Annotated in this window: 156 protein-coding genes, 1 tRNA gene, 4 pseudogenes and 2 riboswitches (1 of these 163 only partly in view); of the genes and pseudogenes, 84 read left to right on the forward strand and 77 right to left on the reverse strand. The window is 67.9% G+C overall.

Annotation, left to right across the window (positions count from 1 at the left end; all coding sequences use genetic code 11):
- Both P0W64_RS02000 and tcmP read left to right on the forward strand, forming a co-directional pair.
- Window positions 1–2,197, forward strand: the 3' portion of a protein-coding gene (locus P0W64_RS02000) for a type ISP restriction/modification enzyme (RefSeq protein ID WP_275478375.1). Its footprint begins 2,588 nt before the window's first position; 2,197 of the gene's 4,785 nt are visible here — the last part of the coding sequence; its start codon lies off the left edge, out of view; it ends in the stop codon at window positions 2,195–2,197.
- Window positions 2,198–2,199: 2 nt separating this feature from the next.
- Window positions 2,200–3,348: a three-Cys-motif partner protein TcmP gene (gene tcmP, locus P0W64_RS02005; RefSeq protein ID WP_275478376.1), complete on the forward strand. Its 1,149-nt coding sequence runs from the start codon at window positions 2,200–2,202 to the stop codon at window positions 3,346–3,348.
- On the opposite strand, the gene P0W64_RS02010 is transcribed toward tcmP, so the two are convergent.
- The gene (locus P0W64_RS02010) at window positions 3,345–4,097 is read right to left on the reverse strand and encodes a phage Gp37/Gp68 family protein (protein ID WP_275478377.1); all 753 of its coding nucleotides are present in this window, start codon (window positions 4,095–4,097) and stop codon (window positions 3,345–3,347) included. The genes tcmP and P0W64_RS02010 overlap by 4 nt on opposite strands.
- A gap of 237 nt (window positions 4,098–4,334) precedes the next feature.
- Here P0W64_RS02010 and P0W64_RS02015 point away from each other — a divergent pair, with 237 nt between their 5' ends.
- From P0W64_RS02015 to P0W64_RS02030, 4 genes are all read left to right on the forward strand, one after another.
- Window positions 4,335–5,447, forward strand: coding sequence for a three-Cys-motif partner protein TcmP (locus P0W64_RS02015; RefSeq protein WP_275478378.1), 1,113 nt, complete (start codon window positions 4,335–4,337; stop codon window positions 5,445–5,447).
- 179 nt (window positions 5,448–5,626) lie between these two features.
- The gene (locus tag P0W64_RS02020) at window positions 5,627–6,151 is read left to right on the forward strand and encodes a hypothetical protein (RefSeq protein ID WP_275478379.1); all 525 of its coding nucleotides are present in this window, start codon (window positions 5,627–5,629) and stop codon (window positions 6,149–6,151) included.
- 56 nt (window positions 6,152–6,207) lie between these two features.
- Window positions 6,208–8,028: an AAA family ATPase gene (locus tag P0W64_RS02025; RefSeq protein ID WP_275478380.1), complete on the forward strand. Its 1,821-nt coding sequence runs from the start codon at window positions 6,208–6,210 to the stop codon at window positions 8,026–8,028.
- A gap of 162 nt (window positions 8,029–8,190) precedes the next feature.
- On the forward strand, window positions 8,191–9,348 hold the full coding sequence (locus P0W64_RS02030) for a hypothetical protein (RefSeq protein WP_275478381.1): 1,158 nt from the start codon (window positions 8,191–8,193) through the stop codon (window positions 9,346–9,348).
- Window positions 9,349–9,556: 208 nt separating this feature from the next.
- Here the strand turns inward: P0W64_RS02030 and P0W64_RS02035 are convergent, their stop codons facing one another.
- Window positions 9,557–10,360 (reverse strand): toll/interleukin-1 receptor domain-containing protein, encoded by an 804-nt coding sequence (locus P0W64_RS02035; protein WP_275478382.1) that lies wholly within the window; start codon window positions 10,358–10,360, stop codon window positions 9,557–9,559.
- Window positions 10,361–10,881: 521 nt separating this feature from the next.
- Between P0W64_RS02035 and P0W64_RS02040 the strand changes: the two are divergent.
- Window positions 10,882–10,968, forward strand: a pseudogene (locus P0W64_RS02040) (metal-sulfur cluster biosynthetic enzyme); the annotation flags it as partial.
- Window positions 10,969–11,054: 86 nt separating this feature from the next.
- On the opposite strand, the gene P0W64_RS02045 reads toward P0W64_RS02040, so the two are convergent.
- On the reverse strand, window positions 11,055–12,002 hold the full coding sequence (locus tag P0W64_RS02045) for a Dyp-type peroxidase (protein ID WP_275478383.1): 948 nt from the start codon (window positions 12,000–12,002) through the stop codon (window positions 11,055–11,057).
- A 169-nt stretch (window positions 12,003–12,171) separates the two neighbouring features.
- On the opposite strand from P0W64_RS02045, the gene P0W64_RS02050 reads away from it, so the two are divergent.
- From P0W64_RS02050 to P0W64_RS02100, 11 genes are all read left to right on the forward strand, one after another.
- Window positions 12,172–12,507: a nuclear transport factor 2 family protein gene (locus P0W64_RS02050; protein ID WP_275478384.1), complete on the forward strand. Its 336-nt coding sequence runs from the start codon at window positions 12,172–12,174 to the stop codon at window positions 12,505–12,507.
- Between the two features lie 235 nt (window positions 12,508–12,742).
- Window positions 12,743–13,891 carry a PucR family transcriptional regulator gene (locus P0W64_RS02055; protein WP_275478385.1) on the forward strand — a complete coding sequence of 383 codons (1,149 nt, stop codon included), beginning with the start codon at window positions 12,743–12,745 and terminating at the stop codon, window positions 13,889–13,891.
- A gap of 329 nt (window positions 13,892–14,220) precedes the next feature.
- Window positions 14,221–16,113: a molecular chaperone DnaK gene (gene dnaK / locus P0W64_RS02060; protein ID WP_275478386.1), complete on the forward strand. Its 1,893-nt coding sequence runs from the start codon at window positions 14,221–14,223 to the stop codon at window positions 16,111–16,113.
- The gene (locus tag P0W64_RS02065; protein ID WP_275478387.1) at window positions 16,110–16,631 is read left to right on the forward strand and encodes a nucleotide exchange factor GrpE; all 522 of its coding nucleotides are present in this window, start codon (window positions 16,110–16,112) and stop codon (window positions 16,629–16,631) included. Before dnaK ends, P0W64_RS02065 begins: the two co-directional genes overlap by 4 nt.
- Window positions 16,632–16,636: 5 nt before the next feature.
- A complete protein-coding gene (locus P0W64_RS02070) occupies window positions 16,637–17,557 on the forward strand; it encodes a J domain-containing protein (protein WP_275478388.1) in 921 nt (306 codons plus the stop codon).
- Window positions 17,554–17,886: a chaperone modulator CbpM gene (locus tag P0W64_RS02075; RefSeq protein WP_275478389.1), complete on the forward strand. Its 333-nt coding sequence runs from the start codon at window positions 17,554–17,556 to the stop codon at window positions 17,884–17,886. The genes P0W64_RS02070 and P0W64_RS02075 overlap by 4 nt, the downstream gene beginning before the upstream one ends.
- A 2-nt stretch (window positions 17,887–17,888) precedes the next feature.
- On the forward strand, window positions 17,889–20,594 hold the full coding sequence (gene clpB / locus P0W64_RS02080) for an ATP-dependent chaperone ClpB (protein WP_343232831.1): 2,706 nt from the start codon (window positions 17,889–17,891) through the stop codon (window positions 20,592–20,594).
- Window positions 20,591–21,133 carry a YceI family protein gene (locus P0W64_RS02085; protein WP_275478390.1) on the forward strand — a complete coding sequence of 181 codons (543 nt, stop codon included), beginning with the start codon at window positions 20,591–20,593 and terminating at the stop codon, window positions 21,131–21,133. Before clpB ends, P0W64_RS02085 begins: the two co-directional genes overlap by 4 nt.
- Before the next feature lie 162 nt (window positions 21,134–21,295).
- Window positions 21,296–21,649 carry a hypothetical protein gene (locus P0W64_RS02090; RefSeq protein ID WP_275478391.1) on the forward strand — a complete coding sequence of 118 codons (354 nt, stop codon included), beginning with the start codon at window positions 21,296–21,298 and terminating at the stop codon, window positions 21,647–21,649.
- A gap of 43 nt (window positions 21,650–21,692) precedes the next feature.
- The gene (locus P0W64_RS02095; protein WP_275478392.1) at window positions 21,693–21,845 is read left to right on the forward strand and encodes a hypothetical protein; all 153 of its coding nucleotides are present in this window, start codon (window positions 21,693–21,695) and stop codon (window positions 21,843–21,845) included.
- Entirely contained in the window at window positions 21,845–22,501 is a 657-nt protein-coding gene (locus tag P0W64_RS02100; protein WP_275478393.1) for a DUF1345 domain-containing protein, read from the forward strand. Before P0W64_RS02095 ends, P0W64_RS02100 begins: the two co-directional genes overlap by 1 nt.
- A 16-nt stretch (window positions 22,502–22,517) precedes the next feature.
- On the opposite strand, the gene P0W64_RS02105 is transcribed toward P0W64_RS02100, so the two are convergent.
- Window positions 22,518–22,721: a hypothetical protein gene (locus P0W64_RS02105; RefSeq protein WP_275478394.1), complete on the reverse strand. Its 204-nt coding sequence runs from the start codon at window positions 22,719–22,721 to the stop codon at window positions 22,518–22,520.
- Between the two features lie 240 nt (window positions 22,722–22,961).
- Between P0W64_RS02105 and P0W64_RS02110 the strand changes: the two genes are divergently transcribed.
- Window positions 22,962–24,512, forward strand: coding sequence for an AMP-binding protein (locus P0W64_RS02110; protein WP_275478395.1), 1,551 nt, complete (start codon window positions 22,962–22,964; stop codon window positions 24,510–24,512).
- A 155-nt stretch (window positions 24,513–24,667) separates the two neighbouring features.
- Window positions 24,668–25,849, forward strand: coding sequence for an NADP-dependent malic enzyme (locus P0W64_RS02115; RefSeq protein WP_275478396.1), 1,182 nt, complete (start codon window positions 24,668–24,670; stop codon window positions 25,847–25,849).
- A gap of 62 nt (window positions 25,850–25,911) precedes the next feature.
- Here P0W64_RS02115 and P0W64_RS02120 read toward each other — a convergent pair whose 3' ends face one another.
- The 7 genes from P0W64_RS02120 to P0W64_RS02150 form a co-directional block, all read right to left on the reverse strand.
- On the reverse strand, window positions 25,912–28,602 hold the full coding sequence (locus P0W64_RS02120) for a fumarate reductase/succinate dehydrogenase flavoprotein subunit (protein WP_275478397.1): 2,691 nt from the start codon (window positions 28,600–28,602) through the stop codon (window positions 25,912–25,914).
- On the reverse strand, window positions 28,599–29,381 hold the full coding sequence (locus tag P0W64_RS02125; protein WP_275478398.1) for an ABC transporter ATP-binding protein: 783 nt from the start codon (window positions 29,379–29,381) through the stop codon (window positions 28,599–28,601). The genes P0W64_RS02120 and P0W64_RS02125 overlap by 4 nt, the downstream gene beginning before the upstream one ends.
- Window positions 29,378–30,241: an ABC transporter permease gene (locus P0W64_RS02130; protein ID WP_275478399.1), complete on the reverse strand. Its 864-nt coding sequence runs from the start codon at window positions 30,239–30,241 to the stop codon at window positions 29,378–29,380. Before P0W64_RS02130 ends, P0W64_RS02125 begins: the two co-directional genes overlap by 4 nt.
- Complete coding sequence (locus P0W64_RS02135; protein ID WP_275478400.1) at window positions 30,238–31,635, reverse strand: ABC transporter substrate-binding protein; 1,398 nt, start codon at window positions 31,633–31,635, stop codon at window positions 30,238–30,240. Before P0W64_RS02135 ends, P0W64_RS02130 begins: the two co-directional genes overlap by 4 nt.
- Window positions 31,636–31,678: 43 nt before the next feature.
- Window positions 31,679–31,906 carry a ferredoxin family protein gene (locus tag P0W64_RS02140; protein ID WP_275478401.1) on the reverse strand — a complete coding sequence of 76 codons (228 nt, stop codon included), beginning with the start codon at window positions 31,904–31,906 and terminating at the stop codon, window positions 31,679–31,681.
- Window positions 31,903–32,670: a GntR family transcriptional regulator gene (locus P0W64_RS02145; RefSeq protein WP_275478402.1), complete on the reverse strand. Its 768-nt coding sequence runs from the start codon at window positions 32,668–32,670 to the stop codon at window positions 31,903–31,905. The genes P0W64_RS02140 and P0W64_RS02145 overlap by 4 nt, the downstream gene beginning before the upstream one ends.
- A 170-nt stretch (window positions 32,671–32,840) precedes the next feature.
- Complete coding sequence (locus tag P0W64_RS02150; RefSeq protein ID WP_275478533.1) at window positions 32,841–33,752, reverse strand: helix-turn-helix domain-containing GNAT family N-acetyltransferase; 912 nt, start codon at window positions 33,750–33,752, stop codon at window positions 32,841–32,843.
- 63 nt (window positions 33,753–33,815) lie between these two features.
- On the opposite strand from P0W64_RS02150, the gene trxA reads away from it, so the two are divergent.
- Window positions 33,816–34,172 (forward strand): thioredoxin, encoded by a 357-nt coding sequence (gene trxA, locus P0W64_RS02155; RefSeq protein WP_275478403.1) that lies wholly within the window; start codon window positions 33,816–33,818, stop codon window positions 34,170–34,172.
- A gap of 5 nt (window positions 34,173–34,177) precedes the next feature.
- Window positions 34,178–34,513 (forward strand): PQQ-dependent sugar dehydrogenase, encoded by a 336-nt coding sequence (locus P0W64_RS02160; RefSeq protein ID WP_275478404.1) that lies wholly within the window; start codon window positions 34,178–34,180, stop codon window positions 34,511–34,513.
- A gap of 14 nt (window positions 34,514–34,527) precedes the next feature.
- Here P0W64_RS02160 and P0W64_RS02165 read toward each other — a convergent pair whose 3' ends face one another.
- The 14 genes from P0W64_RS02165 to P0W64_RS02230 all read right to left on the reverse strand — a co-directional run bounded on the left by P0W64_RS02165 (window position 34,528) and on the right by P0W64_RS02230 (window position 47,866).
- On the reverse strand, window positions 34,528–36,114 hold the full coding sequence (locus P0W64_RS02165) for a chloride channel protein (RefSeq protein WP_275478405.1): 1,587 nt from the start codon (window positions 36,112–36,114) through the stop codon (window positions 34,528–34,530).
- Entirely contained in the window at window positions 36,107–36,550 is a 444-nt protein-coding gene (locus P0W64_RS02170; RefSeq protein ID WP_275478406.1) for a MarR family transcriptional regulator, read from the reverse strand. Before P0W64_RS02170 ends, P0W64_RS02165 begins: the two co-directional genes overlap by 8 nt.
- Window positions 36,551–36,592: 42 nt before the next feature.
- Window positions 36,593–37,381, reverse strand: a complete 789-nt coding sequence (locus P0W64_RS02175) for an alpha/beta hydrolase (RefSeq protein WP_275478407.1) — start codon at window positions 37,379–37,381, stop codon at window positions 36,593–36,595.
- The gene (locus tag P0W64_RS02180; protein ID WP_275478408.1) at window positions 37,378–38,040 is read right to left on the reverse strand and encodes a 3-oxoacid CoA-transferase subunit B; all 663 of its coding nucleotides are present in this window, start codon (window positions 38,038–38,040) and stop codon (window positions 37,378–37,380) included. Before P0W64_RS02180 ends, P0W64_RS02175 begins: the two co-directional genes overlap by 4 nt.
- Window positions 38,037–38,732: a 3-oxoacid CoA-transferase subunit A gene (locus P0W64_RS02185; protein WP_275478409.1), complete on the reverse strand. Its 696-nt coding sequence runs from the start codon at window positions 38,730–38,732 to the stop codon at window positions 38,037–38,039. The genes P0W64_RS02180 and P0W64_RS02185 overlap by 4 nt, the downstream gene beginning before the upstream one ends.
- A gap of 69 nt (window positions 38,733–38,801) precedes the next feature.
- Window positions 38,802–39,083: a muconolactone Delta-isomerase gene (gene catC, locus P0W64_RS02190; RefSeq protein WP_275478410.1), complete on the reverse strand. Its 282-nt coding sequence runs from the start codon at window positions 39,081–39,083 to the stop codon at window positions 38,802–38,804.
- Window positions 39,084–39,944 carry a catechol 1,2-dioxygenase gene (gene catA, locus P0W64_RS02195; protein WP_275478411.1) on the reverse strand — a complete coding sequence of 287 codons (861 nt, stop codon included), beginning with the start codon at window positions 39,942–39,944 and terminating at the stop codon, window positions 39,084–39,086.
- Between the two features lie 23 nt (window positions 39,945–39,967).
- A complete protein-coding gene (locus tag P0W64_RS02200) occupies window positions 39,968–41,080 on the reverse strand; it encodes an enolase C-terminal domain-like protein (protein ID WP_275478412.1) in 1,113 nt (370 codons plus the stop codon).
- Window positions 41,077–41,979: a LysR substrate-binding domain-containing protein gene (locus P0W64_RS02205; protein WP_275478413.1), complete on the reverse strand. Its 903-nt coding sequence runs from the start codon at window positions 41,977–41,979 to the stop codon at window positions 41,077–41,079. Before P0W64_RS02205 ends, P0W64_RS02200 begins: the two co-directional genes overlap by 4 nt.
- Window positions 41,980–42,109: 130 nt before the next feature.
- Window positions 42,110–44,185, reverse strand: coding sequence for an AMP-binding protein (locus P0W64_RS02210; protein WP_275478414.1), 2,076 nt, complete (start codon window positions 44,183–44,185; stop codon window positions 42,110–42,112).
- Window positions 44,182–45,060 carry a 1-acyl-sn-glycerol-3-phosphate acyltransferase gene (locus tag P0W64_RS02215; protein WP_275478415.1) on the reverse strand — a complete coding sequence of 293 codons (879 nt, stop codon included), beginning with the start codon at window positions 45,058–45,060 and terminating at the stop codon, window positions 44,182–44,184. Before P0W64_RS02215 ends, P0W64_RS02210 begins: the two co-directional genes overlap by 4 nt.
- Before the next feature lie 72 nt (window positions 45,061–45,132).
- The gene (locus tag P0W64_RS02220) at window positions 45,133–46,170 is read right to left on the reverse strand and encodes a lycopene cyclase family protein (protein ID WP_275478416.1); all 1,038 of its coding nucleotides are present in this window, start codon (window positions 46,168–46,170) and stop codon (window positions 45,133–45,135) included.
- On the reverse strand, window positions 46,167–46,790 hold the full coding sequence (locus tag P0W64_RS02225; RefSeq protein ID WP_275478417.1) for a response regulator transcription factor: 624 nt from the start codon (window positions 46,788–46,790) through the stop codon (window positions 46,167–46,169). The genes P0W64_RS02220 and P0W64_RS02225 overlap by 4 nt, the downstream gene beginning before the upstream one ends.
- A complete protein-coding gene (locus P0W64_RS02230) occupies window positions 46,787–47,866 on the reverse strand; it encodes a hypothetical protein (protein ID WP_275478418.1) in 1,080 nt (359 codons plus the stop codon). The genes P0W64_RS02225 and P0W64_RS02230 overlap by 4 nt, the downstream gene beginning before the upstream one ends.
- Before the next feature lie 118 nt (window positions 47,867–47,984).
- Between P0W64_RS02230 and P0W64_RS02235 the strand changes: the two genes are divergently transcribed.
- The 8 genes from P0W64_RS02235 (at window position 47,985) to P0W64_RS02270 (ending at window position 56,894) form a co-directional block, all read left to right on the forward strand.
- The gene (locus P0W64_RS02235) at window positions 47,985–49,454 is read left to right on the forward strand and encodes a glycosyltransferase family 39 protein (RefSeq protein WP_275478419.1); all 1,470 of its coding nucleotides are present in this window, start codon (window positions 47,985–47,987) and stop codon (window positions 49,452–49,454) included.
- A 39-nt stretch (window positions 49,455–49,493) separates the two neighbouring features.
- Window positions 49,494–50,534 carry a prolipoprotein diacylglyceryl transferase gene (gene lgt / locus P0W64_RS02240; protein WP_275478534.1) on the forward strand — a complete coding sequence of 347 codons (1,041 nt, stop codon included), beginning with the start codon at window positions 49,494–49,496 and terminating at the stop codon, window positions 50,532–50,534.
- A gap of 69 nt (window positions 50,535–50,603) precedes the next feature.
- Window positions 50,604–52,022: a pyruvate kinase gene (gene pyk, locus P0W64_RS02245; RefSeq protein ID WP_275478420.1), complete on the forward strand. Its 1,419-nt coding sequence runs from the start codon at window positions 50,604–50,606 to the stop codon at window positions 52,020–52,022.
- A gap of 24 nt (window positions 52,023–52,046) precedes the next feature.
- Window positions 52,047–52,973 carry an acyl-CoA thioesterase II gene (locus tag P0W64_RS02250; RefSeq protein WP_275478421.1) on the forward strand — a complete coding sequence of 309 codons (927 nt, stop codon included), beginning with the start codon at window positions 52,047–52,049 and terminating at the stop codon, window positions 52,971–52,973.
- A complete protein-coding gene (locus tag P0W64_RS02255; RefSeq protein ID WP_275478422.1) occupies window positions 52,970–53,257 on the forward strand; it encodes a hypothetical protein in 288 nt (95 codons plus the stop codon). The genes P0W64_RS02250 and P0W64_RS02255 overlap by 4 nt, the downstream gene beginning before the upstream one ends.
- 55 nt (window positions 53,258–53,312) lie before the next feature.
- Window positions 53,313–56,150, forward strand: a complete 2,838-nt coding sequence (locus P0W64_RS02260) for a DUF2232 domain-containing protein (protein ID WP_275478423.1) — start codon at window positions 53,313–53,315, stop codon at window positions 56,148–56,150.
- 4 nt (window positions 56,151–56,154) lie between these two features.
- A complete protein-coding gene (locus tag P0W64_RS02265) occupies window positions 56,155–56,388 on the forward strand; it encodes a rhomboid family intramembrane serine protease (protein WP_275478424.1) in 234 nt (77 codons plus the stop codon).
- Complete coding sequence (locus tag P0W64_RS02270) at window positions 56,382–56,894, forward strand: rhomboid family intramembrane serine protease (RefSeq protein ID WP_275478425.1); 513 nt, start codon at window positions 56,382–56,384, stop codon at window positions 56,892–56,894. The genes P0W64_RS02265 and P0W64_RS02270 overlap by 7 nt, the downstream gene beginning before the upstream one ends.
- A gap of 31 nt (window positions 56,895–56,925) precedes the next feature.
- Here the strand turns inward: P0W64_RS02270 and P0W64_RS02275 are convergent, their stop codons facing one another.
- The gene (locus P0W64_RS02275) at window positions 56,926–57,897 is read right to left on the reverse strand and encodes a cytochrome c oxidase assembly protein (RefSeq protein ID WP_275478426.1); all 972 of its coding nucleotides are present in this window, start codon (window positions 57,895–57,897) and stop codon (window positions 56,926–56,928) included.
- Window positions 57,898–58,073: 176 nt separating this feature from the next.
- Between P0W64_RS02275 and P0W64_RS02280 the strand changes: the two genes are divergently transcribed.
- Together P0W64_RS02280 and P0W64_RS02285 are read left to right on the forward strand one after the other, a co-directional pair.
- On the forward strand, window positions 58,074–58,382 hold the full coding sequence (locus P0W64_RS02280; RefSeq protein WP_275478427.1) for a hypothetical protein: 309 nt from the start codon (window positions 58,074–58,076) through the stop codon (window positions 58,380–58,382).
- A gap of 115 nt (window positions 58,383–58,497) precedes the next feature.
- Entirely contained in the window at window positions 58,498–59,880 is a 1,383-nt protein-coding gene (locus tag P0W64_RS02285) for an alpha/beta hydrolase-fold protein (protein WP_275478428.1), read from the forward strand.
- 46 nt (window positions 59,881–59,926) lie between these two features.
- Here P0W64_RS02285 and P0W64_RS02290 read toward each other — a convergent pair whose 3' ends face one another.
- Window positions 59,927–60,292, reverse strand: coding sequence for a MerR family transcriptional regulator (locus tag P0W64_RS02290; RefSeq protein ID WP_275478429.1), 366 nt, complete (start codon window positions 60,290–60,292; stop codon window positions 59,927–59,929).
- A gap of 65 nt (window positions 60,293–60,357) precedes the next feature.
- Here P0W64_RS02290 and P0W64_RS02295 point away from each other — a divergent pair, with 65 nt between their 5' ends.
- Window positions 60,358–61,530 carry an MFS transporter gene (locus tag P0W64_RS02295; protein WP_275478430.1) on the forward strand — a complete coding sequence of 391 codons (1,173 nt, stop codon included), beginning with the start codon at window positions 60,358–60,360 and terminating at the stop codon, window positions 61,528–61,530.
- 135 nt (window positions 61,531–61,665) lie between these two features.
- Window positions 61,666–62,626, forward strand: a pseudogene (locus P0W64_RS02300) (IS481 family transposase).
- On the opposite strand, the gene P0W64_RS02305 reads toward P0W64_RS02300, so the two are convergent.
- Window positions 62,623–63,219, reverse strand: a complete 597-nt coding sequence (locus P0W64_RS02305; RefSeq protein WP_275478431.1) for a response regulator — start codon at window positions 63,217–63,219, stop codon at window positions 62,623–62,625. The pseudogene P0W64_RS02300 and the gene P0W64_RS02305 overlap by 4 nt on opposite strands.
- 255 nt (window positions 63,220–63,474) lie before the next feature.
- On the opposite strand from P0W64_RS02305, the gene P0W64_RS02310 reads away from it, so the two are divergent.
- The 4 genes from P0W64_RS02310 (at window position 63,475) to P0W64_RS02325 (ending at window position 67,806) form a co-directional block, all read left to right on the forward strand.
- Window positions 63,475–64,887 (forward strand): cytochrome P450, encoded by a 1,413-nt coding sequence (locus P0W64_RS02310; protein WP_275478432.1) that lies wholly within the window; start codon window positions 63,475–63,477, stop codon window positions 64,885–64,887.
- Between the two features lie 34 nt (window positions 64,888–64,921).
- Window positions 64,922–66,076, forward strand: a complete 1,155-nt coding sequence (locus tag P0W64_RS02315) for an alpha/beta fold hydrolase (RefSeq protein WP_343232832.1) — start codon at window positions 64,922–64,924, stop codon at window positions 66,074–66,076.
- A 60-nt stretch (window positions 66,077–66,136) separates the two neighbouring features.
- Window positions 66,137–66,213 (forward strand) — tRNA-Leu (locus tag P0W64_RS02320).
- Window positions 66,214–66,951: 738 nt separating this feature from the next.
- Entirely contained in the window at window positions 66,952–67,806 is an 855-nt protein-coding gene (locus P0W64_RS02325) for a hypothetical protein (protein ID WP_275478433.1), read from the forward strand.
- A 78-nt stretch (window positions 67,807–67,884) separates the two neighbouring features.
- Here the strand turns inward: P0W64_RS02325 and P0W64_RS02330 are convergent, their stop codons facing one another.
- Together P0W64_RS02330 and P0W64_RS02335 are read right to left on the reverse strand one after the other, a co-directional pair.
- On the reverse strand, window positions 67,885–68,742 hold the full coding sequence (locus P0W64_RS02330) for a hypothetical protein (protein ID WP_275478434.1): 858 nt from the start codon (window positions 68,740–68,742) through the stop codon (window positions 67,885–67,887).
- 311 nt (window positions 68,743–69,053) lie between these two features.
- A pseudogene (locus P0W64_RS02335) lies at window positions 69,054–69,849 on the reverse strand (IS3 family transposase).
- A 715-nt stretch (window positions 69,850–70,564) separates the two neighbouring features.
- On the opposite strand from P0W64_RS02335, the gene P0W64_RS02340 reads away from it, so the two are divergent.
- The 4 genes from P0W64_RS02340 to P0W64_RS02355 all read left to right on the forward strand — a co-directional run bounded on the left by P0W64_RS02340 (window position 70,565) and on the right by P0W64_RS02355 (window position 73,322).
- The gene (locus P0W64_RS02340; RefSeq protein WP_275478435.1) at window positions 70,565–70,798 is read left to right on the forward strand and encodes a type II toxin-antitoxin system Phd/YefM family antitoxin; all 234 of its coding nucleotides are present in this window, start codon (window positions 70,565–70,567) and stop codon (window positions 70,796–70,798) included.
- The gene (locus P0W64_RS02345) at window positions 70,795–71,190 is read left to right on the forward strand and encodes a type II toxin-antitoxin system VapC family toxin (protein ID WP_275478536.1); all 396 of its coding nucleotides are present in this window, start codon (window positions 70,795–70,797) and stop codon (window positions 71,188–71,190) included. Before P0W64_RS02340 ends, P0W64_RS02345 begins: the two co-directional genes overlap by 4 nt.
- 341 nt (window positions 71,191–71,531) lie before the next feature.
- Window positions 71,532–72,338: a glycerophosphodiester phosphodiesterase family protein gene (locus P0W64_RS02350; protein ID WP_275478436.1), complete on the forward strand. Its 807-nt coding sequence runs from the start codon at window positions 71,532–71,534 to the stop codon at window positions 72,336–72,338.
- A 456-nt stretch (window positions 72,339–72,794) separates the two neighbouring features.
- Window positions 72,795–73,322: an AAA family ATPase gene (locus P0W64_RS02355; protein WP_275478437.1), complete on the forward strand. Its 528-nt coding sequence runs from the start codon at window positions 72,795–72,797 to the stop codon at window positions 73,320–73,322.
- On the opposite strand, the gene P0W64_RS02360 is transcribed toward P0W64_RS02355, so the two are convergent.
- The 6 genes from P0W64_RS02360 to P0W64_RS02385 all read right to left on the reverse strand — a co-directional run bounded on the left by P0W64_RS02360 (window position 73,205) and on the right by P0W64_RS02385 (window position 78,335).
- The gene (locus P0W64_RS02360; protein ID WP_275478438.1) at window positions 73,205–73,723 is read right to left on the reverse strand and encodes a toll/interleukin-1 receptor domain-containing protein; all 519 of its coding nucleotides are present in this window, start codon (window positions 73,721–73,723) and stop codon (window positions 73,205–73,207) included. The two genes, P0W64_RS02355 and P0W64_RS02360, sit on opposite strands and share 118 nt — an antisense overlap.
- Window positions 73,724–73,914: 191 nt before the next feature.
- On the reverse strand, window positions 73,915–74,118 hold the full coding sequence (locus P0W64_RS02365) for a hypothetical protein (RefSeq protein WP_275478439.1): 204 nt from the start codon (window positions 74,116–74,118) through the stop codon (window positions 73,915–73,917).
- A gap of 526 nt (window positions 74,119–74,644) precedes the next feature.
- The gene (locus P0W64_RS02370; RefSeq protein ID WP_275478440.1) at window positions 74,645–75,145 is read right to left on the reverse strand and encodes a recombinase family protein; all 501 of its coding nucleotides are present in this window, start codon (window positions 75,143–75,145) and stop codon (window positions 74,645–74,647) included.
- A 101-nt stretch (window positions 75,146–75,246) separates the two neighbouring features.
- Window positions 75,247–76,548 (reverse strand): MFS transporter, encoded by a 1,302-nt coding sequence (locus P0W64_RS02375; protein WP_275478441.1) that lies wholly within the window; start codon window positions 76,546–76,548, stop codon window positions 75,247–75,249.
- A 4-nt stretch (window positions 76,549–76,552) separates the two neighbouring features.
- A complete protein-coding gene (locus P0W64_RS02380; protein ID WP_275478442.1) occupies window positions 76,553–77,200 on the reverse strand; it encodes a class I SAM-dependent methyltransferase in 648 nt (215 codons plus the stop codon).
- Window positions 77,187–78,335 (reverse strand): aromatic ring-hydroxylating dioxygenase subunit alpha, encoded by a 1,149-nt coding sequence (locus P0W64_RS02385; RefSeq protein WP_275478443.1) that lies wholly within the window; start codon window positions 78,333–78,335, stop codon window positions 77,187–77,189. The genes P0W64_RS02380 and P0W64_RS02385 overlap by 14 nt, the downstream gene beginning before the upstream one ends.
- 179 nt (window positions 78,336–78,514) lie before the next feature.
- Here P0W64_RS02385 and P0W64_RS02390 point away from each other — a divergent pair, with 179 nt between their 5' ends.
- A complete protein-coding gene (locus P0W64_RS02390) occupies window positions 78,515–79,486 on the forward strand; it encodes a helix-turn-helix domain-containing protein (protein WP_275478444.1) in 972 nt (323 codons plus the stop codon).
- 136 nt (window positions 79,487–79,622) lie between these two features.
- Here the strand turns inward: P0W64_RS02390 and P0W64_RS02395 are convergent.
- A pseudogene (locus tag P0W64_RS02395) lies at window positions 79,623–80,112 on the reverse strand (transposase); the annotation flags it as partial.
- Window positions 80,113–80,202: 90 nt separating this feature from the next.
- The gene (locus P0W64_RS02400; protein WP_275478445.1) at window positions 80,203–80,664 is read right to left on the reverse strand and encodes a hypothetical protein; all 462 of its coding nucleotides are present in this window, start codon (window positions 80,662–80,664) and stop codon (window positions 80,203–80,205) included.
- 104 nt (window positions 80,665–80,768) lie between these two features.
- Between P0W64_RS02400 and P0W64_RS02405 the strand changes: the two genes are divergently transcribed.
- Both P0W64_RS02405 and P0W64_RS02410 read left to right on the forward strand, forming a co-directional pair.
- Window positions 80,769–81,050 (forward strand): type II toxin-antitoxin system prevent-host-death family antitoxin, encoded by a 282-nt coding sequence (locus tag P0W64_RS02405; RefSeq protein ID WP_275478446.1) that lies wholly within the window; start codon window positions 80,769–80,771, stop codon window positions 81,048–81,050.
- A complete protein-coding gene (locus tag P0W64_RS02410) occupies window positions 81,047–81,457 on the forward strand; it encodes a type II toxin-antitoxin system VapC family toxin (RefSeq protein ID WP_275478447.1) in 411 nt (136 codons plus the stop codon). The genes P0W64_RS02405 and P0W64_RS02410 overlap by 4 nt, the downstream gene beginning before the upstream one ends.
- Window positions 81,458–81,973: 516 nt before the next feature.
- Here P0W64_RS02410 and P0W64_RS02415 read toward each other — a convergent pair.
- Window positions 81,974–82,918, reverse strand: a complete 945-nt coding sequence (locus P0W64_RS02415; RefSeq protein WP_275478448.1) for an alpha/beta fold hydrolase — start codon at window positions 82,916–82,918, stop codon at window positions 81,974–81,976.
- Window positions 82,919–82,980: 62 nt separating this feature from the next.
- Between P0W64_RS02415 and P0W64_RS02420 the strand changes: the two genes are divergently transcribed.
- The gene (locus tag P0W64_RS02420; RefSeq protein WP_275478449.1) at window positions 82,981–83,580 is read left to right on the forward strand and encodes a TetR/AcrR family transcriptional regulator; all 600 of its coding nucleotides are present in this window, start codon (window positions 82,981–82,983) and stop codon (window positions 83,578–83,580) included.
- 217 nt (window positions 83,581–83,797) lie between these two features.
- On the opposite strand, the gene P0W64_RS02425 is transcribed toward P0W64_RS02420, so the two are convergent.
- The 3 genes from P0W64_RS02425 to P0W64_RS02435 all read right to left on the reverse strand — a co-directional run bounded on the left by P0W64_RS02425 (window position 83,798) and on the right by P0W64_RS02435 (window position 86,355).
- Entirely contained in the window at window positions 83,798–85,129 is a 1,332-nt protein-coding gene (locus tag P0W64_RS02425; RefSeq protein WP_275478450.1) for a cytochrome P450, read from the reverse strand.
- A 163-nt stretch (window positions 85,130–85,292) separates the two neighbouring features.
- On the reverse strand, window positions 85,293–86,102 hold the full coding sequence (locus P0W64_RS02430; RefSeq protein WP_275478451.1) for a hypothetical protein: 810 nt from the start codon (window positions 86,100–86,102) through the stop codon (window positions 85,293–85,295).
- A gap of 106 nt (window positions 86,103–86,208) precedes the next feature.
- A complete protein-coding gene (locus P0W64_RS02435) occupies window positions 86,209–86,355 on the reverse strand; it encodes a hypothetical protein (RefSeq protein WP_275478452.1) in 147 nt (48 codons plus the stop codon).
- Window positions 86,356–86,585: 230 nt separating this feature from the next.
- Here P0W64_RS02435 and P0W64_RS02440 point away from each other — a divergent pair, with 230 nt between their 5' ends.
- From P0W64_RS02440 to P0W64_RS02505, 14 genes are all read left to right on the forward strand, one after another.
- On the forward strand, window positions 86,586–87,749 hold the full coding sequence (locus P0W64_RS02440) for an SPFH domain-containing protein (RefSeq protein ID WP_275478453.1): 1,164 nt from the start codon (window positions 86,586–86,588) through the stop codon (window positions 87,747–87,749).
- Window positions 87,746–88,933 carry a hypothetical protein gene (locus P0W64_RS02445; protein ID WP_275478454.1) on the forward strand — a complete coding sequence of 396 codons (1,188 nt, stop codon included), beginning with the start codon at window positions 87,746–87,748 and terminating at the stop codon, window positions 88,931–88,933. Before P0W64_RS02440 ends, P0W64_RS02445 begins: the two co-directional genes overlap by 4 nt.
- Window positions 88,930–89,436 carry a hypothetical protein gene (locus P0W64_RS02450; protein ID WP_275478455.1) on the forward strand — a complete coding sequence of 169 codons (507 nt, stop codon included), beginning with the start codon at window positions 88,930–88,932 and terminating at the stop codon, window positions 89,434–89,436. Before P0W64_RS02445 ends, P0W64_RS02450 begins: the two co-directional genes overlap by 4 nt.
- A 71-nt stretch (window positions 89,437–89,507) precedes the next feature.
- On the forward strand, window positions 89,508–91,688 hold the full coding sequence (locus P0W64_RS02455; protein ID WP_275478456.1) for a glycosyltransferase family 39 protein: 2,181 nt from the start codon (window positions 89,508–89,510) through the stop codon (window positions 91,686–91,688).
- Window positions 91,689–91,861: 173 nt separating this feature from the next.
- Window positions 91,862–93,097 (forward strand): branched-chain amino acid ABC transporter substrate-binding protein, encoded by a 1,236-nt coding sequence (locus tag P0W64_RS02460; RefSeq protein ID WP_275478537.1) that lies wholly within the window; start codon window positions 91,862–91,864, stop codon window positions 93,095–93,097.
- 19 nt (window positions 93,098–93,116) lie between these two features.
- Window positions 93,117–94,145: a branched-chain amino acid ABC transporter permease gene (locus P0W64_RS02465; protein ID WP_275478538.1), complete on the forward strand. Its 1,029-nt coding sequence runs from the start codon at window positions 93,117–93,119 to the stop codon at window positions 94,143–94,145.
- Window positions 94,142–95,353 (forward strand): branched-chain amino acid ABC transporter permease, encoded by a 1,212-nt coding sequence (locus P0W64_RS02470; protein ID WP_275478457.1) that lies wholly within the window; start codon window positions 94,142–94,144, stop codon window positions 95,351–95,353. Before P0W64_RS02465 ends, P0W64_RS02470 begins: the two co-directional genes overlap by 4 nt.
- Window positions 95,350–96,276, forward strand: coding sequence for an ABC transporter ATP-binding protein (locus P0W64_RS02475; RefSeq protein WP_275478458.1), 927 nt, complete (start codon window positions 95,350–95,352; stop codon window positions 96,274–96,276). The genes P0W64_RS02470 and P0W64_RS02475 overlap by 4 nt, the downstream gene beginning before the upstream one ends.
- Window positions 96,260–97,027 carry an ABC transporter ATP-binding protein gene (locus tag P0W64_RS02480; RefSeq protein ID WP_275478459.1) on the forward strand — a complete coding sequence of 256 codons (768 nt, stop codon included), beginning with the start codon at window positions 96,260–96,262 and terminating at the stop codon, window positions 97,025–97,027. Before P0W64_RS02475 ends, P0W64_RS02480 begins: the two co-directional genes overlap by 17 nt.
- Window positions 97,028–97,068: 41 nt before the next feature.
- Entirely contained in the window at window positions 97,069–99,816 is a 2,748-nt protein-coding gene (gene polA / locus P0W64_RS02485; protein ID WP_275478460.1) for a DNA polymerase I, read from the forward strand.
- Window positions 99,817–100,142: 326 nt separating this feature from the next.
- Window positions 100,143–101,387, forward strand: coding sequence for a reverse transcriptase family protein (locus P0W64_RS02490; RefSeq protein ID WP_275478461.1), 1,245 nt, complete (start codon window positions 100,143–100,145; stop codon window positions 101,385–101,387).
- Between the two features lie 59 nt (window positions 101,388–101,446).
- Entirely contained in the window at window positions 101,447–102,727 is a 1,281-nt protein-coding gene (locus tag P0W64_RS02495; protein WP_275478462.1) for an HNH endonuclease signature motif containing protein, read from the forward strand.
- A 60-nt stretch (window positions 102,728–102,787) separates the two neighbouring features.
- Window positions 102,788–103,411 (forward strand): HAD family hydrolase, encoded by a 624-nt coding sequence (locus P0W64_RS02500; protein WP_275478463.1) that lies wholly within the window; start codon window positions 102,788–102,790, stop codon window positions 103,409–103,411.
- A gap of 103 nt (window positions 103,412–103,514) precedes the next feature.
- Window positions 103,515–103,886 (forward strand): helix-turn-helix transcriptional regulator, encoded by a 372-nt coding sequence (locus P0W64_RS02505; RefSeq protein WP_275478464.1) that lies wholly within the window; start codon window positions 103,515–103,517, stop codon window positions 103,884–103,886.
- A gap of 65 nt (window positions 103,887–103,951) precedes the next feature.
- On the opposite strand, the gene P0W64_RS02510 is transcribed toward P0W64_RS02505, so the two are convergent.
- From P0W64_RS02510 to P0W64_RS02520, 3 genes are all read right to left on the reverse strand, one after another.
- Window positions 103,952–104,401: a hypothetical protein gene (locus P0W64_RS02510; protein WP_275478465.1), complete on the reverse strand. Its 450-nt coding sequence runs from the start codon at window positions 104,399–104,401 to the stop codon at window positions 103,952–103,954.
- An 11-nt stretch (window positions 104,402–104,412) separates the two neighbouring features.
- Window positions 104,413–104,778: a hemophore-related protein gene (locus P0W64_RS02515; RefSeq protein WP_275478466.1), complete on the reverse strand. Its 366-nt coding sequence runs from the start codon at window positions 104,776–104,778 to the stop codon at window positions 104,413–104,415.
- A 160-nt stretch (window positions 104,779–104,938) separates the two neighbouring features.
- A complete protein-coding gene (locus tag P0W64_RS02520) occupies window positions 104,939–105,745 on the reverse strand; it encodes a class I SAM-dependent methyltransferase (protein WP_275478467.1) in 807 nt (268 codons plus the stop codon).
- A 164-nt stretch (window positions 105,746–105,909) separates the two neighbouring features.
- Here P0W64_RS02520 and rpsA point away from each other — a divergent pair, with 164 nt between their 5' ends.
- Both rpsA and aztD read left to right on the forward strand, forming a co-directional pair.
- Window positions 105,910–107,379 (forward strand): 30S ribosomal protein S1, encoded by a 1,470-nt coding sequence (gene rpsA / locus P0W64_RS02525; RefSeq protein ID WP_275478468.1) that lies wholly within the window; start codon window positions 105,910–105,912, stop codon window positions 107,377–107,379.
- Window positions 107,380–107,568: 189 nt separating this feature from the next.
- Window positions 107,569–108,840: a zinc metallochaperone AztD gene (gene aztD, locus P0W64_RS02530; protein WP_275478469.1), complete on the forward strand. Its 1,272-nt coding sequence runs from the start codon at window positions 107,569–107,571 to the stop codon at window positions 108,838–108,840.
- Window positions 108,841–108,844: 4 nt separating this feature from the next.
- Here aztD and ugpC read toward each other — a convergent pair whose 3' ends face one another.
- Genes ugpC through P0W64_RS02555 form a run of 5 tightly spaced genes read right to left on the reverse strand, consistent with a single transcriptional unit; the run spans window position 108,845 to window position 114,199 of the window.
- Window positions 108,845–109,951 (reverse strand): sn-glycerol-3-phosphate ABC transporter ATP-binding protein UgpC, encoded by a 1,107-nt coding sequence (gene ugpC, locus P0W64_RS02535; protein ID WP_275478470.1) that lies wholly within the window; start codon window positions 109,949–109,951, stop codon window positions 108,845–108,847.
- Between the two features lie 9 nt (window positions 109,952–109,960).
- Entirely contained in the window at window positions 109,961–110,839 is an 879-nt protein-coding gene (locus P0W64_RS02540) for a carbohydrate ABC transporter permease (RefSeq protein WP_275478471.1), read from the reverse strand.
- A complete protein-coding gene (locus tag P0W64_RS02545) occupies window positions 110,836–111,795 on the reverse strand; it encodes a sugar ABC transporter permease (protein ID WP_275478472.1) in 960 nt (319 codons plus the stop codon). Before P0W64_RS02545 ends, P0W64_RS02540 begins: the two co-directional genes overlap by 4 nt.
- A gap of 2 nt (window positions 111,796–111,797) precedes the next feature.
- On the reverse strand, window positions 111,798–113,174 hold the full coding sequence (locus P0W64_RS02550; RefSeq protein WP_275478473.1) for a sugar ABC transporter substrate-binding protein: 1,377 nt from the start codon (window positions 113,172–113,174) through the stop codon (window positions 111,798–111,800).
- On the reverse strand, window positions 113,171–114,199 hold the full coding sequence (locus tag P0W64_RS02555; protein WP_275478474.1) for a sugar-binding transcriptional regulator: 1,029 nt from the start codon (window positions 114,197–114,199) through the stop codon (window positions 113,171–113,173). Before P0W64_RS02555 ends, P0W64_RS02550 begins: the two co-directional genes overlap by 4 nt.
- A 105-nt stretch (window positions 114,200–114,304) precedes the next feature.
- Between P0W64_RS02555 and P0W64_RS02560 the strand changes: the two genes are divergently transcribed.
- Both P0W64_RS02560 and P0W64_RS02565 read left to right on the forward strand, forming a co-directional pair.
- Window positions 114,305–115,327, forward strand: coding sequence for an NAD(P)-dependent alcohol dehydrogenase (locus P0W64_RS02560; RefSeq protein ID WP_275478539.1), 1,023 nt, complete (start codon window positions 114,305–114,307; stop codon window positions 115,325–115,327).
- Between the two features lie 26 nt (window positions 115,328–115,353).
- Window positions 115,354–116,796: a mannitol dehydrogenase family protein gene (locus P0W64_RS02565; RefSeq protein ID WP_275478475.1), complete on the forward strand. Its 1,443-nt coding sequence runs from the start codon at window positions 115,354–115,356 to the stop codon at window positions 116,794–116,796.
- A 20-nt stretch (window positions 116,797–116,816) separates the two neighbouring features.
- On the opposite strand, the gene xylB is transcribed toward P0W64_RS02565, so the two are convergent.
- Complete coding sequence (gene xylB, locus P0W64_RS02570) at window positions 116,817–118,208, reverse strand: xylulokinase (RefSeq protein WP_275478476.1); 1,392 nt, start codon at window positions 118,206–118,208, stop codon at window positions 116,817–116,819.
- A 36-nt stretch (window positions 118,209–118,244) separates the two neighbouring features.
- On the opposite strand from xylB, the gene coaE reads away from it, so the two are divergent.
- Entirely contained in the window at window positions 118,245–119,132 is an 888-nt protein-coding gene (gene coaE, locus P0W64_RS02575) for a dephospho-CoA kinase (protein WP_275478477.1), read from the forward strand.
- On the opposite strand, the gene P0W64_RS02580 is transcribed toward coaE, so the two are convergent.
- Together P0W64_RS02580 and P0W64_RS22530 are read right to left on the reverse strand one after the other, a co-directional pair.
- A complete protein-coding gene (locus tag P0W64_RS02580) occupies window positions 119,110–119,727 on the reverse strand; it encodes a TetR/AcrR family transcriptional regulator (RefSeq protein WP_275478478.1) in 618 nt (205 codons plus the stop codon). The two genes, coaE and P0W64_RS02580, sit on opposite strands and share 23 nt — an antisense overlap.
- Window positions 119,728–119,764: 37 nt before the next feature.
- Window positions 119,765–120,724, reverse strand: coding sequence for a GNAT family N-acetyltransferase (locus tag P0W64_RS22530; RefSeq protein ID WP_343232833.1), 960 nt, complete (start codon window positions 120,722–120,724; stop codon window positions 119,765–119,767).
- Window positions 120,725–120,747: 23 nt separating this feature from the next.
- Here P0W64_RS22530 and P0W64_RS02595 point away from each other — a divergent pair, with 23 nt between their 5' ends.
- From P0W64_RS02595 to P0W64_RS02605, 3 genes are all read left to right on the forward strand, one after another.
- Complete coding sequence (locus tag P0W64_RS02595) at window positions 120,748–121,776, forward strand: SAM-dependent methyltransferase (RefSeq protein WP_275478479.1); 1,029 nt, start codon at window positions 120,748–120,750, stop codon at window positions 121,774–121,776.
- A 68-nt stretch (window positions 121,777–121,844) separates the two neighbouring features.
- Entirely contained in the window at window positions 121,845–123,995 is a 2,151-nt protein-coding gene (gene uvrB, locus P0W64_RS02600; protein WP_275478480.1) for an excinuclease ABC subunit UvrB, read from the forward strand.
- Window positions 123,996–124,167: 172 nt separating this feature from the next.
- Complete coding sequence (locus P0W64_RS02605) at window positions 124,168–124,611, forward strand: universal stress protein (protein ID WP_275478481.1); 444 nt, start codon at window positions 124,168–124,170, stop codon at window positions 124,609–124,611.
- 9 nt (window positions 124,612–124,620) lie between these two features.
- On the opposite strand, the gene P0W64_RS02610 is transcribed toward P0W64_RS02605, so the two are convergent.
- The 3 genes from P0W64_RS02610 to P0W64_RS02620 form a co-directional block, all read right to left on the reverse strand.
- A complete protein-coding gene (locus tag P0W64_RS02610) occupies window positions 124,621–126,873 on the reverse strand; it encodes an ATP-binding domain-containing protein (protein WP_275478541.1) in 2,253 nt (750 codons plus the stop codon).
- Between the two features lie 179 nt (window positions 126,874–127,052).
- Window positions 127,053–127,574, reverse strand: coding sequence for a DUF3291 domain-containing protein (locus tag P0W64_RS02615; RefSeq protein WP_275478482.1), 522 nt, complete (start codon window positions 127,572–127,574; stop codon window positions 127,053–127,055).
- 9 nt (window positions 127,575–127,583) lie between these two features.
- The gene (locus tag P0W64_RS02620; protein WP_275478483.1) at window positions 127,584–128,540 is read right to left on the reverse strand and encodes a helix-turn-helix domain-containing protein; all 957 of its coding nucleotides are present in this window, start codon (window positions 128,538–128,540) and stop codon (window positions 127,584–127,586) included.
- Window positions 128,541–128,610: 70 nt separating this feature from the next.
- On the opposite strand from P0W64_RS02620, the gene P0W64_RS02625 reads away from it, so the two are divergent.
- Window positions 128,611–129,837, forward strand: coding sequence for an MFS transporter (locus P0W64_RS02625; RefSeq protein ID WP_275478484.1), 1,227 nt, complete (start codon window positions 128,611–128,613; stop codon window positions 129,835–129,837).
- On the opposite strand, the gene P0W64_RS02630 is transcribed toward P0W64_RS02625, so the two are convergent.
- From P0W64_RS02630 to P0W64_RS02650, 5 genes are all read right to left on the reverse strand, one after another.
- Window positions 129,814–130,464, reverse strand: coding sequence for a maleylpyruvate isomerase N-terminal domain-containing protein (locus tag P0W64_RS02630; protein WP_275478485.1), 651 nt, complete (start codon window positions 130,462–130,464; stop codon window positions 129,814–129,816). The two genes, P0W64_RS02625 and P0W64_RS02630, sit on opposite strands and share 24 nt — an antisense overlap.
- A gap of 61 nt (window positions 130,465–130,525) precedes the next feature.
- Window positions 130,526–130,723, reverse strand: a complete 198-nt coding sequence (locus tag P0W64_RS02635) for a hypothetical protein (RefSeq protein ID WP_275478486.1) — start codon at window positions 130,721–130,723, stop codon at window positions 130,526–130,528.
- 68 nt (window positions 130,724–130,791) lie between these two features.
- Entirely contained in the window at window positions 130,792–132,000 is a 1,209-nt protein-coding gene (locus tag P0W64_RS02640; protein ID WP_275478487.1) for an FAD-dependent monooxygenase, read from the reverse strand.
- 250 nt (window positions 132,001–132,250) lie between these two features.
- Window positions 132,251–132,721 (reverse strand): GNAT family N-acetyltransferase, encoded by a 471-nt coding sequence (locus P0W64_RS02645; protein ID WP_275478488.1) that lies wholly within the window; start codon window positions 132,719–132,721, stop codon window positions 132,251–132,253.
- Window positions 132,718–133,575 (reverse strand): sigma-70 family RNA polymerase sigma factor, encoded by an 858-nt coding sequence (locus P0W64_RS02650; protein WP_275478489.1) that lies wholly within the window; start codon window positions 133,573–133,575, stop codon window positions 132,718–132,720. The genes P0W64_RS02645 and P0W64_RS02650 overlap by 4 nt, the downstream gene beginning before the upstream one ends.
- Window positions 133,576–133,659: 84 nt before the next feature.
- On the opposite strand from P0W64_RS02650, the gene P0W64_RS02655 reads away from it, so the two are divergent.
- Window positions 133,660–133,854 (forward strand): DoxX family protein, encoded by a 195-nt coding sequence (locus P0W64_RS02655; RefSeq protein ID WP_275478490.1) that lies wholly within the window; start codon window positions 133,660–133,662, stop codon window positions 133,852–133,854.
- 21 nt (window positions 133,855–133,875) lie between these two features.
- On the opposite strand, the gene P0W64_RS02660 is transcribed toward P0W64_RS02655, so the two are convergent.
- Both P0W64_RS02660 and P0W64_RS02665 read right to left on the reverse strand, forming a co-directional pair.
- A complete protein-coding gene (locus P0W64_RS02660) occupies window positions 133,876–134,454 on the reverse strand; it encodes a dihydrofolate reductase family protein (protein ID WP_275478491.1) in 579 nt (192 codons plus the stop codon).
- Between the two features lie 64 nt (window positions 134,455–134,518).
- The gene (locus P0W64_RS02665; RefSeq protein ID WP_275478492.1) at window positions 134,519–135,670 is read right to left on the reverse strand and encodes a serine hydrolase domain-containing protein; all 1,152 of its coding nucleotides are present in this window, start codon (window positions 135,668–135,670) and stop codon (window positions 134,519–134,521) included.
- Window positions 135,671–135,795: 125 nt separating this feature from the next.
- On the opposite strand from P0W64_RS02665, the gene P0W64_RS02670 reads away from it, so the two are divergent.
- Window positions 135,796–136,470: a TetR family transcriptional regulator gene (locus P0W64_RS02670; protein ID WP_275478493.1), complete on the forward strand. Its 675-nt coding sequence runs from the start codon at window positions 135,796–135,798 to the stop codon at window positions 136,468–136,470.
- A gap of 94 nt (window positions 136,471–136,564) precedes the next feature.
- Here P0W64_RS02670 and P0W64_RS02675 read toward each other — a convergent pair whose 3' ends face one another.
- The 5 genes from P0W64_RS02675 to P0W64_RS02695 all read right to left on the reverse strand — a co-directional run bounded on the left by P0W64_RS02675 (window position 136,565) and on the right by P0W64_RS02695 (window position 141,622).
- Window positions 136,565–137,311 carry a S1/P1 nuclease gene (locus tag P0W64_RS02675; protein WP_275478494.1) on the reverse strand — a complete coding sequence of 249 codons (747 nt, stop codon included), beginning with the start codon at window positions 137,309–137,311 and terminating at the stop codon, window positions 136,565–136,567.
- An 83-nt stretch (window positions 137,312–137,394) separates the two neighbouring features.
- Window positions 137,395–137,658 carry a hypothetical protein gene (locus P0W64_RS02680; RefSeq protein WP_275478495.1) on the reverse strand — a complete coding sequence of 88 codons (264 nt, stop codon included), beginning with the start codon at window positions 137,656–137,658 and terminating at the stop codon, window positions 137,395–137,397.
- Window positions 137,659–137,750: 92 nt separating this feature from the next.
- A complete protein-coding gene (locus P0W64_RS02685; protein WP_343232834.1) occupies window positions 137,751–138,890 on the reverse strand; it encodes an SGNH/GDSL hydrolase family protein in 1,140 nt (379 codons plus the stop codon).
- Window positions 138,891–138,962: 72 nt separating this feature from the next.
- Window positions 138,963–139,967: a crotonase/enoyl-CoA hydratase family protein gene (locus P0W64_RS02690; protein ID WP_275478497.1), complete on the reverse strand. Its 1,005-nt coding sequence runs from the start codon at window positions 139,965–139,967 to the stop codon at window positions 138,963–138,965.
- Window positions 139,964–141,622, reverse strand: coding sequence for an acyl-CoA dehydrogenase family protein (locus tag P0W64_RS02695; protein WP_275478498.1), 1,659 nt, complete (start codon window positions 141,620–141,622; stop codon window positions 139,964–139,966). Before P0W64_RS02695 ends, P0W64_RS02690 begins: the two co-directional genes overlap by 4 nt.
- A gap of 191 nt (window positions 141,623–141,813) precedes the next feature.
- Between P0W64_RS02695 and P0W64_RS02700 the strand changes: the two genes are divergently transcribed.
- The 4 genes from P0W64_RS02700 to P0W64_RS02715 all read left to right on the forward strand — a co-directional run bounded on the left by P0W64_RS02700 (window position 141,814) and on the right by P0W64_RS02715 (window position 145,354).
- Complete coding sequence (locus P0W64_RS02700; protein ID WP_275478499.1) at window positions 141,814–142,521, forward strand: PaaX family transcriptional regulator C-terminal domain-containing protein; 708 nt, start codon at window positions 141,814–141,816, stop codon at window positions 142,519–142,521.
- A 58-nt stretch (window positions 142,522–142,579) separates the two neighbouring features.
- Window positions 142,580–143,488, forward strand: a complete 909-nt coding sequence (locus tag P0W64_RS02705; protein ID WP_275478500.1) for a LysR substrate-binding domain-containing protein — start codon at window positions 142,580–142,582, stop codon at window positions 143,486–143,488.
- A gap of 113 nt (window positions 143,489–143,601) precedes the next feature.
- The gene (locus tag P0W64_RS02710; RefSeq protein ID WP_275478501.1) at window positions 143,602–145,038 is read left to right on the forward strand and encodes a CoA transferase; all 1,437 of its coding nucleotides are present in this window, start codon (window positions 143,602–143,604) and stop codon (window positions 145,036–145,038) included.
- A gap of 46 nt (window positions 145,039–145,084) precedes the next feature.
- A complete protein-coding gene (locus tag P0W64_RS02715) occupies window positions 145,085–145,354 on the forward strand; it encodes a hypothetical protein (protein ID WP_275478502.1) in 270 nt (89 codons plus the stop codon).
- A gap of 53 nt (window positions 145,355–145,407) precedes the next feature.
- On the opposite strand, the gene P0W64_RS02720 is transcribed toward P0W64_RS02715, so the two are convergent.
- The 5 genes from P0W64_RS02720 to P0W64_RS02740 form a co-directional block, all read right to left on the reverse strand.
- A complete protein-coding gene (locus tag P0W64_RS02720; protein ID WP_275478503.1) occupies window positions 145,408–145,605 on the reverse strand; it encodes a hypothetical protein in 198 nt (65 codons plus the stop codon).
- Window positions 145,606–145,737: 132 nt separating this feature from the next.
- On the reverse strand, window positions 145,738–147,402 hold the full coding sequence (locus P0W64_RS02725; RefSeq protein ID WP_275478504.1) for an NTP transferase domain-containing protein: 1,665 nt from the start codon (window positions 147,400–147,402) through the stop codon (window positions 145,738–145,740).
- Between the two features lie 120 nt (window positions 147,403–147,522).
- A complete protein-coding gene (locus P0W64_RS02730; RefSeq protein WP_275478505.1) occupies window positions 147,523–149,862 on the reverse strand; it encodes an FdhF/YdeP family oxidoreductase in 2,340 nt (779 codons plus the stop codon).
- Window positions 149,859–150,704, reverse strand: coding sequence for a formate dehydrogenase accessory sulfurtransferase FdhD (gene fdhD, locus P0W64_RS02735; RefSeq protein WP_275478506.1), 846 nt, complete (start codon window positions 150,702–150,704; stop codon window positions 149,859–149,861). Before fdhD ends, P0W64_RS02730 begins: the two co-directional genes overlap by 4 nt.
- Window positions 150,705–150,755: 51 nt before the next feature.
- A complete protein-coding gene (locus P0W64_RS02740) occupies window positions 150,756–151,433 on the reverse strand; it encodes an MBL fold metallo-hydrolase (RefSeq protein ID WP_275478507.1) in 678 nt (225 codons plus the stop codon).
- A gap of 139 nt (window positions 151,434–151,572) precedes the next feature.
- Between P0W64_RS02740 and uvrA the strand changes: the two genes are divergently transcribed.
- Both uvrA and nrdH read left to right on the forward strand, forming a co-directional pair.
- Window positions 151,573–154,425 (forward strand): excinuclease ABC subunit UvrA, encoded by a 2,853-nt coding sequence (gene uvrA, locus P0W64_RS02745; RefSeq protein ID WP_275478508.1) that lies wholly within the window; start codon window positions 151,573–151,575, stop codon window positions 154,423–154,425.
- A gap of 96 nt (window positions 154,426–154,521) precedes the next feature.
- Window positions 154,522–154,755, forward strand: a complete 234-nt coding sequence (nrdH, locus tag P0W64_RS02750; RefSeq protein ID WP_275478509.1) for a glutaredoxin-like protein NrdH — start codon at window positions 154,522–154,524, stop codon at window positions 154,753–154,755.
- 130 nt (window positions 154,756–154,885) lie between these two features.
- Here nrdH and P0W64_RS02755 read toward each other — a convergent pair whose 3' ends face one another.
- Window positions 154,886–156,304: a short-chain fatty acyl-CoA regulator family protein gene (locus tag P0W64_RS02755; protein WP_275478510.1), complete on the reverse strand. Its 1,419-nt coding sequence runs from the start codon at window positions 156,302–156,304 to the stop codon at window positions 154,886–154,888.
- A 150-nt stretch (window positions 156,305–156,454) separates the two neighbouring features.
- Between P0W64_RS02755 and prpD the strand changes: the two genes are divergently transcribed.
- The 4 genes from prpD to P0W64_RS02775 are packed head-to-tail and all read left to right on the forward strand — an operon-like array spanning window position 156,455 to window position 163,385.
- Window positions 156,455–157,960, forward strand: a complete 1,506-nt coding sequence (prpD, locus tag P0W64_RS02760; protein WP_275478511.1) for a 2-methylcitrate dehydratase PrpD — start codon at window positions 156,455–156,457, stop codon at window positions 157,958–157,960.
- Window positions 157,957–158,883, forward strand: a complete 927-nt coding sequence (gene prpB, locus P0W64_RS02765) for a methylisocitrate lyase (RefSeq protein ID WP_275478512.1) — start codon at window positions 157,957–157,959, stop codon at window positions 158,881–158,883. The genes prpD and prpB overlap by 4 nt, the downstream gene beginning before the upstream one ends.
- A 2-nt stretch (window positions 158,884–158,885) precedes the next feature.
- Complete coding sequence (locus tag P0W64_RS02770) at window positions 158,886–159,998, forward strand: bifunctional 2-methylcitrate synthase/citrate synthase (protein ID WP_275478513.1); 1,113 nt, start codon at window positions 158,886–158,888, stop codon at window positions 159,996–159,998.
- Window positions 159,999–160,001: 3 nt separating this feature from the next.
- On the forward strand, window positions 160,002–163,385 hold the full coding sequence (locus P0W64_RS02775) for a pyruvate carboxylase (RefSeq protein WP_275478514.1): 3,384 nt from the start codon (window positions 160,002–160,004) through the stop codon (window positions 163,383–163,385).
- A 23-nt stretch (window positions 163,386–163,408) separates the two neighbouring features.
- Here P0W64_RS02775 and P0W64_RS02780 read toward each other — a convergent pair whose 3' ends face one another.
- Together P0W64_RS02780 and metE are read right to left on the reverse strand one after the other, a co-directional pair.
- A complete protein-coding gene (locus P0W64_RS02780) occupies window positions 163,409–164,125 on the reverse strand; it encodes a siderophore-interacting protein (protein WP_275478515.1) in 717 nt (238 codons plus the stop codon).
- 136 nt (window positions 164,126–164,261) lie between these two features.
- On the reverse strand, window positions 164,262–166,562 hold the full coding sequence (gene metE / locus P0W64_RS02785) for a 5-methyltetrahydropteroyltriglutamate--homocysteine S-methyltransferase (protein ID WP_275478516.1): 2,301 nt from the start codon (window positions 166,560–166,562) through the stop codon (window positions 164,262–164,264).
- A gap of 133 nt (window positions 166,563–166,695) precedes the next feature.
- Window positions 166,696–166,884, reverse strand: a riboswitch (cobalamin riboswitch).
- Window positions 166,885–167,086: 202 nt separating this feature from the next.
- Between metE and P0W64_RS02790 the strand changes: the two genes are divergently transcribed.
- Window positions 167,087–168,439: a PepSY-associated TM helix domain-containing protein gene (locus P0W64_RS02790; RefSeq protein WP_275478517.1), complete on the forward strand. Its 1,353-nt coding sequence runs from the start codon at window positions 167,087–167,089 to the stop codon at window positions 168,437–168,439.
- Window positions 168,436–169,020, forward strand: a complete 585-nt coding sequence (locus tag P0W64_RS02795; protein ID WP_275478518.1) for a DUF5134 domain-containing protein — start codon at window positions 168,436–168,438, stop codon at window positions 169,018–169,020. The genes P0W64_RS02790 and P0W64_RS02795 overlap by 4 nt, the downstream gene beginning before the upstream one ends.
- Here the strand turns inward: P0W64_RS02795 and P0W64_RS02800 are convergent.
- Window positions 168,998–169,582 carry a sigma-70 family RNA polymerase sigma factor gene (locus P0W64_RS02800; RefSeq protein WP_275478519.1) on the reverse strand — a complete coding sequence of 195 codons (585 nt, stop codon included), beginning with the start codon at window positions 169,580–169,582 and terminating at the stop codon, window positions 168,998–169,000. The genes P0W64_RS02795 and P0W64_RS02800 overlap by 23 nt on opposite strands.
- Before the next feature lie 89 nt (window positions 169,583–169,671).
- On the opposite strand from P0W64_RS02800, the gene P0W64_RS02805 reads away from it, so the two are divergent.
- Window positions 169,672–169,998 (forward strand): hypothetical protein, encoded by a 327-nt coding sequence (locus tag P0W64_RS02805; protein WP_275478520.1) that lies wholly within the window; start codon window positions 169,672–169,674, stop codon window positions 169,996–169,998.
- A riboswitch (cobalamin riboswitch) is annotated at window positions 169,985–170,125 on the forward strand. (Overlaps the previous gene by 14 nt.)
- Window positions 170,126–170,191 lie beyond the last annotated feature (66 nt).

Raw genomic sequence — 170,191 nt, forward strand, 5'->3', positions numbered from 1 at the left:
CTTCATCCTCCGCTCCGCCGACGACGTGCTGCGCCAGGAGTTCGGCCAGGGATTGACCGACGAAGGCGTGCACATCCTCGACCCCTTCACCGGCACCGGCACGTTCCTCGTCCGGCTGCTGCAGTCCGGCTTGATCGAGCCGCACGACCTGGCCCGCAAGTACGCCAACGAGCTCCACGCCAACGAGATCCTGCTGCTCGCCTACTACATCGCCGCCGTCAACATCGAGACCACCTACGCCGACCTGGCGGGGGAGCAGACCGAGTTTCCGGGCCTGGTGCTGACCGACACGTTCCAATCCTGGGAGCCCGACGACACCCCCGACCTCGGAATGTTCGTCGAGAACAACGAGCGCCTGCAGAAGCTCAAGAAGCTGCCGATCACGGTGATCATCGGCAATCCACCGTATTCAGTTGGCCAGGACTCGGCCAACGACGATTCGGCGAACGAGAAGTATCCCGCTCTCGACGAAGCGATCCGGACGACCTATGCGGCGAGAGCAGCGACGTCCTCGATCAGAGGCATGTATGACTCATATGTTCGGGCACTGAAATGGGCGTCGCTTCGACTCGGCCAGCGCGGTGTGATCGCCTACGTAACGAACGGCGGATTTCTCACTGCGAGCTCCTCGGTCGGTCTTCGAAGGTCGCTTGTAGAGGAGTTCGCGGAGATCTACGTGTTCAACCTGCGCGGCAATCGCCGTAACGCTGGAGCCGAAGGTCGACCGATCTTCGAGGCATTCGCGAAGGGGTCTGGGGGATCAATTGCCGGCATTGCAATTGTCGTGCTCGTCAAAGACGACACCCGCGAAAAGCGGGCTGCGACCTTGCGCTACGCCCAGGTGGCTGACTTTACGACCGCCCAAGAGAAGGTTGACGAACTAGTCGCGACGCAGTCGATTCTGCGTACAGAAGCGTGCGACATCATCCTGGACGAACACGGCGACTGGTTTGGGCAGCGTCGCGGTGACTTCGCTCGATGGCTTTCTCTGCACGACCTCGATGGCCCCTCCGTATTCGGCGTCACTTCCAAAGGGCTGACAACCAATCGAGACGCCTGGGTCTACCGCGCCTCGCGAGCGTCGCTGCTTGCGGACCTGGAGCGCCTCGCGGCTACATACAGAAAAGCGCTGGACAGTGGCGTTTCTGTAAGAGATTTGCCCAGAAATCCGAGTAATATCGCGTGGTCGCGGCGCTTGTTGGCCCGATTCGCGAGCGGACAAGGAATTGAAATCGAGGACGGCGCGACGCGGCGGGCGACATATCGTCCCTTCGTGCGTCAGTTTGTATATTTTGACCCAACGTTGAATGAGGACCGTCGACGGCTGCCGATTCTATTTCCAACGTCTGAGCTGGGGACTCAAGGAATCTTGCTGACCGGGGTGTCCTCGCACTACGACTTCGGTGCTATCGCTTGCGACAGCATCCCAGACCTCCACCTCCTCGACACCGGACAGTTTTTCCCGCGTTGGCGGTACGAGAAGGTCGACGATTCCGGCATGCTCGACCTCGGCGACGGCGGCGACTCGGTGGACGGATACCGGAGGATCGACAACATCACAGACGATGTGTTGAAGCGGTTCCAGTCTCAGTATTCATCGGCGGACATAACGAAGGACGACATCTTCGACTACGTCTACGGACTCCTTCACTCGCCGGAGTACCGCGAGACGTACGCCGCCGATCTGAAGAAGTTGCTGCCCAGGATTCCGTTCGTGCGGGACTTCGTCGGCTTCGCGACCGCTGGCCGGAGGCTGATCGAGTTGCACCTGGACTACGAGAATCAGCAGCCGTACCCGCTCGATGGTCTCGACGTGGTCGCGAAGGGGGACTCCTACGATTTCTTCGCGGTCGGCGACAAGAAGATGCGTTTCGGCGGCACCGCCAAGCAGAAGGACCGCACGACAATCCACTACAACGACCGGATAACGCTGTCTAACGTCCCGGAAGACGCCTACCGCTACACGCTGGGCAGCCGCTCGGCGATCGAGTGGATCATCGACCGTTACTACATCAAGACGGACAAGGCCTCGGGGATTGTCAACGACCCCAACGACTGGTCCCGCGAGATAGGCGATCCAAGGTACATCCTCGACCTGCTCGCGCGGATCGTCACCGTGTCCGTCGAGACGATGAAGATCGTTGACGCACTGCCGCCGCTGGACACCCTCAAGGCGGCCGAAGACGAATCGGGATAACGATGGCAACGGGAACCGATGCTGGGCTGTTGGAAAGCCCGAAGCCGCAGTCGGTCTACAAGCACGCGATCCTGGAGCAGTACATCATCCAGTACGCGACCATGACCGCCAGCAAGCTGACCCCAAAACGGTGCGTCCTCTTCGATGGCTTCGCGGGGAGGGGACGGTTCGACACCGGCGAGGCAGGATCAGCCGAGCATATGATGGTCGCTGCGCAGAAGCGGAAGGGGTCGACCCAGATCGACTTGCTTCTGGTGGAACAGGCACATAAGGACTACGAGATCCTCGACAAGGTCGCTGACGAGTACCGCTCCCGCGGTATCCGTATCGACAGTCACCACGACGACTGCAAGAACCGCCTCGACGAGATGCTTCAACTTGCGAAGCAAGCCAGCCTGTTCGTCTTCCTCGACCCGTGCGGTGCGGTGCTCCCGATGGATTCAATCAGGGACGTGCTCGCCAAGCGCGGGACATGGCCGCGGACAGAGGTGCTTCTGAACTTCAATGCTGGCCTGATTCGGCGCGCGGGCGGACAGTTCAAGAAGGGACAGCTAGACCTTGGCGGAGTGGCTCAGGCGGACAGGGTGTGCGGCGGTGAATGGTGGCGCGACGTGGCGATTCGAGCCCATGAGGACTCCGGCGGTCAAAACTGGGAGTCGGCGGCTGAAGCGGTCGCCCACGAGTACGCCCGTCGTCTAACCGCCGCGACACCGTACGGCTCGGTGGTCGCGCCGGTCCGCCGACAGGTGCACCAACAACCCATCTACTACCTGATTCTCCTCACCTCGCAGCCCCACGGATTCTGGGTCTTCGGCGTGTCAGCGGCCAAAGCTCGGGAGAAGTGGATCGACTTCCTCGGCCCCGATCCGGACGAGCGCGAGAGCATGCTGTGGGACACCGTGGCCGATCAGCTCGAGCGTGAGCGCGCGTGCGCCATCCAGCACATCACCAACAATCTGCGTACGTTGACCGCCGACGGCAAGCCGAAGAAGGCCGTCGATAACGTGCATGCGATCTTCGGAGCCCTCTACGGCGAAGCGAGGGAGACTGCTTTCACTGCGGCACTACGGGAGTTGGTGAAGTCCGGCGAACTCGAGTACGTGACAAAAGGGAGTAAGCCGAGGGACTTTGTGTTTCGGCGGGTGAGCTAGGCCGATGTCCGGGCCAGCTCCGGCATGTCGTCCCAGGTACGGCCGTCGAGCTCGCGACCGTTGGCCTTAGGCGTCCTGCCGCCCCACTGCTTGAAGAAGAACGCGACGTCGGCCGCGAGGCACTGGTCGCGGATGTCCTCCACCCACGCCGGGTCCATGGGTCGCGCGCGTGGACCGGACTCGCCGCCGGCGATGACCCAGTCGATGCCGCGCAGGTCCAGGCCGGGCAGTGCTGTCAGGAGGGGTTCGCACGAGAGGAAGCGCGTTGCGGCCGGCACGGCACGTAGGTGGTCAATTCTGTCGACGACGTCGGACGATTCGACAGAGACGCCCATCCAAAGGTTGTTGGGCCACTCGAGCTTATCGGCGATTCGCGCTGTGCGATGGGCGCGCTTGGTGAGTACTTGATATGTGTGCTGCGGTGTCTCGCGGATCACATCGAATACCTCGCGGATGAAGCCGAGCGGGACCTTGGCGTGGAAGAGGTCGCTCATCGAGTTGACGAACACGACCTTGGGGGCACGCCAGGTGAAGGGTTGTTGCAGCGACCGAGGGTGGAGTGTCACTCCGAACCCCGGGCCTGAGGTGCGAGGGTCGCCGTCGTGCTGATACTTCTCGGCCCCCATCGCCTTGAGCCTCTTGGCGAGCGCGAGGGCGTAGCAGTTGTCGCAGCCAGCTGCTACGCGGTCGCAGCCCGTGACGGGATTCCACGTGACCTCTGTCCACTCGATGGCGGTGCCGCTTGCCATGTGTCTCCCATCGCTGCCTGTGGTGCTGCCTATTGTGCACCCTCCCCAGAACAATCCGTTAACTCACGTCACAGTGGTCACGTCGACTCGCGACTGTGTCATGTACTCCTCGGTGTGACGAGCGTCCCTATAATCAGTCCAAAGTGGGCTGATCGTCAGCGTGGCTAACGATGTTTCCTGTCGCCGTCGGGGCACATCAGACCGGCACCGCCCATCCTCAGACAGGAGCGAACCGCTATGGCAGGTAGCAACCCCGTACCGTGGTCAGCTGATCAGCACACCAAGGCCAAGCATGCCGTATATGCCCAGTACCTCGACAAATGGATGCCCATCATGGTCAATGGCTGGGGAGCAGACATCACGTACGCGGAGGGCTTCGCAGGCCCGGGAGTCTATCTCGACGGCTCCGCCGGCTCTCCGGTGATCGCAGTCAAGGCGCTCGTCGGCAACAAGGCCATTCGCACCAAGGTGAGAAATGGTGGAATCCGGTTCGTCTTCATCGATCGCGATCAACGGTGCATCGATCTGCTGCCGATGGAGATAGCGAAAGCAACCGCGCCTGTCCCTCTTGACGGACTGAGCGCTCACGGCGTCCACGTGACGGTGGAGAAGGGGGACTGCGAGCCAGATCTGCAGCGTGTGCTGACCCGGGAGCGGGCATGGGGGCGACCCATCCTCGCCGTACTCGACACGTGGGGCGGGGCAATCTCGTTTGATCTTGTCCAACGGGTCGCGGAGAACCCTGGCAGCGAGGTGATCATCACCATGCAACCGCAGTACTTCTCGCGCTTCGCCTCCGTCGACTCGATCGAGCATGGTGACCGAGTGTTCGGAGGGTCTAGCTGGCGTGAGGTTGCAGGCCAGCCACCCGAGAAGAAGGATCGCTGGTTGTTGCAGCGATACCGCCAAACCATTCAGCAAGCGGGGTTCCAGTACGTGCTGGACTTTGAGCTCATCGATAAGCGCGGTCAGTCCCTGTTCTTGGTGTTCGGAACGACCCACGAGAGAGGCCTAACCAAGATGAAGGAGGCCATGTGGGAGGTCGATGATATCGCCGGCGTTGGGTACCGAGATCCGCGAGATCCGAACCAGGAGGCCCTCGCGATTGAGATCGAACCGAATACTGCGCCGCTCAAGCGGCTGATCGTGGACCATCTCCGCGCGCTTCCTGGGAACCAGGCTACCGTCAACCACCTTCGCAAGTTCGCTTTGCGAAGCACCGTGTACAAGGAGAGTCAAGCGGCGTCGGTTGTTCGTGAGATGGTCGGCGAGGGACAGCTCACACGCACTGGCGGAGGATTGCACCGCTCGCGACTTTCATCCACCGACGTGGTCGCACTGCCGACGTAGAGCGCTGCTTGAGATCAAATGGCGGGGGAGCAACTGCTCGAGAGTGCGCGGCCCTCGTTCCGTACCGTGGAGGAGCATGAAGGAGATCGTGCATTGGTGCGAGGTCTGCGGCACGGAGGAACTGCTGACTTCCGAAGAGGCGTACCGGGGCGGCTGGGACTTCCCGCTGAAGATGGGAAGTGGGGTGTCATCTCCCCGCGCACGTGTGGATCCTGCCCGATGAACGCCACGGTCTGGTGGCCACCGCTATGGGCGGGTACGACGTCGAGCAGCTCAGCGCACGACAACGCAAGGTTCTCGCCCGCATCTTGAACGAGAAGCCTGACGAGCCAGCCAAACCCATCGACGGCTACGAACGCCGGGATCGGCTCGGCCTCGAGGCCGGCGGTTCGTGGGTCGTCTCGACGCGGTCGGGCTCCCACTATCTTCTTCAACTCGATGGGGAGGAGAAGACGCTCGTGCGTCTGGCCGTCGATCACGGCCACTCCTATCCGGACGGGACGCATGCGCTTCGGCGAGACGGACAGGTGTTGCCTCTGCTCGGCCTGGTGGACGGACCGATCGAAGTCGGCAGACCCGCGTACCTGGTGATCGGCGGTCTGACTGATGCCGAGGGCTACGTCTCCACGACACGGGCGACCTCGGACGTGACCGAGATCAAGAGCGCGACGTATAGCCCACCTCCGGTGCACGAGGGGAAATGACACTGTGATCATCCGACTCGGCCGCGCCCGGCACGGCTGCCTCCTAGGCTGACGGCATGCATATCGAGCAAGTCCACATCAGGCGTCTTTTAGGCTTTGAGACCCTGTCGCTTGACGTGGATCCGGCCCTTCAACTCATCGCAGGGCCGAACAACGCTGGAAAGTCTTCGTTCATCCGTGTACTCGAAGCCTTTTTCTCGGATCCGACAGCCGACGATTTCAGGCGTCTGAAGCCGCTGAATGACTACTACGTCGATGGCGGCCGCAGGATGCTGTCGAGCATCAAGGTCCACTTCGGTGGACTCACTGACGCCGAGACCGACGAGCTGGACGGCACAGTCGGCCGCGACGAGACCTTCTGGGTCCAGATCACGTGCTCGCGAAATGGCAAGATTAGTTACCGCACGTGGCGGGGTACAGACGCACGATCTCGCGAGATCTACGAATGGGTGCTTCAGTCGTTCGACTTCGTGAAGATCCCCTCGATCAGGGTGAGTGATGCTGACCAGGGTGACGCGGACCAGTCATTGACGCGGCTCCATGACACGCTGGAGGGGGTACTGGTTCGCTCGGGAAGCTCCCGCTCCACGCAACTCCAGAAGGACTTCGCCAAGGCAATCGAGCCTGTAGAGAATCTGGTGCGGGAGGTCCTCAGCGAGTCGGTACAGTCGGTCGCGGTCGAACTCCCTTTCCAGGATCCGGTCCTCGGAGTTGACCTGCCGACGCCCCGGCACGCGCTGCGCGGGATGCTCCGGGAAGCTGTCATCACCAGTCAGGACGACGTCGTAGTCCCGATCGCCGAGCGCGGCACGGGATTTCAGTCGGCTCTAGTGCTGGGTATCCTCCGTTACGTCTCGTTGAAGAGCAGACAGGCAGGCACCAACGTCCTCTTCGCCGTCGAAGAGCCTGAGGCATTCCTCCACCCGCAGACGCAACGGGCGATGGCCAAGATCCTGAAGGACATCTCGGCGGAGGCACAGTTGCTTGTAACGACACACAGTCCGGTGCTGGTCGACTCGTTTTCCGTCACCAGGATTGCGCGACTTCCGCTCAGTCCGGAGGGTATGACGTACTCAGCGTCCAAACCGGACTTGGCGGTTGACGAAGAGGGGCGGTTGACTCGCTACTGCGACGCGACCAACAGCGAGCTGGTGTTCGCCAGCTCGGTGATCCTGGTCGAGGGCCACAGCGACAAGCTCGTTATCGACTTTCTGTTGGAGAGGATCACCGGTGGTCCGGGTGGACACTACGCCCTGGGCATCGCGGTGATCGAGGCGTCCGGGATCACGACGATCTCCCATCTGCTCCGGCTCGCCCAGCTCTTCGGCGTCCGCGCCTACGTGCTCACCGACAAGGACGGCGTGCACAAGAACGGGGACAACAAGCGCGCTCTGGTCGAGATCCTCAAGGCCAAGGACCCGAAGCCGCCCACACTCTTCCTCAACAGTCTGCGAGAGCTGGCTGACCGGCAGGTGAAGACCCTCAAGGCTGCACTCGAGCACCAGGAGGAGCTCAACACGATGTTGAAGCAGTGGGACGCGTTCGTGCTGAGCTCCGATCTCGAAGGCCTGCTCCTCGACGTGGTCGGGCAAGAGAAGCTGGCGAAGTTGCTCGGCCCTGACGAGACAGGGGAAGTAAGTAAGGAGACCGCGGAGACGTTCGCGACAGGGACCGCCGGCCGCGAGGCGATGGCGGCGTACCTCGGTGCGAAAGGGTGGAACTCCGACCGCAAGAAGTCTGGCAAGGCGAAGCCGCACATTCCGTCGGCTTTGCTGCGGCAGCACCTCGGATCGGCGTCGGGACATCGCCGCGCCATCAAGCCGTTGACGAATTGGCTGAACGAGATCGTAGACGCGCATAGGCGCGCGCCGCTTTGATTCTTCCTGTGATGCGTGCTCGAACTTCGTGATCTGTGTGGACCGCAACATCGCATACACGCGTGCGATATTGGAGCCAAGGGCCTCCCTGGTTTGAATCACTGTCGCTGCCGGCCATGGAATCTGCACACAGGCTCGCCTTGTGGTGGCAACCTTTGATGGATGGCGACAGCGGAAGAGGAGGCTGGGCGTCGTTTGTCCGAGACCGTGCTGCGCGACGTCGGTCAGCCGATCCCGCACGAGGCTCGTGACTACTCGCTGGCCTCCTATCGGTCTGAGTTCTCGTCGCGAGAGGCACCGCTGCCGGTCCTGCTGCGGTACGCGCTGTCCCTCGTCGGGCTGAAGCACCACGGACCGCGCGAGAAGGTCGCGTGGTGGGTGCCGTTCACGTATCGGGGCTACCCGTGCGAGCTTGCGCACGAGAAGTTCGGCGTCCGACTGAGAATCGTCGGCGACCTCAGTGAGGAGCACGCCGACGACCTCATGGCCGAAGTGCGTCAGAAGCTGACGTTGGCGGTCAAGACCGTCGAGCAGCTGCTCTCCGAGAGCGCGGGCGGGATCCTCGACGCCGGCGACGTCACCGTGGTGAACCAGCACTTGCAGCTGCGGCGCGCCTACGACTACTTCCGTGAGCGCGCGAGCAACCCGGATGTGGTTGAAGACGTCCGCGAGAGCGGCATGAGCGATGTGGGCGAGTGGTGGTCGATCCTGTTGGGGGAGGAGGTCATGACGCTCAACGCCAGTCACGATCTCGTCGCCGCGATCTCGGCGTTCCTCAGCTCGCTGGAGCACGACCTTGTCTTGGCGCTGCCCTTCCTTGATTTCGACCCGAGCATTGACTGCCTGACCAAGATCATCGGAGCCCGTTGGGGTGACAAATGGCGGCGGGTGGTGGGTCACTCCGACCCGGAAGCAGTTCGTCTCCGGGAGCGTCTGACTGAAGTGATCGAGCGGTGGCGGAACCCGTACTCGCACGGTGGGTTCGAGAAGGGGCACGGTGCCACCGTGTACCTACACACGCCGGGACTCGGGGCGCTCCCGGTCGGGTTGTCGGGCATCCGCGACAGCCCTCTGTTCTCTTTCCATGCGGTTTCGGGTACCGACATCGAGGGCGTGTTCGCTCTCTTCGACGAGATCGACGTCTACTTCGCCAAGGCCTTCCCTCACGCGATGGGCTGGATCGACTCCGGCCTCGACGTCCAGTTCAACGCGGCGTTCCGGATGGAGGTGATCGAGCGCGTCGGGGCCGAAGGCAGCCTCGCGCGGATGATCGACGTTTACGCCAACCGGGTCGACCGGATCACGAACATGGACTTCTAGCGAGGCTCTCGAACCTCGTGCCGACAGACCAAGTGGGCGGCGAGATTGACGTAGATTGTCCTGCTTAACGACCGTTTGCGGAGCCATCGTCAGGATGACTCGACGACCCTCCATCGGAAATCGACGAACGGCGGGACGTACTGACGATCGCTTGTGTCCTCGCGCTGCACGTCAAGAATGTCGACGACTGCGAGTCGCCCGTGCGTGTTCATGAGCACGACACTCTGGCCGACGCACGGAGTGACGGGGATTGTCCAGGCGTGAGCTGCTGTGCGACGGCGTGGTCGACGCCCTTGACTCGAACGAGCCCGACGGCCTTGATGGGACCTTTGTAGACGTACACCGAGTTGTCGGCGCATCCGCTGACCTGCAGCGCGAACTCAGAATGGCGGACGCCCCAGCGAAAGGTCTTCTGCGGCGCTTCTTCGTAGACGAAGTGCGTCTCGCCGGCGAGGTCCGGGCTTCTCCACTGTGTTGGGTCACTGCGCAGATCTTGATGCTCGAGCCGTGTGGCCCGCTCTCGAAGAGTTGCGATCGGCGTCGCGCTGTCGAGATTGGCCGGGAGTCCCGCGGCCCACCGCCACAGGTCTTCGATCTGCTCGGCACCCGGGGACTCTTGCTGGCTTCCCGGAGCGTGGTTGAAATCGAAGCCCTTAGGCATCCTGTCGCCGAGCCACGCCGGTAGGACGTAGGAGCGGTTATCGACGAAGAGGGCTGACAGCCAGGCGGCCTCACGAGACGCGTCGACCTCGGCGATCCAGCGGTTCTCTTTGCCTACGCCAGACTCAGGGATGGTGTCGGCCCTCTGGACGTAGTTCTGGTCCACGATGAGCAGCACACGCTTACAGTCTGAGACTCGACGCATGAAGCCGTTGAGGTCGTCGCCGTAGTCGACGTCCGCGTCGATGAGGACGTCGAAGCCGAGCGCCTTGAGCTGCGCCGCGAGCAGGCGCACCCACTCCCGGTGCGCCTCCGATGTCCAGGCGTACGAAATGAACAAGTCTGCGCCCACACGCTTCCTTACGTCGATTCGCTCAAGGTTGCCTAGCGTGAGCAGCCGTCCTCACGAGACTACGGGGCGTTTCGGCCCGAGTGCGGGGACACCAGTTGAAGCTTCATCCACGTCTGGAACGAGACGACCCGTGGTCGCTCGGCTGCTTCGCCGGATTCCAGCCGCCCGGTGGTTAGACGACCAACCGTGAGACGCCCGCACAGCAGTTGGGGCGCATCCGCTCGCGGGTACCGAGACTGCGATCGCATTCCACGGAGCGGTGGAGGGGGCGGTTACCGCGGAACACCGCGCCGCCACAGAGATCGTCGCTGCGCAGGCGGCGGGGGTGACGAGCCGTGAAAGCTACAAGCATGCTCGGCCCGTTGTAACCCGTGGTCCACCGTCGTCCCCTACCGTCCCCCGCTCCGGTGTCCTTGAAATTTTTGTGTGTCGTTTTGTGTGTTTTTCGTCGACCATCATCCCGATCGTTCAGTCCATTGATGCAGGTAGAAGCACATATCTGGTCAACAAGGCCGTAGGCCAACTGGGTCTGGATGCCCCCGTGGGGCCCGGACAAGATCACCGACGACGGCCGCGAGCAGCTGCGCGCCCTCGGGTTCACGGTCTAGCCGGGACGGCATAGGGCCGGGCCCGCCGCACATGTGGCGCTGACCCGAAGGCCCGGCCGTTCCCGCTCCCGCTCGGTGGCCGGCTTTCAGCCGTCCAGGCCGGCCAGGAACGGCAGAGACGGCACGAAGAACGTGCAGCCGGTGACCGCGGTGGAGTAGTCCAGGATCCGGTCGTGCAGCGGCGGGGGCGCGCCGACGAACATGCGTTGCAGCATCTCCTGCATCACCCAGAGGTGCCGCGAGTAGCCGATGAAGAAGGTGCCGTACTCGCCTTTGCCCGGTGTGGCGAAGGGCATGTTGTCCCGAAGAATGTCGTGCTCACCGTCCGCGTCGGTGACGGTGCAGAGCGTCTTGTGTGCCTTCTGCTGGTCCGCTTCGGCATCGGGAAGTTCGACGTTGTCGAACTTGGTCCGACCGATGACCGCCTCCTGGACCTGCGTGGGCTGGCTCCGCCAGCTGCCCAGGTCGTGCAGGTACTTCTGGGTGATCACGTAGCTGCCGCCCGCGTGTGCGGGGTCCTCCTGGCCGACGATCGTGTCGTGCAGCGCATCGGTGCCGATCGCATTCGCCGTGCCGTCGACGAACTCGAGCATGTCCCTGGTGTCGAAATACCGGAAACCGGCGACGTCGTCCACGGCCGTAACAGCATCGCCGAACGCTTCCAACAGCAGTTTCTCGAATTCGACGATCAAATCCATACTGTCCGCCCGCAAGTGGAACAACAGGTCACCCGGCGTCGCGACCGCGACGTGCTGTGCGCCCTTCACCTCGGTGAACGCCGCTAATTCCCGCGGTGCGGGCTTGCGGGTGAGGGCGTCCCACACTCGGTGGCCGATTCCGACGTTGCAGCTGAACGAGCCGTGTGTGGCGCGGATGCGAACGTCTTTGATCAGGTCGCCGGTACCGGCGACGACCGAGCGCGCGGTGCGCATCGCCTCTTCGCCGTCGTTGATGGTCAGTACCAGAAACGCAGCCGACCGAGTCAAGGGTCTGGTGACGTCCTGCGGCTGGGGGAGGGCGGACGCGTCGGTCATGGCCACAGGCTAGCCACGTCTCCGATGGCTCACGGCCTCGGCGCCGCCTCGATCAACGGCTGCCCAATCTTGTCTGTGCTGTGCGACAAACGTCGGGAGGGGGCACGCGCGGCTCGGCTCTCGGCACCATGCTGATCTCGACGTTCCCGCCACTACCGAAGGGGTAACAATGCCGACTACCGATGAGCTCGCCGCCCGGTTCCACAGCGCGTCGTCGTCCGGTGATTCCGAGACGCTCCGCTCGCTCCTGGCGGACGACGTCCGATTCATCGGCCCGGTCGCGCACACCTCGGGCGTCGAGGACACTGTGGCGGGACTTGTCGAAATGGCCGAGGCGATCCGGGTCGACGAGGTGGCGGTGCTGGTCGGCGGCGATGCCGATGCGATCATCTGGTCCGATGTGTCGCTGTCCGAGCGCCCTGCGATCCCGGTCGCCACCTGGCTGCATTTCGATGCCGACGGGCGCATCGGGGTGATCCGCACGGTGTTCGATCAAGGGCGGTGACGACCGGTCCGACAGCGCTCCCGGCACTCTGCCCCGTCCCTTCTAGCGGGCTCCCGATCTGGGGCCTCGGGTAGCATGATCTCGCGATCACGGGAACGTCTCTGGTCGAGTCTCCCGCGATCCGGCGATGGCGTGAGGACAGGGTTCTCGACGATGGGAGTGCGCGGGGTTGATCCCTGAGCAGCGGAGCGACATCGCGGCCTGGATTCGGTCGCGCATCGGTGACATCGCAGATGTGGTCGTCAAAGAGGTGGTCGTCCGCGTCGCCTTCTACGCCGACAGGAATTCGACGGTGCCCGACAGTGAGTTGCGTGCCGCTGTCGAGGCGGCGCTCGAACTCGCCGCCGACTCCATCGCGGTCGGCACGGGCGACGGTCTCGACCTCGGATTCGCCCGCGAGACCGCCGCGCGGCGTGCACGCGAGGGAGCGCCGCTCCCCGAGGTGCTGCGTGTGTACCGGATCGCGTTCGGTGTGCTCTGGAAGGATCTGGTCGACCGGGATCGGAGTGCTGTCCCGGCCACTTCGGAGCTCCTCGATGTCGCGACGGTGATCCTGGATCTGATGGACCAGCACGCGGTCGCGGTGACCGAGGCCTATCGCGAGGCCGGCGCCAGCATCCTCAAATTCCAGCAGCGACGCCGTTCCGCCCTGGTGGAGGCGTTGCTCACAGGCCACCCCACTCCGGAGGTCGGGCCCTGGGAGGCGGTGAGCCTGCTCGGATTCCCACACGGCGGAAGGCATGTCGTCGTCGCCGCGGACACCCCGCGCGTCGCCGATGAGGCCCTGCCCGAGGTCGAGGAGAAACTCGCATCGCACGGTCTGGCGTCCGCATGGCGCCTGGCGCCACTGCAACAGCTCGGGGTGATCGCGCTACGGGGCGAGTCGGTGGACGCCGTGGCCCGGGTACTCGAAGCGATCCCGGGCGCGCGCGTCGGTATCAGCCCGGTCTACGACACCCTCCCGGAGACGCCGAGGGCGCTCCGGCTGGCCCAGGCAGCTCTGGAGATCCTGCCACCGAAACGGGCCGGGGTGCATGTGTTCAGCTCCAGCCCACTGGCCGCTCTCGTCGTGTCCGCGCCGGCCGAGGGGATACGGTTGGCGCATCGCGTACTGGGGCCGGTGCTCGCGATGGCGGCAGACGACCGAGCGGTCATGATCGAGACGCTGTGGGTGTACCTGAGTCGATCGGGATCGGCGGAGAACGCGGCCCAGTTCCTCTACTGCCACCCGAACACCGTGCGCTATCGACTGCGGCGGCTGCAGGAGATGACGGATCGGCGCCTGTCCGAGCCGCGTGAGGCCGCCGAGCTGACCGCAGCTGCATACGTCGTGCGGCTGAATCCGTCCGCATTCTCCGAGACGCGCAGCGACCCGAACTCCTGACGCCGGCCCCGACGCACACGGGTCGTGCGTCAAGGACGATCGCCCCATTCTGTCACCCCGCACAGTGCTTGTTACACCGCGGAACAAGGGGCCGACGATGGTTACCGCACAGCTCATTTCGGCCGCTAGCGTGAGTGTGGCCCGCGCTGCGACGGTCACCTCCATGGGGCCCATGACGGAGATGCTCCGATCACCCTCGACTGCGCCCGCGCGGGATCTTCGTGGTGCGTGAGTCGGCCGCCGCCGGGTCGTCGGCCGCGCCGTACGTATCACGGATACGCACGCACCACGACACGGACGATCGACACTTCGGGAGATTGAGGAAGCGCATGGCTAAGGCTGTCGGCATCGACCTGGGTACGACCAACTCTGCGGTAGCAGCGACGATGGAGGGTGGGCGCGCGGAGATCATCGCTAATGCGGAGGGCGGGCGCACCACCCCGTCCGTCGTGGCGTTCACCGACGACGGGCAGCGACTCGTGGGTCAGGTCGCCCGGCGGCAGGCGATCATGAATCCCGACGCGACCGTCTACTCCGCCAAGCGATTCATCGGACGCAAATGGGATGAGGTCGACGACGAGTCGAAGATCGTCTCGTACAAGGTGGACAAGGGGCCCAATGACGCCGTGCGCTTCGATGTCCGCGGCCGGCAGTACGCCCCCGAGGAGATCTCCGCCCAGGTCCTGCGCAAGCTCGCCGAAGACGCGAGCAAGTTCCTCGGCGAGAAGGTGACCGAGGCGGTCATCACCGTGCCGGCGTATTTCAACGACGCTCAGCGGCAGGCCACCAAGGACGCCGGGCGGATCGCTGGACTCGAGGTGTTGCGCGTCGTCAACGAGCCCACGGCGGCCGCGCTCGCCTACGGACTGGAGAAGAAGGGTGCCGAGACCGTTCTGGTCTACGACCTCGGCGGCGGCACGTTCGACGTATCGATCCTGGACGTCGGCGACGGCGTCGTCGAGGTGCGCTCGACGAGCGGTGACGGTCACCTGGGCGGCGACGACTTCGACAAGTGCGTCGTCGATTGGGCGGCGGCGGAATTCCAGCGCGAGCAGGGCATCGATCTCGTGAAGGACGCGCAGGCGCTGCAGCGGCTGTACGAGGCCGCCGAGAAGGCCAAGGTGGAGCTGTCCACGACGACCACCACCACGCTGAACCTTCCGTTCATCACCGCCGACGCGTCCGGTCCCAAGCACCTCGACCTGACGCTCTCGCGGGTGAAGTTCGATCAGTTGACCCAGTCGCTGGTCGAGCGCACGCGCAAACCGGTCGAGCAGGCGCTCAGCGACGCCAAGCTGACCGCCGACGATATCGACGAGGTGATCCTCGTCGGCGGGTCGACACGCATCCCGGCCGTTCAGGAGCTGGTGCGCCGGCTGACCGGTGGCAAGGAGCCGAACATGTCGGTCAACCCGGACGAGGTGGTGGCGATCGGTGCCGCCCTCCAGGCGGGGGTGCTGAAAGGCGACGTCGAGAACGTCGTGCTGCTCGACGTCACGCCCCTGTCGCTCGGCCTGGAGACCATGGGCGGCGTGATGACCAAGGTGATCGAGCGCAACACCACGATCCCCGCTCGCCGCAGCGAGGTCTTCTCCACGGCCGAGGACAACCAGACAGCCGTCGATGTCGTTGTCCTGCAGGGCGAGCGCGAGCTGGCATCGGACAACCGGCAGCTGGCGCGATTCCGGCTGGAGGGAATCCGGCCCGCTCCGCGCGGCGCCCCGCAGATCGAGGTCACGTTCGACACGGATGCGAACGGCATCCTCAACGTATCGGCCAAGGACAAGGACACGGGCCTCGAGCAGAAGGTCGAGATCACGGAGTCCGCGAACCTGATGTCGGACGAGATCGACCGGATGGTCACCGAGGCCAAGGAGCACGCCGCCGAGGACAAGACCCGGCGCGAGGAGGTCGACGCCCGCAACCAGCTCGACGGTCTCGCGTACCAGGTGGAGCAACTGCTCGGGCAACTCGCCGAGTCCGTCCCGGTCAACGAGAAAGCACGCGCCGAGCAGCTCGTGACCGACGCCAAGGCGGCGGTCGGGGACCGCGCCGGTCTCGATCGGGTCCGCCCTCTGATCGCGGACCTACAACAGGTGGTGCACAGCCTGCCCGCGACGGCGGCCGCAGCGCAGGGGCCGGCGCAGGGATCCGGCGGCGAGTCCGGCGGCGGTCCGTCGGGCGATGACGACGTCGTCGACGTCGACTTCACGCGCGAATGAGTGGCGACGACTCCGTGGCGGACGAGTCCGCGGACGGACCGGAGCGGGAGGGCGCTGCGCCGGGCGAGGAGTCCGAGGACCCCGGTTCGGCGGCCGCCCAGCTCCGTGCCGAGCTCGAGCAGTCTCAGAACCGGTACCGGCGGGCCCTGGCCGACCTGGACAACTACCGCAAGCGCACGGAGCGCGAGGCGCAGCGCCAAGCGGCGGCGGCCGGCACCAGGATGTTGCGGGACTGGCTGGACGCGGTGGACAGCGTAGAACGTGCGCTGAAGATGGAGCCCGGTGATCCCGGTCTGACGGCGGTCCTAGAGCAGATGAACGCGATCCTGACCCGCAACGGCGTATCCCGGATCGAGACCGCGGATGCCCGATTCGATCCGGAACGTCACGAGGCAGTGGCGGTGGTCGACGGTGACGACCAGATGATCGTCGACGTAGCCCGGTCCGGATACGTGCGTTCCGACGGAGAGGTCGTCCGCCCTGCCCAGGTCGTGGTCGGCCGGCGAAAGGTGGACTGAATCGGATGCCCGTCGGGTACCAGGACTACTACGAGGCGCTCGGCGTCCCCCGGGACGCCAGTGAGGACGACATTCGGCGCGCCTACCGCAAGCTCGCCCGCACGAGCCACCCGGATGTCAACAAGGAGCCGGGCGCAGAGGACCGGTTCAAGCAGATCTCCGAGGCATACGAGGTGCTGCGCGATCCGGAGAAGCGTGCCGAATACGACAGATTCGGCGCGAATTGGCGTGCCGGCCAGGATGTCTCGGGTGAGGGTGGGTTCGGTGGCGCGGGCTTCACCGGCGACGTGCACTTCGGTGACGGTGGCGATTTCAGCGACTTCTTCGAGTCGCTGTTCGGCGGCGGTCGCGGCGGACGCACGCGGGGCGGCGGCCCCGGATTCGCCGGGTATCCCACGCGCGGGGCCGATCACGAGGCCGAGCTCGACCTGACGCTCGAGGAGGCGGCCGCCGGCGGGCACCGGCATCTGAGTTTCGCCGACGGACGCGACTACGACGTGGATGTCCCGAAGGGCGTCCGCGACGGCCAGCGGATCCGGCTCGCGGGTGAGGGCGGACCGGGGCATGACGGCGGTCCTGCGGGCGACCTGTTCCTCCGGGCCAGGATCGCGCCGCATCCGAGGCTGCGACGCGATGGCGATGATCTGCACGTCGACGTGCCGGTATCGCCGTCGGAGGCGGCACTGGGCGCCGATATCCCGGTACCGACCCTGACCGGCACCGTCAAGGTGCGTGTGCCGGCCGGTTCGTCCAGCGGACGGACGCTCCGCGTGCGCGGTCAGGGGATGCCGGCGACACGGGGAGCGACGGGATCGCTCTTCGTGCATCTGAAGATAGTGGTGCCCAAGCATCTCGACGACGAACAGCGCGAACTGTACGAGAAGCTGGCCGCCACCCGATTCGATCCCCGTGAGGAACTGATATGACGGGACCTCGAAGCTATGCACTCGTCGCCGTCCAGCGCGTCGATGCCGACGGGGCGCCCCTGGTGCCGCTGGAGGTGGTCGCGGTGGAGGCGGGCCTGCACCCGGATCTGGTGCACCGGCTGGTGGCCCTCGGGGCCCTCGAACCGGCGACCGCCACGGGCCGCCCGATGTTCCGGCGCGACGCTGCAGCGCATCTCGCGCGGCTCCAGCGCCTGCGCCACGACCTCGGACTGAACTACACCGGTGCCCTGCTCGCAATGGATCTGCTCGCGCGTATCGAGGCGCTGGAGGGCGCGCTGGGTCACATCGAACGGTGGGAACGGAGATAGCCATGGCACCGGCCGATCTGACCGAGAAGTCCCAGGAGGCGCTGCGCGATGCGCAGGCACTGGCTCTGGAGAATCACAACACCGAGGTCGGCGCCGACCACCTGCTGTTAGCACTCGTCGAGCAGCCCGACGGTCTGGTCGGCAGGCTGCTCGATCGAGTGGGCGTCGACACCCACGCCCTGCGCGATCGACTGACGGACGCCGTCGCGCGCCAGCCGAAGGTGACCGGAACCGCTGCAGGGCAGAGCGTGCACACATCGCGCGCGCTGAGCGAGGTGCTCGTCGCGGCGGGACGCGAGGCGGAGCGCTTCAAGGACGAGTACATCTCCGTCGAGCACCTGCTGCTCGCGCTCTGCGAGAGCGGTAGCAGGAATCCGGCGGGGCGCGCCCTGGCCGAGTGTGGCGCGACCCGTGCCGCGATCCTCGGGGCGCTCGTACAGGTGAGAGGAAGCCAGCGCGTGACGACCGATGATCCGGAATCCTCGTACGAGGCTCTGGACAAGTACGGCCGCGACCTCGTGGCCGCCGCTCGCAGCGGCGACCTCGACCCCGTGATCGGACGCGACGCCGAGATCCGGCGGGTCATCCAGATCCTGTCCCGCAAGACGAAGAACAACCCGGTCCTGATCGGCGAGCCCGGGGTCGGCAAGACGGCCGTCGTCGAGGGCCTGGCGCAGCGGATCGTACGCGGCGATGTACCCGAGGGCCTCCGGGACAAGACGGTCTTCGCCCTGGACATGGGTGCGCTCGTCGCCGGCGCCAAGTATCGGGGCGAGTTCGAGGAGCGACTCAAGGCCGTCCTCCAGGAGGTGAAGTCGGCCGACGGCCGGATCCTGCTGTTCATCGACGAGCTGCACACCGTCGTGGGCGCAGGCGCCGGCGACGGCGCGATGGACGCCGGGAACATGCTCAAGCCGATGCTCGCCCGCGGCGAACTGCACTGCATCGGCGCGACGACGCTGGACGAATACCGACGCTACATCGAGAAGGACGCCGCACTCGAGCGCCGCTTCCAGACGGTGACCGTCGACGAGCCCACAGTCGAGGACACCGTCTCGATCCTGCGCGGCCTCAAGGAACGGTTCGAGGTCCACCACGGCGTGCGGATCCAGGACGCCGCGCTCGTCGCCGCCGCCGTGCTCTCGCACAGGTACATCACGGATCGGTTCCTGCCCGACAAGGCCATCGACCTCGTCGACGAGGCGTGCGCGGTGATCCGCACCGAGATCGATTCCATGCCGGCCGAATTGGATCAGATCACCCGCCGGGTGATGCAGCTGGAGATCGAGGAGGCGGCGCTCCGCAACGAGACCGACGCCGCATCGAAGGAACGGCTCGAGCATCTGCGCAAGGATCTGGCGAACCAGCGGTCCGAGGCCGATGCGATGACGGCGCAGTGGGAGGCGGAGCGCAGCGCGATCCGCAAGCTGCAGTCGCTGCGCTCGGAGATCGAGCGCGTTCGGCACCAGATCGAGGAGGCCGAGCAGGCCTACGACCTCAACCGGGCGGCCGAGCTCCGGCACGGGCGGCTTCCCGAGCTGGAACGCCGGCTGCAGGGAGAGGAGGAGCGCCTCACGGAGAAGCAGGGGCGCGACCGCCTGCTGCGCGAGGAGGTCACGGCCGACGAGATCGCCGAGATCGTGGCGCGGTGGACCGGCATCCCGGTCGCCAGGCTCGTCGAGGGCGAGCGGCAGAAGGTGCTTCGGCTCGACAGCGTCCTGCACGAGCGGGTCGTCGGCCAGGACGAGGCGGTACGACTCGTCACCGACGCCGTGATCCGGGCACGGTCCGGGGTCAAGGATCCGCGCCGGCCCATCGGGTCGTTCCTGTTTCTCGGGCCCACCGGTGTCGGCAAGACCGAACTCGCTCGGGCCGTGGCGGCCACCCTCTTCGACTCGGAGGAGAACATCGTCCGGCTCGACATGAGCGAGTATCAGGAACGGCACACGGTGAGCCGGCTAGTGGGGGCGCCTCCCGGTTACGTGGGCTTCGAGGACGGCGGGCAGCTCACCGAGCAGGTCCGTCGGAAGCCCTATTCGGTCGTGCTCTTCGATGAGATCGAGAAAGCCCACCCGGACGTGTTCAACACCCTGCTGCAGATCCTGGACGACGGCAGGCTCACCGATTCGCAGGGGCGCACCGTCGATTTCCGCAACACCATGATCATCATGACCGCCAACATCGGGTCGGTGCATCTGCTGGACGGGATCGGGGACGACGGGGCCGTCACCGACGAGGCGCGCGAGCGGGTCATGGGCGAGCTACGGGCGCACTTCCGGCCGGAGTTCCTCAATCGGATCGATGACATCGTCCTGTTCAAGCCGCTGTCGCTCGGGGAGATCGAGACGATCGTCGACCTCCAGGTCGAGGACCTCCGGCGCCGCTTGGCCGAACGCCGCCTCACGCTCGAGCTCACCGATTCGGCGCGCGAGCTCATCGCCCGCGAAGGCTACGACCCGGTGTACGGGGCGCGCCCCCTGCGGCGCTTCATCTCGCACGAGGTCGAGACGAGCATCGGCCGCGCCCTGCTGAGCGGCGACATCTTGGGTGGCGCGGTCATCATCTTGGGCGCGGACGACGATCGGCTCGTGACCCGGTGGGAGAACCCCGAACCCGCTGCCACGGCGGTCCACGCCCCCGCGGACCGACTCGCGCCGACCCGCCCCGACGAGACCGTCGGGTCCGCTATCGAAGGAGACACAGCATGAGCGACCTGCCCCTCGAGCCCTCGTCGTGGCTCATCGACCCCGACCACTCGTCGATCGACTTCTCCGTGCGGCACCTGATGGTGAGCAGAGTCCGGGGGACGTTCCAGTCCTTCTCCGGCACCATCACCGTGGAGGACGGAACGGCCGGGGTCGTCGTCGAGATCGACACCTCGTCGCTGACCACCCGCAACGCCCGACGCGACGAGCATCTACGAAGCGGCGACTTCCTGGACACGCACGACCACCCCAAGGCGACGTTCGAGTCGACGGGCATGACGGCGTCCGGCGACGGCTACGTCCTCACGGGCGACCTCACGCTGCGCGGCGTCACCAAGCAGGTGGATCTGCACGTCTCCTATCTCGGGCGCAACGGCGGAGTAGGCAAGGGCGAGGTCGTCGGTTTCGAGGCGACCACGACGATCACGCGTCAGGATTTCGGCATCACCATCGACGTGCCGACCGAGACGGGGGACAAGGTGGTGGGCGACGCCGTGTCGCTGTCCTTCGACGTCGAGGCCGTGCGCCTACAGACGCCGTGACGGTCCGATCCGTCTGAGACGCAGATCGATACGAGGTGACCTGAAGATGGACGACGCGTACGCCGCCGCTGAGCAGAGTGCGGCCTCCCGTGACGGTGCCGCTGTGCGGTCGTCGTGCGCCGGGCCGCGTCCGTATCCAAGACGATCGACCTAGGAGAACGCATGAGTAGCAGCCATATCACCGAGATCGAAGGAGTGACCGAGATCCTCGACACCCTTGCCCTGTGGACGTTCGAGCAGACGACGAAGGCGTCGGGAGTCGAGACGGCGAAGCCGGAGGTCCGGCAGTCGGCCGTGGAACTCGCCAGCGCTCTGTACGACGCGGCCGCCGTGGTCGAGCTGAAGAAGAGTATCGAGCAGGCCGTCGCTCCGCTGGAGCTCGGCGGCCCCGCCAGCGAGCACGTGAGTCTGTTGGCGGGCGATGCCGCGCTCGCGGCGATCCTGCTGGCGCAGGATGCAGGGCACGATATGGCCGGCGGTCTCGAGGCCCCGTGGAAGTCCGTCGTCGCGGCCTGACCGACGTGTGGTCGAGACGTAGAGGAAGAAGGGAACCGAGCCCGTGGTGATTCTGTTCGAGGTGCTACTCGTCGTCGTCTCGCTCGCGATCGCGGCGTTCGCCGTGCTCGTGTTGTACAACCTGCTGTACGACGGGAACGAGGGGCCCGACCGTGATGTGCCGTCGCGCGCTCGTCGGCCGCGGTCGCGCGATTGATGCCACGCCGCCCCGGTCCGCCCGTTCCCGCCTCGGCCACCCCGAGGCTCGCCGTCTGTCTCCTCGTCGGGGCGGTCGTGTCCGGCGCCGCGGGCGGCCTGGCGGGCACCCCGATCGCGCTGTGCGTTCTGCTCTGGGTGGCAGTCACCGCAACGCTGTTCGTGATCGCCGGTTGGCTGGTGCTGTGGCCGATGGACGCCGCCGGCACGCGTGCCGATGTTCGGCGTGAGGAGTTCCGGCCCGTCCTCGACGAGATCGTCGTCGTGTGTGCCGCGCTCGCAGGACTCGGTTCCATCGGCGCCCTGCTGGCGCTGGGGGGAACGAGGGCCGGTCCTCTCCCGGCGGGTCTTGCCCTGCTCGGCGTCTTCGCGTCGTGGGCCTCGCTGCATCTGATGTACGCGGCCCGTTACGCGGCGACCTACTATGCGACCGAGCGTGGTGCGGGCATCGACTTCAACGATGACGAGCCGCCGCGGTACCGCGACTTCTTCTACTTCAGCTACAACCTGGGCATGACCTATCAGGTATCCGACACCAGCGTGACCGATGCGCGGTTCCGTTCGATCGTGTTGCGGCAATGCCTGCTGTCGTACGTCTTCGGAGCGGTGATCCTGGCGACCACCGTGAACCTCGTGAGTTCCGTCTTCACCGGGTGACGGGCCGTCTCGGATATCATTCGGCGCCCGACAGCGGGCGCAGCCGCAGGGTCACCGACGAGTGCACCGCCGACTCGGCAAGCGTCCACTCGACACGGCTCACGAGATACCAGCCGCGACCGATGGTCACGGTCTCGCCGATCCGCGGGACCACAGGCAGGTCGTAGGTGACGGGCTCCCTGTCTACGTCGGGAAAGACGACGTGTACGAGCATCTCCAACGGTCCAATCCTTAGAGGGCACGCGCCCGCGCGCGATCGAAACCTATCGCTCTGCGGGGCGATAGGTGTGCTGATATCAACTTCTTGCGTTGTAGGCCACCGGAATTAGCGGCTGCGACAAGCCGGGATGGAGGCACCGACAAGTCTCACGGATCACTATCCGATCCCATCGACGACGACCGGACGGGCGCCTTTCCCGGACGCGCCGCGCGAGCGCGACGGCGCTCGTAGGGTTGACGCATGTTCGTGGATCTCGGTGTGCAGGACTTCCTTGACCGTGCAGAGCTCGTGTACCCGGAGCGTGTGGCGATCGTGGACGAGCCGGAGCAACCCGCGCCGTCGTGGGGTGAGGTGACGTACCGCGAGATGGCGAGGCTCGCCCGGGGACAGGCGGCGGCGCTCGACGATCTAGGCGTGCCGGTCGGCGGCCGCGTAGCGATCGTGTCGCACAACGCGGCCCGGCTGCTGGTGTCGTTCTTCGGGGTATCGGGGTGGGGGCGGGTCCTCGTGCCCGTCAACTTCCGGCTCGCCGCGGCCGAGGTGCGGTACATCGTGGAGAACAGCGGCGCCGAGGTCCTCATCGTCGATCCGGAGGTCGAGCACCTGCTCGACGCGGTCACCGCGAAGCACGTGTTCGTGCTCGGGCGCGACGACGAGAAGATCTTCGGTAACGACACGCGGGCGGAAGCCATGGGCGACCGCGTTGCGACTCCACGCCCGTGGCAGGGCGACGAGAACGCCACGGCCACGATCAATTACACGTCGGGCACCACCGCGCGACCGAAGGGCGTGCAGCTCACGCACCGCAACCTGTGGCTCAACGCCGTCACCTTCGGCCTGCACGTCACGCTGACCGAGAACGACGTGCTCCTGCACACCTTGCCCATGTTCCACGCGAACGGCTGGGGGATGCCATACGCGGCCACCGGGGTCGGTGCGCAGCACATCGTGCTGCGGAAGGTAGACGGCGCCGAGATCCTGCGCCGCATCGAGGCACACGGAGTCACCGTCATGTGCGCCGCCCCAGCAGTGGTGACGGCTGCGCTCGACGCCGCGACCACGTGGCAGGGCGAGATACCCGGCCGCGACAGGGTACGCATCATCGTCGCGGGCGCACCGCCGCCGACCCGCGTGATCCACCGCGTTCGAGCCGAGCTCGGCTGGGAGTTCATCCAGATCTACGGCCTCACCGAGACGGCGCCGCTGCTCACCGTCAACCGCTTCCGCCGCGAGTGGGAGTCCGCCGATCCCACCGAGCAGGCGCGTCGACTGGGCCGGGCGGGCGCGCCGGCGCTCGGCGTACACATCGAGATCGGTGACGATGGAGAGGTGCTGGCGCGTAGCAACCACGTCTTGGACGCCTACTGGGCCAAGCCCGCCGAAACCGCAGCCGCGCTGGCAGGCGATCGCTTCCACACGGGCGACCGGGGCACCATGGAAGACGGGTACCTCACGATCGCCGACCGCAAGAAGGACGTCATCATCTCGGGCGGCGAGAACGTCACCTCCATCGAAGTCGAAGACGTGCTCAATTCACATCCCGCCGTGCGCGAGGTGGCGGTTATCGGGATCCCCGACGAGAAGTGGGGCGAGCTGGTCACCGCGATCGTCGTCGCCGACGGCGTGACCGCCGACCGATTGATAGCGCACTGCCGCGAGTCGCTCGCAGGATACAAGTGCCCCAAGAGGATCGAGTTCACCGATGCTCTGCCGCGGACGGCGACGGGGAAGATCCAGAAGTTCGTCCTTCGTCGTCCGTTCTGGGAGGGGCGGGACCGGCAGGTGAACTAGCTGCGGGCAGAACTGGCGGCGGTCGGCGCAGGTGCCGTAGAGTCTTTCGCGCTGCTCGTCCCCCACGGCAGCGCGAGTGTGAAACGGGTTGTGACTCATCGGTAGCCGCGTGTCGGGTCCGCCCACCGACAGGCCGAGCAGACCAGGAGACCACAATGACGTCGACCCCCGAGAAGTCGGTCTCGGCCCGGGAGATCACCAGCGAGGACATCTTCCGCGCGCACGAGAGCGGCAAGCTGTCCGTCGGGCTGTCCGCCCCGCTGGAGACGCAGCGTGACCTGTCCATCGCGTACACGCCCGGCGTCGCGCAGGTCTGTACCGCCATCGCGGAGGATCCCGCGTTGCGAAAGGACTACACGTGGACCAGCCGCCTGGTCGTGGTGGTCAGCGACGGCTCGGCGGTCCTGGGGCTCGGCGACATCGGCGCGGCGGCCTCGCTGCCCGTCATGGAGGGCAAGTCGGCGCTGTTCAAGCGATTCGCAGGCCTCGACTCGATCCCGCTGGTGATCGATTCCAAGGACCCCGACGTGATCGTCGAGACGCTGGTGCGGATGCGGCACAGCTTCGGCGCCGTCAACCTCGAGGACATCTCGGCCCCGCGCTGTTTCGAGATCGAGCGCCGTGTCAAGGACGCCCTGGACTGCCCGGTCATGCACGACGACCAGCACGGCACGGCGATCGTCGCCCTCGCGGCGCTACGCGGCGCGTGCACCGTCCAGCAGCGTGAGCTGAGGGATCTGCGCGTGGTCATCTCGGGCGCCGGCGCTGCGGGCGTGGCCATCACCGACATCCTGCTGGCGTCGGGTGTCAGCGATGTCGTGGTGCTCGACTCGAAGGGGATCGTCTCGGCGGACCGGAGTGACTTGACCGAAGTCAAGAAGGCACTGGCCGCGCGCACGAATCCGGTCGGACGCACCGGAGGCGTCGTGGAGGCACTGGATGGAGCCGACGTCTTCCTGGGCGTCTCCGCAGGCACCGTGCCCGAGGCGGCGGTCGCTTCGATGGCGCCCGACGGGATCGTTTTCGCGATGTCCAACCCGAACCCCGAGATCCACCCCGAGGTCGCACAGAAGTACGCTGCGATCGTCGCGACGGGTCGCAGCGACTTCCCGAACCAGATCAACAACGTTCTCGCGTTCCCGGGCGTCTTCAAGGGAGCACTCGACGCAGGCGCCCGCGCGATCACCGAGGAGATGAAGCTGGCGGCCGCCGAGGCCATAGTCTCCGTCATCGCCGACGAGCTCGCTGTCGACAGGATCGTCCCCAGCCCGCTGGACCCCCGCGTCGTCCCGGCCGTGGCCGCGGCCGTAGCCGCCGCGGCCCGCGCAGGGGAGTAGCCGCTACCCGACGGACCCCGCCGGTCCGCTGCTGGTCGAGGTATGCCGGTAGTCGGCGCCCATCAGCCCGGTCCCGCAAGCGCGAGGCGCGCATGGGCGCGGACGTCGGCATCGGGATCATCGAGAACGGCGCGCAACGCGGCGTCGACGGCGGGGTTGCCGGGCCAGGCTCGTAGGGTCACGACGGCCGCCTTGCGCACATCGAGGTGTGGATCTGTGAGAGACGAGGCCAGCGCGGCCGATGCGCCGTCCGGCCCCAGGCACCTCGCTCCACGCGCCGCTCCCTGCCGCACCTGCCATGCGGGGTCACCTAGGCCGGTCGTGATGCGGTCGGAGTCCGCCGCAGAGCCGAGCGTCCCCAGCGCCTCCAGCGCGGCGGCGCGCACGAGCGGATCATGGTCCGCCACAATCGAACGCACCGCTCCCACGCCTCCGGACCCGACCGTGGCGAGTCCGCCCGCTGCGGCGATCCGCACCTCGCGGTTGCTGTCGGCGGTCGCCTGCGCCACCGCCTCCCATGCATCCAGCGATACCAGGCCGCGGAGGCCGACGATTCGCACGCGATGATCGGGATCGTCCGCGAGAGCGGAGAACGCTTCGCGAGACCCGGCCTTCCGGGCCCGCAGGAGGTCGCCCACGTGCGCGCGGACCACGGGGTCGGTCGATGCGAGATGGTCGGCGAGCCCCGACGCCGACGGCAGCACCTCCACCAGCTCGGTGAGTCCCTCGGCGGCGCAGCGGCGCACACGCGCGTCGCCGTCGGCGAGCGCTTCCTGCAGGCGCGGCGGGTATCCCTCGGGTGTCTCCTCCACGAGCACAGTCACCGCGGTGCGCCGTACCAGCGGGTCCGGATCGGCCAGGAACGGATCCAGTTCTGTCGCATCGGGTGAATCGAGGGCGAGTAGTTCGCGCAGCGCGGGAGCGGGAGCCGAAGGCCGCCGGCTCCGCTCCGCGGCGGCCGGGACGGCGGTGCGGGGCTGCACATCGATGGCGCCGAGGTGTTCGGGATCGGTTGCGGCGGTGGGGATGTGGTCGAACTCATCGACCGCCACCAGGTAGGGGGCGACCGGCCGGGTCAAGAACTCCATGGATCCGTCTGGTCCCTTGCGCAGGTTCAGGTGTCGGCCCCACCGCGCGTCGTCGCGTCCGGTCATGTCGGCGCGGTCGTGATACAGGCCCCAGCGCGACTCGGTGCGCACCAACGAGCTGCGCGCCGCCATCTCGGCGCAGTCACGGATGAAACCGACTTCGGCGCAACGCATCAGCTCGTGCGGAGTCCGTGCTCCGAGAGACTCGACGTCGGAGCGCATCCGCTCGAACGTCTCGACCGCGATGGTGAGCTTGGCGGCGGTCTTGGGCGGCGCGATGTAGTCGTTGACGAAGCGCCGCAGCTTGTACTCGACCTGGGGTTGGGGCGGGCCGTCGGGATGCCGCGCCGGGCGGTAGACCGATTCGTGCGCCGCGAGCACCTGGTCCTCCGGGAGTGACCGCGGCGCGGAGGATTCCGCGGCGCGGGCAGCCGCCGCCGCCCCCGCGAGCTCACCGAAAACGAAGGCCCCGATCATGTAGTTGTGCGGTACGCAGGCGAGATCGCCCGCAGCGTACAGCCCGGGGACGGTGGTCGCGCCGTTCTCGTCCACCCACACCCCGGACGCGGAATGCCCACTGCACAGCCCGATCTCGGAGATATGCATCTCGATGTCGTGGGTGCGGTAGTCGTGTCCGCGGCCCGCGTGGAAGGTGGCGCGGGTAGGTCGCTCGGTGGTGTGCAGGATCGACTCGAGCGCATCGATCGTCTCGTCGGGGAGATGCGACACCTTGAGGTAGATCGGCCCGCGCGCAGAGTCGACCTCGGCTTTGACCTCGGCCATCATGTCGCCGGACCAGTAGTCGGAGTCGACGAAGCGTTCGCCGGCCGCGTTGACCTGGTACCCGCCGAATGGGTTGGCCACGTACGCGCATGCGGGGCCGTTGTAGTCCTTGATGAGCGGGTTGATCTGGAAACACTCGATCCCGCTCAGCTCCGCGCCGGCGTGGTATGCCATCGCGTAGCCGTCCCCCGCGTTGGTGGGATTCTCGTACGTACCGTACAGGTATCCGGACGCGGGCAGCCCGAGTCGCCCGCACGGGCCGGTCGCCAGTACCACCGCCTTCGCCGAGACCTCCACGAACGCACCGGTACGCGTGTGCAGCGCCGCGGCGCCGACGGCTCGGCGATCGTCGCCCTCACCGTGTGTGAGCACGCGAACAGGCATCAGCCTATTCTCGATCCGGATCAGCTCCCGCATCTTCTTCTGCCGCAGCACGCGATAGAGGGCCTTCTTGACGTCCTTGCCCTCGGGCATCGGCAGCACGTAGGAGCCGGAACGGTGAACCCGGCGGACTGCGTACTCGCCGTGCTCGTCCTTCTCGAACTTCACGCCGTATCGTTCCAGCCGCTGGATCATCGCGAAACCGCGGGTCGCCGTCTGATAGACGGTGCGCTGGTTCACGATCCCGTCGTTGGCGCGGGTGATCTCGGCGACGTAGTCCTCGGGGGTCGCCTTGCCCGGGATGACGGCGTTGTTCACTCCGTCCATGCCCATGGCCAGTGCGCCCGAGTGCCGGACGTGGGCCTTCTCCAGGAGTAGCACCCGCGCGCCGGCCTCGGCGGCGGTGAGCGCGGCCATCGTGCCCGCGGTGCCCCCGCCGATCACGAGGACGTCGCAGTCGATGCGTTCCCGATCGGCGGGATCCGGGATCTCGAATGTCATTGCGTCCATTCCTCTCTCGAGCTGGTGAGCGCGGCCTGCACGGCCGCCAGTGCCGCGGCGCGGCCGGCGGGGTCGTCAGGCACGTCGACGAGAGCGCGCATCGGTTCACCTCGCCGCCCCATCACGGCGACGCGGTGCCCCAGCAGCACGGCCTCGGCGACGTCGTGCGTCACGAACACGACGGTGGCCGGGTGCGCGTCGAGGGTGCGCAGCAGGAGGGCCTGCATGGTGGCCCGAGTCTGGGCGTCGAGGGCCCCGAACGGCTCGTCCATGAACACCGCGCGCGGCGCGCCGGCGAGGCCGCGGGCCAGTTGCACGCGCTGTCGCATGCCGCCAGAGAGTTCGCGGGGGAGGTGTCCCGCGTATCCGTCCAGCCCGACCTCTTCGAGCCAGCGGTCTGCGTCCGGCCGTCGCCGCTCGCGCGGCACACCCCGAAGCCCGAGCGCCAGAACGACGTTGGAGCGAACTGTGCGCCACGGTAGTAGGGCGTCCTCCTGGAAGACCATCGCGCGGTCTCTGGAGGTCGAGCGCACCGGCTCACCGTCGGCCCGGACCTCACCTGACTGGGGCGGAAGGAGCCCTGCCAGCGCACGCAGTACGGTCGACTTCCCGCAGCCCGACGGTCCGGTGAGGACCAACCGCTCGCCGCTGCGGATCTCGAGCGTGAGCGAGCGGACCGCGGGGATGCCGCGGTAGCCGACGGTGACGTCGTCGAGGTCGAGGGCGAGTGGACCGGCCGCGCGATCCGAAGCTGTCTGCGGCGTCCGTGTAGTGATCATCGCTCGCTCCTCGGTAGCCAGCGGGTCGCGCGGCGACCGAGTAGTTCGAGCAGTGCGGATGTGGCGAATCCGAGCACGCCGATCGTGATCATGCCGACGAACACGCCCGGGTAGTCGATGACGGTGTAGGCCTGCCACGTTCGGTAGCCGACGCCTAGGTGGCCTGAGATCATCTCCGCGGATACGAGGCAGATCCAGGAGACGCCGATCCCGACCGACAGCCCGGAGAACACCCCGGGCAGAGACCCGGGCAGCACGACGCGGGTGATCACCGCGATGCGCCCGCCGCCGAGCGTCCGGACGGACTCCTCCCAGACGGTGGGAAGGGCACGCACGCTGTGCCGGACACTGACGACGATCGGGAAGAACGCGGCGATCGCGGTGATAGCGACCATGCCTGCCTCTGCGCTCGGCAGCATCAGGATCATGATCGGCACCAGGGTTATCGCCGGCACGGGGCGGGCGAGCTCGAACAGCGTTCCGATCGAACGCTGCGCCCAGCTGGACCGCCCCAGCGCGACACCCGCGGGTATCCCCAGCGCGGCGGCGAGAGCGAAGCCGATGCCGATCCGGATCAGGGACTGCAGCAGGTCGAGGTAGTACATGCGGGTGCCGAGGGCGTGGCCGAACTCGGCGAAGATCTGTGACACCGACGGCAGTGTGTCGAACCGGATCCAGGGCAGTGCCACATGATTCGTGGTGAGCAGCTGCCAGACGAGGGCGGCCACCGCGACGACGCCGATTCGTACCGCCCAGCCGCCTGCCCGGTGACCGGCGCCGGGTCTTGCGGGCGGCACCCAGGGCAGGCCGGCGTCGCCCGCGGGCGTATCCGTGGGCACGTGCTTGGCCGCTACGGTCATCGGTTCGCCTCCTTCTCCGCATCCGCGAACGAGAGTTGTTGCGCCCCGGCATGATCGCCGATGTAACGGTTCGCATTGTCCTGGGTCGCGAAGGGGAGTAGCCGGCCTCCGTCGCGGAGCCAGACCATGCGGTCCGCGAACCAGCGCGTGCCTGTGAGGGTGTCCGGGATGTACGCCGCGCGCACCTTACGAGGCCCCGAGCCTGCCAACGCCTTCAACAGGCATTCGGGACCGGCGGCGGGCGCAGTCGTGGTGGCGCCGGCGTACCAGATCTCGCCCGCGTGCGCGGCATCCGTGACGTCCTGGCCGCACACCGGGTCGTGACCCCGGATCCGGGCGGTGCCGCCTGGGTCGCGGCCGGCGGAGGCTCGCTGCAGGGGTGCGTCGTCCACGAAGCGGTCCACGTCCAGCGCGCGGTCGAACTGGCCTATCGACTCGAGGTATGGCGTGTCGCGGCGCAGTGCTGCGACGAGCTCCGGCCGCAAGCGTGTGTCGAAATCGGTTCCACCGGGGCCGTTGTAGAGGTAGACGACCTCGGCTGGCAGCCCGGTGTCACGTGCGACGTCCTGCGCAGCCTCGAGCGGATGCCGGATCAGGTAGTCGGTCGCGTCGAGCTGCGCCTGCAGGAACGCCGTGACGATATCGGCGTGCGTGTCCGCGTAGCGCTTCCCCGCGACGACCCCGTGCAGCGTCGGAATGCCGAGTGCGCCGCCGTCGTACAGCAGTCTGGCGCGGTTCTGGAACACCAGGAGCCCGGGCCACGCGACGAACTGGGCGAGAGCGTCCACCTGTCCGGAATCGAGCGCCGACGCGCCGACCTGCGGCTGCTGGTTCACCACGGACACGCCCGACGTCGGATCGATCCCGAGACGTGTGAGGGCGGCGACGAGAGTGCCGTGCCCGGCCGATCCGACGGACGCGGACACGCGCTTGCCGCGTAGATCCGAGAGCGTCCGCGCGTTCGATCTCGGCGCGACGACGACGTCGTTGAGCGCGCCCGTGGCACTCGAGCCTGTGATCGACAGGATCCGGGTCTCGGTGGACGGGCTCTGCTGCGCGCGCGAGCCGTTGATGAGTAGCGGGTAGTCGCCCATCGACCCGATGTCGATCTTGCCGGCGAGCATGCCGGTGGTGATCGGAGCGCCGGTGTCGAAGTCCTGCCAGTCGACGCGGTGGTGCCCGCCCAGGGCCGCTAGGCGCTTCTCGAAGAATCCCTTGTCGCGCAGTAGGGTTCCGGCGGTCACGGTGTCGATGGTCTTCGACTGGTAGCCGACGACGACCGTGTCGGCGGCCGGTCCGTCGGCATCGGGTGCGAGGGAGCATCCGGCTGCGGTGACGGTGACTGCCGCCGCCAGGACGAGAGCGGCGAGGGTGGATCGGGACGTTCCGGGCATGGCTGAGCCTCGAGGGTCTGGGTGGGCGGGCTGGACAGGTGATTCAGCGGAGCAGGTACGGCATGTTGATCGTGACCGCCCCGGTGGGGCATCGGGCGGCGCACGGTCCGCAGTACCAGCACTCGTCGACGTGCATGAACGCCTTGCCGGTGTCGGGGTCGAGCGCCAGCGAGTCGAGGGGGCAGGCTTCGACGCAGATGTTGCACCCTTCGATGCATAGGGATGCGTCGACCGTGACGGGGACGTCTATGCGCTGGTTCACCTGAGTCATCGGTTCTCGCTCTCGTGGATTCGGGACACGTTGCCGCGCATGGTTATCCGGTCGGCACGCATCCGGATGTACTCGAGGTCGACGGGCCGTCCGTCCGCTAGCCGCGTGAGTCGCTCCAGCAGCAGCACGGGGGAGCCCGCTGCCACGTCGAGGTCGACGGCGGAGTGCGCGTCGGCTGCTGCGGCGCTCAGGCTCAGGTCGGCGTCGCCGAGTGCGCAACCCGCCACCTGCTCGATCAGCGGGAACACGTCGTTGGTCTCGAGATCGGCGTCGAGCAGCGGTATCCCGATGTCGCTGACAAGGTAGGTGAGGTCGAGGCTGATGGTCTCGCCGTCCAACTGGCGGATCCGTTCGAGGTATACGACCTGCTCGTCGACGGCGAGCTCGAGCTTCCGTGCCACGACCGGCGGCGGGACCAGCACCGTGGCGATACGGACCGCGTTGCGGACCTCGCCGTACCCGACGAGGGTCTCCTTGAGGCCGCGCAGGCAGTCCAAGCGATGATCGACCGGGCGCTGTGCGACGGTGGTTCCGAGGCGCGGCGTCCGGTCGATCCAGCCTTCTGCGCGCAGCGACGAGAGCGCGACGCGGACGGTGTTGCGCGACACGCGGAACTCGCGGGCCAGTTCGTCCTCCAGCGGCAGCCCGGTGGGATACGCGCCGTCGACGATGCTCTGCCGGATCACGTCCGCGACCACCCGGGCGTTGTCGGCCCGGGCGGCACGCCGGGTCGACGTACCCGCTCCTACCTGCATCGATTCCATGGCGATCAGAATAGGAAGGGTTTCTGCCGGGCCCGAGATCCCTGGCCGGCGGGTCCGACCGACGGTGGTCATTGCGCCACCTGCACGGGGGCGGAGCGCCCGTTCACCAGGAGGTTTCGCCGGCCCGCCCGGTCATTACGCCGGGTAGTGGCGTGAACGGGCAATTGAAATCACGCAGAGTCTTCTGTCGGAAGTGCCTTCTCGAACCACAGCTGTGCGTACGGGTTGTCGTTGTATGCAGGGATCTCGTGGTAGCCGAGAGCCCGGTACATCGCGATCGCCTCAGTGAGACATGCGTTGGTGTCCAACATGATCCGGGCTGTTCCCGCCGCGCGTGCCCGGTGCTCGAGCTCGCACACCAGCCGGCGGCCGAGTCCGAGACCCCGCATCGCCGGCGCCGCCCATACGCGCTTGATCTCGGCGTCGCCGGCGTCGAATGTCAGGGCCCCGCACCCGACTGGGTCACCGCGCAGCGTCGCCACCAGCAGCAGGCCGGACGGCGGGGTGATCGACGGGTCGGCGACGGCGCCGCCCACTGTGGGATCGAAGCCCGTCTCGAAGCGTGAAGCCAGTTCCGTGTAGTACTCGCGCGCACAGAACCGGGCCGCTGCGGACGTCGCGTCGGCCTCCTCCACGGACACCTGCGATGCGAGGAGCAGCCGCTCCACCTCGCCCATCGCAGTGACCAGTCGTTCGCGTTGCCGCTCGCTCAGCGGTTGGAGGAGGTCTCGGGCGGCCTCGTCGGACAGGCGCTCGAGTTCCCCGAACTCCACCCGACCGGCCGAGGTCAGGCGTGCGGTACGCACGCGCGCGTCGGCACCGGCGCCCGCCGTGGTGACGAGCCCGTCCGTCTCGAGGGCGCGCAGCAGGCGGCTCACGTAGCCCGAGTCGAGATCGAGGCGGGCACGGAGGTCCCGGACGTCTGTGCCCGACGCGGGGTCTGCGCCGGTGCCCACCCCGATCTCCCACAGCAACCGCGCCTGCCCGAGCGGCCGGCCGCGTGCGAGGTAGCGGTCCTCGAGGACGCCGATGCGCGCGGTGACCGTGCGCTTGAATCGTCGCACCGCGACGATATCCGAGATATCTCTGACCACAGTCAGACGATATCCGGGAATCCTCCGCAACGCTCGTTCGTTGAGTCGGTCATGGCAACCGTTAACCTGACAGCCGACCAGTTCGACAAGACCGTCACCGACAACGAGATCGTGCTCGTGGACTTCTGGGCCGACTGGTGCGGGCCGTGTAAGGCCTTTGCACCGACCTTCGAGAAGAGTTCCGACTCGCATACCGAGATCGTGTTCGCCAAGGTGGACACCGAGGCCGAGCAGCAGCTCGCGGCGGCCGCGAACATCCGTTCCATCCCTACGTTGATGGTCTTCAAGAAGGGCAATCTGGTCTACAACCAGGCCGGCGCGCTCCCGCCCGCCGCGCTGGAGGACCTCATCCAGCAGGCCAAGGATCTCGACATCGATCAGGCGACCTCGCAGGGCGACGCCGAGTAGGCGCGATGCCCGCCCGTGCGGCGGCGATGGCGGTCCTGATCGCGGTCGCTGCATCGGCGTGTGGGAACCGCGGTGCGCAGTGGGCTCCGGACGAGGCGTGCCCGAGCGGTATGGCCGCCGTCGGAGGCACGCTCTACCTCGCGAATCTCAGAGGCGAACGGCTGCGGACGATTCCGATTGCGGACCCCTCCCGTGCCACCGAACTGTTCGTCGGCCGCTACGGCCGCATCCGCGATGCGGCGGCCGGGCCCGACGGGTCCGTATGGATCGTCACCAACAACACCGACGGCCGCGGCTCCCCGAGAGCCGGCAACGACAGGATCCTGCGCATCGCTCGGTGAGGTTCGTAACGCCGTCAATCCGCAGGGCGACGTGGCGGGAAGACCGTCAGGAGACGATCTCGGTCGCGGTCCTCGCTCAGGTCGTGCCGGCGCGCGACCAGCAGGTCCTCGAAGCGCATGTGCCCGACGAGTTCGCCGCCGCCGTCGACGACGACCAGCGGTCGAGTCCCCGACTCCGCGATCACGTTGGCCGCGTGCCGCAGCGTGTCGCGCGGCGCGACGGTACCGCCACCGGCCACGGGAGGCGGGCCGGGAATCATCACGTCGGCGACGAAGAACGTCTCGAGCGGATCGGTCGAGTAGTCGCGGGTGAGGTGGAGGCCGCGGCGCGCGATCTTCTCCGTGAGCACCGATCGTTTGAGCGCTAGCACGGAGATCCCGTAGGCGCAGGTCGAGGCGATCACCATAGGCAGTAGTGCCGGCCATGCGTGTGTCAGCTCTAGCGTGAAGACCACACCCGTGAGGGGAGATCGCATCACCCCGCCGACCACCGCGGCCAGGCCGAGGATCGCCCAGAAGCCGGGGAACTGAGCGGGCAGCACCTGTCCGACCAGCGCGCCCAGCGCGCCGCCGATCATGAACACGGGTGCGAGCACGCCGCCCGACGTGCCGGAACCCAGTGAGAGCGCCCAGATCAGCGTTTTGACGATCAGGATGCCCACCACGAGCGACGTCGTCGCCCGCCCGGTGAGTAGTGCGTCTATGACGTCGTACCCCACGCCGAGCGCTCGGGGCTCGACGAGCCCGCCGAGGCCGATGATTACGCCGCCGATGGCCGGCCACCACATCCAGTGGATCGGGAGCCGCCGGAAACCGTCCTCCGCCAGATACACGAGCCGGGTCGCAACGACCGCGACCGCAGCGCCGCACAGACCGATCACCGCCGCGAGGGCGTCGATGGTCCACGCGGGTTCGCCGACCGCCGCGGCGACCGGGAACACGGGTGCGCTACCCAGGACGGCGTGACGCACTACGGTCGCGACCGCCACGGCGGCCGCGACCGGGACGAAGCTGCGCGGCCGCCATTCGAACAGCAGCAGCTCGACGGCGAGCAGGATCGCGGCGAGCGGTGAGTTGAACGTCGCCGCCATACCGCCCGCTGCGCCGGAGACCAGGAGGATCTTGCGCTCGTCTGCGGTGAGCTGTAGGTGCTGCGCCAGGATCGAGCCGACGGCGCCGCCGGTCATGATTATCGGGCCCTCGGCGCCGAACGGGCCGCCGGTGCCGATGCTGATCGCTGCCGAGACCGGTTTGAGCACTGCGACCTTCGGCTCGATGCGGCTGCCCCGCGTCAGGATCGCCTCGATCGCCTCCGGCATCCCGTGGCCCCGGATCTTCTCGGATCCGAAGCGCGCCATCAGGCCGACGACCAGGCCGCCGGCGATGGGAGCCCCGAGGATCAGCCACCACGGGTGATGCTGCGCACCCGGGGCGACGAGGGCGCTCGACCAGCGCTGGTAGAACACCAGATTCGTCACCAGGCCGATCAGGTGTAGCAGGCACCACGCGGCACCCGCGGACAACGCGCCGATCGGCAGGGCCAGCGCGGTGGTCACCAGCAGCCGGCGGTCGACCGCGAAGTCCCCCAACGTGTCACTCATCGGCGGCCCCCTGCGCGATGTGATCGCAGACGGCGCCGAGCCCCTGCGCAAGTGCTGTGCGGCGGGCCTGGGACATGCCCGCGAGCGCTACGCCGAAGAGCGCGGCGCGGGCTGCGGTCACGCGGTCGACGGTGGCGTGCCCGTCAGCCGTCAGGGTGAGCTCGACGACGGACGCGTTCGCCGGGCTGTGCCTGCGCGCGACGAGCGCGACCATTTGCGGGCGGGCCACGAGCCGTGTCACGGACGAGACGCTGACGCGCAGCCGGGCCGCGAGTGCGCTGCAGTTGGACACGCCCGTCTCGTGCAGCGTGAGCAGCAGGCGCATCTGGGCGAGGGTCAGGCCGGCATCCTCGGCGCTGCGCTCGGCGAGCGCAGCGAAATCGCGTGTCGCGCGAAGCAATACGCCGACCGTGTCGGGGTAGTCGGTTGTCGTCACCCAGTGAGTATTGCACTATGCAAAGCCCGGGCGGGATCGAGGTCAGGTGAGGCGAGCGAGGAACCCGAGCAGCACATCGTCGAACGCGGCCGGATCCTCGAGGCTTGGCGTATGCCCCGTGGCGTCGAGAACCACGAGCTCGCAGCCGGGAATCGCTTCCGCCAGTCCCAGGGCGAGCTTCCCTCCATCGAAGACGTCCTCGGAGCCCGTCAGCGCGAGCGCAGGCACCGTCAGCCCGCGGGCAGCGTCCGACAGGTCTGCGCGATCCGCGCGTCCGCGCAGGGCCGCAGCCGCGGACGGGCCGTCGGCGCGCTCGATCATCGCCAGGGCGGTGGCACACACCTCGGGACGCGAGGCCAGCGTGGTCGCGCCCAGCACCGCAGGCAGGAACTCCCGCGCGTAGTCGTGCGTGCCCTCCGTTGCCAGCCGATCCGCGAGTACGCGGCGGCCCGCTCGCACCGCGTCGGCGTCGAGATGCGCGAACGTATCGGACAGAAGGATCGCGCGGACCAGCTCCGGATACCGCCGGGCGAGGTCGAGGGCCACCTGACCGCCCATCGAATGTCCCACGACGACCGCCGATTCCACGCCCAGGCGACGCAGTGCGTCGGCCGCCGCATCCGCGTGCTCGGTGAGTGGCACGGAATCCCGATCGACCACGGAGTCGCCGAATCCGACGAGGTCGGCCGCGATGCCCCGGTATCCGGCGGCGGCGAGGGCATCGAGTTGCGGCTCCCACATCGAGCGATCGAACAGGAAGCCGTGCAGAAGTACCACCGCCGGGCCGACCCCGCGCGCGGTCACCGTCGAGACCGGCACCGCGGCGCTCACGACGTGAGCCTCGCCAGCAACTCGTCGGCGCCGATCCCGAAGGTCTCGGCGATCACAGCGCCGCCGCGGCCGCATTCGATGACGGATTCCGGCGTGTAGACGCGATTCACGCACCCCAGCCCCGTGAGCGGATACGTGCATCGTGGTACGAGCTTCACCGAGCCGTCCTTCGCGAACAGCGACATCATCACGTACACGCTCTTGGCGCCGATCGCCAGGTCCATCGCCCCGCCCACCGCAGGGATCGCACCGGGCGCACCCGTGTGCCAGTTCGCGAGGTCGCCGACGTAGGAGACCTGGAACGCGCCCAGCACGCATACGTCGAGGTGCCCGCCGCGCATCATCGCGAACGAGTCGGCGTGATGGAAGTACGAGGCCCCGGGCAGCTCCGTGACGGGCACCTTGCCCGCGTTGGTGAGGTCGAGGTCGACCTCATCGCCCTCAGCCGCTGGACCCATGCCCAGCATCCCGTTCTCCGTATGCAGCACCACGCCCCGTTCGGGCTCGAGGTAGTCTGCGATGAGGGTCGGCTGGCCGATCCCCAGGTTCACGTACGAACCGGTGGGGATGTCGTCTGCGACGCGAGACGCCATGTCGCCCTTGGCCAGTCGATGGCCGCCGTGCTCGACGACGTCACCCGCCACCGTCAGTGTGGTCATCGCGCCCCCTCCACGGCCATGCGCCGCGTGGGAACCTCGACGATCGTGTCGACATAGATGCCGGGTGTGACCACGATCTCGGGATCGATCGCGCCGGTGGCCACCAGCTTGTCGACCTGCACAATGGTGCGCGCCGCTGCGGTGGCCATCACCGGCCCGAAGTTGCGGGCCGTCTTGCGATAGGTCAGATTGCCCATCCCGTCGGCCCGGTCCGCTGCGATGAGGGCGACGTCGCCGTGGATGGGGTATTCGAGGATGTAACTGCGCCCGTCGATCTCACGCGTCTCCTTACCTTCCGCGAGCGGGGTGCCGACGGCCGTGGGGCAGAAGAAGGCCCCGATTCCGGCCCCCGCGGCACGCATCCGTTCGGCGAGGTTGCCCTGCGGCACCACCTCGAGATCGATCCGCCCCTCGGCGTACAACCTGTCGAAGACGTACGAGTCGGACTGACGGGGAAAGGAGCACAAGACCTTTCGCACGCGTCCCGCCGCGAGCAGCGCCGCCAGGCCGTAGTCGCCGTTGCCCGCGTTGTTGCTCACGACCGTCAGGTCGGTGGCCCCCTGCAGGATGAGCGCGTCGATCAGGTCGAACGGCATCCCTGCCAGGCCGAAGCCGCCCACCAAGACGGTGGCTCCGTCTTCGATTCCGGCTACCGCCGCGTCGACGTCGGCGGCTACTCGGGGTGCTCCCATCGAGCCTCCTTGTTCGTGTGGCACGGCCGCGCCCGCTCTCAGACGTGGCGCAGGTGCGGCTATACCGGGTCAGTTGATGGCGGACGGGTGCTTGGCGAGCGGCGTCACATCCACGGTCATCCACCTGAAGAGTGGTAGGCCCCATAGGATCTCGTGCAGACGATCGTTGTCGGTCACGTCGAAGATCGAGATGTTCGAGTACTGCCCGGCGCAGCGCCAGATGTGCACCCACTCGCCGCCGCGCTGCAACTGCTGGCTGTAGGCCTTCTCGCGGGCGATGGTCTCGTCACGGACCGCGGGGTCGACGCCCTCCGGAACGGCGACGTCCATCCGAACCGCGTAGAGCGGCATCTACCGGCCCTCGGTGGCCGGGTCCAGCACGAAGTCGTAGACGACGACCTCGCCCGGGCCTTCCAGGGCGGGCTGCGGCGCGAGCATGAGCTCGGGCTTGACGGCTTGCGCGACGTCGTCGCCGTTGTGCTCGTCGCCGGGGAAGTACAGCTGCGCGGTGAGCAGGTCGTGGCCGGGGGCCGACACCTTGAGGTGCAGGTGTGCGGGCCGCCACGGGTGCCAGCCGGCGGCCGCGATCAGCTTTCCGCACGAGCCGTCGGTCGGGATCATGTACGGCGCCGGGCGGATCGTATCGATCGAGAATCGGCCTTCGTCGTCCGCTGTGAAGGAGCCGCGCAGGTTCCACTCGGGGATGTCGGGGGCGAACTGCGAGTAGTAGCCGGCGGCATCGGCCTGCCACAGCTCGACCTTGGCGCCCGCGAGCGGTGCCCCACCGAGATCGCGGACCTGGCCCGAGAACGTCAGCGGCGTGCCCTCCTCGCCCTCGCGCATCGGTAGCGTGCCCCGGGCGCCGAACTCGGGTGCGTCGGGCACGTAGTAGGGGCCCTCGATGGTGCCCTTGTTGCCCTTGTGGTGCTCGTTCGCGACCTCCTCGACGACGTGCTCCAGCCACACGTCGAGGAACAGGGGCCACTCGCCATCGGCGCCGACCTGGATCAGCCACGCCTTGAGCGCGTCGTACTCGGGGTAGGTGACCTTGTGCTTACGGATCGTGTCGTGCACGGCGTGGATCACCTCCCACGCCAGCTCGGACACGCGCTCCGGCGGGGTGTTCGCCTTGGCGCCGGCCTTCTGCAGGAACTGCGCCGTGGCACCGGCCCCTGAGTCGGCGGCCTTGGCCTCGTATTCGGTTGCAGTCATGATGTTCTCCTCGGTGGTGGGGTTCAGGAGTCGATGCGGTAGTGAGCGAGCTTGTCCATGTCGACGGTGACGCCGATCCCGGGCGAGGTGGGGGCGATGAGTTCGCCGCCGACGATGCGGAGCGGCTCGGTCAGCAGATCGTCCGACATGTCGAGGAAGTTGGACAGCTCTCCCGCTCGGGCGCTGGTCGAGCGGTGGGCCGCCCCGAAGGCGACCGTGCAGGCCGTGCCGAGCTGGCCGTCGATCTGATTGCCCATGACGACCTCGACGCCGAGTCCCTCGGCGAGCGAACGGATCTCGTCGGACACGGTGAAACCGGTGCGGGCCGTCTTGATGGATAGCGCCGTCGCGGAGCCGCCGAGCAGCTCTCGGGTCGCCTCTGCCGGGGTGGTAGCGGACTCGTCGGCGACGAACGGCACGCCACACTGCTCGACGAGCCAGCGGCGGCCCAGGACGTCGTCGGCGGGGTTGAGTTCCTCGGCGAGGGTCAGCCCCACGTCGGCGAGCTGCCGCAGAGCGCGAGCCGACTCGGACGCGGTCCAGCCCCGGTTACCGTCGATGTACAGCTCGACCTTGTCTCCCAATGTGTTCCGCAGCGCGCGCACCACCTCGACGTCGAGTTCGACGGGTCGCCGGCCGACCTTGATCTTGAAGGTGGTGATGCCGTACCGGTCGCGCATGGCGCACGCTTCGTGCGCCATGGCCGTCGGGGTGTCGAATCCCAGCATGTGCGAGACGCGCATCCGGTCCGTGTACCCGCCGAGCAGACGGGTCACCGGCTGACCGAACGCCTGACCGAGGACGTCCCACACAGCCATGTCGACGGCGGACTTGGCCGCCGGGTTGCCGACGGTGCGGTGCAGGCGGGCGTGCAGTCTGGAGCGCTCGGTCGCGTCCAGGCCGATCGTCTGCTCGGCGAAGACGTCCTCGATCACAGCGACGATGCCGCGCTGCGTCTCGCCGTAGGTGAACGGCCGCGGCGGGGCGTCGGCGCAGCCGGTGAGGCCGCCCGCGGTGCGGACCCGCACCAGGACGTGATCGGCGTGCACGACCTCGCCCGACGCGAACTTCAGGGGTTTGCGGTAGGGGATCCGATAGGGGATCGCCTCGACCCGTGTGATCGTGAGGTCGCTCATGCGGCCGTTCCTTCGGCTGGCAGGGGGTGACTGTCGAGGACGGCCAGGGCCGCAGCGATGAGCGGCGACGAGTCGCCCTCCCGCCACGCGATCGCGAGATCGACGGTCTCTGTGCCGGGCAGATCCATGAAGACGGCGCCGGGCAGCTTCACGACGGTCGCGCTGCGTGGCACGAGTGCGACGCCCAGACCGGCGGCGACGAGGGCGAGCATCGTCGAGGTCTCACCGACGCGGTATGCGCGGTGCGGTGCGAAACCTGCTGCGGCACACGTGCGCACCACGGCGCCGTCCACCACGGAGCCTGTGTCCGGCGGGTACGTGATGAAGGGTTCGTGCACCAGGTCGGCAACGGCGATGCCCCGGTCTCCTGCGAGGCGGTGCCCCGCGGGCAGGGCGAGCACGAGCGGCTCGCTGTGCAGCGCGCGCGTCGTGATGCCCTCGACGGCGACGGGCGGGCGCAGCACTCCGATGTCGAGCCGGTCGTCGAGGAGCGCGGCGGCCTGGTCGGGTGTGAGCATCTCGGTGCGGATCTGCAGACTCACGCCGGGAAGCTCGCGCTGCAGCAGGCGCGCGAGCTCGGGCAGCACGCCGTAGGACGCCGATCCGGTGAACCCGACGCGCAGCACGCCCAGGGCGCCCTCGCCGACGAGCCGGGCGCGGGCCACGGCATCGTCGAGCCCCGCCAGCAGTGCCCTGGCCTCCCGCTCGAACAGCCGACCGGCCTCCGTGAGCTCGACCTGGCGGGTGGTGCGCGTGAACAGCGCTGTGCCCACTTCGTTCTCGAGCTGACGGATGGTGCGCGACAGTGGCGGGCCCGCGACGTGTAACTGCTCGGCCGCGCGCCCGAAGTGCTCGGTGCGAGCGACGGCGAGGAAGTAGCGCAGGTGTCGCAACTCCATAGCGGCTTCCTCTCCCGATGGCTGTGACTCAGCTCTCAGGCATCACGCTATGGCGTCGCATTCAGACAGACAAGGACTCATTTCGAACTGATTAAGACTCGAATGGTCTCAATCTGATCCGTGGGCCTGCCTACGACTCCGCGAGCTCGCGTCGGAGGACCTTGCCGGTCGCGTTGCGGGGCAGAGCGTCGAGGAAGACGATCTCGCGAGGCACCTTGTAGCCGGCGAGTTCGCTCTTGACCCTGGCCTTGAGCTCGTCGGCGCTGACGTCGGTGCCGTCGCGCAGGACGACGAACGCGCGCAGGCGCTGGCCGAACTGCTCGTCCTCGACGCCGATCGCGGCCACCTCCGCGACCGCCGGATGCCGGGCTATCGTGTCCTCGACCTCCTTCGGGAAGACGTTCTCCCCGCCGGAGACGATCATGTCGTCGTCACGTCCCTCCACGAACAGACGGCCGGCCGGATCGAACCTGCCCACGTCGCCCGTGGCCATCATGCCGTGCATCCGCTGCTTGTCGCCGCCGCCCGAATAGCCCTCGAACAGTTGCGAGTTACCCACGAAGATGCGGCCGACGGAGCCCTGCGGCACCTCGATCCCAGCGTCGTCGAGAAGCTTGACCGTCGTGCCGCGCGTCGGCCGCCCTGCGGTGCCGGGCGCGGCACGCAGGTCGGCGGGCGTCGCGATGGTCGCGTTGGCGACCTCGGTCGAGCCGTACAGGTTGTAGAGGTTCTCGCCGAACGTGTCCATCCATCGATCGGACAGGTCACCGGGCAGCGCAGATCCCGAAGCGGCAACGATTCTCAACGACGACGTCTCGTACCGGCCGCGGGTCTCCTCTGGAAGCTCCAGGATCCGTGACAGCATCACCGGCACCACGACCAGCGCTTCGAGCCGGTACTCGTCGATCGCGGCGAGCCAGCCTTCGGGATCGAACTTGCGCAGGCACACCACGGTGGCGCCGAGCGCCTGCGACAGCAGGAGGTTCGACAGCCCCCAGGCGTGGAACATGGGTGCCGCAAGCCCCACCCGCATCCCCTCGCGCAAGGGGATCCGCTCCAGCAGCGCGGCCGGGGCCTCGAGCGTCGGACCTTGCGCGCCCGACGAGGCCCCGCGGCTAGCACCTTTCGGGGTGCCCGTCGTCCCCGAGGTGAGAATGGTGATCCGGCCCGCGCGGCCGGGCGATGCGGGGCTCCGGCCCTCTCCGGCGGCGGCCAGCGAGGTGAGCGTGGGGACGCCGGCGGAGTCGGAGATCCCGTCCGCGATCACCTGCCGGCGGTTGATCACGGCGTTCGCCACCAGCTCGCCGAACTCCGCGTCGTAGATCACCGCGCTCGGGCCCTCGCGCCGGCACACGTCGGCGATCTGCGGGCCGGAGAATCCGGTGTTCAGCAGGAGCACATCGCAACCCAGCTTCGCAGCCGCGGACATCGCCAGCAGGAAACCGCGGTGGTTACGTGCCAGCAGCGCTACGGCGTCACCCTCGCCCACGCCCGACTCACGCAGCGCCGAGCCGATGGCAGACGACTGACGGTCGAGTTCGGCGTACGTGAGCTCGCCGTCACCGTCGACGACTGCCGCGCGGTCGGGGTGCCGCGCCTCGCCGACCGCAGCGAGCGCACCGGGGGATAGGCCCCAGTTGCGGGCCGCGAAGGCTATGCGTACCAGACGATCCGGCCGCATCGGAGCCACGATCCCGGCACGTGCGAGCACACCGAGATGGCCGACCTCGTCGATGAGCCGCTGGGGCAGCGCGCGGCCGCCCGGCATCTCGGCTCCGCCCTCGGCTGCCGCCTTCATGCCGTGCAGCGCGTTCTTCATCGTCGACCACATCGCCGGGTAGGAGGCGAAGTCGGCGATCGCGCCGAACGCACCCGGCGCGTCGTAGGTGAAGCGCAATGTGACCGCCGTGCCACCCGGTACCGGGCGCAGCCGAAGGCGCACGCGGTGTGAGACACCGGTGATCGATGACCACGAGAACTCCCACGGCGGTTGGCATTCCACGACGATGACGTCGCCACCCACCAGCGCGCCGCCCACCCGGACGAGGATGCGGTAGCGGGCGTCCAATTCGGGCTTGCGGCCCGGCACGGCGGGCGTCACGCGCACGCCGGAGTCCACGTAGCGCGCCAATGCCATGGGGTCCGCGCAGATGTTCCACACATCCTCGATCGGGGCGGCAACGACCACCCGGTGCTCGATCTTCATCCGATCACCGGCAGCTTCCGGTCGGCCTGCAGGGATGTCAGCACGTCCTGCATCGCGGCGACCACATCGTCGTACACCTGGTCCAAGTCCGGGTCCTCCCCATAGCGTTGCCGCAGGTCGATCGGCGGCAGGTACTGGATGACGATCTTCGAGGGCAGCGGCACGAACGGCGAGAACGGCAGCGTGAGGCCGAACGGCGCCGACAGCACGATGGGCAGCACCTTGATGCGCATCGTCCGATCCAGCCCCAGCATTCGCGCCAGATTGTCGCCCCGGGTCAGGAACAGCGCCGTCTCCTGCCCGCCGATCGTCACCTGCGGCACGATAGGCACGTCGTGCTTCAACGCGAGTCGCAGGAATCCCTTGCGTCCGCCGAAGTCGACCACTCCGGACTGTCGCGACGGTCGATAGTTCTCGTAATCGCCGCCTGGGAAGACCTGTAGCAGGCCGCCGCTGGCGAGTACGGTGTGGCCGTTGTCCGGGTCTGCCTCGACGGTGCCGAACCTCCTCAGGATCGGAGCCAGTGGGGAGTTCAGGACCATCCGGTGCGCCAGCTGATAGAACGGGCGCTCCACCCCGAAGTAGCTCGTGATCGCGAGTTGGCTGATCATCACCTCCGGCGACATGATGCCGCCGGTGTGGTTGCCGACGATCAGCGCAGGCCCCTCCGCGGGTATGTGGTGTAGTCCGCGGACGTCCGGTCGGAACCACGCGCTCACGGCCAGCCACAGGGCCGGCAGGAGCTCGCGGATGGCGTCCGGGTCCCGATCGTCGAGGTTGCCCTGACGCAGGCGCGGAAGGAAGCGCTTCGCCTGCCTCCCGGCCAGTGCGAGCAGCGCGGGCCCGGCGGATGCGAGACCGTTCTCGGCGGCCATCGGTGGTACCTCCTCGGCAGGGGATCGCGGCACCGAGACTCTAGACCCGCTCCCGGGGTGCCACCTGCTGATTCACCAAACCCACGGTCGGCCAGCGGAGGCCGCGAGCACGCGGCGCAGCTCCCACGGCACGGAACGGAAGACCGCAGCCATCGCCGCAGCCGTCGCGACCGGACCGGACCGTGGGGACAGGTAAGCCGCCACCGGCCGGGACGGAAGCGCGAAGAAGGCCTCGAAGAAGTCGCGCTGCTGCTCCGCGTCGAGCGCCAGGAGGGCACGCAGCCCCACGATTCGCATGCGGTGCGCGACTGTGTCGGCGCGGGACACGGGCGGGTGCCCCGAGGCGACCGCGTCCGCCAGCGCCAGTGCCGCGCCGACGGAGTATCCCGTCGCCGGGTGCAGAGTGGTCCCGCGCACGCCGGCCCCTGCCCAGCCGGGCCCCGACCTCCGCCCGGGAACGGCCAGCGTGAAGTCGACGGTCTCGTCCACTTCACCCGCCGCGACGCCGCGATCCGCGAGCCGCAGTCGCAGCCGCCGGTCCAACTCGCCGACGGCCAGCGGCGGCGCGCCGGCCAGGCACGTCTCTTCGAGCAGCAGCCGATCCGACGCGACGGGGACCGCGTAGAGAAAGGACGCCCGGGCATGCGGCGGCACGCCCGGGGCCGGCCGCCAGTCCATCCACAGCTCCGAATGCGTGCCGCGGGGCACGACTACACCGGCTGCCGTCTGCCGGGGCGCATGCGCACCGGGTTCTGCGCCGCGCGCATCGAGCACGAACGCTGTGCCGTGGCCGTCTCGGTCCACCGCCCGCGCGACCACGTCGACGCCGTCCAGGGTGAGCGCGTCCTGCAACGCCGGGGTGTCGAGCAGCGCGTACTCGCGGTCGAGGTCGCGCAGGGTGCGCGCGAAGACCTGCGGGCGCGAGCGAACGGCGACCGTCGACGGCGGGAGCCAGGCGGGCACCTCGTCGGTCCATACCCCGAACCTCTGGTGCCAGCGGCGGTCCGGCGCGGGGTCGAATGCGCGGACCGCCATCCCCGCGGCGGACGCGCGGTGTGCCGCCGCGCGACCCGCGGGACCGAGCCCGAGCACCACGACATCCGGTGTCACAGTGCGGTTCCCAGCAGCGCGAGCTGAGTGCGGTTGGCGCAGTCGAGACGTGCCATGAGCGTGGAGACGTAGCCCTTGACGGTCGACTCCGCGAGGTAGAGTTCCGCTGCGATGCCGGCGTTGGAACGTCCGCGTCCGAGTTCGCGCAGCACGTCCCGCTCCCGCTCGGTGAGTGCCTGCAGGCGTGGGTCGGGCCGGTTCGCCGGGCGCTCGGCCAGCGTGACCAGCCGTCGTAGCGCGTCGGGGGAGAGCAGGGAGCCTCCTGTCGCGGCTGTGCGGACGGCGTCGGAGATCAGCTCGGGAGGTGCGGTCTTGAGGATGAATCCCGCTGCGCCGCTGCGCAGCCCGTCGATCAGCACATCGTCTGTGTCGAGGGCGGTGATGAGTACGACGGCCACGGGCGGCGTCATCGCCGTCAGCTCGGCGGTCGCGGCGATCCCGTCGACGCCCGGCATCCGCACGTCGAGTAAGGCCACGTCGGGGGTGTGCGCCACGGCGGCCTCGACGGCGGCGGCGCCGTCTGCTGCGGTCGCGACCACGTCGATGTCATCGCCCAGAGCCGAGGTCAGGTACTGGCAGACCAGGGGATCGTCGTCGGCGATCAGAACCCGCACGCTCACGCGAACACCGCCTCGAGCCGGAACCCGCCGGCGTCGTCCGGGCCGTACCGCAGCGAGCCGCCGAGCATGCGCGTGCGTGCCGCGAGTCCGCGCAGCCCGGTGCCGGATCCGGTGGGCGCGAGCGCCGCGTCCGCGTTCGCAGCTGGATTGGCCACCGCCACCGACGACGCCGTGACCGTCACCGTGACGGGCGCGCCGGACGCGTGCTTGCGGGCGTTGGTCAGGCCCTCGTCCACGACGCGGGTGAGGCAGTCGGCCGTCGCGCGGGGGACGGGGGCATGCACGGCTGCGTCGACGGTGACCGTCTGACCGGCCCGCCGCGCCAGGTCGACGACGGTGGCGATCCCGTCCATCACGGCCCGCCCGTCCACAGGCGTGGGCGCATCGAGCTTCTCCATCGGTGCAGCTGCCGTCTGCAGACCGAGGACGAGCGAGCGTAGGTCCGCGAGGGCGGCGTGCGCGTCCGCCTCGATCGCGGCGGCGGGTTCGCCGAGCGCCCGGGCGCCGATGACGATGCGTGTCAGGCGTGCCGTCGCCAAGTCGTGTAGGCGCGCGGCGAGCGCGAACCGCTCGTCCGTGCGGGCCTGTTCCTCAGCGAGGCGCCGGCGCTCGGTCTGCGCCGCGCGCAGGCGGATCCACAGGGCGACGGTCGTACCGCCGAGGATCGGTGAGAGCGTGCCGAGGGCTCCCAGTGCAGAGTCCGCGTGAGTGGCGACCACGACGGCCAGGGCGGCGAGCGGGCCGAACGCGATCAAGGCATCGGATCGGGTTCGGGCGGCGTGCACGGCCGCACCCGAGCACGCCGACAGCGCGCACGCGATCCAGACGACGATGCCAGAGCGGGCCGCTTCGGCCCACGGTCCCAGGAACAACCACGCGGATGCGGCCGCGATCGCGGCGGGCGAGAGGCGTGTGCCCGCGGGTACCGCGGAAGCCGCGCACATCACCGCTGCGCCGACGACCAGCACGACACTCGACAGCGCGGGAAAGATCGCTGCGGCCGCGGCGGTCGACCCGAGAGCTACGGCGCCCAGGACGGCCGCGTACCAGGAGCGGGCGCGGACGGTGGTGGGCATGGGCTCATCGTATTCGGTGCGGGGCCGTACTTTCGTCGGTGAATGCACCTGCGGGCGTAGGTCGGCCGGGCACCGTCGGCGGTATCCGACGGGTGGGCGCGCGCGGTCGACTTGCTGCATGATCACAGCACCGGCCCTGCAGGCCACCCCAGCCCCGCCCCCCAGGATCGCGGCCCGGACACTCGCCGGCATCACCGCGGCAGTCGCGCTCGTGATGCTGGTGGCCAGCCGCAACTACGGCTACTTCTTCGACGAGGCCTATTTCGTGGTGGCGGGGCGCGATCACACCGCGCTCGGCTACTTCGACCAACCTCCGCTGGTGCCGTGGCTGGCGGCCGCGATGGATGCCGTCGCGCCTGGGAACCTGGTGGTCCTGCGACTCCCCGCGACGCTCGCGGTCGCCGCGGTGACTCTGCTAGCGGGCCTGATCGCCCGAGAGCTGGGTGGCCGTGCCGGCGCCCAGGCGCTCGCTGCGGCGGCTACCGCTATGACGCTGGTGAGCACGGTCGGGCACTGGCTCGCGACGTATTCGATCGATCCGCTGTGGTGGACCCTCATCGTCTACCTGCTGGCACGGTGGACCCGGACGCGAGAGGACAGGCTGGTGCTAGCGGCGGGCGCCGTGACCGGGCTGTCGCTCGAGACGAAGTTCCTCGTGCCCGCCCTGTGGTGCGCGGTGGGTGTGGGGGCTCTGGTGTGCGGCCCCCGCCGGCTGCTCGCGCTCCCCGCGCTGTGGGGCGGCGCCGGGGTCGCGCTCGTTCTGGCGGCACCCACGCTCGCGTGGCAGGCTACGCACGGCTGGCCGTACGCGCGGATGGGCGCGGTGGTCCGCGACGAGTATCCGGGCGCCGCGGGGTTCGCCATGGTCGGAGTGGTCGGTGCCGGGCTCTTCGTCGGGGTGCCGCTGCTGGTGATCGGCGTGACGTCGCTGCTGCGTTCTCGCCGCTACCGGTACCTCGGCGTCGCGCTGCTGCTGGTGATCGCTGCGATCGCGCTTGCGCACGGGCGCTCCTATTACCTTGCGTCGGTGTACGCGCTGCCTATCGCGGCCGGGTCCGTAGCGGTGGAGCGGTGGACCCTGCGCCGCGCCCGCGCCCGGTGGTGGGCGGCGCTGACGGGTTCTCTCGCCGTCGCCTCCGCCGTCTGCTGGTTCCTGGCGTCACCCGTGTGGAGCCCCGGTGTCGCGAAGGCGATCGGGCACGTGCCCGGCCGTGCTCCCGCGACGCTGCTGATGGACGCCGACCGCATGACCCGGTCCTTCGCCGACGAGGCGACAACGGCGTACCGCTCCCTGTCTCCCGCAGAGCGGTCGTCGATCGCGATCGTGGCAGAGAGCTACCCGTTCGCCGCAGCCGTCGATGTCTATGGGCCCGCCGCGGGGCTGCCCCGCGCCTACAGCGGGCATCGCGGCTACTACTACTTCGGCCGCCCCTCCGACTCGGTCGCCTCGGTGCTCTGGCTCGGAGAGCCCTCGACAGTGCTCGACCGTGCGTTCGCGAGCCGGCGCCGGGTCGCGGACGACGCGTGGCTGTACACGGGGCGGCGCCTCGCCTGGCCCGCACTGTGGGAGCAGCTACGCGCGCGCTAGCGGGAACTCCTACCACGGGCAAGTAGGGTGTGCCGCGTGATGATCGCGAGCTTCCCCAGCCCACCGCAGGGCGTCTGGCACCTCGGACCGGTCCCGATCCGCGCCTACGCGCTGTGCATCATCGTCGGCATCCTGGTCGCCTGCTGGTGGGGCGACAAGAGGTGGATCGCGCGTGGCGGCAAGCCGGGAGAGATCGTCGACGTAGCCGTATGGGCCGTGCCCTTCGGTCTGATCGGCGGTCGCCTGTACCACCTGATCACGGACTTCTCCACGTACTTCGGTGCGCACGGGCGCGGTCTCGCTGCTGCGTTCAAGATCTGGGACGGGGGACTCGGCATCTGGGGAGCCGTCGCCCTCGGCGCCGTCGGCGCGTGGATCGGCTGCCGCCGGAAGGGGATCTCGCTGGCGCACTTCGGTGACGCGATCGCGCCGTGCATCCTGCTCGCGCAAGCGATCGGACGGCTCGGCAACTACTTCAACCAGGAGCTGTACGGGGCCGTCACCCAGCTGCCCTGGGGGCTCGAGATCTTCGAACGCGCCAACAGGTTCGGGGAGCGCGGAGCCAACGTGCTCGACGGAAGGAGTGATGGTGTGGTGCTCGCCGTCGTCCAACCGACGTTCCTCTACGAGATGGTCTGGAACCTGCTCGTCGTGGTCGCCCTGGTGCTGCTCGACCGGCGTTTCGACATCCGCGGCGGCCGCCTCTTCGCGCTCTACGTCGCGGGCTACTGCCTCGGCCGGTTCTTCATCGAGCTGATGCGTGACGACCACGCCACGCACATCCTCGGGATCCGGGTCAACGTGTTCACCGCGGCGATCGTGTTCGCCTGCGCCGTGGCCTACTTCGTGATCCGGAAGAACCCGCGACGGGAGGTGTCCCCCGACGCGGACGCGGCCGACGCCGGGGCCCCGGCGGACGACAGCCCGGTTGCTGAGGTCCCGGCAGCCGACGTCTCGACTGCGCACGCCGCCGATCCCACAGAAGTGGACTCAGCCGCCGATTCGGTGTCGCCCGAGGCGGATTCGGCCGCCGTCCCAGAGGCGACCTCCACGGACACGGAGACCGACGGCGGACGCTGACGGAGCCCGTCCCAAGGCTTCGACGCCATGCCCGTGTGGCGGGCGCCCGCTGCCACTAAGCTTTCCGGCGTGACCCGTCGAACCAAGATCGTGTGCACTCTGGGCCCCGCCGTCGGAACCGACGAGGGCGTTCTGGCCCTCGTCGAGAACGGCATGGACGTCGCCCGGCTCAACTTCAGCCACGGCGAGCATGCCGACCATGAAGCCAACTACAACCGCGTCCGTCGCGCGTCGGACACCACCGGCCGCGCAGTCGGGATCCTCGCCGATCTGCAGGGCCCGAAGATCCGTCTCGGCCGCTTCACCGAGGGCAGGACCGTCTGGGAGAACGGCGAGACCGTGCGGATCACGGTCGCCGACGTCGAAGGCACTCACGACCGGGTGTCGACCACCTACTCCGAGCTCGCGAAGGACGCCAAGCCCGGCGACCGGCTGCTCGTCGACGACGGCAAGGTCGGCCTCGTGGTGAACGCGGTCGAGGGCGACGACGTGGTCTGCACGGTCACCGAGGGCGGCCCGGTCTCGAACAACAAGGGTGTATCGCTGCCCGGCATGAACGTGTCGGTGCCCGCACTGAGCGAGAAGGACGTCGAGGATCTCGAGTTCGCGCTGAGGTTGGGGGTCGACTTCATCGCGCTCTCGTTCGTGCGTTCGCCTTCGGACATCGAGCGCGTGCACGCCGTGATGGACCGCGTGGGCCGATTCGTGCCTGTGATCGCGAAGCTGGAGAAGCCGGAGGCGATCGAGAACCTCGAGGCCGTCATCCTCGCGTTCGACGCGGTGATGGTCGCGCGTGGTGACCTGGGTGTCGAACTACCGCTCGACGAGGTGCCGCTCGTGCAGAAGCGCGCCATCCAGATCGCGCGCGAGAACGCCAAGCCCGTGATCGTTGCGACGCAGATGCTGGAATCGATGATCGAGAACTCGCGTCCCACGCGCGCTGAGGCCTCCGATGTGGCCAACGCGGTGCTGGACGGCGCGGACGCCGTGATGCTCTCCGGCGAGACGTCGGTCGGCAAGTTCCCGATAGAGACCGTGAAGACCATGGGGCGGATCGTGTCGACGATCGAGCGCGGCCCCATCAAGGTGCCCGGCCTCAACCACGTCCCGCGCACCAAGCGGGGGATCATCTCCTACGCCGCGCGCGACGTGGGGGAGCGGCTGGACGCGCGCGCCCTGGTCGCATTCACGCAGTCGGGGGACACGATGCGGCGCCTCGCGCGTCTGCATACGTCGCTTCCGCTGCTGGCGTTCACACCGCTGCCGGAGGTGCGGAGCCAGCTTGCTCTGTCGTGGGGCACCGAGACGTTCCTCGTCCCGCGCGCCGAGACCACGGACGCCATGATCCGGCAGGTAGACCTGGCGCTGACCGGCCTCGACGGGTACCAGCCCGGCGATCAGGTGGTCATCGTGGCCGGTGCGCCTCCCGGGACCGTGGGCTCCACGAACCTGATCCATGTGCACCGGATCGGCGAGGAAGACCACTAGTCCGCCACTAGTAGGGTGAGCCGCATGACGGTTCACGAGCCCGAATCACCCGTTGCGGCCGGCGCCGCCGACGCGCCGACCGCGACGGGTGACGACTTCTCCGAGTTCCTCGACGTCCTCGATCTGGCGAACCCGACGGAGGACGCATTCATCGGGAGGCACCCGAGCAAGGTCGCGGCGCGCACGTTCGGCGGCCAGATCATGTCGCAGGCGATCGTCGCCGGCGGCCGTACCACCGACGTGCCTCTGCACGTCGCGCACACTCACTTCATCCGCGGCGGCGAGACCGATAAGGACCTCGAGTTCCGAGTCACCCGCCTGCGTGACACACGCAATACCGCCAACCGCCAGGTCTCCGTCGAGCAGAACGGCGAGGTCCTCGCCCTCGTGCTGCTCGGATACCAGACCGACGCCCGTAACCCGCTGGAGCATGCAGATCCCGCCCCCGACGTGCCCGGTCCCGAGGGACTGCCTCCCGTGTATGACTCGTTCGCCGGGTACGAGGAGGTCATCTCACAGTTCGTCGAGGCGCCGCATCCCATGGACATGCGATACACCAACGACCCGGCGTGGATCATGAAGAAGGCGGGGGACTCACTCGACTACAACCGTGTCTGGATCCGCACCGCACGCGAACTGCCCGACGATCAGGTGCTACACGACGCGTCGCTGGCGTACGCCTCCGACACAACGATCCTCGATTCGATCATCACCCGTCACGGCCTCTCCTGGGGCTTCGACCGCATCATGGCGGCGACGCTGAACCAGTCCATCTGGTATCACCGGAGAGTGCGGTTCGACGAGTTCCATCTGTACGCGACCCATTCGCCGGTCGCGGCCGGTGGCCGCGGGACCGCGCACGGACAGATCTTCGATCGGTCCGGTCTGCTCACAGCTTCCGTCACGCAGGAGGGCGTCTTGAAGTACTTCCCCGCAAAGGCCGAGTCGTGAGCGCGCCGCACGCGCGCCCCGGTACTCAGCCCGTTCTGCCGGTCCCCGTCGGCACTCCGGGCCGGGATCCGCGCGCCGGGCTGCCGCCTGTCGGCATGCCGGGCCCACAGCAGCCGTGGCGCCGGCACGGCCCCGGTACCCGCGCATGGGTCGCGGTCGTCACCGCCGTCGCGTGTGTACTGCTCGTCGTCGTGACGCTGACGGCGCTGGTGATCGGGGCCGTCAAGGTCGCCGACCGGGAGAGCGCCAGGTCGCACAACGGCACCGTCGTCGTCACCCGATAGGCCCGAACACCTGCGGCTCGAGGAGTTCGTCGTATCTCTTCGGCACACTGGTCGGGTGCAGAACACTCGACTGACCCCGCGGCAGATCGCCGAGGCCGCCGCGCTGGCGGACGTCGGTGCCGTGCTGTGCCTGGTCGCGCAGATCTTCCCGATCGCGGGCGGCGCGGCATTCGCGGCTTGCCTGCCGTTCGCGGTCGTGGGCCTGCGGCACACGGCGCGCACGGTTGTCGTGGCGATATTCGCTGGTGCGGTCATGGCGTTCGTCCTCGGCGGGACGGCGACGGTGACCATGACCGTGGCGGCGGCGCTCGTCGGCACCCTGGTCGGGGTCTCCGTGCGACGTCGCTGGTCGGTACTCGGGACGCTCGCGGCGGCGATACCGCTACTGGCTCTTCCCGTGGCGGTCGTCGCACTGGCCTTCATGACCGTGCTGCCGGGTCTCCGGGATCTGGCGTTCAAGATGACACGCGCCACCTGGACGGGCGTGGCGCGGCTGTTGTCGGCTGCGGGGCTCGGGCGTCCGGCGGACGCCGCGACGCGCATGCTCGACTGGTCGATCTCGCACTGGGTGGTCGCGGTTCCCGGCCTCATCCTGGTCGGCGTGCTCGTCGGCGTCTGGCTGGTCCGAGCGTCGATGGGCCCTCCTCTGGTCCAGGCGCTCCAGATTCTGCCGCGGGATTCGGCGACGGTACCCACCGCTGAGCTCGACGGCGCGACGCCCGGGCCGGTGCCGGTCTCGCTGCGGGACGTGCGGGTGCGGTTCGGCAAGCACACGGCCCTCGCGGTAGAGCGGTTCGCGCTCGCGCCCGGCGAGCTGGTGTCCGTCGTGGGCGCGAACGGCGCCGGCAAGTCGACGTTGGCGCGCGTCGTCGCCGGGGTCCCGCCTACCGACGGCACGGTGGTCCGTCCGGGCGCCGCGGGCCTGGGGCACGAGGGCGGTACGGCGATCGTGTTCCAGCGTCCCGAGTCACAGGTGTTGGGCGTCCGGGTCGCCGACGACGTCCGCTTCGGCCGCGAGTTGCGCGAGGACCTCGACGTCGACGGTGTTCTCGCCCGTGTCGGCCTCGCGGGTATGGGGGACCGGGAGACGTCGACGCTGTCGGGCGGGCAACTGCAGCGCCTTGCCATCGCGTCGGCGCTCGCGCGCGAGCCGGCGCTCCTGATCAGCGACGAGTCCACGGCCATGCTCGACACGCGCGGGCGGGCCGACGTCATCGACCTGTACCGCCGCGTCGCCCAGGGCGGAACCTCGGTCCTCCATGTCACGCACCACGAGGCCGAGGCCCGCCTGTCCGACCGCACGGTCACCGTCGAGCGGCCGGGTACCGCCCGTGCCTTGGAGACGGTGCCACCCCGCCGCTCCGGCCCCCTGCATCCCGCGCCGCACACGCCGTCGGGTTCCGTCCCCGGGCGCCCGCGCGACCGGCCGGGCACCGTCGCCGCCGTTGGCCTGCGTTACGTGCGAGACGCAGGTACCCCCTGGGACCATCCCGTCCTGGACGGCGTGAACCTGCTGGTCCCGGGGGGCACCGCGATGGCCGTGACGGGCGCCAACGGCGCGGGGAAGTCGACCCTGGCGTGGCTCCTCGCCGGGCTGCTGACGCCCGACGCGGGCACGGTCACCGTCGACGGTGAGCCCGTGATCGGTGGCCGCGGCCACGTGCTGATCGGCGTGCAGCACGCGCGGCTGCAGGTGCTGCGTGCGACCGTCGGGCGTGATGTCGCGGATGCGTCCGGCGCGCTCGAGCACGAGGTGCGGCGCGCGCTCGCGACGGTCGGCCTGGACCCCGATGTCTATTCGGGCCGCCGTGCCGACGAGCTGTCGGGCGGGGAGCAGCGGCGCGTCGTGCTCGCCGGGCTGCTCGCCGCACGCCCCCGCGTGCTGATCCTCGACGAGCCCCTCGCCGGGTTGGACGAGGCGGCGACCGCAGCGATGCGGGACGCCCTCGCCGCGGTCAAGGCGCGCGGAACGACGCTGATCGTCGTCACGCATGACCTGCCCGCGCTGGGCGGACTCGTCGACGGGTCCGTGGAGGTACACCCGACTGATGCCGTGCCGGAGCCGCACCGACCGCGGCGCCGACGCCCCGATCTGTCGACGGTGCTCGGACGCCCACTACCCGGGCCGACGCCCGCGCACCGCCTGTGGGTCGGCACCAAGCTCGGCGCGCTCACGGCGATGGGTGTCGTAGTCGGCGTGTGGACCAACTGGTGGGTCCTCGGCGCCTCCGCCATGCTGCTGGCCGGCTGGTTCGTTCTCGCCGGATCCCCGTGGCGTGCGGTCCCCAAGATGCCACGGTTGTTCTGGGTGTTCGCGGTCGTCAGCCTCGTGATCACAGGCATCGGCTCGGGCAAGACGTCGGCGACGGTGCTCGGCACGACCATCAGCGTGTCCGGCGTGGACGCGTTCGCCCGCGGTCTGGTGGCGACGCTGTTGTCTCTCGCCGCGGCTCTGTTGTTCTGCTGGACGACGCCGCTCGGCCGGTTGCCGGCTTTTCTGCAGGAGTGCCTCGACCGCTTCGGACGGCTCGGCCGCAGAGGACTCGCGGCGGCGACGTCGGTGGCCCTCGCCGTGCGGCTCGGCCCGCTGGTGCTGAGCGAGGTTCAGACGATGTGGCGGCTCGCGGTGCAGCGGCGCCCCGTCACGCGGTCGGGGCGGCGCAAGATGATCGGGCTCGAGGACCTCTTCGAGATGCTCACGCTGACGACCGTGCAGGCGTGCCGCCGCGCGGGCGAGATGGCCGACGCCATCGCCTCCCGCGGCGGTCTCGGTGCGGTCGCACAGCCCGCTCGAGGACCGACGCGCCTCGACCTCGCCGCCGCGCTCGGCGCCGTGCTCGTCCTGGCGGCCGGGGTGGTCGCCGGGCTGTTTCTGCCGGGCATGGTGGACTAGTCGCATGATCGACACGCCTCGGACCACCCGTACCTGGCGTCCCGTGCTGACCTACGCCCTGATCGCCGCGAACGTGATCGCGTACCTGTGGAGTGCCTCGAAGTCGGGGAGCATTGTGGACAACCAGGCGAGCGAGGCGTTCGCGAAGCTCTGCCTGTCCCTGCCGGCCACCTCCGAGGGCTGGTGGTGGACCGCCGTGACGTCCGGCTTCCTGCACTTCGGCCGGTCCACTTGCTGATCAACATGTACTCGCTGTGGGTGCTGGGCCGCACGGTCGAGGCGGGTATGGGCCGTGCGCAGTACGCCATGGTGTACGCGCTGTCTCTACTCGGCGGCAGCGCATCCGTGCTGTGGTTCGACCTCGGCCCCGGGCATTTCACCGCGGGCGCATCGGGCGCGATCTTCGGGGTGATGGGCGCCGAGCTGATACTGCTCCTGAAGCTGCGGCTGAACCCGACCGGGCTGCTGGTGGTGATAGGTGCGAACCTCGTGCTGTCGTTCACGGTGTCCGGCATCTCCCTGTTCGGACATCTCGGCGGGCTGGTCGTGGGGCTCGTCCTCGCGGCGGTGATGCTGTACGGGCCGCAATTGCTGCCGAGCGCTTCACGCACCCGCATGAAGGCCTCGGCGATCGGCTGGGTGGGCGCCGCGGCCGTCGCGTTCGTGGTGTGCGCTCTGATCGGGGTCCGCTTCGAGGAGTTGTCCGGCGTGACCAGGATCCTGACGACGGTGCCGGTCGGCTGAGCCCCGCCGGGTCGGGGGCGCCTGTCGGATCTCAGCGTTCCCTGCGATTGAGCTCCGCGAGGCGTGCGTTGTAGGCGGCGAGGGCGGCCTCGTCGTCGTCGATGTCGGTATCGGGGTCGCTGTCGCCGATCAGCGTGCCCCGGCGCGCCGAATCGAGCCACGTGCCCATCGACGCACCGTGCTCACGGTTGGAGCCGACGCCTTCCGCGCGGATCCACTGGAACGCGACCACGAGGAGTAACAGCATCATGAGCCCGTCGCCGCCGAACCACATGATGGCTCCGGCGGCGGACTGGTCGGACAGCCCCGTCGGACCCCAGCCGGCGCGAGACGCGGAGTAGCCGGGCGCGAGCTCGTACGACGTCATCATCAGCACGACGCCCACGAGGGTGTCCGGGCCCATGGCCAAGAGGAACGAGGCGAACCGCAGGGGTGGGCTCAGTCGTCGGCCGCACAGCTCGTCGCCGATCAGCGGCATCATGAACAGCCAGCCCGACACCAGGTAGAGCAGGTACTCGAGATGCTGCGCCCATGAGTGGGTGAGCGCGAAGTCCTGGAATCCGGTGAGGTGTGTTCCGATCAGCACCGCGGCGTAGAACGGCAGCCCCACGATCGGACTCGTTGCGACCGCCATCACGGGGTTCTCGAGTACCCGGTGCATACGTGCCGAGCCACGCTCGCCGGTCGCAGCCGCCAGCAGCCGGACCGGCTGTGCGAGCACCAGGAACAGCGGTACCACGGTGATGAGCGTCAGGTGCACCACCATGTGGGCCCAGAACAAGTGCTCGGCGAACACCGTCATCGACGAGTTGAGGGCGAAGACCAGCAGCACCATCGCCACGGCCCACCAGACCACACGCAGGAGCGGCCAGCCGCTCGGTCGTGCCCGAACCGTTCCGGCGAGGTAGGCGACGGTCCCGAGGACCATCACCGCCCAGACCACCGGTGTCGCCACCCAGGTGCCCAGGACAGATGGGGAGGCGGAGGCGAGGTGAGCGTTCATCAGCGCCGTTCTACCACCGCCGAGAAATTAATCCAACCGCGGTGTAACAAAGGCGTATGGACCGCCGATACCTCCTGTGACCCGAGTACGTCGGTCGGTCCCGCAAGGGACTGCCGGACAGCCAACGATCGGCGTCGACGAACACTCGCCGGCGGCGGAGAAGACGGAGAAAAGCTATGCCTAAGGTCCCCGAGCCCACTCCGCAGGAGGTCCGCGACTACCTCAGCCCCATCTCTCACTGGGCGCACCTCAAGGCGAACGCCGAGGACCAGTACCGCAAGACCATCCTCGCCGCCTACGCGGCACGGATCCCGATCGTGCACATCGCGCGCTACACCGGGACGTCCCCGCAAGCCGTGAAGAAGGTCATCGACCGCCAGAACGAGAAGGCCGCCGCCGAGTCGCAGGCCTACCGGCACATCCCTCGCGCGGGCTTCTTCCCGGGCGGTCACCCGATCCCGCCGCGCCCGATGCGCGCTGTGTGACCCCGCCCGCCATGTGATCGATTCCACGCGCAGTCGCGACTGATCCAGCCCGATTCAGTGCGACTCGCAGCGTGGGTTCAGGGACCTCTCAGCGGCGCACCGGACCGTGGGCACCGTGGATGGATATCGCGGCGGTGTCTCGCTGCTCACCGGTTGGCTCCCGACCACCGTGTTCATCATCGCGGCGCTCCTGGTGATCGCCGCGCTGTTCCGTCGCAGGGCGCGCTGGTACCTCATCGCGCTACCGATCTGCGCCGTCGTCGGCGTGGTCTGCGCGCTGGCCGCCCGCACCTATATGGACTCCGAGGGGCTCGCGGGTGACCCTGCGCCGTTCTGGTTGTGGCTCTGGATCGGTGCCGCGGGAGCCGCTCTCGCCGCCTGGATCCTGCGGTTACGGCGTGGCGGCTGGGTGGGTCGGACGGTACCTCTCCTCGGAGTCGTAAGCGCTCTCGTCGCGGCGGTCCTCGTCGTCAACCAGTGGGTCGGCTACTACCGCACGGTGCAGGTCGCCTGGGCGTCGCTGTCCGCGGGCCCGCTGCCCGGGCAGACCGATCCGGATCAGCTCTCCTCGTTGCGCGACACCAAGCAGACGGCGGGGCGCGTCGTCCCCGTCGACATCCCGGATGAAGCCAGCGGATTCAAGCACCGCACCGAGTACGTCTACCTTCCGCCCGCCTGGTTCGCGGGTAAGAACCCGCCGGCGCTGCCGGCGCTGGAGATGATCGGCGGCGAGTTCAACACTCCGGCCGACTGGATCCGGCTCGGCAATGCGACGTCGGCAGCCGACAAGTACGCGCAGGCGCACGACGGGGTCGCACCCATCGAGGTGTTCGTAGACTCCGGCGGCAGCTTCAACAACGACACAGAGTGCGTCGACGGTCCGCGCGGCAACTCCGCCTCTCACCTGACCAAGGACGTGCGGCCGTACGTGGTGAACAATTTCGGGGCCAGATCCGACGCGGCGTCCTGGGGCATCATCGGCTGGTCGATGGGCGGCACGTGCGCCATGGACCTGACGGTGACACATCCCGACTTGTTCTCGTCCTTCGTCGACATCGGTGGCGATCTCGGGCCCAGCTCGGGAACCAAGGCGCAGACGATCTCCCGGCTGTTCGGCGGGAACGCCGCGCAGTGGAACGCCTACGACCCTATGACGGTGATGGCCGAGCACGGTAAGTACGCCGGAGTCTCGGGGTTGTTCGTCGATGCCGACGGCCGGAGGCAAGGGGGTAGGGGCCACAAGTGGAAGTTCCCGAAGGGCGGCTTCCATCGCCCACAACCTCAGAACCAGGCGCCCGCCGGGTTCGGCGGCAACGGCGGCGACGACTTCGCCGATCCGGGTGCCAAGGGCAGCTCGCAGAAGCTGTGCACTGCGATGAAGGGCGTCGATATCGACTGCAGCATCGACTCCGTGGGCGACGGGCACACGTGGCAGTCTGCGACCAAGGCACTCACCGTCGCGCTGCCCGTGATCGGGGCGAAGGTCGGCGTGACGTGACTAGTTGTTGCGGTTCAGGAGGTTGGTCACGGTATGAGGCTTAAGTTCAGATGGCTGGAGTGGTCGGGCGGCGTCTGCGAGAGGTGGCAAGTAGTTCGTCGAGCAGCGATCGAGTGTGGGTGAGGCGGTCGATGTCGTCGGTCATCCGGCGACGTTCTGCTTCGAGGCGGTCCCGGCAGTTGTCCAGCAGCAAGGATTCGCCGGACAGGCATGCCAGGATCTCGCCGATAAGGTCCATGCCGAGACCTGCCGTCAGCAGAGTCTGGATGTGTGCCACCTTGCGGATGTCGGAGTCGGCGAAGATTCGGTATCCGCTGGGAGTCCGGCCGGGAGTCAGGACGCCCTTCTCCTCGTAGTAACGCAACGCTCGCACGCTGGCTCCGGTCCGATCCGACAGCTCACCGATCTTCACCTGACGCTCCGTTCGCGATTCAAGACTTGACCCTCACGTTGATGTGAGAGTTTAGCGTGACGGTCATGCTTCGACTTGCCATCCTCATGTTTTGCGTCTTCAGCATCACCACCGGCGAGTTCGTGGTCGCCGGAATCCTGCCCGAGGTCGCTACCGACCTCGGGGTCGCCGTCGGCACCGCGGGGTTGCTGGTCACGGCGTACGCCGTCGGCATGATCATCGGCGGCCCGGTGCTGACAGCGGTGACAGCAGGCATCAACCGGAAACCCCTGATGCTGGGATTGCTGGCTGTCGCGGTCGTCGGGAATGCAATCTCCGCTCTGGCTCCGGAGTTCCCCTTGCTGTTGGCGGCCCGTATGGTCACCGCGCTGGTGACCTCGACCTTCTTCGCCCAGGCCATCGTGATCGCTGTGCAGTCCGCAACGCCCGAGCGAGCCGGAACCATGGTCGCCCGGCTGGCGTTCGGGATGAACCTCGCCATGATCCTCGGCGCACCTATCGGCACCAAGATCGGCGCTCAGTGGGGTTGGCGGGCGACGTTCGCGACGATCGCGGTTGCGTGCCTGATCGGGCTGGTTCTGGTGTTCTGGCAGCTCACCCGGCCCCGTACGGAGCGCAGAGCCTCCGCGGCCTCGGAGCTGCGAGTGCTGCGACGAGCGCCAGTGCTGCTGGCGCTGGCCGTCACCGCCGTCGGCAACGTCGGTGTGCTCATGGTGTTCAGCTACCTCGGGCCCCTGCTCACGGATCTGGGTGGTCACGCCACGACCCAACTGCCGCTTCTCCTGCTCGCCTATGGCATCGGCGCGACGATCGGCAACCTCGTCGGCGGCGCGCTCTACGATCGCAACCCGCGCCTGTTCCAACCCGCCCTCCTCGGCCTGCTTGCCGCAACCCTTGTCGGCACCTGGTTCGTCGCGACCTCAACAGCCCTCACCGGAGTGGCCGTTGTCGCCATCGGTCTGTTCGGCTTCGCAATCATTCCCGGCATGCAGGCTCGCGTGATGATGACCGCGGGCGACGCCCCGACATTGGCTATGGCCGTCAACGCCTCTGGCTACCAGGTCGCAGCGGCCTGCGCCGGCTTGTTCGGTGGCCTCATCGCCGACTCCAGTGCCGGCCCTAGACCCATCTACCTGGCAGCAGCGGGTCTGACCATATGCGGCCTACTCATGACCGTCATGACTACCCGCACCCCGCGCGGGGCCGACCACAAAGACGCCATAGTCGCTGCAGATTGACCCGGCAACGCTGGACTCCCGGCGACTCAGGACGACGCCACCCCCATATGCCTTGCTCAAGCGAAGCCTTCGACCTGAGCCCCTCGCATCTGCCGAGCTTGCCAGCCAGGTAGCCAACGCAGAAGGAAGCAAACGATGACACATGCCAACTCACCCCTCACCATCGAAGGGCGTCGACGCCTGATCGAACGCTGCCGCACCCGCCCGATCACGCACGTGGCCGCCGAGATGGGCATCTCACGGGCGTGCGCTTCGAACGTGGGTGAACAGGTGGCGCAAGGCACGGCGAAGTCGGACTGCTGGATCAATCCTCGACGCCACACCGTCTACCCACCGCAATACCACCGGAGATCGTGCACCAGATCGAAACGATGCGACGCGAGCACAAGTGGTCAGCGTCCCGAATCGCCTTCGAACTCAGCGAAACCGGGACGATGATCAGCCGCCGGACTGTGACCCGGCTCCTCGCGCGGCTCGGGCTGAACCGGCGATGGTTCATCGACCGGGACGGCGACGCGAATCGTCAACCAAAGGTCATCGTCGCCAAGCGTCCTGGGCACATGGTCCACGTCGACGTGAAGAAAGTCGGTCGTATCCCGGACGGCGGCGGGTGGCGAGCCCACGGTCGCGACTCCGAACAAGCCCGGCGCCGCGGCACGATCCAAGACCAAGACCGGCAAGCGCGGGTACGTCTACCTGCACTCCGCTGTCGACGGTCACACCCGGATGGCCTACACCGAACCACTACCGGACGAGAAGGCAGCAACCGCAGTCGCGTTCGTGCACCGTTCCAGGGTCTGATTCGCCGCGCACGGCATCGCCCATATCGAGAAGATCGTCACCGACAATGGAGCCTGCTACCGCGCCGACGCCTTCGCCAGGTCACTGCTCGGCGCGGTGGCAAGATACAACCGAATCTTGTCGGAAGAGTTCCTCTACTCGCGCACCTGGGCCAGCGAGGCCGAACGATCAGCAGCGGTCGCGACCTGGAACGTGCACTACAACCATCACCGACCGCACAGCACCGCAGCCGGTCAACTCTCCCGCTTCTCGTGCCCCGGTTGGCGTAACAAACGTCATGGCCTCATACAACTAGTCTTTACCCAGAGTGTCGATCACTACGTGAGCGATGGTCTTCATGCTCGTGCGGCGGTCCATCGCGGTGCGCTGGATCCATCGGAAGGCATCGGGCTCAGTCAGGTTCTGCTTCGCCATGAGCAGGCCCTTGGCTCGGTCGACCAGCTTCCGTGTCTCGAGCCGTTCCGTGAGATCGGTGACTTCGCGCTCTAGCTGCTGCAACTCACCGAAGCGGCTGACCGCGATCTCGATCGCTGGAACGAGATCCGACTTGGTGAACGGCTTGACCAGGTAGGCCATGGCGCCGGCCTCGCGGGCCTTCTCGACGAACTCGCGCTGGCTGAACGCCGTGAGCATCACGACCGGAGCGATCCGCTCCCGCGCGATCTCGGTGGCGGCGTCGAGGCCGTTACGCACAGGCATCTTGACGTCCATGATCACCAGATCGGGGCGAAGCTCGGTCGCCTTCTCGACGGCGACCTGGCCGTTCTCCGCTTCGGCGACGACGTCGTAGCCCTCCTCGCGCAACATCTCGACGAGGTCGAGCCGGATGATCGCCTCGTCCTCCGCCACGAGCACGCGGCGGGCTGGAGCACCGTTGTCGTCAGCCATCGGATCCCTTCGATTCGCGCACCGCCCAGAAGATCTACGGCGCTTGCCGGAAACCCTACCGGCCGGGCATCGGACGATGCGACACGCCGCGACACGCCTGGCCGTGAGCGGGCGGAAAAGTCGGACATCCTGCTAATCTCCTGTGAGATTCGCGCCTGACCGCAGGTCGTGGAGACGTTGCGACCCGGTCGTGTACGGGCGATGGGGAGAGGGACCTGCGGACCTTAGGCGTCTGGTCGAGGTGGGGAGCCAAATATGTTCGGCACGCATTGGTCAGGCCACGATCTGCCACGCCCGCCAGGGGGGACGTTTCTCGGCGGGGACCTGGGAGTGCTGACATCGCGGGAACGTTCGCGTGCCGCACTCGACTGGGTGCGCCGCGAGCGCCCCGATCTCGTCGAGCTAAGGCTCGGTACCCGCCGCGTGACCCTGGTGCCGAGCGTCCGGATCGCCTCGGAGCTGTGTGACGCCTCCCGGTTCACGAAGGCGCTCGCTCCAGGCATGGCGGAGCTACGGCAGTATGCCGGCGACGGCCTGTTCACCGCCTATTCCGATGAGCCGAATTGGCAACTCGCACACGATATCCTGATGCCGGCCTTCAGCCGTCGCGCGATGGAGGGGTACCACGCGATCATGGAGCGTGCCGTGGGCCAGCTCTGCGATCGTTGGGCGGATGCCGACGAGATGGTCGACGCCACCCACGACGCCGCGAAGCTCACGCTCGACACCATCGGCCGGGCGGCGTTCGGCTACGACTTCGGCTCATTCGAATCCGACGAGCGGCACCCGCTCGTCGCCGCCCTGTTGCGCGCCCTGTACACCGCAGGCCAGAAGACGAAGCTGGGCTCGGTGCCCGGAGGTCGAGTGCTGGGTCCCTGGTACGACTGGCGCAATCGCCATCACCAGCGCTACGCGGACGACCTGCTGAACGAGCTGATCGGCGGGCGTGCCGCCGACGCGGGCGCCCCCGGCAACGGCGACATCCTCGACCTCATGCTCTCGACCCGACACCCCGAGACGGGGGAGTCGTTGAGCCACAGGAACATCCGCTATCAGATCCTGACCTTTCTAGTGGCCGGCTACGAGACCACCGCGAGTGCGATCTCCTTCGCCCTCTACTACCTCTCCCAGCACGACGACGTGCGTCGCCGCGTACGTGCCGAGGTCGACGCCGAGATGGCCGGGACCGATGTGCTGCGGTTCGACCAGGTACCCAGGCTGCGCTACCTGCGGCGCGTCCTCGACGAATCACTGCGGTTGTGGCCTGCGGCGCCGACGATGGCGCGGGCGCCGCTCGCGGACACCGTCATCGGCGGGCGATACCGCATGCGCACCTCGGACAGCGCCGTCGTCGTCCTCCCGCTCACGCACCGCGATCCCGAGGCCTGGGGCGACGACGCCGACGCGTTCGACCCCGACCGCTTCGTCCCCGATCGCGCTCGCGGTCGGATGCCGCACTCCTACAAGCCTTTCGGAACCGGCGAACGCGCCTGTATCGGTCGGCAGTTCGCACTGCACGAGACGGTGCTGGCGCTCGCGCACATCGTTCACCGGTTCGACCTCCAACCGGAGCCGGGCTACGAGCTCGACATCACCACCCGGATGTCGCTCGCGCCGCGGAGGCTCCGGATCGGAATGGATCCGCGGGTGCCCGCCACGGCCGTGTAGCACGACGCGGTGGGCGGCTGCCTACACTCACTCCGTGATCGATGCGGTGATGGAAGGCGCGCGCGAGCGCGCAGGCAATCTGTGGGCCCTCACGGTGGGCGGAGGAATCCGGCCGGAGCGGCGGACCCCACACGTCGTGGTGGCCGAGGGCGAACATCGCACCCTACGCCGCTTCGCGGACGACGGTGCCGTCGCCGCCGCCCGAGAAACGGGCCGACCGCCCGTGCTGTTGATCCCGCCGATCGCGGCACCGGCCACCTCATACGACCTCTCGGATGAGCACTCGCTCGTCGCTCATCTGGCCTCGACCGGGCGCGTGCCGTACGTCATCGACTTCGGCGAGGTCGGGTATCGCGACCGCTGGATGAGTTTCGAGACCTTCGTCGTCGACATCATCCCGCAGGCCATCGAGCGGGCGATCGCGGACTACTACGGTGAGGACGCCGGCGACGGCGAGGTGGACCTGCTCGCGTGGAGCCTGGGCGGGACGCTCGCCTTCCTCACGGCCGGTACGGCCCCGCGGCCGATCCGGTCGATCACCGCCGTGGCGACGCCGCTGGACTACATGAAGCTGTGGGGGTACCCCACGGTGATCGCCGCGAACCGCCCTACCGGCGGGGTTGTGCCGTCTGCGCTGTTGCGTCTGGCCGGCGGGATTCCGGCGCCGATCGTTCGGCTCGGTTACCGAGCCACGTCATGGGACCGCGAGTTGAAGAAGCCCTGGTTCATCCTCACCCACCTGGACGAGACCGAGACGCTCGCGCGGATGGAGATCATCAACCGCTTCCAGCGGACCTTCCCCGGGTATCCGGGGAAGATGACCGTGCAGTACTGGGAACGGCTGATCCTCGGCGGGCAGCTGGCCGCCGGGCGGGTGGAACTCGACGAGGCGGTCGCCGACCTGCGCGGGATCGACGTCCCCATCCAGCTCTTCGGGAGCCACCGCGATGCCCTCTGTTCCTGGCAGGCTGCGCGGTACGGCGTGGACCTGTTCGACGGCTCCCCGCGCGTGCAGTTCTCGACGGTGGAATCCAGCCACCTAGGCCTCATCGCCGGCCCGGACGCGGTCCGCGAGACCTGGCCCACCATCGACACGTTCCTTGCGTCACTGGACGAGGACGCGTCCGTGTCAGCGGAGAGCGGGTCCGACGACAAGACGGGGCCGGCGGATACCCCGGTCGCACCCTGAGTCTCACCCGCCTCTAGACTCACCTGGTCCGGCACCACGGCGATCCCGGGGGCCGGTCCCGCCCCCGTAGCCCAATTGGCAGAGGCAACGGATTCAAAACCCGTCCAGTGTGAGTTCGAGTCTCACCGGGGGCACCAGAATTGCTAGGTCAGAGCGTTGCAGGTGTGTCGGAGACGGCACGGAGTCGGTCTCCGGTAGGCAGCCGGTAGGCAGCAGCGTCGAAGGAGTCGGCTAAGTTGTCGAGGTCGTCGGGGAACAGGTGGCGGTATCGGTCGAGTGTCAGGGTCGCCGTCTTGTGCCCCGGGAGCGTCTGCAAAGACCTTCACGTTCGCGCCGCCGTGGATTGCCAGGCTCGCGCAGGTGTGTCGCAGTTGATGGGGGCGTGAGTCCGTCTCTCTGACGGCCGTCGCCGCCGCGTCGAACACGTACCGCAGTTGCCCGATCGTCAGCCACTCGCCGTCGCGTCCGGGGAACACGAGAGCATCGGACGCCCGTCCACGCATCTCCGTCGTCAGCAGGGGGAGCAGGAACCGGGGGATCGGCACCCGTCGGCTCGTCCGGTTCTTGGGCGCTCCCTCGACCAAGCCCTGCCCGGTGAGCGAATGCGGACTTTGCCGTTAAGGGGGGGCGACGCGCATGAGGCCGACGCGCCGTCTACTGCCGCAGCCGGGGCAATGGACAAGCACAACAATGGCACCGGGCGTGCGGTTGGCCTCCGCCACGAGGACGACGAAGCGGGGATACGGACAGAGTGCCGTCAGCTCGCGAGCGCAGCCGCAATCGTCCCGCACCCCGACTCAGCTGATATGAGCCCGTACTCCGGCGCACTGGTCATACTCCACGAATAGCCAGCAGACAGACAGGCGGAAGATGAGATGAGCGACGACAACCCGAGTGTTACGGGTGCGGCCGCGGCTCCAGCGTGGCTCCGCTCGGCACAACAGTTCGCCCGCGCCGCAGTAGCGTTCATCGCTGGCGGCGTCCTCGGTGTCTTCGGCGCCTGGGGGCTGATATTCCCCGCGGCAGTAATCAGCACCCGGCCCGCCGTATTCGCCAGCATCGCGTGCATCGCGCTGTTGGTGCTGGGAGCAGTAGCAGTGTTCGCGACGCGTCGGCGCGGTTTCGTATGGCGAGCCGCGATCGCCGGTTTCGTCATCGCCGGGCTGATAACAGTCGTGCTCCTGGCATGGGTACTCGGATCATTCACACGAGGGATGGCAAAGCTCGACGCCGCAGAGTCCGGCCGCGGAAGTAGCCCGCTGGCCGCTGACCTTCAGAACATCCCGGGGCAGCTTCAAGCCTCGGGCCCCTCCGCCGGCGGCTACACCGTGGGCTCCTGCGTCAACCTGTCGGGCTCGCGCGCATCCACGACCGCTATCACTGCTCGATGCGATGCCACCGATGCTGCGGGCGCGTACAAAGTCGTCGCGATCGCTACATCGGCCACAGGATGCCCGTCGGACGTCGACCAGGTGAACTTCCAGAAGAGAGACCAGACCGGCTACGCGCTCTGCCTCGACTACAACTGGGTCGCCTCGAGCTGCTTGCTTGTCAATACCGGGTGGAAAGCCGAGCGCGTCAGCTGCGATTCTCGCCCAGCGGTTGGCGTGGTAGCTCGTCCGACTGATCTGCTCGTAAGCACCGCTGACAAGAAGAGATGCGCCAACGGCGGCATCGATCACCCCGTTCGCAAATACACCGTGTGCATCGCACGACAGAATGCGCACTGAAAGGTCGCCTCACTTGCGAATCTCACATCTGTGTGGCTGTAGCTCCCAGAAGGCACCTAGTTCTCGCTGGTCAGCGGCTCACCGGTTCAAGGGGTGCTGTTTGGAAATCGTGGGTGTGCTCTCGTTCTTGTGCGAAAACTTATTCTCCTGCGTAAGGAGCGCGGTGACGAACAACGGCAGTCGCTGGATTGTCGCCTGATCGGGAGCGTGCCACGTGCCGAGCCTCGTGGCCCGGCCCGGCAATAGCGGCGCGATCGCGCGAACTCGCCTCCCGAGCGCTCGCGCGGTGAGCAGGGTGACATCGGCGCACGCGTCGCTGCCAGGCGGGCCGCCGATAACGGTCGCGAGCATACATCCGATCCCGATGACCGTGAAATGGTAGCGCTCGATACGGGCTTCACCGCCGACGATGCGGTTCAGCGGAAGGGGTGCGTGGCTTCGTTGGATGTGGTGCCGCCAGCTCCGATCCAGTCGTGTCAGGGTGACGATCCACCCAGCCGGCACTACTCCGTTTTGGATCTCGGCTCGGTCATCCGCCGCGACCGGCGCATCGTCGTCGCCGCGGGCGGCCGCCATCTCGATCACAGCGGCGGTCTTGGCGCACCAGAGCCGAACCACGTTGACGTCGTTTGCGGTCAGGCTGTCGGTACCGTCAATGAGCCTGCGCAGGGTCGTGTTGGCCTCCGACTCGAGCTTGCTCATCCAGCCGTTGTTGCAGCGTTCGCAAACAGTGCGCGCAGTGACATCCATCAGGTTCACCGGCCGGGTGCATTGGCTGTATTCGAATTCGGCGATCTTCCGGCCAACCGCTTCGGTGACGACGTGGTCTCCGTGATCGTCGACCGTGTCCCGCAGGGCTTGCGAGAACACGTGCTCGCGGCTCAGGCGCACCTCGGGTGTGGACTTCCCGCACATATCGCAAGTCCGTGCGCTCATCCGATCCCTCCCAGCTAAGGTCCCGTCGACAGTGCCAGCCTAGCGTTGGGGCACGGCGAACTCCCGCTTTCCTTGGCTTGCAGTTCTATTGGTGGTCAGACGGGTGTGCGTTCATTACGGAACGAGCGAGGTCGTAGTCTCTCCGGGCAGCCACCATGCTGGAGAGACTGGTCAATAATCCTCAGGCCGGGGTGCTGTTCGCGACATGTCGGCACTGTCCCCAGCGGTTTGGCTGTACATGGTCAACTACCAGTTAATACGACGGCCGGTGTGGCGGCGCTGAACCGTCCTGGTCCGGTCGGAGACCTCGATCAAGCCACTTCGGGGGTCGAGGCGACGTTCTGACGGTATCTGTTCTCGCACTCGGCGGGTGCGGTGTAGCCGATCGCCGAGTGCAGGTGTTCGGTGTTGTACCAGTGCACCCAGGTTGTGGTCTCGTGTTCGACCTCGGCCCTGCCAGTCCACGAGCGGCGGCGGTCGACGTCGATCAGCTCGGTCTTGTACAGGCCGATCGTCGATTCCATCAACGCGTTGTCGAGGGCGTCGCCGACCGATCCGATCGATCCGGTGATCCCGGCCTCTCGCAGTTCCTTCGAGAAGGCGACGGACGTGTACTGGCTACCGGCGTCGCTGTGGTGAACCAACCCCGTCGTCGTGAAATCGAATTCACCTCGACGGCGGGTGAACAGCGCTTGCTCTACGACGCTGGTCACCAACGGCGTGTGCTTGCTGGACATCACCCGCCAGCCGAGGATCCGGCGGGAGCAGACGTCGACGAGAAAGGCCACGTAGACGAACCCGGCGAGGGTCCACACCGCTGACGCCGTCTTCAAAATCTCGTTGGCCCTTCGCAATTCAGCAAACCTCTTTACGGAGGGCCCTCAATTCCGCCGAGCCGCTCGCGGCGCCCGACTCGCCGGCCGACGTTCCGAAACCCGAGTCGGATTCGATCCAGTTCCGGAGCGTGGCCGGGTTGATGTCCAGGAGCGCACCGACGTGTTTGCGGGCGCCGAGCTTCGATTCGCGGTCGTTCTCCTTCAACCGGTCGTGATACATCCGGACGGCCCGCTCACGGGTCTCCTGATCGAACTTGCGCGGTGCTGCCATGATCGCATTCTCCCGGTGCGTTCACGGTCTCCACCAGCCCCAGGACGGTTCAGCCCCAGGCTGCATCAGCAACTCTTGCACCCACTGCTCAAACCCACTTCGCGAAGCAAGATCGAGCCCGAGCTGATTCGCGACACCGAGGCCGGCCCCAGGCTGATGGACCCCCACGCCACCCCACTCATCGCGTGAATCCAACCAGGACTCGTACAGACTGGCACTCGGCGCGACCAAACTGACTCCGCTCATACCCCAATGCTCCGCTACGCACCCCAAAAGCGGCAACTGAAGCCGAATCGGACCGCCCCGCTGATCACGAACGAATTCATACGATGTGGATCGACCACGCCGAACCCCAGGCACCGTGCCGACTGTCCATGTCGAACTGGTACGTCGGCGAATGAGACTGCACCGCATACGAATGCAGTGAACTGACCGTTCCTCCCCCGGGTACCGGGATACGCCCGACGCCACGTCCATATCGGGGCGCAGCCGGCATCGTGGTGATATGGCACATGCCCCAGGGGGCCTCGTGACCACGGATCACCGCGACGACGACCCCGGACTCAGGAACCTTCTCGGCCGCGCTCAAGCAGCGCCCACCGTGCACCGCAGCTGCCGCCGTCGCCACTTGAGCGTGGATAGCGTCCGAGGGTCGGGGGCAACGCATGAGCAATAGGACTAGTACGACTAGTCCCATTAGGTATAGCATGGGCTCATGCGCACCATCACGAGCACCGAGGCGAAAGCCAAGCTCAACTCCGTCCTCGCCGAGGTCGAGAAGACCGGCAGTCCGGTCACCGTCACCTCGCACGGCCGCGCGGTCGCTGTCATCTCACCGGCGACACCGAGGACGCGCACGTTCGGTCAGTTCCCCGGGCTGATGATCCCCGACGACTTCGACGCGCCCCTTCCCGACGAGGAGTTGGCAGCTTGGGACGCCGCCTCGTGACCGCGGTCCTACTCGACACCAATGCGCTGCTGTGGCTGGTGAAATCACCCGACCTGGTAGCAGAGTCGGCACTCGAGGTGCTCGAGGATCCCGCCAACGACCTGTTCGTCTCGGCCGCCTCGGCCTGGGAGATCGCAATCAAGACCCGGCTGGGGCGCCTAGATGGCGCAGGAATCCTGTCGAGCTGGATGGACACACTGAAGGCGATGGCCGCGCAGGAACTCGTAATGGATTCGGCAGACGCCACCCTGGCCGGACAACTGAACTGGGATCACCGGGATCCGTTCGACCGAATGATCGTGGCCCAGGCCACGCGCCGCGGGCTCGCGATCGCCACCAGCGACCGCACGATCCGCGAGGGGGCGATGACGCCGGTCATCGCCATCAAATAGCCCAGCCCCACAGCCCAGCAATCGGCACAGAGAACCAGGAGTCTGGCAATCAGTGGAGACTCGAGGAGAGTTGCTCGGCCGAGGCCCGACCTTCCGGCGATCTCGCCGCTTCCTCCATGGGAGTGTGCACTTCGTTCGACCTGTCGGCTTCGGTCAGGTAACGCACCACCTGTCCGTCATCGCGGCCGTGCCGGGCGGGGCGTGGCTTGATAGGACGCCCGCTAGGTCTACAAGCGACACCCGAATGACCTCCTCGTAAGTGCACAGCGGGTCGGCGCACAATCGGACCGGTCATTCACAACGCCATTACAGTCGAGCCATCTACTTGATAAGGAGATGCCATGACAGTGACGGTCGTCGCCCATCGAGGTCTGATGAACGGCACGGCGGAGAATACGATCGCGGCCATTGAAGCTGCAGTCGCACGAGGTGTCGATGCTGTCGAAGTAGATCTGCGGTCTACCAGCGATGGTCAGCTGGTGGTCATGCACGACGAGACCGTTGACCGCACAACCAACGGCATCGGCGCCGTCGCGAATTTAGCCTTGAGCGACATCAGATCTCTGGACACTCGCGACCCGCTCTCGGCGGGACTCACGGGCGAGCGAGTGCCCACCTACCATGAAGTTTTGGAAGCCGTTCGGAACACGAGAACGCAGATCGTCGCTGATATCAAGAACGTGACTGAGTCCCTCAGGCGAGGTCTTCTATCCGACGCCAAGGCGATGAAGGCTTTAGATCGACTGATCGTGGCACCCCGCACCGCGGGCGAAGTCGCAGCGTTCAAGAAACTTGATCCCGGTGTCACTGTTCTGGGCCTCCTACCAGGTCGATCGGACGTCCCATCCGCTGCCGCGGCCGATATCGCTGCCTTCCTCGAAGGTGGTGCTGACATCCTGCGGTTCTGGCCGTCCTCGATTCTCGACAACGAACAGCAGGTTCTGCCGCTCGCGGCTGAACTACTCGCTGGTGAAATACCAGTATGGACCTGCGCAGACACCCTCTACGGAGACATCAGCGTCAAGGAGCCTGAACGGGACCTTCGAGCACTGATAGCCGCGGGGGTCGCGGGCATCATGACCAATTTGCCGGAGCTGTTACTTGAGGTCATCGGGGGCGAAGGACATCCGACCACACAACGCACTTGACGTGTATAGGACCGTCAGCCGGTCCTGCATGACACCGCTCCCGGCGGGATCGTCGTCATCCCCGACACCGTCTACCTCGGAGTACTCGAATGCGCGGTGATCGTGTGTGCGGCTCCTTTGATGGACGACCGGGCCGGGAATGAACAGGCGCCGAAGCGCGGCGTTCTTCGAACCAATGCTCTCGGTGTCCTCATCGCGGCGTGCCGCCCTCTGTTTCGTATGAACGGCGATGGACGGATCTATCTGGGTCTCGTGCGATGAGGATGCGGGTTCCGCCGTTCGATGGCGGGCCCGCGAGGAGGGCATCGGAGCACGGAAGTTCGACTGAGGGCGCCCGCACACCTGACGCACCGCCAGAGTGGTATGGATTAGCGACTGTAAGCCGCGGGCCGGGTGAAGAAGACGGGCCGATAGATGCTGTGCCCCGCCTGCGATAAACGCCGCTACGTTGAGCTGGTGATCGTATGGCTGAACGGCTCCCACGGCGTGGGTAAGACAACGACCAGTCGACTCGTGCAAGACGTGATCCCCGACTCGCGTGTGCTCGACGCGGAGAAGGTCGGCGCGACGTTGATGGGCATCACCCCGGGACTGCCGCCTACTGACAATTTCCAGCATTGGGATCCGTGGCGACCGCTGGTCGTGGATACCGTGCGGCGCGTGCTCGACTACACCGGCGGGACCCTGGTGATGCCGATGACCGTACTTGTCGAGAGGTACTGGGATGAGATCAGTGGAGGGCTGGCGGAGCACGGTATCCCTGTGCGGCACTTCGTGTTGCACGCCGACCGAGACACTCTTCGCCAGCGCATCCGTGACGACGCGATCATGGGAATCTCGCGGTTCCGGCTCCAGTACGTCGAGCCCTACCTCGAGGCCGCGAAGACGTGGCTACACGCCTCCGCTGAGGTCATCGACACCGCCGGTCTCGACCCCGCCGAGGTCGCGCAGCAGGTCGTGCTGCGGCTGCGTGGGTGTGTCTGACGCCCTGGTGGGCACAGCTCCATGGTGTCCGACCTTGCAGCGTCGACGCGGTCCGGTGTGCATGAGAGTTCCTTGTCCGCGACGCCTTCCGCCTGGATGCTCTTGAGCATCGCTGGGGTGACTAGAACGATCCCGATTCGGGACTTACCGAGCCCCTTGTCGATTGCACGCAGCAGAGACGTTCCAAGGGTGACGTCCTTCTCGCTGAACCAGACTGTGACGCCGAGTGCTTCGAGCAGATCGTGCAACTCTTTCGCGGCGCCGCGACGATCGTCCCAGGCGTGACAGAGGAACAGGTCGCGGCGATCCGGGTAGGACTGGGAGGGGTACGACTGTGCTTGACGCTCGCATGCCCGACGGACCGGGGCGAGACTGCGCCGCTCAGCAGTCGTGTAAGCCACCTTCGTCGCTCGGCCTGCTCGTCCGGATGATCCACTCTGGTAGGAGGCTGCGCCGCCGACCCCTGCTCGGATACTGGGAGTCGGGGTGGGGTAGCTGGGGCGGCCGTAGTAGCGATACCGGCATGCTGGACAGTTGGCCGCGGCGCTGGCCGAGCGGTGTCCGCGTACGGGGGCGGTGCATGATATCGCGACTAGTCCTTTTCAGTGACGGTCGTACGCGGGTGGCGCGTGGCGGTGGCCTTGTTGACGTAACGGCCGGAGATGGCGCTGCGGTGATGTGTGCCTGAGCTGTGATTGCCGCCGTGCTCGGTGACTGTGGTGCGCGGATTCCGGGTCGCGGTGGCCTTGGTGACGTATCGGCCTGTGATTGCGCTGCGCGCGTGTCCCTTTGCCATGGTGGTGCTCCTTCGTGTTGGTGACCTTCCGTTGTTGGCCGGTCACCTACCTACTAAGTGGAGTCGTGCCGGAAATCACTGAAAAGAGTTTCGGATCAACCGAAGACGTTCACTTTCGTGGCGACCGTGATGTCGCCGAGGCGGCCGTTTGGGCTACTTCTCGACCGCGTTGAGCGGGGATGGTGCTTCGTGCCTTCCGTGCGGATGGTGTTCCAAGAGAGGACTTTTCGATGAGCATTTGGATTCGCTGTTCGCGGCTGGAGTGGGTGTTCATGCTGTCTTCCTTGCTTGCTTCCGGGCGTAGCTGATCATGTTCTCTACGGTCTTTGCGCCTCCCTCGATGCCGAGCTGTTCGGCGATCTGCTGGTAGGTGTGGCCCTCGGCATGGAGCCATATCGCATGACGTGTCCGAGGCTGGGACACGGCTCGCGTTGCTCGTTGAACCTCGGAGCTGGCGACGGCAGTGTCTTCGGTGCCGTCGATTGAGGAGCTGAACATCGCTAGGGTCTCGTCGTCGGCGAGCGTCTCATGTTGCCGTCGAGATCGCTCTCTGTCCCAGAGCTGGCGATGCTGGTTGGGGTACTTGTAGAGGCACTGCCCGATGAAGTAGGTGCCGTAGGCTGGCTCCCTTGGTCGGATCCCACTTACCTGCCCTGAGGACCTTGTCCTTGAAGTAGGTCAACGCGTCAATCACGACATCGGTAGCGAGGCCGTCCACGATGTCCTTGTCGTCGGTCAACCAGTCGGGCAACGGAGGTAGGCCGTGGCCGGTTCGGGCCTTGACGTTGGTGGTGATTTTGCGCGTGCGAATCCAGCTCGTGATTACGGCGAGCCCATACCGTGCGATGACGAGCTGGTCGCCGGCGCGGTTCGCCGACAGCAGTGCCTTGTCGAGCTGGGGCCGTGAGGCGAGCTTGCCGGAGGCCTTGTCGATGAAGATCTCGTCGCAGCCGGCTGCGACGAGCGCGTCGTGCTGAGCTTCGGGGTGTTGGTCACGGGTCGAGACCCGTCCGTATCCGACTCGCATGGCCACGGCTGTATCGGGAACGAGGGAGTGCGTGACGTTGTTGCGGACGCGGGTCGCGTTACATCTGTGACCTGGGGGAATGGGGCACCAGCTGGAGCGTCTCATGAACGATCGTTACGGACACTTTGTCCAGCAATCGAGGCCTCGGCCTCGCCGAGCTCGCGCGTAGCGGGTAACGGGCTCGTCCCTGTCCGCCCAAATCCCGTTGCGTAGATGAGTGCAGCTGAAGCTGCGCAGAGGCCTGCTCCGGTGAGGAATGCGGTTGTGGTCCCGAGGGTGTCGATGATTTTGCCGAGCACGAGGGAACCGGATATCTGCCCGATGGCGATGGCGGTGAAGGTGATCGCGGTGCCGGCACCGACCGCGTTGGGCCAGGCGATGGCGGCTGCGGTGATTTGGGCTCCGCAGAGGATGACGTAGGTGGCGCCGAAGACGAGGCCGATGGCGAGGTAGCCGATGAGCTGGGTGGTGACGGTGGTTGCTGCGATCGAGAGGGCGAGGAGACTGCTGGCGAGGGACCATGTTCGGCGGAATCCGATTTTGGTGACAGAGTCACCGGAGAGCGCGCCGAGGATCCCTGCTCCGCCGACTGCACACCAGAAGACGAGTGATGCGGTGGGGGGGAGGTGTGCGCTGTGTTCGGCCTGAGTGCGGCCGAAGGTCCAGAAAACAGCTGATCCGGCGCCCATGAGGATGGCCAGGGTAACGGGCGCGGCAAGCGCTGTAGCTTTTCCGCGTTGCTCGCGGTCGGTTGTGCTGTGATGGGCACTGGCGGCATTGGTTTCGTCGCGCGCGCCTATGGCGCGGCGAAGGATGATCACTGCGATAGCGCAGATGCCGGTGAGGATTCCATAGGTGACCCAGGATGCGCGCCAGGAGACCCAGGCGGCCAGAATTCCCGCAAGTAGGACGCCGAATCCGGTGCCCGCATTTGCGATGGCTTGCCAGCGCGGTTCTACCGGCGGTGGCGCGATTTTCCGCATGCCGGCGGCAATGGTGGGGGAGACGAATCCAGCCGCCGCGCCGGCGACCGCGATGCCGAAGAGCAGAACCGTGGAGCCTGAGGAGAAAGCGACAAGAAGGCACCCGACCACCGCTGTCGCCGCGGCCAGCAATGCTGCGGCAGTCAAGCGACCACGCTGCACCAGTGCTCCGGTAGCGAGGGCAGATACCGAGTACGTTGCGAAGGCTGCCGCGGCGGCGCTACCGGCAAAGGAAGAGCTAATACCGAGGGTTTCACCGATCCTCGGTAGGGTCAGTCCGAATCCGAAGCGGCACATTCCGTAGGTGCCCGCGACGAGACCTGTCGCGGCGATCAGATAGGCATATCTGATTGAGACCGCGCCGTCGTGCGGTGCGTTCTCGGTCGGTGTCGATTGCGTGATGGGCTGACTGTCATCCATCGGGCTAGGCGGCGGTGGGCTTGCGGAGTGTGAAGTAGTCCGCCCCCTCTTCGCCGATGTAGGGGGCGTTGAAGAGGGCGCTTGTTAACGTGGCGGCACCGCCCTCGGTGAGGCGGTGGACCGCGCCTGCGAAGTCCTCTGCCCGGGAATGGTTGAGGCGCACGCTGAAGGTCAGGTGCCCGTTCGGGGCGGTGAGTGCAAGGAGGGCGCCGATTCCCTCTGGACCGATGTGCCCGTTAGTCAGAGTTCCGCAGCACACGACATGGTTGGCCGGCTGAACCGCGGCGTCGGTGCTGACTGAGGGGGAGAGCAGGTTGATGTCCCCTACAGCTCGGTCGTAGGCGCCGGTCTGGTTGGCGATCGCTGCCATCTCCGGGGAAAGATCAAGGCCGATGAGCGTTAGCCCGCCGCGTACGCGCTTGAGTTCACGGCCGACAAGTCCTGTTCCACATCCAACGTCGAGAACTGTTGCCGTCTCGGTGTTCGGCAGTGTCATGGTGATCATTTGCGCTGTGAGCCAGGGGGCCGTGTAGCCGTCGCGCAGAACGTCGTGGTCGTAGTCAGGTGCCCAATCGCGGTAGAGGGAGACCAGCATCGCAGTGTCTCCGTTGAGGTCGTGTGACCGGTGCATCGGCTTTTCAGTGATGGCCATTGCCGTTCTCCGTCCAGGGCGTGTGATCGTGTGCGGCTGCGGGGATGAGGTCGATGATGTGTTGCTGGAAACGGATGATGTTGCGTTCCATGACCGGTGAAAGTAGGGCTCGCTTGAAGGACTCGGAGCGTGCTCCGCGGTGCATGTTCTGCACGATGGTCCAGTCCTCGTCGTTGACCTGCATCCAGCGGTCGAGGGTGAGCTGGATGTGCTCGGCGAGGTCTGGAGTGGTCGACTGCGGCCCGACGAAGAAGAAGTGCAGCTTTTCGATCGCCTTCTCCGGGGCGACGGGATCGAGGGACCAGGCGAAGAGATGGTCCGGCATGACGCCGAGCAGCAGGTTAGGGAGGACCGCGTAGTACTCCGCGAAGTCTGCGGGGTAGTCACGCCCGCCGGTTGGCTGCCATGTCGGCAGGCATCGGTTGTTGATCTGTGCGGCACCGTAGGGCCGCGTTCCGATGCCGCTGATGTTGCCGGGGAGCTGGAACTGGTAGCGGCCGGTTGCGGGCGAGTAGCCGTCGAGGGTGTGGTGCAGGAAGGGAACGTGGTAGCTCTCGAGGAAGTTCTCGACGATGAATTTCCAGTTCGCTTCGAAGTGGTATTCGAGGCTGGAGTGGTACTGCATCTGGTCGAGCTGGAGCCAGCCGATGCGCTCGATCACGGGGGCTAGGGTGTCTCGAAGCGGTCGAGGTGACGGTGCGGTGTTGATGAACAACAAGTCGTGCCAGACTTCGAGGGAGACCGGCTTAAGGCCGGTGACCTGCGGGTCTGAGGTGGGGATTGTTGTTGAGCCGTCTCCGCCGAAGCTGCGGGCGGAGACGAGGTTGCCGTCGAGGGTGTAAACCCACGCGTGGTAGGGGCAGGCGATGCGCTTGACTGTCGCGGGTTCGGTGACCAGGTGGCAGGCGCGATGTGCGCAGACGTTGAAGAAGCCATGCAGATCGTTGGCCTCGTCGCAGGTGATCAGCAGATCGAGGCCCGCGATGTCCACTGGGGCGGCGGTGTTTGTTGACCGGTAGGCGCTTGCCGGCCCGACGAAGAGCCAGCGGCCCCGGTACAGCGTGTCGATCTCGAGTTTGTGGATCTCAGGTGAGGAGTAGGCGCGGGACGGAAGCGGCGCACGGATGGCATCCACTGGAGGGTGAGCGCGATCGAGGGGGTACGGGTGTTCTTGGACTGTCACGGGGGGCTCCCCAAAGTCGGCAGAAAGCTGAGTGTGTTGCAGCGCAAACGATCTGGGCTGTAGTCCGAAGCTACCGAGGCTTGCGATGCAATATCACCGGCAGCTATGCCAGATAAGCGTAATATTGTGCCATGTCTCACATTGTCGCTCTGCCGGTCTGCGATGGAATGACACTGTTCGAGTACGGGACGGTCGTTGAAGCGTTGGGGTTCTCCTGGAGCGACCTGCCCTCGCTCGGATATGATGTGCGCAGCTGCGGCCCCGCCAGCGGCGTCCACGCCGTTGGAGGAGCGGTGCTACGTCCGGGCTACGGCCTCGCGGAGATCGACTCCGCGGACACCGTGGTCGTGACCGGCGTGACCGACCCGAGCCGCAACTGCAATCCCGAGTGGAACGCGCACCTGCGGGCGGCCGCAGACAACGGGGCCCGGGTGGTGTCGATCTGCACTGGAGCTTTCGCGCTCGCTGCCGCCGGCCTCCTGGATGGTCGCCGTGCAACCACTCACTGGCGGCACGCCAGCCTTCTTCAACGACGGTTCCCCGAAGTGCGCGTCACCGCCTCCGAGCTGTATGTCCAAGACGGCCAGGTCATCACCGGAGCCGGATCATCCGCCGGTCTTGACCTGTGCCTACGCTTGATCGAACATGACCACGGCCCGGCAGCCGCGAACGACGTGGCCCGTCGCCTCGTCACCCCGCCCTACCGCGACGGAGACCAAGCTCAATTCGTCAACACAGACACCTTGGGTGCCGACATCGACAGCGAATTCACTGAGTACCTCCAAGTACTCAGCCATCAGCTCAACTCCATCGTCGACCTCACAGACATGGCCGACCTTGCCAACACCTCCAGGCGCACCCTCCATCGACGCTTTCGACACAACACCGGGCACTCCCCACTCGAGTGGCTCATACGGCAACGCGTCTACCGAGCGATGAGCCTGCTCGAAACAACCTCACAGCCGATCAGCACCATCACCATCACCGCCGGCTTCGACGCCGAAGAAACCCTGCGCTACCACTTCAAACGCCAAACCGGACTCACTCCCACCGCCTACCGGCAACGCTTCCGCCGCAGCAAACGGAACATGGCAGTATCTTGACCTTCAATGGCGTTCGCGCCCCTGCCGTACGCCTCCACATCGACCTAGTGTCAACACATTGAACCGCCCCGGCGAGTCCGGAGGGACTGTCCGATTAACGGCGTGTGAGCCCGGCGGATCATCGGTTGACTGGGCTCTAGTCCAGTCGGTCCGCGAAGGTGATCGCGAACGCGTTGAGGGCGGGTTTCCACCGCATCATCCAGCGTGCCCGTCCGCCACCGGTGGGGTCAAGGGATCGGGTGGCCAGATACAGGCACTTCATAGCGGAGGCCTCGTTCGGGAAGTGTCCACGGGCCCGGACCGCTCGCCGGTATCGAGCGTTGATGGACTCGATCGCGTTGGTCGTGCAGATCACCCGCCGGATCTCGACGTCGTATTCGAGGAACGCACGCGTTCTCGGCCCAGGCGCTCTCCCAGAGCCGGATGATCGCCGGATACCGTTGGCCCCACTGCTCGGTGAACTCGGCGAACCGATCCCGCGCCGCCCTCTCGGTTGGTGCGGTGTAAACCGGTTTGAGAGCCTTGACGATACCGTCGCGGTGCTGCCGGCCGACGTAACGGAAACTGTTGCGCAGCAAGTGAACGATGCACTGCTGGACCACCGTCTGCGGCCACGTGCTGTTGATTGATACACCTGCTCGAATCGCCCATGTCCGATTCGAGCCGGCTCCCGGGGAGCGATCCCGGACGCGGCGGTGGGCGAAGGTGTGCAAGGGTCAGCTCGCCATCCGCGCCCACAACTCGCGCGCCGCATCGCAGACAGCGGTGACCGCTGCCGGGTCCGGCGCGGTGCCCGAGACGAACATCTGCATCTGCAACACAGGTCCGTACACGCCGGTCGACGCGACCTGCTCGCGGGTGACCGGCTGGATCACGTAATGCACGTGCCCCGGCACACCGCCCGCGTGCGACCACAGGGTGTTGTACACCTGCTCCGCGCCGACCAGCTCAGCGGCGAGCCGGGAGCACCGCCGCAGCAATGGACCCAGTTCTGCTGCCTCGTCGTCGGTCAGGTCCGCGACGGCGGTCACGTGCCGGATCGGCTTGAGGATCAGCGTTCCCGCGCCCAGGGGTCCGACGCAGTGCTCGACCACCCAGCGGTCGGTCTCGGCGATCCTCCCGCCGGGGAGAGTCGACGGGTCCGCGATCAGGTCACACGCCATGCAGTCACCGGTCATGGCCGCCACCGTAGTAGTGCTGGGCCCGCGCGAGATGCTCGATGACTTCCGGGATGTCTGACAGACCCGTGGACGGGTAGCACATAAGGTGCTACATTGTCGGTATGGAGAGCATCGGCGTACGCGAGCTAAGGCAGCACGCGTCGAAGTACCTGGCACGAGTCGAAGCCGGTGAAGAGCTCGAAGTGACCAACCACGGGCGCCTAGTGGCCCGCCTCGTGCCTGTTGCAGCGACTGCGCGTTCGCGTCAGACATTGATCGAAGCCGGGATCTTGACGGCCGCGAAGGCTTCTTCACGAGACCTCGCATCGCTGCGGCCGCGCGCCCTGAGGTCGACGAAGCGCGGGCTGTCGGCTGTTCTCGACGATATGCGCAACGAACAGTGATCTACCTGGATACGTCAGCCCTGATCAAGCTCCTCGTCGAGGAGGAGGAGACCCGGTCTCTCCTGAGCTGGCTAGCGGGCCGGAAAGGCGAAGCGTCTATCAGTAGCGATCTCTCGCGCGTCGAGGTCATGCGGACCGTCCTGAGAGCGGGCGAATCAGGACTCGTCGAACAAGCCCGGTACGTTCTCGACAGCCTGGACATTCTTCCGCTGTCGGAACCGGTCATCGCGCTCGCGGAGACCGTGGGATCACCAAGCCTTCGATCCCTCGACGCACTGCACCTCGCCGCTGCGCTACAGGTCGAATCAGAAGTGACCGCGTTCGTGACCTACGACCATCGCCTTCAAGAAGCGTGTCGTGACGTCGGCCTACCCGTCGCGGCACCCGGTGCGACAACCGGTCCATGAGACACCCGCCGCATCCGCCAGCATCCGTGGCGGATCCGCAGCCCGGGAGGCGGCGGCTCGACACATCGGCTCGGGCTGATCCCGGTGCTCACGCGAATCCACGTTCGCAGAGTTCGCCGCGCAGCTCATCGGCATGGCAGTCGACGATGACGGCCCTCTGGCAGGTCGGATGACTCGGGCCCCGTGGATGCCGCTGAGTACCACGACATGGGATACGGCAGGTAAGGAGTGCACGACGTTGGGTGCGAAGGTTCGCGTCATCGCCACCGATGCGGTTCTCACCTGCAGGGATCGGGGATCCAAGGGGTACATGTGGGTTACAGGGTCCCACTGATGGTCCGCCCCGGCTGTCGCCCCGATCGCTGCGCACTGGGGCTCCAGAGTAGCTTTGTGCGCCGGCACTCCGTGAAGATCCACATGGCCGTCATCGCGGTGTGTGGCGACCGAGCGAACCTGTGACGCCGCTGATCAGGCGCGTATTCGCGGAGTCCTGGTGTTGCAGCTCTCCGGCCGTGACTATCTTGCGATGCGCTCGATGCAGAACTCCGTGACAGCGGCGACCATCTGGTCGAGTCCGGGTTGCTCGAGCGGATAGTGACCTGCGTTGTCCAACATCACCGTCGTCACGGGCACTCTGCGGATCCTGGACAGGAAGGGTTCCGCCAAATGGAGCGGTGTCCACCTGTCGGCTGCCGGCTGCGTCAGTAGCACGGGGCAGATGTCGAAGTCTTCGGGTTCGATCGCCGGCTGGTAGGCCATGTAGCTGTGCAGGAAGGCGACCGTCGCGCTGTTGCCTGCCGAGGTCTTGTCCGCATAGCAGGCGCGTTTCGCCGCCCGGTCGTTCACGAGCGTGCGCATCTTGCTGACCAACCGCATCGGGAGCCGCATTCCGCGCAGTGGTGTGCGGGCCAGCGTCGCCATGACGCCGGCCCCGAGCAGACCGCTGACCGGATCGAAAGCAGTCTCGACGCGCACTCGGCGATCGCGCTGGTCGAGAAAGGTCATCCCGACGATGCCTGCGACATGCCTATTGAGCGCGGCGACGTGATAGGTCTCCATGCCGCCGGCGGACAGGCCGTAGAGCACGATCGGACGGTCATCTTCAGCACGTTCGGCGTCGATGAGGTCCGAACCGATGGCGACCCAGTCGTCGTAGGTCACGAGTGCATCCGGAGCGGTCTCGGTGACGCCGTAGGTGGGCATGTCGATCGCGATGGTTTCGTAGCCCCGTGTCGCGAGGGGGCGCCCCAGGATCGTCGACATCTGGCGGCCATTGGTGCCGACCCCGTGGAACAGGATCACTTTCACAGGTGCCTGCGGGTTGCGGTAGGTATCGAGATGGATCCGGTGGCCGCGATGATCCCACCACTCCTCGGTCGGCGCGGTCTCGTCGGTCATGCGGAAGGCCTCGGGAAGGTAGGTCTGGATGGTGCGCCACTCGGGCTGGGCTGCGTAGTTCATGGCGATGACTATGAACCAGCCCCAAGGCTAATGCAAGGGCGACTAGCGTTTAACATGGTGTTGTGAGCCAGAGGACGCCCAAACCGCGGCCCGGAGGAAGAACGGCGCGTACCCGCCGTGCGGTCATCGAGGCCGCGATCGTCCTCCTGTCCGAGCGTGGGCTGTCGGATGTCACCATCGGGGATGTCGCTGCGCGGTCGGGCGTCCACGAGACGACGATCTACCGCAGGTGGCGCAACAAGGACGCCCTGATCAGCGACGTTCTTCTGACGCTATCGGAGGAGACCCTTCCGGCGCCGGATACAGGCTCCCTGCGCGGCGACCTCGTAGCCGTCGTCGAGGGGGTCGCCGCCTTTCTGCGGACTCCGCCGGGCTATGCCCTGACCTACCTCAACGCGGCGAGTAACGGCACGACGGCCGGGCAGGCCCGCGACGCATTCTGGGCTGACCGATTCGCGAAGGCGCAGGGGATCTTCGACCGAGCAGTCGAACGGGGAGAGATCGTCGATGCCGCGGTCGCGGAACTGGCGTACGAGGCGTTGATCGGGACGATGCACTTCCGGATCCTCGGACGGCGCCGTGAGCTCGACCCGGATATCGCGCACCGTCTCGTCGATCTCGTTCTCGACGGCGTTGATGCGATCCCTCCGTCCGGTGACTAGCGGAGCGGAGGACGGCCTAGTGGTCGCTTCGTGCGTCAGACGTGCGAGATGCCCCGCAGTACCGGCGGTGACGAGTGAGCAGAGGTCAGCTCGCCGCGATGCGGCACAGACCGTCCGCCAGGCGGCGTAGGACGTTCGCGTCCTGGTAGGTACGGGGTGAGACCGTCGCCCCGGTCGTTGCGCCACGGCACAGTTCGAGGTTCGACGAGCACCACCCTCACGTACGGATCGGGGACCGTCGCCGGACCGTTGCGGTGAAGCCGGCGTTGAAGGTCAAGCCGCGGTCGTCCATGACGTGGTCGGTGGGCACGGACCATTCGAATGCGCGCAGCAGATGGTGCAGCGTCGTCAGCACTTCGAGGCGAGCGAAATTCATGCCGAGGCACTGATGCGGCCCGCCGCCGAACGGCATCCACGCCATACGGTGCGGCAGGTCGCGGGTGAAGCGCAGTGGGTCGAACTCGTCGGGGTTCTCCCACACCTCTGGCATGTGGTGGTTGGCCTCCACCAGTACGACTACGAACGTCCCCGCGGGTATGAAGTACTCGCCCAGAGCGGTGTCGTGCCGCGTTGCACGGGGCAGCGCCGGTACGGGCGGACGCAGCCGAATCGCTTCGCGCATAACAAGATCGAGGGTCGTCAGATCGGCGAGATCTCCGTATCCGAGCACGTCGGGCGCGGCGACCGCCTCTGCGCGTGAACGCTCCTGCCAATCAGAGGATTTCGCCAACTGGTATGCGGCGGAGGTGAGTGCGATCGTAGCGGTGTCGTGGGCCGCGAACAGCATGAACACCATGTGGTCGACGATCTCGTCGTCGGTGAAGACGGCGCCGTCGGGGTCCTGCGCGGAGCACAGGGCTGAGAACAGGTCCGCCCCGGGGTCGGCGCGCTTGGCGGGAAGAATGGCGCGGAAGAACTCGGTGACCGTCGCACGGCCGCGGATTCCTCTGCGCCACAGGGTTCCCGGGAGGGGGGCACGCACCATCGATCCGGCCGCGGCGATCATATCGGCGCAGGCGCGGTTCAGACGTTCCGTATCGGTGCGCGGCAGATCGATTCCCGCGAACACCCGCAATGCGACATCGAGGGTGAGTGCCTTGAACTCCGAGCGCATCTCCACTTCACCCGTCGGGAATCCGTCGACGGTCTCGGTGATCACCCGGTGCAGCTCGCTCGCGTATCCGCGCAGCCGCTCGGTGGTGAAGGCGTGCTGCATGATTCGTCTGTGGTCACGATGCTCTTCGAAATCGAGTAGTAGGACGCCGCGCTGGAAGAAGCGGCCGATCGCGTAGCCGTAGACGGGGCCGTTGGCGAACGCGCGATCCCGGTTCCGCACGATCTCTTCGGCCAGCGCGGGGCCCTGGGCGATCACTACGTCGCGTCCCAGCGCGTTGACGAACGCGACCTCGCCGTACTGCTGATGGAGCGTGCGCGCCAGTGCCGACGGATCCCGGACCAGCATCCTGGCCGAACGGATCGGATTCCATCGCGGCCCGGGGACGGCCTTCAGGTCGGCACGCGTCGCAGGGACTCCCAGTGATCGATCCATCGGCGACTCCTGATCGTCTGCTTCGTGCCGAACCTACGCCTCGGCGCCGCTTCCCGCCACGATCATGAAACCCCAGTTGTGTTGGTGCCCTTGGATAATTCACCCGTACGCGTACTGCTGGGCGGATTATGCGCAGGCGCCCTCTGCCGTGCGGACGGCGGCCTCATCCACCGTCACCCGTCCGTGGCGCGGCTCGCGAGGTAGGCGGTGTCGCCGGCTCCGTCGACGGCGCCCCGCCTACAGCGTTGTCCCAGCGTCGGCGGACCGGCCCCCACCGCGCATCGAAACGCGCGGTTCGGGTGGCCGCGTGTGCCCGGCGTTCCGGGCCGTAGAAGCGTCGTGCCCATGGGGAGTGTGGTCGCGCGAGCCGCAGCGCAGCGATCACCGAGACCGGGATGAGGAAGACGGCTATCAGCGCCGTCGGGTACTTGCCCTTCGCGGCAGTGACGCAGACGCAGACCAGATGTAGCGCCAGTACCGCGAGGCCGACGCCTCGCACGACCGCGATACCGACGGGAAGACCGTTGATCCCGAGCGGCGACAGGCCGGTCGCCGCGAGCCCCAGGCACGCGGCCGCGAGGCTCACGACCGAGACCGAGAGCTGCCCGTCCTTGGTCCAGTAGTCGTCCTCGAGGTGGAAGATCATCGCGAACTCGTCGAGAACGAGCGAGGCTCCGACGCCGATCATCGCCCCCGCTACATAGATCCATGCAGACGGTCCGGGTGTCCCGACGGCCACGAAGCCGCCCGTGACCAGAAGGATGATTCCCGGTGTCGAGTGGTGGAGATGAACGCCGCCGCTGCTGACGTTGTGGAATGGGCCGCGGCCCGCTCGGATGAGCCGGGTGATCGTTCGCGTGGCCGCGAACGTGACCACGAAGGCGATGAAGGTCAGCAGGATCGGGCCCTTGCCGCCGTCGATGACCTCGTGCTGCCACCACGTCTGCCACCAGGACCCGGGGGAATGCGACATCGTCGGGACGATAGCGGAGCGATGTGCGCGCCCACCATCGTTCGGCTCGCCTACGCGCGCGAACCGGCCATACCCGACGCCGGGTCGAGGCCCTGGAAGGAGGGCTCTACGTCAGCGTGGCGAGTTCCTGACGTTCGACGGACACGGCGCGTCCGTCGTCGAGTTTCACCGCCACGTTGACCGGGTCGTTGCCGATGACGGTTCCATAGGTGGCGGTCTCGCTGATCAGCCGCACGCGGTCGCCCTGTTCCATGTGTGTCTCCAGACGTAGGGGTGGGATCTCAAGGTAGGCCGGGTCGCTGCCTGACGCGCGGCGCCACGGACTTGTTCACGAGATGTTCATGTTGACAAAGATCCGATTCGCATTAGAGCGTACCGTGATATGGGTCACGGTGCCGTGGTTGGACCGGACTAGTCTGGTTTCAGCCGATTCCCAGCCGAACCCGGTAGACACGGTGAGGATCGGAACCGAGGAGGAGCCAGATGGGGTTGATGGACCGGGTGCGAGGCGAGCTGGTCGACATCATCGAATGGATCGATGACAGCCGCAGCACAATGGCGTGGCGCTTCCCGCGCTACAACAACGAGATCAAGAACGGCGCGCAGCTGATAGTGCGCGAGGGCCAGGAGGCGCTCTTCGTGTACCGCGGCCGGCTTGCGGACCGCTACGGCCCCGGTCACTACGAACTCATCAGCGAGAACATGCCGATCATGTCGACCCTGCAGGGCTGGCAACACGGATTCAAGAGCCCCTTCCGCAGCGAGGTCTACTTCGTCAACCACCGTCCGATCACGGATCTGCGGTGGGGCACCCCGAATCCGATCACGATCCGCGATCCCGACTTCGGCATGGTCCAGGTGCGCGCCAACGGGCTGTGCGTGGTTCGTGTCGTCGATGCCGAGGTGTTCCTCCGCGAGGTGATCGGTACGGACAGCAACGTCGACGCCGACGAGATCGCCGAGCTACTGCGCCGCACCATCGCCACCGCGTTCTCGGACATGTTGCTGCAGACCGGTGTGGGCGCGATCGACCTCCAGGGTCGCCAGGTGCAGCTCGCCGATCAACTGAGGCAGTACGTGCAGACCCGCGTGCAGGCGCAGTACGGCATCACGTGCGAGTCCATCGAAATGAACATCTCGCTACCGGACGAGATAACCGCGGCAATGACCCGGGGCGTCGCACGCGGCGTGGAGGAGCGGGGCTTCATAGACAACGTGGGTGACATGAATCGCTTCCAGCAGGGCCGGGCGGGCGATGCGATGCTCGCGTCAGCGCAGAACCCCGGTGGCGGCACCATGGGCGACATGATGGCCGCCGGGATGGGCATGGCCATGGCCCAGCAGTTCGGGCAGAACTTCCAGGGCGACCCACAGCAGGGGCAATGGCAGCAGGGTCAGCAGGCGCCTCCGCCGCTCCCGGGCGCGTCGGTGTATCACGTCGACCAGGGTGGCCAGGCCGCCGGGCCGTTCCCTATCGCGCAGCTGCGATCGATGGGGCTCACGCGCGAGACGCTCGTCTGGGCGCCGACGATGCCCGGCTGGGCCCCGGCGGGCCAGGTCGCCGAGCTCGCCCAGCTCTTCCATCAGAGCCCGCCGCCGCTGCCCGGCCACCAGCCGCCGGAGCCGCCCGCCGGCGGTGCGCAGTGACCCAGCCGCCGCCGCTGCCGCCGCCTCTGCCGCAGGCTCAGCGGGCCCACGCACCCGTGGCCGCCGATCGCGCGATGCTCCAGACCACCGAACAGACCCGCACCTATACATGCGAGTCGTGCGGAGACAACCTCGTCTTCGAGCCGGAGACGGCTCAGCTGGAGTCCCCGAGCTGCGGGCGGCGATACCCGATAGTGGTCGACCCGGATGCAACCCTGCCCGTGCACGACCTGAACACCGCGATGACCGCGCTGCGCCAGCAGCAGGCGCGCGGGCTCGCGGCGCCGGCGGTGGACAAGCAGGTGGTCTGCCAGTCCTGCGGCGGGAAGACGATCTTCAGCGGCACCCTCACGGCGGTCCGGTGCCCGTACTGCAATGCCCCGATCCAGCGCACCGACGTCCAGGACGCACCCGCGCGCCTCGCGGTCGATGCCGTGGTACCCATGCGCGTCGGGGAACAGCGGGCGCGCAGCGAGATCGAGCGCTGGATCGGCAAGCGCTGGTTCGCCCCGCGCGAGTTCAAGAGATACCGCGTCCTCGGTTCGTTCACGAGCGTCTACATGTCGTACTTCAGTTACGACGCGCAGGCGTTCACGGAATACACGGGTGAGCGCGGCGACAGCTACACGGTCACGGACCGGGAGGGGCGCCAGCAGACCCGGATCAACTGGTACCGGGTGCGCGGGCGGGTCCGCGACGACTTCGAGAACCTCACCGAGCTGGCCAACGGTGGATTGGACGGCGACAAGGTACGCGCGCTCGAGCCCTGGCCCGTCGGGGACGCCGAGCCGTACCGACCCGAGTTCGTCGCCGGGCACCTGGCGCGCACCTACGACGGCGACGCGGGTCAGGTCTTCGAGGCGCAGGCGAAGCCGCGCATGGAGTCGATCATCGAAGGCACCATCCGGCGCGATATCGGCGGCGACTATCAGCGGATCCACCAGCGCAGCACCAGCTTCTCGATGCTCAACTTCATGTACGTGCTGCTACCGCTGTGGCTTCTCACCGTCACGTTCAGCGGTAAGCCTTTTCAGGTCTTCGTCAACGGCGTGACGGGCGAGGTCTCGGGACAGCGGCCCTGGAGTGCGGTCAAGATAGCCGCCGCGGTGATCGCGGCGCTGGTCGTGGTGGTGATACTGGTATTGCTGTACCGCTATTACCAAGCCTCCGGAGGTACCCGGTGAAGGTCGCTATCGTCGTCGTCGCGCTCGTGGTGCTGCTTGTCGCCTGTGCGGCGACGCTGTTCGGGATCGCATTGGTGCGCTCATCGCGCGCGCACCTGCGCAGCGAGTCGTCCCTGCCGTACCCCTCGGCGGTGCCCGCGTCGTGGGCGGGCTCGCACGACCCCGAGGCGCGCCTGCACCGTCGACTCCGGGACGCGATGCGGGCAGTCATCTCCGCCGACGCGGGTGCGGCGCAGATCGACGGCCGTGTGCGCCTGATGATCGCGGCCGAGGAGATCGACCGGCGGCTCGTCGCCGTCCATGCCTTGCCGGCGGACCGGAAAGCGCAGCCGCTCGCGCAGGTGGAGGGCTGGATCACCGTCATCGAGCAGGCTGCCACCGAGCTGGCGTCGGACCCCTCCGCTTCGCTGCCGCTGGACAGCGCGGTCGGCCGGCTCAGCGGGCCCGACGGCCCGGCCGCGTCCGCTCCGCGTGCTCCGGGCGGTCCGGCCGAGATCGGCTGATCCGCCCGGATCCCAGGAGATGCACGGGAAACGTCCAGGCTCGGCGCAACCACCGCCGTAACGCTGATCGCGTGAACCTCGTCTTGGACCAGCCGTCCGGTGCCGCGCCCGAAGCCCCGCGCCGACGCCTTCCGCGCCGCCAGCACCTGCCGCTCGCCGTCCTGCTCGTCGTCACCGCGGTGGTGTATCTGTGGGGCATCACCCGCAACGGCATGGGCAACGACTTCTACGCCGCGTCCGCATGGGCGGGATCGCAGAGCTGGAAGGCCCTGCTGTTCGGGTCCCTCGACCCGGGCAACGTCATCACGGTTGACAAGCCACCGCTGTCGCAGTGGGTGATGGGTCTGTCCGCCAAGGCTTTCGGCTTCTCGAGCGCCTCGATCCTCATCCCGCAGGCGCTGATGGCAGTGGTCTCCGTCGGGCTGATGTACGGGACGGTGCGGAGGATCGCGGACCACACCGGCGCCGGGAGCGAAGCGAGCGGGCCGCATGCGACCGGCGCCGGGAGCGAAGCGAGCGGGCCGCATGCGACCGGCGCCGGGAGCGAAGCGAGCGGGCCGCATGCGACCGGCGCCGGGAGCGGAGTGCGGTCGACGGTGGCCGGCCTGATCGCAGGCGCGCTGCTCGCGCTGACCCCGGTGACGGCGCTCATGTTCCGGTTCGACAACCCCGACGCCGCGATGGTGACGCTGATGATCGCGTCGGCGTACTTCACCGTCCGCGCGGTACAGACGGACAGGAGGGGCGGCCGGTGGCTCGCGCTCGCGGGCGTCGCGCTCGGGTTCGCATTCCTTGCGAAGATGCTCGAGGGCCTCATGGTGCTGCCCGCGCTCGGAGTCGTATACCTGGTCGCGGCGCCCGTCGCGCTGCGGCGTCGGCTGCTGAACCTCGTCGGCGCTGCGGCGGCCCTGGTGGTGTCGTCCGGCTGGTACGTGGTTCTCACGATCCTGTGGCCCGCCTCCTCCCGGCCGTACCTGGCGGGTTCGACGAACAACACGTTCATGGATCTCGTGCTGGGCTACAACGGCTTCGGTCGCCTGGCGGGCAACAACCATCACGGCGGGGGCCGCCCCAAGATGAGCCCCGAGATGGTCGAGATGATGGAGCAGTTCCGTCGGCAGATGGAGCGTTCCGGCGGCTGGTCGGCGTTCGGCGGTCAGGCCGGCGCGGCAAGGCTCTTCACCGGCGAGTGGGGGCTCGAGGTGTCCTACCTGCTTCCCGCCGCTCTCGTCGCCCTGGTCTTCGTACTCGTCTCGCGCGGGCGGGCGCCGCGAACGGATCTCATGCGGGCAGGCGCGCTGCTGTTCGGGTTGTGGACCGTGATCGATGCGGTCGTGCTCTCCGAGGGCAAGGCGGTGGCGCATGCCTACTACAGCCTGGCCGTGCTGCCCGGCATCGTCGGTCTGGTGGCGATCGGCGGAGCCGAGGCCTGGCGTCGACGCGACGACTGGTACGGCCGCGCGGGCATGGCGCTGATGATCGTCGCCGCCGGTGGCTGGGGCGTGGTCCTGCTCGCGCGGGAGTCATCGTATGCACCGGCTCTGAAGTGGTGCGTCGGGGTGGCGACCGTGTTGGCGGCCGCTGCCGCCCTGGTGCCGCCGGACGCGTACCGCCGCGCCCGTGTGACGACGGTGCTCGGTGGCATCGGGCTCGTCGTGGCGGTGTTCGCGGTCTTCGGGGCGACGACGTCTTTCACGCTCACGGCCCTCGTACACCCGCATACGGGCGGATCGCCGTCGGTTCTCAGCAACCGCGGCTTCGGGGGCGGAGGCATCGGAGGAGCACGCGGCCACTCGGCCTCGGCAGGAAGGAGCGGTTCGAAGAAGGCTCGGGACGCCGCCGGATCCAGCGGTCTCGCCGCCTGGTTCGGCGGGTCGGGCGACCAGAAGCGGATCGACGCGATGCTGGCCGGGACGAATTCCGAATGGGCTGCGGCCGTGAGTGGTTCGTCGCAGGCGGCGCAGTACGAGCTGGCTACGGAGCGGCCCGTCATCGCGATCGGTGGTTTCACGGGTCAGGACCCTGCGCCGACGCTGGCCCAGTTCGCGGGATATGTGCGTGACCACCAGGTGTCGTACCTGATCGCCCGGTCGCAGTCCTCCGGAAGAGGTTTCGGCCCGGGCGGGCGCGGTAACGCGACCACCGACGAGGTGACCTCTTGGGTCGAGAAGTACTTCCCGTCCTCCACCGTCGACGGCCAGACCGTGTACGACCTTCGCAGTCCTACTCAGGAGGCGCTCGCGGCCGCGTGATCGTGCCCCGGAGGCTACACCGGGGGGCGCCATGTCAAATCTGCGTAACCAATGACGTTGCATATGGCGCAATGCCTACGCACATCCACCGATTCGGGTCTAGATTCACCGAGCAGGTCGCCGTGAAAGCATCCGACGGCCGCTGGCTGAAGAAGATCGGTGGAGGTCACGAAATGCATCGTCGTCTCGCAACCGGGGGAGTCGCGCTCTGTGCCGCGGTGGCCCTCACTCTGACTGCGTGCGGGTCCAAGTCCACGTCCGGTGGAGGAGGCGAGGCGTCCGGCGGTAGCGGGTCGGCCGCGGCCACGGGACTCACCATCACGCCGCTCGCCCAGATCGACACGTCGGGCAAGGAGGTGCCCACGTCCGATGCGGGGCAGGCCGTGCTGCCGTCCGCACTCGGTAACGCGCCCTGCCCTGCGACGAATATCGCGATGGCCGGTGCGCTGACGGGCGACAATTCGGCGCTCGGCATCAACATTCGCAACGGTGCGCAGCTGGCCGTGAATCAGCACAACGCCGCCAACCCGAACTGCAAGATCACGCTCAAGTCGTTCGACACCGAGGGCGACCCGCAGAAGGCCACGCAAGTCGCCCCGACGATCACCGGCGATCAATCGATCATCGGCCTGATCGGCCCGGCGTTCTCCGGCGAGACCAAAGCCACGGGTTCGATCTTCGCGCAAGCCGGTCTCGTCGCCACGACAGCGTCGGCGACCAACCCCGATCTGGCGAAGAACGGTTGGCGGACCTTCTATCGCGGTCTCGCCAACGACGCCGTGCAGGGGCCGGCCGTCGCCAAATACATGGCGGGCAAGCTCGGCTACAAGAGGGTCTGTGTCATCAAGGATGATTCCGATTACGGTGTGGGCCTTGCGAAGACGATCACCGAGGGCCTCGGCTCCGCGCACGACGCTTCGTGCGACGCGGACGTCAAGAGCAAGGAGCGGGACTTCTCCGCGGTGATCAACAAGCTCTCGCAGGCGAAGCCGGACGCGATCTTCTACTCCGGCTATTACGCGGAGGCGGCGCCGCTCGTGACGCAGATGCGCCAGCAGGGGCTCCAGACCGTGTTCGTCTCCGGTGACGGCACCAACGATCCGAACTTCGTGAGCCAGGCCGGCCAGAGCGCCAAGGACGCCTACCTGTCGTGCCCCTGCGGCCCTGCCAAGGATCCGTTCAAGGGTGACTACACCAAGGCGTTCAACATGGCGCCGGGTGTCTACTCGGTCGAGGCCTACGATCTGGCCACCATCCTGATGAAGGGCATCGAGGAGGGCAAGCGCACCCGCCCCGAACTCCTCGACTACGTCAAGAACTACAGCGGCCAGGGCCTGGCCCGCCACTACCAGTGGAACGCCCAGGGTGAGCTGACCAGCGCGCTCATCTGGATCTACCAGGTCAAGTAGGCAGGTGCTGGCGGCGACGATGGTCGACGGGGCGTTGCACGCCTCGTCGATCACCTTCAATCCGTCCGGGCTCGTATCCGGGTTCTGGACGCTCACCGTCGAGGGGCTCACGTACGGGGCCATCTACGCGCTGGTAGCGGTCGGGTACACGCTGGTCTACGGCGTGCTGAAGCTGATCAACTTCGCGCACTCCGAGGTATTCATGGTCGGGATGTTCGGCCAGTACTTCGTGCTGACGGTGCTCGGCTTCAGTCCGAACGGCAATACGTACGACCAGGGCGTGCCCCTGACGGTTCTCTACCTGCTGGTCGCTGGTCTGGGTGCGATGGTGGTGTCCGGCCTGGTCGCGCTTGGGCTCGAGCGGGTGGCGTACCGCCCGCTGCGTCGGCGCGGCGCGAAGCCGCTCGTCTTCCTCATCACCGCGATCGGCATGTCGTTCGTACTGCAGCAGTTCGTCGAGTTCGTGCTGCCCGACATCATGCGGGGTCCGCCCGCGATGGGCGGGACCACTGCGCAGCCGGTGATCTCGCTGGTGCGCCCGTCTCAGCAGTTCACGTTGTTCGGTGCGCAGATCACCAATGTCACGCTGATCATCGTGGTCGGCGCGCTGCTGCTCACCCTCGGTGTGGACCTGCTGATCAATCGCACGGGCTTCGGCCGGGCCATCCGCTCGGTCGCGCAGGACCCGGACGCGGCGACACTGATGGGTGTCTCGAAGGAGCGGGTCATCATGCTCACCTTCGTGATCGGCGGGTTGCTCGCCGGTGCGGCGGCGTTGCTGTACACGCTCCGGGTGCCCAGTGGCATCGTCTACAACGGAGGTTTCCTCCTAGGCATCAAGGCTTTCAGCGCTGCCGTGCTCGGCGGCATCGGCAACATCCGCGGCGCTCTGCTGGGCGGTCTGCTGCTAGGGGTCTGCGAGAACTACGGCTCGATGCTGTTCGGGAACCAGTGGAAGGACGTCATCGCGTTCGTGCTGCTGGTGCTGGTCCTGATGATCCGGCCCAGCGGCATCCTCGGCGAGAAGTTGGCGAGGGCCCGCGCATGACGGATACGACCAAGCGTTGGTCCGCCCCCTCGTCGGGCGAGGACTCGGGTGGGCGGCGGAAGGGGTTGGTCGACCCGCTCCGCGACTGGTGGGATGGCCTGTCCCGGCCTGCGCAGTGGTGCGTCGGCGTGCCGGTCGTGCTGCTGCTGGCTCTGGTGCCGGTGGTTCCGTTGCCGCTGATCCCGACCACCGCAACCAACTTCGGCGGCGTGATGGCCCAGGTAGCGATGCTTGCTTTGATCGCGATCGGCCTCAATGTGGTGGTCGGCCAGACCGGCCTGCTCGATCTGGGGTACGTCGGGTTCTATGCGGTCGGTGCGTATACCGTCGCGATCCTCACGAGCCCGACGAGCCCGCTGTGGGGCTCGAAGTCGCACGGACTCTTCGACCACGGAGGCACCTGGGCGTGGCTCGCGTGCGTGCCACTCGCCATCGTCATCACGGGCGTGTCGGGCCTGATCCTGGGCACACCGACGCTACGGCTGCGCGGTGACTACCTGGCCATCGTCACACTCGGGTTCGGCGAGATCGTCCGGCTGTCGGCCGAGAATCTGACCGACATCACGAACGGGTCGTCCGGTCTGTCGCAGGTGGCCTTCCCGCCCGTCGGGAAGTCGGCAGCGAACAACGGGTCCGGGGTGTTCTCGTCGGGCAACAACGCCGACACGATCAACTCGGGGGTGTGGTGGTACTGGCTCGGGATAGTACTGGTCATCGTCGTGCTGCTGTTCGTGGGCAACCTCGAGCGGTCCCGGGTGGGGCGCGCGTGGGTGGCGATCCGTGACGACGAGGACGCGGCCGAGATCATGGGTGTGCCCACGTTCCGATTCAAGCTGTGGGCCTTCGTGATCGGCGCCGGCATCGGCGGGCTCTCGGGTGCGCTGTACGCGGGCCAGGTGCAGTACGTCGATCCGCTCAACTTCAACGTCATCAACTCGATGCTGTTCCTGTGCGCGGTCGTGCTCGGAGGCCAGGGCAACAAGCTGGGTGTCATCGTCGGAGCGTTCCTCATCGTCTATCTACCGGCGCGGGTGCAGGGAATCCACGTCGGGTCGCATTCGCTCGGCGACTACAAGTACCTCTTCTTCGGGATCGCGCTCGTAGTGCTCATGATCTTCCGCCCGCAGGGCCTGTTCCCTGCGCGGCAGAAGCTGATCGCATTCGGTCGCCGCATATACCGCGGCGCGGCGATGGGAGGTGCGCGATGACGGGATCCCCGGGCGACGTGCCCCCGGAAGGCGTGCCTGCGGACCGCGCGCCGGCTGACGACGTGGTTGCCGAGGAGGTGGCCGAGGCGCACGCCGAGGAGGTGGCCGAGGCGGTCGCGCCGCAGCGCGAGGTGGCCGCCGACGTGGGCGAGACCCTGCTGTCGGTCGAGGGGTTGTCGGTAGCGTTCGGTGGCCTCAAGGCCCTCGACGACGTCACCTTCCAGATCAGGCGGGGCGAGATCCTGGGGTTGATCGGACCCAACGGTGCCGGGAAGACGACGTGCTTCAACGCCATCACCGGCGTGTACCGGCCGAGCGCGGGGCGGGTGCTCTTCGACGGGGCGCCGCTGGCGAAGGTCAAGCGCAACAAGATCACCCGGCTCGGGATCGCACGCACCTTCCAGAACATCCGGCTGTTCTCGGAGATGACGGCGCTCGAGAACGTCGTGGTCGGGACGGACGCTAGGCATCGCACGTCGGTGATCGGCGCTGCGCTGAGGCTGCCGCGGCACTGGTCGGAGGAGCGCGACGCCGCCGAACGCGGCATGGCGCTGCTCGAGTTCGTGGGCATCGGGCACCGCGCGGCCGAGCGGGCGCGCAATCTGCCGTACGGCGACCAGCGGCGCCTCGAGATCGCCCGCGCCCTCGCGACGGAGCCGAAACTGCTGTGTCTCGACGAGCCGGCCGCCGGATTCAATCCGAGCGAGAAGGCCGCACTCATGGCGCTCATCCGCAAGATCCGCGACGACGGTTACACCGTGCTGCTCATCGAGCACGACATGCGCCTGGTGATGGGTGTCTGCGACCGGATCGTCGTACTCGAGTTCGGCCGCCGCATCGCCGACGGTCTGCCCGCCGAGATCCGCGAGAACCCGGCTGTGATCGCGGCCTACCTGGGGGTCCCTGATGACGAGATCGCCTGAGCCCGAAGGGGCTGAGCCGGAGAACGGCGCTGCCCCCGTACTGGAGGTCACGGATCTGGCGGTCCGTTACGGACGCATCCAGGCCCTGCACGGCATCTCCCTGACAGTCGCTCCCGGCGAACTGGTGACCCTCCTGGGGGCGAACGGCGCGGGCAAGTCGACGACGATGCGCGCCCTGTCGGGACTCGTCCATCCTGCTCGCGGCCGGATCTTCTTCGAGGGCCGCGACATCACGGGGATGGCGGCACACGACCGCGTCAAGGCGGGCATCGTGCAGGTACCCGAGGGGCGGAGAGTGTTCCCCGGTATGACGGTGCAGGAGAACCTCGACATGGGTTGCCACGGCCGCAAGTTCGACGACAAGGACTCGTACCGTTCGACGCTGGACTACGTGTTCGAGCTGTTTCCGCGGCTGGCGGAGCGCCGGAAACAGATGGGCGGCACCATGTCCGGTGGCGAGCAGCAGATGTTGGCGATAGGCCGCGCCCTGATGGCCAGGCCGAAGCTACTGCTGTTGGACGAGCCGTCGATGGGGCTCGCGCCCATGGTGATCCAGCAGATCTTCTCGATCATCGCGAAGATCCACGAGGAGGGCACGACGATCCTGCTGGTCGAGCAGAATGCACAGCAGGCACTGAGCCGGTCCGACCGGGGCTACGTCCTCGAGACGGGAAATGTCACCATCTCGGGGGAGGGCCGTGCGTTGCTGAAGGACCCCGCGATCCGCGCGGCGTACCTGGGAGTGGCGTGAGCTGAGGGTTACTTGTCGGCGTCGGTCACTAGACTGCCCGTGTGACCTCCCCTACGAGCCAGCCCACCGCAGTCGATACAGGCCCCGCCGAGGACGCCGCAGAGCGTCCGACGATGATGCTGATCGACGGTCACTCGATGGCGTTCCGCGCGTTCTTCGCGTTGCCGCTGGACGGGGGCAAGTTCCGCACCACCACGGGGCAGGCGACCAACGCGGTATACGGGTTCACCTCCATGCTGATCAACCTGCTGCGGGACGAGAAGCCCACGTACGTGGGTGCGGCGTTCGACGTGTCGCGGCAGACCTTCCGGACGGAGATGTACCCGGAGTACAAGGCGCAGCGATCGTCGGCACCTGACGACTTCAAGGGGCAGGTCGACGTGACCAAGGACGTCCTCGGCGCCATGGGGATCCCCGTAATGGCGGTCGAGGGGTACGAGGCCGACGACGTCATCGCGACGATGGCGACACGTGCGCAGGCCCAGGGCTACAGGGTGCTCATCGTGACGGGCGACCGGGATGCGCTGCAACTGGTCAACGACGACGTGACGGTGTTGTACCCACGCAAGGGCGTGTCGGACCTGACGCGTTTCACCCCCGAGGCAGTGGAGGAGAAGTACGGCCTCACGCCCGCGCAGTATCCGGACTTCGCGGCGCTACGCGGCGACCCGTCGGACAACCTGCCCGGCATCCCGGGCGTAGGCGAGAAGACGGCGACCAAGTGGATCCGCCAGTACGGCGATCTGGACAGTCTGGTGCTGCACGTCGACGAGGTGAAGGGCAAGGTCGGTGACAACCTGCGTGAGCACCTCGCGAGCGTGCAGTTGAACCGGCAGATCACAGAGATGGTCCGGGATCTGTCGCTGCCCTACACGCCCGACGAACTGGCACTGCAGCCGTGGGATCGCGATGCCATCCACCGGCTCTTCGACGACCTCGAGTTCCGCGTGTTGCGAGACCGCATCTTCACCGACCTCGCGTCGTCCGAGCCGGAGGTCGACGAGGGCTTCGAGATCTCGGGCGGGCTCGTGCCGGCCGGCACCGTCGAGGCATGGCTCGACGAGCACGCGCGGACGGGCGAGCGGCACGGTCTCGGTGTGGTCGGACCCGAGGTGGTGGTCGACGGGGACGTCGACGCCGTCGTCATCGCAGCCTCGGACGGTGAGGGTGGCTACATCGACACGGCGACCCTGACGCCCGAGGACGAGGCTGCGCTCGGGGCTTGGCTCGCCGACCCTGCGCAGCCCAAGGCGGTGCACGAGGCCAAGTGGGCGATACACGCGCTGCACGCGCGCGGGTGGGAACTCGGCGGGCTGTCGTCGGACACGTCGATCGCCGCGTACCTGGTGCGGCCCGGGCAGCGGACGTTCAAACTCGACGACCTGTCGCTGCGCTATCTAAAGCGGGAGCTGAGGGTCGAGGGCGACAGCGGTGACGGGCAGATGTCGCTGCTCGACGACCCGGACAGCGTGGATGCGGACAAGGTGCGCGAGCAGATCTTGCGGTCGCGCGCGATACTCGATCTCGCGGCGGCTCTGGACGAGGAACTCGACGAGATCGAGTCGCAGCCGCTACTCGCGGAGATGGAACTACCTCTGCTGCAGGTGCTCTCGGTGATGGAGGAGACCGGGATCGCGGTGGACACCGATCAGCTGGAGGGGCTGGCGAGCGACTTCTCCGATCGGATCAGGGCCGCGGAGGCGTCGGCATTCGAGGAGATCGGCGAGCAGATCAACCTGGGCTCTCCGAAGCAGTTGCAGGTGGTGCTGTTCGACAAGCTGGGACTGCCGAAGACCAAGAAGACCAAGACCGGCTACACCACGGATGCGGCGGCGCTGGAGTCCCTGTACGAGAAGGAGCCGCACCCGTTCCTCCAGCACCTGCTCGAGCATCGGGATGCGACCAGACTCAAGGTCACGGTGGATGGATTGTTGAAATCCGTTGCGGCGGATGGCCGTATCCATTCTACTTTCAACCAGACCGTTGCCGCGACCGGGCGGCTGTCGTCGACCGAGCCGAATCTGCAGAACATCCCGGTGCGTACGGAGGCGGGGCGGCGGATCCGGCACACGTTCGTTGCCGGCACCGGCTACGAGACGCTGATGACGGCCGACTACAGCCAGATCGAGATGCGCATCATGGCGCACCTCTCCGAGGACGCGGGGCTGATCGAGGCGTTCAACACGGGCGAGGACCTGCACAACTTCGTCGGGGCCCGGGCCTTCGGCGTGCCGATCGACGATGTCACGCCCGATATGCGGCGGCGGGTCAAGGCGATGTCGTACGGGTTGGCATATGGGCTGTCGGCGTTCGGGCTCGCAGCGCAGTTGAAGATCTCGCGTGACGAGGCCAAGGAGCAGATGGAGGCGTACTTCTCGCGATTCGGCGGAGTGCGCGACTATCTGCAGCACGTCGTCGTGGACGCGACCCGCAAGGAGTACACCGAGACGATCCTCGGCCGTCGTCGCTACCTGCCCGATCTCACCAATACCAACCGGATGCGGCGCGAGGCGGCCGAGCGGATGGCCCTCAATGCGCCGATCCAGGGTAGCGCCGCCGACATCATCAAGGTGGCGATGATCGGTGTGGCAGAGGCATTGCGAGAACAGGGGCTCCGGTCCCGGATGCTGTTGCAGGTCCACGACGAGCTGGTGTTCGAGGTCGCCGACGGCGAGCGATCTGCTCTGGAGGAGCTGGTGCGGCAGGAGATGGGCCATGCGATCGACCTGTCGGTGCCGCTGGACGTGTCCGTAGGGTACGGGCGCACGTGGGACGAAGCGGCACACTGAGCCGTCGGCCTGCTCGCCTTCGCGGGGCTTAGACGCCGTCGAGCAGGGCGCGCCGGCAATGGGCGGGACCTGAGCGGATCGACGAGCACGTCGCTGCGGCACTCGACCGGATCCTTGTCGAGCGACATTGACCTGCGGCGTGTCGCTTCGGCATCATGGCCGGATGCGGTGCGGGCCGGGTGAGGCGGGACCCACGGGTCCGGCTCAGCGGCAACCGCTGGGTGCTTCACACGGTTACACCTCGCGTCCGACGCCGGTCAGTGCGCTTCGCGCACCCGACGGCGCCGCGGGCGACAGTTTCTGGTCACCCGGCCCGCGTCGCTGCCATGAGTAGGGTTGTGGTGTCCCGGCCGCTCCCGAGGCATGTCCAGGTCAGCGCCGTACGCACGCTCGCAGCAGTGCATCCCGACGACTGGAACCGTCGCGACCTGACCAGTGACCTCGGCCGAGTCGTCGACGCCGCCCTTGCCGAGGAACTCGCGCGGCATGTCCTACGCAACCACCCGCGCCCGCCGCGCCCCCGGCTCGCGCTCGCCACTGCGGTAGGCGCATTCCGCGTCGAGGTCGCGCTCGAATCCGAGGCGCCCGGCCGCCTCGTCGGCCGAACGCTCGCCGACATCGGCGACGTCGCGCGGCTACTGGACTCGACCGTCCCTGAACTGGAATGGTTCGCCGACCTGGGTGGGTGGCTGCGGACGAAGCCTCCTCCACTGCGGCACTACAAGGTCGAGCGGATACCGAAGCGCGGCGGCGTGCGGCTCCTGGAGATCCCGAAGCCGCGGCTTCGGGAGGCGCAGCGGCGCGTATTGCGCCACGTACTGGATCCGGCTGAGCCCCATTCGGCGGCAACGGGCTTCCGGCGAGGAGGATCCGTGCACGGGTTCGCGCAGCCGCACACCGGCGCCGCGATCGTGCTGCGGGTCGACCTCCGGCAGTGCTTCGCGACGGTCACGTATCCGCGCGTTCGAGGTGTGTTCAGCTCGCTGGGCTACCCGCGTGGAGTTGCGAAGATACTTGCCGGACTGTGCACTACGGCGACATCACCGACCGATCTGCGCGGCCTCGACGCCTGGAGCGCCGCGGTCCTGCGGGCGCGTCACCTGCCGCAGGGAGCGCCGACGTCGCCCTCTCTGGCGAACCTGGCGATGCGTCGTCTGGACGCCCGCGTGGCCGGGCTTGCAAGGGCACGCGGGCTCGAATACACCAGGTACGGCGACGATCTCGCACTCTCGGGTCAGATGGATTCCGGGCTTGTCGCGGCGGTGGTAGCCCGGATCGTCGCGTCGGAGGGCTTCGAGGTGAATCCGGCGAAGACGCGCGTGATGCACCGGCACGGGCAGCAGGAGTTGGCGGGCGTGGTGGTCAACGAGCGCGCGCAGGCGCCACGCGCGGAGTACGACACGTTGCGTGCGCTGCTGCACAACGCGGCGCGCTTCGGTGCAGAAAGCCAGAACCGTTCTGGGGTACCAGACTTCCGTGCGTATGTGTACGGGCGGATCGCATGGGTGGGGCAGGGGAACTCCGTTCGCCGAGAGCGATTGCTGTACCTCGCCGATCGAGTCCGGTGGTGAGCGTGCGGTGGTGTTCGCGACGAGGGATACTTGTCGGTGTTCGATACTAGGGTGTGAGTATGAACACAGTATCGAATTCCTTGGAGAACGATTCGACCTCGACGGGTGTCGTGGCGGCGCGTGTCGCACTTCTCGCAGACCCCCTGCCGGACGGTGACGTCGAATTGCTGCAGCGCATAGGCGAGCTGGAGCAATTGCGCTCGCTAGTGGGGGCTGAGATGTCGCGGGCGCTCAGCGGGTTCCGCGATCTTCGGGTCGCAGAGCGCGCCGCTCGCGGAATCGCGCCCGATCGCCGCGAGCTGGGCGTGGCGCACGAGGTGGGCCAGGCGATGGGCGCGTCTCCGCATCGCGCGTCATCGGCGCTGAGGACGGCGAAGGCGCTGTGCGGTGCTCTGCGCCACACGATGGCGAGGCTCACGGCAGGCGAGCTCTCGCCGGAGCGTGCGCATGCCGTCGTGGTCGGGACCTCCCATCTGGACGATGCCGAGCGTCGTCAGGCGGACGAACGTCTGTGCGCGGACTCGGCGGTGCTCGACGGACTGGGAACAGCGCGCACGATCGATGCGGTCCGCAGGGTGTCGTACGAGCTCGATCCGGAGGGCACGCTGGCCCGTTGGGCGAACGCGGCGAAGGACCGCCACGTGTCGATCCGCCCGGTTCCCGACGGTCTCGTCAGGATCTCGGTGCTACTGCCGACCCCGCAGGGGGTCGGGCTGTGGGCAGCGCTCGGACGGGCCGCCGACCAGCGTCCCTGTGACGGCCGTACGCACGCTCAGTTCATGGCAGACACCGCGTACGAGCGGATCGCCGGCCGCCCGGGCACGGCCGCGCCGCCGGTGCACGTAAACCTCACCGTGTCGGACGCGGTGCTCGTCGGCGATGCCGCCGGGACAGGTTTCCTTGCCGATGGTGGCGGACTGCCCGGCGAGATCGCGCGCCGGCTCGTCGCGGAGGCCAGCGAGGACGGCCTGGCCTGGCTGCGTCGGCTCTACGTGACGCCCGAGACAGGAGCTGTCGTCGCTATGGACTCCCGCGCGCGCACCGTGCCGGAGGGGATGGCTCGACTGATCCGCGCACGCGATCAATACTGCAGGACCCCCTACTGTGACGCGCGCATCCAGCACATCGACCACGTCCATCCCGCTGCGGAGGCAGGGGAGACGTCGGTCGATAACGGACAGGGGCTCTGCCGGGCCTGCAACTTCGCGAAGGAGGCCGACGGCTGGTCGGCGCGGCCGGTAGCGGATGCGACCGGGCGCCACACTGTGGAGACGACGATGACGTCCGGCGTCGGCTACCGCAGCACTGCGCCCCGGCAGGCTCCGCCTGCCGCAGCGTGATCGGGAGCGGGCGCGAGGACTCCAGGTTGCGGCCGAAGCCGTGTCGTCGACAATGGTCGGGTGTTCACCGTGGGATTCGATCTGGATATGACGCTCGTCGACACCTCCGAACGCATCCTTCGCGCCGGTCTACGTGCGTTCGAGGAATTCGGCGCATCGGTGGACCGCGCCCAGGTCGTTCCGTTCCTCGGCGTGCCGATGGCGGACGTTGCGGAGGCACTCGTTCCCGGCATCGACACGGAGGCCTATATGCGGGCCTACCGGCTGCACTACGACCACGACGACGCCACTGCAGTACCTGTGATGCCGGGCGCACGCGAACTCCTCGACCACATCCACGTCACAGGCGGGACCGCTGTCGTCGTGTCCGCGAAGCAGCATGCCGCAGCGGAACGAGCGCTCGTCGACGCCGGCCTGGCAGACCGAGTCGATACTGTGTGGGGCGACTTGTTCGCGGCGCGCAAGGGTGAGGCGCTGCAGGATATCGATGACCTCGTCGCGTACGTGGGAGACCACGTAGAGGATGCAAAAGCCGCGGCGGCGGGTGGTTGCCCGTTCATCGGCGTAACGACCGGGGTGTTCGTCGAGGCGGAGTTGCGCGCGGCCGGCGCTGTGCTCGCCGTGCGGGACCTGCGCGAGATCATCGATTGGCTCGACGCGGCGCCGAGACCCGCTGTCTTATAGGCGGCGTCTCGGCGCCGCCGCGACCCGTGCGGTGACTGGCGCCACAAACGATGACCAATGTGTTGGGCAGACTATTTGACTTGCTTACGACAATGTAGTCGGAATGCCACGTGAGGAATCGTCGATCGAGTGGGTGACCTACGGTGACTCGTTGGCGCACCGGCTGGTCGCCATCCGCAAAGAGCGGGGCCTGTCCCAGGAGGCGCTCGCGCAGCTCGCGGGCGTCCATCGCAACCAGGTGTCCAACATCGAGCGGAACGTGAGTTCGGGCGATCGCTCGGCGGACCCGCACCTGTCCACGATCTATGCGCTCGCGTCGGCTCTCGGTGTCGCCCCTAAGCTGCTTCTTCCGGATGTCGATACCCTGGTGGCGCGGCGATCGGCGGAACAGGAGTCCGCCGAGGCCATGTCTCGGGTGGAAGACGACTTGCGAGAGCTACTGCAGCGCACGTACTTCCGATCCACCGAGGAGTAGTAGCCCAATAAACGACGACGCCGTCCCGATCGAGTCGGGACGGCGTCGTCGTTATTCCTGCGCGCCTACCGTTTGGCGGGCGCCTTGACCGCTTGGGCGGGGTACTTGCCGCAGTCCTTGTACGCCTGCCGCAGTGTGCTCTCGATGTCGGCCTCTTGGCCGACCATCTGTAGACCGGTCACAGAGCCGCGCAGCACGAGTCCTACGAGCTGTAGCTGTCGAGATCCCGGGTCGGCGGCGACGATGTCCGAGAACGTCTTCGGCCCACCGGCGGCATCCTGCAGCCGGTCGTATAGCCCCGGCGACAGATGGTTGGCCGCCGCCCGGACCTGGCCGACGGTGCACGAGGTGCCGGGCACCTTCCTCGCCAGGTCGAGCTTGCCGGCAGCGGGCCGCGGCTTCGGTGTCGGCGCAGGAGCTGCGGCCGCGATCGGTGCCGCGATCATGGCGGCCGCGCCGAGACCCGCTACGGCGGCCACGGTGCGGCGAGCGAGCGGGAGTGCGCGCGTGGGCATCGTTCCGCCTCTCAGTACTGGCTGCAGGTCGCGATGACCTTGGCGATCTTGGCGTCGATCTCCTGCTTGTGTGCCGCGTAGTACTTAGCGGCCAGCGGATTCTCCTTCTTCAGTTTGTCGATCAGGGCGCCTCGCTGCTCGGGCGTCGACGTGATGAAGGTTTCGGCCTGGGCCTTGCCGCCGGGTACCTGGGCGAGCGCGGCGGTCGCCTCGGGCGCGATGGCGTTGGTCGCTCGCTCGACCTGGGCGACGGTGCAGTTGGTGCCGGGGACGTGGTCATTGGGGGCCGCATTGGCGGTCGCAGGGATCAGCGAGAGCGATACGGCGCCCGCGCCGGCCGTGACGGCGCACGCGATGCGCTTGGTGACGGTGTTCATTCGGGCCTCCTTGGCTTCGGGTACGCACACGACTGTGCGTGGCGAGCCTGAGATTACTGTGAGAATGCCGTCTTGCGTTGGTAAACCAGCACATCAGTGGGGCGGACGTGGCTTGTGATACCGCGACCGGGGTTGCCGATCCGCTGGCGACAGAGCTCGTCTACGCCGGTTTCTCGCAGCAGAAGATCGCCGTCCCGGGGAAGATCGCGCCGCGTAGCGGGCTCCACTGACCCCACTCCTCGGTCAAGCCCTCTGGCCACTCGGGTTCGAGCAGGTCGTACAGCACCAGCCCGGCGCTCACGATCTCGCGCACGCGGTCCCCGACGGTGCGATGGTGCTCGACATAGCTGGGCACGCCCTCGTCATCGACCTCTACGTACGGTGATCGGTCGAAGTAGGGGAGTACGGCCTCGAGGCCCGCCGGCCCAGGGTCGTCGCGGAAGATCCACCGCATCGGGTGGTTGACCGAGAAGACGAATCGGCCTCCGGGGCGCAGCACTCGCGCCACTTCGGCCATCACCCGTGCCGAGTCCGCGACGAATGGAATCGCCCCGAAGGCGGAACACGCCAGGTCGACGGACGCGTTCGCCAGCGGCAGGTCCTCGGCCCCCGCTTGCAGCAGCAGCGGGTTGTCGCCCCGGACGAGCGGCCGTCCGACGTCGAGCATCCCGCGGGACAGGTCGAGCGCGACGACCCTCGCGCCCTGCGTCGCGAGCCACCGTGCGCACGGCGCGCTTCCGCAGCCGACTTCGAGCACCGTCCGGCCCGCGACGGTGCCCAGAAGCCGCATGTCCTCCTCGTGCAGGCCCTCGGGGCACCACACGAACTCGCCATCGGCGCTCGCAGTTCCCAGGAATGCCCCGTGTTCGACGTGGTAGGCGTCCGCGTCGGCGTCCCACCACCGCCGGCTCGCGGCCTCGCTGCCGGCGGAGTCCCGGCGCAGGTCCGGGGTGGAGCGGTGGCTCACGGCGGCCCTCCTGAGGCGACGACTAGGGTGATTCCAAGGTTGCTCTGAGCTGCGCGGGGCCGGGTTTGCCCAGCTAACAGGCCGTAGAGTACTGTGGCACACGCGTGTGCGCATGCACCCGTATCCCTGTACCTACTAGCACCGTGTCCGGAGCAAACCACCTAATGCCCACCACTACAACTTCGTCGCCGCAGGTCGCAATCAACGACATCGGGTCGGCAGACGAGTTCCTGGCCGCAATCGACGCCACGATCAAGTACTTCAACGACGGCGACATCGTCGAGGGCACCATCGTCAAGGTCGATCGCGACGAGGTCCTTCTCGACATCGGCTACAAGACCGAGGGTGTCATTCCCTCGCGCGAGCTGAGCATCAAGCACGACGTCGACCCCTCCGAGGTCGTCAACGTCGGCGATGAGGTCGAGGCCCTTGTTCTCACCAAGGAGGACAAGGAAGGCCGCCTCATCCTTTCCAAGAAGCGCGCACAGTACGAGCGCGCCTGGGGCACCATCGAGGAGCTCAAGGAGAAGGACGAGGCCGTCAAGGGCACCGTCATCGAGGTGGTCAAGGGCGGTCTGATCCTGGACATCGGCCTCCGCGGCTTCCTTCCCGCCTCGCTCGTCGAGATGCGCCGCGTGCGCGATCTCCAGCCGTACATCGGCAAGGAGATCGAGGCCAAGATCATCGAACTCGACAAGAACCGCAACAACGTGGTGCTCTCGCGCCGCGCGTGGCTCGAGCAGACGCAGTCCGAGGTCCGCTCCGAGTTCCTGCACCAGCTGCAGAAGGGCCAGGTCCGCAAGGGCGTCGTGTCCTCGATCGTCAACTTCGGTGCGTTCGTCGATCTCGGCGGCGTCGACGGTCTGGTGCACGTCTCCGAGCTGTCCTGGAAGCACATCGACCACCCGTCCGAGGTCGTCACCGTCGGCGACGAGGTCACCGTCGAGGTTCTGGACGTCGACCTGGACCGCGAGCGCGTCTCGCTGTCGCTCAAGGCGACGCAGGAGGATCCGTGGCGCCAGTTCGCACGGACCCACGCCATCGGTCAGATCGTGCCCGGCAAGGTCACCAAGCTCGTCCCGTTCGGCGCGTTCGTGCGTGTCGAGGAGGGCATCGAGGGCCTGGTGCACATCTCCGAGCTGGCTGAGCGTCACGTGGAGGTCCCGGACCAGGTCGTCTCCGTCGGCGACGACGCGATGGTCAAGGTCATCGACATCGACCTCGAGCGTCGCCGCATCTCGCTGAGCCTCAAGCAGGCCAACGAGGACTACACGGAGGAGTTCGACCCGTCGAAGTACGGCATGGCCGACAGCTACGACGAGAACGGCGAGTACATCTTCCCCGAGGGCTTCGACCCCGAGACCAACGAGTGGCTCGAGGGCTTCGACAAGCAGCGCGAGGAGTGGGAGGGTCGCTACGCCGAGGCGGAGCGTCGCCACAAGATGCACACCGCGCAGATGGAGAAGTTCGCTGCCGACGAGGCCGCGGAGGCCGCTGCGGGTACGTCCGCCGGCGCGAACTACTCGAGCGAGTCGGGCGACCGCGAGCAGGTGGCGTCCACTTCGGGTGGCGGCTCGCTGGCCAGCGATGCGCAGCTGGCCGCTCTCCGCGAGAAGCTGTCGGGCAACGCCTGATCGCATAACGCATAGTCACTGAAGGCCCCCTCCCACGGGAGGGGGCCTTCAGCGCGTTCCGGGGCCCGTGCCTGGTTCCGGCCCGTGCCTCGTTCCGGCCCCTGTCGAGACTCTGCGTCGTGCCCGGATGCACGCATGGCGATATGCGCCTTTGACAATCGGCAATCATTGTCTATAAGACTTCTTTACATGAACAGCAACACGATTCGACACAGGGCTGCGCTTCTCCTCGCCGGCACAGTGATGCTCGGCGCATGCGCGCCCGGCGACGACAGCGCGTCGGAGTCCGAGACGGGGACCGGCACCACCTCATCGGCCTCGGCGCCGGTGGAGGAGCGGCGCGTGACGCCGCGCCTCGCGATCACGCACGACGGCGGGGTCACCGTCGTCGACGGCAGGACCCTCGAGACAGTCGCCGACTTGCCGGCCGCGGGCTTCGTCCGAGTCGCTCCCGCCGGCGACGGGCGCCACGTGCTGCTCTCCGAGACCGAGGGTTTCCGGGTCCTCGACATGGGCACGTGGGCCGAGCCGCACGGTGACCACTCGCACTTCTACACAGCGGATCCGAGCAGTACGGACGTGGTGTTCGAAGCCGAGAAGCCCGGCCACGTCGTTCGTCACGACGGTCGCACGGTCCTGTTCGCCGACGGCAGCGGTGTGGTGACATCGTTCGAGTCCGGAGCCCTCGCCGAGCCGGGCAAGGCGGCTCAGAAGCCGAAGACCGAGACCTATACAGCCCCGGACGCGCATCACGGCGTGGCCGTCGAGCGTGGCGACCATTCGCTGCTGGTGACCGTCGGCACGGAGAAGGCGCGCTCGTCTGTGGTGATCCTCGACCGCGACCGGCGCGAGGTCGGCCGTACCGATCAGTGCCCCGGCGTGCACGGCGAGGGAGCGGCCGCGGGCGGCGCCGTCATGTTCGGCTGTGAGGACGGCCCGGTCGTGGTGCGCGGCAACGAGATCCGCAAGGTTGCGACGCCGACTCCGGGCTACGCGCGCACCGGCAACGCTGCGGCCACGGAGGCGCACAGAGTGGTCCTCGGCGACTACAAGGTCGACAAGGAGGCGGAGCTCGAGCGACCGACTCGGGTCTCCCTCATCGATACCGATGCCGGCACGATGAAGCTCGTCGAGCTCCCGGCGTCGTACAGCTTCCGGTCTCTTGCCCGCGGCCGGTTCGGTGAGGCGTTGGTACTGGGGACCGACGGCCACCTGCGCGTCCTCGACCCGGACACGGGCCAGGTCGTGGGAGATGTCGAGGTGACGAGGCCCTGGACCGAGCCCGAGGATTGGCAGGAGCCGCGTCCGGCGGTCTACGCACAGGGCGATACCGCCTACGTCACGGACCCGGCGACCAAGACGATCAAGGCGGTGACCATCTCGTCGCGCTCGGTTGCGCGGGAGGGCAGGCTCGCCGAGGTGCCCAACGAGACCACGGGCGTGACCGGCGGGAACAGCTGACGGCTCAGTCGAGTCGTTCGCCCGTCTGCGGATGGAACAGGTGCACGGTCGGCTCGACTTGGCGCAGCCGGATCGCCTGGCCTATCCGGGCGACCGTCTGGCGCGGGCAGCGGGCGACCAGCGTGACGGGGCCGCCGCCTGCGGCCTCGACCTTCGGGTCGTCGATGGTTGCGTAGACATAGGTGTCGCTGCCGAGGTCTTCGAGGATCGCGACCTCGGCGGGCACACCGTCCTGCCCCGCGGCGAGCCCTAGCGACTCCGGCCGGATCCCGACGGTGACCCGGTCCAGGCCGGAGCTCCGGAGGCGGGCGGCATCGTCGTCGGTGAGGTCGACGGTGCCGCCCGCGACCTGTATCGCGCCACCGGCTACGGGCGCATCGAACAGGTTCATGGCGGGCGACCCGATGAACCCCGCGACGAACGCGTTGCGTGGGCGGGCGTACAGCTCGGCGGGTGAAGCGAACTGCTGCAGCTCACCGAATTTCAGCACTGCTACCCGGTCGCCCATGGTCATGGCCTCGACCTGGTCGTGGGTGACATAGACCGTGGTAGTGCCCAGCCGCCGCTGCAGTGCTGCGATCTGCGTACGAGTCTGCACCCGCAACTTGGCGTCGAGGTTGGACAGCGGCTCGTCCATACAGAAGACCTGCGGCTCGCGGACGATGGCGCGGCCCATCGCCACGCGCTGTCGCTGACCGCCGGACAGCTTGGCCGGCTTGCGGTCGAGATAGTCGGTGAGATCGAGCAGCTTGGCGGCTTCCGCCACTTTGGCTTTGCGCTCATCGACGGGAATGCCTCGCATCTTGAGCGCGAAACCCATGTTCTCGCCGACCGTCTTGTTGGGGTACAGGGCGTAGTTCTGGAAGACCATGGCGATGTCGCGGTCCTTCGGCGCGACGCCGACCATACTGCGCCCACCGATCTTGATGGTGCCGGAGTCGATCTCCTCGAGACCGGCGAGCATGCGTAGGGCGGTCGACTTGCCGGAGCCGGACGGCCCCACCAGGACCACGAACTCGCCGTCCTCGATATCGAGGTTGAGCGAGTCGACGGCCAGGGTGTCGGCGCCGGGGTACACGCAGCACGCGTTCTCGTACGTGATGGAAGCCATCGGTTTCTCCTACTTGATAGCGCCGAAGCTGAGGCCTCGGACCAGCTTGTTCTGTGCGATCCAGCCACACAGCACGACGGGCAGAGCGGCCAGCACGGAGGCGGCCGAGAGTTTGGCGTAGAACAGTCCCTCGCTCGACATGAAACCGACGAGCGCCACCGGCACCGTCTGAGCCCGCACAGCCGTCATGTTGACGGCGAAGAAGAATTCGTTCCACGAGAAGATGACGCAGATGAGGGCGGTGGCGGCGAGGCCGGGTGAGATCAGGGGCAGGATCACCTCGCGCACCGAGGTCCATAGGCTCGCGCCGTCCATGCTTGCGGCTTCGAGAAGCTCGCCCGGCACCTCGAGGAAGAACGAGCGCATCATCCACACGGCGATCGGGAGGTTCATCGACGTGTACAGGATCACCAGCGTCCACACGTTGTCGAGCAGGCCGATCTTCCCGACGATGACGTATAGCGGGATGATCGCCGCGACGATCGGCAGCATCTTCGTGCTGATGAAGAAGAACAGCGCGTCACGGGTCTTGCGCACTGGTCGCAGCGACAGTGCGAACGCCGCCGGAACCCCCAGCAGCAGAACGAGGATCATCGATACGACGGTGGCGAAGAGCGAGTTGAGGATCGCCGTGCCGACTCCGCCGCTCAGCACGCTGGAGAACTCCGACAACGTCGGGGTGAAGAAGAGCTTCGGCGTCGGCGTGGCCGCGTCCTTCTCTTGTTTGAACGCCGTCAGCACCATCCAGAGCACCGGGAAGAAGAAGCCGATGCACAGGATCCAGGTGAGGGCGGTGAGCGCAGATCCGCCGGGGGAGAAGCGCTTCCGCCGGGTGACCCGTGCCGCGCCGGGCGGCGTCGTTCCAGTGGTGGTGATCGCGGTACTCATGCCGCCTCCTCCGTTCCCGAGAAGCTCGTGAAGATCAGGCGCAGCGCGAGTGTCGACACGATGATCGTGACGATCACTGTCACCACGCCCATAGCCGCGGCCTGGCCGATGTCGAAGCCGAGGAAGGCCCGTTGGTAGATGTAGTAAGGCAGGTTGGCGCTGGAGACTCCCGGGCCGCCCTGCGTCATCATGTAGACGGTGTCGAACGTGTTCACCAGGTAGATGGCGCCGAGCACCGAGCCGAGCTCGATGAATCTACGTAGGTGCGGCAGCGTCAGCTCCCGGAACAGCCGGACGCTGGTGGCGCCGTCCACACGTGCGGCCTCTGCTATGTCGCGGGGCATGGACTGCAGACCGGCCAGGATCAGCAGCATCATGAACGGTGTCCACTGCCAGACGAGCTCCGCCATGACACACGGCAACGGGAAGCGGCTGAGCCAGTCGACCGGTCCGATTCCGACGAGGCTGAGTAGCCAGTTGACGATCCCGTTGGACGGATCGAAGAGGCTGGTCTTCCACAACAGCGCACCCGCGACGGGGGTGACCAGGAACGGAGTGATGAGCAGTGTACGGACAATGCTGCGCCCCAGGAACTTCCGGTCGAGGAGGAGTGCGAACACCAGGCCCAGTAACACCGAGACGATCACCGTCCCGACGATCAGGACGACCGTGTTGAGTGCGACCTGCCGGAACTGACTGTCCTGGAAGACCGTCGCGTAGTTCCGCAGCCAGACGAAGTGCTCGGAGCCGGGGCGCACCAGGTTCCACGACTGGGTCGAGTAGAAGAGGGTGAACAGGAATGGGATCTGCGTGACGACGATCATGAAGATCAGCGCTGGCAACAGGGGACCGCGTCGGCGCCACCCCTCCGCACGGGAGACGTTGTCGCGCTTGGACTTGATCGTTGCCGGTCGCGGCCCCGATGCGGCCGCGGGCTCGAGTGAGGCGGTAGCCATGGCTAAGCTCCGTTCCGGTAGGTCTTGCCGACGGTGTCGGCGTACCGCTGGGCTTGTGCCAGGGCGTCGGAGACCGACTTCTGGCCTGCGACAGCGGCGCTGATCTGCTGGCTGACGAGGGTGCCCATGTCCTGGAACTCCGGGATGGCGAGGAACTGGATTCCGGTGTAGGGCACTGGATCCACCGTGGGCTTCAGCTGGTTCGCGTTCTGCATCGCCGTCAGCGTCGGACCCGCGTACGCCTGTGCGACGGCGGCATAGGCCGGCAGCTTGTACGTCGACTCGCGGCTACCCGGCGGGACGTGGCTGGGGCCGAGTCGCTGGGCCACATCGGCGATGTACTCCTTGCTCGTCATCCACGACACGAACTTCCACGCGGCGTCCTTATGGGTGCTCTTGGCGGGAATGCCGAGGGACCAGGTGTACAGCCATCCGTTGTCGCCCTTGGCTGCTCGCGGTGCCGGGACGTACCCGACCTGACCGTGGACGGCGCTGGTCGCGGGGTCCTCGAGCACCGAGACCGCGGACGTCGCGTCGTACCACATCGCGGTCTGTCCCTGTGCCATCAGGTTGGCGCACTCCTGGAAGCCCGCGGACGCGGCTCCCGGCTCGCCGTATCTGCGCACGAGATCCACGTACATCCCGACCGCCTTGGCGACCTCCGGGCTGTCGAGTCTCGCCTGCCAGCCCTGGTCGAACCAGCGGCCCCCGTAGGCGTTGATGACCGTGTCGAGTGGGGCGAGCACCTCGCCCCAACCCGGGTCACCGCGTAGGCAGATACCGTACTTCTTGGCTGCGGGCCGGTCGAGCTTCTCCGCATACGAGACGACCTGGTCCCAAGTGGGATTCGGGTCCATCGCGATGCCCGCGTCCGCGAACATCTTCTTGTTGTACATGAGGAACGACGACTCGCCGTAGAACGGGACCGAGTACATGTGCCCGTTCTCGGACAGCGCATCGCGGAGGCTCGGGATGAAGTCCGCGGCGTCGTAGCCCTGCGTGGCGTCGATGTGGGGCTGCAGGTCGGTGAGCCAGCCGTTCTTCGCCCACATCCGGGTCTCGTAGTTGCTCACCATGACGGCGTCGAACTCGCCGCCGCCGGTCGCGACCGAGGCCGTGATCTTCGCGCGAGCCTCGTTCTCCGGCAGCGACACGAAGTGAAGCTTGATTCCGGGATTGGCCTTCTCGAACTCGCCGGACAGCGAGATCGCGTCCTGCATCTGCGAGTTGGAGACGATGGCGATGGTGATGGAGTCGGAGCCGCCGCCGGTCAGCGAGCCGGCGCCGGCGCAGGCGGATACGCCGAGTCCGACCGCCGCCGCGACGGCGGCGAGACGGCCGGTGATCCGGCGGCGTGAATGCAGGAGCCGAGGTCTCATCGGCTGCCCTCCTTGCGGTCGAGGAGCCAACGCGCGGTGGCGACGTCCGTCACGGCGGTGGTGGCGTAGCCGCCGCGCAGGGCTCCGAGGATCGATTCGCGGCGGTGCTCGCCGCCGGATACGAGGATCGACGTGCGGGCCGCCCGTATGTCGTCCAGTGGCACGGACACGGTCCGCTCCACCAGGCTGGATGCGACGGCGACACCGTCGGCGTCGTAGAAGCGACCGCCGATCTCGCCGACCGCGCCCAGCGCGCGCAACTCGTCGAGGACGGCGGCATCGATGTACGCGCCCTCGAAGAGGGTTGTGGACGTCGATACGGAACCGACGCCGAAGAGCATGACGTCCGCCTCGCGGGCGGCCGAGAGCGCCTGGGACAGAACCGAGTCCCGGGTCATCGCGCGAACCGTCTCCGGGTCCGCGAACAGGGGTGCCACCAAACGCAGCGGCCGGGCGGAGAGTCGCTCGGCGAAGCGGGACAGGGCGTGGTCGACGCCGGTGTGGTAGTCGACGGAGGTCATGGATCCGTCCATCTGCACCACCCGGGCGCAGGTCGCGCCGCCGCCGAGGGCGTCCGCGACCGCGACTTGCTCTGGGCCCCAGGTGAATCCGAAGACGTCATCCTCGGAGAGACGGCGCGTGAGCACCGAGGCGCCCGCGCGTCCGAGTGCGGCGTCGCCCGACGGCGTCCCGTCCGCGTCCTCGGCCATCAGATAGGCCTCGTCGAGTTGGTACGCCTCCTCGAGTTCGCGTTCGAGGAGCGGGTGGATCGACGCCGCGAGGTGCGGAGGAGCGGAGACGCTGACGGTGACCAGCCCCTGAGCCCTGGCGCGGGCCACCAATCGGCCGGCGGTGGGGCGTGAGACTCCGAGTCGCTCGGCGATCTGGGCCTGGGTCAGCCCTTCGAGGTGGTACATGGTGGCCGCTCGCACCAGCAGGCGCAGGTCGTGGCCGGCGTCACCAGATGTGCGCGGAGTGGGGGTCACGTCGGGGCTCCGTTGCTCCAGCAGATGGCAGTCGTCCATCTGTCGTTCTCATCGTGAGCAAATGCTCACTAGCGATGAATATGCTCACTACGCTACCATTCAGGTGTGACCCACGCAACAGTCATCGGACACGTGCCCGCAGCGATGCGGGCCGCCGTCCTGTACCCGGGTGGCACCGTCGTGGTCGAGGACCGAGAGGTGCCAGCCCCCGCGCCGGGAGACGTACTGGTCCGCGTCGCCGCCGTCGGCGTGTGTGGGTCGGACGCGCACTACCTCCGGCACGGCCGGATAGGCGACTACATCGTGGACGGGCCGATCGTGTTGGGGCACGAGGCATCCGGAGTCGTCGTCGGTGTCGGTGACGGGGTCGAGCGGGCGCGTATCGGTCAGCGGGTGTCGATCGAACCGCAGCGTCCCGATCCGGTCAGCGCCGAGTCGTTGCGGGGCGAATACAACCTGTGCCCACACATGCGCTTCTACGCCACCCCGCCCGTGGACGGCGCTCTAGCCGAGTTCGTCACCATAGGTGCGGCTTTCGCGCATCCCGTACCCGACTCGGTCAGTGATACCGCAGCCGCCCTGCTCGAGCCGCTCTCGGTCGGGCTCGCGGCGGTCCGCAAGGCGGCGATCGGTCCCGGCGCCGCGGTGCTGGTTGCGGGTGCGGGGCCCGTCGGGTTGCTCGTCGCTCAGGTCGCGCACGCGGCGGGGGCCACAAGGATCGTCGTCTCCGACGTGATGCCCGGGCGCAGGGAGCAGGCGGAGCGCCTCGGCGCCACCGAGACCCGCCCCGCCGATGTCGATCCCGGCGCCGGCTACGACGCGTTCGTCGACGCGTCCGGGGCGCCGTCGGCAGTGCGGTCCGGAATCCGCGCCGTCCGGCCCGGTGGGCGTGTCGTACTGGTGGGAATGGGCGCCGACACGATGGAGCTGCCGGTGTCGCTCATCCAGAACCGCGAGCTGTCGCTCACCGGCGTCTTCCGCTACGCCAATACCTGGCACGCTGCGATCGAGCTGGCCGCCACGGGGAGGGTGCGGCTCGACGCCATGGTGACCGGTAGGTTCGGCCTAGACCAGACCGTGGAAGCCCTGAATGCGGATCGCACGCCGGGGGCGATGAAGGCGGTCGTCTTCCCGGGAGTGCCTAGCATCGACCGTGTGGATCAATGAGCGCGTCAACGACAGGAGAGCCGACCATGAGTCTCGCCGCCGACCAGGCCCCATACGAACGCGGCGGGATCCGCACGGGCATCGTTCATTTCGGCGTCGGCGGATTCCATCGCGCCCATCAGGCGATGTATGTCGACCGGCTGCTGGCCGGTAGCGGCGACGCCTCAGGATGGGGTATCTGCGGCGTCGGCCTCCGCCCCGGCGACGCGGCTATGCGCGACGCCCTGGTGCCGCAGGCGGGGCTCTACACCCTCACTCTCAAGGCGCCCGACGGCACGGTCGAGACCTCGGTGCTCGGTGCGATCGTCGACTACCTGTTCGCGCCCGACGACCCCGAGGCAGTGCTCGAGCGGATCGCGCACCCGGATACCAGGATCGTGTCGCTGACGATCACGGAGGGCGGCTACAACTTCGTCAAGTCCACGGGCGAGTTCGACGCCGCCGCAGACGACGTCGCCGCCGACCTGCGTCCCGGCGCGGTCCCTACGACGGTGTTCGGCTACGTGATCGAGGGTCTGCGCAGGCGCCGTGACCGCGGGGTCGGACCCCTGACGGTGATGTCCTGCGACAACATCGCAGGCAACGGGGAGATGGCGCGGCGCACTTTCCTCGCATTCGCCCGTCTCGCCGACCCCGAGCTCGCGGACTGGATCGAGGAAGAGGTGGCGTTTCCGAACTCGATGGTCGACCGCATCACCCCCGCGACACCACCGGGCCTGCGCGCAGAAGTGCTGCGTCGCACGGGAATCGACGACCGGTGGCCCGTGGTGGCCGAGCCGTTCACGCAGTGGGTGCTCGAGGACTCGTTCGCCGCGGGTCGCCCGCTGTTCGAGGAGGCGGGAGTGCAGGTGGTGCCCGACGTGGCGCCATACGAACTCATGAAGCTGCGCCTGCTCAACGCGGGCCACCAGGCACTGTGTTACTTCGGCTACCTGCTCGGCTACCGCTTCGTGCACGACGCCGCCGCAGATCCGGACATTCGGAAGCTGTTGCGCCGCTACATGAATTCCGAGGGGCGTCCGACGTTGCGCCCCGTGCCGGGAGTCGACCTAGACGCCTACGTCGAAACCCTCGTCGAACGCTTCTCCAACCCTGCGATCGCGGATACCGTCGCCCGGCTCTGTCAGGACTCCTCGGACCGCATCCCGGCGTGGCTGGTGCCCGTGATCCGCGAGCGCCTGGACGCGGGGGGTGACGTTTCGATCGCCGCCGCGATCGTGGCGAGCTGGACCCGCTACGCGGAGGGGGTCGACGAGGCGGGACATCCCATCGATGTCGTCGACCCCCTCGCTGCCACGCTCACCGAGCGGGCGCTCAGGTCCCGCACGGAACCGCTTGCCTTCGTGTCGGATCCGGCTCTGTTCGCGGACCTGGCCGAGCGGCCCGGATTCACGGAGCCGTACCTGGCGGCGCTGTCCTCGCTGCGCCGGCACGGAGCGCGCGCGACGCTGGCGGAGATCCTGGCGTAGGGCCACGTCGCCGCCCGGCGTCATCGTCCAAGCGTGAGGGGCTCCGCCTCCCGGTAGCGCTTGCGCACGTCGGGAGTCGGCGCTGCCGTGAACGTCTCGAACCTGGCCGCCGACCAATCCGGGGCGACGTCCTCCAGCACCCATGCCGCCTGCCGTGCCGCGCCCAGCGCCACGTACTCGCCGGGCAGCGGCGTGGTCACTTCCCGTCCGAACACCGCAGGTGCGATAGCGCGCACAGCCGCGGACCGAGAACCACCGCCCACCAGCACGATTCGCTGCACGGAGGTGCCCTGTGCCTCGATCGCGTCCAGGCAGTAGGCCAGCGAGCAGAGCAGTCCCTCGACCGCGGCACGAGCGATGTTCGCCGGAGTGAGGTTGGTGCCGGTCATGCCGTGCAGCGCTCCCGAGGCCCCGGGCAGGTTGGGGGAGCGCTCGCCGCCCAGGTACGGCACATACGCGAGTCCGCCGGCGCCCGCGGGAGCCGAGATCGCCATGTCGGCGAACGTGCCGAGGTCGACGCCTAGCGCGCGCGCCGTGGCGGCGAGCACCGGAGCGCCGTTCAGCGTGCAGACGAGCGGCAGGTGGTGCCCGGTCGCGTCCGCGAACCCGGCGACGATGCCGGACGGATCGTTGGGCGCCCCGGTCGCCACCGCGCTGACCACACCGGAGGTTCCGATCGAGACGATCGCATCGCCGGGTCGCGCGCCGAGGCCCAGTGCGGCCGCGGCGTTGTCGCCGGCGCCGGGACCGAGAGCGGCTCCGTCGGGGGTGGCTCCCGCGACCGCGGCAGGGCCCAACACCCGGGGTAGTTCCGGCCGGCGCCCCCGCAGCGCGAGTTCGAGCAGATCCGTTCGGTACTCGTCCGCCGCGGCCGAGAAGTAGCCGGTGCCCGACGCGTCGCTGCGGTCCGTCGCCAACGTGCCGAGCTCGGCCGCGCCCGAGAGCCGCCAGGTCAGCCAGTCGTGCGGGAGGCATACCGCCGCGGTCCGATCCGCGTGCGCAGGTTCGTGATCCGCGAGCCAACGCAGTTTCGCAGCGGTGATCGCGGCGACCGGAACAACGCCGACCGCGTCGGCCCACATGTCCGGCCCACCGAGATCGGAGACCAGATCGGCCGCGGCGTCGGCAGAGCGTACGTCGTTCCACAGCAACGCATCCCGGACCACGGCGCCGGCGTCGTCGAGACACACCATGCCGTGCTGCTGGCCGCCCACCGCGAGCGCAGCGACGTCACCCACACCGCCGGCAGCCGACACCGCTACCTGCAATGCGTCCCACCAGGATTCGGGGTCGACCTCCGTCCCCGGGGGGTGCGGTGCGGCGCCCGAACGGACGACTGCGCCCGTCGCCGCGTCGCAGACGACCACCTTGCAGGACTGGGACGACGAGTCGATTCCGGCGACCAGTGGCATTCCGCCATCCTCGCAGACGGTCCGTATTCTGTACGCATGATTCGCATCGGACTCACGGGCGGCATCGGCGCCGGCAAGTCGACGGTGGCGCGGGAACTCGCGGCTCTCGGAGGGGCGGTCGTGGATTCGGACCGGATCGCGCGCGAGGTCGTCGAGCCCGGTACTCCGGGCCTGGCGGCCCTCGTGGAGGCGTTCGGGGAGACGATCCTCGCTGAGGACGGAAGCCTCGACCGCCCCGCGCTCGCCGCGGTCGCGTTCGCCGACGACGAGTCCCGGAAGAGACTCAACGCGATCACGCATCCGCTCGTCGGGGCACGGGCGCAGGAGGTCATCGATGCGGCCGGCCCCGACGCCGTCGTAGTGCAGGACATCCCGCTCCTCGTGGAGGGCGGCTTGGCGCCGGCGTTCCATCTCGTGATCGTCGTCTGGGCCGACGCCGAGGAGCGGGTGCAGCGGCTCGTGACGCAGCGCGGCATGTCGGAGGAGGACGCCCGCGCCCGCATCGCGGCGCAGGCCACCGACGAGCAGCGCCGGGCGGTCGCCGACGTGTGGCTGGACAACTCCGGAGCCCCCGCGGCCATGCCTGCTCGCGTGCGTGAGCTGTGGGAGAGGCGTATCGCGCCGTTCGCCGCGAACCTGGCCGCCGGTCGCCCTGCGGGGCCGGGTTCCACATCTTCGGGTGGGGGAGCGTCGGGCGCAGTCGCGGACGCCGATCGCCGGGCGGCCCGCGTGCGGTTGGCGCTGGGGCAGGACGCCGCCGTGGACGTGGCGAGCGGCGTGGTGGAGGTGACCCCGGTCTCGGGCGTCGACGCCGCAGCGCTCGCTCCGAGGTTCGCAGCGGCCGGTTTCTACCCGGTCGCGGGCGGCTATGCGGGCGCGGATCCCGGCGTCGATACGCCGATCAGGATCCGGCCCAACGCCTGATGGTCCCGTCGATGAGGTCTGCGATGGTCTCGTCGGGGGCGTAGGTGGCGACGATGGCTGGCAGCTCGGGCAACATGCGGCTCATCGTGGGAGCCTCGGGCAGCTCGGTGTAGGCGCTGGTCCACGGTGGGTCTTGTTGTGCCTGGCCCATCGCGCACAACACCGTCACCTCGCCGACTACGTGGCCCCACACGGCGCGCCACAGGTGCACCGCCTGTTCGTCGCTCGCACCCTGCTCGAGCGCGGCCGCGAGGAAGCAGTCGTTGCTCTCGAGTGCTCCACGGCCCACATGCGTGCCCCGCGCCAGGATCGGCACGATCCAGGGCATCCGCATCATCATCCGGAACGTGTCCACTCCCACCGCGACCATGCGGTCCCGCGGTGCGCCGTCCGGTATCACCCAGTCGATCTCGTCGGCGACCTGCGTGACGATGAGGCCGAGCAATCCGGACTTGTTGCCGATGTGGTGGTACAGGCCCATCGGGCTGGAGTCGAGCTGCGCGGCAAGACGGCGCATGGAGAGTCCGTCGAATCCGTCGCGCTCGATCATCGTGCGCGCGGTGGAGACGATCTTCTCCCGCGTGAGGTTTGTCACGTCGCCGAAGTCTACGCAGTCTCGTGGGACATGCCCATCACGAGTGCCACGCCACCGGCGCGCCGGATGCGGCGAGCCACGCGTCGACGCTGTGCCCGTGCAACGTGATCCCCGACGACGCCTCCGCCGCCACGCGGATGGCCGTCTCGGCGTCGGTGATCGAGACCAGTCCGGCGGCGGCCGCTTCGAGCAACTCGTCCACGTCTACGAGCTCGATCGGGCGCCCGGGGTGCTCGACGAGGTCGAGGTACCAGTCCTCCGTATGCCACACCGCCCCTTCGCGCCAGACCCGCGCCACGTCGAGGTAGACGCGCTGGTCGCGCTCGTGCCCCGGCGTGAAACGGAAGCGCGTCGCACGCAGATGCATCCGAGGCAGCAGCCAGGACTCGAGGTAATCGAACTGCGGGTGGTCCGCGGGCCGCGCCATGTAGAGACCGAACGGCTCGTCGCGGAACTCGTCGACCGGGCGGGCGACGCCCTTCGGGTCGATGTTGACGGTGGCGGCGGTGTCGAAGGACTCGCGCTTGGGCGGATGCAGGGCGGCGTCGTCGACCGTCGCGTCGACGGTGAGTCGCTTGACCAGTGTCAGCTCGGTCGCCCCGGTCGGGCGGTCGCGCACGGCGCCCGAGGGCCGGAAGCCTCGCCGCTTGTAGAACTCCGGTGACTGGAAGTCCCAGATGCGTGCCAGTATCGCGTCCGCACCGGCCTCGCGTACGCGTGCCTCCGCCCGTTCGAGCAGGTTCGTCCCCAGGCCCAGCCGGGGCTGGCGCACCCATATCGCGCCTATGGTCAGCCAGCCGTGGGTGAGTGAGCCGACGAGGCCTCCGGAGAGCGATCCGTCCTCGTCGTAGGCGAAGACGTGCACCGCATGGGGATCCTCGCCGAAGCGCTCCAACGCGTCGCGGACCGCTGCCGAGCGTTCGAGTGCCTCGGTGTGGAGATGTCCCCGTAGTTCGTCGATATCGCCGGGGCGTTCGGGTGAATCGGTGAACCGCATACCCCGACGATACGATGCCCGCCGTGGCCCAGTACGCGCTTCTTCCCGCCCCGTCCGCGAACCGGGTGTACGCCCGCTCGGCCCTCGACCTCGTGGTGGCGGAGCTGACGGTGCTCGGCGCCGGCGCATTCGGTGGCCGGCTCTCGTCCCCCGAGGTGCGGGAGCTCGCCGGCGTCGAATACGTCCTGTTCACAGCCGATCTCAGCGCTGCCGACCTCGCATTGTTCGCGCACGCGTCGTCCGTCTACGCACTGTTCGAGATCGCGGGGGATCTGCTCCGGCCGGTCGCGGTACCGAGTCCGGACCGATACCCGAGCGACCTGCTCACGATCCTGAAATACCAGGGTAAGACGAACGAGCAGTTCACGCGCCTGTTGCTGACGGTCACCGCGGCCTCCGCCGAGCGGCCCGAGCGGCTCACCGAGGGACGTATGCGCTTGCTCGACCCGGTGTGCGGCCGCGGTACAACGCTCAACCAGGCCGCGATTCTCGGGCTCGATGCAGTGGGGATAGACGTGGACGGTAAGGACTTCGACCTCTACTCGGTGTTCCTCACCACCTGGCTCAAGGACAATCGACTCAAGCACAAGGCCGCGACGACGCCGGTCCGCCGCGAGCACGCGCTGCTGGCGAAGAAGTACGAGGCGGTGTTCGCGCCCACGCGCGAGGCATACGCGGCGGGTCACACGCAGTCGGTCACGATGTACCTCGCCGATACGGCACGTGCCGCGCAGCTGATCAGGCCGGGCACCGTCGACCTCGTGGTCGGCGACCTGCCCTACGGCGTGCGGCACGGTTCCAGCGGACCGAAGGGGCTCGCGCGCGGGCCCCTGGACCTGCTCGACTCAGCGGTCGGCGGTTGGGCTGCCACGCTGCGGACAGGTGGTGCCATGGGCCTGAGCTGGAACACGCTCGTCGCGCCGCGTGCCGACGTCGCGGCAGCCCTGGACGGTGCCGGACTCGATGTGCTCTCGGGGCCGGGATACGACGGCTTCGCGCACCGTGTCGACCGCTCGATACTGCGCGACCTCATGGTGGCGCGGAAGCGCTGAGAGCCCCGATCGTCCGCCCTGAGCTGCTCCGATCGAAACTTGTCGGTAGAGCGACCTAGGCTGGGCGCATGGCATTCGCGGCAGAGCAACCGGTGGTGGCGCACTCCGAGTTCCGGCCGGTCGGGGAGATCGAGCGGACGGGGGCCGAGTTCCAGGTCATCAGCGAATACGAGCCCGCGGGAGACCAACCGCAGGCGATCGACGACCTGGAACGTCGTCTGCGTGCCGGTGAGCGGGATGTAGTGCTGCTCGGGGCGACGGGCACCGGCAAGTCCGCGACCACTGCGTGGATGATCGAACGGATGCAGCGCCCCACCCTGGTGATGGCGCCCAACAAGACCCTCGCGGCGCAGCTGGCCAACGAGCTGCGCGGCCTGCTGCCGAACAACGCCGTCGAATACTTCGTCTCCTACTACGACTACTACCAACCCGAGGCCTACATCGCGCAGACGGACACGTACATAGAGAAGGACTCGTCGATCAACGACGACGTGGAGCGGCTGCGGCACTCGGCTACCTCGGCGCTGTTGTCCCGTCGCGACGTGGTGGTGGTCGCGTCGGTGTCGTGTATCTACGGCCTAGGTACTCCGCAGAGCTATCTCGACCGGTCGGTGCAGCTGGAGGTCGGCCTGGAGGTGGACCGGGACGCGCTGCTGCGGTTGCTCGTCGATGTGCAGTACACCCGCAACGATATGGCCTTCGCGCGCGGCAGCTTCCGCGTGCGCGGGGACACCGTCGAGATCATCCCCTCCTACGAGGAGCTCGCCGTCCGCATCGAATTCTTCGGGGACGAGGTCGAGGCGCTCTACTACCTGCACCCGCTCACAGGTGACGTGGTGCGGCAGGTCGATTCGCTACGAATCTTCCCGGCGACGCACTACGTCGCCGGGCCGGAGCGGATGTCGCGCGCAATCGAGGGGATCGAGGCCGAGCTGGAGGACCGGCTCGCCGAGCTCGAACGTCAGAACAAGCTGCTCGAGGCGCAGCGGCTGCGGATGCGCACGCAATACGACATCGAGATGATGCGGCAGGTCGGGTTCTGCTCCGGTATCGAGAACTACTCGCGGCACATCGACGGCCGCGGCGCGGGTTCCGCACCGGCCACGCTGCTCGACTACTTCCCCGAGGACTTCCTGGTCGTCATCGACGAGTCGCACGTGACGGTGCCGCAGATCGGCGCCATGTACGAGGGCGACATGTCGCGTAAGCGCAACCTCGTGGATTTCGGCTTCCGGCTCCCGTCGGCGGTGGACAACCGCCCGCTCACCTGGGACGAGTTCGAGGATCGCATCGGCCAGACGGTCTACCTGTCGGCCACGCCGGGCCAGTACGAACTCGGCCAGTCGGGTGGCCAGTTCGTGGAGCAGGTGATCCGCCCGACCGGGCTCGTCGACCCCGAGGTCGTCATCAAACCCACCAAGGGGCAGATCGACGACCTCATCCACGAGATCCGCGAGCGCACCGACAAGGACGAGCGAGTCCTGGTCACGACACTCACCAAGAAGATGGCGGAGGACCTCACCGATTACCTGCTGGACGCGGGAATCAAGGTGCGGTACCTGCACAGTGACATCGATACCCTGCGCCGCGTGGAACTGCTGCGGCAGCTGCGGCTCGGGGAGTACGACGTGTTGGTCGGCATCAACCTGCTCCGCGAGGGGCTCGACCTGCCGGAGGTGTCCCTGGTAGCGATCCTGGATGCCGACAAGGAGGGATTCCTCAGGTCCACCACCAGCCTCATCCAGACGATCGGCCGCGCTGCGCGCAACGTCTCGGGTCAGGTGCACATGTATGCGGACAAGGTCACGGACTCGATGCAGAACGCCATCGACGAGACCGAGCGGCGCCGCGAGAAGCAGATCGCCTACAACGCGGAGAAGGGCGTCGATCCGCAGCCGCTGCGCAAGAAGATCGCCGACATCCTGGACCAAGTCTACACGGAGGCCGAGGACACCGAGTCGATCGGCGGGTCCGGACGCAACGCGTCCCGTGGTCGCCGGGCACAGGGCGAGCTGAAGCCGGCGAGCGCCGGCGTGTACGAGGGCCGGGACACTTCCGCGATGCCGAGGGCCGAGCTCGCGGACTTGATCCAGCAGCTCACGGATCAGATGATGGCGGCCGCCCGGGATCTGCAGTTCGAGCTGGCGGGGCGCATCCGCGACGAGATCGCCGACCTCAAGAAGGAACTGCGGGGGATGGACGCCGCGGGCCTGCAGTGACGGCATTCACGGCCGTTCCGTGTTCGGCCTCGTGCGACATTCGGCCAGACAGCGTGTCGCTGCACCCAATCTCCGCCCATACGACGTTTACGACGCTACAGTTGCTTCGACATCTGATGCCCCGAGCCGTGTGCTCCACTGCAGCTCGCGGCCCTGAGAGGAAGAGGGATTGATGAGCGGTTACAACACCGTGGTCGTCGGTACCGACGGTTCCGAGTCGTCGTTGCGCGCCGTCGAGCGCGCCGCCGCACTGGCCGGCGACGGCGAGCTGATCATCGCATGCGCATATGTGCCCGGCGAGCACGCGAGCCCCGCGGACGCCGACGTGCTCGGCGACGACGCCTACAAGCTCGAGGGTCTGAACCCGGTGAACGACATCCTGCGTGAGGCCGAGGGGCGCGCCGCCAAGGCCGGCGCGAAGTCGGTCGACAAGCGTGCCATCAAGGGGCAGCCGGTCGAGTCGCTCATCGACCTCGCCAAGAAGGCGCAGGAGCCGGCGCTTCTCGTCGTCGGCAACAAGGGCCTGAACTCCCTGACCGGGCGCCTGCTCGGCTCGGTGCCGTCCGACGCCGCCCGCAAGACCACCGTGGACATCCTCATCGTCCACACGACGTAGCCCGTCGTTTCAGTTATCCAGCCTGCGCAGCGCGGGCGGTAGCGACCCGGACGCGACCAAGGTCAGCGTCTGGGTCGCTCGCGTCAGTGCCACGTAGAGATCCTGCAGCCCGCGGTCCGACTCGTCCGCGATCCGGCCCGGCTCGACCACGATCACATGGTCGAACTCCAGCCCCTTGGCGTGCCGCACGGGCATCACCCGTACGGCCGGCGCGGCCAGTGTGCGCAGCCTGCCGACCAGATCGGGGGGCGCCAGAACTGCGGTGAGGCGCGGCGCGTCCCCGTCCCCGTCCTGTTCCTCCGCCTCCGGCAGCACATCGGCGACGGTGGCGACCAGATCGCCGTCGTCGGGGACGCGGACCAGGCCCGGCGTCTCGCCCTGACGGACGGACGTCGGGACCGACGACGCGGGGTCGATCTCCTTCAGGACGGCCGCAGCCAGGTCCATTATCGCCTCGGGAGTCCGGTAGTTCACCGTCAGCTCGGCGAGTCTCCAGCGGCCCGGGGTGTACGGGTCCAGGACGCTTGCCCATGACGACGTCCCCGCGGCCTCGGACGTCTGGGCGGTGTCGCCGACCACCGTCATCCAACGGTTGGGGATCCGGCGCATGATCATGCGCCACGCCATCGCCGACAGTTCCTGCGCCTCGTCGACGATGACGTGCCCGAACGTCCACGTGCGGTCCGCGCGGGCGCGGTCGGCGGTGGTGTTGAACTCGCTGACGTTCTGGCGCTCGGCCAACTGCTCGGCGTCGATCAGGTCGTACGCCATCAGGATCTCGGACGAGTCGAGCTCGTCGTCGAGGTCCGCCGGCGCCGAGCCCGTGAGGATGTCGAGCGCTTCCTGCGCATCGGTGAGACGCTTGCGCCACTCCCGCTCGGCGCGCTCCGCGTCGGCCTCGTCATCGATGCCCAGCAGTTCCGCGAGTTCGTCCAGCAGAGGGGCATCGCCGGGCGAGAAGCCGTCGGTCGCGCGGGCGAGCGCGGCGCGGTCCGCGTCCGAAAGATCCGGTGCGGCCCTTGCCAGCCGCGCCGTATCGGCCCACAGGTCCGCGAGTACGTGCTGCGGGCTCAGCTCAGGCCAGAACTCGGCGAGGACCGAAGTGACCTCGGGGTCGTCCGCGAGTTCGTCGCGGATATCCGCGACGTCCGTCCGCGAGAGCAGTAGCGAACCGTCGACCAGGGACGATCCGATCGTCCTGGCGTGCTGCTCGGCGAGCTGGTCGAGGGCGGACTGCATGAAGAGCGGCCTGGCGAGGTTGTGCGCTCGGCGCGACGAACGCGCACGGCCGCGGGCCCGCGTGACCACCTTCTTGTCGATCGTCAGCGGATAGCCGTCGAAGCGCAGTTCGACCGGCGCGGGAGGCAGCGTCTGCCAGCTGCGGACGGCCTGCTTCATGACCTCGATCATGTCGGTCGATCCCTTGAGCTCGGCCGCGCGTGACGCGTCCTCCAGGGTCGCCACAACGCCCGGGTAGAGGTCGCCCACCGTCGAGAGCAGGACGCCGGTCTCGCCGAGGCTGGGCAGCACGCGGCTGATGTAATCGAGGAACGTCTCGTTCGGCCCCACAATGAGCACACCTGTACGGGACAGGTTCTGGCGATACGTGTACAGGAGGTAGGCGGCACGGTGTAACGCCACCGCGGTCTTGCCGGTTCCGGGGCCGCCCTGCACGACCATCACGCCGCGGTGCTCGGACCGGATGATCGCGTCCTGTTCGAGCTGAATGGTTTCGACGATGTCCGTCATGTGTCCCGTGCGAGCCGCGTCGAGGGCCTCCACGAGCGCGGACTCGCCTGCGACGTTGGCGCCGGGTCCCGTGCCGGGATCCTCACCTGCGGTGAGCGCGAGCCGCTCGTCGGTCACCGCCGTGACGCGCCGGCCGCGGGTGCGTATATGCCGGCGCACGTGCACGCCCTCGGTCTGTGCCGGGGTCGCGAGGTAGAACGGGCGGGCTAGGGGAGCGCGCCAGTCGAGCAGCAGCGTGGACAACGAATCGTCACCGTCGAGCACGCCGATCCGGCCGATTCGACGGACGGCGTCCTGATCGTCGTCCTGTTCGTCCATGTCGAGGCGGCCGAAGTACAGGTTGTGCTCGGCCGCATCGTATTTCGCCAGGTCGTCCGTGTAGAGCTGGTGGAAGGAGTCCCGCTCGGACAGTTCCTGCGGGTTCTCGCCGACTTCCGCGAGGTTGTCCGTGCGTCGCCGCGTCGCCGTCGCCCGCATCGCATCGATCCGTGTGTATACGCGGTCGAGGTGCATCTGTTCGTCGGCGAGGCGAGCTTCGGCGGTCGCCGACGGTGCTGTCTGGTCCGTCTCGGTGACGGGTCGAGGCGTCACGGTGCTCCTAGGTGCGGTCTCGGGGTGGTGAGAACAGACTCTCCATTGTCCACGAAACCTCGCCCGCGCGCTGCCGCAGCGGCTGTGATGCGTTCGGTCGTTCAGACCCCGCAGACCCAGTCTTCGCGTTCGACGGCGCCGGGGCCGCCGACGGTGGGAGCGCGGTCCGGCGCCGGGAAGTGGCGCCTTATGGTGAATGCCTCGGGCGTCGGGCCCTCGGCGCGCAGGATCCGGAGGCGCGTCTCGGCCTCCGAGACCGACGGGCGGTGCCCGGCCGGCACCCACCAGCACACGGTGTACGCCTCCCGCATGGGCAGGAACCACTCCCGTCTGCGGCGCATGATCGCCTTGTGCATCGGGCCGAAGACGAACGCGGCCAGGCTGTCGACGTCGCGCCAGGTCGACATGTTGGTGATCACCCCGACGCCATCGCCCTGGTCGCCCTCGAAGGCGACGATGTCCGTCGCGTTGCCGTCCTCGGTCTGTAGGCGCCAGACGAATCCCGGTGCCGCATCTGCAAGCGCGTTGACCGGATCGAGGGCGGAGACGAAGTCGGCCAGCTGTGGGCTGTCGAGGTCGGCGGCGAGTCGGGCGATGTTCACCTGCGCGAGGTCGTACTGCATGCCGACAAGCTACCGGCTGAGCGCGTCGAACCGCCTGCGGTAGGCATCCGGTGTGGTGTCGAGTGCGTTGTGCATGTGCCTTCGGAGGGCTACCGGGCTGCCGAAACCGCATAGGTGTGCGATGCGCTCGACGGTGAGGTCGGTCGTCTCGAGTAGTTGCTGAGCGCGCCGGACGCGAGCTGCGTTGAGCCATTCGAGGGGCCGGGTGCCGGTGCGCTGCACGAAGTGTCGATGCAGGGTCCGCGTGCTGACCTGCGCGTGCCGGGCGAGCTGCTCGATCGTGAGTGGCTCGTCGAGGTGGTCGAGAGCCCACGTCAGCGTGTCGCCGATATCGCGCCCTGCGGCCGTCGGCGCGGGAACGGGATCGACGTACTGCCGCTGGTTGCCGTCCCGATGCGGTGGGCTGACCAGTCGGCGTGCCACGCGATTGGCCACATGCGCGCCGTAGTCCGTGCGCACGATGTGCAGGCAGAGGTCGATCCCAGCCGACTTTCCTGCGGACGTCAGCACGTCACCGTGATCGATGTACAGCGGATCGGGGTCGACCAGGACTCGCGGGTATCGCTCGGCCAGCTCGGCGGCGTACAGCCAGTGGGTCGTCGCCCTGCGTCCGTCCAACAGTCCGGCGGCCGCGAGAACGAACGCGCCGGTACAGATCGAGGCGACCCGTGCGCCCCGGCAGGCGGCCTCCCGGACGGCTTCGACGAGGTCGGGAGCGGGATTCAGTGCGGCGTCGTGGCAGGCGGGGACGATGACCGTGTCGGCGCGCGCGAGGTCGTCGTATGTGTGCGTCGTCGTGGCGCGGAACCACCTGTCGACGGACGCGTCGCGCGGGCTGCATACGGCGAAGTCGTACCAGTCGGTGCCGGCGAGTTCGCTGCGGTCCGTGCCGAATATCGCGCACGGTCCCGCGAGCTCGAATAGAGGGACACCTTCGCTCAGTGCTAGCGCGACCTTTCGGGGCATGGCCGAAAATGTATCACCAGTGACAGTCCGGACACTGTCCGTCGGCCTCGGCGGTCACGATGGTTGAGGGGTGACCGAGACACATCCCCCCAGACGTCCGATTCCCCCGGCCCGTGCCGAGCAGATGCCTCAGCTCGCCGGCCCGACGGTGCTGTTCATGTCCGTTGCCGCCGCCCTGGGCACCTCCGCGGTCTACTTGTTGCAGCCGTCCGTGGCGCAGGTCGCTTCTTCGCTCCGGTCTCCGATCGGTCATGTCGGCATGGCCCTGGCATGCGGCCAGATCGGCTACCTGACCGGATTGATACTCGTTGTGCCGCTGGTGGATCGGTTCGCGCCAGGGCGTGTCATCGGTGCGCAGTTCGCATGCCTTGCCGCTGCTCTGAGCCTGAGTGCCGCGGTCGCAGACACTCAGCTGCTCGCCGCGCTGATCGCGCTGACCGGGGCGAGTTCTGTCGTCGGAGCCGGGATGACCTCGGTGGCGGGGCGTCTGACTGTACCGGAGCGTCGGGCGACGACGCTCGGCGTGCTGACCTCCGGCATCTCCGCCGGGATCCTGGGTGGACGGATCGTCGGGGGTGTGCTGGCCGATCATCTCGGGTGGCGCGGGATGCTGCTGTGCATCGCTGGTGCATGCGTCGCATTCGCGGCGAGTTGCGCTGTGGTGCTGCCCAACCCGCGTCGCACGCGTCCCGCGACCGGATACATCGCAGGCATTCGGTCGATCCCGATGCTGTTCGTCCGCCACGCAGCGCTGCGGCTCGCTTCGGCGCGAGGGGCCCTGTGGTTCTTCGGATTCTGCGCGATGTGGGCGGGGCTCGCGGTTGCGCTGGCGCAGCCGCCGTTCGCATATTCGCCCGAACGGATCGGCCTGTACGGTCTGGCCGGCCTCTCCGGGATCGTCGCCACCCAGGTCGCCGGTCGCTGGACGGACCGGGTCGGCGCCCGTGCGGTGATTCTGGCCGGCCTGTCGGTGGCGTTCGGCGCCGCGGCGACGAACGCGGTTGCCCTGCATAGTACGGTCGCGACCGTCGTCTGCCTCGCCTTGTTCGATGCCGGGTTGTTCGCGGCTCAGGTCGCGAACCAGAGCACCGTCCTCGCTATCGACCCGGCGGCTCCCGCGCGATTCAACAGCGGCTACATGGTGGTGTACTTCATCGGCGGCAGCGCGGGAACTGCGTTCGGAGCGGCCGCGGTGGGGTGGTTCGGATGGACGTGTACGGCATTGGTGGTCGCGGCAGTGGTCTTCGCTGCCGGAGTGCTGACCTGTGCTGTGTCAGCGGATCACGGGGAGGGGTGAGTGGTCGGCGCGTCCGGTAGCGGCCTCGATGAACGCGATCGGGTCCGCGACCTCGGCGAGCAGCGCGGCCGTCTCCTGCAGGGCGTCGTCCGCCACCGCGGGTGACATGCCCACCGCGTCGAGTACGTCCAGCAGGTGCACCACCGACTCCATGAGGATGATGCGGACCGCCTCGACGAGTCGGATGCTGGTGCCTGCCGCTGGCCACGGCACCAGCGTCTCCGCGTCGGCGGCCCGCAGCGTCGCGATAGCACGCGGACCGTCGTCGGCGAATGGTTGCACGAGTTCGCCCGGATCGCCTACGGCGCCGGCTCGTCCGACAGCGGCGTCGGCGACGGAGGCAGCCATCTGTTCCGCCGGACCGTTGAACGAGTTGAAGCCTCGTAGTATGCCCGCGGCGGTGGTCGGCGGCGTGGCCTGACCATCGGTGGAAGGAAGCCCACGGGCGAGTAGCGCCGGGAATCCCGCGACGTGCGCGTACACGGCGGCCACATCCCAACCGGTGCATCGGGTCGGAGCATGCCAGAGTCTCCCCAGCGAGCGACCTACTTCGGTCCACAGGGTCCACACGTCGGCCAAGGCGACGACGCGTCGCTCGAACAAAGCATCGGACACCGCGATGCTCACGACGCATCCTGCGGTGCGCCGGCCGCGGCGGAGCGGTCGATGGCCACGGTCACTCCTCTCCTCAGCGCCGCCGGATGACCTTGATCATCAGCGCGCCCAACACGATCAGATAGACGAGCATGAATCCGCCGAATGCCATGCTGAGGCCGCCGCCGTGATCGAGGAACGCCGTTGCGATACCGGTCAACGGCAGGAAGGCGATGACGAACATGAGGGCGGCGACGCGACGCGACCGCCGCGGCTGAGTGGGTGTGCTCACCTCTCCGGTCCTGAGCCACTGGCGCGCGCTTGCCACCGGCGTGGGCGGATCGGCCTCATCGATCGGCTTCATGGGGCCACGGCCTCGGTCGCATCGGTGGATCCGGCGTCGGCCAGATCAGCGTAATCGGGGAGTCGCACCCCATTGATGGCGCGCTCCAGGAGTTCGGCGAACCACTCGGACTCGAAGTCGGGTCCGGGCCCGTGCGCGGTGACGTCGCGGCTGCGCGCGTGTAGCCGCGCGATCTCCTGGTTGGCCTCGACGTACGGTCGCATCTTCCTCTCGTACGCATCGAAACCCGTCGCCGGATCCCAGCCGGCGGAGGCGAGCTCGCCGGCCAGCAGGTATGCACCGACGAGGGCGATCCCGGTGCCCTGACCCGACATCGGTGATGAGCTGCACGCCGCGTCACCGAGGAGCCCCACGCGTCCGCTCGACCAGCGGTCCATAACCACCTGGGCGACCTGATCGAGGTAGAAGTCGGGGGTGTCGTCGATATGCGCGAGAATGCGTGGGGTCAACCAACCGAAGCCGTCCATCCGTTCGCGCAGCAGTTGCTTCTGGGCCTCGATATCGCGGTAGTCGACGTCGAAATCAACTGCGGGGAAGGAGAACATGGCGACGGCGAGGCTCGCGTCCCGGATCGGACGCAGGCCCGCGGAGCGCCCCGCCTCCTGGTATTCGAGCATCCACTGGTCCAGCCCGAATTCGTTGGGAACGGTGTAGAAGGCGAGCACGTGCCCGAGGTGGCGGACGAACCGCTCGCGGGGTCCGAACGCCGCCGCACGCAGTGCCGAGTGCAGCCCGTCCGCGCCAATCACCAGGTCGAAGCGCCGCCGGCTACCGCCCGCGAGCGTCACGTCCACGCCGTCCGCGTCCTGGGTGATCTCGGCGATCCGGTCACCGAAGACGTATTCGACGCGGTCGCGGGTGTCGTCGTAGAGCACGCGAGACAAGTCACCACGCAGGATCTCGATCTCGGAGATGAATCCATCGCCGCCGTCGTCCTCCACACTGAAGGTCTCGAGCACGTTGCCGTCGGCGTCGACGGTGTGCGCGCCGGCGGCGAAGGTGCAGGCGGCACGCACGGCACCGTCGAGTCCCATTCGCCTGACGACCTCACGAGTCACGCCGCGTGCGTCCACCGCCTGTCCGCCCGGACGCAGGACGGGCGAACGCTCGACGACGGTCACCTCGGCTCCCCACCGGTCCAGCCAGTGCGCCAGCGCGGGACCGGCGATGCTGGCCCCCGCGATCAAGACCTTTGTCCCGCTCATGCATACCCCCGCTCGAACAGCTTCTCCCGGATAGTACCTCGACCTAAGGGGTTCGACCTCACCTGTGGTGAAAACCATTGTCGGCCAATAGGTCCATGCGAGAACCGGAGAACGTCTCCGATCGCGACGACGAGCTTGCGGTAGGACTCCGTGCTGATGCCTGCGGCCCTTGCGATCTGGAGCGTCGTGACCGATCCGCCGACCTCGGTCGGGAGAGCGGGATGGTGGCTTGCACGATCATGGCACGGCGCTATACGTGTGACAGTTCGACCGTCATGAAGACGCTGTTGGGATCGTGGCGGTACGTGCCGAAGGGGTCGCACTCGACGAATCCGACGGCGCGGTACAGGGCGCGGGCCGGGGCGAAGAAGGCCATGCTGCCGGTCTCGAGCGAAACCCGGGTCAGTCCGCGGGCGCGAGCGTCGTCCAAGGCATGTAGCGCGAGTGCTCGGCCCACCCCTCGCTCTCTCGCGGCGGGCGCGGTGCGCATGCTCTTGAGCTCGTCGTGTCCTCCATCGATCGGCACCAACGCCACGGTCCCGAGAAGCTCATCGTCGGGCGCCTGGGCGACCCACATCCGCACGCCGGGCGCGCGCAGGGCGGCGACATCGAGGGCGTGCCGGCTCGCCGCCGGTGCGGTCGGCGCCATATCGGCGAGGTGTGCGGAAAGGAACTCGACGAGGGTCTCGTCCGCGAGGTCTGCGTCGACGACTCGAATCATGTTTTCATGGAACCAGATCCGGCTCCAGCGAGGAGAGGACGGCCGCGCAGGTCTCTGACATCGATCCGTGAGATCAGCCCGTTTCGTGTGGCGACGTCGATAGTCGCGATCGGGTGGCCGCCGGGAGCTATCACGTGCGTTGCCCGCCCACCGATGAGTAGCACTGTGCTGGTGCGGATCCGGTCGACGAAAGTCCTCGTCTCGTCGGCTACGGCTGCCCGCCCGCGCACGACGGCTGCCGTGGGGGTCGGCGACAGCGAGGGATCTACGGTGCGCGCGCAATCCGGGGCCATCAGATCCAGCATCCGGGTCATGTCTCCGCCCGCCGCGGCGCTGAGGAAGGCATCGACCAGGGCACCGTCGGCATCCGACGCCGGCACCGAGGTGTTCTGTGCGATGCGACGCCGCGCGCGGCTCGCATGCTTCTTCGCGTTGTCGCGGCTCGTATCGAGGACGGCTGCGATCTCCTGGAACGGCACGTCGAACAGGTCGTGCAGCACGTAGGCGATGCGCTGTGGGGGAGTGAGAGCATTCAGGACGATCATCAGCGCGCGGGACACGCTCTCGCGCTGGAGATAGCGTTCGTCGGCTGCGAGTTCCTCGGCGTGGACCTCGTCTGCCGGGAGGGTCTCCTCGCGGCGTCGCCGTCGCGCGCGCAACTGGTCGAGGCATACGTTGCCGAGGACCGTCGTCAGCCACGCGGCGGGTCTACGGAGGTGCTCGGTCTCCCCGTTCGACACCTTGATCCAGGTGGTCTGCACGGCGTCCTCCGCATCGTGGATCGAGCCGAGTAGCCGGAACGCGATCGCGGTCAGCTGCGGGCGGGCGGCTTCGAAGTCGGATGCCGGTATCACCGGGTGTCACCTTTCGCGGGTGTGAGACGTCGGGAGAACGAAACGACCGATCTCCTATCCGACCATCCCATTGGAGGCCACCGTATGACGACACTGCTGACGATCGCGACCATCCTCTGTATCGGTGCGAACGTGTTCGTCGCGTTCGCCGATTACCTGAGGGCGCCGTTCGTGCTGAAGAACTCCGCCCAGGTCCACTTTCCCGCTTGGGCGATACCCTATCTCGCCACCCTTAAGCTGGCTGTGGCGTCGACCGTTCACATGATCGCCGCCGTGTGACGGTTCGCCGCAGCCGGCCACTCACGCACGGTCGTAGGTGAGAAACAGGGCGCCGCTGTCGATCCTGTGGACATCGGTGAGGCCCCAGTGCGCGGGCTCGAACCCGGCTGCGAACAAAGGGATCCCGGCGCCGATCGTGATCGGAGCCAGCTTGACGATCAATCGGTCGATCTCCGAGTACAAAGCCCCGGCGATGGTCGCGCCACCGACCAGCCAGATGTCTTTGCCGCTCTCCCGCTTGAGGGAACGGACGGTCGCGACCGGATCGTCGGGTATCACCTCGACCGACTCGTTCGCTCCTAGCGTGCGTGAGAACACCAGGTGGCGTAGATGAGGAAAGGCGTCGACGATGCCGGCATCCAGACCGAGCGAGTAACTGTTGCGCCCTTCCACCACGGTGTCGAAGTGGGTGCCGAGGTCCGTGACACCCATCGCTCGACGTGCCGGCGCGGGCAGGATCTCGGGGTAGTTCTCGATCACGTGCGAGACGTAGTCGCCTGGGACGGGCCAGAAACCGTCGGCGCCGCTGGGGTCGGCACCATCCGGCCCGGCGATGAAGCCGTCGATGGTCGACGCGATGCAGTAGACGAGTCTGCGCATGACCCCACCGTAGGTGGTGCGTGCACCGTCCGAGCCGGATCGGCGCCGGATGCCTACGAGTCTGCTACTCGGACGCGCCGTATGCAGTTCGATATAGGGAGTCCAGCGCACGATCGATCTGGTCGGGCATGGGCCGGCCCTTGCTGTCCAGCTGGCTCCAGCGCTGTCGATTGATCATCACGGTCATCTGTCGCGCGCAGTCCGACCGCGTCATGGTGATGGTGCCGCCACCCCACACCGATCCGTCGTGACCCCAGAACGTTCCCTGCCCCGCAACCTCTTTGCGATGTAGGCCGAGACCGTAGTCGATGACTGTCCCCTCGAACGACACCACCGGTGTCGTTCGTTGCATCTGTGCGAGCGAAGCCTCGCCGACGATCTCCCCCGCCAGTAGAGAACGATAGAAGCGGTCGAGGTCCGAGGTGGTCGAGATCAACGATGCGGCGGGGCCGACCCAGGACATGTCGAAGACGCTGTAGTCGCGCGAAGGGTCCAGCATTCCGAACCAGGACTCGTACAGCCGCGAGTGGGGTCCTTCGATCTCGACTCCGTTCGGGAATCCGGTGTCGCGCAGTCCTACTGGTCTGATGACCGTCTCTTGGACGAACCGCTCGGCGACGCTGTCCGTGATCAGTTCGATGAGCCGGCACAGCAGTAGGTAGTTGGTGTTGGAGTACCGGCCCGGCGCGGAACCGGGGCTACCGGAGGGCGGGGCCTGAACACCCATCGCGATCAGGTCGGCTTGGTCGAATACGGCGAACCGGTTGTCCTCGAGGCTCCGCGGCGACGTATCCGCCAGGACGGGGAAACGGGCGAGGGACGGGTAGGCCACAGGGAGGTACTCCGCGAGACCGCTGGTGTGGTTGAGCAACATCCGCGGTGTGATGCAGCGACCTCGCTCACCGGGGACGAGCCGGGGGAGATAGTGGCCGATGGGCTCGTCCAGGTCGACGTGGCCGTGCTCGGCGAGCAGGAGAACGGCGGTCGCGACGAACGTCTTCGAGACGCTACCGACTCGATGTCGCATCTCCGGCACCACCGGTGCGCCGGTGTCGATGTCGGCGACTCCGGAGGCGCCGCGCCAGATCGATTCCCCGGCAACGACTTCGGTGAAGACCCCGGGGATACCTGCCGCGCAGACCGCGGTCGCCGCACGTTCGAGGTGGTCGACGTCGAGTTCGACACTCGGAGATCGGTCGGTCAGGTGGTGGGTCATCGGGTGCTCGCTTTCGCCGCGGGGCTGGTTTACAACGTAAATCTCGTTTTGTGAACGGTAGACTTACGACGTACAACACGTCAACATGTTTCTGATGCGACCGGCCCGAAGACATAGGAGGCGCGATGCCGACGTCCCGCGAGAGAGGGCGACACGCAGGGTTGAGCCGCGGAGCGATCCTCGATGCCGCCGTCGCCCTCGTCGATCGGGACGGCCTCGCCGCCCTGTCGATGCGCCGTCTCGGCACCGCGCTGGGGGTCGAGGCGATGGCCCTGTATCACCACTTCCCGAGCAAGGGAGCACTGCTCGACGGCCTCGTCGAGCGGCTGGTCGGTGCGGTAGCACTTCCGGGCGAGGCCGACGAGGACTGGAGAGACGGGCTGCGGAGGTACGCGGGTTCTGCTTTGGAGACCCTGGCGGCACACCCGAATCTGGTCTCCCTGATGCTCACGCGCCCCGGTGACACCGCTGCCAACCACGAGGTCATGGAGAGCCTGTTGCTGGTGCTGGTGCACTCCGGATTCGAGCCGGGCCGCGCGCTCGATCTGCTCTACGCGCTCAACTCCCTGATCGTCGTCAACGGTGCGTTGCGCGCCGGCGGCGGCCCGGAGCCGCGCGGCGAGGAGGCGCAGACCGGCCGGCTCGGCGCACTCTCGCCACAGGACTACCCGCTGCTGGTCGAGGCAGCGCGCGCCGGCCGGGACAGAGGGCCGACAGCCCGGTTCGACGCGGCGGTGGACGCGCTGCTGGTGGGCTTCACGCCGTCTGCGGCCAGTCTGCCGCCCGGTCCGGCACGGTGACCAGCTGATAGAGAGTCGGGTCCATCGCCGCCGGCGCATCTGCCGTGCTGACGAGGCGCAGCGCCGTGGGACCGCGCGGACGGCCGGTCCCGGGCTACTTCAGCGTCGAGTCGAGTAGGCGCGCCAGGCGCCCGCCTCCCAGGCGCAGCTGCGAATCGACCACCGGACGGAACTTCTCGACGTATGCGTCGTCGATCTTCGATGACGCTGGGTACACGGTGCGGGCGAGGCGGCAACTCGCCTCCGCCCAGCCGACAGGATCGGTGCCCCCGAGGTCCGGTGCCGGGAGTGCCTTGACCTCGGCCGGGGTGTTGGACGTGAGGAGGCCGGAGTCCCACAGCGCGTGCAGGTTCGTGGTCTTGCCTTGGTAGGTGACCGGGATGCTGTTTCCGCCACGGTCTTTCGCGTAGCCGGCGTGCAACGGCTGTTCGATGTCGCCGACGAAGTGCACGACGTACTTGAGCGCGTCGCTCCGTTCGGACTCGGACCTGCTGTGGTCGGCGAGGATCGCGGTCTGGTTCTTGATCGCGTCGATAACGTTGTTACCGCCGTTTCCGTTCTTGGAAGCGTTGTATTTGCAATCGTTCTCGCCCATGTTGATGTAGTGCCACGGCGCCGTCGCGCTGGACTTGTGCTCGTCCGCCCAGGAGGCCACGCTGGCCAGGCTCGCGCCGCCGAGAAGCTCCTTCGCCTGCTTGGTCGCGGACGCGGTGAGCTCGGACTGGGCGACCTCGGCGACGATCTGATGCCCTTCGACGCCCCATGCGTTCGAGGGGGCCGCAGCGAGTGTGCTGGCGGCGATGGTCGTGGTGGCGGCCAGCGCCGCGACTATTCGTTTCATGCCGTAACCGTCCCGCAGGGCGGACGGTCCGGCAACCGGAGGCCGCAGAGGATTCGCCGAGTCGTCACCAGGGTTTCACCTTGCTATTCCGGCCAGTGGTCGAGCCGCTCCCATGTACCGAAGCGTGGTGCCGACTCCCGTCGTATGACGATGCCGGTGTCCGCTACGACGGAACGCGGGTCGTAATCGTCGATCTCGCATCGCGCCGGAGACTCGTCGACGGGCATGTCGTCCGGATAGTGCCCGTCGACGATCACCAGCGGACCGATGCCGGTGAGATCGCTGCGGACACTGGTCGAACCGCCGTCCGTGCGGTGGAAGACCGCGGGCTCGGAGGGGGAGGGCATGCATCGAGCGTAGCGCCGAAGGTGCCTCGAACGTTCTGTCCTTCGTCGGGTGACTTCTGGGATCGGATTGTGTGCCGGCTACGGCGGATGGGTCATACGCGATGCGCGCGGAGGTGGGCGCTGAAGCGCTCTCCGATGCGTTGGTGCGCCTCTGGGCCGGGGTGCAGATTGTCGGCGAGGGGTAGATCCGCGTCCTGCGGGCCGAACAGTGTGAGGCCGTCGATATACGTCAGGTGCGGGTCGTCGACGGCGCGCGCGTCGACGAGCTCGGCGAGCTCCGCGCGGACGATGCGCAGGGTCAGCTGTCCTCGTGCGCTGCCGTCGGGGTCGCCGCCGGCGACGAATCGCATTCGACCGTCCGCGAAGTCGGGCACGACGGGGCCCGGCGTGTCTTCGTGGATCGGACAGTGCACGGCCGAGACGACGATGAGTGGCGTGGTGGGGTGACCGTCGCGGATCGTGTCCAGGAATCCGTGGACGGCCGGGCCGAAGGCGCGCCGACGCATCAGATCGGCATTCACCAGGTTGATGCCGAGTTTGATGCTGATCAGGTCGGCCGATGCGTCGCGAATCGTGCGCGCCACGAACGGATCCAGGAGCGCGCCACCACCGAATCCGAGGTTGTGGAGTTCGAGGCCGGCTCGTCTCGCGGCGATGGCAGGCCATGTACCCGTCGGATGCGCGGCGTTGGAACCGTGGCTGATCGAGCTGCCGTGGTGTACCCACAGCGCGCCGGCACCGGCGGCGGGGGACAGCGGACGGTCGCTGCGGAGGTCGACGAGCTCCGTGATCTCGTTGTGGGGTAACCAGATCTCGATCGTCTTCGCCCGGTCGGGTAGATCGGTGAAGGTGATCGTCCCGATAGGGCCCGCCTCCGTCTCCGCCGTCCCGGTGGCGATGTCCATGACCAGTACGTCGCCGCCCGTCGACGTCTCCTGCGCCGCGAGGGTGCCGTCGACCACCAGGTCGTAGACACCGTCGGGGCGGGCCGGGACACCGCGATACATCGGTCGCGTCCGTATGACGTCGAGCTCGACGATCGTCGCCGTGGTGTGGAATCTGAGACGGGCGCCAGCGGGTTGGGTCTCTGCCATGGCCATCTGAGGATCGGAACACTGCCGGCGGGCATGCGCGGGCAACCGGTGGGGAAGCAGGCCGCGGCTCGTCGGTTCGAGTTCGGCGATACCCGGCAACAGCTCGGTGGTGATCTGCGTGGATGTCAACGGCGGCACAGTGTCTCCTCGTTGTCAGCGGTCGAACGTTTCGAGGACTGGATGGGCGTCGAGTCCGGTCATACCACGACCTCAGTCCTTGGCATCACCGAAGGGACCGTCACGCTCGGTGACCGCGTTGCGGAATCCTGTGGTCGCGGCTCGCTGTTGGAATGCGTATCCCTCGCGGGTATGGCGGGAGATGCCGTCGAAGACCGTGCTGATCATCCCGGACGTGGCGACGCCCTGCGCGAGCAACGCGCTGTTGAGGGCGAGTTTGGTCATGATCAACTGGTTGATGGGCACCTGCGCGATGCGGCCGAGGAGATCCTCTGTCCGCTGGTCGAGCAGGTCGGCGGGCGGTGCCTCGACCGCGAGTCCCCACTCCGCTGCCTGCGCACCGGTGATGCTGTCGCCCGTGAGCAGAAGCCGTTTGGCGCGCTGGTCGCCGACGCGATGCGCCCACATCCCGGCGGCGGGGACGCCCCATACCCGGGCGGGCGGGTAACCGATGCGGGTGTCGTCGGCGCAGATGATCTGGTCGGCGTAGAGCGCTATGTCGGTTCCGCCCGCGATGCAGAATCCGTGCACCTTCGCGACGGTCGGTTTGTTCGCATGGAGCAGGCTCGCGAAGCCGCGATTGAAACGGCTCATCATCTGGTAGTCGATCATCGGATCCCAGGTTCCGGCCGGATCGTGATTGCGCGCCTGTACGACGGGATCGAGCACCGTTCCGGTCGTGTCCCGCCCGTCGTGATCGGGATCGTCGGTGTTCTCGGCGTACATCGCCAGGTCGTATCCGCCGCAGAAGCCCTTGCCCCTACCGGAGACCACGATGACGTGGACGTGCGGATCGAGATCCGCCCGCTCCACGGCTGCGGCGAGATCGGTGGGGGTGTCGGCGGTGATGGCGTTGCCGCGTTCCGGTCTGTCGAACGTGATGCGGGCGACGCGGTCGGTGACCTCATACGTCAGTGTTCGGTAGTCGTGATCCGGGTCGGCCGACTCGCGACCTCGGAACAGCGAGCGGTCGCCGGCGGCGAGAGACTCGCGCCAGGCTCCCGGGCGCGATCCCGGATGATTGCCGTGTGCGGTCATGGGTTCGCTCCTGTCTCAGGGGTGGCGCGATCGATCAGGGTCGTGGTGTCGACGCCGATGGGGAGTGTGCCGAGGACGTCGCCGCGGTCGCCGGCGAGGCGGGTGGCCGTGTAGGCGTCGGCGACGGATGGGTGGCCGAAGCGGAGCAGCAGTGACCCCTGGAGGAGAGCGGCCATGTCGCCGACGATGCGGCAGGTCCGGTATTGGAGAGCATCGAGATCCGTGAGGTCGACGTCCGCCAGAGTCCGCTCGATGCTACGCATGGCCGCGTCGAACCGAGGATCCGTGCCGGTGGCCGTCCTCACCTCGTCGTAGAACACGCCGAGTACCTCGGGCTGGCGGGATATCGCCCGTAGGGCGTCGAGGGCGGCGACGTTGCCCGAGCCCTCCCAGATCGACATCAGCGGTGCCTCGCGGTACAGGCGGGGCATGCGGGACTCCTCGACGTAGCCGTTCCCGCCGAGGCACTCGAGGGCTTCGGCGGCGTGCATCGGCGCGCGTTTGCAGACGTGGTATTTGGTGACCGCCAACGCGATACGGCGGAGCAGCGTGGCGCGTTCGTCGCCGGCGACGGCGAGGTCGGTCAGTTCTGCCAGCCACAGGCCGACCGTGGTCGCCGATTCGGCCTCGACCGCAAGATCGGCGAGGACGTTGCGCATCGCGGGCTGCTCCGCGAGGAGGGCTCCGAACGCCTTGCGGTGGGCGGCGTGGTGGGCGGCCTGTGCGATCCCAGTACGCATGACCGTGGCGGATCCCAGGACGCAGTCGAGCCGCGTGAGATCGACCATCTCGACGATCGTCTTGATGCCGCGGCCCTCGCCGCCGACGAGCCAGCCGACGGTGTCGTCGTATTCGACCTCACTGCTGGCGTTCGAGTGATTGCCCAGCTTGTCCTTCAGCCGCTGCAGGTTGAAGGTGTTGCGGGCGCCGTCCGGTAGTACCCGGGGGACGAGGAGACAGGCCAGACCGTCCGGGGCATGGGCAAGCACGAGGAACAAGTCGCACATCGGCGCGGACGTGAACCACTTGTGGCCGGTGATGCGGTAGCTGCCGTCCGGCTGTGGCGTCGCGGTGGTGGTGTTGACGCGGAGGTCTGAACCACCCTGCTTCTCAGTCATCGACATCCCGGCGAGCAGACCGCGTTTGGTCAGGGGCGCCCGCAGTCCGGGGTCGTACTCGGTACTGCACAGCAGCGGTTCGTACTCGGCTGCGAGAGTCTCGTTCGCCCGCAATGCCGGCACCACCGCATAGGTCATCGACACGGGGCAGCCGTGACCGGCGTCGACGTGGCCCCACACGCTCAGTTTCGCCGCCCGGATCAGGTGTGCGTTCGGCCGCGTATCGGACCAGGGTGTCGCATGCATGCCGTGGCGCACCGCGTGCTCCATCAGCCTGTGGTAGGCCGGGTCGTAGACGACCTCGTCGATGCGGTGGCCGTACCGGTCATGCGTCGCGAGGACGGGCGGATGGGCTTCGGCGAGGTCGCCGAGTTCGATCACCGCCTGGTCGCCGCCGAGTCGGCCGACCAGCCGGATCTCGTCGGTGGTGCTCGGGTGCAGCCGGTTTCGACGGAGGGCCTCGGCGATCACCGGCGTGTCCGCGGCGTTGAACCCCGTGAGGGGCGGGGGCTGGTTGGTCACGGCGTGGGTCGGCATGGCGTGTCCTCTCGGAGCGGCTGGATCATGCGTCGTCGTCACCCCGCCGGCATCGACTGGCGCGCGCGTGGTGGTCGCGGTGCAACTCGCCGTCTAATGAGGATTACATATACACATCACATGATGCAATAGTGTAATAAGAGTTCGTGGTGTAGCGTCCCGGCTCGATGGATGCCCCGCTCGTGCCACCGGTGTCAGCGCGATCAGCCGTGCTGAGCCTGCTGCTCGGCGCGCATCCGCCCAGCCTGACGGGACGCGAGATCGTCGGGGCCATGGATCTTTTCGGCATCGCTGAGACGACGACGCGGGTCGCTCTCACTCGAATGGTCGCCAACGGGGACCTTGTGCGAAGCGACTCCGTCTACACGCTGTCTGCACGGCTCGCGCAGAGGCAGAAGGACGTCGAGCCGCCCGAGCGAGGCCCGTGGACGGGTGGTTGGGAGCTGGCAGTGGTCACCACGACTGGTCGCAGCGCCACCGACCGGGTCGCATTGCGAGCCGAGATGGCGCGCCGACGGGTCGCCGAGCTGCGGGAAGGCGTGTGGACTCGACCTGCCAACCTTCGTCGTAGGTGGCCGGACAGCCTGCTCGCGGTGGCGACCTGCTTCGAAGCGTTCCCCTACGACGAGCCGGCGGAACTCGCCGGACGACTGTGGGACCTGGAATCGTGGTCCGATCGCGGCGCGGCGTATCTGGAACTCCTTGCAGAGGCGGGAGACGAGCCCGCCCGATTCAGGACGATGGTCGCGGCCGTCCATCATCTGCAGACCGACCCACTTCTCCCGAGCGAACTGCTGCCGGCGGAGTGGCCCGCGGACGCACTGACCGCCGCCTACTCCGAGTACCGCCGATGGCTCGCAGCCATGCGCGGTGATACGGACATCTCCACGCGCCGCTGACGCCGAGCGCTGTCATCGACCCGCTCGGCCTGGTCGGGATACCACCTATCCTCGCGACGTGGACTTGACGCAGCGGTTACTGGAGCAGTTCGTAGTGCTGGCGCAGGAACTGCACTTCGGGCGAGCCGCCGAGCGGCTACGGATCCAGCAGCCGCCGTTGAGTCAGGCGATCGCCCGGCTCGAGCGGGGGCTCGGTGTGCAGTTGCTGGTGCGAGACGGGCGCGGCGTGCGGTTGACTGCTGCCGGTCGGGCGTTCGCCGAGGACGCGCAGCATCTGTTGGACGGTTCGGTGGCTGCGGAGGAGCGCGTGCGGCGAGTCGGTGCGGGCGAGGAGGGGATCGTGCGGATCGGGGCCCTGAGTACGGTGCTTCTCGAGTTCGTGCCGACGCTGTTGGAAGCCGCGCGCGCCCGGCTTCCCGCAGTCACGGCTCACCTGGTGCAGGACACGTCGCCGCGGTTGTTGGACATGCTTCGGGCCCGGGCCGTGGATATGGTGCTGATCCTCGGGATCACGGCCGGTGCCGAGGATTTCGCCGTCGCGAGGCTCAGGAGTGAGTCGATCGTAGCGGCATTGCCGAGCGGGCACCGGCTGGCCGCACAAAGGTCGGTCACCTTCGCCGAACTCGCGGATGGCCCGGTGATACTCGGCCCCACGATGGCTGCGTCGGGGGTCTTGCAGGTGTTGAGACAGCAGCTGCACCGATCTGATTCGCCGTTGATCCAGGCGGGTACCGCTGACACGTTGTGGGGACTGCTGGCGCAGGCGGCGGCCGGCGTCGGCGTGGCCGTCGTTCCGGCGGCGGCCATCCGGTACCAGCATCCCGGCCTGGTGTACCGCCGCGTCAGCGATCCCGGAGCTATGCAGGGGATACCGCTGCACGCGTTTCACCACGCCGATGCCGACCCGGTGGTCCTGCGCATGATCGAGCTGGCGCGCGGAATCGAACCCGCCGTTGAACTGCCCTGATACGCCATCCCATATCGGGTGGGTGAGCAACTGGTATTGGCCCGCCGGAGACCCGCCCGCGTTAGCTGAACGAGGGAGCACCGAGCCCCGACCGACGACGAGGGGAGACTTCGATGACCGCGAATGCCCGAGGATCCGGCACAGTCGATGACGTGCTGCAGGGCTTGTACCGCGACCTGGGGTTCGACCCGGCAGCGCATGTCGGCGAGGTTGACATCGCCGGCCAGGACCCCGTGGTGCCGTCCGTACATCGAATCGGCGACGCGGCGGCCGCGGCGCTGGCTGCGCTGGGGTCCGAGGTGTCGAGCCTGTGGGTCGATCGGGGCGGAGAGGCCCAGGACATCTCGGTGTCGGTGGAGGCGGCCATCTGCCAGCTGATGGCGATCTGGTCGACCCGAGTCAACGGCGTCACGGCCGACCTCTTGATGGAGGATCCGAATCTGTTGGGCAACAGCGATTTCTATCGCGCCGGGGACGGCCGCTACATCTTCGTGCTGCTGTCCTACCCGGCGCTGCGCGACATCGCCTGCGGTGTACTGGACTGTCCGCCGGACCGTCGGCGCATGAGCGAGGTGATCGCCCGGTGGAACGCTTTCGATCTGGAGGAGGCCGTCTGCAGTCGGGGCGGCACCGCGATCGCCGTGCGTACGCAGGAGGAATGGCGTGCGCACCCGCAGGGGCGGATACTGGCCGACGGTCCGCTCATCGACATCACGAGAGTGGCCGACAGCCCGCCTGAACCGCTTTTGCCGCTCGACCCGGTCGCCGACGCGTTGCCGCTCACAGGGGCCCGCGTGCTCGACAACACCCATGTCATCGCCGGACCGATCGCCGCTCGTATCCTGGCCGAGCTCGACGCCGAGGTTCTGCACGTGTCGACTCCCGTGCACCCCGACCCCATCGGAATGATCGTCGAGACCGGGATAGGCAAGCGCTCAGCCTTCTGCGACCTCACCGATTCCGAGGATGCGCGCCGGTTCCGGCACCTGGTCGGTGGCGCCGACGTCTACGTGTGCAATTACCTCGATCTCGACGCCAAGGGGTATGGGCCGCTGGCCCTCGTCGAAGAGCGCCCCGGATTGGTAGTGCTCGACTATCACGGTTGGGGATTGTCGGGCCCATGGTCGCGGCGCGGTGGGTTCGACCAACTAGCCTGCGCCGCATCGGGATTCTCCGCTGAAGAAGGCTCGTTCGATGGGCCGAGGCTGCCGCCGACCCACCTGCTCAACGACTACATGGCCTCGATCCTCGGGGCCGCGGGCGTGATCGAAGCCCTGCGGCGACGTGCCCGCGACGGTGGTAGCTACCACGTCCACGTCGACCTGGCGAAGGTCTGTATGTGGATCCAGGATCTCGGCCTGTTCGACCGAGCGCGGGTCGCCGAGCTTCCAGCCCCGGATCCCGCAGCCGTCGGACTGGAACCGGCATCGGTCACCGGTCCGTTCGGGGCCACCACGTATCTGCCGACCCAGATCGGCTACTCCACACTCAGGCCCCGGCTGCGGCGATCGGCCGAGCCGCTCGGCGCATCACCTCTCGAGTGGCGGTAGAGCCGCTGGGTCTCGTCGCGTCTCCGCGCCCGTGTCGATGTCCCCGATGGCCACCGAGCGTAGTGTTGCTGCGGTAGCCGGACGCGCTCGCCGTGACGGCGAGCGCCCGGCTCAGGCCGCCGGTGCGGCGCTCGACGACAGCAAAGGAGTTCTCATGGGGCACCACAAGGACAACGACGAACTGCGCGACGACCGACGTGGACAGGAAGAGCGCCGTCAGGAGTTGCGGGACGATGTGTTCGAGGACGCCGATGGGGCTGTCGAAGATCTCGGATCGCAGGATGAGCGACGCAAGGAGGGCCGGCGGCCGCTCTGACAGCCGGGGAACTGCCGGGCGCGTCAGGCCCGCGCACAAGATTCCGGACGCCGTCAGAAGCGGAGAACGAGACGCCCGCGTAGGCCCCCCTTCTCCAGCCGACGGTGGGCTTCCGCCGACTCGCTTGCCGGAACGATGTCCGCGCCGCGGGTGGTGATGCCGCCCGCCAGCGGCGTTCGCAGGCCCACGAATACTCCGCCGTCGCGCACCGCAGCTGCTGCATCGTCCCGCCGGAGCGCGGCGTCGATCACTGCGTCGACGCCGTCCGGGAAGACCGCACGGACTCCCTCTGCGAACCCGTCACCTCGCGCCGTCGGCGGGTCCCACCTGTTCCGCGAGACAGGTGCTGTTCGCGCGGCGCTACAGCGCCGGAGTGGGGCGTATCATGCAAGCCGTTCCGCCAGGGCGCCGTCGGGAGTGTTCGGGGGTACCAGTAGCAGGCCGCGGTGCCCGGCGGCGGCGAGAAGGTGCCCGGTCGGTGTGTGCGGGTGCGCGACCCAGTGGCCGGCACCGTCAGGCTCTGCGGGCACGATGCGCCACCGATCGGCGTGGGAGAGGCCGGTGATGGGCACGAGGTCTCGGGTGCGGGCGGTGGCGGCGGTCAGGGCATCGACGATGGCGGGGCCCAGTAGCGCGGCCGCCGACAGCGCCGCGAGCGGATTCCCGCCGAGGCCGAGCAGCACGCGCGTTCCGAGTGTGGCGACGAGCACGCTCCCGCCCGGCCGCACGGCTACCTTCTCGACGACGGGGGTGCCCCCCGCACGGGCTGTCGCCGATCGGAGGTGGTCGGCCACACCACGTCCCGTCGCGCCGATCACCGCGATGACGTCGGAGTCCTCGGCGAGGGCGGAATCGAGTGCTGCGGGGTCGTCCGCTAGGTGGCTGCCTATGGTGACCCGCGCGCCGGTGCGCGCGAGTACGGCGACCACAGGGCCGGAAGCGGTCTCGGGTATCCGGTCCGGCGCGGTGCCGCCGCGGTCGATCTCGTCGCCGGATGTGTACACCGTGATGCGCACGGGTCCGCGGATCGCGGCCCGCTCCACCCTGGCGGACCGCGCTACCGAGACCACGACGTCTGTGACCGGGGCCCCGGCAGGGATCAGGACGTCGCCGGGACGCCACGATTCGCCGCGACGTCGGGTGTCGTCCCGGTCTTCGGGGCCGGAGCCGTTCTGCCGCAGCACCTCCGAGGCGTAGCTGACCTCCTCGTCGCGGATCACGCGGGCGGCTCCGTCGGGGAGCCGTGCGCCCGTGGCGATGCGACGCGCGTGGCCGGGCACGAGTGCACCGGCGTCGGCGCCTGCTGCGACCGGCCCGCCGTCGGGAACCCAAGGCCCCTGCCCGGCGACGGCCCACCCGTCCATCGCCGAGGCGTCGTAGGGCGGGAACGGTGCTGCGGCCGTGAGGGGCTCAGCGAGCACCGCGCCCACCTCCAACGCGGCGCGGCGCGGCGGGAGGGGTGCGATGGAGTCCCGGATCGCTGCCCGCGCACCATAGGGTGTCGCGGCGGCCTGTAGTCGGGCGGCTTCGAGCTGTTCGGGAGTGTCGACGTCGGCCGCCCCGGCGGAGGGGACCAGGACGGCGTCGTGCGGTACGAGATCACGCATGCGTGGCGGAACGCCCGACAGCGCGCGGGCGAGCGCCGCGGAATCCCATACTGCGGTGAGGTATTGGGGACGGTCGTCGCAGGCCAGCGCGACCGGGGCCGTGCCCCGGGCGGCGACGAGTCGCGCCACCTCGTCGGCGGTGATCCCCGGGAGATCCGATGCGAGCACCACCACTTCGGCGGAACCCGCTGGGAGCGCGGAGAATCCGGCGGCGATCGCTGCGACCGGCCCTGCGCCTGCCGGGGTCTCGCGCACGATGCGCACACCGTCGGGTACGTCCCGCGGCGGACCCACGACGACGATCGCCTCCGCGCCGGAGACCGCGTTCAGCGCGATGTCGAGGAGCCGCCGGCCGCCTACGCGCTGCTCGGGCTTGTCGGCGCCGAGGCGCCGCGCCGCGCCGCCCGCGAGGACGATTGCGTGCACGGGCAGCTGGGTCACGGTGCTCGTTCCATCGTTGTAGGTTCACCCGGCGGGAGGGGGACGGCGCTCGGCACAGCCGACGCCGATCCAGCAGTCGATACCACTCTCGGGCGTTCCCACCATATTCGAGACTGTCGATCAGGACGACTTGGCCACCCGCACCCGCAGGTTCTTCATCAGAGGCTGGTCCGACTGCGTGCTGTAATCGGCGATACCGACGAGGGCATTCATCTCCGGCATGTACCCGGCGGCGCTGCCAGGGGGCAGGTCGTATCGCAGCGCCCGGAACCGGCGAAGTGTGCGCTCCGAGCCGTCGCGTGAGGTGGCGGTGATGTCCACGAACTCGCCTTCGACGAAGCCGCGGGAGTCCATATCGGCCGCGTTCATGAAGACCAGCTCACGCAGGTTCTTGATGCCGCGGTACCGGTCGTCGGCCGAGTAGATCGTGGTGTTCCACTGGTCGTGTGAGCGCATGGTCTGCAGGACCAGCACGTCGTTCTCGTCGGGGATCACATCGGGCATCGGGGCGAGTGAGAATTGTGCCCGACCAGTCGGGGTTCGGAACACACGTCGGCGTGCGGGCTGGGGGATACGGAAGCCGCCGGGGTGGCGGATCAGGTCGTTGAATCCCTCGAAACCGGGCAGCACTCGTGCCATCACGTCACGGATGCGATCGTAGTCGTCCACGTACCACTTCCACGGGGTCGTGGAGTCGGGCAGCGCCGCCTCGGCGATGCCGGCGATGATCGCGGGCTCGGACCTCAGGTCGGGCGAGGCCGGGCGACGCTTCCCGTGGGAGATGTGCACCATGCTCATCGCGTCCTCGACCGTGACGCCCTGCAGACCGGCCACCTGTTCGTCCTTCTCGGTACGACCGAGGCAGGGCAGGATCAGGGCTTTGCGTCCGTGCACCAGGTGGCTGCGGTTGAGTTTGGTGCTCACCTGCACGGTGAGCTCGGTATTGCGTAGGCCGGCAGCGGTATAGGAGGTATCGGGGGCGGCGAGGACGAAGTTTCCGCCCATTCCCACGAACACCTTCACCCGACCGTCATGCATGGCCTGCACCGTGTGGACCGTGTCGAGGCCGTGAGTGCGTGGGGAGACGATGCCGCACACCGAATCCATCGCGTCGAGCCACGCAGGCGGGCGATGGTCGATACCGCACGTGCGGTTGCCCTGCACATTGCTGTGCCCGCGTACCGGCGAGGGGCCGGCGCCCGGACGGCCGATGTTGCCGCGGAGCATCAGCAGGTTGGTGATCTCACGGACGGTGTCGACGCCGTGTTCGTGCTGCGTCACGCCCAGGCACCACGAGATGATCGCGCGCTCGGCGTTGAGGTAGATGTCGCCGACTCGGCGGATCTCCGGCTCCGTCAGGCCCGCCTGCGCCGTGATATCCGCCCAATCGGTGGCGGCCACCAGATCGCGATACGCCTCGAAGTCCGCCGTGAAGTCGTCGAGGAACCCACGATCGAGCACCGTCGGATCGTTCTCGGCTGCCTCGAACACGACCTTGGCCATGCCCCGCATCAGGGCGAGGTCGCCGCCCGGGCGTACCTGAACGTTCATGTCCGACACCGACGTAGCTTTGAACAGGGCCATATCGACCATTTCGTGCGGCACGATGGTCTTGGTGGCGCCGGCCTCGACGAGTGGGTTGATGTGCACCACCTGGGCGCCTCGGCGCGTCGCATCGGCGAGGGCGGTCAGCATCCGCGGCGCGTTCGACGCGGCGTTGACGCCCATCACGATCAACAGGTCGGCCTCCTCCCAATCGGCCAGATCGCATGTGCCCTTACCGGTGCCGATCGACGCCTGCAGCGCCCGGCCCGAAGCCTCGTGGCACATGTTCGAACAATCCGGCAGGTTGTTCGTGCCGTATTCGCGAGCCAGAAGCTGGTAGAGGAAGGTGGCCTCGTTGCTCAGCCGTCCGGACGTGTAGAACGCGGCTTCGTCGGGACTCGCGAGGCCCCGGAGGGTGTCGCCCACCAACGCGAACGCATCGTCCCAACCGATCGGGACGTACCGATCGCCGACCTCGTCGTACACCATGGGTTCGGTCAGACGGCCCTCGTTCTCGAGGTCGAAATCGGTCCATTCGGCGAGTGCGGTCAGGGTGTGTTGCTCGAAGAACTCGCGTTCGACGCGTTTGGGCGTCATCTCCCACGTGACGTGTTTGACGCCGTTCTCGCAGAAGTCGAGCGTGAGTCTCTTGTCGTCCGGCCACGCACATCCGGGGCAGTCGTAACCGGTGGGATGGTTCATGACGAACATCGAGTGCGTGCCTCGGAGCAGTTCGCGTTGTCTCATCAAGATGGTGCCCACCGACTTCGCCGCGCCCCATGACGCGGCGGCGTGGTGATACGGCGTGCTGGACCACGCACGATCCGTGACCGGACCGAAGCCGCCCTGGCGGGGAGTGTCGGGCATCAGTCCGGGGACGTCGGCGACGTTGTGGCGGTGGTGGTGCGTCGTCATGTTCGGACTTCCTGTCGCACTCGTTGGGGCTGGCTGTAGACGTTCAGGTGATTGCCGCGGACGAAGCCGAAAAGGGTCAGGCCCGCCTCGTCGGCGAGTTCGGTCGCAAGCGACGACGGCGCCGAGACGGCCGAGAGTACGGGGATTCCGGCCATCACCGCCTTCTGGACCAGCTCGAAGCTGGTACGACCCGACACCTGGAGAACGACGCCACGTAGTGGAAGGCGATCATTCAGGAGTGCCCAGCCGATCACCTTGTCGACGGCGTTGTGCCGGCCCACGTCCTCCCGCAGGACAAGCAGGTCGCCGCTGGTCGCGTCGAACAGGGCAGCCGCGTGCAGGCCACCGGTCTTCTCGAATACCGCCTGCTGCTCGCGAAGTCGATCGGGGAACGTCGTCAGCTGCGCCACGTCGACGGTGACGGGATCGTCACGGAGGTCGAACCGTGAGACGGTGCGCACCGCCTCGATACTGGCCTTACCGCACATGCCGCACGAACTGGTCGTATAGAAGTTGCGCGTCGCGCCGGCCGCCAACGATCGTGCACCGGCCGCGAGCCCGACGTCGAGGACGTTGTACGTGGCGACGCCCCTGCTCGCTGCCGGGTCGCCACAATAGACGGCCGAGTGGAAATCGGCGGGGGCACCGACGACACCCTCCGAGACAAGGAATCCGGCGGCGAGCTCGACGTCGTGCCCGGGCGTGCGCATGGTGATCGTGAGCGGCGCGCCAGCGACCCGGATCTCGAGCGGCTCCTCCACAGCGAGCGTGTCGATACGGCGCCTCGGTTCCTCGCCCACCGTGAGCTTGGCCACCGGGCGACGCACCGTGATCCGACCCATGACTGCCAAATTACACCCGGGACAGCAGGTGTACCGCCTCCCGAGGCGCTGTCACCACCCCCGTGTTCGCCACTCCTCGAGGTGTGGTCGCTCCGTGCCGAGGGTCGTGTCCTTCCCGTGCCCGGGGTAGACGACGGTGTCGTCGCCGTAGCGGTCGAACACCTTCTCCTCGACGCCGTCGAGTAGGGAGGTGAAAGCGTCTGCGTCGCCGGTCTTTCCGACTCCGCCAGGGAAGAGGCAGTCGCCGCTGAACAGGTGGACCGTCCCGTCGTCGTCGGTAAGCGCGAGGGCGACGGAACCGGGGGTGTGGCCGATCAGCTCGATGACGTCGAGGTTCAGCTCGCCGACGACGAGCCGCTCCCCGTCGGCGAGAGTGCGGTCGACCGGTGCCTCGATACCCTCGACGTCGTTGACACCCGCGATGGACGGCACGTCCAGAGCCTCGCGCACGTCGGCTAGTGCGAACCAGTGGTCGGGATGCCGGTGGGTGGTCACGATGGCCTCGATGCCGCCGACCTGCCGCGCGACGTCGAGGATCCGCTCCGGTTCGTTCGCGGCATCGATCAGCAGGGTGCGGCCGGAATCGTCGGACACGACGTAGACGTTGTTGTCCATCGGCCCTACGGAGACCTTGACGATGGTGGCGCCGGGAACGCGGCGGCGTGCTGCGTCGCCGCCGGGCTCGACGGCGCCGGTGTACTGGTCGGAGATCGTCACGGGCGTGCTCACGTGTCACACGCTACCGGCCGTGCCGACCGCCGGTTCGAAACTTGTCGGTGGTCGTCACTAACATGGGCCTGCGGGGAACACATGTTCGTCGCAACAGCCTTCAGAGCCGACAACCGAACAACCCGGAAAGGACCGTGACGTGGCCGATCGCCTGATCGTCCGGGGCGCCCGCGAGCACAATCTGCGTGGTGTCGACATCGACCTGCCCCGTGACAGCCTGGTCGTCTTCACGGGTCTGTCCGGCTCAGGCAAGTCGAGCCTCGCCTTCGACACGATCTTCGCGGAGGGGCAGCGCCGGTATGTCGAATCGCTGTCGGCGTATGCGCGCCAGTTCCTCGGCCAGATGGACAAGCCGGACGTCGATTTCATCGAGGGGCTCTCGCCCGCGGTGTCGATCGACCAGAAGTCGACCAACCGGAACCCGCGATCCACTGTCGGAACCATCACCGAGGTATACGACTATCTCCGCCTGCTGTATGCCCGCGCGGGCAAGCCGCACTGCCCGCAATGCGGCGCGGCGATCGCGAAGCAGACGCCGCAGCAGATCGTGGATCAGGTGCTGGAGATGGAGGCGGGCACCCGCTTCCAGGTGCTCGCTCCGGTGGTCCGCACCCGCAAGGGCGAGTTCGTCGATCTGTTCTCGCAGCTGCAGAGTTCGGGCTACGCCCGCGCGCGGATCGACGGTGTGGTCCACCAGTTGGCGGATCCACCCAAACTGAAGAAGCAGGAGAAGCACGACATAGAGGTGGTGGTCGACCGCCTGGCGGTGAAGCCGAGTTCGAAGCAGCGCCTCACCGACTCGATCGAGACCGCGCTGCGGCTCGCCGACGGCATCGTCGTCCTCGACTTCGTGGACCGTGAGGAGGACGACGCCGAGCGCGAGCGCCGCTTCTCGGAGAGGATGGCCTGCCCCAACGGGCACCCGATCGCCGTCGATGATCTCGAGCCCCGTTCGTTCTCCTTCAACTCGCCGTACGGCGCGTGCCCCGCGTGCGACGGGCTCGGCGTGCACAAGGAGGTCGACCCGGACCTCGTCGTGCCGGACCCCATGGCGTCGCTCGCCGAAGGCGCGATCGCCCCCTGGGCCGGAGGACAGACCGCCGAGTACTTCCTGCGCCTGCTCTCCGGTCTGGCGGACGCGATGGGGTTCGACCTCGACACCCCGTGGGGGAAGCTGCCCGCCAAGGTGCGGCGCGCGGTGCTCGAGGGCTCGGAGCATCAGGTGCACGTCAAGTACCGCAACCGCTACGGCCGTACGCGCTCGTACTACGCGGAGTTCGAGGGCGTGATGCCGTTCCTCCAGCGCCGTATGAGCCAGACGGAGTCGGAGCAGATGAAGGAACGGTACGAGGGCTACATGCGGGACGTGCCATGCCCCGCGTGTCGAGGGGCGCGTCTGCGCCCGGAGATCCTGTCCGTGACGCTCGACCATCCACGGTTCGGGGAGAAGTCCATCGCGGACGTCTCGTCACTGTCGGTCGCGGAGTGCGCCGACTATCTGTCGGATCTGGCCCTCGGCGCGCGCGAGGCGGCGATCGCCGGGCGCGTGCTCAAGGAGGTGCAGGCCCGCATCACGTTCCTGCTGGACGTGGGCCTCGAATACCTGTCGCTCGACCGCGCGGCAGGCTCCCTGTCCGGTGGTGAGGCGCAGCGCATCCGATTGGCCACACAGATCGGCTCGGGCCTCGCGGGTGTTCTCTACGTGCTCGACGAGCCGTCGATCGGCCTGCATCAGCGGGACAACCGGCGCCTCATCGAGACCCTCACCCGGTTGCGCGATCTCGGCAACACACTCATCGTGGTCGAACACGACGAGGACACGATCCGCACGGCCGACTGGATCATCGACATCGGTCCCATGGCGGGGGAGCACGGCGGACGGGTCGTGCACAGCGGCACCTACAAGCAACTGCTGAAGAACAAGGAGTCGCTCACCGGCGCTTACCTGTCGGGCCGGAGGCACCTCGAGGTGCCCGAGATCCGACGGCCGATCGACCGCAAGCGTCAGCTGAAGGTCGTCGGTGCGCGCGAACACAACCTCAAGGGCATCGACGTCGAGTTCCCGCTCGGCGTCGTCACTGCCGTCACCGGGGTGTCAGGCTCGGGCAAGTCGACGCTCGTCAACGACATCCTTGCGACCGTTCTGGCGAACAAGCTCAACGGCGCCCGGCAGGTTCCGGGACGGCACAGCCGCGTGGGTGGCCTCGACCACCTGGACAAGCTCGTGCAGGTCGACCAGTCGCCGATCGGCCGCACGCCGCGCTCCAACCCCGCCACGTATACGGGCGTGTTCGACAAGATCCGCACCCTGTTCGCGTCTACGACGGAGGCCAAGGTCCGCGGTTACCAGCCGGGTCGGTTCTCGTTCAACGTGAAGGGCGGCCGCTGCGAGGCGTGCGCGGGTGACGGCACGATCAAGATCGAGATGAACTTCCTGCCCGACGTGTACGTGCCCTGCGAGGTCTGCCACGGCGCCCGGTACAACCGGGAGACGTTGGAAGTGCACTACAAGGGCAAGACCATCGCCGAGGTTCTGGACATGCCGATCGAGGAGGCCGCCGAGTTCTTCGAGCCGGTCACGTCCATCCACCGTTACCTCAAGACCCTTGTCGACGTCGGCCTCGGCTACGTCCGGCTCGGCCAGCCCGCCCCCACCCTGTCCGGCGGAGAGGCGCAGCGCGTCAAGCTCGCGGCCGAGTTGCAGAAGCGGTCGGCGGGCAAGACGGTCTACATACTCGACGAGCCGACCACGGGCCTGCACTTCGAGGACATCCGCAAGCTGCTGCTGGTGGTGAACGGGCTGGTCGACAAGGGCAACACGGTGATCGTCATCGAGCACAATCTCGACGTCATCAAGACGGCGGACTGGGTCGTCGACATGGGGCCCGAGGGCGGATCGGGCGGCGGCACGGTCGTCGCGAGCGGCACGCCGGAGCACATCGCGGAGGTCCCCGAGTCATACACAGGAAAGTTCCTCTCCGAGGTGCTCTAGCGTTTCGGTTGGGGATGGAGTTGTGGACAAGATGTGCATCCAGTTCCACATCTTGTGATAATTGCACGCGTGTGACACAAGATGTAGTGTTGAGGCATGAACGAGGTGACCGTCTACTCAAAGCCCGCGTGTGTGCAGTGCACGGCGACCTACCGTGCCCTCGACAAGGCCGGTATCGCGTACACCGTCGTCGACATCTCCCAGGACGACGAGGCGCGGGACTACGTGCTCGCGCTCGGTCACCTGCAGGCGCCCGTGGTCGTCGCGGACGACGGGGCGCACTGGTCGGGCTTCCGGCCGGACCGCATCAAGGCGATGGTCGCCGCCTGACAGGCTCCACCCGGCGTGCCGGGTGACACGACGGAGCCCCGGACACTCAGTGGGAAGGTGTCCGGGGCTCCGTCTGTCTGTCGGCGTTCGGGTCCGCCCGCTCCCGTGCGGGGCACCCATCCCGGCGTGCTCAGGTGCAGACGTCCGCCATGGTGTACGGCACGGATTCGGCGCGGTCCTCGTCGACTACGACGGGCGGGCCGATCTGCGGGAACGCGCGCTGCCCGCACGATGGGCGGGGGCACACCTTGCAGCCCGCGCCGATGGGGACGAAGGACTGCGGCTCGTCGAGGGCGAGGCCACGCGAGTACACGAGGCGCCCCGCGTGCGCGAGGTCGCACCCCAGCCCGATTGCGAAAGTCCGCCCCTGGCCGAGGAATCCGTCGGGGGAGCGCTCGTCGGTGGTACGCGCGACCCACAGATATCCGCGGCCGTCCGGCATCTGGGCGACCTGCGTTCGGATGCGTCCGGGCGACGTGAACGCGTCGTGCACCACCCACAACGGGCAACTGCCCCCCACGCGCGAGAAGTGGAAGGCCGTGGCGGACTGGCGTTTCGAGATATTTCCGGCACGATCGATACGGACCAGGAAGAACGGGATCCCGCGTCGTCCCGGCCGCTGTAGCGTCGAGAGCCGGTGACACACGGTCTCGAAGCCCACTTCGAACCGGGCACCCAGCAGATCGATGTCGTAGGAGAGTTCCTCGGCGGCGCGCAGGAAGCGTTCGTAGGGGAGCACCAGCGCGCCCGCGAAGTAGTTGGCGAGCCCGACGCGTGCCAGGGCTCGGGAGCGCTCGGGGAGATCCGGTGCGGCGGCGATGATGCGGTCCATGGTGTCGGACTGGGTGAGGAACGCGATCTGTGTTGCGATCTGGAAGGCGCGCTGCCCGTGGTCCAACCGTCGGGCCAGAGTGAGAACACCTGCAGTACGGTCGAATTCGCGCTTGGGACCGCCGGTATCCGCCGTGCCGCCGCGGATTCGTACCGTCACCCCGTATTGATCGCGAGCCAGCCGTGCGAGCTGCAGGTCGAGGCCACCGAGTGCGAGGTCGCTCGTCTCGAACAGGTCCTCGGCGGCGGCGTCGAGTTCGGGGATGTGGTTACGCCTGTCGTAGAAGAAGTCGCGCACGTCCTCGTACGCCGTCGACTGCGACTCGGCATGCGGACTCAGATCCGCGGACAGGCGGTCGGCCTGGTCGGTCGCCGTGCGCAGGCGGCGGTGCAGCGCGACGACGGCTTTCGCAACCGACGGCGACCGGGCTACCAGGTCGTCGAGCTCCTCCGCGACGGCGCCCTCGCCGGCGTCCGCGAGGGCCTCATGCAGGTCTGCCACCAGGCGCGCGTCGGAGTCGGCCGAGAAGTACGTCGGCTCGAGGTCGAACGCCGAACCGAACTTGAGCAGTACCGCGACGGACAGCGGACGCTGGTCGTTCTCCAGCTGGTTGACGTAGCTGACGGACAGATCGAGCATGCGGGCGAGCGCGGTCTGCGTGAGGCCGCGCTCGATGCGTAGCCGCCGGATCCGCGCGCCCACATACATCCGTTCCACGCACGCGATCGTACAACCGCCCGCTTTTGCAACTTTCGCAAAACCGGGACCAGGGTTCCGCCGGTATACGCATCTGCAACGTATTTCGCATCGCCTGTGTCGTGCATAGCTTGTGTAGCAACAGGCAAACCGCTGACAGGAGATACGACGTTGCAGAACCACTCCGTGCGCACTCACCCCTCGGCCGCGGCCTTCCCCCGCGAGCAGCACCTTGCGTGGAAGGTCGCCGAGGTCGCCGCCGACCCGGTCGAGGTTCCGGCCGATACAGCGGAGATGGTGATCAACCGGATCATCGACAACGCGTCGGTCGCGGCGGCATCGCTGACCCGCCGGCCGGTGTCCAACGCGCGGGCCCAGGCGCAGGCGCACCCGTATGTGCCGGGCTCCACCGTGTTCGGCGTCGCCGGCCGCTTCTCGCCCGAATGGGCGGCATGGGCCAACGGCACCGCGGTGCGCGAGCTCGACTTCCACGACACCTTCCTCGCGGCGGAGTACAGCCACCCCGGCGATAACATCCCGCCGATCCTCGCGGTGGCGCAGCACACCGATGCGAACGGCACCGATCTGATCCGTGGCCTCGCCACCGGTTACGAGATCCAGATCGACCTGGTCCGCGCGATCTGCCTGCACGAGCACAAGATCGATCACGTCGCCCACCTCGGCCCGTCCGCGGCCGCCGGCATCGGGACGCTGTTGAAGCTGCCTACGGAGACGATCTATCAGGCCATCGGCCAGGCACTGCACACGACCACGGCTACCCGCCAGTCCCGTAAGGGCGAGATCTCCAGCTGGAAGGCGTACGCGCCGGCCTTCGCGGGGAAGATGGCCGTCGAGGCCGTCGACCGAGCGATGCGCGGTGAGGGCGCCCCGTCGCCGATCTGGGAGGGCGAGGACGGCTTCATCGCGTGGATGCTGGGCGGCCCCGAGGCCGAGTACCAGGTGCCACTGCCCGGCGTAGGCGAGGGCAAGCGCGCGATCCTCGACTCCTACACCAAGGAGCACTCGGCCGAGTATCAGAGCCAGGCGCCCATCGATCTCGCGCGCCGCATGCGCGAGCGGATCGGCGACCTCGACCAGATCGCCTCGATCGTGCTGCACACCAGCCACCACACGCACTACGTGATCGGCACGGGCTCGAACGATCCGCAGAAGTTCGATCCGCATGCTTCGCGCGAGACGCTCGACCACTCGGTCATGTACATCTTCGCGGTCGCCCTGCAGGACGGCACCTGGCACCACGAGCGGTCCTACGCTCCTGAGCGCGCGCAGCGCCCCGAGACCGTCGAGCTGTGGAAGAAGATCTCCACGGCCGAGGATCCGGAGTGGACCCGCCGCTACCACTCGACGGATCCGAACGAGAAGGCATTCGGTGCACGCGCCGAGGTCACCCTCAAATCCGGCGAAGTCATCGTCGACGAGCTCGCCGTCGCGGACGCGCACCCGCTGGGCGGCCGCCCGTTCGCACGCCCCGACTACATCGAGAAGTTCCGCACCCTGACCGAGGGCGTCGTAGCCCCCGCCGAGCAGGACCGCTTCCTCGACGCCGCGCAACGCACCCCGGAGCTGAAGGCGGGGGAGCTGGACCGGCTCACGTTCACCGTCGACGCCGACGTGCTCGCCCGCGCACCGCAGCTCGCCCCGGGGTTGTTCGCATGACAGCCCCGGGACAGGGCCTGATGGCCGCGCAGGCGTCGGCGAACGACAAGCGCAAGGCGCTGCGCTCGGCGCTCTCGTCCGGCAGCATCGTCCGGATGCCCGGCGCGTTCAATCCGTTGACCGCCAAGCTGATCCAGGAGATCGGGTTCGAGGGCGTGTACGTGTCCGGTGCGGTGGTCTCCGCCGACCTGGCGCTGCCCGACATCGGGCTCACCACGCTCACCGAGGTCGCCACCCGGGCCCAGCAGATCGCGCGGGTCTCGGACCTACCGACGCTGGTGGACGCGGATACCGGGTTCGGCGAGCCGATGAGCGCGGCGCGTACCGTAACGGTGCTCGAGGACGCCGGCCTCGCGGGCCTGCATCTCGAGGACCAGGTCAACCCCAAGCGGTGCGGGCATCTCGACGGCAAGGCCGTCGTGCCGGTCGACGAGATGGTCCGCCGGCTCGGCGCGGCGGTCGCCGCCCGGCGTGACGCCGACCTCGTCATCTGTGCGCGTACCGATGCCGCGGGGATCGAGGGCATCGATGCCGCCATCGATCGGGCGCGTGAATATGCCGCCGCGGGGGCGGATCTCATCTTCACCGAGGCCTTGTACACACCGGCGGACTTCGAGAGGTTCCGCGCCGCGGTCGAGGTACCGCTGCTCGCGAACATGACCGAGTTCGGCAAGTCGGAGCTGATCGATGCGGGCACGCTCGAGTCGATCGGGTACAACGCCGTCATCTACCCGGTCACCACGTTGCGGCTCGCGATGTTCGCGGCCGAGGCCGGGCTGCGCGAGATCGCGGCCACCGGCACGCAGGCGTCGCTGCTCGATCGGATGCAGCATCGCAGCCGCCTGTACGAGTTGCTGGAATACGAGCGGTACAACGAATTCGATTCCGGCATATTCAATTTCACGCTGTCGAGGAGCCAGTGAACATGACTGCACCCATCTACAAGGGCCTCGCCGGGGTCGTCGTGGACACGACCGCCGTGTCCAAGGTGGTCCCGGAGACCAACTCCCTGACCTATCGCGGCTACGCCGTCCAGGACCTCGCCGCTCATTGCACCTTCGAGGAGGTCGCCTATCTGCTGTGGAACGGCGAGCTGCCCAGCGACATCCAGCTCGAGCGATTCATGCAACAGGAGCGCGCGAGCCGACGTGCAGACCGTTCGTTGCTGTCGCTCGTGGAGAAGATGCCGGACACGTGCCACCCGATGGACGTGGTCCGCACCGCTATCAGCTGGCTGGGGGCCGAGGATCCCGAGGAGTGGGCGCACGATCCGAAGGCGCTGCGCGAGAAGGGGCTCCGCATGCTAGCGGTGCTGCCGACCGTCGTCGCCGCGGACCACCGTCGGCGCAAGGGGCTCGCGCCGATCGCGCCGCACAGCCACCTCGGCTTCGCTGCGAACTTCCTCAACATGTGCTTCGGCGAGGTCCCCGAGCCCGAGTTGGTGAAGGCGTTCGAGGTGTCGCTGATCCTTTATGCGGAGCACAGTTTCAACGCGTCCACGTTCGCGGCGCGGGTCGTGACCTCGACCCTGTCGGACGTCTACAGCGCTGTCACGGCGGCGATCGGCGCGCTCAAGGGCCCGCTGCACGGCGGCGCGAACGAGGCCGTCATGCACGACATGCTCGAGATCGGCGACCCAGCGCGCGCCGAGGCCTGGATGCGGGACAAGCTGTCCCGCAAGGAGAAGGTCATGGGGTTCGGGCATCGCGTCTACAAGAACGGCGACTCGCGCGTCCCCACCATGAAGCAGGCGTTCATCGACGTCGCCGCTCGCACGGGCGGACAGAAGTGGGTCGAGATCTACGACACGCTCGAGCGGGTCATGGACGAGGCTACCGGCATCAAGCCCAACCTCGACTTCCCGACCGGGCCGGCGTACTACCTGCTGGGCTTCGACATCGAGATGTTCACGCCCATCTTCGTGCTGAGCCGGATCACCGGCTGGACCGCGCACATCATCGAGCAGGGAGAGGCCAATGCATTGATCCGCCCGCTGAGCGAGTACGTGGGCGTCCCGCAGCGGACGGTGGTGGCGTAAACGATGTTCCACAAGGTGCTCGTCGCAAACCGCGGCGAGATCGCCATCCGTGCGTTCCGCGCCGCCTACGAACTCGGTGCCGGCACCGTCGCCGTCTTCCCTCGTGAGGATCGGAACGCGGTACACCGGGCGAAGGCGGACGAGAGCTACCAGATCGGGGAGGAGGGGCATCCGGTACGGGCGTACCTGTCGGTCGATGAGATCGTCAGGTGCGCCCGTCTGGCGGGCGCCGACGCCGTCTACCCGGGTTATGGCTTCCTTTCGGAGAACCCGGAACTCGCGAGGGCCTGCGCCCACGCCGGACTGACCTTCGTCGGGCCGTCGGCCGACGTGCTCGAACTGACTGGCAACAAGGCCCGGGCCGTAGCGGCGGCGAAGGATGCGGGGCTGCCCGTCCTGGGGTCGTCGGCGCCGTCGGCAGATGTAGAAGAGTTGCTGGCAGCCTCGGAGTCCATGCCTTTTCCGGTATTCGTCAAGGCCGTTGCGGGCGGTGGCGGACGCGGGATGCGCCGGGTGGCCGAGCCGAGCGGTCTGCGTGAGGCCGTCGAGGCGGCATCGCGTGAGGCGGACGCCGCATTCGGTGACCCGACGGTGTTCCTCGAGCAGGCGGTCGTGAACCCGCGCCACATCGAGGTGCAGATCCTCGCCGACGGCTCGGGCGACGTTGTGCACCTCTACGAACGCGACTGTTCGCTGCAGCGGCGGCACCAGAAGGTCATCGAGCTGGCGCCCGCGCCGAATCTCGATCCCGCACTGCGGCAACGTATCTGCGCCGACGCGGTGGCGTTCGCACGCCATATCGGCTACACGTGTGCCGGTACGGTCGAATTCCTGGTCGACCCCGAGGGTCGACACGTGTTCATCGAGATGAACCCCCGGATCCAGGTGGAGCACACCGTCACCGAGGAGATCACCGACGTCGACCTCGTGCAGGCCCAGCTGCGGGTGGCCGCCGGCGAGACGCTCGTCGAGATCGGTCTGCGTCAGGACACGATCGAGATACACGGGGCGGCCCTGCAGTGCCGGATCACGACCGAGGATCCCGCCAACGGCTTCCGGCCCGACGTGGGCCGCGTGACCGCGTATCGCACACCGGGCGGCGCGGGCGTGCGGCTCGACGGCGGCACGAGCGTGGGAGCGGAGATCGGCGCACACTTCGACTCGATGCTGGTGAAACTGACGTGCCGGGGCCGGAACTTCGAAACGGCCGTGGCACGGGCCCGACGCGCCGTGGCCGAGTTCCGCATACGCGGCGTCGCAACCAATATCCCGTTCCTGCAGGCGGTTCTGGACGACCCGGACTTCTGCGCCGGCGCGATCACGACATCGTTCATCGAGGAACGGCCCGGACTCCTGACCGCCCGGCGCTCCGCGGACCGCGCGACCCGCATCCTCGACTATCTGGCCGATGTCACGGTGAACAAGCCGCACGGGGAGCGCCGCTCGAAGGTGTATCCGCGAGACAAGCTCCCCGAGGTCGACCTGAGCGTGGCCCCGCCGAACGGGTCCAGGCAGCGGCTCGTCGAGTCGGGACCGGAGGGCTTCGCCCGCGCACTGCGCGAGCAGGCGGCTCTGGGTGTCACGGACACCACGTTTCGCGACGCGCACCAGTCGTTGCTCGCGACGCGCGTGCGGACGTCCGGTCTGGTCGCCGTCGCGCCCTACATCGCGCGCACCATGCCCGAGCTGTTGTCGGTGGAGTGCTGGGGCGGCGCGACCTACGATGTGGCGCTGCGGTTCCTCAAGGAGGATCCGTGGGAGCGGCTGGCGCAGCTGCGCGAAGCGATGCCGAACATCTGCCTGCAGATGCTGCTGCGCGGGCGCAACACCGTTGGATACACCCCATACCCAGAGAAGGTGACGCGGGCGTTCGTCGCGGAGGCCGCGGCGACCGGGGTCGACATCTTCCGGATCTTCGATGCGCTCAACGATGTCGAGCAGATGCGCCCCGCGATCGACGCGGTCCGCGAGACGGGCACGACGATCGCGGAGGTCGCTCTGAGCTATACGGGCGACCTGGCGGACCCGGGCGAGGACCTCTATACGCTCGACTACTATCTGGCGCTGGCCGAGCGGATCGTCGACGCCGGCGCACACGTCCTCGCGATCAAGGACATGGCAGGCCTGCTCCGGCCCGCCGCGGCGCACACCCTGGTGACGGCCCTGCGCAGGGAGTTCGACCTGCCCGTGCACGTGCACACGCACGACACACCGGGGGGTCAGCTGGCGACCTACCTCGCGGCGTGGCAGGCGGGCGCGGACGCGGTCGATGGTGCCTCCGCGCCGATGGCGGGTACCACGAGTCAGCCGTCCCTGTCGTCGATCGTCGCCGCGACCGCTCACACCGAGCGGGACACCGGTCTCGATCTGCGCGCGGTATGCGATCTGGAGCCCTATTGGGAGGCGCTGCGCGCGGTGTACGCGCCGTTCGAGTCGGGACTACCCGGCCCGACCGGCCGGGTCTATGAGCACGAGATCCCCGGCGGGCAGCTGTCGAACCTGCGGCAGCAGGCGATCGCGCTGGGCCTCGGCGATCGATTCGAGCACGTGGAGGCCGCGTACGCCGGAGCGGATAGGCTGCTGGGCCGGCTCATCAAGGTCACGCCGTCGTCGAAGGTCGTGGGGGATCTAGCCCTTGCACTGGTGGGGGCAGGTGTGTCGACGGACGAGTTCGCGGCCGACCCCGCACGGTTCGACGTACCCGATTCGGTGGTGGGCTTCATGCGCGGGGAACTCGGTACCCCGGCGGGTGGATGGCCGGAGCCGTTCCGCACCCGTGTCCTCGATGGGCGCGGCGCGGCCGAGCCCGAGGTTCCGGTGTCCGACGCCGATGCGGCACTGCTGGAGGGCACCGCTGCGGAGCGTCGGGAGACGTTGAGCCGCTTGCTCTTCCCCGGACCGTCGCGTGAGTTCGAAGAGCATCGGGAGCGGTACGGCGACACGTCGAGACTGTCCGCCAACCAATTCCTGTACGGGCTGCGCCAGGGCGAGGAGCACCGGGTACGCCTGGACAAGGGCGTCGAGCTGCTCATCGGCCTGGAGGCCGTGTCCGAACCGGACGAGCGTGGCTACCGCACGGTCATGTGCGTGCTCAATGGCCAGCTGCGGCCGGTGTCGGTGCGGGATCTGTCGGTGGGCGTCGAGACCGCCGTCGCGGAGAAGGCGGATCGCTCGGTGCCGGGGCACGTGCCCGCACCGTTCGCGGGCACGGTCACCGTCATCGCCGCGGAGGGGGATGAGGTTGCGGCCGGGGACACGGTCGCGACGATCGAGGCCATGAAGATGGAGGCTGCGATCACCAGCCCGGTCGGAGGAACCGTCGGACGCGTCGTGGTGGCGGGCCCGCGGCAGGTCGAGGGAGGCGACCTGCTCCTGGTCTTGGAGTGAAGGCGACTGCGCGCCGGGCCGGATCAGTCGAGCCCGGTGCGCCCCTCGGCCCAGTACGCCTTGCCGATCACCTTGCGGGGCTGGCGTCTCCACCCCCGCGCGTCGCGCCGGACGGCGTGCACGGTCGCCGCGTTCCCGGTGACGACGACATCGAAATCGCCGCTCGCCACATCGGCGGCCTCGCGCGCGTGAGCGAGCAACTGCGCGCGGTCCGGGCCCGCGGGAACGACGGTGCATCGATCGCTCGGTAGTCCGGAAGCGGCGAACACCTCGGTCACCTCCGCGGTGTCCACGCCCTCGAGCACATACCGGACCGACGACCCGAGCGTGTGCAGGGCGCAGGCGAGGCCGATGCTGGCCTCATCGCCGATGAACACGACCTCGCCCGCGGCCTCCGTCAGGTCGATGGAACGGCGGGGACCGAAGACGTCGCACTCGTCGCCGACGGCCGCGCCGACGAACCACTGCGCGCCCGGACCGTGCTCCCGGGTCCAGCCGAGCAGTGTCGTCTCGCCCAGGTCTGTGTCCCACCGGATCGGTGTGTAGGTCCGCATCTGCAGGCCGCGGCTCGTTCGCAATTGCAGTTTGGCGCCGGGTGTCCAACGGGCCTTGCGGAATGACGGGCAGGCCAGGTCGACCAGCGCGAAATTCGGGGTCAGCCGGTCCACGGCGGTGACCGTCGAGGAGGTCAGCACGACCTCGCCGACGATGTCGGCCAGTCTCGATGTGATGTTAGGCATACCTAACTATACAGGCTCTGGATGGCCTCCGCAGGTCCGGTCGCGCCTCGCCGGGGCGCGGGCCATGGCCCGGTGCGGCTGCGAGGAGGGCCGCCCCGAGACTCCTCGGGGGCGACCCTCCTCGTCGGGCGCGGTGCTACAGCCCGGCGCGCACGGCTCGCGCCGCCGCGACGAGGTTACGCAGGGACTCGGTGACCTCGGCGTTGCCGCGGGTCTTCAGTCCACAGTCGGGGTTCACCCAGAGACGCTGCGCTGGAACGGCTTCCAGTGCTGCGCGGAGTGACTCCTCGATCTCTCCCTGCCCTGGGACGCGCGGGGAGTGGATGTCGTAGACGCCCGGCCCGACCTGGTTCGCGAAGCCCGCCTCGTTCAGGTCGGCGAGGACCTCCATCTTGGAGCGCGCGGCCTCGATCGACGTGACGTCGGCGTCGAGGTCCGCGATCGCACCGATCACGTCGCCGAACTCCGAATAGCACAGGTGCGTGTGAATCTGCGTCGAGTCGGCGACGCCAGACGTGGACAGACGGAACGAGCCGGTGGCCCAGTCGAGATACGCCGGACGGTCCGCTGCGCGCAAGGGCAGCAGCTCGCGCAGCGCCGGCTCGTCGACCTGGATGATCGTCACGCCCGCCGCCTGCAGGTCTACCGTCTCGTCGCGGATCGCGAGGGCCACCTGAGCCGCGGAGTCGGCCAGCGGCTGGTCGTCGCGGACGAAGGACCACGCCAGGATCGTGACCGGACCCGTGAGCATGCCTTTCACGGGCCGCGCGGTGAGCGACTGTGCGTACGTGATCCACGACGTCGTCATGGGCGCCGTACGATTCACGTCGCCGTACAGGATCGGCGGGCGCACACAACGGGTGCCGTACGACTGCACCCAGCCGTTCTGCGTGGAGAGGAAGCCGTCGAGCTGGTCGGCGAAATACTGCACCATGTCGTTGCGTTCGGGCTCGCCGTGGACCAGCACGTCCAGGCCGAGCTCCTCCTGCAAGCGCACGACCGACTCGATCTCGGCCTGCATCCGGCGGGTGTACTCGGCCTCGTCGATCCGGCCGGCTCGCAGGTCGGCGCGTGCGACACGGATGGCCGTGGTCTGCGGGTACGAGCCGATCGTGGTGGTGGGTAGCGTCGGCAGCCCCAGGCGGGCGGCCTGTGCGGCGGCGCGTTCCGCAGCGGGAGCACGGCCCGTGCCGCGGGTGGTGAGCGCCTCGAGGCGTGCGCGTAACGCAGCGTCGCGGAGGCGCGGGTCGGATGCCCGTGCGGCGACGATCGCTTCTGAGGCGGCGAACTCGTCGGCCACCGACTCGCGCCCGTCGGTCAGGGCGCGAGAGAGTGTGACGACCTCTGCGACCTTCTCGTCCGCGAATGCGAGCCAGGTCCACACGTCGCCGCGCGCGGCCTCGGGTTCGGCGGCTACCGAGTACGGAACGTGCAGCAGCGAGCACGAGGTGGATACCGCCACGGCGCCTGCCGACCCGAGGACGGTGCCGAGCGTCGCGAGAGCACGGTCGAGGTCGGTACGCCACACGTTGCGGCCGTCGACGACGCCGGCGACGAGCAGCTTCTCGCGCAGGGCGGGCACGCCGGCCACCGAGTCGACGGTGCCCGGCGCGGTCACGAGGTCCACGGCGATCGCCTCGACGCCCGTGCCGGCCAGCGCGGCCAGGCCGGGGCCCGGGTCGCCGAAGTAGGTGGCGACGAGGATCGACGGGCGGTCGGTGGCGTCGGCGAGGTCGCCGTAGACGCGGGCGGCGGTGTCCGCCAGCCCCAGGCCCGCCTCGGTCACGAGGATCGGCTCGTCGAGCTGTACCCACTGCGCGCCCTTGGCCGCGATCTGCCCGAGCAGGTCGCGGTACAGCGGCAGGAGCTCGTCGACCCGCGAGACCAGGTCGCCCGCGGGATCGTCGGAGCCGCCTTCGGCGCTAGTCGCCTTGGAGAGAGCCAGGAAGGTCAGCGGGCCCATGACGACGGGACGCGCCGGCACGCCCTGCGCGAGAGCCTCGTCGAGATCGGCGAGAACCTTCCCGGGGTCGAGCGAGAATCTCGTCTCCGCTGAGATCTCGGGGACGAGATAGTGGTAGTTCGTGTCGAACCACTTCGTCATCTCGAGCGGCGTCACGTCCGCCGTGCCGCGGGCCGCGGCGAAGTATCGGTCGAGCGGGTCGTCGATGGCTGCCACGCGCGGGGGCAGTGCGCCGAGGAGGACGGCCGCGTCGAGCATCTGGTCGTAGTAGCTGAAGGTATTGGTGGGCACCGAGTCGAGCCCGGCGGCGACGAGCGCGGCCCGCTGATCGTGGCGGAGTTCCGCAGCCACGGCCTCGAGCCGTGCGCGGTCGACGTCGCCCGTCCAATAGCCCTCGATCGCTCGCTTGAGTTCTCGGTTCGGGCCGATCCTGGGAACGCCCAGGACTGTAGTGGTGAATCGGTTGTCGGTCACTGTGCGACCGGTCCTTTCGTGCGTGTCTGCAGGCGGTCCGCCCGTGGGCACGCACGCGCCTCCCGCTACCCGACGGGTAGCCCGGGAAGGCTGCGGTCGCGCCCAGTCCACGGGGCGGCACACCACCGAACGCGGCGCGTCCGGTACAGCGGGCAGGTATTCGGACTCGCAGGCTCAACGCTAACGTCTACTCGTCGCTGCTTCCCAGACTGTTCGCCCAGTGCGTCGATGCGACTTTCGTTCCTGCTCACCGCTGCGGGACAGTCCCGGATTCCCACCGGGTTCCCTCTTCGCGCCCGGGACTCGCCCAGGCGCTACGCCACCTCGACCCGCGGGGTCGAGGCAGACCAGCTGCGGCGCCATCGTAACGTCGCCCGGCCGCGCCCCGTGCGCTCGCCCCGTGCGCGGTGCCGTCGGCGCGCCCTGTGATGTGCATCTCGCCGGGAACTTCCGGCCTCCCTGCCGCGACCGGTATTGCAGACCCGCGGTCAGGCCCGGCCGCGGATCAGGAGTGAGGAGCCGGTGTGACGGACGTTGCGACGAGGCGGGAATCGGCCGGTGCGGCCGAACGCGGGGCGTGGGACAGATGGCGCCCGGTGCTCATGCGGCTGCACTTCTACGGTGGCATGCTGGCAGGCCCGTTCATCCTGATGGCCGCGTTGACGGGCCTGCTGTACACCCTCACGCCGCAACTCGACGCGATCGCGTTCCGCCATGAGCTCACGGTCGACGCCACCGCGCCGGCCCGCGCCAGCCTCTCGGACCAGATCGCCGCCGCGCGGCAGGTCTACCCGGACACGCCGATCAGCTCCGTGAAGCCCCCGACGGTGCCGAGTGAGACCACGCAGATCGCGTTCGACGTGCCGGGGCTCGCAGACGGGTACACCCGCACCGTTTTCGTGAACCCGTACACCGCGCACGTGCAGGGAACGCTCACGACCTACGGACAGTGGATGCCGATCCGGTCCTGGTTCGACGAGTTGCACCGCACCCTCCATCTCGGGACGGTCGGAAGGTTCTACAGCGAGACGGCCGCGAGCTGGCTGTGGGTAGCCGCGCTGGGCGGCGTCGCACTATGGGTGGCGCACGTCCGGCGCGCGCGGCGTGGTGCCCGTGGACTCGTCGTGCCGGACCTTCGTGGTCGACGCGGTTCGCGGCGGCGCGCCATGAACTGGCACGGGGCCGTCGGCATCTGCGTCGCCGTCGGCCTCCTCGGGTTGTCCGTCACCGGTTTGACATGGTCCCGTTTCGCAGGCGACCACGTGTCTGCGCTGCGCGCAGCACTGACGTGGACCACGCCGTCGGTGTCCACCCGTACGACGTCGGCCGGCACAGGGGCGTTCGATGGGGCCGCGGGTGCCGACACCGCGCTGCACAGCGCCGAGGCCGCCGGGCTCCGGGCGCCCATGTGGATGACGCCGCCGTCCGCGCCGGGGGAGGCGTGGCAGGTCGCCGAGCGTAAGCGCGACTTCCCGACCCGGGGCGACGCCGTCGCGGTGGACCCGAGGACGGGCACCGTCGTCGACGAGGTCCGGTTCCGCGACTGGCCGCTCACGGCCAAGCTCACCCGCTGGGCGATCGACGCTCATATGGGACTGCTGTTCGGTGTGGCCAACCAGGTCGCGCTCGCGGCACTCGCGCTCGGGCTCATCACCGTGGTGGTGCGGGGCTACCTCATGTGGTGGAGGCGGCGGCCCACCAGGGCGGCGCCTCCGCGTGGCGCGCTCGCTGGCCTGCGACCGGGCGAGGCGGTCGCCGCGATCGCGGCGCTGGCGCTCGTGGGATGGTTCGCGCCGCTGTTCGGCGCGACGCTGGGGATGTTCGTGCTCGGCGACGTCGCGGCGGGCGCGCTGTCACGACGGCGGGCGGGCGCATGATCGCCGACCCACTCCTGTCATGGGCGGCCGTCGTCGCGTTCGCGGCCACCGGCGTGTTCTGGCTCGCCCGCGGTGCGGCGCGGACGACGACGGTGGCCGGGCGTCTGACCGCGGCCCTGCACGTGGTGATGTCATTGGCGATGATCGCCATGCTGCGCGACGTCGCGGTCCCCACCGCCGCGGGGATGGCTGTGTTCGCCGCCGCCACCGCCGTCTTCCTCGTCCTGCTCGTGCGACCGGCCCACCGTGCCGAGAACGCCTATCACGCCGCGATGATGGCGACGATGGTGTGGATGTACGCCGTCATGGACCCGGCGCTGGTGCCGACCACGATGTCCGCGGGGCATGCGGACCACTCGATGCCGGGTATGGATATGGGCGGCGGGGGGATGTCCATGGCGCCTGCGGCGTGGGCGGGCACCCTCGACCTCATGCTCGGGCTGGTGTACCTGGCAGTGGCCGGGGCCTGGGTCGCCTACGCCTACCGGCGGTCGGAGGACGCCCCGGCTCGCAGGCTGACCGGCGCGATGCAGGCCCTGATGGCCGCCGGCATGGCGGTCATGTTCCTGTCCTATCGATAGCCGGTCGCGCGGCTGGGCGCTGCGCGGCGAGCAGGTCAGCGCGGGCACGGGCCACGCGTGACCGGATCGTGCCCACCGGGCAGCCCGTGATCTCGGCCGTCTCGGCGTAGCCGAAGCCCAGAACCTGCGTGAGCAGGAGCGCCTCCCGGCGCTCGGGGGCCAGCCGGTCGACCATGTCCCACAGCTCGACGCGGGCGGCGACATCGTCTACGGAGCCCGACGAGTCATGGTGCGCAGCAAGGGCTCCGCCGGTCGCCGCACGCGGTCTCGCCTGCGCGCGGCGGACGGAGTCGACGACCGTGCGCCGCGCGATCGCCAGCAGCCACATGCGCGCCGGCGATCGACCCTCGAACCGGTGGAGGGCCCCGATCGCGCGCACGTACGTCTCCTGCGCGAGGTCGTCGGCGTCCTGCGGCGAACCCAGGTATGCGACCAGGCGTAGGACGTCTCGCTGCGTCGCCTCGATGAAGGCGGTGAGCGCGCGCGAGTCGCCGCGGCCCGCCTCCAAGGCGAGGGCGGTGACCTCGTCGTCACGGTCGTAGCTCCGGTTCACGAAGGTCATTCCAGCAGGGCCCGGAATCCGTCCATACCAGCACGGGGTATGGCTCTCGTAGACTTACGGCCTGGTACCGATGCGACGAGGGAGCTGACATGGGCGTCGACTGCGCGCTGCTGCGTGAGCAGCTGTCGGCGTCTCTCGACGATGCCGGGCACCTGGCGCCGGACCTACAGGCGCACCTCGCCGACTGCCCGGCCTGCCGGTCCTGGTACGACGGAGCCGCACGTGTCACCCGCGGCCTGCGCGTGCGCCCAGCGGCGCCGGACCCCGAACCCGCGGGTCTGGCCGGACGCGTTCTCGAACTCATCGACACCCGCACGGTGTGCGGGTGCGGCGCGGAATGCGGCTGCGATCCGGTCTGCCACTGCGGCGACCTGTGTGTGTGCCGAACGGGCCGGGCCGCGCCCGGCGAAGCCTGACGTGGCGCGCCTTATCTAGGCTGGCATCCGCGCGCGTGTAAGGAAGACCGGTGCGAATCCGGCGCTGCCCCGCAACTGTGAGGCTCTCGGGCCACAGCCAGATACTGCCGCGCGGACTTTACGTGACGTCGCGATGGGAGACGGATGACCACGATGGGATCTGCCGTGTTCGGACGGCGCGCGCTGCTCGGCG

This window comes from Tsukamurella sp. 8F, from assembly GCF_029167375.1.
In the GTDB taxonomy this organism is placed as follows: Bacteria; Actinomycetota; Actinomycetes; order Mycobacteriales; family Mycobacteriaceae; genus Tsukamurella.

Bases quoted from the DNA above. Each gene is read 5' to 3' on its own strand.
- tcmP (WP_275478376.1), top strand. From the start codon at position 2,200: ATGGCAACGGGAACCGATGCTGGGCTGTTGGAAAGCCCGAAGCCGCAG.
- P0W64_RS02010 (WP_275478377.1), bottom strand. From the start codon at position 4,097: ATGGCAAGCGGCACCGCCATCGAGTGGACAGAGGTCACGTGGAATCCC.
- P0W64_RS02015 (WP_275478378.1), top strand. From the start codon at position 4,335: ATGGCAGGTAGCAACCCCGTACCGTGGTCAGCTGATCAGCACACCAAG.
- P0W64_RS02025 (WP_275478380.1), top strand. From the start codon at position 6,208: ATGCATATCGAGCAAGTCCACATCAGGCGTCTTTTAGGCTTTGAGACC.
- P0W64_RS02030 (WP_275478381.1), top strand. From the start codon at position 8,191: ATGGCGACAGCGGAAGAGGAGGCTGGGCGTCGTTTGTCCGAGACCGTG.
- P0W64_RS02045 (WP_275478383.1), bottom strand. From the start codon at position 12,002: ATGACCGACGCGTCCGCCCTCCCCCAGCCGCAGGACGTCACCAGACCC.
- P0W64_RS02050 (WP_275478384.1), top strand. From the start codon at position 12,172: ATGCCGACTACCGATGAGCTCGCCGCCCGGTTCCACAGCGCGTCGTCG.
- dnaK (WP_275478386.1), top strand. From the start codon at position 14,221: ATGGCTAAGGCTGTCGGCATCGACCTGGGTACGACCAACTCTGCGGTA.
- P0W64_RS02065 (WP_275478387.1), top strand. From the start codon at position 16,110: ATGAGTGGCGACGACTCCGTGGCGGACGAGTCCGCGGACGGACCGGAG.
- P0W64_RS02070 (WP_275478388.1), top strand. From the start codon at position 16,637: ATGCCCGTCGGGTACCAGGACTACTACGAGGCGCTCGGCGTCCCCCGG.
- P0W64_RS02075 (WP_275478389.1), top strand. From the start codon at position 17,554: ATGACGGGACCTCGAAGCTATGCACTCGTCGCCGTCCAGCGCGTCGAT.
- clpB (WP_343232831.1), top strand. From the start codon at position 17,889: ATGGCACCGGCCGATCTGACCGAGAAGTCCCAGGAGGCGCTGCGCGAT.
- P0W64_RS02085 (WP_275478390.1), top strand. From the start codon at position 20,591: ATGAGCGACCTGCCCCTCGAGCCCTCGTCGTGGCTCATCGACCCCGAC.
- P0W64_RS02090 (WP_275478391.1), top strand. From the start codon at position 21,296: ATGAGTAGCAGCCATATCACCGAGATCGAAGGAGTGACCGAGATCCTC.
- P0W64_RS02100 (WP_275478393.1), top strand. From the start codon at position 21,845: ATGCCACGCCGCCCCGGTCCGCCCGTTCCCGCCTCGGCCACCCCGAGG.
- P0W64_RS02110 (WP_275478395.1), top strand. From the start codon at position 22,962: ATGTTCGTGGATCTCGGTGTGCAGGACTTCCTTGACCGTGCAGAGCTC.
- P0W64_RS02115 (WP_275478396.1), top strand. From the start codon at position 24,668: ATGACGTCGACCCCCGAGAAGTCGGTCTCGGCCCGGGAGATCACCAGC.
- P0W64_RS02120 (WP_275478397.1), bottom strand. From the start codon at position 28,602: ATGACATTCGAGATCCCGGATCCCGCCGATCGGGAACGCATCGACTGC.
- P0W64_RS02125 (WP_275478398.1), bottom strand. From the start codon at position 29,381: ATGATCACTACACGGACGCCGCAGACAGCTTCGGATCGCGCGGCCGGT.
- P0W64_RS02130 (WP_275478399.1), bottom strand. From the start codon at position 30,241: ATGACCGTAGCGGCCAAGCACGTGCCCACGGATACGCCCGCGGGCGAC.
- P0W64_RS02135 (WP_275478400.1), bottom strand. From the start codon at position 31,635: ATGCCCGGAACGTCCCGATCCACCCTCGCCGCTCTCGTCCTGGCGGCG.
- P0W64_RS02140 (WP_275478401.1), bottom strand. From the start codon at position 31,906: ATGACTCAGGTGAACCAGCGCATAGACGTCCCCGTCACGGTCGACGCA.
- P0W64_RS02145 (WP_275478402.1), bottom strand. From the start codon at position 32,670: ATGGAATCGATGCAGGTAGGAGCGGGTACGTCGACCCGGCGTGCCGCC.
- trxA (WP_275478403.1), top strand. From the start codon at position 33,816: ATGGCAACCGTTAACCTGACAGCCGACCAGTTCGACAAGACCGTCACC.
- P0W64_RS02160 (WP_275478404.1), top strand. From the start codon at position 34,178: ATGCCCGCCCGTGCGGCGGCGATGGCGGTCCTGATCGCGGTCGCTGCA.
- P0W64_RS02165 (WP_275478405.1), bottom strand. From the start codon at position 36,114: ATGAGTGACACGTTGGGGGACTTCGCGGTCGACCGCCGGCTGCTGGTG.
- P0W64_RS02180 (WP_275478408.1), bottom strand. From the start codon at position 38,040: ATGACCACACTGACGGTGGCGGGTGACGTCGTCGAGCACGGCGGCCAT.
- P0W64_RS02185 (WP_275478409.1), bottom strand. From the start codon at position 38,732: ATGGGAGCACCCCGAGTAGCCGCCGACGTCGACGCGGCGGTAGCCGGA.
- catC (WP_275478410.1), bottom strand. From the start codon at position 39,083: ATGCCGCTCTACGCGGTTCGGATGGACGTCGCCGTTCCGGAGGGCGTC.
- catA (WP_275478411.1), bottom strand. From the start codon at position 39,944: ATGACTGCAACCGAATACGAGGCCAAGGCCGCCGACTCAGGGGCCGGT.
- P0W64_RS02200 (WP_275478412.1), bottom strand. From the start codon at position 41,080: ATGAGCGACCTCACGATCACACGGGTCGAGGCGATCCCCTATCGGATC.
- P0W64_RS02205 (WP_275478413.1), bottom strand. From the start codon at position 41,979: ATGGAGTTGCGACACCTGCGCTACTTCCTCGCCGTCGCTCGCACCGAG.
- P0W64_RS02210 (WP_275478414.1), bottom strand. From the start codon at position 44,185: ATGAAGATCGAGCACCGGGTGGTCGTTGCCGCCCCGATCGAGGATGTG.
- P0W64_RS02215 (WP_275478415.1), bottom strand. From the start codon at position 45,060: ATGGCCGCCGAGAACGGTCTCGCATCCGCCGGGCCCGCGCTGCTCGCA.
- P0W64_RS02230 (WP_275478418.1), bottom strand. From the start codon at position 47,866: ATGCCCACCACCGTCCGCGCCCGCTCCTGGTACGCGGCCGTCCTGGGC.
- P0W64_RS02235 (WP_275478419.1), top strand. From the start codon at position 47,985: ATGATCACAGCACCGGCCCTGCAGGCCACCCCAGCCCCGCCCCCCAGG.
- lgt (WP_275478534.1), top strand. From the start codon at position 49,494: ATGATCGCGAGCTTCCCCAGCCCACCGCAGGGCGTCTGGCACCTCGGA.
- P0W64_RS02250 (WP_275478421.1), top strand. From the start codon at position 52,047: ATGACGGTTCACGAGCCCGAATCACCCGTTGCGGCCGGCGCCGCCGAC.
- P0W64_RS02265 (WP_275478424.1), top strand. From the start codon at position 56,155: ATGATCGACACGCCTCGGACCACCCGTACCTGGCGTCCCGTGCTGACC.
- P0W64_RS02275 (WP_275478426.1), bottom strand. From the start codon at position 57,897: ATGAACGCTCACCTCGCCTCCGCCTCCCCATCTGTCCTGGGCACCTGG.
- P0W64_RS02280 (WP_275478427.1), top strand. From the start codon at position 58,074: ATGCCTAAGGTCCCCGAGCCCACTCCGCAGGAGGTCCGCGACTACCTC.
- P0W64_RS02295 (WP_275478430.1), top strand. From the start codon at position 60,358: ATGCTTCGACTTGCCATCCTCATGTTTTGCGTCTTCAGCATCACCACC.
- P0W64_RS02305 (WP_275478431.1), bottom strand. From the start codon at position 63,219: ATGGCTGACGACAACGGTGCTCCAGCCCGCCGCGTGCTCGTGGCGGAG.
- P0W64_RS02310 (WP_275478432.1), top strand. From the start codon at position 63,475: ATGTTCGGCACGCATTGGTCAGGCCACGATCTGCCACGCCCGCCAGGG.
- P0W64_RS02325 (WP_275478433.1), top strand. From the start codon at position 66,952: ATGAGCGACGACAACCCGAGTGTTACGGGTGCGGCCGCGGCTCCAGCG.
- P0W64_RS02330 (WP_275478434.1), bottom strand. From the start codon at position 68,742: ATGAGCGCACGGACTTGCGATATGTGCGGGAAGTCCACACCCGAGGTG.
- P0W64_RS02340 (WP_275478435.1), top strand. From the start codon at position 70,565: ATGCGCACCATCACGAGCACCGAGGCGAAAGCCAAGCTCAACTCCGTC.
- P0W64_RS02350 (WP_275478436.1), top strand. From the start codon at position 71,532: ATGACAGTGACGGTCGTCGCCCATCGAGGTCTGATGAACGGCACGGCG.
- P0W64_RS02365 (WP_275478439.1), bottom strand. From the start codon at position 74,118: ATGGCAAAGGGACACGCGCGCAGCGCAATCACAGGCCGATACGTCACC.
- P0W64_RS02370 (WP_275478440.1), bottom strand. From the start codon at position 75,145: ATGCGAGTCGGATACGGACGGGTCTCGACCCGTGACCAACACCCCGAA.
- P0W64_RS02375 (WP_275478441.1), bottom strand. From the start codon at position 76,548: ATGGATGACAGTCAGCCCATCACGCAATCGACACCGACCGAGAACGCA.
- P0W64_RS02380 (WP_275478442.1), bottom strand. From the start codon at position 77,200: ATGGCCATCACTGAAAAGCCGATGCACCGGTCACACGACCTCAACGGA.
- P0W64_RS02390 (WP_275478444.1), top strand. From the start codon at position 78,515: ATGTCTCACATTGTCGCTCTGCCGGTCTGCGATGGAATGACACTGTTC.
- P0W64_RS02400 (WP_275478445.1), bottom strand. From the start codon at position 80,664: ATGACCGGTGACTGCATGGCGTGTGACCTGATCGCGGACCCGTCGACT.
- P0W64_RS02405 (WP_275478446.1), top strand. From the start codon at position 80,769: ATGGAGAGCATCGGCGTACGCGAGCTAAGGCAGCACGCGTCGAAGTAC.
- P0W64_RS02415 (WP_275478448.1), bottom strand. From the start codon at position 82,918: ATGAACTACGCAGCCCAGCCCGAGTGGCGCACCATCCAGACCTACCTT.
- P0W64_RS02425 (WP_275478450.1), bottom strand. From the start codon at position 85,129: ATGGATCGATCACTGGGAGTCCCTGCGACGCGTGCCGACCTGAAGGCC.
- P0W64_RS02430 (WP_275478451.1), bottom strand. From the start codon at position 86,102: ATGTCGCATTCCCCCGGGTCCTGGTGGCAGACGTGGTGGCAGCACGAG.
- P0W64_RS02435 (WP_275478452.1), bottom strand. From the start codon at position 86,355: ATGGAACAGGGCGACCGCGTGCGGCTGATCAGCGAGACCGCCACCTAT.
- P0W64_RS02440 (WP_275478453.1), top strand. From the start codon at position 86,586: ATGGGGTTGATGGACCGGGTGCGAGGCGAGCTGGTCGACATCATCGAA.
- P0W64_RS02460 (WP_275478537.1), top strand. From the start codon at position 91,862: ATGCATCGTCGTCTCGCAACCGGGGGAGTCGCGCTCTGTGCCGCGGTG.
- P0W64_RS02465 (WP_275478538.1), top strand. From the start codon at position 93,117: ATGGTCGACGGGGCGTTGCACGCCTCGTCGATCACCTTCAATCCGTCC.
- P0W64_RS02470 (WP_275478457.1), top strand. From the start codon at position 94,142: ATGACGGATACGACCAAGCGTTGGTCCGCCCCCTCGTCGGGCGAGGAC.
- P0W64_RS02475 (WP_275478458.1), top strand. From the start codon at position 95,350: ATGACGGGATCCCCGGGCGACGTGCCCCCGGAAGGCGTGCCTGCGGAC.
- P0W64_RS02480 (WP_275478459.1), top strand. From the start codon at position 96,260: ATGACGAGATCGCCTGAGCCCGAAGGGGCTGAGCCGGAGAACGGCGCT.
- P0W64_RS02490 (WP_275478461.1), top strand. From the start codon at position 100,143: ATGAGTAGGGTTGTGGTGTCCCGGCCGCTCCCGAGGCATGTCCAGGTC.
- P0W64_RS02495 (WP_275478462.1), top strand. From the start codon at position 101,447: ATGAACACAGTATCGAATTCCTTGGAGAACGATTCGACCTCGACGGGT.
- P0W64_RS02505 (WP_275478464.1), top strand. From the start codon at position 103,515: ATGCCACGTGAGGAATCGTCGATCGAGTGGGTGACCTACGGTGACTCG.
- P0W64_RS02510 (WP_275478465.1), bottom strand. From the start codon at position 104,401: ATGCCCACGCGCGCACTCCCGCTCGCTCGCCGCACCGTGGCCGCCGTA.
- P0W64_RS02515 (WP_275478466.1), bottom strand. From the start codon at position 104,778: ATGAACACCGTCACCAAGCGCATCGCGTGCGCCGTCACGGCCGGCGCG.
- rpsA (WP_275478468.1), top strand. From the start codon at position 105,910: ATGCCCACCACTACAACTTCGTCGCCGCAGGTCGCAATCAACGACATC.
- aztD (WP_275478469.1), top strand. From the start codon at position 107,569: ATGAACAGCAACACGATTCGACACAGGGCTGCGCTTCTCCTCGCCGGC.
- ugpC (WP_275478470.1), bottom strand. From the start codon at position 109,951: ATGGCTTCCATCACGTACGAGAACGCGTGCTGCGTGTACCCCGGCGCC.
- P0W64_RS02540 (WP_275478471.1), bottom strand. From the start codon at position 110,839: ATGAGTACCGCGATCACCACCACTGGAACGACGCCGCCCGGCGCGGCA.
- P0W64_RS02545 (WP_275478472.1), bottom strand. From the start codon at position 111,795: ATGGCTACCGCCTCACTCGAGCCCGCGGCCGCATCGGGGCCGCGACCG.
- P0W64_RS02550 (WP_275478473.1), bottom strand. From the start codon at position 113,174: ATGAGACCTCGGCTCCTGCATTCACGCCGCCGGATCACCGGCCGTCTC.
- P0W64_RS02555 (WP_275478474.1), bottom strand. From the start codon at position 114,199: ATGGACGACTGCCATCTGCTGGAGCAACGGAGCCCCGACGTGACCCCC.
- P0W64_RS02560 (WP_275478539.1), top strand. From the start codon at position 114,305: ATGCGGGCCGCCGTCCTGTACCCGGGTGGCACCGTCGTGGTCGAGGAC.
- P0W64_RS02565 (WP_275478475.1), top strand. From the start codon at position 115,354: ATGAGTCTCGCCGCCGACCAGGCCCCATACGAACGCGGCGGGATCCGC.
- xylB (WP_275478476.1), bottom strand. From the start codon at position 118,208: ATGCCACTGGTCGCCGGAATCGACTCGTCGTCCCAGTCCTGCAAGGTG.
- coaE (WP_275478477.1), top strand. From the start codon at position 118,245: ATGATTCGCATCGGACTCACGGGCGGCATCGGCGCCGGCAAGTCGACG.
- P0W64_RS22530 (WP_343232833.1), bottom strand. From the start codon at position 120,724: ATGCGGTTCACCGATTCACCCGAACGCCCCGGCGATATCGACGAACTA.
- uvrB (WP_275478480.1), top strand. From the start codon at position 121,845: ATGGCATTCGCGGCAGAGCAACCGGTGGTGGCGCACTCCGAGTTCCGG.
- P0W64_RS02605 (WP_275478481.1), top strand. From the start codon at position 124,168: ATGAGCGGTTACAACACCGTGGTCGTCGGTACCGACGGTTCCGAGTCG.
- P0W64_RS02610 (WP_275478541.1), bottom strand. From the start codon at position 126,873: ATGCACCTCGACCGCGTATACACACGGATCGATGCGATGCGGGCGACG.
- P0W64_RS02615 (WP_275478482.1), bottom strand. From the start codon at position 127,574: ATGCAGTACGACCTCGCGCAGGTGAACATCGCCCGACTCGCCGCCGAC.
- P0W64_RS02620 (WP_275478483.1), bottom strand. From the start codon at position 128,540: ATGCCCCGAAAGGTCGCGCTAGCACTGAGCGAAGGTGTCCCTCTATTC.
- P0W64_RS02640 (WP_275478487.1), bottom strand. From the start codon at position 132,000: ATGAGCGGGACAAAGGTCTTGATCGCGGGGGCCAGCATCGCCGGTCCC.
- P0W64_RS02645 (WP_275478488.1), bottom strand. From the start codon at position 132,721: ATGATTCGAGTCGTCGACGCAGACCTCGCGGACGAGACCCTCGTCGAG.
- P0W64_RS02655 (WP_275478490.1), top strand. From the start codon at position 133,660: ATGACGACACTGCTGACGATCGCGACCATCCTCTGTATCGGTGCGAAC.
- P0W64_RS02660 (WP_275478491.1), bottom strand. From the start codon at position 134,454: ATGCGCAGACTCGTCTACTGCATCGCGTCGACCATCGACGGCTTCATC.
- P0W64_RS02665 (WP_275478492.1), bottom strand. From the start codon at position 135,670: ATGACCCACCACCTGACCGACCGATCTCCGAGTGTCGAACTCGACGTC.
- P0W64_RS02670 (WP_275478493.1), top strand. From the start codon at position 135,796: ATGCCGACGTCCCGCGAGAGAGGGCGACACGCAGGGTTGAGCCGCGGA.
- P0W64_RS02675 (WP_275478494.1), bottom strand. From the start codon at position 137,311: ATGAAACGAATAGTCGCGGCGCTGGCCGCCACCACGACCATCGCCGCC.
- P0W64_RS02680 (WP_275478495.1), bottom strand. From the start codon at position 137,658: ATGCCCTCCCCCTCCGAGCCCGCGGTCTTCCACCGCACGGACGGCGGT.
- P0W64_RS02690 (WP_275478497.1), bottom strand. From the start codon at position 139,967: ATGACCGCACACGGCAATCATCCGGGATCGCGCCCGGGAGCCTGGCGC.
- P0W64_RS02695 (WP_275478498.1), bottom strand. From the start codon at position 141,622: ATGCCGACCCACGCCGTGACCAACCAGCCCCCGCCCCTCACGGGGTTC.
- P0W64_RS02710 (WP_275478501.1), top strand. From the start codon at position 143,602: ATGACCGCGAATGCCCGAGGATCCGGCACAGTCGATGACGTGCTGCAG.
- P0W64_RS02715 (WP_275478502.1), top strand. From the start codon at position 145,085: ATGGCCACCGAGCGTAGTGTTGCTGCGGTAGCCGGACGCGCTCGCCGT.
- P0W64_RS02730 (WP_275478505.1), bottom strand. From the start codon at position 149,862: ATGACGACGCACCACCACCGCCACAACGTCGCCGACGTCCCCGGACTG.
- fdhD (WP_275478506.1), bottom strand. From the start codon at position 150,704: ATGGGTCGGATCACGGTGCGTCGCCCGGTGGCCAAGCTCACGGTGGGC.
- nrdH (WP_275478509.1), top strand. From the start codon at position 154,522: ATGAACGAGGTGACCGTCTACTCAAAGCCCGCGTGTGTGCAGTGCACG.
- prpB (WP_275478512.1), top strand. From the start codon at position 157,957: ATGACAGCCCCGGGACAGGGCCTGATGGCCGCGCAGGCGTCGGCGAAC.
- P0W64_RS02770 (WP_275478513.1), top strand. From the start codon at position 158,886: ATGACTGCACCCATCTACAAGGGCCTCGCCGGGGTCGTCGTGGACACG.
- P0W64_RS02775 (WP_275478514.1), top strand. From the start codon at position 160,002: ATGTTCCACAAGGTGCTCGTCGCAAACCGCGGCGAGATCGCCATCCGT.
- P0W64_RS02780 (WP_275478515.1), bottom strand. From the start codon at position 164,125: ATGCCTAACATCACATCGAGACTGGCCGACATCGTCGGCGAGGTCGTG.
- P0W64_RS02795 (WP_275478518.1), top strand. From the start codon at position 168,436: ATGATCGCCGACCCACTCCTGTCATGGGCGGCCGTCGTCGCGTTCGCG.
- P0W64_RS02800 (WP_275478519.1), bottom strand. From the start codon at position 169,582: ATGACCTTCGTGAACCGGAGCTACGACCGTGACGACGAGGTCACCGCC.
- P0W64_RS02805 (WP_275478520.1), top strand. From the start codon at position 169,672: ATGGGCGTCGACTGCGCGCTGCTGCGTGAGCAGCTGTCGGCGTCTCTC.